This is a genomic window from Burkholderia sp. BCC0419 (genome assembly GCF_902830285.1).
Lineage (GTDB): Bacteria > Pseudomonadota > Gammaproteobacteria > Burkholderiales > Burkholderiaceae > Burkholderia.
In genome coordinates, this window is sequence record NZ_CADESR010000001.1 from 2,220,066 (window position 1) to 2,448,861 (window position 228,796).

The window sequence follows — 228,796 nt, forward strand, 5'->3', positions numbered from 1 at the left end:
TTGCCGGCCGGAAAGAAGGTGCGGCTATGGCTCACGCAGCCGATATAGAGGCTCTCCATCACGATCGGCGTGTAGTGCGAGCCGATGATGAATTCGGTCGAGCCGCCGCCGATATCGACGACGAGCCGCTTGCCGGCGCTCGCCGGCACCGAGTGCGCGGCGCCCGCATAGATGAGGCGCGCCTCTTCGCGGCCCGCGATCACTTCGATCGGGAAACCGAGCGCCGCCTCGGCCTCGCCGAGGAATTCGGCGGCGTTCTTCGCGACGCGCAGCGTGTTGGTCGCCACCGCGCGCACATGATCGGGATGGAAATCGCGCAGGCGCTCGCCGAACCGCTTGAGCGCCTCCCAGCCACGCTCCTGCGACGCGCGATCGAGCATCTTGTCGCTCGACAGGCCCGCAGCCAGCCGAACCGGCTCGCGCAGCGCGTCGACGGGATAGATCTGGCTGCCGGCCGGCGTTTCCTCGACGCGCCCGACGATCAGCCGGAAGCTGTTCGAGCCGAGATCCACGGCAGCCAGCAAGTGGGGAGTTGTAACCATCAGAAGGGGGCTCCGTGCGCGTTCTTCCGCAGCAGCCGTTCCGGCCACCGCGGGCGATCAATCAAAGGCGACATTTTAAGCGTGGAACGCTTGCCGTTGCCACGCTTCACGGGCATGCAGACTACTCGATTCCATATAGCCGAAACATTTATGCGACGAAAGGGTTCCGGCGTAGAATTTCCCGATATAAAACCATGATTGTCATCAGCACGTCATCGTACCGTGAGAGTTTCCGAGCGTCCTTTCGAATCATCGCCTGAATTACCCCCTACTCTGCCGATGTCCGTCCGTTATCCGCTTCTCAATCGTGAACTCGGCATCCTCGGTTTCAACGAGCGCGTGCTGGCCCAGGCGGCCGATCCGCAAGTCCCGTTGCTCGAGCGCCTGCGCTTCATCTGCATCACCAGCAGCAACCTCGACGAGTTCTTCGAAGTCCGGATGGCCGGCCTGCAGGAGCAGATCCGCGACAACCCCGGCGCGCTGACGCCCGACGGCATGTCGTTACAGCACGCTTACGATCTCGTCGTCGAACGCGCGCAACGGCTCGTCCATCGACAGTACACGATGCTGCACGAAACCGTGCTGCCGGCGCTCGAACAGGAAGGCATCTACTTCCACGCGAGCGACGCGTGGAACGACGAGCAGCTCGAATGGGCGCGCCGCTACTTCCTCGACGAGCTGCTGCCCGTGCTGACGCCGATCGGCCTCGATCCCGCCCACCCGTTCCCGCGCGTGCTGAACAAGAGCCTGAACTTCGTCGTCGAGCTCGAAGGCCGCGACGCGTTCGGCCGCCAGGCCGTGATGGGCATCGTGCAGGCGCCGCGCGCGCTGCCGCGCGTGGTGCGCATGCCGCATGCGCTGTCGGGTTTCGAGCACGGCTTCGTGCTGCTGAGCTCGTTCATGCAGCGCTTCGTCGGCGAACTCTTTCCGCAACTCGTCGTGAAGAGCTGCAACCAGTTCCGCATCACGCGCAACAGCGAGCTGTTCGTCGACGAAGACGAAATCACGAACCTGCGTGTCGCGCTGCAGGGCGAACTGCCCGCGCGCCACCTCGGCAACGCGGTGCGCCTCGAAGTGTCGGCGGACACGCCGCTGCACATCGTGCGACGCCTGCTCGAGGAAAGCGAACTCAGCGACAAGGACTGCTATCGCGTGGACGGGTCCGTGAACCTCGTGCGCCTGATGCAGATTCCCGATCTCGTCGACCGCCCCGACCTGAAGTTCACGCCGTTCACCGCATCGACCCCTGCCGCCATCGCCAACGCGCCGACGATGTTCGACGCAATCGACAACGGCGACATCCTGCTGCACCACCCGTACGAAAGCTTCCAGCCCGTGCTCGAACTGCTGCAGCAGGCCGCGAGAGACCCAAGCGTCGTCGCGATCAAGCAGACGATCTACCGCACCGGCACCGACTCGCCGCTGATGGACGCGCTGATGGAAGCCGCGCGCAACGGCAAGGAAGTGACCGTCGTCGTCGAGTTGCTCGCGCGCTTCGACGAGGAAACCAACATCAACTGGGCGTCGCAGCTCGAAGCCGTCGGCGCGCATGTCGTATACGGCGTGGTCGGCCACAAGTGCCACGCGAAGATGATGCTGATCGTGCGGCGCGTCGTGCAGGCCGGCAAGGCGTCGCTGCGCCGCTACGTGCACCTCGGCACCGGCAACTACCATCCGCGCACCGCGCGCCTCTACACCGACTTCGGGCTGATGACGGCCGACCAGAAGATCTGCGAGGACGTTCATCACGTATTCCAGCAACTGACCGGAATCGGCGGCGAACTGACGCTGCACGAGCTGTGGCAGTCGCCGTTCACGCTGCATCCGCGCATCATCGATTCGATCCGCGCGGAGATCGACAATGCGCAGGCCGGCAAGCGCGCGCGCATCGTCGCGAAAATGAACGCGCTGCTGGAACCGTCGGTGATCGCCGCGCTGTACGAAGCGTCGCAGGCCGGCGTCAAGGTCGACCTGATCGTGCGCGGCGTCTGCGCGCTGAAGCCCGGCGTGCCGGGGCTGTCGGACAACATCACGGTGCGCTCGATCGTCGGCCGCTTCCTCGAACACCACCGCATCTACTATTTCCACGCGGGCGGCGCCGAAGACGTCTATCTGTCGAGCGCCGACTGGATGGACCGCAACCTGTTCCGCCGCGTCGAAGTCGCGTTCCCGATCCGCGAGCGCAAGCTCAAGCGCCGCGTGATCGCCGAAGGGCTGTCGGTGTGCCTCGGCGACAACCAGTCGGCGTGGCTGATGCAAAGCGACGGCCACTATCGCCGGCGCCGCACCGGCAAGACGAGCCGCAACGCGCAGCTCGGGTTGCTCGCGAAGTTCTGCTCGTGAGCCGTCGGCGCGATGCGGGTCGCGCGCCGCTTCACCATGAAAAAAGCAGCCCGCGGGCTGCTTTTTTAACGCCGGGCCGCGACGCGATCAGGCTTCGTAAGCGGCCGGCCGGATCGCGATGATGCGCGAACCCGGGAATCGCGCAGTGAACGTACTGCCGCGCCCTTCCTCGCTCTGCACGTACAGATGCGCGTCGTGCCGCTGCAGCACGTGCTTGACGATCGCGAGCCCGAGGCCCGTGCCGCCCGTATCGCGCGAACGGCTGCGATCGACGCGATAGAAGCGCTCGGTGAGCCGCGGCAGGTCGGCGGCCGGAATCCCGAAGCCGCTGTCCGTGACGGAAAACACGCCCTGCGCACCTTCGCGCCGCCACGACACGACGATCTTGCCGCCGTCCGGCGTATAGCGGATCGCGTTCGTGACGAGATTCGCGAACGCGCTGAACAGCTCCGTCTGCGCCCCCGTGACACCGAGCGTCTCGTCGATCGAAAACGCGATGTCGTGATGCCCGCTCGACAGCGTCTGCGCATCTTCCTTCAGATGATCGAACACCGCACGCATGTCGATCGCGTGATCGACCGGCGGCTTACTCTCGCCTTCCAGCTTCGCGAGCACCAGCAGGTCGGTCACGATGTGCCGCATCCGCGACGCCTGCTGCTCCATCATGTCGAGATAGCGCGCGCGATCCTCCTCGTTCAGCGGCAGCTCGCGCATCGTCTCGAGGAAGCCCGACAGCACGGTGAGCGGCGTCTTCAACTCGTGCGACACGTTCGCGACGAAGTCGCGCCGCATCGCGTCGGTGCGCTCGAGCTCGGTGATGTCCTGGGTGAGCAGCAGCTTGCGGTTCTCGCCGTACGGAAACACCTGCACGGCCAGCACGTTCTGCCGCGAGTCGCCCATGCCGCGCATCAACAGCGTCTCGTCGTAATGCTGCGCATTCAGGTAGCGGACGAAATCGGGATGACGCACCAGGTTCGTGATGTGCTGGCGCAGGTCGCGCTTCGCATCGAGGCCGAAATGGACTTCGGCGATCGCGTTGCACCACTCGATCTGGTCGTGGTCGTCGAGCATCGCGACGCCGTTCGGCGATGCCTGGATCGCCTGGATGAAGCGCGAGTGCTGCTGTTCGACCTGTCGCACCTGCGCATGCCACTGCTTCGCGAGCTTGTGCAGCCGATAGTAGATCTCGCCCCAGATGCCCGGCGCACTCGGCACTTCGCCGTAGACCGGTGCATCGAGCAGGCGCCACAGACGCTGCGTATGGAAGGTGCTGAAAAAGCCCTGCGCGACCAGCATCACGACCACGAACACGAGGCCCGCGATCGGGCCGGCGAAGACGCCGACCAATACGCCGATCAGCACGAGCAGCACGAGCGACACTAGAAAGCGCGCCCAGATGATGTTCATGATTCAGCGTCCGAAAGAATGAACGGCATGCCGCGGCACGCGGCATGCCCGAATACGTTACGCGTGCTTGGCCAGGCGGTAGCCGCTGCCGCGCACGGTTTCGATCATCGCATCGCAGCCGGCCGGTTTCAAGGCCGCGCGCAATCGTTTGATGTGCACGTCGACGGTACGCTCCTCGACGAACACATGGTCGCCCCACACCTGGTCGAGCAGTTGCGTGCGGCTGTGCACGCGCTCGGGATGCGTCATGAAGAAATGCAGCAGACGGAATTCGGTCGGGCCGAGATCGAGCTTGATCTCGCTGCCGTCCCCGTGCGCGGCGACGCGATGCGTGGCCGGGTCGAGGCGCAGCCCGTTGATCGACACGACGTCCTCGGTCAGCTGCGGCGCGCGGCGGCGCAGCACGGCCTTGATGCGCGCCATCAGTTCCTTCGGCGAGAACGGCTTCGTCACGTAGTCGTCCGCGCCGATCTCGAGGCCGAGCACCTTGTCCTGCTCGTCGCCGCGGGCGGTGAGCATGATGATCGGGATGTGTTTGGTCCGTTCGTTGTTGCGCAGGTCGCGCGCGAACGCGATACCGGACTTGCCCGGCAGCATCCAGTCGAGCAGCACGAGATCGGGCAGCACGTCGCTGATCAGGTTCTGCGCCTGTTCGGCGTTGTACGCACGGATCGGGCAATGACCGGCGTGCTGGAGATTCACCGAGATCAGTTCGGAAATCGCGGGCTCATCTTCAACGACGAGAATGTTGCTGGGCATCGGCACCTCTATTCTTCCTATATGGAGTCGATTAACTGTTGGCTTCGCGATCGAGCGTGTCGCGCGGCTGGTGCCGCACGTCGGTGCCCTTCACGATGTAGATGATGAATTCGGCGATGTTCTTCGCGTGGTCGCCGATCCGTTCGATCGCTTTCGCGATGAACAGGTAATCGAGGCCGACCGAGATCGTGCGCGGATCTTCCTGCATGTACGACACGAGCTTGCGCACGAATGCGCGGAATTCCATGTCGATCTCCTTGTCGTCCTTGACGATCTGCGCGGCGGCCACCGTATCGAGACGCGCGAACGCGTCGAGCGCGCGGCGCAGGATCGTCACGGCCATCTCGCCCGACACCTTGATCTCGGCGATGTTGACCGCACGCGCGGCCGGCTCGTCGACCAGGCGGCGCACGCGCTTCGCGATCTTCTCGGCCTCGTCGCCGGCGCGTTCGAGGTTCGTAATCGTTTTCGAAATCGACATCAAAAGACGCAGGTCGCGCGCGGCAGGCTGCCTCCGCGCGATGATGTTGCCGCACTCCTGGTCGATGTCCACTTCCATCGCGTTCAGCGTTTCCTCGGCCGTGATCACCTTCTCGGCCGCATCGCGATCGAATTCGTTCAGCGCGTGCATCGCGCCGACGATCTGCGACTCCACGAGTCCGCCCATTTCCAGCACTTTCGACGACACGGCATTCAGGTCCGCGTCGAACTGGCTCGACAGATGTTTATCCGACATGACTGTTGTTCTCCGTCATCAGCCGAAGCGGCCGGTGATGTAGTCTTCCGTTTCCTTGCGCACCGGCTTGATGAAGATCTTTTCGGTCTCGCCGAACTCGATCAGCTCGCCCAGGTACATGTAGGCCGTGTAATCCGAGCAGCGTGCGGCCTGCTGCATGTTGTGCGTGACGATCACGACCGTGTAGTCGCTCTTCAGCTCCGCGATCAGCTCTTCGATGCGGCCCGTCGAGATCGGGTCGAGCGCCGAGCACGGTTCGTCGAGCAGCAGCACTTCCGGACGGATCGCGATGCCGCGCGCGATGCACAGACGCTGCTGCTGGCCGCCCGACAGCCCGTAGCCGCTCTGGCCCAGCTTGTCCTTCACTTCGTTCCACAGCGCGGCCTTCGTGAGCGCCCACTCGACGCGGTCGTCCATTTCCGAACGCGTGAGCTTTTCGAACATCTTCACGCCGAACGCGATGTTGTCGTAGATCGACATCGGGAACGGGGTCGGCTTCTGGAACACCATGCCGATCCGCGCGCGCAGCAGCGAGATGTCGCGCTTCGTCGTCAGCAGGTTCTCGCCGTCCATCAGGATTTCGCCTTCGGCGCGCTGCTCCGGATAGAGCGCGAACATCTTGTTGAACGTGCGCAAGAGCGTCGACTTGCCGCAGCCCGACGGGCCGATGAACGCCGTCACCTTCCCTTCGGGAATGCGCAGGTTGATGTTCTTCAGCGCGTGGAACTTGTTGTAGAAGAAGTTGAGGTTGTTGACCTCGATCTTCGCGTTCAGCGGCGCGAGCGGACGGCCGTGCGCCGCGTCTTGCGTGCCGGCGGGCGCAGCGGTGCGCTCGACGGGATTCAGGTGGCTTTCTGCCATATTCATCGGATCGCTCCGCCGTTACTTTTTCGAGAAGATCGAGCGCGCCAGGACGTTCAGTCCGAGCACCCCGAGCGTAATCAGGAACACGCCCGCCCATGCGAGCGACTGCCATTCCGCGAACGGGCTCATCGCGAACTTGTAGATCGTGACCGGCAGGTTCGCCATCGGCTGGCTCATGTCCCACGAGAAGAACTGGTTCGACAGCGCGGTGAACAGCAGCGGCGCCGTTTCGCCGGCAATCCGCGCAACCGCGAGCAGCACGCCCGTCGTGATCCCGCCGATCGACGCGCGCAGCGTGATCTTCAGCACCATGCGCCACTTCGGCGTGCCGAGCGCGAAGGCCGCTTCGCGCAGCGCATTCGGCACGAGCTTCAGCATGTTCTCGGTCGTGCGGATCACGATCGGGATCTGCAGCAGCGCGAGCGCGATCACGCCGGCCCAGCCCGAGAAGCGCCCCGACTTCGCGACGACGATCGCGTACACGAACAGGCCGATGACGATCGACGGCGCGGACAGCAGGATGTCGTTGATGAAGCGGATCGTGCTGGCCAGCAGGTTCTTCTGGCCGTATTCGGCGAGATAGACGCCCGCGAGGATGCCGATCGGCGTGCCGACCAGCGTGCCGAAGCCGCACAGCAGCAGGCTGCCGACGATCGCGTTCGCGAGACCGCCGCCTTCCGTGTTCGGTGCCGGCGTCGATTCCGTGAACAGCTGCAGCGACAGGCCGCCGACACCGAGGTGGATCGTCGTGTAGAGAATCCACACGAGCCACAGCAGGCCGAACGCCATCGCGCCGAGCGCCGCGGCGAGCGCGATCGCGTTGACGGCCTTGCGCTTGCGCTGCAGGCGGTTGCGCATCGCGTCGAGCACGGCGCCGTCCGGCCCCGGGAAATTCATGATGGGCTCGCTCATTTCTTGCCCTCTCCCTTCTCGAGACGAAGCAGCAGCAGTTTGGAGATGGACAGCACGATGAAGGTGATCACGAACAGGATCAGGCCGAGCTCCATCAGCGCGGACGTATGCAGGCCCGGCTGCGCTTCCGCGAATTCGTTCGCGAGCGCCGACGTGATGCTGTTGCCCGGCGCGAACAGCGACACGCTGTCGAGCAGGTTGGTGTTGCCGATCACGAAGGTCACGGCCATCGTCTCGCCGAGCGCGCGGCCGAGGCCGAGCATCACGCCGCCGATCACGCCGGTCTTCGTATAGGGCAGCACGACCTTCCACATCACTTCCCAGGTCGTGCAGCCGATTCCGTAGGCCGATTCCTTCAGCAGCACCGGCGTGACCTCGAACACGTCGCGCATCACCGATGCGATGTACGGGATGATCATGATCGCGAGGATCACGCCGGCCGCGAGGATGCCGATGCCGATCGGCGCGCCGGACGTCAACGGGCCGAGCACCCACACGTCCTTGAGCAGGCGGCCGAGCGGTTTCTGGAAGTACTCGGCGAAGATCGGCGCGAACACGAGCAGCCCCCACATGCCGTACACGATCGACGGAATCGCCGCGAGCAGTTCGATCGCGATGCCGAGCGGGCGGCGCAGCCACACGGGCGACAGCTCGGTGAGGAACAGTGCGATGCCGAAACTGACGGGCACCGCGATGACGAGCGCAATGATCGACGTCACGATGGTGCCGTAGATGGGCACGAGTGCGCCGTAGATGTCCGAGTTGGGATCCCACTCGGATTGCCACAGGAAGCCGAGGCCGAACTTCTGGATGGTCGGCATCGACGCAATGATCAGGGAAACGATGATCCCGCCCAGCAGCAGCAGGGTCACGATCGCGGCGAGCCGTGCAAGGCCGCCGAACAGGACATCCCCGAGACGGCTCGGCGCGCGCTGCGCACTGTCGGGCGATCGGGAGGACGTGTATGAAATATCAGACATGGGTGCCTGCTTTTGATTGCCGGGCGCCGTAACGCCCGGCTTTACCGCACACACTGCCCGACCGGCACGGCCGGGCAGCGAACCGCTGCATGCTTACTCGGCGGCGACCGGCTTGCCCGAAGCGTCCGTCACCTTCGTCTTCCACTGCTTGCGGATTTCCGTCTCGACCGTCGCCGGCAGCGAGATGTAGTCGAGGCTGTCGGCAGCCTTCTCGCCGTTCTTGAACGCCCAGCTGAAGAACTTCAGCGTTTCGGCGCCCTGCTCCGGCTTGTCCTGCTTCGCGTGCAGCAGCACGAACGTCGCGCCGACGACCGGCCACGCTTCCTTGCCCGGCTGGTTCGTCAGGATCTGGTAGAACGACTTCGACCAGTTCGCGCCTGCTGCTGCGGCCTTGAACGTTTCCGTCTTCGGCTCGACCACCGTGCCCGTCGAATTCTTCAGCGCGGTGTAGGTCATGTTGTTCTTCTTCGCATACGCCCACTCGACGTAGCCGATCGCGCCCGGCAGGCGCTGCACGAAGGCCGCGACGCCGTCGTTGCCCTTGCCGCCCGTGCCCGTCGGCCAGTTGACCGTCGTGCCTTCGCCGATCTTCGACTTCCACTCGTCGTTGACCTTCGACAGGTAGTTCGTCCAGATGAAGCTCGTGCCCGAACCGTCAGCGCGGCGGACCACGGCGATGTCCGTATCCGGCAGCTTGACCTTCGGGTTCAGCGCGGCGATCGCCGGGTCGTTCCACTTCTTGATCTTGCCGAGGTAGATGTCGCCGAGCACCGGGCCCGACAGCGTCAGTTCGCCGGCCTTCACGCCCGGCACGTTGACGACCGGCACCACGCCGCCCACCACCGTCGGGAACTGGAACAGGCCTTCCTTCGCGAGCTCTTCATCCTTCAGCGGTGCGTCCGAACCGGCAAAATCGACCGTCTTCGCGACGATCTGCTTCAGGCCGCCCGACGAGCCGATGCCCTGGTAGTTGACCTTCGAACCGCCGGACTGCTGGTAGTCGGCAGCCCATTTCGTATAGATCGGCATCGCGAACGTGCTACCTGCGCCCGTGATGTCAGCAGCGTGGGCGGCGACGGCGAAAAGCGCGCCAGCCAGGCCGGCAATCGCGGTTTGCATCAATTTCATGAGACCTCCAGTGTGTGAGCGGATGACTACGGCACCGCGAAGGTTAGGGGCTGCTCATGACGGTAATGTGACAATCGATGAAACTGGCGTGACAGTAACATGACTGGTTGAAAGGGAGTATCGGGGCGGCGCGTCGGGGCGCGGGAGCGGCGCTGGCGGCAAGAATTGCCTGGCTCCGAGGGCGGGATGGGCGCCCGTTTTCACGGGCATGCGGGCGCATCGTAGCGCACCATCAGCCGGACGGAAAGCCCGCCCGGCAGCAGGCATGATTCCGGGGTCGGATGCCTGATTTGATCGGAAAAATGCGTTCGCCGAAAGTGCTTCTATTAGGTAGGGCAAACCTTTGCGTCTGACAAAACGACGGCGCCCGAGGGCGCCGTACGCATATTCATCGAGAGCCGGCGCGCGGGCAGCCGAACCGCCGCGCGCGCCTGCCCGGGTCAGGTCGTCGCCGCGCGCACCGCATCGGCAATCGTCTCCGCATGGCGCAACGCGTCGGCCGCCTGCTCCGCTTCGACCATCACGCGCAGCACGGGCTCCGTGCCCGATGCGCGGATCAGCACGCGGCCGCTGCCGGCGAGCGCGGCTTCGGCTGCATCGATCGCGGCGCGAATCGACGCGCTGCCCTTCCAGTCGGCGCCCGGCTTCATCCGCACGTTGATCAGCTTCTGCGGGAACAGCGTGACGCCGTCGAGCATCTGCGCGAGGGTGCGGCCGCTGCGCTTCAGCGCGGCCAGCACGAGCAGCGCCGACACGATGCCGTCGCCGGTCGAGTGCCGGTCGAGCGACAGGATGTGGCCCGACCCTTCCGCGCCGAGTTGCCAACCATGCTCGCGCAACTGCTCGAGCACGTAGCGGTCGCCGACCGCCGCACGGACGAACTTCACGCCCTCGCGCTGCAGCGCGACTTCGACGGCGAGGTTGGTCATCAGCGTGCCGACCGCGCCGTCGACCTTGCCGTCGGTCGTGATCCGGTCCTTCACCAGCACGTAGAGCAGCTCGTCGCCGTTGTACAGGCGGCCGGTCGCGTCGACGACCTGCAGGCGATCGGCATCGCCGTCGAGCGCAATGCCGAGATCGGCGTGATTCGCCCGCACCGCGCGCACCAGCGCGTCCGGCGCGGTCGCGCCGACGCCGTCGTTGATATTGAAGCCGTTCGGCGCAACGCCGATCGGAATGACGTCCGCACCGAGTTCGTGGAACACGTGCGGCGCAATCTGATACGCGGCGCCGTGCGCGCAATCGATCACGAGCTTCAGCCCGCGCAGGTCGAACGCAGCCGGGAACGTGCTCTTGCAGAATTCGATGTAGCGGCCGCCTGCGTCGTCGAGGCGGCGCGCCTTGCCAAGACCGTCCGACGGCGCACATTCGAGCGGCTTGTCGAGCCATGCTTCGATCGCGGCTTCAGTGTCGTCGGGCAGCTTGTTGCCGTCAGCCGAGAAAAACTTGATCCCGTTGTCGTGATACGGGTTGTGCGACGCGCTGATCACGACACCGGCCGACAGACGCAGCGCACGCGTCAGGTACGCGACGCCGGGCGTCGGCATCGGGCCGGCCAGCATCACGTCGACGCCCGCTGCCGAGAATCCGGCCTCGAGCGCGGCTTCGAGCATGTAGCCCGACACGCGCGTGTCCTTGCCGATCAGCACGGTCGGACGCGAGCCTGCCGCGACGTCGGCCGAGCCGGCCAGTACCTTGCCGGCCGCATAGCCGAGGCGCAATACGAAGTCCGGCGTGATGGGCGCTTCGCCCACCGTGCCGCGAATGCCGTCCGTGCCGAAATATCGACGTCCCATGGGGTCTTTCCTCCTTCGTCTTTCGTCTTTCTGACTTGCTTATCGTTGCCGCGCGGCTGCGCGCACGGCATTCCATACTTTCAGCGCATCGACCGTCGCCGCGACGTCGTGCACGCGCACGATCGCGGCGCCCCGCTCGACCGCGCACAACGCGGCCGCCACGCTCGCCGCGACGCGCTCCATCGGCGGCTTGCCGCCGATCACCGCGCCGAGCATCGACTTGCGCGACATGCCCGCGAGAATCGGATAAGCGCGACCGTCGGGCCGCGCGGGCGCCGTATCCGGCAACGCGGCCAGTAGCGCATAGTTGTCGTCGACGACCGCCTTGCCGAACCCGAAGCCGGGATCGACGCAGATGCGCTCCGCCGCCACCCCCGCGTCGCGCAGCGCCTGGGCGCGCGCCGCGAGAAAATCGCGTACGTCGGTCACGACGTCGCCGTAGTCGGGCTCGCCGACCTGCATCGTCTGCGGCTCGCCGAGCATGTGCATCGCGCACAGGCCGCTATTGCCGTCGCGCACTGCGTCGATCGCGCCCGGCTGGCGGAACCCCCAGATGTCGTTGATCAGGTCCGCGCCGGCGGCCAGCGCCGCACGCATCACGGCCGGCTTGTAGGTATCGATCGACAGCGGCACGTTCAGCGGCCGCAGCGCCTCGACGAGCGGAATCACGCGCGCGAGCTCCTCGTCGAGCGGCACGGGCGGCGCGCCGGGGCGCGTCGATTCGCCGCCGATGTCGAGCAGGTCCGCACCGTCGGCAATCATCTGCTCGGCCTGGCGCAGCGCATCGTCGCGCGCGAGGAAGCGGCCGCCGTCGGAGAACGAATCGGGCGTGGCGTTGAGGATGCCCATCACGAGCGGGCGTTCGAACGTCAGTTCGAAGCGGCCGCACCGGAGCGGCGCGGGAATGAACGGGAACACTGCGGAATCGGACACGAGCAACGGGCGTGGATGAATGCAAAACGGGCCGGTGTGAAGCCACACCAGCCCGTGAACGGTACTAAAGCGGAGATTATGCCGCCGGCGTAGCCGGCGCCGGCGCGCTGCCGGGCTTGACCTCGGCGCTGCCGCCGCCCGACGAATCACCGCCGACAGCCGGCGAACTCTTCGGCGAGCGCGGCGGACGGCCTTCCATGATGTCGTTGATCTGATCGGCGTCGATCGTCTCCCACTCCATCAGCGCGGCCGTCATCGCCTCGACCTTGTCGCGGTTGTCTTCGAGCAGGCGACGCGCGAGGTTGTACTGATCGTCCAGCACGCGGCGGATTTCCGAGTCGACCTTCTGCTGCGTCGCTTCCGAGATCGTGCGCGTGAAGCCGCGGCCGAACGGCGACGCATCATTCTCGTCGTCGACGTAGACCATCGGCCCGAGCGCGTCGGTCATGCCGAACCGGGCGACCATCGCACGCGCCGTCTGGGTCGCCTTGTTGAAGTCGTCCGATGCGCCGGTGCTGACCAGATTCATGAACAGCTCTTCGGCTACCCGGCCACCGAACAGGATCGCGAGGCGGTCCAGCAGGTAATCCTTCGAATACGTCTCGTTGTCATGCTCCGGCAACTGCCACGTGACACCCAGTGCGCGACCGCGCGGGATGATCGTGACCTTGTGCACCGGGTCGGCCTTCGGCAGCAGCTTCGCGACCACCGCGTGGCCCGACTCGTGGTATGCCGTCGCGCGCTTCGCTTCCTCGCGGATCACGGCCGACTTGCGCTCCGGACCCATGAAGATCTTGTCCTTCGCGTCCTCGAAATCCTGCATCTCGACGATGCGCTTGCCGCGACGGGCGGCGAACAGCGCCGCTTCGTTCACGAGGTTCGCGAGATCGGCGCCCGAGAAGCCCGGCGTGCCGCGTGCGATGACCGCCGCGTCGACGTCGTTCGCGATCGGCACCTTGCGCAGGTGCACGCGCATGATCTGCTCGCGGCCGCGGATGTCCGGCAGGCCGACATAGACCTGGCGGTCGAAACGACCCGGACGCAGCAGCGCCTTGTCGAGCACGTCGGAACGGTTGGTCGCGGCGATCACGATCACGCCCGAGTTCGCCTCGAAGCCGTCCATCTCGACCAGCATCTGGTTCAGCGTCTGTTCGCGCTCGTCGTTGCCGCCGCCCATGCCGGCGCCGCGATGACGGCCGACCGCGTCGATTTCGTCGATGAACACGATGCACGGCGCATGCTTCTTCGCCTGCTCGAACATGTCGCGCACACGGGCCGCGCCGACGCCGACGAACATTTCGACGAAGTCCGAACCCGAGATGCTGAAGAACGGCACCTTCGCTTCACCGGCGATCGCGCGGGCGAGCAGCGTCTTGCCGGTACCCGGAGGACCGACCAGCAGCACGCCGCGCGGAATGCGACCGCCCAGTTTCTGGAATTTCTGCGGATCGCGCAGGAAGTCGACGAGCTCGGACACTTCTTCCTTCGCTTCGTCGCAGCCCGCGACGTCGGAGAAGTTCACCGCGTTGTTGTTCTCGTCGATCAGCCGCGCACGCGATTTCCCGAACGAGAATGCGCCGCCTTTGCCGCCCCCCTGCATCTGCCTCATCATGTAGAACCAGAACACGATGATCAGGATCGTCGGCCCGAGGTAGTACAGCGCGGACATCAGCGCGTTCGGCTCGTCGTCGGCCTTGCCGCTGACCTGCACGCCGTACTTCATCAGATCGCCGACCATCCAGATGTCGCCGGGCGACACGATCTGGTATTTCTGGCCATCAGCCGGAGTGACGGTGAGGTTGCGCCCCTGAACGATGACGTTCTTGACCTTGCCGTTCTTGGCGTCGTCCATGAACTGCGAATAGGACACGCCTTCCTGGACGCGGGGCTTGTCGAACTGCTTGAACACCGTAAACAGCACCAGTGCGATCACCAGCCACACCGCTGCCTTCGAAAACATATTGTTGTTCAAAGCACCACTCCTTCACTCGTAGACGAGCGCCTACATTTTCCTTGCGGCGCCCCTCGGTCATTCTAATCCAGTCCGACCACCCCCGCCATAAGCATTGACAACCGCCGCGATAGCGCTTCGCTTGTCTGGCAAGGGCCGGAGCCCGTTTGCGGCACCGCGCTCCGCATCAGCGCGGATGCTTCAGCTGCCGACCCAAAATGAACGTTTCGGACGATTTGTCGCGGGATGCCTTGGGCTTGCGCGGCGCGACAACCTTAAACTGCTGTTTGAACTTCTCGACGATCTGGCTGTAGCCGCTGCCGTGAAAGCACTTCACGAGCAGCGCACCGTCCGGCTTCAGATGGTTCTGCGCGAATTCGAGCGCCAGATCGCAGAGATGCTCGATGCGCGCCGCGTCCGCCGAGGCCACGCCAGAGAGGTTGGGGGCCATGTCGGAAATAACAAGGTCCACCTCGCGGCCTTCGAGCACTTCTTCGAGCTGCTGGAGGACGTCGTCCTCGCGGAAGTCGCCCTGCAGGAAGTGGACGTCGGCGATCGGCTCCATCGGCAGGAGGTCGAGCGCAACGATCGTGCCGTCGATGCCGCCTTCGCGCCCCGCGTCGCGCTTCTTGCCCTGCGCGAGCTTGTTGCGGGCATACTGGCTCCAGCTGCCCGGCGTGGCGCCGAGATCGACGATCACCTGGCCCGGACGGATCAGCTTGTCCTGCTCGTCGATTTCCTTCAGCTTGTACGCGGCGCGCGCGCGATAGCCCTCCCGCTGCGCCATTTTGACGTACGGGTCGTTGATGTGGTCGTGCAGCCAGTGCTGGTTGAAGCGGTTTTTTGCCATTCGAGAGAGAGATTGCTGCCAATTGCTTCGTGAAGCCGCGCTTTTAGCGGATAATACGCGTCTTCTTCGCGCGGCTGCGGCCCCTTTTCAGGCCCAAGCCGCGATTTTACGTGGTTTCGGCGCACGGCTGACGCGGTAACGTTCCGCGATCGCTATCCAGTCAGCGCGCCCTTATTTAGATTTCGACATTTCCATGCCCGCCCTTTCGCTTTCTCCCGCCGAGCGCTCCGCGCTGCGCTCCCAGGCCCATGCGCTCAAGCCCGTCGTGCTGATCGGCGCCGAAGGGCTGACCGACGCCGTGCTGAAGGAAATCAAGGTGCACCTCGACGCGCACCAGTTGATCAAGATCCGCGTGTTCGGCGACGAACGCGACACGCGCATCGCGATCTACGATGAAATCTGCGACCGCCTGAGCGCGGCGCCGATCCAGCACATCGGCAAGCTGCTGGTGATCTGGAAGCCCGAGGCCGCGGTTGCGGCCCCGACCCGCGGCCGTCGTGCCGGTGCATTGCCGAGCGCGGCCGAAGCCGTCGATGACCGCAAAGGCCGTGCGCCGCGCACCGTCAAGGTCGTCAAGGTGTCGCCGAACGCGAGCCCCGTGCGCCGTCCGAAGCCGGTGAAGGTCACGGTGCGCGGCAACGAACGCGTGACCGCAGGCGGCACCGTGAAGCGCGCGAAAAAGCGCCAGGCCAGCACCAAGCGGCCGTTCCAGGGCAAGTAAAACGCTTGCGCGGCACGGCTTCCCGTGCCGCCCTGCCCCGGCGCGACGCTCACGCGTCGCGTGCCGGCAGACGCCAGATCAGCATCAGCCCCAGCACGCTCTCGACGAGATAGAACACGCTCGAGACGCCGTGCAGCATCCCGAAGCGGCTCGCATACGGCGAATTCGCGATATCGGTGCCCGCCTCCATCGCGGCCACCCGCAGCGCGTTCATGAACGGCTGCAACGCAAAATACCCGACCAGCACGCACACGACCATCGCGGCGACGATCCAGCGCACGCGGCGATAGTCGTTGCTGCCGCGCCGCACCTGCTGGTTCGACAACGCGAGCAGCAGCACGCCACACACGACGCCGAGGATCGCCTCGATACGGAACAGCTGGGCGGCGACCGAACCGGCCGTCATCCGCTCCAGCGTCTTGAACAATACGGGCGCGACCGCATACCCGATCGTCAGCAGGCTGCCGACCCACACGGCCGACAGCAGACGGAACACGCGATGCGGCATCACGTCGCCCCGCTTCAGACGTAGCTGACCGAGATGATTTCGTACTCGCGCACGCCGCTCGGCGCCTGCACGGCCGCGACGTCGCCTTCGGTCTTGCCGATCAGCGCGCGCGCGATCGGCGAGCTGACCGAGATGAGGCCGTGATCGATATCGGCTTCGTCGTCGCCGACGATCTGGTACTTGACGGTGTCGCCCGACTCGAGATCCTCGAGTTCGACGGTCGCGGCGAACACCACGCGGCCATCGGCGTCGAGCACCGTGGGATCGATGACTTGCGCGGCGGACAGCTTCGATTCGAGTTCGGCGATGCGACCCTCGATGAAGCCCTGTTTTTCCTTCGCGGCATCGTATTCGGCGTTTTCGGACAGGTCGCCCTGTGCGCGGGCCTCCGCGATCGCGTTGATCACGGCCGGCCGCTCGACCGACTTGAGGCGCTGCAATTCATCGCGCAGTTGCTCTGCGCCACGCTTTGTCAACGGAATGGTGCTCATAAACGGCTCAATCGCTAAAAACGGCTTTAAAAAAAATCACCGCGATTAAGCGCGTTTCCGATGCACTGGAAACACCGCCTAATCGCGGCACGTGTTGCTTCGACAGGTAACTGACTGCTTAGTTTAGGCGAGCGTGAAGACCTTGTAAATCATAGACTTCCAGATCCTTCAGGTAGCGCAAGCCTTCGACGGCCGCGCGCGCGCCCGACATCGTCGTGTAGTACGTGACCTTGTGCGCCTGCGCGCTCATGCGGATCGAACGCGAATCGGCGATCGCCTGGCGCGTCTCGTCGACCGTCGTGAACACGAGTGCGATCTCCCCGTTCTTGATCATGTCGACGATGTGCGGGCGGCCGTCCTTCACCTTGTTCACGACCTTCACCGGCACGCCGGCCGCTTCGATCGCGGCAGCCGTGCCCTTGGTCGCGACGATCGGGTAGCCGAGGTCGTGCAGCATGCGCGCGACTTCGACGGCCTTCGGTTTATCCGCGTCCATCACGGTCAGCAGCACCGTGCCCGACTCCGGCAGGCGCGAACCGGCCGCGAGCTGCGACTTGAACAGCGCTTCGCCGAACGTCTGGCCGACGCCCATCACTTCGCCGGTCGAACGCATTTCAGGCCCGAGGACCGGATCGACGGTCGGGAACTTGACGAACGGGAACACCGCTTCCTTCACGCTGAAGTACGGCGGCTCGACTTCCTTCGTCACGCCCTGCTGCGCAAGCTTCTGGCCGACCATCGCACGCGCCGCGATCTTCGCGAGCGGCAGGCTGGTCGCCTTCGACACGTACGGCACCGTGCGCGACGCGCGCGGGTTCACTTCGAGCACGTAGATGATGTCCTGCTTCGAGCCGTCCGCCTGCGGTACCTGCTGGATCGCGAACTGCACGTTCATCAGGCCGACCACGTTCAGCGCCTTCGCCATCGCGCCCGTCTGGCGCTTCAGCTCGGCGACGGTTTCCTTCGACAGCGAGTACGGCGGCAGCGAGCATGCCGAATCGCCCGAGTGGACGCCCGCCTGCTCGATGTGCTCCATCACGCCGCCGATGAACACGGCTTCGCCGTCGCAGATGCAGTCGACGTCGCACTCGATCGCGTCGTTCAGGAAGCGGTCGAGCAGCACCGGCGAATCGTTCGACACCTTCACGGCCTCGCGCATGTAGCGCTCGAGGTCGCGCGGCTCGTGGACGATTTCCATCGCGCGGCCGCCGAGCACGTACGACGGACGCACGACCAGCGGATAGCCGATTTCGTCAGCCAGCGCGAGCGCTTCGTCTTCGGCGCGCGCGGTGCGGTTCGGCGGCTGGCGCAGGCCGAGGTCCTGCAGCAGCTTCTGGAAGCGTTCGCGGTCTTCGGCCGCGTCGATCATGTCCGGCGACGTGCCGACGATCGGCACACCATGCGCCTCGAGGTCGAGCGCGAGCTTCAGCGGCGTCTGGCCGCCGTACTGGACGATCACGCCGACCGGCTTTTCCTTGTCGACGATCTCGAGCACGTCTTCGAGCGTCAGCGGCTCGAAGTACAGGCGGTCGGACGTGTCGTAGTCGGTCGACACCGTTTCCGGGTTGCAGTTGACCATGATCGTTTCATAGCCGTCCTCGCGCATCGCGAGCGCGGCGTGCACGCAGCAGTAGTCGAACTCGATACCCTGGCCGATCCGGTTCGGGCCGCCGCCCAGCACCATGATCTTCTTGTTCGTGGTCGGCTGCGCCTCGCACTCTTCCTCGTAGGTCGAGTACATGTAGGCCGTTTTCGTCGCGAACTCGGCCGCGCAGGTGTCGACGCGCTTGTAGACCGGGCGCACGTTCAGCTCGACGCGGCGGCGGCGGACGTCTTCCGGCGTCGCGCCGAGCAGCTTCGCGAGGCGGCGGTCGGAGAAGCCGCTCTGCTTCAGGTAGCGCAGTTCGTCGAACGTCAGCGACGCGAGCGTGCGGCCCCCGAGCGCCTTTTCCTTCAGGATGATCTGCTCGATCTGCTCGAGGAACCACGGGTCGATCGCGGTTTCCGCGAAGATTTCCTCGGCCGTCATGCCGATGCGGAACGCATCGCCGACGTACCAGATGCGGTCCGGGCCCGGCTCGTGGATCTCGATCGCGATCTCGTCGCGGTTCGTCGACTTCTCGTCGAGACCGTCGACACCGACTTCGAGGCCGCGCAGCGCCTTCTGGAACGATTCCTGGAACGTGCGGCCGATCGCCATCACTTCGCCGACCGACTTCATCTGCGTGGTCAGGCGCGAATCGGCTTCGCGGAACTTCTCGAACGCGAAACGCGGGATCTTCGTGACGACGTAGTCGATCGTCGGCTCGAACGACGCCGGCGTCTGGCCGCCGGTGATTTCGTTCTTCAGCTCGTCGAGCGTATAGCCGACCGCCAGCTTCGCGGCGACCTTCGCGATCGGGAAGCCGGTGGCCTTCGACGCGAGCGCCGACGAACGCGACACGCGCGGGTTCATCTCGATGACGACCATGCGGCCGTCCTTCGGGTTGATCGAGAACTGCACGTTCGAGCCGCCCGTGTCGACGCCGATCTCGCGCAGCACCGCGAGCGATGCGTTACGCAGGATCTGGTATTCCTTGTCGGTGAGCGTCTGCGCCGGCGCGACCGTGATCGAGTCGCCGGTGTGCACGCCCATCGGGTCGAGGTTTTCGATCGAGCAGACGATGATGCAGTTGTCGGCGCGGTCGCGCACGACTTCCATCTCGTATTCCTTCCAGCCGAGCAGCGACTCTTCGATCAGCAGCTCGCGCGTGGGCGACAGGTCGAGACCGCGCTTGCAGATCTCCTCGAACTCTTCGCGGTTGTACGCGATGCCGCCACCCGAGCCGCCGAGCGTGAACGACGGACGGATCACGACCGGGTAGCCGCTGCCACCGGTGAGCGCCATGATCTCGGCGTGCACCTGGGTCGCCTCTTCCATCGAGTGCGCGACGCCCGACTTCGCGGAACCGAGACCGATCTTGGTCATCGCGTCCTTGAACTTCTGGCGGTCCTCCGCCTTGTCGATCGCTTCCGGCGACGCGCCGATCAGCTCGACGCCGAACTTCTCGAGCACGCCGTGGTGGTGCAGGTCGAGCGCGCAGTTCAGCGCGGTCTGGCCGCCCATCGTCGGCAGGATCGCGTCCGGGCGCTCCTTCTCGATGATGCGTGCGACGACTTCCCACGTGATCGGCTCGATGTAGGTCACGTCGGCCGTGTTCGGGTCGGTCATGATCGTCGCCGGGTTGCTGTTGACGAGAACGACCTTGTAGCCCTCCTCACGCAACGCCTTGCAAGCCTGCGCGCCCGAATAGTCGAACTCGCACGCCTGGCCGATGATGATCGGGCCGGCGCCGATGATGAGGATGCTCTTGATGTCTGTGCGTTTTGGCATGGCTTGTGAATTCAATAAGTAATCGTTGTCGTGGGTCGGCCGGCGGCGCTCAGCTCAGGGTCGCGAGCGCCAGCTTCACCGAGAAACCGATGAACAGGCCACCCACGCTGCTCGCCGCGCCTGCCGCAAGCTTGCGGCGGCGGCGGAAGTGCTCGGCGAGCCGCGCGCCCGCGAAGATCAGCGTGCTCAGGTACAGGAAGCTCGCGCATTGCGCGATCGCCCCGAGCACGACGAACGACAGCGCGGGATGCGGGAATGCCGGGTCGACGAACTGGATGAAGAACGAGATGAAGAACAGGATCGCCTTCGGATTCAGCAGGCTCACGATCAGCGCTTTCCGGAACGGCTTGTCGAAAGACCGCTCGCCGTCGACCGCCTGCGGCGCCTCGACCGGCGCATCGCCGCGCGCACGCAACTTGCTCCACGCGCTGCGCAGCATCCCGGTGCCGATGTACAGCAGGTACGCGGCGCCGCCGTACTTGACGACGGAGAACAGCAGCGGGTTCGCCTTCAGCAGCGACGCGACGCCCGCAGCCGACAGCACCATCAGCACGGTATCGCCGACGAACACGCCGCAGGCCGCGCGATAGCCGGCCTTCACGCCGCGCTGCGCGGCGAGCGACAGCACGTACATCGAGTTCGGCCCCGGCAGCAGGATGATGAAGATCACGCCGAACACGTAGGTCCAGATATCCGTGATGCCGAGTGCGTGGCCGAACATGATGTGAATCTCCCGTCCTTCGGTTGCGTCGATGACGTTAAGCGGTGCGCTGCTTCGCCGCGTCCATCAGCGCGGTGAAACGGTCGAACAGGTAGCCGATGTCGTGCGGGCCGGGCGACGCTTCCGGGTGGCCCTGGAAGCAGAACGCCGGCTTGTCGGTCAGCTCGAAGCCCTGCAGCGTGCCGTCGAACAGCGACACGTGCGTCACGCGCGCGTTGGCCGGCAGCGAATCGGCGTCGACCGCGAAGCCGTGGTTCTGCGACGTGATCACGACACGGCCGTCGCCGAGATCCTTCACCGGATGGTTCGCGCCGTGGTGGCCCGTCTTCATCTTCAGCGTCTTCGCGCCGACCGCGAGGCCCATGATCTGGTGGCCGAGGCAGATGCCGAAGGTCGGCACGCCGCGCTCGATGAATGCCTTCGTGGCCGCGATCGCGTAATCGCACGGCTCCGGATCGCCGGGGCCGTTCGACAGGAAGACGCCGTCCGGATTCAGCGCGAGCGCATCTTCCGCACTGGCTTGAGCCGGCAGCACCGTCACGTGGCAGCCGCGCTCCGCGAGCATGCGCAGGATGTTGTACTTGACGCCGAAGTCGTACGCGACGACGCGGTACTTCGGCGATTCCTGCATGCCGTAGCCGCCTTCGAGACGCCATTCCGTCTGCTTCCATTCGAACGGCTTGGTGGTCGACACGACCTTCGCGAGATCCATGCCGGCGAGGCCCTCGAACGAGCGCGCGAGCTCGATCGCCTTCGCCTCGTCGTCGGAGCCCGCCAGGATGCAGCCGCTCTGCGCGCCCTTGTCGCGCAGGATGCGGGTCAGCTTGCGGGTGTCGATGCCGGCGATCGCGACGACGCCTTCGTCGCGCAGGTAGTCGCCGAGCGTGCGGTCCATCCGGAAGTTCGACGCGAGCGTCGGCAGATCGCGGATGATCAGGCCGGCGGCATGGACTTTCGTGGCTTCGACGTCTTCGGCGTTGACGCCGACGTTGCCGATATGCGGATAGGTGAGCGTGACGATCTGGCGCGAGTAGCTCGGATCAGTCAGGATTTCCTGATAGCCGGTGATCGCGGTATTGAACACGACTTCGCCGATCGTATGGCCTTCGGCCCCGATCGAATAACCACGAAAGACCGTGCCGTCGGCGAGTGCAAGCAAGGCGGGAGAAAAAGACGGCAACACGGGAGGCTCCTTGGGGAACACCCTGCTGCCGACCTGTTTACCCTGCCGCGCGAGCGCCGCGCTGCGTGGGCGCGCGTGGTCGCTAGCTGGACGCGGCCTGCGTTGTCGAGACGCGAAGCCGGCGCGTGGCGCACGAGGCTTCGCGGCATCGCCCGGCAGGCGGCGTGCGGCGGATGAACGGGATGAATGAGGTAGGCGCTAGGGTGCGAGGTTGATCAGCACAAACTTTCAAATTATAGCCTGAAAATGGGCCTATCTTCAATTGATATGGCCGTCCGATCATGCGCGCGCCGCGCCCGGCGGCGCAGCGCGACGTGCTGCGGCCCCGTTTCCGCGACCGCCTTACCCATCAGCGTACCGCCGGATCAGTGCGCTTGGCCAGCGGCGCGCGCGGGCCACACGTACCAGACCGCGCTCGCGAGCTGCAGCGCGAGCAGCACGCCCCACGCGGTGAAGTGCGCGGCCGCCGGATAACGGCCGTCGACCGCCGGCCAGTGCGACAGCACGGCGCCGACGCCGATCTGGAACGCGAAGATCAGCAGGAAGATCACGAGCGTGAGCGTCGTGTTCGCGCGGCCGATCAGATGGACGGGAAAGTGGCCGACCATCACCGCGTAGGTCAGGATGCCCACGCCGCCGAACATCCCGTAGGCGGCCCACAGCACGGCCGGCGGCAACGGCACGCGCGCGACGATCGCGAGCTGCGTCGCGACGAACAGCGCCATGCCGATACCGCACGTTGCGTAGACCGACACGCCGCGCCGCTCGAGCACGCGCGCCGCCGCGCCGAAGCCGACGCAGCCGGCCATCATCGCGAAGCCGAGCACCGACACGAGGCGCGCGGCATGCGACGCGTCGAACCCGCCGACATCGCGCAGATACGGCCCCACCCATAACGACTGCATCGCATAGAACACGCCCTGCGTGACGACGGAGAACGACGCGATCTTCCAGAACGCGCGGCTGCCCAGGATGTGCCACGTACCCTTGAACTGGCTGACGAGCCCGCCCTGGTGGCGCGCCTGCTGCGCGTCGGGCGCGCCGAAGCCGATCGATGCCGCGACGACCACCGTCAGCACCGCGAGGCCGAAACAGATCGCGCGCCAGCTCGCCCAGCCGAGCAGCCAGGTCAGCGGCGAGCCGACCATCACGCCGCCGAGGCCGCCCACGGCCATCACGAGACCGTTGACGAGCGGCAGCCGGCCGACCGGGAAATGCTGCGCGAGCGCCTTGAACGCCGCGCCGAGACACACCGATACGCCGACGCCGATCAGCAGCCGGCCGACCATCATCGTGCCGATGCCGTGCGCCGCGCCGAACACGGCCGCGCCGGCCGCCGCGAACAACAGCATGCCGGCCGTCACGCGGCGCGGGCCGAAGTGGTCGAGCATCACGCCGGCCGGAATCTGCGCCCCCGCGAAGCCAAGGAAATAGAGGCTGGTGAGCAGGCCGAGATCGGCGGCCGACAGTCCGAGCTCATGTGTGACGAACGGCGCGAAGCCCAGATTGACGCCGCGAAACACGTACGACACGAAATACCCGACCGAAAACAGCGCGAGCACCCTCACCTGCGCCGACGACATCGCTTCCCCTTGTCATATGAAGACGCGCGACGCAGCGCCGCGCACAAACGAAAACGCCGTCACCTCGGTGACGGCGTTTCGTCGAATTCGTCGGATGATAGCGCAATCGTACGGGCCTCACCGGCCGCGACGCTGCGCGCGCCAGCCGCGCTTACTTCTTCTTGCCCTTGTGCGCGGCGGCCTTGGCCGGCGCGGCTTTCGCGGGAGCGGCCTTCGCCGACGACTTGGCGGCGCCGCGCTTGCTGCCGTGCGACTTGCTGCCCACCGCCAGGCTCGCGCGCTCGATGTGCGCACCGCCCGTCGACGTCGCGATCCGCTCCGGACCGGGTTCCGCCGGCACCGCGCGGCCGACCGGCACGTGCAGCACGAGCGCCTGGCCCGGCATCACGAGATCGCGATGCGTGCGGTTCCATGCCTTCAACTGGCCGACCGACACGCCGTAGCGGCCGGCGAGCGCCGCCATCGACTGCTTGCGGCGTACGCGGATCAGCATCTTGCGCGTATCGGGGACATCCGGCTCCATCGCGAGCGCACCGTTTTCGGCGACGTCGGCGCTGATGTCCTCGTCGTCGTCATCGCCGCGCGGCACGACGATCGTCGAACCCGGCTTCAGGCGCATGCCGGCCGGAATCTTGTTGACCGACATCAGCGTATCGGCGTCGACGCCGATCTTCTCGGCGATCGCGGCCGGGCGTGCGCGCTCGCTGACCGTGTAGGTGGTCCACGACGACAGCTGGCCGTTGTAGGCTTTCAGGCTCTTCTCGAACGCGGACGCGTTGTCGAACGGCAGCAGGATCTGCGGCTCGGTCGCGCCGAGGATCACGGGCTTCGAGAACGATGGGTTCAGCGAGCGGAACTCGTCGAGCGGCAGGTTCGCGAGCTTCGCGGCCACCGCCACGTCGATGTCGCGCGACGTCGTGACCGTCACGAAATACGGGTGGTTCGGGATATCCGGCAGCGCCAGGCCGTACTGCTGCGGGCTCGCGATGATGTTCTTCACCGCCTGCAGCTTCGGCACATAGTTGCGCGTCTCGTTCGGCATCCGCAGGTTCTGGTAGTCGGTCGGCAGGCCGGCCGCCTGGTTGCGCGCGATCGCGCGCTGCACGTTGCCTTCGCCCCAGTTGTACGCGGCCAGCGCCAGATACCAGTCGCCGAACATGTCGTGCAGGCGGGACAGGTAGTCGAGCGCGGCGCTCGTCGACGCGAGCACGTCACGGCGCTCGTCCTGCCACATGTTGCGCTTCAGGTTGTACGTGCGGCCGGTGCCGGGCATGAACTGCCACATGCCGGCCGCTTTCGCGACCGACAGCGCCTGCGGGTTGTACGCGGACTCGATGAACGGCAGCAGCGCGAGCTCGGTCGGCATGTGACGCGCCTCGAGCTCCTCGACGATGTGATACAGGTACTTCTGCGAGCGCTCGGTCATGCGCTGCACGTAATCGGGCCGCTGCGTATACCAGGTCGTCTGCATGTCGACGAGATCGCTCTGCAGGTCGGGCATCTGGAAGCCGCGGCGGATGCGCGCCCAGAGATCGGAGTCTGCACTGGTCAGGTCGCCGACGGATTGCTTGTCGACGTCGACAGTTTCTTTGGCGGTGGCTGATTTACGGAGGTAGTTGGACGTCGCCTGCGAATCGGCGGCGTTGTTGGCGACAGGGGGCTGGCTCGCACAAGCGGCGAGTAGCAGCACCACCATCGCACTCAATATAAGTCGCATGAAAATCTCGGCTTCCGACGGCTGGAAATTGCAGGCGATACTACGGAAGTGCGTGCTTCACGTCAATAAAAACACCGAAAACTCAGCGAAATCCTACATTTGGAGCAATTTTTACAGACACCGCTTGAGCTTTGGAGTCCTCCGGAAAACGTCATCGGAACCGGTTTTTCCATTCGCGCATCAGCGTGAATGCCGCCAGACGATCCGTCACCGTTTCGTGCAGCTCGGCCGCGAGCGTCGCGTGGATCGCCGCGCTGTCCGCCCGCATGAACGGGTTGACGGCACGCTCGTGCGCGATCGTAGTGGGCAGCGTCGGCACGCCGCGCGCACGCAGCGCCTGCGCGTCGTCGCGCCACGCGGCCAGCGCCGCATTGCCGGGCTCGCACGCGAGCGCGAAGCGGATGTTCGACAGCGTGTATTCGTGTGCACAATGCACGCGGGTGTCGCCCGGCAGCGCCGCGAGCGCGTCGAGCGACGCGAGCATCTGCGCGGGCGTGCCTTCGAACAGGCGCCCGCAGCCGCACGAGAACAGCGTGTCGCCGCAGAACACGTGCGGCACCGCGTTGCCCTGCCCGGCCGCGCCTTGGCCGGCCGTGCCTTGACTGGCCGCGCCTTGGCCGGCCGCCTGAAAATACGCAATGTGGCCACGCGTGTGACCCGGCACGTCGAGCACGTCGAATGCGACGGCCGGCGCGTCGAGCGTCACGCGATCGCCGCCCGAAAGCGGCCGCGTGACCACGCCGATCGCTTCGGCCACGGGGCCGTAAACAGGGAGCGGAGCATCGTCCGGTTGGCCATTCCGCAGCGCCTCGACACCGCCAACGTGGTCGGCATGGTGGTGCGTGAGTAAAATAGCGGTCAACCGCCAGCCTCGTTCGGCAAGAACCCGGCGTACGGGCGCGGCTTCACCCGGGTCGACGGCGATCGCATCGCGGCCGTCCGAGACGAGCCAGATATAGTTGTCTTCGAATGCCGGTACCGGCACGTATTCCAGCTCGTTCATGGGCGCGCAATCATCGTTATGTCCGATCCACAAATTATAGACTGGCCCGCCTGGACCGACTCGCCGCCCGGCCGCTACGTGCTGGGCTGGGAGCAGGCGCAGCTCGACCGGATCGTGTCCGACGTCTTCGGCTTTCACGCGCTGCAGCTCGGCCTGCCGCAGCTCGATGCGCTGCGCGAGAACCGCATGCCGTATCGCGGCCTCGTGCTCGACCCGGCGAGCGGCGCGAGCGCGCCGTATCAGTATCCGTGGGCGCGCGAAGCGCACGCGGCGGCCCATGCGCCCGCCGATCGCAGCACGACCTGGTGCGACCTGCTCGACCTGCCGTTCGAATCGCAGAGCGTCGACCTGATCGTGATGCCGCACACGCTCGAATTCACGTCCGACCCGCACCGCCTGCTGCGCGAGGCCGAGCGCGTGCTGATGCCGGAAGGCCAGCTCGTGATCACCGGCTTCAACTCGCTCAGCCTGTGGGGCATGCGGCAGTCGTTCGGGCGCATGGCGAACCGCCCGTTCGTGCCGGCCACGCGCGACCAGATCGCGTTCATCCGGCTCAAGGACTGGATCAAGCTGCTCGGTTTCGACCTCGAACGCGGCCGCTTCGGCTGCTACCGGCCGCCGCTCGCCACCGACCAGTGGCTGGCCCGCTACGGCTTCATGGAGGCCGCCGGCGACCGCTGGTGGCCGATCTTCGGCGCCGTCTACATGGTGACGGCCGTCAAGCGCGTGCGCGGCATGCGCCTCGTCGGCCCGATCAAGATGAAGAAGCCCGTGCTCGCGCCGGGCCTGACGCCGGCGGCCTCCCCGACCACCCACCAAGAACGTTCATGACAACCGACACCATCGACATCTATACCGACGGCGCCTGCAAGGGCAACCCCGGCCCCGGCGGCTGGGGCGCACTGCTGCGCTACGGCGATCAGGAAAAGGAACTGTTCGGCGGCGAGCCGAACACGACCAACAACCGCATGGAGCTGATGGGCGTGATCGCCGCGCTCGAAGCGCTGAAGCGGCCGTGCCGCGTGATCGTGCATACCGACTCGCAATACGTGCAGAAGGGCATCAGCGAGTGGATCCACGGGTGGAAGAAGAAAGGCTGGGTCACCGCGGCGAAGACACCGGTGAAGAACGCCGACCTGTGGAAGCGGCTCGACGCGCTCGTCGTGCAGCACGAGATCGAGTGGCGCTGGGTCAAGGGCCACGCGGGCCATCCCGAGAACGAGCGTGCGGACGCGCTCGCGAACCGCGGCGTCGAATCGCTGGCCGCCTGAACGCCGGCCGCCCTCTCCTGTTTTCCTTGCTTTTCCCGACATGCGCCAGATCATTCTCGATACCGAAACCACCGGCCTGAACGCCCGCACGGGCGACCGCCTCATCGAAATCGGCTGCGTCGAGCTGCTGAACCGGCGGCTCACCGGCAACAACCTGCACTTCTACGTGAACCCCGAACGCGACAGCGATCCGGGCGCACTGGCGGTGCACGGCCTCACGACCGAATTCCTCAGCGACAAGCCGAAATTCGCGGAAGTCGCCCACCAGATCCTCGACTTCGTGAAGGACGCCGAGCTGATCATCCACAACGCGCCGTTCGACCTTGGCTTTCTCGACGCCGAATTCGTGCGGCTCGGCCTGCCGCCGTTCACCGAGCATTGCGGCGGCGTGATCGACACGCTGGTGCAGGCCAAGCAGATGTTCCCCGGCAAGCGCAATTCGCTCGACGCGCTGTGCGACCGCTTCGGCATCAGCAACGCGCACCGCACGCTGCATGGCGCACTGCTCGACTCGGAGCTGCTCGCCGAGGTGTATCTCGCGATGACGCGCGGCCAGGACAGCCTCGTGATCGACATGCTCGACGACGCGGGCGCCGACGGCGGCGCCGGGAACGGCCAGCGCGTGTCGCTCGCCGCGCTCGACCTGACCGTGGTGGCGGCGAGCGACGACGAGCTTGCCGCGCACCAGGCGCAGCTCGACGAGCTCGACAAGTCGGTCAAGGGCACCTGCGTGTGGCGCCAGTCCGCCGATACGGATACCGCCGAAGCAGCCTGATGCACGCGGCCCGCGCCGCGGCCGCGCTCATGCGCGCGGCTGCAGCGCGATGACGGCCATCCCGCCGAGCGCGAGCACCGCGCCGGCCACGTCCCAGCGGGTCAGCGCGACGCCGTCGACCACCCGCAGCCAGATCAGCGCCACCGCGATGTACACGCCGCCGTACGCGGCATAAGTGCGCCCCGCCGCACTCGGGTGCAGCGTCAGCAGCCACGCGAACAGCGCGAGCGACAGCACGGCCGGCACCAGCAGCCAGGCCGGGCGCCCGGCCTTCAGCACGAGCCACGGCAGGTAGCAGCCGACGATTTCGGCCAGCGCGGTAGCGGCGAACAGCGCCGCGATCCTCATCAGTTCGGTCATCCGGTTCCTCGCGAATTCCGCCCCGTCGCGGCGGGCGGCACGGCCGCGCCGCGCGCCGCCGATCATACCCGAGCGGGCCGCGCCGGATGCCCCGCCAGGCGGGCGATCCCCGGCAATTTGCACGATCATCCGTCATCGTGCTATCATGTCGCCTGTTTCAACATTCAATATCTGTCTTTTCGATTTTGAGAGAAGTCCGTCCGCACGCTGCGGGCCGGTGCCTCGATCGAAATTGCACCCACAGGAAAGCCCGCCCGACAGGCCCGCTTTTCTCGTTTCGTTGCCCCTCCGGGGCGTTGCCGGAACGCCGGACCCATCGTCCGCACCGGCATCTGCCGCCAGCATCACGCGGCCCATTCTTCATGAGCGCACAGTCGCGACGGCCCATCGGGCCCGCGTCGAAGCAGCCCCTTGGCCCTTTGCTGCCCTTTGTGCAGTAAGTGCTTAATGGTCTGCCCCGACGCGCAGCACGCGACACCGCGCTCGCCGGCAAACCGTGTCGGACGGCCCGCCCGTTCCGGCGCTGTCAAAGGAGTGCATGACCTTGACCGCAACACACGTCAGCCCGACCGCTGTCTCTTCCTCCGCTTCGTCGTCCGGCGAAGCCCCGCTCGCCGTGGACGACATCACCGTCGTCGACCAGGGCCTGCTCAAGCGCGCCGTCAGCGCGATGGCCATCGGCAACGCGATGGAATGGTTCGACTTCGGCGTCTACAGCTATATCGCCGTCACCCTCGGCAAGGTGTTCTTCCCGTCCAGCAGCCCGTCCGCGCAGCTGCTCGCGACCTTCGGCACGTTCGCGGCCGCGTTCCTCGTGCGCCCGCTCGGCGGCATGGTGTTCGGCCCGCTCGGCGACCGCATCGGCCGCCAGCGCGTGCTCGCCGCGACGATGATCCTGATGGCCGTCGGCACCTTCGCGATCGGCCTGATCCCGAGTTATGCGTCGATCGGCATCATGGCCCCGATCCTGCTGCTCGTCGCCCGCCTCGTGCAGGGCTTCTCGACCGGCGGCGAATACGGCGGCGCGGCCACCTTCATCGCCGAGTTCTCGACCGACAAGCGTCGCGGCTTCATGGGTAGCTTCCTCGAGTTCGGCACGCTGATCGGCTATGTGCTGGGCGCGGGCGTCGTCGCGCTGCTCACCGCGTCGCTGTCGCAGGAAGCGCTGCTGTCATGGGGCTGGCGCGTGCCGTTCCTGATCGCCGGCCCGCTCGGCCTGATCGGTCTCTACATCCGGATGAAGCTCGAGGAAACGCCCGCGTTCAAGCGCCAGGCCGAAGAGCGCGAAGCGCAGGACAAGGCCGTGCCGAAGGCGCGCTTCCGCGAAACGCTGCTGCGCAACTGGCGTGCGCTGCTGCTGTGCGTCGGCCTCGTGCTGATCTTCAACGTGACCGACTACATGGTGCTGTCGTACCTGCCGAGCTTCATGTCGTCGACGCTGCATTTCGACGAATCGCACAGCCTCGTGCTGGTGCTGATCGTGATGGTGCTGATGATGCCGATGACGCTGTACGCCGGCCGCCTGTCGGACAAGGTCGGCCGCAAGCCGGTGATGCTCGCCGGCTGCGTCGGCCTGCTGGTGCTGTCGATCCCGTCGCTGATGCTGATCCATGCGGGCACCACGGCGTCGGTGTTCAGCGGCCTGCTGATCCTCGGCGTGCTGCTGTCGTGCTTCACCGGCGTGATGCCGTCGGCGCTGCCCGCGCTGTTCCCGACCGAGATCCGGTACGGCGCGCTCGCGATCGGCTTCAACGTGTCGGTGTCGCTGTTCGGCGGCACGACGCCGCTGGTGACCGCATGGCTCGTCGACGTCACGCACAACCTGATGATGCCCGCGTACTACATGATGGGCGCTGCGCTGATCGGCATCGTGTCGGTCGTCGCGCTCGCCGAAACCGCGCGCCAGCCGCTGAAGGGTTCGCCGCCGGCCGTCGCGACGCGCCGCGAAGCGCACCAGCTCGCGCGCCAGTTGCGCGAGGAGGACGACGAATCGGAAATCTACGGCGTCGCGACTCCCGCCCGCGCGTGAGCGTCGCTCAATGAAAAAGCCCCGGCCGAAGCCGGGGCCCGATCGAACCCGATCCGCCCGACCGGCTTGCGCCGGCCGGGCTTTTTTTCATCCGCGTGCCGCGAACGTGCTCATGCGTGCGCTTCGCCGTGACGGCAGAAGATCAGCGCGCGCGACCGCGACACGGCCGCCTGCGCGCCGCGCGCCGCGACGATCAGCCCGACCTGGCCGAGATTGAAATCGCGCTCGACCATCAGCTGCGCCAGCGCGGCAAGCGGCAACACGACGGACGGGTGGTACAGGCTCGATTCGATCAGGGCTTTCATCATCGGCTCCATCTGGCAATGCGTAATTTGATGGAGTGGATTCTAGGGATCGGTCGCGTCCGGATAAACAGCGCGAATGCGAAGTCACTTGTCAGCCGCCGAGAACAATCGGCAGCGGCTTGCCGGACAAGGCCGCGCGGCGGCCAACAGCGGGGTGCGACCGTCCGGCGCCGCCGTCGGTCACGAGCGTCGGCGCCTTGGCGACCGGGTTGACCGTCCTGAACTGCTCGACATGACGAAACACCGAGATCGACTCGTGTTCGAACGGCAGGTCGAGCGGCTTCGCCGAAATGGCGACGCGGCGCACGAACGGGGAATCCAGCAAGCCGATCAGCTTCATCGCAAACGCTCCGCCTCGCGGGAATGGGACCGACGACTGTAGCAACGGCGCGCGGCAGCGCCTAGCGCGCCGGTGCGCTTGACGCGCATCAGCCAGCCGCGCATCGGGCTCGCACTGCCCGTCCACTGTGACCATAATGCAGGTTCACGCTCCTTCCGCCCCAGGGTCCGCCATGTGGTATGCCGTCGTCGAGCAGCAGCGGGAATGGATGCGCGCATGGCGCGCGGCGACGCGATACGCGTTCGATGCATGGCCCGCGGCGTCGCTGCCGCATGCCGCGTCGTCGTGCTACGACGACCTGTTCGAACCGCTGCTCGGGCCGCAGGCCGCGCCGCCGGGCTTCGACCTCGCGTGGCCGGCCGTCGACGAGCAGGTCGTCGCGCACACGCCGTTTTGCGACTTGCGGCGCTTCGCGCACGCCGACGCGCGCCGCACGGTGCTGCTGTGCGCGCCGCTCGTCGGGCATGCGGCCGTGATGATGCGGGAAACCGCCGAAACGCTGCTCGCCGATGGCGACGTCTGCGTGACCGACTGGCGCAATGCGCGCGACGTGCCGCTCGCGGCAGGCCGTTTCGGGCTCGACGAGTACGTCGCGATGCTCGACGGCTTCGTCGACACCCTCCAGCGCGACGGTCGGCCGCTGCACGTCGTCGCCGTGTGCCAGGCCACCGTGCCGGCGCTCGGCGCACTCGCGCTGCGTGCCGCGCGCGGCCTCGCGCCGCCCGCGAGTATCACGCTGATCGGCGGCCCGCTCGACGCACGCCTGAACCCGAGCGCGCTCGGCGCTGCGGCCGCCGCCCATTCGCTCGACTGGTGCCGGCGCCACCTGATCGACATCGTGCCGCCCGGTTTCACGGGGCATGGCCGCCACGTGTTCCCGACCTATCTGCAACAGGGCGAGATCGCGCTCCTGTATCCGCAACGCTTCCTGACGCTGATCGAAACCTACGCGCTGGCAGCTTCCCGCTTCGACATGACCGGGCTCGCCGACGCCCGGCGGGCGCTGCGCGAATACACCGCGCTGCTCGACATGCCGGCCGACTATTTTCTCGACACGGTCGACGTCGTGTTCCAGCGCATGCTGCTCGCGACCGGCGCGTGGCGCGTGCACGGCCGGCCCGTCGAACCGGCCGCGCTGCGCGACGTCGCGCTGCTGACCGTCGAAGGCGCCCGCGACACGGTCACGGGCGCCGGCCAGACGCATGCGGCGCTCGACCTGTGCAGCGGCCTCTCGGCCGACGAGCACCATCGCGTCGATATCGACGATTGCGACCACTACGGATTGTTTACGGGGCCACGCTGGCACGGCAACGTCCATCCGGCGCTACAGCATGTGTTCGCGCTGGCGGAAGCCGGCCGACCGCGCCCGCGCCGGATTCAGTGAGCGTGACGACGCGTCAGGGGCGCGCCGCGTCGAGCAGCGCGCGCACTTCATCGTCGCTCGTCTGCTCGAAGCGCGTGTAGAACTGGCTGATTCCGAACAACCGCAGCGGCTGCGACACCGTGACGAACGCGTCCGCCAGGCCGTCGAACACGTGCGCCGCGCCCGCCGGCGCGACCGGCACCGCCGCGACGATGCGCGCCGGGTGGCGCTCGCGCAACGCCTGCAGCGCGACGCGCATCGACGCACCGGTCGCGATACCGTCGTCGACGACGATCACGATGCGTCCGTCCACCGCCAGCGGCGGCGCCGCGCCGCGGTACAGCGCTTCGCGGCGTTGCAGTTCGGCCGTCTCGCGCGCGATCACGTCGGCGAGTTGCGCATCCGATACGCCCATCGTGCGGATCACCGACCGCTGCAGATGCGTCGCGCCGCCGGTCGCGATCGCGCCCATCGCGAGCTCCGGGTCGAACGGCACGCCGAGCTTGCGCACGACCAGCACGTCGAGCGGCGCGCGCAGCGCGCACGCGACCGGATACGCGACGGGCACGCCGCCGCGCGGCAGCGCGAGCACGACCACATCGCTTCGCCCCGCGTATTCGCGCAACGCGTCGGCCAGCTGCCGGCCGGCATCGGCGCGATCGGCAAAACTGCTTTCGGTCACGATCGGCTCCCTGCCGTTGCGCCGACTGCGCGAAAGCCGCGCCGGCACCTGTCAACGAGGATGGTTCATCGCTCGCGCCGATGCAAGCAGGGTCACACCGGCGCGCGATGCGCCGAAGCAAAGGGTCAGAGGCCGCCAGCCTGCCGGTACAGCCGCCAGAACGACTGCGCGTAGGACTGCGCGAGTTCGGGCGCGCGCCGGAACACGTTCACCGTGTCGGCGTGCTCGGCCGCGCCGTCGGACAGCGTCGTCAGCGCGACGCTGTCGTCGACGATCACGAAGCGCGACGCGGGGCCGCCGTGCCGCGAATCGATCGCGACGTCAATGCCCGCGGATTTCAGATAGCCGGCGCCGCTGTACCTGCCCGCACGCGGCGGGCGCACCAGCACGACGCGCACCTCGATCCCGCGTGCGCGGGCCGCGCGCAGCGCGCTCGCGACAGCCGGCTGCACCTGCGTATAGCCGGCCAGCAGCACGCGGCGCTGCGCCTGTTCGATCAGATCGACGGTCGCGTCGGCCGCCGCGTTGTCATACGAAAAGTACGTGCCGACCGATGCGGCGTCGGACGGAATCTGGCTGGCGTGGACGCTCGTCGCGCAGCAGAACGCGGCGAGCAGGAAGGCGGCTGGTCTCATGGCGGGCGCCATTGTAGCGACGCCAATTCGCGTGGCAAGGGGCGGCTGCGACGCTGCTGCGCCGGCGCAACACACAGTGCGAAACCGGTGCGCGGCGGCTGTGTTTCAAGCCGGGTTTCAACCCGCCGATCAGCCGGCCGCGACGCGCGCGAGCCAGCTCGTCACGCCGTCGACGGAACGGAAATCCGCGAGGCTGCGCGCCGGCAGCGCGGGATACGCGCCGCCCGCCATCTCGGCCAGCGCGCGCCCGGGGCCGAGTTCGAGAAACGCGGTTGCGCCGGCCTCCACGCACGCGGCAAGACAGGCCGCCCACTCGACCGGCTCGGCGATCTGCCGCGCGAGCTTGTCGAGGCCCGTGTCGACATCGAGCACCGACGCGCCGTCGATCCCCGAGAACAGCCGCGTGCCGGGCAACGGCCGGCGCACGCGCGTCGCGGCCAGCGTCGCGCGGAATGCCGGCACGGCCGCCGCCAGCCGGCGCGTGTGCGACGCGATCCGCACGCAGACGGGCGCGACGCGCAGCGCGCCGGCGCGCGCCGCGTCGTCGGCCACGGCATCGACATCGGCGTGCCGCCCCGCGACCACGAACGCATCGCCAGGGTTCGCGATCGCGATGGCCGCGTCGCGACCGTCGCACAGCTGCGCGAGTTGCGCGCGCGTCAGGCCGCGCACGAACACCATCCGCTCGTCGCCGCCGCTCGCGGCATCCATCTCGCGTGCACGCGCGGCGGCCAGGTCGAGCGCAGCGTGCGGGTCGATCATCCCCGCGACGCTCCACGAGCCGACCTCCCCGACGCTGTAGCCCGCGACGCAGCGCCGGCGCGGCCACACCGTGTCGAGCAGCGCGGCCGCCGCGAGCGCCTGGACCGTGCAGAGGATCTGCGCGGCACGGTTTTCCCGCAGCGCGTCGGGCCCGGCCTGCCGGACCCACGCGCGCGGATCGTCGCCGAGCAGCCGGCCCGCATGCGCGAACAGTGCGTCGGCCCGCGGCGCCGACCCGGTCAGGTCGAACATGTCGGCGCGTTGCGCGCCTTGCCCCGAGCACAGGATGGCCAGCGTCATCGCGCGTGCCCTTCGGCTTCGAGCGCATCGACGAATACGCTCATCGCGAGCAGGTCGGCCGCGCCGCCCGGGCTCAGCCGGCGCGCGACGAACGCACGATGCGCGGCCGCCGCGCGCAGCCGCCAGTCGCGCGCCCGCACGCCGCCGCGCGCGACGAACGCGCGGGCGGTCGCACGGGCGAAATCGAGGCCGTCCTGCCCGCCCCGGTGCAGCAGATTCGTGTCGTCGAGCGCGGCGATCAGCGCGAAGCACGCGGCGACGCGTGCGGCTTCCGGATCGCCCGGCAGGTCGCGCTGGGCGCGGCGCAGCGCGGGCAGTCCGACCGCGTACACGGTCGGGAAGCCGTCGGCCGCCTCGCGACGCGCACCGCCGACACCGTAGCGGCGGCTGGCGCGCTCGCCATGACTGTCCGGCAAACGCGGGCCGCCGAGGATCTCGACGCCCCAGCGGCGGGACACGAACGCACCGAGCGTCGTCCCGGCCGGCATCGCGCCCGGCAGCGCGCGCCGGCCGGCGGCCGCGCACAGCAGCCCGAGCCCGAAGATCGCGCCGCGATGCGTATTGACGCCGCCGGTCGCGGCGAGCATTGCGTGTTCCGCGCGCAGGCCGATCTTGCGCAGCACGGCCATATCGGCGTCGCGCGCGCCCGCGTCGGCGAGTTCCGCGAAGTACGGCCGCAGCACGGCCGCGCTACGCGCGAACGTCGCCGCATCCATGTCCGCGTGACTGCCGGTATCGACGTGACTGACGAGGCCCGGCTTCGGATAGGTGTCGATCTCGAGCACGAGGCTGTGCTCGGCCAGCGCAGCGATGCGCTCGGCATCGGACGGCGCCGCTACGCGGCAGGCAACCCGTGCGTTCATCGCGTGCCTCCGGCGAATGCATCGGCGCGCATCAGTTCGACGGCGATCGCGGTCTTCACCGCGATTTCGGGCAACCGCGCATGCAGCTCGCGCCAGTTGACGCCCGCGCCGTCGTCGCGCAGCAGTTCGCCGTCGATGCGCATCGGCGCGCGCGCGTCGATCGCCGCGAGACCGTCGAGCAGCGGCGCAAGCGACGCGGCGTCCGGCAGCGGAAACACGATGTCGAGATCGGACGATGCGCTCAGATATGACTCGCCCGTCAGCGCCTGCCACGCGAGACTGCCGAACACGCGACCCTGCACGCCGCAGCGCGCGCCGAGCGCATCGAGCTCGCGCAACGGCGCCTGCCATGCCGCGGGCGCGGCGGCGAGCACGTCCGTCAAGGTCGGCAGCGGGCCGACCGTCGCGAGCGCGTCGGCGGCCACGTTCAGCGCGATGCGCCGCTTGCCCGCCGACGGCGGCAGCGGCAGGCCGAGCGGCACGCGGCCGGCATCGGCTTCATCCGGCGACGCGCGACGCACGATCAGCGGCCAGCCGCGTTCGGCCCATTCCCGCACGAGCGGATCGCCCGCGAGCGCGGGGTCGCGGGCGAATGCCGCGCCCCACCCGGCCGCCGTCAGCGTGACGAGCGTGTGGCGGCGCAGCGGCAGATCAGCGTGCGGCACGCGCGAGTGCCTCGACGCGGCCGGCGACGTCGGTCGCGACCGGCCGGCCGCGCGCCGCGCGCCGGTCGATGCGCTCGGCCGGCTTGCCGAGCCATTCGCCGACCTGCGCGTCGAGCGCGCGGGACGGATCGAGCACGGCGTCGACGGCGCCCATCTTCACGAGATTGTCGAGCCCCGGCGCGAACACCGGCGTCGAACGCGCCATCTCCTTCAGCACGTCGATCGGCAGCTTGGTCACGCGCGACATCGACGGCAGGTCCATCACCTCCGGCTCGGCGCCCGGCACCGCGAGCAGCGTGCGCGTCGCGAGCGCGGTCGCGATGAATGCGCCGGCGGCCGTGTGGCCGTACAGCACGCCGATCGTCCGGTGTCCGGCGAGATCCGCGTGCATCAGGCATTTCGCGAGATGCGACAGCCCTTCGTTCAGGCCGAGCAATTCGTCGCGCTTGCTCATCCGCTGGCTGTCGCTGTCGACCAGCACGAGGACCGGCGTGTCGCCGCCGCGCTCGACCGTGTCGAGCACGCGCGCCGCGAGCGTCAGCGCCTCGTCGATGCCGAACGGCAAGCGGTCGGCAACACCGATCACGTCGACGCGCGTGCCGGCCAGTTCCGCGTGGCCCGTCAGCAGGCCGCCATTACGCGCAATCGAATGGCCTCGGGGAAACAGCGAGTTCAGTACTTCATCGAGCGTCATGCTGGGACTCCTGCAGTTGATCGGCGAGCTTCGCGAACGCGTCGTCGGCCATGCCCGGAATCGCTTCCGGCGCGTCGGCCCCGAGCATGCGCCACACGTCGAGCGCGTCCTTGCAGGCGCCGAACCGTTCGACCCGCGCTTCGAGACGCGCCTGTTCCGCGCGCAGCATCGCTGCATCGAACGCCGGCGCGCGGCCGATCAGTTCGAGCGCGGCCGCGCGAAACGCGTCCGGCGTGTCGGCCACATAGCGGTCGGCGCCGCCGATCAGCCGCCGGTGCTTGCCGCCCATCGTGCGCCAGATCAGCGCGCGATCCTTCGAGTCGAATTCCTCGACGCCGCGATTGGTCTCGATCACTTCGGGGCCCGACACGCTGATGCGCCCCTGCTCCGACACCGCGAGCGCCGAGCAGCACGCGGCGAGCAGCCCGCCGCCGCCATAGCAGCCCGCGCGCCCGCCGATCAGCCCGATCACCGGCACGCCGGCCGCACGCGCGTCGACGAGCGCGCGCATGATCTCGGCGATCGCGAGCTCGCCCGCGTTCGCTTCCTGCAACCGCACGCCGCCCGTATCGAACAGGATCAGCACCGGCTTGCCGACTTCGCGCGCGGCGCGCAGCAGGCCGGTGAGCTTCGCGCCGTGCACTTCGCCGAACGCGCCGCCCATGAAGCGGCCCTCCTGCGCGGCGACCAGCACCGGCCGGCCGTCGAGCCGGCCGTGGCCGACCACCATCCCGTCGTCGAACTGCTGCGGCAGGTCGAACAGCGGCAGGTGCGGGCTCGTCACGCGCTCGGCCGGCCCGAGGAATTCGCTGAAACTGCCCGCGTCGAGCAGCCCGTCGATGCGCTGCCGCGCCGACGCTTCGTACCAGCTCGCCGCGTTCGCGACGAACGCCGGCGCGTCGTGAATCACGTCGCTCATCATGCGTCTCCCTCGATCGCGCGCACGGCCTGCGCGAGCCGCAGCGACACCATGTCGGGGCGCGCGCCGCCGTCGTTGATCGACAGTTTCAGGCCGCCCGGCATGCGCCGCTCGACGAAATCCGACACGACCGCCTGCCACACCGCGCCGAAACCGACGGCCGCGGTGCGGATGTCGATCTCGCATTCGTTGCCCGGCAGCACGCGCTCGACCAGCACTTCGAGATTGCCGGACGCGACCACGCCGACGAGCGCCGTGGCCTGCTCGCCCTTCGCGCGGTCGCGCGCGGTGAAGCGATAGTTCAACTGTTCCATGCCCTCTTCCTCACCAGTTGCGGAACCGGGCCGGCGGCGCATAGAGCCCGCCCGACCAGTGCACCAGATCCTTGATCGAGCGCGCGGCGAGCCAGCGGCGATCGGCGTCGAGCGGATCGATGCCGAGATCCTCCGGGCGGCGGATCACGCCGCGCTCGCGCAGCCGCTCGACCATCCTGCGATCGCGGCCGCGGCCGACGTCCGTATAGCCGGCCACGCCGCGGATCGCGTGCTCGCGTTCGTCCTTGTCGCGGCACATCAGCAGGTTCGCGATCCCTTCCTCGGTGACGATGTGCGTGACGTCGTCGCCATAGACCATGATCGGCGCGAGGTCGAGCTGCAGCTTGTCGGCGAGCTTCAGCGCGTCGAGCTGCTCGACGAACATCGGCACGTTCTTGTCGCCGAACGTCTCGCCGATCTGCACGACCAGCTTGCGGCCGCGCCGCAGCGCCGCCGGCGTGTCGGGGTCGGCTTGCGCGCCGGCCTTCAGCCATGGCTCGCTCGGATGGCGCCGGCCGCGCGCGTCGCTGCCCATGTTCGGTGCGCCGCCGAAGCCGGCGATGCGCTCGGCGGTGACCGTCGACGAATGGCCGGACAGATCGATCTGCAGCGTCGAGCCGATGAACATGTCGCACGCATAGAGGCCGGCCGTCTGGCAGAACGCGCGATTCGAGCGCAGCGACCCGTCGGGGCCCGTGAACCACACGTCGGAGCGCGCGCGGATGTAGTCGTCCATCCCGACTTCGGAGCCGAAGCAATGGATCTGCTCGACCCATCCCGATTCGATCGCGGGAATCAGCGTCGGGTGCGGATTGAGCGCCCAGTGCGTGCAGACCTTGCCCTTCAGCCCGAGCTTCGCGCCGTAGGTCGGCAGCAGCAGCTCGATCGCGGCCGTGTTGAAGCCGATCCCGTGGTTCAGGCGCTTGATGCCGTACGGCTCGTAGATGCCTTTGATCGCGAGCATCGCGGTGAGGATCTGCGTTTCGGTGATCGCGGCCGGATCGCGCGTGAACAGCGGCTCGACATAGAACGGCCGGCCGGCTTCGACGACGAAATGCACGCGGTCGCCGGGGATGTCGACGCGCGGCACCTTGTCGACGATGCGGTCGACCTGCGCGATCACGATGCCGTCCTTGAACGCGGTGGCCTCGACGACGGTCGGCGTGTCCTCGGTGTTCGGGCCGGTGTACAGGTTGCCGTCGCGATCGGCGCTCACGGCCGCGATCAGCGCGACCTGCGGCGTGAGGTCGATGAAGTAGCGGGCGAACAGTTCGAGATAGGTATGCACCGCGCCAAGCGCGATCTTGCCGCCGAACAGCAGCTTCGCGATGCGCTGCGACTGCGGGCCCGAATACGCGAAGTCGAGCCGCTTCGCGATGCCGCGCTCGAATACGTCGAGATGCTCGGGCAGCACGACGCCCGACTGCACCATGTGCAGGTCGTGGATCTTCGCGCTGTCGACGTCGGCGAGCGCCGTCGCGAGCAGGTCCGCCTGCTTCTGGTTGTCGCCTTCGAGGCACACGCGGTCGCCGGGCCGCAGCACCGCTTCGAGCAACGCGACGGTGTCGCGCGCATCGACCCGCTTGCCCTGCGCGTAAGCCGCGCCGGCCGCGAGGCGTGCATCGCGCGCCTGCCGCGCGTGATTCCATCCGGTCATGAACAGTTCTCCGCTTCGATGGTTCAGCGGCATTCTAAGCCTGGCGCCGCCGCCGATTGATGATGTTGCCGAATGCGACTCAGAGGACGCCGCGATGGATACGGCCCGCGCGCGGGCCGCGTCGCATCGCCCTACGCGCCGACCAGCGCGCGCGTCGTGAAGAACAGCAGCGACGGCCCGAGCAGGCAGCCGACGCCGGTATGGAACGTCGCGACCAGCGCGCCGTACGGCACGAGCCGGCGGTCGGTCGCGGCGAGCCCCGCGCTCACGCCGCTGACGGTGCCGGCCAGCCCGCCGAAGATCATCGCGGAGCGCGGCGTCTTCAGGCCCATGAAGTTGGCCGCGACCGGCGTGCCGACCATCACGATGATCGCCTTGACGAGCCCCGTCGCGATGCTGAGCGCGATCACGTCGGAGCTCGCGCCGATCGCCGCGCCCGTGACGGGGCCGACGATGTAGGTGACGGCGCCCGCGCCGATCGTCGTCATGCTGACCGCGTCGGTATAGCCGAACGCGCGCGCGACGCACGCGCCGACGATGAACGGCAGCACGGTGCCGAGCAGCAGCGACACGACGCCGACGAGCCCGGCCTTGCGCGCCTCGGTCGGCTGCACTTCGAACGCGGTCGCGACGATCGCGAAATCGCGGAGCATCGCGCCGCCCATCAGGCCGATACCGGCGAACAGCTTGACGTCGGCCAGCCCCTTCTCGCCACCGGTGAATGCGCCGCCGACGTAGGCGAGCACGAGGCCGATGACGATCGCGATCGCCGAGCCGTGCACGCGGCCGAACGTGAGCTTGCGCGACGCGATCGACGACAGCCACATGATCAGGCCGACCAGCGCGAACGACGCGACGAGCCCGTTGTGGGCGACGGTTTTTTCGAGCATCTGCAGCATGGCGGCCTCCGTTACTGTTCTTCGAATTGCGGCACGCCCGCGAAGGCCGTGTCGTCGCGCCCCGTGCGCGCAAGTACCGCGATGCAGCATGCGCAGATCGCGACCGCGCCGACCGCGGCGAGCAGCGCGACCGGGCCGCCCTTCAGCGCGGCGACGACGTTCTGGTTCGCGGCCATCGCGACGACGACGGGAATGTACATCGCGCCCCAGAAACCGACGCCGGCCTCGGTCTCCTTCGGCAGCCAGCCGCGCCGGTGCAGCCACAGGCGCAGGCAGATCAGCAGCAGCATCGCGATGCCGACGCCGCCGACGTTGGTCTTCACGCCGATCGCGCTGCCGAGCAGGTCGCCGAGAAACAGTCCGGCCAGGTGGCAGAACGCCAGCAGCGCGGTTCCGTAGATGATCATGAGTCGTCTCCAGTCTCTTCGTGACGGGCGCCTGACGCGTGCGGGAGCCAGGCCCGCACGCCGATCCCGGGCGGACTGTCCGTCTCCTGCGGCGGGGCGCCGCGGCCCGGCGGCTCGTCGTGCGAGCGCGTTCTCGGGGTCGATGGGATGATGCGGTTTCGGGCCGGACGCCGGATGGCTTAGACTGATCGATGCAATCGGCGGCACGACACGGGCTACGCGTCCGGTGCCCCCCGTTCGCGGAGGCCGCACTGGCGCGTGATCCGATACTAGCGCCGCAAAATCCGGTCATTTATGAAGTTGTCGAAACCGATTCAGTGGATTTAGCAATGCGTCCGTTACCGCCCGAGTTGCTGCGCAGCTTCGTCGCCGTCGCCCAGTCCGGCAGCTTCACCGCCGCATCCGAGCGCGTGAACCTGTCGCAGTCGACCGTCAGCCAGCATATCCGCCGCCTCGAGGAGCTGCTCGACCGGCCGCTGTTCGAGCGCGACACGCGCAACGTGCACCTGTCGCAGCACGGCGACGCGCTGTTCCGCTACGCGGTGCGCATCCTCGAACTGATGGACGAGGCCGTCACGTCGGTATGCGGGCCGCCGCTGTCGGGCAAGGTGCGGCTCGCGATGTCGGAGGATTTCGCGTCGGCGCACCTGACGGCCGCGCTCGCGAGCTTCGTGCAGCGCAATCCGGATGTCGAGCTCGCGATCTCGACCGGGCTGTCGGGCGACCTGTTCGACGCGCTCGACGAGGGCCGGCACGATCTCGTGTTCGCGAAGCGCATCGCCGGCAGCCGGCGCGGCCGCGTGATCCGCAGCGAACCGCTGTACTGGTGCACCGGCCCCGATTCGCGGATCACCGGCCACGAGGCCGTGCTGCCGCTCGCGATGCATCCGGAGCCGAGCGTGTCGCGCCGCCGCGTGCTCGAATCGCTCGAGGCCGTCGGGCGCCCTTACCGGATCGCCGTCGTGAGCAGCAGCATCGCGGTGTTGCGGGCGGCCGCGAGCGCGGGGCTCGGCGTCAGCGCGTTCGCCGGCTACGTGATCCCGGCCGGGCTCGCGCGGCTCGATGCGGGGCTGCCGGAACTCGGCGAACTCGAATACGTGATCGATCGCCCGGCGGCCGCGTCGCGCTCGACGCTCGCGCTGGAAGCCACGTTGATCACGGCGGCCGCCGAGCTGTAACGGCGCCGCGCACACCGCACGAGAGCGGTCGCGCCCGCACCTGACAGCTTTGCCCGGCACGCGTCATCGTCCGCGCAGCACCCGCTCGCGACAATGGGACCCATCGGAACGCACCGCACATCGCCGCGCGCATCCGGTACCCCGTCCCCTTGATCGGAGCCCGCCATGAAGAACGTCCTGCGATTCGCCGTCGCGACCGCCGCCGCCGCGCTGCTGTCCCCCGCCTTTGCCCAGACCGACGCGTCGGCCCCCGCACCGGGCCTGACGCGCGCGGAAGTCATCGACCAGCTCAAGCAGGCCTATCTCGACGGCGAACTGCCGACGAACGACGGCAACTACCCGCCGAACGCCGCGACCCGCGCGCGCAACCGCGAACTCGTGCAGGCCGTGAGCCCCGCGTGGCTGGCCCACGTGCCGCCGGCCCAGCAAGCGACCTCGCAGCAATGACCGGCGCCGCCGCCGCGCGCGATCGGATCAGGCTCAGGGCAGGAAGCTGCGGCGCCGCGCGTCGATCAGTTCGACGAGCAGCCGGTCGCGCTCGGCCGCCAGCTCCTGCATCGAGCGCTCGCCCTGGATCGCGCGCAGCTCGTCGTTCAGCTTGCGATCGACTTCCGGGTCGAACGAGGGCGTGCCGAGGTCGTCCCACCAGCTCGTGATCGGCCCCGACAGGTGCTCGAGGAAATGCGCGATCCCGCCCGCGCCGCCGCCGAGGTGATAGGTCAGGCACTGCCCCATCAGCCCCCAGCGCAGGCCTGGCCCCCACGCGACGGCCTTGTCCGCATCGGCGACGCTCACCACGCCTTCGCCGACGAGGTGATACACCTCGCGAAACAACGCGGCCGCGAGCCGGTTCGCGACGTGGCCGGTCATCTCCTTGTTCAGCACGATCGTTTGCTTGCCGAGCGCATCGTAGAACTGCTTCACGCGCGCGATCACGTCCTGGCCGGTCGCATCGCCGCCGACCAGCTCGACGAGCGGGATCAGATGCGGCGGATTGAACGGATGCGCGATCAGGCAGCGCTCCGGATGCTTCGCGCACGCGGTCTGGATCTCGGACATCTTCAGGCCCGACGAGCTCGACGCGATCGGCACGTGCGCGGGCAGCACGTCGTCCATCTGGCGATAGAGCGCGCGCTTCAGGTCGAGCCGCTCGGGGCCGTTCTCCTGCACGAAGTCGACGCCATCCAGCGCACGCACGAGATCGGCGTCGAACGACAGCCGCGCGGAAAGTTCGGCGGCGCGTTCGCCGAGAAACGCGGCGAGCGCGTCGCGCAGCCGCGCGTCGGCTTGCGGCGCCGGGTCGGTCGCGACGACGTCGAAGCCCTGCGTCAGATAGAAAGCGGCCCAGCTCGCGCCGATCACGCCGGCGCCGACGATCGCGATACGTCGAATGTCCATGGTTGTCCCGTGTGGTTGGTCTGCGGATATGTCGCGGCGATTGTCGCATCGAATCCCGCGCGCAGGCGTCGATGCAGATTGCGCATTCCCTCTTGAAATGCGCGGCGGCGGCCACTAACTAAGCGTCGTCGGGCAGTGCCGCATGCAACGCACCGCCCCCGTATCGACCCCGTGGAGTCACCCGTCGCGCCCGCCGCTGGCGTCGCGTCGTCACGTCTCCCGCGTTCCCTGTTCAGGAGGACCAACATGAGCGGTATCCATCACGGCTACGACTTGTTCGACGAATTCGCCCGCGTGCAGCGGCAGATGACGAGCCTGCTCGGCGAACGTCCGGCCGGCATCCGCGCGGTGCGCCCCGGCGCCTTTCCCGCACTCAACGTCGGCGCCACCGACGATGCGATCGAAATCGTCGCATTCGCGCCCGGCATGGCCGCGACCGACTTCGACGTATCGATCGACAAGGACCTGCTGACGATCAGCGGCGAGCGTAAACCGGCGCCACGCGCCGAAGGCGACGACGTGCGCACGTATGCGCAGGAGCGCTTTCACGGCGCGTTCCGCCGCGTGGTCGAACTGCCGCGCGATGCGGACCCCGACCAGGTCAGCGCCCGCTACGAAAACGGCTGCCTGCTGATTCGCGTCGGTCGGCGCGAAGCCTCGAAGCCGCGTGCGATCACCATTCAGTAACCTTCAGGATACCGACATGAACACGAATCCGACCCTGGCCGAACGCCACCCGAGCACCGTTCACGCTGCCGCCGCCGAAGCCGCACGCCGGCCCGCGATCACCCCGTCCGTCGACATCGTCGAGGACCTGCGCGGCGTCACGCTGCGGGCCGACCTGCCCGGCGTGCCGCGCGACAACCTCGACGTGAAGGTGCACGACACTACGCTGACGATCGAAGCCGCGACGCACCTCGACACGCCGGCCGACCTGCGCGTGCGGCACGCGGAAGTGCGCGCGACGCGCTATGCACGGTCGTTCGTGCTGAGCGCCGACCTCGACACGTCGCGGATCGATGCGAACCTGCGCGACGGCGTGCTGACGCTGACGATCCCGCGCCGCGAGGAAACGCGTCCGCGCCGCATCGACGTGACGGCCGGCAACGCGTAAATGTCGACGCGTGTCCTGACGCGACGCGCATGAAAATGCCCCGCCCCGGCGCGATGCCGGGCGGGGCTTTTTTTGCATCGGGCCGCGCGCGTTCAAGCGCGCGGACTGCGGCTTCAATCGAAATCGAACAGGTCGAACACCGACTTCTTGCGACGCCGGCCGTCGTGCCGATAACGTTCGTCGTGCGAGCGGCCGTCGCGACCCCAGCCATCGTCGCGGTCGCGCGGCGCATGCGCATCGTGTTGCGCCGGCGCGGCGTCGCGGCGAGCCGGCGCGTCACCGGTTTCGCGGGCGATCAGCTTGTCGAGTTCGCCGCGATCGAGCCACACGCCGCGGCAGGTCGGACAGTAATCGATCTCGATCGACTGGCGCTCGGCCATCAGCAGGTCGGGCGTCTTGCAGACAGGACATTTCATCGCGTTTCTCCTTTCCGTGAGAATTTCATCCGGATTCCGTATGAGGCGCGCGAGCCGGCCGCCGCAGCGGCCGGGGTCACGTGCGCCGGCTCAGTCGCGCGCCACGTGCGCTGCCCGCTTCGCCTTCGCGCGCCGCGCCAGCATGTTCATGCCCTCGACGAACGCCGAGAACGCCATCGCCGCGTAGATGTACCCCTTCGGCACGTGCGAACCGAACCCTTCGGCGATCAGCGTCATGCCGATCACGACCAGGAACGACAGCGCGAGCATCACGATCGTCGGGTTGCGGTCGATGAAGCGTGCGAGAGGCTGCGCGGCGAACAGCATGACGGTCACGGCGACGATCACGGCGACGAACATGATCGGAACGTGCTCGGTCATGCCGATCGCGGTCACGATGCTGTCGATCGAGAACACGATGTCGAGCATCACGATCTGGCCGATCGCGGCCCACACCGTCAGGCCGGCCGCGCCGGCGGCCCCGCCCGCGCCGTCGCCGTCGTGCGACACGTGGTGATGGATCTCGGTGGTCGCCTTCCACACGAGGAACAGGCCGCCCGCCAGCAGGATCATGTCGCGCCACGAGAACGCATGGTCGAACAGCGTGAACACGGGCTCGGTCAGGCTCGCGATCCACGCGACGCTGCCGAGCAGCGCGAGGCGCATCACCAGCGCGAGCGCGATGCCGAGGCGCTGCGTACGCGCGCGCTGCGCTTCGGGCAGCTTGTTGCTGAGGATCGAGATGAAGATCAGGTTGTCGATGCCGAGCACGACTTCCATCACGACGAGCGTCAGGAGCGCGGCCCAGACGGCGGGGTCGGCGGCAAGCGTCAGCAGGTAGTCCATGGGATGGGCCGATACGAAAGTGGAAAGCCTGATGATATGCTGCCCCACACTTCGGAAAAATCAGAGAGAATCTGACTTTAGGTTCGGTTTTTTCGATATATCGCGCTCCGATGCTGAATTTTCGACATCTGTACTATTTCTGGGTCGTCGTGAAGGAAGGCGGCTTCGCGCGGGCGGCCGGCCGGCTGGACATGGCCGTGCAGACGATCAGCGCGCAGGTGCGCGAGCTGGAGAAATCGCTCGGGCACCAGTTGCTGCGGCCGGCCGGGCGCGGCGTCGCGATGACCGACGCCGGGCAGGCCGCCTTTGCGCGCGCGGAAGTCATCTTCGAGATGGGTCGGCTGATTCCCGACGACGTGCGCGCGGCGGCCAGCCAGCCGACCGTGCGGCTCGCGGTCGGCCTCGCGGACGGCATCTCCAAACTCGCCGCGCACGCGATCCTGGCCCCGGTGCTCGACACGCCCACGCTGCGGCTGCTGTGCCACGAGGGCGAACACGACGCGCTGCTCGCGGAACTCGCGCTGCATCATCTGGATCTCGTGCTGGCCGGCCAGGGCGCGCCGTCCGGGTCGAACCTGCGCGTGACGAGCGAGCGGCTCGTCGCGTCGCCGGTCGACTGGTACGGGCCCGCGGCGCTCGTCACGCCGGCCGCGCGGCAGCGCTTTCCGCAGTGCCTGGCCGAGCTGCCGGTGCTGCTGCCGACCGCGCATTCGGCATTGCGTGCGCGTCTCGACCTGTGGCTGGAAAGCGAGCGGATCGTGCCGCGCGTGGCGGGCGAGTTCGAGGACAGCGCGCTGATGGCCGTGTTCGCGGCGCGCGGCCTCGGCGTGTTTCCGCTGAGCGAACTCGGCGCGAACGACGCGTCGCTGCTGCGCGGGCTCAGGCGGCTCGGGCGGGCGGGCGACGTGACCGAGGAGATCCACGCGATCCGCTCGCGGCGCGGCGAACATCATCCGCTGACGTCGCAATTGCTGGCCGCGGCGCGCGGTGCGCCGGCCGTCTGAAGCGAGCGCGACATCAAACGAAACTATAATGTCGCCCCGGCCATACGAGATGTGCACGCGCATCAATTCGGGCACTACCCTTGCGCCGCCTCTCGCCGAGCCTTCTGAAAGACGCCATGCACAACCGATTTCGCCTGTTTTCCGTTTCGTGCGCGCTCGCGGCCGCGACCGTGCTGGCGGCATGCTCGTCGCCGCCCAAGCCGATCTACCAGCAGGAACAGTTCGACGCGACCAGCAGCCCGTATGCGCATACGTTCCACTCGAAATCCGACGCGGCCTGCGAGGCCGCGCGGCGCGCACTGCTGAGCCAGGGCTACGTGGTGTCGTCGTCGCGCAACGACGCGGTCGACGGCAGCAAGAATTTCCAGCCGAGCAACGACATGCACGTCGTGATCGAGTTTCACGTCGTGTGCGCGGATGCCGATGCGGACGGCTCGTCGAGCATCGCGTACGTGAACGCGGTGCAGGACCGCTATACGCTGAAGAAATCGAATACGTCGGCCAGCGTCGGCTTGAGCGTGTTCGGCTCGCTGTCGCTGCCGATCGGGTCGAGCGACGATGCGCTCGTCAAGACCGCGAGCGAGACGATTCCCGCCGGCGTGTTCTATGAGCGCTTCTTCACGCTCGTCGACCATTTCCTGAAGATCGACCCGGCGCGCCGCGACCGCGCGACCGTGAAGGCCGCGGAGAAGGAACCCGTCGCGCCGCTGCCCGAGCCCGCGCCGACGCCGCAGGGCGAACCGATGAAGATGACGACGCCGGTCGTGCCGACGCCGCCCGCGGCGCCGGTGCCGCTTTCGGCGCCGGGTGTCGCGCCAGGGTCGGGCGCGAATGCCGTGCCGGCCGCGGCATCGGCCGTCGCGGCGCCGGCGGCGATGCGCGCTGCCGCGCCGGCGGCCGCGTCCGGGTCAGCGCCGGCTTCGGGGGCGGCGCCCGCGGCGGCGTCCGCGCCTACGCCGGCTTCGGCGGCCGGTCCGGCGCCTGCGTCGGCTCCTGCTCCCGCTTCGGCGCCTGCGCCAGCTTCCGGTCCAACAACCGCGCCGGCCCCCTCGTCGACCTCCGGTTCGACGGCCGCGCCGGTTTCCGCGCCCCCGTCTCATTCGGGTCCGGCAGCAGCGCCGGCCACCACCACTCCGTCATCGGCCGTGCCCGCGCCTTCGTCAGTGGCATCGGCGCCCGCATCGGCATCGGCGCAGTCAAGCGCATCGCCTGCGCCGGCCACCGCCAACCCGGTCGCATCGTCCGCGCCGTCCGGCGCGAGCGCACCCACCGCGAACTGATCGCGCTCCCGTATCGTCGCGCCGGCCGCGTGCGGCGCAACGCGACGGTACGCACACCTTCCGCATCATTCCGCGAGGTCGTTCCCGCCCCTCCGGCTGTAGCCGGCCGCGCGGGATTGACGGAAAGGCAACGTCGACGCGTCATGGTCAGCCATGCGCGGCCCATGCCCACAGTCACAACAAGCGAAAATCGCGGGCCACCCGCCAACTCGCGCCGCTCCGACTGCCGAGACCCCACCTACCGCAACGTCGCGCGCAGCGTCTGCAGATGCTCGACGGTCGTGGTCACGCCGCCGCAGACGATCACCGCGATGTCCGCTACCGACGCGAGCACCGGCACCGGCCGCTCCAGCGCGGCCAGCGCAGCGCCGCACGCGGGCTCGACGACGATCCTGTGTTCGTCGAGAAACCGCAGCGATGCAGCCACCGCGTCGGCATCGGACACGACGACCGGATGGATCGCGTGGCGCGTCGCCCATTCGACTGCCGCGTCGCACGGCCGCTTCGCGCCGAGCGTCGTCGCGATGCTCGTGATTGCCGCCAGTTCGACCGGACGCCCCTGCGCGAGCGAGCGCGCATAGCAGTCGGCGCCTTCCGTCTCGGCCGCGACGACCGGCACGTCGTGCCAGCCGTTGCGCGCCAGCCCTTCGAGCACGCCGCACAGCAGACCGCCGCCGCCGACCGCGAGCACGACCGCGTCGGGCTTCGGGCCGACCGCCGCCATCTCGTCGATCATCGTCGCGTGGCCCTGCCACAGCACGCGGTCGTCGAACGGATGCACGAACGCGTCGTGCTCGCCGAGCGCCGACTGCGCGAACGCATTCGCCTCCGCCCAACTCGCGCCGTGCACGACGAGTTCCGCGCCTTCGACGCGGATCAGCTCGCGCGCCCGGGCCGAGGTGCTTTCCGGCACGACGACGCGCACCGGCACGCCGAGCTCGCGGCCGCAATACGCGACCGCGATGCCCGCGTTGCCGCCCGACGACGACACGAACCGCCGGGCGCCGTCCGCATGGCGCGCTTCGCAGACGGCGCCGATGCCGCGCAGCTTGAACGAGCCCGACGGCTGCAGCACATCGAGCTTCAGCCGGATGGTCCTGCCGAGCCGGCGGGACGCGATGGGCGAGCGGATATAAGGGGTCGGGATATGGAGCGGCATGGGACGGAACGCAATGAGGACGGAGGGAACGCACGCGACTCGCGACGAAGCGAATGCGGCAATGCCGGTCATCGTACGGCAGGCCCGTCATGCTTTCCAATACCATCGAATGGCGTTTGTTATGCTTCTCAGGCATACCCACTCATTGGACCAGACACCGCATGCGCCAGATCGAACTGCGTCACCTGCGCTACTTCGTCGCCGTCGCCCAGGCCGGCAGCGTGATGGCCGGCGCCCGTGCGGCCGGCATCGTGCAGCCCGCGCTGTCGCGGCAGATCCGCGAGCTCGAGGACGCGATCGGCACGCCGCTGCTGATCCGTCGCGCGACGGGCGTCACGCTCACGGCGGCCGGCACGAGCTTCCTGCACGATGCGACCGGCCTGCTCGCCATGCTGCAGGACAGCCGCGAGCGCGCGTTGCGCAGCGCGGCCGGCCAGCTCGGCGAACTGCGGCTCGGCGCGCTGCCGAACTGCCTGCCGTTGCCGGTCGTCGCGAACGTCCTCAAGGCGTTTCGCGATGCGTGCCCGGACGTGAAACTGTCGATCGCGCCGATGCTGTCGGCCGAACAGGCGAGCGCGCTGATGCGCGGCCAGCTCGACGCCGGGATCATGGCGTGGCGTCGCGAGGAAGCGCCGCACCTGACGGGCGTGCGGCTGTTGAGCGACCGCTTCGTACTGGCGATGCCCGCGCCGCCGGGCGGCCGCTTCGTCGCGCCGCGCACGCTGGCCGACGTCGCGAACGCGCCGTTCGTCTGGTTCGATGCGCAGCGCTCCGCCGCGCACCACCGGTTCCTGATGACGCAGTGCCAGCAGGCCGGCTTCACGCCGCGCATCGCGCAGGTCGGCAGCGACATCCCGACGCTGATCGGCCTCGTCGCGGCCGGGATGGGCTGCGCGTTCGTGCCGGAAAGCGCATCGCCGACCTGCCCGCGCACGGTCCGGCTCGTCGCGCTCGACGAACTCGCGAGCCGCTTCGACATCGAGTTCGTGTTCGACGGCGCGGCGGCGGCCCCGTCGCCCGTCGTCGCGCGGTTTCTCGCGGCGGTCCGCGATGCGGCCGGCGAACCGGGCTGAATGAATGCGGACGCATCGGCGCGCGGTCAGGCGATGCGACTTGCAGCGCCGGCCGACGGACGGAATCGCCCTCCCGCGATCTCGTCGTTTTCGCTGTTGTTGCACACTAAACGACACCGCCGTGCCACCGAAAAATCTTTCAGAACGCCGACGGACGCCACCACGACATCGCAATTTTCAAATTGACATCAAAAACGGCCGTTTAACGCCGATTCGAATCGTCCTGGCCCGAAATATACTGCGCGCGCATCCAACCCCTCGTGCCAAAGAGAGGATGCGTTTCCGCCCCGGCCACGGTCCCCCTGTGGTCGGGGCTTTTTTTGCTGTTGCGCCTTGCAGGGCGGCTCATGGGTCACGCCACACACGTCGCCCGCGCGCTGCATTGTTGACATGAAATCAAGATAATTTCGTCCGGATACGGCTTTTTCCGCAAAAGTAATGCAGGCACACTTCGCGCTGTCCTCAATGGCTTCGTGCCGTTGTTCCCCGATTACAGGAGCCCACCGCGTGAACCCAACGACTTCCTCCCCGTCCCGCCCGGGCGGCGGCGCCGCGCTGCCGCTGCTCGCGCTCGCCGCCGGCGCGTTCGGCATCGGCACGACCGAGTTCTCGCCGATGGGCCTGCTGCCCGTGATCGCCGACGGCGTGCACGTGTCGATTCCGCAAGCCGGCATGCTGATCAGCGCGTACGCGATCGGCGTGATGGTCGGCGCGCCGCTGATGACGCTGCTGCTCGCGCGCTGGTCGCGCCGTTCCGCGCTGATCGCGCTGATGTCGATCTTCACGATCGGCAACCTGCTGTCGGCCGTCGCACCGGACTACACGACGCTGCTGCTCGCCCGCCTCGTGACGAGCCTCAACCACGGCGCGTTCTTCGGGCTCGGCTCGGTGGTCGCGGCGAGCCTCGTGCCGCGCGAAAAGCAGGCCAGCGCGGTCGCGACGATGTTCATGGGCCTGACGATCGCGAACGTCGGCGGCGTGCCGGCCGCGACCTGGCTCGGCCACATCATCGGCTGGCGCATGTCGTTCGCCGCGACCGCGGGCCTCGGCCTGATCGCGATCGCCGGCCTGTTCGCCGCGCTGCCGAAGGGGGAAGCCGGCAAGATGCCCGACCTGCGTGCCGAACTCTCCGTGCTGACGCGGCCCGTCGTGCTCGGCGCGCTCGGGACGACGGTGCTCGGCGCCGGCGCGATGTTCACGCTCTATACGTACGTCGCGCCGACGCTCGAACACCTGACGGGCGCGACGCCCGGCTTCGTGACTGCGATGCTCGTGCTGATCGGCGTCGGCTTCTCGATCGGCAACATCGCGGGCGGCCGGCTGGCCGACCGCTCGCTCGACGGCACGCTGATCGGCTTCCTGTTGCTGCTGATCGCGACGATGGCCGCGTTCCCGCTGCTCGCCACCACGCATGCGGGCGCCGGCGTCACGCTGCTGGTCTGGGGGATCGCGACGTTCGCAGTCGTGCCGCCGCTGCAGATGCGCGTGATGCGCGCGGCCCATGAAGCGCCGGGCCTCGCATCGGCCGTCAACATCGGCGCGTTCAACCTCGGCAACGCGGTGGGCGCCGCCGCCGGCGGTGCGGCGATCTCGGCCGGGTTCGGCTACGCGGCGGTGCCGCTCGTCGGCGCGCTGATCGCCGCCGCCGGACTCGCGCTCGTCACGCTGCAGGTCACGCAGCGCCGCCGCTCACCGGCCGCCGCGAATTCGTAAGCGCGACCACGTCCGGACCACCTGGAGCCTTCCGCACGCATTTTTACGGCCGCGCCATGCGGCCGTTTTCATTTTGAGCGTACGGTCCGGTTCCGACGGCTCGGTCAGCGCCCCGCGGCAAACCCGCCGAAGAACGCGCGCGCATTCGCATCGAGACTCGCGAGGTGATAGCCGCCCTCCTGCACGATCACCGTCGGCAGCCCGAGCGCACCGATCGCGCCGCCGAGCCGCCCGAACCCGTCGGTCGTGACCGCGACCTTCGATTGCGGATCGTCCTTGTAGATGTCGAAGCCGAGCGCGAGCACGAGCGCATCGGGCTGGAACCGCGCGAGCGCGCGCAGCGCGTCGTCGAGCCGCTCGAAGAACGTCGACTCCGGCGCGCCGTGCGGCATCGGCAGGTTGAGGTTGAAGCCGTCGCCGGCGCCCGCCCCCGTCTCTTCCTCGTAGCCCGCGACGACCGGGTAGAAGTTGGTCGGGTCGCCGTGGATCGACACGTACAGCACATCGTCGCGGCCGTAGAAAATCTCCTGCACGCCCTGCCCGTGATGCATGTCGGTATCGAGAATCGCGACGCGGCGATGGCGGCCGAGCAGCGCCTGCGCGGCGATCGCCGCATTGTTCAGGTAGCAGAAGCCGCCGGCCGCGTCGCGGCGCGCATGATGGCCGGGCGGCCGGCACAGCGCGTAGGCTTCGCGTGCGCCGTCGTTGACGTCGGCCGCCGCGGCCAGCGCGCCCTGCGCGGACCAGTACGCCGCACGCCACGTGTTCGCGCCCACCGGGCAACTGCCGTCGGCGAGATAGCGCGCGGCTTTCGCGAGCACGCCGCGCAGCGGGTTCGGATCGCGCACGAACACGTTCGACATCACTTCGTCGCCCCAGTCGTCGGGCATCTGCTTCCAGTCGCGATGCGCGTCCTCGAGAAAGCGCAGATAGTTCATGTCGTGCACGGCCGCGATCGGCGCGGTGCCGCGGTCGGCCGGCTCGCGCACGTCGAAGTCGAGCGACCGGACGGCCGCGACGAGCCGCGCCGCGCGCTCGGGCACTTCCTGCGGCTCGCGCATCTGGCCGCGCGACAGGTAGCTGCGCGGATGATGCAGCAGTTGTTCGGGATGGAAATAGGTTTTCATCGTAGTCCTCGTCGATTCGCCGTATCAGGCGCCGTGCGTCGCAGCCGGCGCGTCGACGCGCGCCGCGATGCCCGCGCGCGCCAGCACCGCATGGAGCAGCACGTTCGTGCCGCGCGTCACGTCGTCGGGCAATGCATCCTCGGCTTCGTTGTGCGACAGGCCGTCGACGCACGGAATGAACACCATCGCGGTCGGGAAACGGCGCGCGAGCAGGATCGCATCGTGGCCGGCGCCGCTCACGATCCGCTCGTGCGTGTAGCCGAACACGGCGGCCGCCTGCGCGACCAGCCCGACGCAATCGCGGTCGAACGGCGTCGCCGGGCTGCGCCAGCAGGTGTCGATCGCCACCTGCACGCCGCGCGCGGCGGCAATGCGGGCGCATGCATCGCGCAGGTCGCGCTCCATCGCATCGACTTCGGCATCGTCGTGATGACGCAGGTCGACCGTGAACGTCAGGTCGCCGGCAATCGTGTTGCGCGACGCGTTGCGGATGCCGACCTGCCCGATGGTCGCGAGCCCGCGCGGCGCGTAGCCGGCGACGATCCGTTCGAGTTCGAGCGCGATCTGCGCGCTCGCGAAATACGCGTCCTTGCGATACGGCATCGGCGTCGTGCCCGCGTGCGCGGCCACGCCCGTCACCGTCACGTCGAGCCAGCGGATCGCCTGCCCGCCCGTGACGATGCCGATCGTCGTGCCGTTCGCCTCGAGCACGGGCCCCTGTTCGATATGCGCCTCGAAATACGCGTCGACCGCGCCGCCCGTTGCGCGCGTGCCGCGGTAGCCGCACGCGTCGAGCGCCGCACCGAGCGTGACGCCGTCGGCGTCCTGCTTCGCGAGCGCGTCGTCGAGCGGCAACGCGCCCGTGAACACGGCCGAGCCGAGCATCGCCGGCGCGAAGCGCGCACCTTCCTCGTTGGTCCAGGACACGATCTCGAGCGGCTTGTCGGTCGCGATGCCCGCGTCGTTCAGCGTGCGCACGAGTTCGAGCGCGGCGAGCACGCCGTAGACGCCGTCGAAGCGGCCGCCTTCGGGCTGCGTGTCGAGATGGCTGCCGATCAGCACCGGCGCGGCCTGCGCATCGGCGCCGTCGCGCCGGGCGAACAGGTTGCCGACCGCATCGACGCTCACCGTCATCCCCGCATCGCGGCACCATTGCGCGAACAGGTCGCGCCCGCGCCGGTCGTCATCGGTGAGCGCGAGGCGCCGCACGCCGCCGCGCGGCGTCGCGCCGACGCACGCCATGTCGGTCAGGCTCTGCCACAGGCGGGCGCCGTCGATTTCCAGCAGGTCATTCATATGCATTCCGGATCGATTCGTTCGTTGAGATTCAATGCGAGCCGAGCGCTTCGGCGGCGGCCGGCTGCGCGGCGCGGCGCGCATCGAGCGCGACGATGCAGAGCAGCGAAATACCGGCGAGACACGTGTAGAACACCGCGAGCGGCCACCACTGGCCCACGAAGCGATGCGCGAGCCACGTGCCGACGAGCGGCGTCAGGCCGCCCGCGATCGCGCCGCAAATCTGGTAAGCGAGCGAGATCGCCGAATAGCGCACGTGGGCGGGAAACACGTCGCTGACGAAGCCCGCGATCACCGAATAGAAGCCGGCCATGCAGACGACGGCGAGCGCGATGCCCACGATCAGCGACGCGGAGGTGCCGCCCTGCACGAGCATGAACATCGGATACGGCGACAGCATCGCGAGCAGCGCCGCAAGTTTCAGGAAGCGCGCGCCGCCGATGCGCTCGGCGATCCACGCGGCAATCGGCTGCGCGAAGAACTGGATGATCGCGACCGCGAACAGGCTGTCGAGGATCAGCGAGCGCGATACGCCGACGTACTGCGTCGTGTACGCGATCATGAACGTGTTCGTGAAATAGACGCCCGCGATGCCGATCGTGTTCGCGCCGATGCAGAGCAGCACGAGCCCCGACGCGGAACGGAACACTTCGGCGACCGGCAGTTTCACCGTGCGATTGGCTTCCTTGACCCGCGCGAATTCCGGCGACTCGTTCACGCCGAGCCGGATCAGGATGCCGACCACGAGCAGCACCGAACTCGCGAGAAACGGCAGGCGCCAGCCCCAGGCGAGGAAGTCGGCCTTGTCCATCGACGTGACCGCGCGGAACGCGATCAGCGACAGGATCAGCCCGGCCGGGCTGCCGAGTTGCGCGAACGATGCGAAGAACGTGCGGCGCCCCTGCGGCGCATGCTCGCCCGCCATCAGCACCGCGCCGCCCCATTCGCCGCCGACCGCGATCCCCTGCACGACGCGCAGCGCGACGAGCAGCACCGGCGCGAGCATGCCGACCCTCGAATAATCGGGCAGCAGCCCGACGCACACGGTCGCGACGCCCATCATCATCAGCGTCGTCATCAGCGCCTTCTTGCGGCCGATGCGGTCGCCGAGATGGCCGAAGATCACGCCGCCAAGCGGGCGCGCGAAGAAGCCGACCGCGAACGTCGCGAACGACGCCATCGTGCTGACGAACGGGTCGTGCGACGGGAAATAGAGTTCGCCGAACACGAGCGCGGCAGCGGTCGCGTAGATGTAGAAGTCGTACCACTCGATCATCGTGCCGATGAACGCGGCCGTCGCGGCGCGCGCCGGCTGGCGAGCGGAAGGAAGGGACTGGGTCATGCGGGCTCCTGACGCGCGCCGCAGCGGCGCGACACGCAATATCGTGACGACGGCCGTCTGTCGCGGCCTCGCGCCGCACGCTGCGGCGCCCCTCCTTTATCGGTGGCCGCAAATCATTAGTCAAATTTCAAGTTATTATTCTCGACATAAATTCAACTAATGCCTGCCCGCCGCCGCCCCGGAGACCCGATGCGCCCCGACCTCGCCCCGTTCCTGAACGACCGCCTCGACTGGAACCTGCTGCGCACCTATCTGGTGATCATGCAGGAGCGCAGCGTGAGCCGCGCGGCCGCCCGCCTGCACGTCACGCAGCCGGCCGTGAGCCAGGCGCTGCGGCGGCTGGAGCAGACGCTCGAGCGCAGGCTGATCGAGCGGCGCGGCGCACACTTCGCGCCGACGCCGGCCGGCGAAGCCGTGTACCGGATCGCGAGCGACATCTATGGCGGCATCTCGCGCCTCGAAACCGAAATCGACGACAGCACGGCCGACCTGACCGGCTCGATCCGGCTGCTGACGGTGAGCCGCATCGAATCGCCCGTCTACGACGAGTTCCTCGCGGATTTCCATCGCGCGTATCCGCGTATCGACCTGCAGATCGAAGTGATGCGCTCGTCGGACATCCTGTCGTCGCTGCTGCAGAAGACGGCCACGGCCGGCCTCGGCCTGTGCCGCACGCCGCACGACAAGCTGGAGATGCGCTGCTTCCTGCGCCAGCGCTATGCGATCTACTGCGGCCGCCATCACCGGCTGTTCGGGCAGACGCAGTTGCGGATGGACGACCTGCTCGCGGAGAATTTCGTGTCGTTCACGAGCGACCAGATCGGCGACAGCCTGTCGCCGCTCACCGTGTTCCGCGACCAGAAGGGCTTCACGGGGCGCATCGTCGCGTCGTCGCCGAGCCTCGACGAAGTGCGGCGGCTGATCTTCGCGGGCTACGGGATCGGCTGCCTGCCCGAGCACATCGTGCGCGACGACATCGCACAGCAGCGGCTGTGGCGGCTGCCGCCCGACGACGGGCTCGTCGATGTCGACGTGTTCCTGCTGTGGCATCGCGACCGCAAGATGAACGCGGCCGAGCATGCGTTTCTCGACGCGATGGAGCGCTGCATGCAGCGCTATTCGCTGGCGGAGCGGCTGGGGAAGTAACGGCGCGAACGCGCCCGGAGAAAGCGCCGGGCGCATACGGCCCGGCGCGTCGCGCCGTGTGTGTGCGTCAGAAGCGATGCACGATGCCGAGTTGCACGCCGCGCGCATTCGCGCCCGGGTACGCGAGCGGCAGGCCGGGGTTCGCCGCACCGGCGAGCGTGTAGCCGGCCTGGTTGCGGTTGCGCAGGTATGACAACGCACCGTAGAAGCTCGTGCGCTTCGACAGGTCGTACTCGTACATCAGCCCGAGCTGGTCCGCATTGTTGCCCTGCGACGACTGGTCGTGCAGATACGCGTAACCGAGCGCGACATAGTTGGCAGGATTGAACTGGTATTTGACCGACAGCCCGTACACACGCGAATCGATCCCGAGGTCGGCCCACTTCACCGCGGAAAAACCGCCGTACACGGTCGCCTTGCCGATCGCGTAAGACGCACCGGCCATGATCGTGCGATCGGTCGTGGTCGCTGCGGCGTTCTTCAACCACTGGCCCGCGACGAATGCGCCGAACGGCCCGTGTTCGTAGGTCAGGTCGAACTGCTGGCTGGACCCGGCCGAGCGCACGCCGCCCGCATCGCCGAACCCGAAGTACAGCCCGCCCTGGAAACCGGCGATCTCCGGGCTCTGGTACGACAGCGTGTTGCTCGTGCGGAACGCGAACACGGTCAGGTTGTCCATGCCGGATGCCTGCGTGACGCCGCCGAACGCATCCTGTCCGCCCTGGTCGTTGAACAGCGGCGAATTCTGCCGGCCCGCGCGCACCTTGCCCCACTGTCCCGCGATGCCGACCCACGCCTGCCGGTTGAACAGGCTGCCGGCACTCGCGAGCGAGCCGTCGTTCGGATTGAAACCGTTTTCCAGCGCGAACTCGATCTTCTGGCCGCCACCGATATCCTCGCCGCCCTTCAACCCGAACCGGCTGCCCCACTGGCCGCCCGAGTTGATCGCGGCCGTATAGCCGTTGCCCGTATTCACGACCTGCGCGAATTCGTCGATCACGCCATACAGCGTGACGCCATCCTGCGCGAGCGCGGCGCCCGAACCGGCGAGGCAGGCAATCGCCACCGTGGCACGAAGACCGGCGTGCACCGGCCGCGCGCGGCGATCGATGCCGCGCACTTCACTATGCTTAGTCATACTATTTAGTGGATCGAGATTGAAACGATGCCGGGCGCGGCGTGAATGCCGCACCGGTATCGCGAGATACGGGATTGTGTCGACAGCGCCCGGCGCAGATTGCGACCGGCTCGGCGCTCAGGCCGGCGACGTGCCGGCCCGAGGCGCGAGACTTGGCGTCAGTGGTGAACTTCGCCGCGTTCGAGCGGCCGGATCAGGCGTTCGGGAATGCTGCGTCGCGACGCGCGGGCGGCGATGTAATACAGCACGGCCGGCACGACGAGGCCGAGGATCCACGAGATGTCGGTGCCGCCGAGCGCATCGACGAGCGGCCCCGTGTAGATGTGCGTCGACATGAACGGCAGTTGTACCAGGATGCCGACCACGTAGATCGTGATCGCCATCACGTTCCAGCGCCCATAGCGACCGTCCGGATCGGACAGCGCCGGCACGTCGTAGCGCGAACGCGTGAAGCAGTAGTAGTCGACCAGGTTGATCGCGCTCCACGGCGTGAAGAATGCGAGCAGGAACAGGATGAACGCGGTGAATTCCTTCAGGAACGAATGACGGCCCGCGAGCGCGATCAGCGTCGACACGCAGATCATCCCGAAGATGTACACGAGGCGGCTCTTCGACGATACGGCGCCCTTGCCGCGAAAACCGCTGACGATCGTGGCCATCGACATGAAGCTGCCATACGCGTTGAGCGCCGTCACCGTCACCTTGCCGAACGCGATGCTCAGATACAGCAGCGCGGCCACGGCGCCCGTCGAGCCGAGGCCGACGATGTACGACACTTCATGGTGCGCGAACTGGCTGCCGGCGAGCGCGGCCGCGAACACGCCGAACACCATCGCCGCCTGTGCGCCGATCACCGAGCCGAGGCCGACCGCGAGAAACGTCGCGACCGACGACGTCGAGCGCGGCAGGTAGCGCGAATAGTCGGCCACGTACGGGCCGAAAGCGATCTGCCACGACGCGGACAGCGACATCGCGAGCAGGAAGCTCGCGAGCGAGAAATGCCGGTTCGCGAGCAGCGCGCCGATGTCGTGGTTCGCGAACAGTTGCGCGAACATGTAGACGAACGCGACGATGCCGACCACGCTCGCGATCCGGCCGACGAAGTGGATCGCGCGATAGCCGAACACGGTCAGCACGACGATCACGGCCGCGAACAGCAGGATGCCGGCCGCATCGTCGACGTGCAGCAGTTGCGCGACGGCCTGCCCGGCCAGCACCGAGCCGCTGGCGGAAAAGCCGATGTACATCAGGCACACCAGCACGATCGGGATCATCGCGCCGTACACGCCGAACTGCACGCGGCTCGAGATCATCTGCGGCAGACCGAGCTGCGGCCCCTGCGCGCCGTGCAGCGCCATCACCGCGCCGCCGACGAGCTGGCCGAGCAGCAGCGCGACCAGCGACCAGAACACGTCGCCGCCGAGCACGACCGCGAGCGCGCCCGTGACGATGGCCGTGATCTGCATGTTCGCCGACAGCCACAGCGTGAACTGGCTCAGCAGGCCGCCGTGGCGCTCGGCGTCGGGAATGAAGTCGATCGAGCGAACCTCGATCAGTCCGCCGGCTTTTCCACTGGAATTCGTTGACACGGGTCAATCTCCAAAATACTCAGGACCACACATGGTTTGAACGAGACAGGAAGCTGCGAGCCGCCCTTTCGGCTCTGCGGATGCGGGGCGCCGTGGATCGCCGGCATGCGCCACGCACGCACGGTCAGCACGCTGGCGCGCAACCGGCACGACGGGTGCCGACATTGCCAGCGGATGATCTTGTATATACAACTTGCGAGATATCGGTGATTACCCGGAATCGCTCGACTTTCGAAATCGTCCGAATGATCGGGGGGATGCCGGGGCAATTTCGCCGCAAGGCAGACGTCGGAAAAATGAAAGTTTGAGCGGCCGGGGGCCCGAACGGGTGCGGCCGTCATGGCGTCGGCGGGAGGAAGTTCAGCAGGTGCCGCGCGGCGTCGATGTCGCGTGCGCAGTCAGTTGTCGTCAGTGCCGTGACTCTGCGTCACGACACCGCGCTTTCGTCGCACCGTCGCCGTATCAGACGAGCCGGTCGGATGCGACGACCTGCACGCCCGGCCGTGCGTCGATCGCCGCGTCGAGCAATGCGCGCGCGATCCGCGACGCGGGATTCACGCGCCACTTCGCCGGCAGCACCGGCGCGGCGGCGCTCAACGCGAACACGAACAGCCGCTCGCCGAACCTGAACTCGTCGCGGCTGCCGCCGATCAGGCCCGGTCGCACGTACGTGAGCGAATCGAACCCGACGCCGGCGAGCGCCTGTTCGACCTCGCCCTTCACGCGGTTGTAGAAGATGCGCGACGCAGCGTCCGCGCCGAGTGCGGAATTCAGCACGTAGGTCGGCGTGCCGTGCCGATGCGCGAGCCGCGCGACCGCGAGCGGATAGTCGTGATCGACGCGCCGGAACGCCGCCTGCGAACCGGCGGCCCGCATCGTGGTGCCGAGCGTGCAGATCACGGCATCCGCGTGCCACCAGTCGGCCGTGTCGGGCAGATGGTCGAAATCGACTTCCAGTGCGCGCATCTTCGGGTGCGGCGACAACGGCCGGCGCGCGAGGACGATCACCTGGTCGACCCGCGTATCGGCCAGCGCGACTTCGAGGACGTGGCGTCCGACGAGTCCGGTCGCGCCGACGAGCAGCAGTTGCATGTCCGGTTCTTCCGTTTGGAGCCTGCGTTGGCGGGCCCGAGGCGGCCCGGTTTCCGGCTATCGACATGATCGTCGGCCGACGCGGCGGCGGCAACCCTCCTCTCGTCTCGAAAAATTACGGCCCCGTCAGGCCCGCACGTCAAACATGCAGCGCGTGTCCGAGCGCGCGCAACGCCGCTTCCTGCAACGCTTCGCCGAGCGTCGGATGCGCGTGGATCGTGCCGCCGATGTCTTCCAGCCGCGCGCCCATCTCCAGCGACTGCGAGAACGCCGCGGCCAGCTCCGACACGCCACGCCCGACCGCCTGCCAGCCGACGATCAGGTGATTGTCGCGCCGCGCGACGACGCGCACGAATCCGTCGGTCGCCTGCAACGTCATCGCACGCCCGTTCGCCGCGAACGGGAACGATGCGCTCAGACAATCGACGCCGGCCGCGTGCGCATCGTCCGGCGACCAGCCCGCCGTCACGATCTCCGGATCGGTGAAGCAGACGGCCGGAATCGACGCGGGCATGAACTGGCGACGCCGGCCGGCGATCAGCTCGGCCACCATCTCGCCTTGCGCCATCGCGCGATGCGCGAGCATCGGCTCGCCCGCGACGTCGCCGATCGCCCAAACGTTGCGCATCGAGGTCCGGCATGTGTCGTCGATCCACAGCGCGCGGCCGTTGCGATCGAGCATCAGCGACTCGAGCCCGAAACCGTCGACCCGCGGCCGACGGCCCACCGCAACCAGCACGCGATCGGCCGGTAGCGCCTGCTCGGCGCCATCGGCCGCCTGCACGCGCACCGCGCCGTGCGCGTCCAGCCCGAGCACCTGGTGGCCGAGCCAAAGCCGCACGCCGAGGCGCGCGAGCGAATCGGCAACCGGCCGCCCGAGTTCGGCATCGTACGCAGGCAGCACGCGCTCGGCCGCTTCGACGACGCTGACGTCGACGCCAAGCTTGCGATAGACGATCCCGAGTTCGAGCCCGATATAGCCGGCGCCGACGACGACCAGCCGCTTCGGCAGCGTCGCGGGCGACAGCGCTTCGGTGGACGACACGACGTGCCCGCCGAACGGCATCGACGGCAGCTCGACCGGTTCGGAACCGGTCGCGAGCAACAGGTGTTCGCAACCGATGTGCACCGTATGGCCGCCGACGACGACCTCGACGGTCTTGCCGTCGAGCACGTGCGCTTCGCCGTGCAGCACGCGCACGCCGTTCTTCTTGAGCAGCGCGCTGACGCCGCGCGTCAGCCGGTCGACGATGCCGTCCTTCCATGCGACGCTTTTCGCGATGTCGATCTCGGGCGTACGCACGCGGATGCCGAGCGCGCCTTCGCCGGCATGGCCGCACGCCTGTTCGAACGCGTCGGCCACGTGGATCAGCGCCTTCGACGGAATGCAGCCGATGTTCAGGCATGTCCCGCCGAGCCGGTCGCGTTCGACCAGCACGGTCGGAATGCCGAGCTGGCCGGCGCGGATCGCGGCGACGTAGCCGCCCGGGCCGCCGCCGATGACGAGCAGTGTGGTGTGTTCGTTCTTCATCGGCTCACTCCACGAACAGCAGTGCCGGGCGTTCGAGCACCGCGCGCACGGCCTGGATGAATTCGGCCGCATCCGCGCCGTCGACGACGCGATGGTCGAACGACGACGACAGGTTCATCATCTTGCGCGCGACGACCGCACCGTCGCGGATCATCGGCCGCTCGACGATCCGGTTCACGCCGACGATGCCCACTTCCGGATGATTGATCACCGGCGTCGACACGATGCCGCCGAGCGCGCCAAGGCTCGAGATCGTGATCGTCGACCCGCTCAGTTCGTCGCGCTGCGCACGGTTCGCACGCACCGCGTCGGCGAGCCGCGCGATTTCGGCCGAGATCGACCATACATCACGCGCTTCCGCATGGCGCAGCACGGGCACCGTGAGGCCGCCGTCCGTCTGCGTCGCGACGCCCATGTGCACCGCGCCGTAGCGCGTGACGACGCCCGCTTCGTCGTCGAAACGCGCGTTGATCTGCGGGAAGTCGCGCAGCGCGATCACCATCGCGCGGATCAGCAGCGGCAGCGGCGTGAGCTTGCCACGCGTATCGCCGTGGCGGCGGTTCAGTTCCGTGCGCAACGATTCGAGCTCGGTGACGTCGATTTCCTCGACGTAGCTGAAATGCGGGATGCGGCGCTTCGCTTCCTGCATCTTGCGCGCGATCGCGCGCCGCAGGCCGATCACCGGCACTTCGGTTTCGTCGTGGCGTTCGTCGTAGCCGCGCGGTTGCGACCCGTGCGCCGAGCCGCCGCCGGTGCGCGCATACGCATCGAGATCCGTATGCAGGATCCGCCCGGCTTCGCCGGTGCCGCGCACGTAGCGCAGCTCGATGCCCATGTCCCACGCACGCTGGCGCACGGCCGGCGACGCGAGCGGCCGTTCGCCCGGCGCGAGCGCCGCGCGCGGCGGCGCGGCCGGTTCGTCGCGGCGCGGTTTCGCCGGGGCGCGGCTGGCCGCAGGCTGCGCAGGCGGTTCGGCCGGCGCGTCGGCCACCGCCGGTTTCGACGGCGCCGCCGCGACCGGTGCGGTTGCTACCTTGGTTTCTCGCACCGGTGCCGCGGCCTTCAGGTTGCCGTCACCGTCGACTTCGAGACGAATCAGCTCGCTGCCGACCGCCATCATCTGGCCGATCCGGCCGCCCAGTTCGACCACCTTGCCCGTCACCGGCGACGGAATCTCGACCGCCGCCTTGTCGGTCATCACGTCGGCGAGCGGCTGGTCTTCCTTGATCGTCTGCCCGACTTCCACATGCCAGGCCACCAGCTCGACCTCGGCGATCCCTTCGCCGATATCCGGCATCTTGATGACATGAATCCCCATCTCACGCCTCCATCACGCGTCGCAACGCTTCACCGACCCGGGTCGGGCCCGGAAAGTACGCCCATTCCTGCGCATGCGGATACGGCGTGTCCCAGCCCGTCGTGCGCTCGACCGGCGCTTCGAGGTGGTAGAAGCAGTGTTCCTGGACCAGCGACACGAGCTCCGCGCCATAGCCGCAGGTGCGCGTCGCCTCGTGCACCACGACGCAGCGCCCGGTCTTGCGCACCGACGCGACGACCGTGTCGAGATCGAGCGGCCACAGCGTGCGCAGGTCGATCACTTCCGCGTCGATGCCCGTCTCCTCCGCCGCGGCCAGCGACACGTGCACGGTCGTGCCGTACGTCAGCACCGTCACGTCGTTGCCGGGCCGCACGATGGCGGCCGTATCGAGCGGCACCGTGTAATAGCCTTCCGGCACCGCGCTCGCCGGATGCTTGAGCCACGACGTGACGGGCCGTTCGTGATGGCCGTCGAACGGCCCGTTGTACAGCCGCTTCGGCTCGAGGAAGATCACCGGATCGTCGTTCTCGATCGACGCGATCAAGAGCCCTTTCGCGTCGTACGGATTCGACGGCATCACCGTGCGCAGCCCGCACACCTGCGTGAACATCGCCTCCGGGCTCTGGCTGTGCGTCTGCCCGCCGTAGATGCCGCCGCCGCATGGCATCCGGATCGTCATCGGCGCGATGAACTGGCCGGCCGAGCGGTAGCGCAGCCGCGCGCCTTCCGACACGATCTGGTCGGAGGCCGGATAGAAATAGTCGGCGAACTGGATCTCGCAGACGGGGCGCAGCCCGTATGCGCCCATCCCCACCGCCACGCCGACGATCCCGCCTTCGGAGATCGGCGCATCGAACACGCGCGACTTGCCGTATTTGTTCTGCAGTCCTTCGGTACAACGGAACACGCCGCCGAAATAGCCGACGTCCTGCCCGAACACGACCACATCGCTGTCGCGCCCGAGCATCACGTCCATCGCGGAGCGCAGCGCCTGGATCATCGTCATCGGCTGCGTCGCCGTGTCTGTCTCGTGTTGCGCCATGATCATGCTCCCAGTTCCTGGCGCTGACGGCGCAGGTGCGCGGGCAGCTCCTTGTATACGTCGTCGAACATCGAGGCCGGCGACGGAATCCGGTCGTCGGCGAGCGTCCCGTATTTCTCCGCTTCCTTCTGCGCGGCGATCACCTCGGCCTCGAGCTCGGCCGTCAACGCATCGTGCGCACTGTCCGACCAGATGCCCTTCACGATCAGGTGACGCTTGAAACGCTCGATCGGATCGCCGAGCGGGAAATGGGACCAGTCGTCGCTCGGCCGGTACTTGGTCGGATCGTCCGACGTCGAATGCGCGCCCGCGCGGTAGGTCACCCACTCGATCAGCGTCGGGCCGAGATTGCGGCGCGCGCGTTCGGCCGCCCAGCTCGACGCCGCGTAGATCGCGAGGAAATCGTTGCCGTCGACGCGCAGCGACGCGATCCCGCAGCCGACGCCGCGCCCGGCGAAGGTCGTGCCCTCGCCGCCCGCGATCGCCTGGAACGTCGAGATCGCCCACTGGTTGTTGACCACGTTCAGCACGACCGGCGCGCGGTACACGTGCGCGAACGTGAGCGCGGTGTGGAAATCGGCTTCGGCCGTCGCGCCGTCGCCGATCCATGCGGATGCGATCTTCGTGTCGCCCTTGATCGCCGACGCCATCGCCCAGCCGACCGCCTGGATGAACTGCGTCGCGAGGTTGCCGGAAATGGAGAAGAAGCCGGCTTCGCGGTCCGAGTACATCACCGGCAGTTGGCGACCCTTCAGCGGATCGCCTTCGTTCGACATCAGCTGGCAGATCATCCGCTCGAGCGGCACGTCGCGCGCGATCAGGATGCTCTGTTGCCGGTAGGTCGGAAAGCACATGTCGCCGTCGCGCAGCGCCATCGCGTGCGCGGTGCCGATCGCCTCTTCGCCGAGGCTCAGCATGTAGAAGGAGATTTTTTTCTGGCGCTGCGCAATCATCATGCGCGCGTCGAAAATGCGGGTCTTGAGCATCGCGCGCAGCCCGGCGATCAGCCGCGCATCGTCGAGATCGGGAGCCCACGGGCCGACGGCCTTGCCGCTGTCGTCGAGCACGCGCACGAGGCTGCGGGCGAGATTGGCGGTGTCCGCCGCGGCAACGTCGATCGGCGGGCGGCGGACGGCGCCGGCCGGCGATAGATGCAGATAGGAAAAGTCCGTCTTGCAGCCCGGGCGCCCGGTGGGCTCCGGCACATGCAGACGCAATGGCTCTGACAGGCTCATCGTGTCGTCTCCACGCTCGATTGTGTCTCACGCTGTTTGGGAACGCGCGGGCCGGTTGCCGGCCTGCGCGCGAGCTGACGCGCGGATAAGCACGTCAACCTTGGAAATCTATGCCTTGCGGCGGCGGACGTCGATGCCCAAGCCGCTCGTTCGTGGTGAGCAGATTTGCCATGGCGGATCGCGGCCGCGCGTGAGTGCGGCGAGCGGAGTCGGCGCAGGACGGGATTGCTGCGGTGCAGGGTCGCTGGATCGGCGGTGATCGATCGGGCGCCGGGGACAGACGGATCGTCACGTCCCGATCATGTGAGGGTACGAAGCAAAAGACCCCGCGAAATCCTGGATCTCCGCGGGGTCTTTTCGGGTTCGGGCGCTCGTGCGCCCGATTACCGGCTTACTGCGGCGCGCGATCGATCACGCGTCGGGCCGGAAGATGTCGAAGCGGCTGTCGGGCTTTACGTGCACGTAGGCCGACGGGCCGCCCGCACGAAGAATGATGTCCGCGCCGAACGTGTCGAAGATGCCGTCTTTGAGCAGATCATTGCGGATATGGACCGCGACGACCTCGCCCAGCACCAGCGTGGCCGGCGTCTCGACGCCGCGATGATCGCGCAGCCGGATCACGTCGGTCACCTTGCATTCGAAGTTGACGCCGCTTTCCGCGACGCGCGGCACGTTGACGAGGCGCGACGGAATCGCGGTCAAACCGCCGAGGTCGAATTCATTCACGTCATACGGCACCGCGGCGCAGGTCTGGTTCATCTTTTCGGCGAGGTCGCGCGTCGCGAGGTTCCATACGAACTCGCCAGTCTCCTGCACGTTGCGCAGGCTGTCCTTCGCGGCCGTGCTCGAAAAACCGATGATCGGCGGACGATAGTTGAACGCGTTGAAGAAGCTGTACGGCGCGAGGTTCAGCGTGCCATCGCTGCCGCGGGATGAAATCCAGCCGATCGGGCGCGGGCCCACGATCGCGTTCAACGGATCGTGCGGCAGGCCGTGGCCTTGCGAGGGTTCGTAATAGTGATGGGTCGAGTCGGTCATGAAGGGTGGTCTTGCGGGAGGCAAACTGCGTTGAAGACGATCGACGGAACGCATGTGCCGCTGGCGGCAAAAGGTATCCGGTGCGACGTGCGTGCCAGTATCACATGGCGTCGTGTTCGTCGCAGTGAAGCGCGCCCGCGAGCCGTGTCGCCGCGCCGACGCATGCGGCGCGCCCAACAAAAAACCCGCGAGCGCTGCATTTCTCGCGGGTTTTTTTACACCTTCATCGAATCGCATCAACGCAATCGATGGTGCCGGGGACCGGACTTGAACCGGCAAGCCAATTAAGGCGGCGGATTTTCGTCACACTGCTTCTTTCGAAGCCGGCGTCGCGTGCGCGAGCCGTTCGTGCGCTGGACTATGCCTTCACCGTCGCGCGCGGGCGTGACCGCTGCCCGTGCGCCTTAGGCGCCCCCCGTCTAGTCTCTACACCTTCCTCGCTGCAGTCGTACCGCGAGGCTTGGCTCGGCGTTGCCTCGATGTACACGTTGCACATCAGGGGTTTCACCGAATTTGAAGGGTTCTGCACCGGCCGTTTCCGACCGGGCACTCAATCTTTTAAGTCCGCTATGTTTACCAATTTCATCACCCCGGCAAAAGGGCGGACGCGATTCTACCATTGCTTGGCGCATGCGTTCCCTGATTCCCGCGCAATGCATCGCGATGCAGCACATTTGGCGGCCCCGTCCGCGGCCGAATTCATATGGCGTAACCGACGACGTTGCCACTCCCATCGCCGATTTCCTCCCGCGCCGCAACATCCGCCGATACAATCGAAGCCCCCCGTGCCCGACGGGGCGCCAACCGTCTGATGTTTGTATCGTGCTTTTTACGAAACACACATCGTGCGCGTCATCGCGAAGTCACAAACGTTTTCGATAATTCCCCGGCCGAAAACGTTTACATCGCATGACTACATGACCTCGACCATCAAGGACGTCGCTGCCCTCGCGGGCTTCTCGATCGCCACCGTTTCGCGTGCGATCAACGCGCCGCATACCGTCAGCCCCGCCACGCTGCAGACGATCCGCACCGCCATCGACACGCTGCAGTTCCGCCCGAGCCCGCTCGGCCGGCAACTGCGCGGCGAGCGCACGCGGCTCGTCGGCGTCGTCGTGCCGACGCTGTCGAACCCGGTGTTCGCCGACTGTCTGCAAGGCATCGACGAACTCGCAACCGCGGCCGGTTTCAAGCTGATCCTGATGACGACCGAATACGACGCGGCGCGCGAGCGTCATGCGATCGAGACGCTGCGCGAGCAGCGCGTCGAAGGGCTGATCCTCACCGTCGCCGATGCGGACACGCACCCGCTGCTCGACATGCTCGACCGCGACGGCCCGCACTACGTGCTGATGCACAACGACACGCAGCGCCGTCCGTCGGTGTCGGTCGACAACCGCCGTGCCGCCTACGACGGCGTGCAGTTGCTGACCGCGCTCGGTCATCGCCGCGTGCTGATGCTGGCTGGTTCGCTCGCCGCATCGGATCGCGCGCGCCAGCGTCATCTCGGTTATGCGCAGGCACTCGCGGAAAGCGGCGTGGCACCGCTGCCGCCCGTCGAGGTCGACTTCAACGCGCCCGAGCTGCCCGATGCGGTGCTCGCGCACCTCACCGCGCACGCCACGCGCCCGACCGCCCTCTTCTGCAGCAACGACCTGCTCGCGATGGTCGTGATGCGCGGCCTGCGCCGCGCGGGTTTCTCGATTCCCGACGACCTGTCGGTGCTCGGCTTCGACGGCATTGCGATCGGCGAGCTGCTCGCGCCGCCGCTCGCGAGCGTCGCGACGCCGAACCGCGACATCGGCCGCCACGCCTGGCAGCGTCTCGTCGAATCCATCGGCGGCGCGGCGATCGACCGCACGTCGATGATCCTGCCGCATGCGGTGCGCGACGGTGCGACGGTTGCGCCGCCGGCCACCGAGCTGCACTTGCGCAAGGCGTGATCGCCAGCCGCACGTCCACGCATACCGAACCCCACACCACCCCAGCGCTACACCCACTCTCGCCCGGAGACCCACCGTGTCCTTTCGCCTGACCTCGCTGCTGCGCGCGCTTGCCGCGCCGCTCGCCTTTGCCGCGCTCGTCGCCGGCGCCCCCGCGGCCCACGCCGACGAAACGGCGATCTGCTACAACTGCCCGCCCGAATGGGCCGACTGGGCCGCGCAGATCGCGGCGATCAAGCAGAAGACCGGCATCCGCGTACCGTTCGACAACAAGAACTCGGGCCAGGCGATCGCGCAGCTGATCGCCGAGCAGAAGAGCCCGGTGGCCGACGTCGTCTACCTCGGCGTGTCGTCGGCATTCCAGGCGAAGGACAAGGGCGTGATCGCGCCGTACAAGCCCGCGCACTGGAACGACATTCCCGCGAACCTGAAGGACCCGCAAGGCTACTGGTTCGCGATCCACTCGGGCACGCTCGGCTTCTTCGTGAACAAGGACGCGCTCGACGGCAAGCCGGTGCCGCGCTCGTGGGCCGATCTGCTGAAGCCCGAATACAAGGGCATGGTCGGCTATCTCGATCCGTCGAGCGCATTCGTCGGCTACGCGGGCGCGGTCGCCGTCAACCAGGCGCTCGGCGGCAGCCTCGACAACTTCAAGCCGGGCCTCGACTGGTTCCGCAAGCTGAAGGCGAACGCGCCGATCGTGCCGAAGCAGACGGCCTATGCGCGCGTGCTGTCCGGCGAGATCCCGATCCTGCTCGACTACGACTTCGATGCGTACCGCGCGAAATACAAGGACAACGCGAACGTCGAGTTCGTGATCCCGAAGGAAGGCACGATCGCGGTGCCGTACGTGATGAGCCTCGTGAAGGGCGCGCCGCACGACGCGAACGGCAAGAAGGTGCTCGACTTCGTGCTGTCGGACGAAGGCCAGAAGCTGTGGGCCAACGCGTACTTGCGCCCGGTGCGCGCGCAGACGCTCGGCGCCGACATCGCCGCGAAGTTCCTGCCGGCGAGCGAATACGCGCGGGCGAAGCCGGTCGACTTTGGCAAGATGGCGGCCGGCCAGCAGGCGTTCGGCCAGCAGTACCTGCAGATCATGCAGTAAGCCGCGGGACGCAACCGATGCTCGACCTGACTTTTCCGCTGCGCTGGCGCGTCGCGCTCGTCGCGCCGGCGCTGGCGGTATTCGCCGCGTTCTGGCTGCTGCCGATGGCGTCGCTCGTGCAGGTGTCCGCCGACGGCGCCTTCTTCTCGCAGTACGCGGCGCTGCTCGGCAACGCGCGTTACATGAAGAGCCTCGGCGAAACGGTGGCGCTGTCCGCGGGCGTCACGCTCGCGACGCTCACGCTGTCGACGATCTCGGGCCTGCTGCTCGCGCGCCGCGAATTCGCCGGCAAGCGCGTGCTGCTCGCGCTGCTCACGTTTCCGCTCGCGTTCCCGGGCGTCGTGGTCGGCTTCATGGTGATCATGCTTGCGGGGCGCCAGGGGCTGATCGGCATGCTGTCGGCGAAGCTGACCGGTGATAAATGGGTGTTCGCCTATTCGGTCGCGGGTCTGTTCGTCGGCTACCTGTACTTCTCGATTCCGCGCGTGATCGTCACCGTGATCGCGGCCGCGTCGAAGCTCGACGCGTCGCTCGAGGAAGCCGCGCGTTCGCTCGGCGCGTCGCCGTGGCGCATCTTCGTCGACATCGTGCTGCCCGCGCTCGCGCCGGGACTGATCGCGGCCGGCGCGATCTGCTTCGCGACCGCGATGGGCGCGTTCGGCACCGCGTTCACGCTCGCCACCGACCTGAACGTGCTGCCGATGACGATCTACACCGAGTTCACGCTGAACGCGAACATCGCGACGGCGGCCGGCCTGTCGATCGTGCTCGGCGTCGTCACGTGGGCCGTGCTCGCACTCGCGCGCCGGTTCACCGGCCACACTGCCGCCGCCGCGGCCTGAGGATTTCTTCATGCAATCGCTTTCCGGTTCGCCCGCGCCGTCGCCGGCGCCTGCTCCGGCCCCCTTGCAAACGACGCGTGCCGCGCGCCGTGCGCCGCGCGTCGCCGGCGCACGTGCGATCGCCGCGCTGCAATGGGGCGTCACGCTGCTGCTGTGCGCGTTCCTGATCGTGCCCGTCGTGATGTCGGTGCTCGCGGGGCTGACCGTCAACTATTTCCGCGGCCTGTCGAGCGGCCTCACGCTGCACTGGCTCGAGCAGGTATGGCAGCAGTATCACGGCTCGGTCGCGCTGTCGCTCTACGTCGCATTCGCGACGCTCGCGATCGTGCTCGTCGTCGGCGTGCCGGCCGGCTATGCGCTCGCGCGCAGCAAGAGCCGCCTCGCGCGCGCGATCGAGGAAGCGCTCGTGCTGCCGGTCGCGCTGCCGGGGCTGGCTTCGGCGCTCGCGCTGCTGGTCGTGTACGGCGGCTTCACCGCGTTCCGGATGAGCCTGTGGTTCATCGTCGTCGGCCACGTCGTGTTCACGCTGCCGTTCATGGTGCGCGCGGTGGCGGCCGTCGCGGCCGGCGCCGACCTGCGCACGCTCGAGGAAGGCGCGGCGAGCCTCGGCGCATCGTTCGTCACGCGCTTCGTCACGATCGTGCTGCCGAACCTGCGGCCCGGCATCGTCGCCGGTGCGCTCGCGGTGCTCACGCTGTCGATCGGCGAATTCAACCTCACGTGGATGCTGCATACGCCCGACACCAAGACGCTGCCGGTCGGGCTCGCCGATACGTATGCGTCGCTGCGCCTCGAAGTCGGCAGCGCGTACACGATCCTGTTCCTGCTGATGACGCTGCCGCTACTCGTCACGATGCAGTGGCTCGGCGTCGATCCGTCCGGTACGCGCGCGCTGAAGAAGCGCCCGCGCTGACTTTTTTGCAGACATGAAACTCGATTCCACTCCCGTCACCTTGACCGGCTGCGCGAAGACGTTCCGCGGCACACGCGTGCTCGAACCGCTCGACCTGTCGATCGGCGCCGGGGAAACGCTCGTGCTGCTCGGGCCTTCCGGCTGCGGCAAGACGACCACGCTGCGCCTGATCGCGGGCCTCGACATGCCCGATGCCGGCGGCACGATCGCATTCGGCGACGACGACGTCACCGCACTGCCGATCGAGCGCCGGCAGGTCGGCATGGTGTTCCAGAACTACGCGCTGTTTCCGAACCTGACGGTGCGCGGCAACGTCGGCTACGGGCTGAAGATCCGCAAGACCGAGCCGCGCGCGTTGCGCGAGCGCGTCGACGAACTGCTCGCGATGATGCGGCTCGACGCGCATGCGGACAAACCAGTCGATCAACTGTCGGGCGGCCAGCGTCAGCGCGTCGCGCTGGCGCGCGCGCTCGCGGTGCAGCCGCGCGTGCTGCTGCTCGACGAACCGCTGACCGCGCTCGACGCGAAGCTGCGCGACGTGCTGCGCCGCGACATGAACACGCTGCTGCGCACGCTCGGCGTGACGACCGTCTACGTGACGCACGACCAGGCCGAAGCGATGGAGCTCGGCGACCGGATCGTCGTGATGGGCGCGGGCCGCATCGAGCAGATCGGCACGCCGCGCGAGATCTACTACCACCCCGCGAACCGCACGGTCGCGCAGTTCATCGGCACGCTGAACCGGCTGGCGGGCCAGTGGCGCGACGGCGCGCTCGAAACGACGGGCGGCGCAATCGCCACGCCGCATGCGGCCGACGAATGGTTCTTCCGCCCCGAGGACGCGCAGCTCGCCGATCCCGCGCATGCGCCATTGCGCGGCGCGGTCGGCGCGTGCGCGTTCCTCGGCGAGCGCACGCGGCTCACGATCGAGCATGCGGCACCCGACGCGCTCGTGATCGACGTGCCGGGCCGCATCGCGCTCGCGCGCGGCACGGCGGTCGGCCTCACGATCGCGCCGGAAGGCCTGATCGCGCTCGGCGCGTAAGCGGTCGTTCGGGCATCATCCATGCAGCACCCCACGGCGGCGCACGCCGCCGCGACAACAACCAGACGATTCCGAGGAACGACGATGCTGCTTGCTCAAATCAGCGATCTCCACATCAAGCGCCCGGGCCAGCTCGCGTACCGGCGCGTCGACACGGCGGCCGCGCTCGCCCGCTGCATCGCGAAGCTGAACGCACTCGTGCCGCGCCCCGACGCCGTGCTCGTCACCGGCGACCTGACCGACTTCGGCCACGACGAAGAGTACGGCAACCTGCGCGGGCTGCTCGCGGCGCTCGAGATTCCGTATTACCTGATGATCGGCAATCACGACGACCGCGCCGGGCTGCGCCGCGCGTTCGCCGATCGCGCCGAATTGCACGACGGTGAATTCGTGCAGTACGCGCTCGACGTCGGCGCGGTGCGCGTGCTCGCGCTCGATTCGCAGGTGCCGGGCGCGAGCCACGGCGACCTGTGCGACGCGCGGCTCGCGTGGCTCGCCGCGCAGCTCGACGCCGCGCGCGACCGCCCGGTAATCGTCGCGCTGCATCACCCGCCGTTCGTGTCGGGCATCGGCCACATGGACAAGCTGCGTCTCACGCCCGCCGCCGCCGAGAAACTCGACGCGCTGCTGCGCGGTTATCCGAACGTCGAGCGCGTGCTGTGCGGTCACGTGCATCGAACGATGTTCACGCGCTTCGGCGGCACGCTCGCGTGCGCGGTGCCGTCGCCCGCGCACCAGGTCGCCTTCGACCTGCGGAGCGATGCGCCGTCCGCCTTCCGGCTCGAACCACCGGCGTTCGCGGTCCATCGTCATGCACCCGATACGGGGATGACGTCGCATCACGTCTATGTGGACGAAGGCGCGGGGCCGTATCCGTTCTACGAGCCGACGGGCGAACTGGTCGACTGACGACGTGAAGCGCGTGCCGTGATGGGCGGCGGCCGGCCCGTTGTGCCGTCGTGTCGCCGTGCCTGCCGTCGTGCCTGCCGTCGTGTCGGCTTGCCGGCTTGCCGGCTTGCCGCCGGCAGGATTCACGTCGCTCCGGTATGATCGGCAGCCTCGACCGGCGCCCGGCCTACCTGCGCACCCGATGCGTGCGCCGCCTGCCGCGCCGCCCCACTCCGTGCCCGCCGCCATGTCCACCGCCTCCACCGACCGTCCGACCGACGCCGCCTCGCCCCACTACTCGCGCAGCCTGCTGTTGCTGCTCGCGACGATCGCGGGCGTGTCGGTCGCGAACATCTACTACAACCAGCCGCTGCTCGACAGCTTCCGCTCGTCCTTTCCGGACGGCGCGTCATGGATCGGCGCGGTACCGACCGCGACGCAGCTCGGCTATGCGGCCGGCATGTTCCTGCTCGCGCCGCTCGGCGACCGTTTCGATCGCCGCGGGCTGATCCTGCTGCAGATCGCCGGGCTGTCGATCGCGCTGATCGCGGCGGCCACCGCGCCGTCGCTCGTCGTACTCGCGGTCGCAAGCCTCGCGATCGGCATCCTCGCGACCATCGCGCAGCAGGCCGTGCCGTTCGCCGCCGAAATCGCGCCGCCGGCCGAACGCGGCCACGCGGTCGGCACCGTGATGAGCGGCCTGCTGCTCGGCATCCTGCTCGCGCGTACCGCCGCCGGCTTCGTCGCCGAGTATTTCGGCTGGCGCGCGGTGTTCGCCGCATCGGTCGCGGCGCTCCTCGCACTCGCCGTCGTGATCGTGCTGCGGCTGCCGCGCAGCTCGCCGACGTCGACGCTGTCGTACGGCAAGCTGCTCGGCTCGATGTGGCATCTGGCCGTCGAGTTGCGCGGGCTGCGCGAGGCATCGCTGACGGGCGCCGCGCTGTTCGCGGCGTTCAGCGCGTTCTGGCCGGTGCTCACGCTGCTGCTCGCCGGCGCGCCGTTCCATCTCGGCCCGCAGGCAGCCGGCCTGTTCGGGATCGTCGGGGCCGCGGGCGCGCTCGCCGCACCGTATGCGGGCCGCTTCGCGGACACGCGCGGCCCGCGCGCGATCATCTCGCTCGCGATCGCGCTGCTCGCGCTGTCGTTCGTGATCTTCGCGCTGTCGGGTTCGAGCCTCGTCGGGCTCGTGATCGGCGTGATCGTGCTCGACGTGGGCGTACAGGCCGCGCAGATCTCGAACCAGTCGCGCATCTATGCGCTGAAGCCCGACGCGCGCAGCCGCGTCAACACGGTGTACATGGTGTGCTATTTCATCGGCGGCGCGCTCGGCTCGTCGGCCGGCGTCGCTGCATGGCGCGCGTTCGGCTGGACCGGCATGTGCGCGGCCGGCCTGCTGTTTACCGCGCTCGCCGGCTGGTCCCACCATCGCGGCGGCCGGCGCGGCTGAGCGCGACCGGCCACCGCGGCGTCACGCGTCGGTGCGCGAGGCGGCCGGCTCGGCGGCGGCGGGCGGCGGCGCGAACGCCGGGGCCGGGTCGATCACCGCGGCGGGATCCATCACCGCCGCGGGCGTCGGCACCGCGAGCGGGACGGCGGAAGGCGCGAGGATCGGCGCCGCATCCGGCGCGGCGATCGGCTCGGCGACGGACGAAACGTCCGCCGTCACCGCCTGCTCGGCCGCCACGGCCGGCGAACTGGCAGCCGCGGCTGCCGCCGCTGGCCGGCGCGCCGGATCGAACACGAACGACAACCCGACGCTGCCGAGGATCGCGACGGTCGCGACCACGGTCGCCATCGTCACCGGTTCACCCAGCAGCAGCGCACCGAGCGCGACCGCGACGATCGGGTTCACGTACATGCAGCTGCTCGCGATGATCGGGCTCGTGTGGCGAATCAGGTAGCCGTACGCGACATACGCGGCCATCGTGCAGAACACCATCAGGTACACGAACGCGAACACCGGCCCGACGGCCAGCTGTTCGACGCGTTCGCCGAGCAGCCACGCGACGATCGTCGACATCAGCCCGCCAAGGCCGATCTGCAGCGACGTCGACAGAAACAGGTCGGACGGCAGCTTGAGCCGCGTCGCGAGATGCGCGCCGCCCGCCCAGAACAGCGCGCCGGCCAGCACGCAGATCGTGCCGAGCGCCGAGTTCGCGACGGCCGAGCCGCTCGAATTCAGCACGACGATGCCGACCATCCCGAGCGCGACGGCCGCCCATTCGCCCTTCGTCACCGGCCGCCCGGCCACCGCCGCGATCACGGTCGCGAACAGCGGCACCGTGGCCACCATCACCGCGGCCGAACCGCTGCTGACCGTGCGCATGCCGAGCGCGATCGTGCCGGACGACAACGCGACGAGCATCGTGCCGACGATCGCCGAGTTGCGGATTTCCAGCAGCGTCGGCCATTCGGGCTTGCGCCGCAGCGCGAAGATGAACAGGCCGATCCCGCCGAGCAGGTTGCGCAGCCCCGACAGCAGCAGCGGCGGGAACGACTGCAGCGCGAAATGCAGCCCGCTGTAGGTCGAGCCCCAGACGAAATAGATGAAGACGAGCGCCAGCGCCACCCGGCCGCCGCGGCTTTGCGGCAGGCGGATCCGGAACGAAAAGCGGGCGAGGAAATCGAGGAGGCGGTCGAGCGGCGTCATCGTGCAGCCCGCCCGCACGTCACGCCGCGTGCTCCGCTGAAAGACGCCGGCAATGCCGGCAAACGGTCCACGCGGGACCGGGAAGGCAGAGCGAACGTGCGGAACGACATGGCAGTGCGAACGGCGACGAAAGAGAACCGGCAAGCGGCGGCAAAAGGGCAAAAAACGGGGCAAAAAAAACGTGCGCAACCGCGTCGGCTGCACACGCTCGGCATTATGGCATCAAGGATTCGAAAGCATCGTCGGACATGTCTGAAAGCATATCGACTGATGTTTCGGCGCGACATTTTGCGGACGACGGACCGGTGAAATCCAGGGCCGGATACGCAATGCGGGGATTGCCGGCGGATGGGAGGCATGCCGGCGTCACCATGCGCAGCCGTTGATCCAGCATCGGCCTGACGACCAGTCATGCGCGCCGGTGCTCGCGTCGCGTCTATCGTGACGGACGGCATGCCCGCCTGCGGGCGCGCGCAGCCTTTCTCCGACACTCACACCACCCATACAAAATTTTGTATAATCCAGACATTCTTCCGCCGAAGCCGGTCGTTTTCGTCGGCACCGCGCTGGCCGATCTCCGCGGCTTTCCGCTGCCCGCGCGACGCGAAGCCGGCCACCAGATCGACCAGGTGCAGCGCGGCCTCGCGCCCGACGACTGGAAACCGATGCGCACCATCGGCGTCGGTGTGCGGGAAATTCGCCTGCGCGATGCGAGCGGCGCATTCCGGATCGTCTACGTCGCGACTTTCGCCGCAGCCGTCTACGTCCTGCACTGCTTCCGCAAGCAATCGTCGCGCACGAACAAGACCGATATCGACCTCGCCGCCCGCCGCTATCGGTCGCTGATGATGGAGTTGAAACGATGACCAATGAACGTTACGCGAACGTCTGGGACGCAATCGAAAGCGAGCCGGCGCAGGCCGCGAACATGAAGCTGCGCTCCGAACTGATGATCGCGCTCAAGCATCGCATCGCGCGGCTCGAACTGAGCCAGGCCGAGGCCGCGACGCAACTGGGCGTCACACAGCCGCGCGTCTCCGACCTGATGCGCGGCAAGATCAACCTGTTCGGGCTCGACGCGCTCGTGAACATGGCCGCGGCAGTCAGCCTGCGCGTCGATCTCCAGGTGCGCGAATCCGCGTGACGCATGCGCACGGCACACGCCCCGCTCACGATCCGCCGAACCAGTTGTAGCCCTGATCGACCCAGTAGCCACCGGGGAACGTATCGGTCACGAAGATTTCCATGATGTGCTTCGGGTTCTTGTAGCCGAGCTTGGTCGGCATCCGCAGCTTCATCGGGAAGCCGAATTCCGGCGGCAGCCGGCGGCCGTCGTAGTCGAACGCGAGCAGCGTCTGCGGATGCAGCGCGGTCGGCATGTCGATGCTTTCGTAGTAGTCGTCGGCACATTTGAAGCCGACGTATTTCGCACCGGTATCGGCACCCGCGCGTGCGAGAAACGCGCCGAACGGCGTGCCGCCCCAGCGGCCGATCGCACTCCACCCTTCCACGCAGATATGCCGCGTGATCTGTTCCGCGTGCGGCAGCGCCCGAAGCTCGTCGAGCGTCCACACGCGCTTGCCCGTCACGCGGCCGGACAGCATGAGCCGATAGGACGATTCGTCGACGTGCGGCACGTCGTCGATTCCGTAATACGCATTGAACGGGAACGGGCGCGTGATGTCGGCCTCGGTGTAGGTCGGCGCGAGCTGGCCGGGGTTGAACAGCCACGCCTGCACGCGATCGTTCATGCGCGACACTGTCTCGAGGAACGTATTGACCGACGCGTCGTCCTTCAGCGTGCAGCCAGTCAGCATCGTGAGGCCGCCGAGCGTCAGCACGCGCCGGTTGAAGAGCCGCCGCGACGGCATCTCGAGCTCGCGGCGCACGTCGAGTTCGAGCGATTTCCGGTCGAGCGTCCAGCGCGGCTCGCTACGGTTTTTTTCGGATTCCGACATGATGATTTCCTTCGCCCGCGGCTTGCGGGTCAGCGGCCGCGCAGCATCGCGAGCAGCGAGCGCGGTACCAGCAGCGCCATCGCGACATGAACGACAAAGAAAGCGACCAGCAGCGACATCGCCCAGAAGTGCACGATGCGCGCGTTGTCGTAACCGCCGAACAGCTCGCGCAGCAGCGGGAATTGCACCGATTTCCAGATCGTGAGCCCCGACAGCACCAGCACGACGAGATCGACGATCGCGGTCAGGTACGCGGCACGCTGCACCGCGTTGTAGACGCTCAGGTCGTCGTGCGCCAGCCGCCCGCCGAGCGCGGCGCGCACGTCGCGCCACACCGACGCAGGCGTCACGGGCAGCAACTTGCGCGCGAAGCGCCCCGTCGCGATCGACATCGCGAGATAGAACAGCCCGTTGCCGACCAGCAGCCACATCGCCGCGAAATGCCATTGCAGCGCGCCGCCGAGCCAGCCGCCGAGCGTGATGCCGTGCGCGAACGTGAACGACGGATAGATCGGCGACGCATCGTAGATGCGCCAGCCGGACAACGCCATCAGGATCGCCGCGAGCGCGTTGAGCCAGTGACTCACACGCACCCACGGCGGATGGATCGTGCGCGTGGGCGGCGTCGCCGGTGCGCGATCCGTGGCAGGGACGGTTTGCATGATGAAGACTCCGGGAGTGATGCGCCGGGACGCGATGCGGCCCGCAGCCGGCCGCGCCCCGCACGTATCGGTCAGTTCGACGGGCTCATGGTGTCCTTCTTCATCGCGTCGCCCTTCGACATTGCGTCGTGGCCCATCGCGTCCTTCTTCATCGCATCCTTCTTCATCGCGTGCTTCTTCATGCCGTCCTTCTTCATCGCGCCGTCCTTCGCCATCGCGTCGTGGCCCATCGCGTCCTTCGACATCGACGAATCGTCCTTCGACATCGCGTCGTTCTGCGCATACGCGCCCGTGGCAACCGTGGCGAGGGCAGCAACGCAGGCGGCAATCAGTACTTTTTTCATGACACTTCTCCGAAACATGGGTTTGAGGAGCCGAATAGACGGCGCACGTCGCGGGAAATGACAGTCGCGGCAAAATTTATTTTAGGTCGTGCGAAGACGCGCGTTGCTGCACCGCGCGAGCGCCGCCGGCCGGGGCGCCGGACCGCCGCGGCCCGTCATGCTGCAACCGCACGCGCGCGAACGATCCGTCCCGGTTGAAACCGCCGCAAACCCGGTGTATCGTGTGCCCTTGCTAACGCGGGGGTCCTGCAATGCGTTCGGTCAAACAACCGGCATTGCGGGTGAGAAATACCCTTTGAACCTGATCTGGATAATGCCAGCGCAGGGAAGCGTACGGATTTCGCCGCCATCCTTCTGACGAAACCCGCCGCCTCACCAAGCCTCGTCTCCTGCTTAGCTCGAGCCCCACATTCGTCAAGGGCTCCGGGCAAGCGCCGAAGCGCCTGTCCGGCGCTCACACAGGAGATTGCATGAACGCCAATCCGAAGTTTCTGTCTGCCGACGCCCACGTCGACGCCGCTGCCGTCGCGCCGCTGCCCAATTCGCGCAAGGTGTATGTCACCGGCTCGCAGCCCGACATCCGCGTGCCGATGCGCGAGATCACGCAGGCCGACACGCCGACCGGCTTCGGCGGCGAGAAGAATCCGCCGATCTACGTGTACGACACGTCGGGCCCCTACACCGATCCGGACGCGAAGATCGACATCCGCGCGGGCCTGCCCGCGCTGCGCCAGCGCTGGATCGAAGCGCGCGGCGACACCGAGGTGCTCCCCGGCCTGTCGAGCCAGTACGGCCTCGAGCGCGCGGCCGATCCGGCCACGGCCGAGCTGCGTTTCCCAGGCCTGCACCGCAACCCGCGCCGCGCGCAGCCCGGCAAGAACGTGACGCAGATGCACTACGCGCGTCAGGGCATCATCACGCCGGAAATGGAATACATCGCGATCCGCGAGAACCAGCGCCGCGCCGAGTACATCGAGAGCCTGAAGTCGAGCGGCCCGAACGGCGCGAAACTCGCCGCGATGATGGGCCGCCAGCACCCGGGCCAGGCGTTCGGCGCCGCGGCCTTCGGCGCGAACGCGCTCGCCGAGATCACGCCGGAATTCGTGCGCGACGAAATCGCGCGCGGCCGCGCGATCATCCCGGCGAACATCAACCACCCGGAATCCGAGCCGATGATCATCGGCCGCAACTTCCTCGTGAAGATCAACGCGAACATCGGCAACTCGGCCGTCACGTCGTCGATCGGCGAGGAAGTCGACAAGATGACGTGGGCGATCCGCTGGGGCGGCGACACGGTGATGGACCTGTCGACCGGCAAGCACATCCATGAAACGCGCGAGTGGATCATCCGCAACAGCCCGGTGCCGATCGGCACGGTGCCGATTTACCAGGCGCTGGAAAAGGTCAACGGCAAGGCCGAGGACCTGACCTGGGAAATCTTCCGCGACACGCTGATCGAGCAGGCCGAGCAAGGCGTCGACTATTTCACGATCCACGCGGGCGTGCGCCTGCAGTACGTGCCGCTCACCGCGAACCGGATGACGGGCATCGTGTCGCGCGGCGGCTCGATCATGGCGAAGTGGTGCCTCGCGCATCACAAGGAAAGCTTCCTGTACGAACACTTCGAAGAGATCTGCGAGATCATGAAGGCGTACGACGTGAGCTTCTCGCTCGGCGACGGCCTGCGCCCCGGCTCGATCTACGACGCGAACGACGAAGCGCAGCTCGGCGAACTGAAGACGCTCGGCGAGCTCACGCAGATCGCGTGGAAGCACGACGTTCAGGTGATGATCGAAGGCCCCGGCCACGTGCCGATGCAGTTGATCAAGGAGAACATGGATCTGCAGCTCGACTGGTGCAAGGAAGCGCCGTTCTACACGCTCGGGCCGCTGACCACCGACATCGCGCCGGGCTACGACCACATCACGTCGGGCATCGGCGCCGCGATGATCGGCTGGTTCGGCACCGCGATGCTGTGTTACGTGACGCCGAAGGAACACCTCGGCCTGCCGAACAAGGACGACGTGAAGGAAGGGATCATCACGTACAAGCTCGCCGCGCACGCGGCCGACCTCGCCAAGGGTCATCCGGGCGCGCAGGTGCGCGACAACGCGCTGTCGAAGGCGCGCTTCGAGTTCCGCTGGGAAGATCAGTTCAATATCGGTCTCGACCCGGACAAGGCGCGCGAATTCCACGACGAAACGCTGCCGAAGGATTCGGCGAAGGTCGCGCACTTCTGCTCGATGTGCGGCCCGCATTTCTGCTCGATGAAGATCACGCAGGACGTGCGCGAATTCGCGGCGCAGCAGGGCGTGTCGGAAACCGAAGCGCTGAAGAAAGGGATGGAGGTCAAGGCGGTCGAGTTCGTGAAGACCGGCGCCGAGATCTACCACCGTCAGTAAGCGCGCAGCGAGCCGCACCGGCTCGTATCGCGACGCACAAAGCCCGCTTTCGAGCGGGCTTTTTTGCGCATGCCGCGTGCCTGCCGGCCCAGGCGAAACAATTGATTACGAAACCGCGCGAGCCTTAACAAGTCCTTACAGTAGCGCCGCGGGACGGCGCGTAGATTGGGGACATGCGCGGCCGCCAGGCGGTTGTGCGCCTTCCGTTCACTACCACAAGGACAACGATCATGAACTCGATTCGGCGTTTTGGGGTATGCGCTCTCCTCGTCGCGACGGTAGCCAGCCTGTCGGCCTGCGATTCGATGTCGCGACGCCAGCGCGATACGGCAATCGGTGCGGGTGTCGGCGGCGTCGCCGGCGCGGCGATCGGCGGCAACGCGCTGTCGACGCTGGGCGGCGCGGCGGCCGGCGGCATCATCGGTAACCAGATCGGCAAGTAAGCAGCCCGACATCGGCCGGTTGGGCGTCGCCCAGCCATCGGCCAGTCGGTTCAACGGCGTTTCCGCACTGCGGAAGCGCCGTTTTCGCATGCGGCGATGCAACAGGCGCGGACGCCACCCCGAAATGATCGGTTACCGTTTTTCATACCGTGTCATTAGTACTCGGCCTAAGCTTGAAGCATCTGCCGATAGCCGGCTCCGCCGGAGACACATCATGAACAGGACCTTCGTCGCCGCAGCGCTTGCCTGCGCGACGCTTGCCGGCTGCTACTACCCGTACGGCTATTACACGGCGGCGCCGGTGCCGGTACAGCCCGCGCCCGTGTATGTCGATCCGGGCCCGGCCTACTACTATCCGGCGCCTGCGTATGCGCCCGCATGGGGCAGTTATTGGGGCCCGGCGCTGTCGCTCAATTTCGGCTTCGGCGGACGCGGCGGCTGGCGTCATCACTGATCGGCCGCGCCGCGCGGTCGGCGTTCCGCCGCCGGTGGCAAGCGGCGGATTCCCGTTTCTTGTCGTTTCATCCGATCGTGAAACGACGGCGCGGTAACGCGGTGTAAGATTCTCCGCATCCCGTCCCCGCCCTCGCCGATCGATGTCGCCCAAGAACGCTTTCCTGCTGACCGTGCTCGCCGCCCTGTGGGGCGCATCCTTCCTGTTCATCCGGATCGGCGTGGTCGATTTCGGCGTCGCGCCACTAATGGCGCTGCGCGTGGGCATCGGCGCGCTGTTTCTCGCGGGCTTCGCGCTGACGCGCTTCAAACCCGCCGATCTCGGCGCCCGTCTGCGCCGTCATGCGTGGCCGCTGTTCGTCGTCGGCGCGCTGAATTCGGGCATCCCGTTCTGCCTGTTCGCGTTCGCCGAGCTGACGCTGTCGGCCGGCGTGACGTCGGTGATCAACGCGACGACGCCGCTGTGGGGCGCGCTCGTCGCTTACCTGTGGCTGAAGGACAAGCTGTCGCTGCCGCGCGCGCTCGGCCTCGTCATCGGGTTTGCCGGCGTGCTCACGCTCGTGTGGAACCAGATCGCGAACGCGCACGGCGACACGGGCGCCAGCGCGACCGCGCTCGCCGCGGCGGCCGCGCTCGGCGCGACGCTGCTGTACGGCATCGCGGCCAACTATACGAAACGCAAGCTCGGCGGCGTCGATCCGCTCGTCAACGCAGCCGGCAGCATGATCGGCTCGACCGTCCTGCTGCTGCCGTTCGCGATCGCGACGTGGCCGGCCGCGCCGGTCGGCGCGCACGCATGGGGGTCGGTGCTCGCCCTCGGCGTCGCGTGCACGGGCATCGCGTATTTCATCTTCTTCTACCTGATCGCGCATGTCGGGCCTGCCCGCGCGATTACCGTGACGTTCGTGATCCCCGTGTTCGGGCTGCTGTGGGGCGCGCTGTTCCTCGGCGAACACGTGTCGGTCGTGATGATCGAAGGCTGCGCGATCGTGCTCGTCGGCACCGCGCTCGCAACCGGCGTGATCAAGCGGATTCCCGGCGTCCGACCGCGCGGCGGCGAGGCGGCCTGACGATCGGCGCGCCGGGCGCGCACGAACCGCCGCCGGTCGCCCGTCGCCCGTCGCGCGGCAATGCCGGTGGCGACGCGACGCGGGTGTGCCCACGCGCCGCCGATCGCACTGCGGCGCGCGGGCATTCGACTCATTCGACTCATTCGTCTGACGGGGGCCGCCGGCCGGCGGGATTTCCCGCATCAGCCTGCGCATCGCGCGGCAGCGACGCATGGTCACGCCGCCGCCCTGTCGCGGGATTGTCATCTGCCGCTGCGGCGCGCTTCGTTTCGCGATGGTCATGCACCGTACGCATGCATGCGGCGTCGGTCGCCGCGCCGCTGCGCGCGGGCCGGAATCGCGGTGTACCGTTTGCGTCTGGAGTTACCCTGATACGCGCGCCGCGGCAATCCCGTTACACTCGGAAAACTTATCCGCAGAAGGCGGTTTCGATGCCCCACGTTCTTTCGCGTCCGCCTGCGCATGCGGCTGCATCGGCGTGGCGGTGCGCGGCCGCCCCGCCGCCCGTTCCCGGGCACCGTTGACATGAAGTCCACCCGCGACCTGTCGCTCGACGCGCTGCTCGAACGCCTCACACCGACGCCCCACGGCTGGCTCGCCACCTATCGCACCACGACATTGCGCAGCGTGTTCCAGCCCGTGCTGTCGATCACGCACAAGCGCGTCGTCGGCTACGAGGCGCTGCTGCGCGTCGTCGACGGCAACGGCACGCTGGTGTCGCCCACCGCCCTCTTCGACAAGACCCGCGGCGACGCCGACGCGCTGCTGCTCGACCGGCTCGCGCGCTGCCTGCACACGGCCAACTTCGTCACGCAGGGAATCGGCGACGGCTGGCTGTTCCTGAACGTGACGCCGCGCGTGCTCGACACGGGCCTCGTGCAGCGCGAGTTCGTCGAGGCGCTGTGCCGGCATTTCGCGCTGCCGCCGAACCGCATCGTGCTGGAAGTGGTCGAGCAGCCGGCGCGCGACGAAGCCGCGCTCGCCCGCACGATCGACATGATCCAGCATCGCGATTTCCTGATCGCGATCGACGATTTCGGCACCGGTTTCTCGAACTTCGACCGCGTGTGGCGGGCGCGGCCCGACATCGTGAAGCTCGACCGCTCGCTCGTCGAGCGTTCGACCGCCTCGGCCGACGATCGCCGCATCATGCATCACCTCGTGTCGATGCTGCACCAGGCCGGCGCGATGGTGCTGGCCGAAGGCGTCGAAAGCGACGACGCGCTGCAGGCGCTGATGGAAGCCGACATCGATTTCGTGCAGGGTTTCCAGTTCGGTCAGCCCGATGCATCGATCGCACACGCGAGCGCGGCGGCGCCCGCGATGCTCGATGCCGCGTGGCGGCGCTTCATCGCCCGCCGGCACACGCCGGCGACCGCCGAGCAGCCGGGCTTCGACGCGATCGAACGGCTCGTGCTCACCGGCGCGGCCGCGTTTTCGGCGAGCGGCAACCTACAGGACGCCGCGCAACGCGTGTTCGCGGTGCCGGCCGCGCGTCGCGTGTTCGTCACGGACGAGACCGGCGAACAGTTCCTGCCGTCGATCGGCGCACCGCTCGACGACAGCCAGGCGAGCGTGACCCGCCTCTCGCCGCTGTTCCCGGAAACCCACAGCAACTGGTCGCGACGCCCGTATTTCCAGCGCGCGATCGCCGCCCCGGGGCGCGTCGCGCTGATGGGCCCGCACTTCTCGCTGACGGAAGGCCGCGACTGCTATACGGCCGCCGTCGCGATCCGCGCGCAGAGCCGGCTCGTCGTGTTCTGCGTCGACTTCGTGCTCGACAGCGCCGGAACCATCATGCGGTAACCGGCGCGCACGGCGGGCGGGCGCGGGCGACGGGTATCTCCCCTTCGTTCGTCAGTCGACCACCTTCCCGCGCCCTGATTTCACCACGGCGCGGCGCGACTTGTGCTCGAGCCGCCGCTCCTTCGACGCGCGCGTCGGCCGCGTCGCAACCCGGGCGCGCGGCGTGTACGCGACACCGCCGATCAGCGCATCGAGCCGTGCGAGCGCGGCCTCGCGGTTCTTCTCCTGCGTGCGGTATTCCTGCGACTTGATCACGACGATGCCGTCGCGCGTGATGCGCTGGTCGGACAGCGCGAGAAGCCGCTCCTTGAGGACCGGCGGCAGCGACGACGCGCGGATGTCGAAGCGCAGATGAATCGCGCTCGATACCTTGTTCACGTTCTGCCCGCCCGCGCCCTGCGCGCGCACGGCGGTCCATTCGACCTCGGCCGGATCGAGCGTGTAGCGGATCATCATCGCGAAGCCTCCGTGCGGCGCCGGGCGAGCGCCTCGTCGACGCGGGCCGCGAGCCCCGAATCGCGCTGCGTGCGCGTCGCGACCGCCTGCGCCAGCACGCGCCGCGGCCCGATCACCTGCACGCGCGTGCGCGCGCGCGTGACGGCCGTATAGACGAGCTCGCGCGTGAGCACCCGGCCGAACGACGCGGGCAGCACGAGCGCCGCTTCGTCGAATTCCGAGCCCTGTGATTTGTGCACCGTCAGCGCGAACGCCGTTTCGTGCGGCGGCAGCGCGGCCGGCGACACCGCGCGCGCGGTGCCGTCCGCGCGCCGGAACCACACGCGCAGCACGCCGTGCGCGTCGGGCAGCGCAATGCCGATGTCGCCGTTGAACAACCCCAGCGCATAGTCGTTGCGCGTGACCATGATCGGCCGCCCGGTGAACCAGTGCGCGCCGACCGCGAGCGGCACGCGCGCCGCCTGCCGCACATGCGCGGCCACCAGCGCATTGACGTGCTCCGCGCCGCGCGAGCCGTTGCGGGTCGCGCACAGGATCCGGAACCGGTTGAGCGCGTCGAACAGCGGCAGCGGATCGGGCGCCGGCGCGGCCAGCGCGTCGCGCAACGCATCGAGGTAGGCGCCGAAGCGCCGTGCGAGCCGCTCGACCGTCGACGACGCCAGCGTGTCGCCCGCATCGTCGTGAAACGATGCGGCTGCCGAGTCGTCGGCGGGCAGCGCATCGAGCGCCGCCTGCACGTCGCCGCGGCGGATCGCGAGCGACAGCCGCCCGATCGGCGAATCGAGACCGAAGCGGTAATTGCGTTCGAGCCACACGACGCAGTCCGCGAGCGGCGCCGGAGCGGGCGTGCCGGCGGACGCGGCAGCGGCGGCGGCGGCGGCGGCGGCGGCGGCAGCGGCTTCGCCGGTCAATGGTGATGCCGCCGCCGTCATCGATGCAAGCGCCGCGTCGCCTGCGTCGAACGGCGGCAGCTCGACAGTGTCGAGCCATGCGAGTTCGTCGGCCTCGATCCATGCAGGCGCATTGTCAGGTGGGCCGGCATCGGCCGGTGCCGACTCGGCTGACGGCGACGACGCGATGTCGGTCGACGACACTTCGTCATCCTGCGGTTCGTCGTCGAAGAGCGACGCCTGTCGCGCATCGACTTTCGGCCGAGACGCCGATTTGCGTGAAACAGGCGCAGCTGCCGATGGCAGCGCCCGTGCGGAAACGGAAACCGGCTTCACCGCCGGAACCGCCGGCGGCTCGGCTTCATCCGGCACCGGCAACGCCGCGACGAACGCCGCCTCGTCGACGCCCAGCGCCTGCGCGATGCGCGTGCGCGCCGCGGCGGTGAACGCCGGCCGCGCGCTCAGCTCCGCGAACACGGCGCCGGCCTCGACCGCGGCCAGTTGATCCTTGTCGCCCAGCAACACGAGCCGCGCGCCCGGCGCGAGCGCGTCGAGCAGATGCGCGGCGAGCGCAACGTCGATCATCGACGCCTCGTCGACGACGATCAGATCGTACGGCAACGGATTGTCGCGATGATGCCGGAAGCCGGCCGCCCCGCCGCCGCCCAGCAGCCGATGCAGCGTGTACGACGTGTCGGGCAGGCGCGCCGCGAGCTCGGGCGGCAGATCGCCGGCGCGCGCGTGCAGCGCCTCCTGCATCCGCTGCGCGGCCTTGCCGGTCGGTGCGGCCAGCGCGATGCGCAGCCCCGGGTGCGCGTCGAGCAGACAGGCCAGCACGCCGACGACGGTCGTCGTCTTGCCCGTGCCCGGCCCGCCGCTGACGATCGTCACGCGGCCGGTCAGCGCGACGATCGCCGCCACGCGCTGCCAGTCGACTTCGCCGGTGGCCGGCCCGAAGTAACGGGCGAGACTGTCGCGCAACCGGTCGGGCGACAGGCCTTCGTCCGGCGCGGCGACACCGGCCTGCGCGACGAGCGCATCGGCGAGCCGCCGTTCGTAATCGAAATAGCGCGACAGGTACAGGTGATCGAGCCGGTCGACGATCAGCGGCCGCTCGTCGCCGCGCGCGAGCGTGCCGAACGCGACCACGCCACTCGCGGCGAGCGCGGCGCGCACCTCGTCGAGCGATGCTTCGTAGCGCTGCGCGAGCGCGCCAAGCGCCACGCACACGTGGCCGCCGGCGGTCGCGCGGCTCGTCGCGAACGCGGCGCGCGCCGCCCAGCGTGCCGACGCGGACGGCGCACCGGCACGTCGCGCGAGGTCGCCGATGCGGCGCGCGAAGCCTTCCGCGAGCGCGATGCCGAAATCGGCCGGCTCGGGCAGCCGCGCGACGAGGCCGCCGGTGAATTCGAGCATGTCGTCGGATGCGGTCATGCGCGGCCCCCTTCCATCATCCGGTCGAGCGCGTCGACGAGCGCGCGCGCGGGCCGCTGCGCATGCACGCCGGCCGGCTCGCCGCCGCTGCGCCAGCCGGGCCGCACGCCGCGCACGAACAGGTACAGGTAACCCGCGATGTGCGTGTCGTAGTCGTAATCGGGCAGCCGGCCGCGCAGGTAGCGATGCAGCGCGACCGTATAGAGCAGCGCCTGCAGGTGATACGCGTGATCGGCCATCGCGACGTCGAGCGCGCGCGGGCCGTAGGCATCCGGCGTCGTGCCGAGGTGGTTCGACTTCCAGTCGACGATCCAGAAACGGCCGTCGTGTTCGACGATCATGTCGATGAAACCCTTGATGAAACCGGCGAGCGTGCCCGCCTCCAGTGCCACGTCCGGATAGCCGTGCGCGACCAGCAGCCGGCGCAGCGCCGTCAGGTCGAGCGACGGCGCCGGGAACAGGAAGCCCATTTCGTCGAGCCGCTTCGCCGGATCGAGATCGGCGAGCCGCATGCCCGGCACGAGCTCGGTGTGCACGACGTCGTCGACGAGCCGCGCCATCATCGCCGGCAGGCGCGCCGCAAGATCCGGCTCGGCCTCGACCGGCCGGTCGTGCAGCGCGCCGAGCGCGGCCTTGTGCCACGATTCGGGCTCCTTAAACCGGCTGAGCTCGAACAGGCGGTGCAGGCATTCGCCGGCCGCCGCGCCGCGCGGGAACACGAGAATGTCGTCGTCCGGCGGGTCGGCCACGACCGTATCGGCCAGTATCAGTTCGCCGTCCGGCGTCACCGCGGCAAGCGCATCGTGATCGGGCCGCAGTTCATCGTCGGGCACGGCCGCGACGCCCGCCTCCTCGCGCGCTATCGACGCGGTCAGCGAGCTGAAGCTCGCCATCCGCCACGCATCGCGCAGCACGCGTGTCGCATGGCGCGCCGCGAGCGTCTGCGACGCGTCGTGCCCGGCCGCGAGGCGCTCGCGGCGCGCCGGCACGGGCAGCGGCGCGACGCTCACGGGGCCGCCCGCGAGCGCACGCCATGCCGCATCGAGCGCGGCTTCGTCGGGCGGCTCGTCGAGCCACGCATCGAACGCATGGCCGGCACCCGCGACGAGCCAGTTGAGCACGCTGCGCCGCGCTTCGCGCGTCGAGCGCGACGACAGGTAGGGCCCGGCGACGACATAGCAGCGATACACCGCGCGCGTGAGCGCCACGTAGACGAGCCGCGCGCGTTCCGCGGCCTGCTCGCGCAGCGCCTGCCGCGCCGCCTGCGCGGCCGCCTCGTCGTCGCATCCGTAATGCAGCACCGCATCGCCCGCGTCGTCGTGATACTCGCGCGCATCGGGCAGCGCGGACGACGGCGGCTCGCGCAGCCCGCCGTCGTTCAGGAACGGACAGAACACGATCGCGTATTCGAGCCCCTTCGACTTGTGCACCGTGACGATCTGCACGAGATTGCGATCGGACTCGAGCCGCAGTTGCGCTTCCTCGCCGCCGCCGTCGAGCCGTTGCGCGGCGAGCCAGCGCAGCGTCGGCGCGATACCGGGCTGCGCGGATGCCCGCGCCTGCGTCAACTCGGCCAGATGGTTGATGTCGGTCACGCGGCGCTCGCCGTCCGCACCGGCCATCAGCCGTTCGGCGATCCTCAACTCGCGCGTGAACGTGCGCCACATCACCGCGAAACCGCGTTCGCGCCACACCAGCCGATACCGCGAGAAGCGCTCGACCCAGCTCATCGCATCGACACTGTCGGCCGCCGACGCGCCGGGTGGCGCTCCGCCGTCGCCCTGCTCCATGCGCCACAGCGCGCCGGCATCGAGCCCGAACCAGTCGGACGCGAGCGCCGCGCGCAGACGCCGCAGGTCGCCCGGCGCATCGATCGCCGCCAGCACGCGTTCGAGCTGTTCGGCGTCGCCGGTCGAGAACACCGACGCCTGCGCCAGCTCGACGCTGCCGATGCCCCACGTCGCGAGCACGCGCTTCACGAGGCTGCCCTGCCGGTGTGTCTGCACGAGCACCGCGATGTCGCCCGGCGACAACGGCGTGTCCCCCATCCGCACGCGCCCTTCACGCGCGCCGCGCATCAGCCGCGCGATCTCGGCCGCGCAGGCCTGGGCAGCCTGTGCTTGCGCATCCCGCTTGAGCAGCGTGCCTTCGCCGCCCGGCAGCGCCCACACCCGGAAATCGCCGGCCGGGCCCGGATCGGTTTCGTCGACGAACGGCGCACGCACGCGCGTGCCGGCGCGCACCGCGTAATAGTCGAGCCCGTCGAGCACGAACGCGCGCGGATTCGACATGAAGAAGCGGTTGCATGCATCGACGATCGCGGGCGTCGAGCGCTGATTGACCGCGAGCGTATAGCACGCGCTCGCCCGCGCGCGCGCGGCGAGGTAAGTATGCAGATCGGCCGCGCGGAAACTGTAGATTGCCTGTTTCGGATCGCCGACGAGAAACAGCGGGCCACCCGGCGCGAAGATCCGGTCGAAGATCGCGAACTGCAGCGGATCGGTATCCTGGAACTCGTCGATCAGCGCGGCCGGATAGCGTGCGCGCAGCGTCTCCGCAAGCCACGGATGCGCATGCAGCGCGTGATACAGGTTCGCGAGCAGATCGTCGAACGATACGACGCGCCGTGTGCGCTTGCGCTCGGCCAGCTCGCCCGGCGCCATGTCGAGCCAGTCGGCGATCAGCGCGAGCCAGCGCGCGCGCTGCGCGGCCTCGGCAGCGGCCACGGCCGCTTCGAGCGCGTCGGCCACGTCGAAGAACGCGTGGGCGGGCGTCGCACCGCCTTTTTTCGTCGCCTTGGTCAGCGCGGTTTGCGTGAGCTTCAGCGCGGCTTTCGGCAAGGCGGCCGTCGCGGCACCCTGCTCGAAATGCACGGCCCACGCGGCGAGCGCATCGGCGACCGCGTCGGGCTTGTGCGAGCGTTGATTGAGCGCGGGCTGCGCGGCGCGCAGCAGCGCATCGATCGCGTCGCGCTCGGCCGCCCACATGCGCGCGGCTTCCGCGAAGCATTCGGCGGCCGCCGCTTCGGCCGATTCGTCCGGCTCGGTCACACCGTCCCAGCGCAGCGCGGCGAGCGGCTTCTTCAGCCGGCGTGCGAGCTGCGCATCGAGCGCGGCCGGGCCGGCCCCCGATTCGACGAGCCAGGTCGCGAAGCCCGGCCAGCGCGCGGCCGCCGGTTCGACACGCGTGCGCCAGAAATCCGCCGCGAGTTCGAAGCGCAGCGACGCATCGTCGGCCTCCATGTCGAACGCGAACGGCATCGCGGCCGCGAACGGCGCTTCCTGCAGCGCGCGCTGGCAGAACGCGTGGATCGTATGGATCGCGGCCTGATCGAACGCGCGCAGCGCGCGCCGGATCCGCTTCGCGGCCGTCTCGGGATCGAGCGCGCCGCCTTCACCGAGCGTGGTTTCCAGCAAGCGTGCGATGAACGGATCGCCGCCGTCGTCGCCCGTGTCGAGCGCATGCGCAAGCTGCGCGAGCCGGCTGCGAATCCGCTCGTGCAGTTCGGCCGTCGCCGCTTTCGTGAAGGTCACGACGAGGATTTCGTCCGCGCCGAGATCCTTTTCGAGCAGCAGGCGCACGTACAGCGCGCAGATGTTCCAGGTCTTGCCGGTGCCGGCCGACGCCTCGATCTGGTTGACGCCGTCGAGCGGGCACGCGAACACGTCGAGTTCGAGCGCCGCCTGCTGCTGCGACACGGCGCTCATGCGACCTCCTTCAGATGCTCGACGAGCGGCTCGAACACGAGCCGCGCGAGCGTACCGAACGGCTCGTCGAGCGACGGATGCGCGCCGCGCCACGCGATCGCGATGGCCGGATCGTCGGCTTCGCTCACGACCCGCTCGTTGATCCACACGCTCGCGGCCTTGGCCTCGCCGTCGGACACCCGCGCCCACGCACTGCGCGGGAAAAACCGCAGCGGCATGCGCCGCCCCGCGCGAAACAGCGCGGCCAGCGGCGCGAGCCGTTCGAGCGGCGCCGCGACGGGCGTCAGCTCGAACGCACCGCCGCTGCCGAACCACAGCGTGCGGCGCGGGCCGTCGGGCTCGATCGCACAGTAGACGAGATGCGCGAGCCACGCGGACAGGTAATCGCGTGCGCTCGGCCGCGCATAGCGATAGATGACCTGCCCCGCCGGCGTCAACCGGTTCAGCGTGCCGTGCAATTCGAGCGGCGCGCTCACCGCGTCGGCCGCCAGCATTGCGTCGTCGGCGCCGAACAGCGCCTGCTCGATGTCGGGCCACTTCGGCACGACGGTGAGCGAAAACGGCCGCCGCTCGATGCCGTCGCCCAGCGCGCGGCGCACGTTCGACGCAAGCTGCGTCATCGAACCGAGCGCCTGGTCGCGCCACACCGCGCCCGTCGCGCCGCCGGGCAGTTCGGGGCTCGCATCCGCAATGCGCAGCGCGTGATCGTACACGCCGCCGTCGCCCGCTTCGATCAGGAGCGGCAGCACGCGCTCGGCAAGCGCGTCGCTGCCGGCAAAGTCCAGCGCGAACGGCTCGGTATCGAGCAGTTCGGCCTGCGCGTCGGCCAGCACGATGCCGAGCCGGCCACGCAGCAACGCACGCGCCGGATGGCGCCAGAAACGTTCGAATTCGCTGAACGCGACGGGCTCGACCGGCTCCGCCGGCAGCGGCTGCGCGAAGAACGGCTGCTCGCGCGGCCCGTCGCGCGACGCTTCGGCGGCCAGCAGCGACGCGAGCGTCGCCCGCTCGGCGTCATACGAAACGAGTTGGCTGCCCGGCTGGAAATACGCGGCCGCGAACGGTTGCAGCGGATGCTCGACGATGAACGCGCGCCGTGCGGCATCGACCGCGTCCGGTGCGGCGCCGGGCCCGGCCGCGACGATCGCCAGATGATCGAGCAGTTCGTCGACGAGCGCCGCGGGCGGCAACGGCGCATTGTCCCGAATGCTGCGGCCCGTATAGGCGATCAGCAAGCGGTCGCGTGCGGCGAGCAACAGGTCGAGAAACAGATTGCGCTCGTCGTCGCGGCGCTGCCGGTCGCCCAGCTTCGGCAGCACGGCCATCAGGTCGAATTCGTCCGCGCGCGCGAGGCTCGGCAGCACGCCGTCATCCATCCCGAGCAGGCAGACGACGCGATACGGCAGCCCGCGCAAGCTCGTCAGCGACGAGAACGTGACGCCGCCCCACGGCACGCCGCCGCGGGCCGGATCGTCGAGCGCCGCCGCGAGCCCCGCGCGGACGACGGCCGCCGGCAACGCCTCGTCCGGCGCGCCCTCCGTCATCGCGGCCAGCATCGCGTCGAGCGCGTCGCGCACGCCGGCCAGCGCGTCCGCATACGCGGCGCCCGAATCGAAGAAGCGCGCGAGCGTGTCGGCAAACAGTTCGCTCCAGCCGCGCGGCGTGTGCGACTCGGCGAGCCGCCGCGCGAAGCCGTCGAGATCGTCGGTAAACCGCGCGAGCCGGCCGAGCAGTTCGGCCTCGCTGCCCGTGGCCGCCTCGATCGGCAGCCATGCGCCGATCGGCGCCGCGCCTTCGGGCATCGCATAGCCGAGAAAGAGCCGCGCGAGCGCATCGGAGAACGTATGGCGCGGCGCGGGCACGGCCGCGTCGTCGCTCGCGAGCGGCGACAGCCCGCGCCGCGCGCCGGCGGCCGCGAGCCAGGTCTGCACCGTTTCGAGCGCGGCCGCGTCGATGTCGTAGCGCGCGGCCACCGCATCCACGCGCAGCCATTCGACCAGCTCCGGCGCGCCGACCTGCCGCTCCGGCAACGCGAGCCAGTCGAGCAGCACGCGTGCGACCGGGTTCGCCTGCGACGGCGGCAGGCCGGTGATCCGGTAAGGCACCCGCGCACCGCCGGCGCCGGCCGTGCCGAACACCGCGTCGATCAACGGCCCGGCCGCGGCGAGATCGGCCACCGCGACGAGCACGTCGGACGGCTGCAGGCTCGCATCGGCATCGAACCACGCGAGCAGCCGGTCGTGCAGCACCTCGAGCTGGCGCGCGAGGCTGTGGCACACATGCACCTCGATCCCGCGCTCGACCGGCGTGTCGCCGATTTCGGCCTCCGGCTGCAGTTCGAGGATCGCGTTCTGCACGCGCGCGAGCCAGGTGGGTGCGGGATTCTCGACGAAACGCGACGCATCGCCCGACGCGGCGCTTTCGGTCAGTTCATGCAGCATGTGCAATTGCGCCTGCGTCTGCCTGCCCCATTCGGCGAGCAGCGGATGGCCGACTTCCTGGTAGTCGCGCCGCCCGGCCGCATCGAGCGCCTCGGCATGCGCGGCGGTCACGATGTCGAACCAGAATTCGCGGCACGGGTTCAGCGCGTAGACGCGCACGTCGATCCAGCGCGACAGTTCGCGCAACAGCGCGACGTGCAGCGGCGGCATGGTCGGCAGCGCGAACACGCTGACCGATTCGGGCCAGTCGGCACGCGCGAGCGCATCGGCATCGAGATGGCGCGCTTCGACGAGGAAGCGGTGCGCGGGCGGCGTGCCGCTGTCGCTCAGCTCGGCGAGCAGCGCGCGCCACAGCGCGGCCTGCCAGCGCTCGTCGTCGCGTGCGGCGTCGCTGATCCCGCGCGGCGCGCCGTCGCCCGCGAGCACCGATTCGCCGGCCTGCCACGCGGCCAGCCATTCGGGGCGATAGGTCAGGTAGTGATCGAGCACGGCCGCGACGCGATGGGCCAGTTCGTAGCGCATCGCATCGTCGGAGGCCGACAGATACGCGGCCAGCCGCGGCGACGCGAGCCACGGCGCACCGTCGGCCGCCTGCGCGAACAGCCGGTAGCAGCGCCACACGAGCCGGTCGGGCGCGAACGGCGAGCGCGCGGGCACCGTCAGCACGCGGCCGATCTGCGCCCACAGCCACTGCGCGAGATAGGTGAACTCGACGTTCGCGCACACGCCGTTGCGCGCGGCGATGTCGAGCTCGAGGCGGCGGCGCAGCGCCGCGCTCGGCACGATGACCTGTTGCGGCGCCCACGGGCCGTTGCGGGCCGGGAACGCGGCCAGATCCTCGAGCAGCGCGTCGGCCAGCGTTTCGTGACGGTTCGAATAGAAAAGATGGAGCATGAGGCGGGCGTCGGAACCTCGCACCGACGGGGCCGGGCGAACAGGATCACCAAGGATAACAAATGGGCCGCCGCCGCGAACCTCGGCCGGAAAGCCAGCTTTTGCGAGCCGCGAAATACGATAGACTCGTCGCCAATCAATACGCCGCCCCCGGGCGTCTTCGTCTGCCATTCAGCCCATCGATGCGCTATTCGGTCGAAATCAGAAAGTTTTTCTACAGCCAGTACTTTTTCGGCGGCCTGCGGATCGCGGTCGGCGTGTCGCTACCGGCCGTGTTGTGCCTGATCGTGTTTCACAACCGGGAGCTCGGCTTCACGATCTCGACCGGCGCCCTCGGCGCGTGCGTCGTCGACATGCCGGGCCCGCTGAAGTACAAGCACAACGAAATGCTCGCGTGCAGCGTGATCGGCTTCCTGGCCGCGCTCGCCACCGGCCTCGCGACGCCGAACATCTTCGCGCTGTGGCTCACGATCGTGCCGCTCACGTTCGTGCTGTCGCTGATCGTCGTCTACGGCAACCGCTGGCCGCAGATCAGCTTCGCGACGCTGTTCATGATGGTGATGACGCTCGAGGAGCAGTTCACGCCGCTGCAGGCGTTCGTCAACGCCGGCTGGATTCTCGCGGGCGGCCTCTGGTACACGTACTGGGCCACGCTCGTGTCGCAATGGCAGGCGCGCCGGATCGAGCAGCAGGCGCTGGCCGAAAGCCTGTTCGCCTGTGCCGACTACCTGCTCGCGCGCGCGCAGTTCTACGATCTCGACGCCGATCTCGACGAGTGCTACCGCAATCTCGTCGCCAAACAGATCACCGCGGTCGAAACGCAGGAGACCGCGCGCGACATCGTGCTGCGCAACCTGCCGAAGCTGCGGCGCGGCAAGCTCGACCCCGGCCGCACGACGATGTACAACCTGTTCATCAACAGCGTCGACCTGCACGAGCTGTTCGTCGGCGCACACACCGATTACTCGCTCGTGCGCAATACGTTCGGCGGCTCGGATCTGATCATTTTCTACCGCGACCTGATCCGCAAGGCCGCGGCCGATCTCGAGGAGGTCGGCCTCGCGGTGCTCGAAAACCGCGCGCCGCATTCGCACATCAGCGTGAAGGCCGAGCTGCGCGCGATCGAGTACGAGATCGAGCTGATGCGCAAGAAGAACTTCGCGGCCACCAATGCGGAAGCCTATGCGGCGGTGCTCGCGACGTTCCGGCGCATCTGGAGCGCGACGCGCCTGATCGACCGGATGCGCCGCAACCTGTCGGGCCACGCCGATCCGCAGCAAACCGAACTGAAGATCGACAAGGCGCTCACGCGCTTCCTGCAGCGCCGTCGCATGTCGCCGCTGCTGATCTTCTCGAACCTGAACATGCGCTCGCCGAGCTTTCGCCATGCGCTGCGCGTGACGATCGCCGTCGCGGTCGGCTTCTGGATCGGCCGGCTGCTGCCGCTCACGAACGCCTACTGGATCGTGATGACCACCATCATCATCCTGAAGCCCGGCTACTCGCTCACCAAGCAGCGCAACGCGGCGCGTATCGTCGGTACGCTGATCGGCTGCGCGGCGAGCGTCGCGCTGATCTACACGGTCAAGGATACGCACCTGCTGATCGCGATCATGTTCGGGTCGATGGTGATGAGCTACAGCCTGCTGCTGTTCAACTATGCGGCGAGCGTCGTGTTCACGTCGTCGTACGTGCTGCTGATGTTCCACCTGCTCGCGCCGGGCAGCATGCGGATCATCGGCGAGCGCGCAATCGACACGGTGGTCGGCTGCATGATCGCGATCGCCGCGAGCCGGCTGTTCCCGTACTGGGAATACCGGCTGATGGGCAAGCTCGTCACCGATATGCTGACGTCCACCCGCAAGTATTTCGAGGCCGTGTGGCGCGCCGGGCGCGGCATGTCGCCGCCACCGCCGGTGCCGACCGCCGACGGCGCTGCGGTCGTCGCGGGCGTCGCCGCGGCGATCGAGTCCACGGCTGCCAGCCTCGACGACGACTACCGCTACCGCCTCGCCCGCAAGGACGTGCACATCGCGTTCGCGAACCTCGGGCAGGCGTTCCAGCGAATGATGATCGAGCCGAAGGCGCACCAGCGCTTCGTGCCCGAACTGAACGACCTGCTCGTGCAGACGCATGTGCTCGGCGCGCAGATCACGGCTGCCGCGCCGCTGATCCGCAGCGCATGCGCGGCCGATGGCGGCCTCGTCCACGACGACGCGCTGCAGCGCGGCCTCGCCGCCGTGCTCGACAATCTCGAGAAGGCCGAGGCCGGCGAGCCGCCGCCCGCCGACCAGCTCGAAGCGTCGAAGCAGATCACGCGCGATCTCGATGCGATGGTCGTGTCCGCGGAAAAATCCGATGCGGTCGGCGCCGAGCTCACGCACGACCTGAAGGTGCTCGCGCACCAGTGCAAGCAGATGCTCGCGTCGTCGCTGCTGATCCGCAAGGATGCGAGCGTGATCCGCCTGCCCGCCTGACCTCCGTATGTCCACGCCGGCAGGCCAGCCCGCGCACGCCGCGGATCGGCCTGCCGGCACGCCTCGATTCAACGATCCCCGAAGAAGCATGCCCCACCCGCTCCACGCGGCCCGCGCCCGCGGCGCGCGACCGCCCCACGCCCCGTTCCGCTCGCCGCGCCAGTCAGGGAATACCCGATTCCGGCCACCGGGTCCGGCTTGTTATCATTCGTTCACATTCAAGTTGTATAGACAACTTGACGCAGTCGAACCGGCCCCGCTCGCCAGGTTCGTCGCATAACGATCTCGGAGACTCCATGAAAAACTTGCAGCGCCACCTGAGCGCGCGGCACATCCGCTTTCTCGCGCTGGGCTCGGCGATCGGCACGGGCCTGTTCTACGGTTCGGCGTCCGCGATCCAGCTCGCGGGCCCGGCCGTGATCCTCGCGTACCTCCTGGGCGGCGCGGCCGTCTACATGGTGATGCGCGCGCTCGGCGAGATGGCCGTGCGCGAACCCGTCGCCGGCTCGTTCGGCCACTACGCGACCGAGAACCTCGGCCCGTTCGCGGGCTTCGTCACCGGCTGGACCTACACGCTCGAAATGGTGATCGTCGCGATCGCCGACATCACCGCATTCGGCATCTACATGGGCTTCTGGTTTCCGGACGTGCCGCAATGGATCTGGGTGCTCGGCGTCGTCGCGATCATCTGCGGACTGAACCTGTGCCACGTGAAGGTATTCGGCGAGCTCGAATTCTGGCTGTCGATCATCAAGGTCGGCGCGATCGTCGCGATGATCGGCGGCGGCGTCGCGATCCTGCTGACCGGCATGCACTTCGGTCACTCGGCCGACGTGCCGACGTTCGCGAATCTATGGAACCACGGCGGCTTCTTGCCGAACGGCGTCGGCGGGCTGATCGCGTCGCTGTCGGTCGTGATCTTCGCGTATGGCGGCATCGAGGTGATCGGGATGAGCGCCGGCGAAGCGAAGGATCCGGAGCGCGTGATTCCGCGCGCGATCAACGCGGTGCCCGCACGCATCCTGCTGTTCTACGTGCTGACGATGGTGGTGCTGATGTCGATCGGCCCGTGGACCGGCGTCGGCAGCGACGGCAGCCCGTTCGTGCAGATCTTCTCGGCGCTCGGCGTGAAGTCGGCCGCGACGATCCTGAACCTCGTCGTGATCAGCGCGGCGATCTCGGCGATCAACAGCGACATCTTCGGCGCGGGCCGGATGATGTTCGGGATGGCGCGGCAGGGCCAGGCGCCGCGCGTGCTGATGACGACGTCGCGCCACGGCGTGCCGTGGGTCACGGTGCTCGTGATGGCCGGCGCGCTGCTGGTCGGCGTGCTGCTCAACTACCTGATGCCGAAGGACGTGTTCCTGGTGGTCGCCGCGATCGCGACGTTCGCGACCGTGTGGGTCTGGCTGATGATCCTGCTGTCGCAGGTGGCGATGCGTCGCCGCCTGTCGAGCGCCGAAGTCGCCGCGCTGAAGTTCAAGGTGCCGCTGTGGCCCGTTGCGCCGGCGCTGACGATCGCCTTCATGGGCTTCGTGATCGTGATGCTCGGCTGGTTCGACGATACGCGCGTGGCGCTGTATGTCGGCGCGGCGTGGCTCGCGCTGCTCGCGGCCGTGTTCTACGCACGGATCCGCCCGAAATTCGCCGCTGCGTCACGTTGACGCACGGCTGACCTGCCGATGCGGCGCGTCGGTTCCGGCGCGCCTTCCGCTGTCCCGGTTCCGCGCGGCGCCCGTCGCGCCGGAAGCCGCGGATCGACTCCGTTCACCCACCCCGCGCGCGCGACCCGACCGGGCCGCGCACCGGCACGTCAGTGCGATGCCGCGCTCGCGGCCTCGGCCGGATGGGCCTCGTCGTACGCGTGCTTCTGCGAAATCGCGTTGTACAGGATCGTCCCGATCACGAGCAGCACGGCCACGACGATCAGGATGCTCACGTTGCGGACAGGGTTCTTCTTGCGCTGATCGCTCATGGTCGGTGCGTCTCCGTCAAATTCATCGAAGCGGGCATTCTACGCGCTTGCGCCCACGCTGCGCCGCCCCGTTCGCCGATCTCCGTTCCCGGCTTCTCCCCTGCTTTCCGCAAGCTTTCGTTTGTTAATCGTTCCCATTTCGATTTAGAATCCCAAGTCTTTCATTTTGTAATGTTCCGGTCGCTCGGGCGGCAGGCGCGTCCCGGAACGCTTCCTCGTCCACCTGCCCCACCGGAGTCTCCATGTCGAATCCGCGCACCCGCCTGCTGCCGCTCGCCGGCGCCCTTGCCCTGACCCTGGCTGCGGCCGCCTTCGCGCCGCTTGCCCAGGCGGCCGAGGAAGTGAGCCTGTACACCACTCGCGAGCCGAAGCTGATCCAGCCGCTCATCGACGCGTTCACGAAGCAGAGCGGCGTCAAGGTCAACACGGTGTTCGTGAAGGACGGCCTGCTCGAGCGCGTGAAGGCGGAAGGCGCGCAGTCGCCGGCCGACGTGCTGATGACGGTCGACGTCGGCAACCTGCTCGACCTCGTCGACGGCGGCGTCACGCAGCCGGTGCGCTCGCAGGCGCTCGACGACGCGATTCCCGCGAACCTGCGCGGCACGAATGGCGACTGGTACGCGCTGTCGCTGCGCGACCGCGTGCTGTACGTCGAAAAGGACCTGAAGGTCGATGCGTTCCGTTACGAGGATCTCGCCGATCCGAAATGGAAGGGCAAGATCTGCATCCGCTCGGGCCAGCATCCGTACAACACGGCGCTCGTCGCGGCGATGATCGCGCACGACGGCGAGGCCGCGACCGAGCAATGGCTGCGCGGCGTGAAGGCGAACCTCGCGCGCAAGGCGACCGGCGGCGACCGTGACGTCGCACGCGACATCCTCGGCGGCATCTGCGACGTCGGCCTCGCGAACGCTTACTACGTCGGCCACATGAAAAACGCTGAACCGGGCAGCGATGCGCGCAAATGGGGTGACGCGATCAAGGTCGTGCGTCCGACGTTCGCGAACGCGAAGAGCGGCGGCACGCACGTGAACATCAGCGGCGCGACGGTGGCGAAGCACGCGCCGCACAAGGCCAATGCGGTGAAGCTGCTCGAATACCTGGTATCGCCGGAAGCGCAGGCGCTGTATGCGCAGGCGAACTACGAATACCCGGTGCGCGCGAACGTGAAGCTCGACCCGGTGATCGCGAGCTTCGGCACGCTGAAGGTCGATCCGCTGCCGCTGGCGGACATCGCGAAGCATCGCAAGCAGGCAAGCCAGCTCGTCGACAAGGTCGGCTTTGACAACTGACGCCTCGCCTGCTGGCGCCTACCGCGAGCCGCGCGGTTCGCGTCCGCGGTCGCGGCCGCGCGCGGGCAGCCTGTGGCTGCTCGCGGCGCTGACGATCGCCGCGGCGGTCGCGGCGCCGCTCGCGGTGCTCGTGGCCGCCGCGTTCGACGCCGATCTCGCGCACTGGCGGCATCTCGCCGAATTCGTGCTGCCGCAGGCGCTCGTCAATACGCTGTTGCTGCTCGCCGGGGTCGGCACGATCGTGTCGATCGTCGGCACCGGCTGCGCATGGCTCGTCACCGCGTACGATTTCCCCGGCCGCCGGATCCTGACCTGGGCGCTGCTGCTGCCGCTCGCGGTGCCCACCTACATCGTCGCGTTCGCGTATCTCGACCTGCTGCATCCGATCGGCCCCGTGCAGGGCGCGATCCGCTGGCTGCTCGGCTTCGACAGCCCGCGCCAGTTCCGCCTGCCCGACCTGCGCTCGCTGCCCGGCGCGATCTTCGTGCTCGGCTTCGTGCTGTATCCGTATGTCTATCTGAGCACGCGCGCGATGTTCGTCACGCAGTCCGCGAGCCTGCTCGAAGCCGCGCGCACGCTCGGCGCCGGCCGCCTCGCGACGTTCTGGCGCGTCGTCGTGCCGCTTGCCCGGCCCGCGATCGCGGTCGGCGTGAGCCTCGCGCTGCTCGAAACGCTGAACGATATCGGCGCGTCGGAATTTCTCGGCGTGCAGACGCTGACCGTGTCCGTCTATACGACGTGGATCACACGCTCCGATCTCGCCGGCGCCGCGCAGATCGCGCTCGCGATGCTCGCGATCGTCGTCGGCATGATCGCGCTCGAACGCTACGGGCGCCGCCGCCAGCGCTACGCGCACGGCCGGCGCATGCGGCCGATCGCGCCGCGCCGCCTGGCCGGCGCGGCCGCGCTGGGCGCCGCGGTGCTCGGCTGGCTGCCGGTCCTGCTCGGCTTCGGCGCGCCGGCCGCCTATCTCGCGGTCGAGACGGCCAAGCGGCTGCACCTCGTCGGCGGCGTGTCCGCGCAACTGATGACGGGGCTCGCGAACACACTGACGATCGCGACCGCCGCTACCGCCGCGACGCTCGCGTGCGGGCTGGTCGTCGCGTGGGCCGCCCGCGCACAGCGCGACAGCGCGCGTGCGGGCCCCGCCCGCCTGTGCGCGCGGATCGCGAGCCTTGGCTACGCGGTGCCGGGCACCGTGCTCGCGATCGGCCTGCTGATGCCGTTCGCGGCGGCCGACCGGCTGTTCGGCGCGGCGCTCGGCCGCGACGGGCTGCTGCTGATGGGCTCGGCGACCGCGCTCGTGATCGCCTATACCGTGCGTTTCCTCGCGATCCCGGCCGGCGGCATCGAGGCCGGCCTCGCGCGCATTCCGCCGTCGCTCGAACAGGCCGCGCGCTCGCTCGGCGAGACGGCCGGCGGCACGCTGCGCCGCGTCCACCTGCCGCTGTTGCGGCCCGCGCTCACGACGAGCGCGCTGCTGGTGTTCGTCGACGCGATGAAGGAGTTGCCGGCCACGCTGCTGCTGCGCCCGTTGAATTTCGACACGCTCGCGACCTGGCTGTATGCGGAAGCCGCGCGCGGCACCTATGAAGAAGGCGCGGTCGCCGCGCTCGCGATCGTGCTGGCCGGGCTCGTGCCCGTGATCCTGCTCGCCCGCACCCGCCACAAGATCGGAGCCTGACACCGTGAACCTGCTCGAACTCGACGACCTCTGCGTCGCCTACGACACGCCGCACGGCCGCCGCACCGTGGTCGACGGCCTGAGCCTCGCGCTGCCGCGCGGCGACATCGGCTGCCTGCTCGGCGCGTCCGGCTGCGGCAAGACCACCGTGCTGCGCGCGATCGCCGGCTTCGAACCCGTGCGCATGGGGCGCATCGTGCTGGACGGCACGCCGGTCGCGGCGCCGTCGCTCGACGTACCGCCCGAGCGACGGCGCATCGGGATGATGTTCCAGGATTACGCGCTGTTCCCGCACCTGAGCGCGGCCGACAACGTCGCGTTCGGCCTGCGACGCATGCCGAAGGCCGAACGGCGCCTGCGCGTCGCGCAGATGCTCGAGCTCGTCGGCCTCGCCGATTCCGGCGACGCCTATCCGCACGAACTGTCGGGCGGCCAGCAGCAGCGCGTCGCCCTCGCGCGCGCACTCGCGCCGTCGCCGGAACTGCTGCTGCTCGACGAGCCGTTCTCGAATCTCGACGTCGATACGCGCGAGCGGCTCGCATTCGAGCTGCGCGACATCCTGAAGCACACGGGCCACACCGCGATCCTCGTCACGCACAATCAGGCGGAAGCGTTCGCGATCGCCGACCGGATCGGCGTGATGAAGGACGGCCGGCTCGCGCAATGGGATACGCCGTACGCGCTGCACCATCATCCGGCCAGCCCGTTCGTCGCGGATTTCGTGCGCCGCGACGCGCTGGCCGACGAACGCGCGCGCGCCCTGGCGCGCGGCCGCTGAAGTCGCGCCGCCGGCGCGACCGCGTGCCCGTCAGGCAGGCTCGGCCAGATCGCGCACGGGCAGCGCGGTCGAATACTTGATCTGCTCCATCGCGAACGACGAACTGACGTCGAACAGCGGCACCGTGCGAATCAGCTGCTTGTAGACGCGGTCGTAGTCGTCGATGCCGGCCACGACGACGCGCAGCAGGTAATCGGTCTCGCCGCTCATCCGGTAGACCTCGACCACTTCCGGCATGTCGCGCACCGCCTGCGTGAAGCGCTGCGCCCATTCCTCGGTGTGCTGGTTCGTGCGAATCGCGACGAACACGGTCGTGCCGACCCCGAGCTTGCGCGGATCGCACAGCGCGACCTGCGCGCGAATCGCGCCGGTTTCCTTCAGCCGCTGCACGCGCTTCCAGCACGGCGTCTGCGACAGGTTCACGCGCTGTGCCAGCTCCGCGATCGGCAGCGTGGCATCCGCCTGCAGCAGTTCCAGCAGCTTGCGATCGATGGCGTCCATTTCTCCATTCCCTCGTCGATAGAAATTTATTCTATTCATCCTGCCCAACGGGGAACAATATGAAAACTGCCTCGTTGCGTCGACCGGTGTAAATACCGATCCGGCGCGCGCTCGCCGCTCCAAACGAAGCAGGCGACGCCACCCGCAAGGGTGGAATCGCCTGAAATGGCTGCGCGTCGCGGCTTGCACGTCGCGCCCCGGCCGGCGCTTACCCGCCGCCGGCCGTCATGCCGCTCAATACGCGACCGTCGCGATCTCGCGCACGAAGCTGTCCTGCTCGAGCGCGTCGACGAACGCGACCGCGTAGTCTTCCGCCGAGATCTTGCTGTTGCCCTGCGCGTCCACGATCAGCTTGCCGACGCCCGTGCGGAACGTGCCCGTGCGCTCGCCCGGCGCGATCAGTGCGGCCGGCGCGAAGAAGGTCCAGTCGAGATCGGCGACCGTCTTCAGGTAGTCGAGCGCGTCGCGGTGCGCGAGCGCGACCGCCTTGTACGCGTCCGGGAAACCCTCGGTGTCGACGAGCTGCTTGCCCGGCGCGACTTCGAGCGAACCGGCGCCGCCCACCACCACGAGCCGCTTCAAACCGGCCTGGCGCGTGCCGGCGACCAGCGCTTTCGCGACCGCGACGACCTGCGCCGCATCTTCCTGCTTCGGGCCGTACGCGCTTGCGACGACGTCATGGCCCGGCAGCGCGGCCGCGATGCTGGCCGCGTCGAACAGGTCGGCCGCCTTCGCGGTGATGCCGTCGCCGGATGCGCCCGGATGGCGCGACAGCGCCGTGACGCGGTGGCCGCGCCGCACGGCTTCCGCCGCGATGCGCGAGCCGATCATGCCGGTGGCGCCGAACAGCGCGATATTCAATGAACGTTGCGTCATATCGATTCTCCAGAAATAAAAATATGTAACATAATCAATTACACATAAGGCCGAAAAAAACGGGGCGAAGCCCCCGTTGCGCCGATCGCCGCGCGTGCGCGCCGTCCGGCTTCCTGCCCTGCCTGCCATCGGGCACCCGCCGTCAGTCACCCGCCGGCGCGCGCCGCCCGTTGCGTGCGCTGTTCTTCCAGATCCAGCATGTCGGCCGTCACGTCGACGAGCGTGCGCGTGGCGAGCGACGCCTCCATCGCGCGCTGCGCGTCGCCGATATAGCCGGTCAGCACGCCCTGGATGTGCCGTCCGACGAGACACGCCGGATTCGGCGCCTCGCGGTGCAGCGCGAACAGTTGCGCATCGTCGACCGCACGATACACGTCGAGCAGCGTGATCTCGCCGGGCTCGCGCGCCAGCAGCGCACCGCCGCCCGCGCCGAGCTGCGACGTGGTCAGCCCTGCTGCCGCCAGCATCGACAGCAACCGGCGAATCAGCGCCGGATTCGTATTCACGCTGCCCGCGATGATGTCGGACGACAACGGCACGCCTTCCTGCATCGATAGCAAGGCAAGCACGTGGACGGCAAACGCGAACCGGCTGCTGGTATTCATTCCTGACTCACTCGGCGACGCCGGCCCGACCCGCAACCGGCGACATGTGTAACCATCATAATTACATTTTGCGGATCGTGCAAGCCCGCGTCATTCGCCGCTCGCGGGTTTCGCCCCCGAGGCGCTCTGCTGGCTCCACTGCTGGAGTTTCTTGCCGGCTTCGGCGATCTTCGCGCCCGCTTCGGAAGCCGCATGCGCGACGACGGCGGACGCCGCCGCATCGATCTGCGCCTGCGCGGCGGACGCGAGGCCGCTCGCGGACAACGGCGGGACGGCCGACGCCGCGGAGGCGAGGCCCGCCTTCGCCGCGTTGATCTGTTGATTGACGGTGCTCGCCACCTGGTCGAGCGCCTTGGCCGCATTGTTCGCGGCATCGGCGGCCGCGCTCGCGGCCGTATCGGGTTGCGCGGCCGGCGTGCCGGACTTCTCGCAGCCCGCGAGCAACAGCAGCGCACCGGCGGCCACGGCCGCCAGCACGGACCCGGGCACGCGACGCGCCCGCGATGTCTTCATGTTCATCAGCAATCTCCGGCCGCGCGTTGCACGACCTCATGGTTGGACCGGTGTCGATGATACCGCCTGTGGAACTGGCCCAATGACGACCCGCCATTAAAAATGCCTTTCAATTTCGGACTCGTCTGATTCAATCGCAGGCGCCACGCCTCTAAAGTGGGCACGCTTCAGTTCGCTTCGTCCGTGCCCCCTTTTCCTCGTTATGGCTTTCCTCGTCGATTGGCTCATCGCCCTGGCCGCGCTGCTCGCCGCCACCCTGTTCCTGTGCCTGCGTGCGCCGTCGGCGCGCCGCCTCGCCGAATCCGGGCGGCCGCGCCGCATCGCCTGCGCGCGCCTGCTCACGCAGGCCGTGATCGGTTTCTGGACGGCCGCGCTGATCGTCGCGCAAGGCATCCTCGGCGCCGACGGCGACGGCCAGTCGCTTGCGGGCTTCGCGGCGCTCGCGTTCGCCGCGCTCGGGCTGGCGACCGTCGCCGCCTACTGGTCGGCGTGCGCGCTGCGGCTGCGCCGGCCGCCCGCGCTGTTCGCGCGCCACTGACGCGCCAGATCGGTGCGCGGCACCGCATCGCCGCGCACCGGTTCATTCGTCGTACGCACCAGTTCGGCACGAACCGCACCACGTACGTGCACCCGGAGCGACGCCAGATCGCCGCCGATCACGCCCCGATCCCGTGCACGATTCACCGGAATGCCGCATCGCGCGGTATCCGGGCACCAATTCCACGCAGTCGTTCACCAGGTTGGCTCGATACTTGCGTTCCTTGCCCGTTTTTTGCGCAAGGAAGCTAGGGCATGGATGGTCTGAAATCCGGCGTCGACACACTGTTCCTGTTGATCGGCGCCGTCATGGTGCTCGCGATGCACGCGGGCTTCGCATTTCTCGAACTCGGCACGGTCCGCAAGAAGAACCAGGTCAACGCGCTCGTGAAGATCCTGGTCGACTTCTCGGTGTCGACGCTCGCGTATTTCTTCATCGGCTACACGATCGCGTACGGCGTCGAATTCTTCGACGACATCGGCACGCTGTCGCAGCACAACGGCTACGCGCTCGTGCGCTTCTTCTTCCTGCTGACGTTCGCGGCGGCGATCCCGGCGATCGTGTCCGGCGGCATCGCCGAGCGCGCGAAGTTCAACCCGCAGCTCGTCGCGACGCTGATCATCGTCGGCTTCATCTATCCGTTCTTCGAAGGGGTCGCGTGGAACGAGCGCTTCGGCGTGCAGGCCTGGCTCACGCACGCGTTCGGCGCGCCGTTCCACGACTTCGCGGGCTCGGTCGTCGTGCATGCGTTCGGCGGCTGGGTCGCGCTGCCGGCCGTGCTGCTGCTCGGCGCGCGCCACGGCCGCTATGCGAAGGACGGCCGGATCGCCGCGCACCCGCCGTCGAACATCCCGTTCCTCGCGCTCGGCGCGTGGGTGCTCGCGGTCGGCTGGTTCGGCTTCAACGTGATGAGCGCGCAGACGCTCGACAAGATCAGCGGCCTCGTCGCGGTGAATTCGCTGATGGCGATGGTCGGCGGCACGCTCGCCGCGTGGCTGGCCGGCCGCAACGACCCGGGCTTCACGTACAACGGGCCGCTCGCGGGCCTCGTCGCGGTCTGCGCGGGCTCGGACGTGATGCATCCGATCGGTGCGCTCGTCACGGGCGCCGCGGCCGGTGCGCTGTTCGTCGCGATGTTCACCTGCGTGCAGAACCGCTGGCGCATCGACGACGTGCTCGGCGTGTGGCCGCTGCACGGGATGTGCGGCGCGCTCGGCGGCCTTGCGGCCGGCGTGTTCGGCATGCCCGCGCTCGGCGGCCTCGGCGGCGTGTCGTTCCTGTCACAGCTCGTCGGCACGCTCGGCGGCATCGCGATCGCCACCGCCGGCGGCACGCTCGTGTACGGCGCGCTGAAGGCGACCGTCGGCCTGCGACTCGATCGCGAAGCCGAATTCGACGGGGCCGACCTGTCGATCCACCGCATCTCGGCGACACCCGAGCGCGATTGAGCGCAAGCAAGCATCCGATGGGCATCCCGCAGCATGCCTGACGGATGCCGACGCATCATTACGTTTTCAATTCAAAAAACTTTCATCTAGCGTCCCTACACTTCGGTCCAGATTTCAACTTGCCTTCGCGAAGCTTGCCGCTCGCCTGCTTCGCGAAGGCCATTCTTCCAACAAACGAAACTGGACTCCACATGCCCGCGTTGCCCAATGCTTCCCGTCGTCAGGCCCTGAAGATCCTCGCCGGCGCGCCGATGCTGCCCCTTTCCGGCCTCGCGCTGCCGGCCCTGCTGACAGGTTGCGGCGGCGACGACGATCCCGCGTCGACGCCGGCTGCCGCTGCCTATACGTCGGCGGCATTCTCGGCGATGGCCGCGCCGACGCTCGACAACGCGGCCGCGATGGCCACGACGACGGTCGGCTCGACGCTGTCGGTGTCGTTCTCGGACGGCTCGTCGCGCAACTTCAAGCTCGCGTACCGGCCGTTCTTCGTGACGGGCGACATGGTGCCGGACGGCAACGGCGGCACGACGCTCGCGGGCGGCTACTACGACATCAACAACCAGCCGATCATCGATCGCTCAGTGGCCGGCAAGGAGCGCCAGTTCTATTCCGACTGCCCGGACGGCAGCTCGCTGCTGACGCTGAAGAACGCGAACGTGCCCGGCGTGAAAGGCAATGCGGTGTTCGCGGTCGTCCAGTTCGAATACACGACGCGCGACCAGGCGAGCGCGTCGCAGTACGGCCAGCTGCCGTCGCCGATCGCCGTGCTCACGCTCGACCAGGATCCGGCCACCGGTGCGCTGAAGGTCGTGAAGTACCACAACGTCGACACGTCGAAGGCGCACGGCCTGTGGATCACCTGCGGCGCGAGCCTGTCGCCGTGGGGCACCCACCTGTCGAGCGAGGAATACGAGCCGGACGCGACGAAGGCTGCGACCGACACGCAGTTCAAGGCATTCAGCAAGAACACGTTCGGCGACGAGACGAAGGCGAACCCCTATCACTACGGCCACCTGCCCGAGATCACGGTGAACCCGGATGGCACCGGCACGGTGAAGAAGCACTACTGCCTCGGCCGCATCTCGCACGAGCTGATCCAGGTGATGCCGGACCAGCGCACCGTGATGATGGGTGACGACGCCACCAACGGCGGCCTGTTCATGTTCGTCGCCGACAAGGCGGCCGACCTGTCGGCCGGCACGCTGTACGTGGCGAAGTGGACGCAGACGTCGTCCGCCGGCGCGGGCACCGCGACGCTGACGTGGATCAAGATCGGCCACGCGACCAGCAGCGAAATCGAAGCGCTCGCGAACACGCTGAAGGCGTCGGACATCATGGACCTGGTGACCACCGACCCGAACGATGCGAGCTACACGAAGATCCACTTCGGCGGCAAGTTCAACTGGATGCGCGTGAAGCCGGGGATGGAAAAGGCGGCCGCGTTCCTCGAGACGCACCGCTACGCGGCGCTGCTCGGCGGCAGCATGGCGTTCACGAAGCTCGAAGGCACGACCGTGAACGCGAAGGACAAGATCGTCTACACGGCGATGTCGCGGATCGAAACGTCGATGGTCAAGGGCAACGCGGTGTCGCGCGACGTCGCGGTCGACAAGAAGATCGCCGCGGGCGCCGTCTACGCGCTGAACCTGAAGGCCGGCCAGCGCGACACGACGGGCGGCGCGATCGACAGCGAATGGGTGCCGGTCGACATGGGCGCGCCGGCCGCGCTGGTCGGCGAGGATCTCGCCGCGGCCGACGCGCTCGGCAACCTCGCGAACCCGGACAAGATCGCGAACCCGGACAACCTGAAGTTCTCCGAAAAGCTGCGCACGCTGTTCATCGGCGAAGACTCGGGCATGCACGTGAACAACTTCCTGTGGGCCTACAACGTCGACACGAAGTCGCTCTCGCGCGTGCTGTCGTGCCCGGCCGGCGCCGAATCGACGGGCCTGCACGCGGTCGACGAGATCAACGGCTGGACGTACATCATGAGCAACTTCCAGCACGTGGGCGACTGGGAATCGCCGCTGCACGACAAGGTCAAGCCGACGCTCGACCCGCTCGTGCGCGCGAACTACAAGGATCGCTTCGGCGCCAGCGTCGGCTACCTGACGGCCGAGCAGACCAGCATCAAGCTCGCGAAAGGCTGACCGCCGCGCTCGAGGGGGCATTGCTCCTTGCAGGGCGTCCCTGACCGGGCGTCCCTAACCGGGCGTCCCTAACCAGGCGTCCTTTCTTCATCACCGTTCATTCGTCGGCGCTCCACGCCGTTTCACGCGCGATGCCCACTGCGGGCGTCGCGCTTTTTTTGCGTGCGGAGATCGTGCAGGCGGTGCAAATCGCGTATGCAAACAGGCGCGAAACTGGCCCGGACAGGCGTTTGCGGCGATCGGGGGATAATACGGGCCTGACGCGTCCGGGCGGACGGTCGGAAAACAGGCAAAAAAAAAGCGCCACGGAGACCGTGGCGCTAAAAAAGTTCTAGCCATTCCGAGGGCCGTGCTAGAACCTGAGAGACTGCGCGAAACATCGTTGCCGGTTAAACTCTTGAAACGATGTTTCGAAAACGTGAGACATTCTTTCTGTTTCCGCCCGACAAGTCAAGCGGTATTTGCACCGGTTCATGCACTTTCCAGCAATGCTCATTTGAGCGTTTTCCTAATAAACCAAGGGTGAACCCGCAAAATCTCATCCAATGACCGGTTCGCCCGCGGAACATGCATCCTTTGACAATAGTCCTACAATACCAACAAAATTGAAATCGAGTTTCGGAATTAGAGAGAATCCCTCGTGTCGACCACTGTAACCTCTCCCGCGTCGCGGGACCGTGAATCGTCGCCCGACGAGATCACCGCCCTCGCCCGCGGTCTCGCCGTGCTGCGCCGCATCGCGGCTGCCGACGCCCCCGTCAGCAACCGCGAACTGACCGAATTGACCGGCATCCCGAAGCCGACCGTCTCGCGCATCACCGCGACGCTCGTCAGCGCCGGCTTCCTGTTCCAATTGCCCGACAGCGAGCGCTTCGTGCTCACCGCGTCGGTACTCGAACTGAGCCACGGCTTCCTGCGCAACTTCGACATCCGCGCGCGTTCGCGGCCGTTCATGATCGAGCTGGCCGAACGCACGTCGCTGTCCGTGCACCTCGCGGTGCGCGACCGGCTAGACATGGTCGCGATCGACGTGATCCGCCCGCGCTCGGCCGTGCTCGTCACGCGCCTCGAAATCGGCTCGCGAATGGACATCGCACGTACGGCCGTGGGCCGCGCGTATCTCGCCGCCCTCGAGGACGACGAGCGCCGCCTGCTGCTCGAGTCGCTGCGCACCACCGCCGGCGACGACTGGCCGCACGTGTCCGCCCGCCTCACGCCCGCGCTCGACGAAGCGATGCGCGACGGCCATGCGATCGCGATCGGCGAATGGCGCGAAGGCCTGAATGCGGTCGCGGCCGGTTTCGTCGGCCCGTCCGGTCAACGCTATTCGGTGAATTGCGGCGGCGCGGCGCATCAGTGTCCGCCCGAATGGCTGCAGGACCACGTGGTGCCCGCGCTGCAGGAATGCATCGCGAAAATCACCCGCGAAATCGGCGGCGCGCCGGCCCGGCGCGTCGGCCTGTAATCGTTTCGTCATCGCGCTGTCGCGTTCTGTAACGACCGTAACCCGTTGAAAGATAGACCGCTGGACTGTAACGGGGACGGCACGTAGGATCATGCCCATCGTCGCGCCGCACTCGCGGTGCGCACCGCTCTTTTCCCGCGCGGATCGGCGGGGCCCCGGACCGAGCCGGGCCGCCCCGTCCCGTCACCCGCACGCCCACGCGCAGCCGAGCAGCCCGATTTCCGGCCGCCGCGCCGTCTTCCTGACAGAACACGATGGATAACGAACAAAAGCCCACGCCCCCTTCGAAAGACCCTGCGCCCGCCGTCGCCCGGCGGCCGCGCCGCACGTTGCTGATCGGCACCGTCGCGGTCGTCGTCATCGGCGGCCTGTTGTGGTGGCACCCGTGGAACCGCACGCCGGCGGCAGGCAGCACCGCGCAAAGCGCGGGCGCCAGCGCCGCTGCGGGCGGCCATCGCGGCCGCGGCGGCCCCGCTGCGATGGCGAACGTGCCGCAGCCGGTGCAGGTCGCCACCGCGACGCAGGGCGAGATGCCGATCGTGCTGTCCGCACTCGGCACCGTCACGCCGCTCGCGAACGTGACGGTGAAGACTCAGTTGTCGGGCTACCTGCAGTCGGTGTCGTTCCAGGAAGGCCAGATCGTCAGGAAGGGCGACGTGCTCGCGCAGATCGACCCGCGCCCGTACCAGGTCGCGCTCGAGAACGCCGAAGGCACGCATGCGCGCGACGCGGCGCTGCTCGCGACCGCCCGCCTCGACCTGAAGCGCTACCAGACGCTGCTGTCGCAAGACTCGATCGCGTCGCAAACCGTCGATACGCAGGCGTCGCTCGTCAAGCAGTACGAAGGCGCGGTGAAGACCGACCAGGCCGCGATCGATTCCGCGAAACTCAATCTCACGTATGCGCGCATCACCGCGCCGGTCTCCGGCCGCGTCGGCCTGCGCCAGGTCGACCCCGGCAACTACGTGACGCCGGGCGACGCCAACGGCATCGTCGTGATCACGCAGTTGCAGCCGATGAGCGTGATCTTCACGACGTCGGAAGACAACCTGCCGCAGATCCTCAAGCAGGTGAACGCGGGCCAGAAGCTGTCGGTCACCGCCTACAACCGCAACAACACGGTGCCGCTCGAGACGGGCGCGCTCGCGACGCTCGACAACCAGATCGACACGAGCACCGGCACGGTCAAGCTGCGCGCGAACTTCGATAACAAGGAAGGCATGCTGTTCCCGAATCAGTTCGTGAACACGCGGCTGCTCGTCGACGTGATGCGCAACGCGACGATCGTGCCGACCTCCGCCGTGCTGACGGGCTCGATCGGCCAGTTCGTCTATGTCGTGAAACCCGACAACACCGTGACGGTGCGCAAGGTCACGATCGGCCCGGTCGACGGCGAACGCACGAGCATCGTCAGCGGCATCGCGCTCGGCGAGCGCGTGGTGACCGACGGCTCGGACCGCCTGCGCGAAGGCTCGAAGATCTCGATTCCGGCCGACAAGCCGAAAGGCGCGTCGGGCGCGCGCGGCGCAAGCGCGGCGTCGGGCGCATCGGGTGCCGGCGGTCATCGCGGCGGACACAAGCACGGCGCGTCGCAGGCAGCGGCCCCCGCGGCCCAGTAACGCGCGGGCCGCTCGATGAATCCATCCCGCCTCTTCATTCTCCGGCCGGTCGGCACCGCTCTCCTGATGGCGGCGATCATGCTGGCCGGTCTCGTCGCGCTGCGCTTCCTGCCGCTCGCCGCGCTGCCCGAGGTCGACTATCCGACGATCCAGGTCCAGACCTTCTATCCGGGCGCGAGCCCGGAGGTGATGACGTCGTCGGTCACCGCGCCGCTCGAACGCCAGTTCGGGCAGATGCCGTCGCTGAACCAGATGTCGTCGCAAAGCTCGGCCGGCGCGTCGGTGATCACGCTGCAGTTCTCGCTCGACCTGCCGCTCGACATCGCCGAACAGGAAGTGCAGGCCGCGATCAACGCGGCCGGCAACCTGCTGCCGTCCGACCTGCCGGCCCCGCCGATCTACGCGAAGGTGAACCCGGCCGATGCCCCGGTGCTGACGCTCGCCGTCAAGTCGAAGACGCTGCCGCTCACGCAGGTGCAGGACCTGGCCGACACGCGCCTCGCGATGAAGATCTCGCAGATCGCCGGCGTCGGCCTCGTCAGCCTGTCGGGCGGCAACCGCCCGGCCGTGCGGATCCAGGCGAACCCGACCGCGCTCGCGAAGTACGGGATGAACCTCGACGACCTGCGCACGACGATCTCGAACCTGAACGTCAACACGCCGAAGGGCAACTTCGACGGCCCGACGCGCGCGTACACGATCAACGCGAACGACCAGCTGACGAGCGCCGACCAGTACAACAGCGCGGTCGTCGCGTACAAGAACGGTCGCCCGGTGATGCTGACCGACGTCGCGACGGTCGTCGCCGGCTCGGAGAACACCAAGCTCGGCGCGTGGGTGAATTCGGACCCCGCGATCATCCTGAACGTGCAGCGCCAGCCGGGCGCGAACGTGATCGCGACCGTCGACGCGATCAAGGCGCAGCTGCCGAAGCTGCAGGAGACGCTGCCGGCCGCGCTCGACGTCGAGATCGTCACCGATCGCACGACGATGATCCGTGCGGCCGTACGCGACGTGCAGTTCGAGCTGCTGCTCGCGGTCGGGCTCGTCGTGCTGGTGATGTACCTGTTCCTCGCGAACGTCTACGCGACGATCATCCCGAGCCTGTCGGTGCCGCTGTCGCTGATCGGCACGCTCGCGGTGATGTACATGGCCGGCTTCTCGCTGAACAACCTGTCGCTGATGGCGCTCACCATCGCGACCGGCTTCGTCGTCGACGATGCGATCGTGATGATCGAGAACATCTCGCGCTACGTCGAGGAAGGCGAATCGGGGCTCGAGGCCGCGCTGAAGGGCTCGCGGCAGATCGGCTTCACGATCATCTCGCTGACGGTCTCGCTGATCGCGGTGCTGATCCCGCTGCTGTTCATGGGCGACGTGGTCGGCCGGCTGTTCCATGAATTCGCGATCACGCTCGCGGTGACGATCGTGATCTCGGCGATCGTGTCGCTCACGCTCGTGCCGATGATGTGCGCGAAGCTGCTGCGCCATTCGCCGCCGCCGGAGAGCCACCGCTTCGAGGCGCGCGTGCACCGCACGATCGACTGGGTGATCGCGCGCTACGCGGTCGCGCTCGAGTGGGTGCTGAACCGCCAGCGCTCGACGCTCGTCGTCGCGCTGCTGACGCTCGGGCTGACCGCCCTGCTCTATGTCTACGTGCCGAAGGGCTTCTTCCCCGCGCAGGACACCGGCGTAATCCAGGCGATCACGCAGGCGCCGCAGTCGATCTCGTACGGCGCGATGGCCGAACGCCAGCAGGCGCTCGCGGCCGAGATCCTGAAGGATCCGAACATCGACAGCCTGACGTCGTTCATCGGCGTCGACGGCAGCAACATCACGCTGAACAGCGGCCGGATGCTGATCAACCTGAAGGCACGCGACGAACGCACCGAAACCGCCGCGCAGATCATCCGCGACCTCCAGCGTCGCGTCGCGAACATCACCGGCATTTCGCTGTTCATGCAGCCGGTGCAGGATCTGACGATCGACTCGACGGTCAGCCCGACGCAGTACCAGTTCATGCTGACGAGCCCGAACGCCGGCGAATTCTCGACCTGGGTACCGAAACTCGTCGCGCGGCTACAGCAGGAGCCGTCGCTCGCCGACGTCGCGACCGACCTGCAAAGCAACGGCCAGTCGGTGTACATCGAGATCGACCGCCCGAGCGCCGCGCGTTTCGGCATCACGCCGGCAACCGTCGACAACGCGCTGTACGACGCGTTCGGCCAGCGCATCGTGTCGACGATCTTCACGCAGTCGAACCAGTACCGCGTGATTCTCGAGTCGGAGCCGAAGGAGCAGCACTACGCGCAATCGCTGAACGACATCTACCTGCCGTCGGCCGGCGGCGGCCAGGTGCCGCTGTCGTCGATCGCGTCGTTCCACGAGCGGCCGTCGCCGCTGCTGGTCGCGCACCTGTCGCAGTTCCCGTCGACGACGATCTCGTTCAACCTCGCGCCGGGCGCGTCGCTCGGCGAAGCGGTCAAGGCGATCGAGGCCGGCGAGAAGGACATCGGCCTGCCCGGCTCGTTCCAGACGCGCTTCCAGGGCGCGGCGCTCGCGTTCCAGGCGTCGCTGTCGAACCAGCTGTTCCTGATCCTCGCGGCGGTCGTCACGATGTACATCGTGCTCGGCGTGCTGTACGAGAGCTACATCCATCCGATCACGATCCTGTCGACGCTGCCGTCGGCCGGCGTCGGCGCACTGCTCGCGCTGATGATCACCGGGCACGACCTCGACATCATCGGGATCATCGGCATCGTGCTGCTGATCGGCATCGTGAAGAAGAACGCGATCATGATGATCGACTTCGCGCTCGAGGCCGAACGCGTCGAAGGCAAGCCGCCGCGCGAGGCGATCTACCAGGCGTGCCTGCTGCGCTTCCGGCCGATCCTGATGACGACGCTCGCCGCGCTGCTCGGCGCGGTGCCGCTGATCGTCGGCTCCGGCGCGGGCTCCGAGCTGCGCCAGCCGCTCGGGATCGCGATCGCCGGCGGGCTGATCGTGTCGCAGGTGCTGACGCTGTTCACGACGCCGGTGATCTACCTCGGCTTCGACTCGCTCGCGCGCCGCGTGCGCGGCTGGTTCGAACGCCGCGGCCCCCAAGCCGGCACGCGCACGGATGCGTAACCGATGAACCTGTCGCGCCCCTTCATCACCCGCCCCGTCGCGACGACGCTGCTCGCGCTCGGCGTCGCGCTCGCGGGCCTGTTCGCGTTCATCAAGCTGCCGGTGTCGCCGCTGCCGCAGGTCGACTTCCCGACGATCTCGGTGCAGGCGTCGCTGCCGGGCGCGAGCCCGGAAACGGTCGCGACCAGCGTGACGAGCCCGCTCGAACGGCACCTCGGCTCGATCGCGGACGTCTCCGAAATGACGTCGACGAGCACGGTCGGCAATGCGCGGATCATCCTGCAGTTCGGCCTGAACCGCGACATCGACGGCGCCGCGCGCGACGTGCAGGCCGCGATCAACGCGGCGCGCGCCGACCTGCCCGCCGCGCTGAAGAGCAACCCGACCTACCGCAAGGTCAACCCGGCCGATTCGCCGATCATGGTCGTGTCGCTGACGTCGGAAACCGCGTCGCCGGCGAAGGTGTACGACGCCGCGTCGACGGTGCTGCAGCAGTCGCTGTCGCAGATCGACGGGATCGGCCAGGTCACCGTGAGCGGCTCCGCGAACCCGGCCGTGCGCGTCGAGCTCGAACCGCAGTCGCTGTTCCACTACGGGATCGGCCTCGAGGACGTGCGCGCGGCGCTGGCTTCCGCGAACGCCAACGCGCCGAAGGGCGCGATCGAGTTCGGCCCGCAGCGCTTCCAGCTCTATACGAACGACCAGGCGTCCCAGGCGTCGCAATACCGCGACCTCGTCGTCGCCTACCGCAACGGCTCGGCCGTGCGGCTGTCCGACCTGTCCGACGTCGTCGATTCGGTCGAGGACCTGCGCAACCTCGGTTTATCGAACGGCAAGCGCGCGGTGCTCGTGATCCTCTACCGCTCGCCCGGCGCGAACATCATCGAGACGCTCGATCGCGTGCGCGCGGCGCTGCCGCAGCTCACCGCGTCGCTGCCGGCCGACATTACGGTCACGCCGGTGCTCGACCGCTCGACCACCATCCGCGCGTCGCTGAAGGACACCGAGCACACGCTGCTGATCGCGATCAGCCTCGTCGTGATGGTCGTGTTCCTGTTCCTGCGCAACTGGCGTGCGACGCTGATCCCGAGCGTCGCGGTGCCGATCTCGATCATCGGCACGTTCGGCGCGATGTACCTGCTCGGCTTCTCGATCGACAACCTGTCGCTGATGGCGCTGATCGTCGCGACCGGCTTCGTCGTCGACGACGCGATCGTCGTGCTCGAGAACATCTCGCGGCACATCGAGAACGGCAAGTCGCGGATGCAGGCCGCGTTCGACGGCGCGCGCGAAGTCGGCTTCACGGTGCTGTCGATGAGCATCTCGCTCGTCGCGGTGTTCCTGCCGATCCTGCTGATGGGCGGGATCGTCGGGCGCCTGTTCCGCGAGTTCGCGCTGACGCTGTCGCTCGCGATCGCCGTGTCGCTCGCGGTGTCGCTCACGGTCACGCCGATGATGTGCGCGCGGCTGCTGCCCGACAAGCACGACCCGCAAAACGAGGGCCGCTTCGGGCGCCTCCTCGAGCGCGGCTTCGCGCGCATGCAGCGCGGCTACGAGCGCTCGCTGTCGTGGGCGCTACGCCGGCCGCTGCTGATCCTGCTGACGCTGTTCGCGACGATCGGGCTGAACGTCTACCTGTATATCGTCGTGCCGAAGGGCTTCTTCCCGCAGCAGGACACCGGGCTGATGGTCGGCGGCATCCAGGCCGACCAGTCGACGTCGTTCCAGGCGATGAAGCTGAAGTTCTCCGAGATGATGCGGATCGTGCAGGGCAACCCGAACGTGAAGAGCGTCGCGGGCTTCACCGGCGGCACGCAGACCAACTCGGGCTTCATGTTCGTCACGCTGAAGGACCGCACCGAGCGCAAGCTGTCGGCCGACCAGGTGATCCAGCAGTTGCGCCCGCAGTTGGCCGATGTGGCGGGTGCGCGCACGTTCCTGCAGGCGGCGCAGGACATCCGCGTCGGCGGCCGGCAGAGCAACGCGCAGTACCAGTTCACGCTGCTCGGCGATTCGAGCGCCGACCTGTACAAGTGGGGGCCGATCCTGACCGAGGCGCTGCAGAAGCGCCCCGAGCTGACCGACGTGAACTCCGACCAGCAGCAAGGCGGCCTCGAGGCGATGGTGACGATCGACCGCGCGACGGCCGCGCGGTTCGGCATCAAGCCCGCGCAGATCGACAACACGCTGTACGACGCATTCGGCCAGCGCCAGGTCTCGACGATCTACAACCCGCTGAACCAGTACCACGTCGTGATGGAAGTCGCGCCGAAGTACTGGCAGAGCCCGGAGATGCTGAACCAGGTGTGGATCAGCACGTCGGGCGGCAGCGCGAACGGCTCGCAGACCACCAACGCGGCCGCCGGCACCTTCGTCGCGACCTCGGCCGGCACGTCGAGCGCCGGCACGGCCACGCAGAGCGCCGCGGCGATCGCGTCCGATTCCGCGCGCAACCAGGCGCTCAACGCGATTGCGGCGAGCGGCAAGTCGAGCGCGTCGTCGGGCGCGTCGGTGTCGACGTCGAAGTCGACGATGATCCCGCTGTCGGCGATCGCGACGTTCGGGCCGAGCACGACGCCGCTGTCGGTCAACCACCAGGGGCTGTTCGTCGCGACGACGATCTCGTTCAACCTGCCGCCGGGCGTGTCGCTGTCGCAGGCGACGCAGATCATCTATCAGACGATGGCGCAGGTCGGCGTGCCGCCGACGATCGTCGGCAGCTTCCAGGGCACCGCGCAGGCGTTCCAGCAGTCGACCAACGATCAGCCGATCCTGATCCTCGCGGCGCTGCTGGCCGTCTACATCGTGCTCGGGATCCTGTACGAGAGCTACATCCACCCGATCACGATCCTGTCGACGCTGCCGTCGGCCGGCGTCGGCGCGCTGCTCGCGCTGCTGCTGTTCAAGACCGAGTTCAGCATCATCGCGCTGATCGGCGTGATCCTGCTGATCGGCATCGTGAAGAAGAACGCGATCATGATGGTCGACTTCGCGATCGACCAGACGCGCAACAACGGGAAGTCGTCGTTCGACGCGATCCACGAGGCGTGCCTGCTGCGCTTCCGCCCGATCATGATGACGACGATGGCGGCGCTGCTCGGCGCGCTGCCGCTCGCGTTCGGCAGCGGCGACGGCGCCGAGCTGCGCGCGCCGCTCGGGATCGCGATCGCCGGCGGCCTGATCGTGTCGCAGGTGCTGACGCTCTATACGACGCCGGTCGTCTACCTGTACATGGACCGGCTGCGCATCTGGGCCGAGAAGCGCCGCAACCGCCGCGGCAATACCGGCGGACCGGCGGTGGCCGGCGAGTAAGCGCGTCGCGGCGCGCGGCCGCGCACGGAGCGACGGGGCCTGCCGCATCGCCCCGCTCCGGGTGCCGGCCGGCGCCGCGGCAAGCTCGCGGTGCCGCGCATCGAACGCCGTGTGGGGCCGGCGCCGACAAAACCGCTGGCGTCATCGCCGCCAGTCAGCAGCGATCGGCAGCAGTCAGCAGCGCGGATACCCGATGGCGGGACGCGCGGTCATCCATGTCGTGCCAGGTCATACAGATCGCGTGCGTTGCGCGCATAGCGGCGCGGCGCCATCCCCGACCAGCGATGGAATGCGCGCGCGAACGCCTTCTCCGACGTGTAGCCGACCCGCTCGGCGATCTCGATCAGTCGCAGCTTGCCGTTCGCGAGCTCGCCGCTCGCCAGGTACATCCGATAGGCGGTCAGATGGCCGATCGGCGTCTCGCCGACCAGCCCGGCGAACTGCGCGCAAAAGCGCGAACGCGACATGCCGGCCTCGGCCGCGAGGCTCGCGAGCTGCCAGTTGCGCCGCGGGTCGCGGTGCATCAGCGCCATCGCGCGGCCGATCTGCGGATCGGTCAACCCGCGCAGCCAGCCCGTGTGATTCGCCGACGATTGCAGATGCGCGCGCAACAGCTGCACGAACAGCACGTCGGCCAGGCGCGTCGCGGCGACCGCCCAGCCCGGCTGGCACGCCATCGATTCCTGGATGAAGCTCTGCAGCGTGCTCACGAGCCACGGCGCGACGGCCGCATCGTTCGCGCGCACGTGGATCAGCGTCGGCAACACGGAGAACAGCGGGCTGCGCACGATGTCGCGATAAATGACGATCCCGGTATAGAGCTCGCTGGTCGCGCCGCCGCCGCCCGCGACGAATTCGAGCGGCGTGTCGAAGCGCGGCCGGATGCCCTTGTCGGCCATCAGCGTATCGAACGGCACGGGCGGCACGTCGAGCGACGACGCCATCACGTGCTCGTCGCCGTGCGGCAGCAGCACGAAGTCGCCCGGCTCGACGTGCACGGGCGCGGCGCCCGCGACCGACAGGAAGAACGGGCTGCCCGCGCAGGTGCGAAACGGCGCGCCCGCGACGGCCGGCTTGCGGATCGCCCACGGCGCACTCAGCGTGAAGCGCCCGGTGACGACCGCATCGGCCCGCAGGTCGGTCAGCACGTCGCTGAGAAGATCGGTCGTCATCGTCGAAGTCTCCGTGGAACGCGCCGCCGCGTCAGAAGCGCTGCTGGATGCCCGCCATCGCGCCGACCTGGTTGCGGCCGGTGCCGACCGTGCCGCCCGCCGCCACCGCCGACGTGCCGAGCGCGCTGTTCGTCATGTAGCCGACCGACGTATAGACCAGCGTGCGCTTCGACAGGCTGTAATTCGCCCGCCCGACGAACAGGTTCGAGTCGTAGCGGCCGCGCAGCAGATAGCGCACGGCCTGTGCGTCGAATGATAGCGCCGGGCTCGCGTAGACCGTGCCGCCCGCGAAAAATAGGTCCGACTGGCTGTGGGCCGCGGCCGCCGTGTTGCGGCGGATCCAGCCCGCGCCGAGCTTCGCGATGCCGAACTTGACGTACGCGTCGACGATCGTGCGCGTGTCCGTATAGCCGGGGCTCGACAGCGGCGCCGACGCGCCCGTGCCGCCGTGCATCACGTCGTACGAAGCCGCCACGCCGAACTGCGGCGCGTCGTACGCAACCATCATCGTGTACTGACGGCAGGCGACCGGGTCGCCCGCCACGTTGCCCGCGCAGTTCGTGGCCGACGGGCCAGCCGGGCCCGCCGCATCGCGCCCGGTGCTGTAGGTGCCGCCGAGCGTCACGCCGCCGAAGTGGCCGAGATAGCCGACCGCATTATCGCTGCGCGCATTCGGCAGATAGCTGTCGAAGCTCGCCATCGAATGAATCGACGGGCCGATCACGTCGGCGTTGAGCAGCACGAGCATCGACATGTTCATCTGCCGCCCGAGCGTGAGCGTGCCGTACGGCGAATCGATGCCGACGTTCGCCTGCCGGCCGAAGAGGCGGCCGCCGTAGTTGAGCGCACCGGAATTCAGCGCGAAGCCGTTTTCGAGCACGAAGAACGTGCGGTAGCCGCCGCCGAGATCCTCGACGCCGCGCAGCCCGACGCGCGACGGCACTTCACCGGTCAGCGACGGCATGCCCGCGACCGCGCCGCCGCCCGCCGCGTGGTTGTAGTACTGCACGCCGGTGTCGACGATGCCGTACAGCGTCACGCTGCTCTGCGCATGCGCGCCCGGCGCGGCAACGGCGGCCGCCGCGAACGAAACGGCCGTCGTGGCCGTGCGGAAGGTTTTCATGGGAGTCTCCAGACCATTTATATAGTTATGCTTGCTATTGACCGGCGACGCGCACGGCGCCGCCGGTCAAGTGGGAAATACCGGGTCGGTCAGGTCGCGAGCGGCGTATCGAACGGCATCGAGCGCGGCCGCTCGCCGGTCGCGCGCCAGATCGCGTCGGCCACCGCCGGCGCGACCGGCGGCAACGCGACTTCGCCGCAGCCTTGCGGATCGCGATCGCTGTCGACGATCACGACCTCGATCTTCGGCATCGCAGCCAGGCCGAGCAGCGGATAGTCGGCGAAATTGCGCTGCACGACCGCGCCGTGCTCGAACGTGATCTCGCTCCTGAAGGTGTTGGTGAGCGCAAAGCCGACACCGCCTTCGACCATCTCGCGAATCAGCAGCGGATTGATCGCGCGGCCGCAGTCGATCCCGCACACGATCCGCTCGAGCTTCACGTTGCCGCGCGTCACGCGCACCTCGGCAATCGCCGCGACGTACGTGCTGAACGCGCCGCCGCGCCCGGTATACAGCGAATACGCGACCCCGCGCGACAGGCCGGCCGGCGCGCGGCCGAACCAGTTCGCGCGCGCGGCCGTCGCGTCGAGCACGCGCAGCGCGAGCGCGTCGTGCTTCAGCAACGCGCGCCGGTATTGCACCGGGTCGGCCCGCACCGTATGCGCGAGCTCGTTCACGAAGCTTTCGAGGAAGAACACGGTCGACGTGCTGCCGACGCTGCGCATGAAGCTGACCGGAATCGGCTGCATCACCGTGACCGAATCGACCAGCAGGTTCGGCACGTCGTAGCCAAGGTCGTACAGGCCGTCGAGCATCGTCTCGTCCCAGCCGCCCGCCTTGTCGTAGTGGTCGCGCTTGATCGCCGCATACAGCGAATGGCCGACGACGCGCGCATGCAGCGCGACCGGCAGCCCGTCGCGGCCGAGCGCCGCGCGAAACCGCGCGGACGCGCACGGCCGATAGAAACCGTGGCGGATATCGTCCTCGCGCGAGCGGATCACCTTCACGGGCCGCCCGACCGCCTTCGACGCGACGGCCGCATGCACGACGAAATCGGGCACGTACTTGCGGCCGAAGCTGCCGCCGAGAAACGTCGTGTTGACGATCACGCACTCGGCCGGCACGCCGAACAGCGCCGACAGCGTCCAGCGCACCTTGTCCTGCCCCTGGATCGGCCCCCAGACCTCGATCTCGCCGGCCCGCACGTGCACGGTCGCGTTGACGGGCTCCATCGTCGCGTGAACGATGTACGGCGTGTGGTAATCGGCTTCGACGACGCTGCCGGCCTCTGCGAGCCGGCGCGCGGGCTCGCCGATCGTCGTCGCGACCACCGCATGCTCCGCCTGCAGCGCGCCCTTGCGCTGCGCGAGGATCGTCGCACTGTCGAATGCCGGCGTCGGGCCCGCGTCCCACACGATGTCCGCCGCATCGCACGCCTTCTTCGCCTGCCAGTAGCTCTGCGCGACGACGATCACCGCGTCCTTCGCGAGCACGACGTCCGCCACGCCGGGCATCGCGCGCAACGCGTCGCAGTTCTTTACGGCCGTGGGCCGGCCGTTCAGCGTCGGCGCCATCGTCAGCGCGCCGACCAGCATGTCGGGCACCTGCACGTCGATGCCGAAGATCGCGCTGCCGTCGACCTTCGCGGGCACATCGAGCTTGTGCAGCGGACGGCCGATCAGCGTGTGCGCGGATGCCGGTTTCAGGCGCGGCTGCAGATCGGGCGGCAGCCTCGCTGCATCGTCGACGAGCGCGCCGTACGACAGCGAACGACCGCTCGGCGGATGGACGACGCGGCCGTCGCGCGTCACGCACTGCGTGTCGCGCACGCCCAACCGCGCGGCGCCGGCCCTCAGGAACGCGGAGCGCGCCTGCGCCCCCGCGATCCGCAACCGCGTGTAGAACATCGTCGCCGACATCGATGCGCCGACGAATTGCTGCGGCGCCTCGTTCGCGGCGTCGATCCGGTACGCGTCGCGCCCCGTGACGAACTCGACCGTCACGCTGCGCCAGTCGGCATCCATCTCGTCGGCCAGCACCTGCGGCAACCCGGTATGGACGCCCTGCCCGACTTCCGCCTGCGACAACCCGATGATCGTCCTGCCGTCCGCGTCGACGCGGACCCAGTCGTTGATCTCGCGAAAGCGCGCGCCGCCGGCCGCCTGCACGACGTCGCCGAACGCGAGCGGCAGCAGCAGGCTGCCCGCCAGCGCGACGCCGCCCTTCAGGAACACGCGCCGCGCCGCATTCGGCACGGGCCGCGTCTGCACCGCGTCAGCCGGCCGCGACATGGATCGCCTCGCGAATGCGTTGATAGGTCGCGCAGCGGCACAGGTTCGTGACGGCCTCGTCGATCTGCGCGTCGGTCGGCTTGCGGTGGCGCGCGAGCAGCGCGGCCGTCGCCATCACCATCCCCGACTGGCAATAGCCGCATTGCGGCACGTCCTTCTCGATCCACGCGCGCTGCACCGGATGCGAGCGGTCGTGCGACAGCCCTTCGATCGTCGTGACCGCGCGGCCCGCGACGCTGGCCGCCGGCAGCACGCACGTGCGCGCGGCTTCGCCGTCCAGGTGCACGGTGCAGGCGCCGCATGCGCCGATGCCGCAGCCGTACTTGGTGCCGGTCAGTCTGGCCGAGTCGCGAATGACCCACAGGAGCGGCGTATCGGGATCACCGTCGAAATCGAACGGCTGGCCGTTCAGCATGAAGCGCATCGTCTGTCTCCCTGTTGCGCATCGCCTGTTCGTCATCCGGCGGATGACGGCGATGGCTTACAGGAATTCTTGGCGTCGCAAAAAGCGGCGCCAATGACCTTTGCTCCCGAAAAGGTAGCCGTTCGTCCAGATCGTTTCAGCCGATGAATGGCGGGTGCCGCCCGGTGCGCGCCGGCCCCGGCTTGCGGACCGGCCGCGATCGGCTATCGTGTGTTCATGCCCACCGCCGCCCGCTTCACGGGAACCCGCCATGAACGTCCAGCTCAACCATACGATCGTCTGGTGCCGCGACAAGCATGCGTCGAGCCGCTTCCTCACCGAACTGCTGGAATTGCCGTCGCCGACGCCGTTCGGCGCGATGCTGGTCGTCGCGCTCGACAACGGCGTGTCGCTCGATTTTTACGAACAGGCGGGGGAGATCCGGTCGCAGCATTACGCGTTCCTGATCGACGAAGCCGGCTTCGATCGCGTGCTCGCGCGCATTCGCGAACGCGGGCTGCCGCACTGGGCCGATCCGGCGAAGCGGCAAGCCGACGACATCTACCGCCACAACGGCGGACGCGGCGTGTACTTCGACGATCCGGACGGTCACTTCCTCGAAGTGATGACGCAGCCGTACGTGCTGAACGGCTAGCGCGGCAGGCCGGCGTGGCGCCGGCCCGGATGGTGCGGCGCGGATGTCGCCCGGTTGCGGACGAGACCCGGCCGATTGCGCGACTGCCGCCGGCTGCCAGCTACCGTTACTCGGCGGCGGCCGTCGTCTTGCGCGGACGGCGCGCGCGCGGTGCCGCCTTGCGAGCCGGCTTCTTCGGCTTGGCGGCGGCCGGTGCTTCGGCAGCCCCCTCCGGAGTCGCTTCGACCGACGCCACGTCGTGCGACGGTTGTGCGGCCGCGTCCCGAGCGCCCGAAGCGCGAGGCGCCGGCTCGGCGGGCATCGCCGCGTGCCGCTCGTCATGCGCCGCGTCGCGATGCGGTTCGTCCGCATGCTGGCCGTGCGCGTGCGCATCGCCACCGTGCGTCGCGTCGCCCTGCGCGGCGGCGTCCGGCTTGCCGGCCGCGTGGCGACCGGCGCCCTTCGCGGCCGCTGCCTTCTTCGCGCCGGTCTTCTTTGCCGCGCTCTTGCGCGCACGCTTGCGGCCATCCTTCGCGTCGCCGTGCACGTCGGCCACGTCGGGCGTGTCGGGTGCATCGTGCGTTTCGGCCGGCGCCGCGTCGGCCACCTCGGCAACCTCCGCGTCTTCTGCGTCGACCTGCACGCTTTCGTGAACGACCGCTTCCGCCCGCTGCCCGCGACGGCGCGCCCCGCGGCCGGCCGGCGCAGGCTCCGCCGCGCGCGTGCCGTGATGGGCGCCGTGGTACGCTGCGCCGCCCTCGCCGCCCGTCGCGGCGTGCTCGGCTGCAGCCGACTGGCGGGAGCGCGACACGAACGCGCCCGACTTGTCGTCGCGCCCCACTTCGAGCAGGCCGCGCGCCTGCGCCTCGTCGAGCAGGTTGCCGAACGCGCGGAATCCGTAGTACGACTCGTTGAAATCCGGCTTGCGGCGCTTGATCGCGCTCTTGAGCACCGACGCCCAGATCTTGCCGACGTCGTCGCGCTCCGACGCGAGCGCGTCGAACGTCTCGACCGCCAGCGCAATCGCCTCGGCCTTGCGCGCATCCATGTCGTGCTTGCGCGACGGCTCGTCGGGCCGCTTCGCGCCGCCGTTGCTCGCGCGCTGCTGCTGTTCGCGCTTCGCGAGCGCACGCTGCTGCTCGCGCACCAGATCGTCGTAGAAGATGAATTCGTCGCAGTTCGCGACCAGCAGATCCGACGTCGATTTCTTCACGCCGACGCCGATCACCTTCTTCGCGTTCTCGCGCAGCTTCGACACGAGCGGCGAAAAATCCGAATCGCCGCTGATGATCACGAACGTATCGACGTGCGACTTCGTGTAGCAGAGGTCGAGCGCGTCCACGACGAGCCGGATGTCGGCCGAATTCTTGCCCGACTGGCGCACGTGCGGAATCTCGATCAGCTCGAAGCTGGCTTCGTGCATCGACGCCTTGAAGCCCTTGTAGCGATCCCAGTCGCAATAGGCCTTCTTCACGACGATGCTGCCTTTCAGCAGCAGCCGCTCCAGCACGGGCTTGATGTCGAATTTCTCGTACTTCGCATCGCGCACGCCGAGCGCGACGTTCTCGAAGTCGCAGAACACGGCCATGCTCACGTTGTCCAGGGGTAATGCCATGTGTACTCCAACCGGTGGGCCGACGCGTTATTGACGCGTAATGGCGAAAAAATACATCGGGCACATGATAGCCGGTCGGCGCGTCATTCCCGCATCCGTGTGAATGAATGAACGCCGCTACCGGGTGCCGGTTCGCCCGAAACCGGTTCGCCCGCCGGGATGCCCGATGCCGGTACGCCCCTTATTACGCACCCGCGGCCGGGCCAATTCGACATTACACTTGAGTTATCGGTCGTCCGTCCCTATCTGGATGGATGACGCATCGAGCAAGGAGCGGTTTCATGACGACGAAGGTACTGCTGATTGGCGCGACCGGCCGCACCGGCCAGGCCTGCGCGGATCTGCTGCTCAAGCAGCCGGAGTTCGAGGTCACGGCGCTCGTGCGCCGGCACGGCTATGCGCTGGCGGGCGCACGGGTCGTCGAGGCCGATCTGACGAACGATTTCTCGCACGCTTTCCAGGGCATCACGCACGTGATCTACGCGGCCGGCTCGGCCGAATCGGACGGCGCGACCGAAGAGGAGCAGGTCGACCGCGACGCGGTCGCTCGCGCGGCCGACTACGCGCTCGCCTACAACGCGCAGAAGCTCGTGGTGGTCAGCTCGCTGTCCGCGTACCGGCCCGAGCACGGGCCGGACGCGCTGCACCACTATTCGCAGATGAAGCGCGAAGGCGACGACCGCGTGATCGCGTCGGGCGTCGACTACGTGATCCTGCGGCCGGGCCCGCTCACGGACGACCCGGGCGTCGGCAAGATCGCGCTGACCGACACGTGGCTCGAGCCCGCGCCGCCCGTCTCGCGCCAGGATGTGGCATGGGCGGCGATCGAGGCGATCAAGCTGGGCATCTCGCGCAAGGTCGTCGGCTTCGTCGGCGGCGGCGTGCCGATCGAGCAGGCGCTGCGCGCGTAACGGCTGCTTGCGCGCCGCCGGGACGCGGCGCGCGCCGGTGCCCGCGGCCCGCACGACGGGCCGTTGCCACGCGCGGGGCAACCGCTTACTGCTTCGGATGCGCGTCGGCCCACGCCTTCACGGCGGCGAGCGTGTTCTCGACGTGCTTGTCGGGCGACAGGCTCGTGTATTCGTAGAGAATCTTCCGTTCCGGCGAAATCACGTAGGACACGCGGTTCGCGCGGTCGAGCGCCGGCAGCTTCGCGTCGTATTCGCGGATGATCTTCGCGTCCGGGTCGGCCGCCACCGGGAACTTGCTCCGGCACTCGCTCACCGAGAACTTCGTCAGCGTGTCGATGTTGTCGGCCGACACGCCGATCACCGTCGCGCCGTAAGCCTTGTAACGGTCGACCGCGTCCGCGAACGCATGCGCCTCGATCGTGCAGCCCTTCGTGAACGCCGCCGGATAGAAATACAGCACGACCGGCCCCTGCTTCAGGGCGTCCGCGAGCGAGTACGTGTAAGTCTTGCCGCCCAGCGACGCCTGCGTCCTGAAATCGGGCGCCGCGGCGCCCGGCTTCAGTTCCGCCTGCGCCAGCAGCGCATGGCCGGCCACCAGCGCCGCCATGGCGCCCAGCAACAGTTTTCGCTTCATCTGCGTCCTCATTTCTTATAAAGTCAGCCCGATGTAGGCCACGTGGGCGTTCGCCTGCCGAACACCCGCATCGATGATCCGGCCCGCGGCAGCGCTGCCCGCGGCCGGCCCGTTAAAGATTTCGCACAGTCTGCCGTTATTCCTTCCGGACAACCGGTTCCAGCCCTTCACGTCAGCGAGAAACATGGAAGCCAACAGGAAACAGACGTCACGCAAGGGCTCCTGGCGCAGCGCCTTGCATACGCTGCGCCGCTTCGCCCGGTCGGGCGGCGCGCTGATGCCCGCGCGCGCCGTCGCGCCGCGACGCGACGACTCCGTGCGCAACTGGCTGGAACAGACAGTCGGCACGGTGGATTTCCTCGCCCATGTCGACCGCGAACTGCGCTTTCTGTACGTGTCCGATGCGAGCCTGCGCTTCATCGGCTACCACCGCGACTACCTGCATACGCTGACGCTACGCGACCTGATCGCCGAACAGGATACCCCGGCGCTCGAAGGCCTGCTCGCCCGCGCCGCACGTTCCGGCCAGGTCGAGAAGGCGACGATGTGCATCGTCAAGTCGCTCACCTACCCGCTGGACGTCGAGGTCCGCGCGTTCAAGAGCCGCCACCACGGCGTCGACGGCTTCGCGATCGCGGCCTTCGACGTGTCGTCGTGGCGCGCGCTCGAGGCGCGCCTGACGTACGAAATGCACCACGACCCGATGACGGGGCTCGACAACCTGTCCGCACTCGTGCCGGCGCTGATGCGCGCGCAGCAGACCGCCGACGAGGACGGCACCTGCGCGGCGCTGCTGCTGCTCGACCTCGACGACTACCAGCGGATCAACCGCGCGCTCGGCTACGACGCGGGCGACATGCTGCTGCGCGAGACCGCGCAGCGGCTGAAGGCGCTTGTCACGCCGAACGAGCGGCTCGCGCGCGTCGCGAGCGACAAGTTCGCGGTCGTGCTGGGCGCACCGGACCGCACGCAGGCGAGCCATGCCGCCGATGCGCTCGCGCGACGGCTGCAGGCCGCGGTGCGGGAGCCCTACGTGTTCCAGGGGCAGACCGTGCACCTGTCCGCGAGCATCGGCATCGCACTCTACCCCGACGAACGTGCCGCGCCGCATCGGGCGCAGCATCACAGCCCGCTGCTGCGCCGCGCCGACCACGCGCTCGCGCAGGCGAAGACATCGGGCGGCAACGCGCTCGCGTTCCATGCGCCCGTCGACGATCCGGCCGACGCCGAACGGCTCAAGCTCGAAGCCGACCTGTACGACGGCGTGCGCAACGGCGAGTTTTCACTGCATTTCCAGCCGATCACGCGCAGCCAGTCGGGCGCGGTGGTCGGCGTCGAGGCGCTGATCCGCTGGCGCCATCCGGTGCACGGCCTCGTGCCGCCGGCCACCTTCATCCCGCTCGCCGAATCGATCGGCCTGATCAACTACCTCGGCAACTGGGTGCTCAAGGCCGCGTGCATGCAGCTCGTCGCGTGGGACGGCCAGGGGCTCGCGCTGCAATATGTGGCGGTCAACGTGTCGCCGCAGCAATTCCGCGACCCGCGCTTCACGCAGAGCGTGCGCGAGGCGATCGCGCTGACCGGCATCGACCCGCGCCGCATCGTGCTCGAAATCACCGAAAGCCTGCTGATGCACGATCCCGCGCACGCGAAAATGCTGCTCGAGGAGTTGACCGGCCTCGGCATCCGCTTCGCGATCGACGATTTCGGCACCGGCTATTCCAGCCTTGCCTATCTGCAGCGCTTCCCGCTCGCGAAGCTGAAGATCGACCGCAGTTTCGTCGAGAACCTGCTGACGTCGCGCAACGACCGCGCGATCGTGTCGGCGGTGGTCGGCCTCGCGCAAACACTGGATCTCGAGCTCGTCGCCGAAGGCGTCGAGACCGAGGCGCAGCGCGAGCTGCTGACGGAGATGGGCTGCAATCACATCCAGGGCTGGCTCGTCTGCCAGGCGCTGCCGTCCGAGGAGCTCGCGCGGCGCTTCGAGGCGCAGCAGCTGCACCTGTACGCCGCCGCCTGACGCGCGCGGCGAACCGAACAGATCCGTATGTCAACCACCGAATACCTGCCCCGCACCGCGCTGCTCGACAAGCTGTGGGCCCGGATGAGCGAACGGGGCGATTTCCCGCTGCTGTCGGAATCGCTGCGCGCGACGATGGCCGCGATGAAGAACGACGACCTCGACTTCACCGCGCTCGTGCGCGTCGTGCTGTCGGACTTCGCGCTCACGCAGAAAGTGCTGCGCCTCGCGAACTCCGCGATGTACATGGCGTTCGGCGGCAACATCACTACCGTGACCCGCGCACTGATGGTGCTCGGCATGGACGCCGTCGGCCACCTCGTCGTCGGGCTCAAGCTCGTCGACCATTTCCATCAGAGTACGCCGCGGCGCATCGACGCGAAGCTGGAGCTGAACCGCGCGCTGCTGTCCGGCTGCGTCGCGCGCAAGCTCACCGAGCACGCCGAACTGCGCGGGGGCGAGGAAGCCGTCGTCTGCACGCTGATGCGCCAGGTCGGCAAGCTGCTGGTGGTCTGCTATCTCGACAGCGAATGGGACCGCATCCGCCGCCGCGCGGCCGAGCTGAACGGCGACGAAGCGGCCGCCTGCGTCGACGTACTCGGCGTCGGCTTCGACGAGATCGGCCTCGAGGCGGCCGCGCGCTGGCGGCTGCCCGACGTGATCCGCGCGGGAATGGCCAACGACGATCACGCGGCACACGCCGACGCGTTCGACGACGAGGACGGTGACGCCCGCCACGCGGGCCCGGCCGGCGACGACGGCTCGGCCGACCGCATTCGCTGGCTGCGCGCGGTGAGCCGCTGTTCGACCGACGTCGCCGGCGCGCTCGTCATGCCTGTCAGCCCGCAGCGCGACGCGCGCATCGCGGCGCTCGCGCAGCACTACGGCGCCGAGCTCGACATGGAATCCGACGCGCTCGTCGAGATCGCCGAGCGTCTCGCGCGCGAGGAAGCGAGCGACACCGTGATGCGCGAGATCGTCGAGCTGCGCGCAAACGCCGATGCTATCGCGCGCGCGCAGCGCGCGCCCGAGGCATGCCTCGAAGCCGGCCTCGCGGACCTGCGCGCGCTGCCGTCCGAGCACGTGCTGACGCCGGTGCTCGCGCTCGCGTCGGAAAGCCTGCTGGCCGGCCTCGCCTTCACGCGCACCGTGATGTTCGTGCGTCACGACGACGGCACGTTCGCCGCGCGTCTGGGCTTCGGCCCCGGCGTCGATACGGCGCTCGACCGGCTGCGCTTCGACGAACGCTTCGAGCCGGACGTGTTTCATCTCGCGATCTCGAACTCGGTCGGCATCTTCATCGAGCAGGCGCAGGAGCCGAAGATGATGAAGCGCCTGCCCGCGTGGTATCTCGACGCGTTCGACGACGCGCGCGCGTTCGTGCTGCTGCCCGTGCGCGTCGGCGCGACGAGCGTCGCGCTGCTGTACGGCGACTGGGCCGGCGCGCAACCCGCGCGCAAGATCTCGCAGCAGGAGATGGCCGTGCTCAACGAACTCGCGCGCGAGCTGGGGCGGTTCTTTCCCGGGCAGCCCGGCTGACGGCCGGCGCGCCTCCGTCGTTTCCGCTCCACAAAAGCAAACCGGCCGCATCAGCGGCCGGTTTTTTACCATCGTGCGCTCGAACGCAACGCTTACTTGAGCGTGACGGGCACGCTGAAGTACTTCTTCGCGAGATTGTCGATCGTGCCGTCGGCCTTCAGTTCCTTCAGCGCCTGATCGAGCGCGGTCTTCAGCGCCGCGTCGTTCTTGCGCAGGCCGAAGCCGACGCCCGAGCCGAGGATCTCGGTGTCGCTGACCGTGCCGCCCGCGAATGCGAAGCCCTGGCCTTGCGGCTTCGTCAGGAAGCCCTTCGAGCCGGCTTCCGAATCCTGGAAGGTCGCGTCGAGACGGCCCGACTTCAGGTCGGCATACGCCAGATCCTGCGTCTGGTACGGCACGACTTCAACGCCGGCCGGCGCCCACTTCTTCTTCGCGTACGCTTCCTGGATCGTGCCCTGCAGCACGCCGACGCGCTTGCCCTTCAGCGATTGCGGGGTCGGCAGCAGGCCGCTGCCCTGCTTCGCGATCAACTGGTTCGGAATCGTGTAGATCGGATCGGTGAACGCGATCGCATGCTTGCGCTGGTCGGTGATCGTCATGTCCGAGTTGATCGCGTCGAACTTGCGCGCCTGCAGCGCCGGGATCAGGCCATCGAAGTCGTTCTCGACCCACACGCACTTCGTCTTCAGCTTCGCGCACACCGCGTTGCCGATGTCGATGTCGAAGCCGGTCAGCTTGCCGTCGGGCGTCTTGTATTCGAACGGTGCGTACGAGGCCTCGACGCCGAACCGGATCTCCTTCAGATCCGCGGCAAACGCACTACCTGCCGCCACGGCCGATGCCGCCACCACCGCATGCGCGGCCACTTTACGCCAATCCAACTTCATCAGGTGTTCTCCTCGATACTCGAATGTTCCGGAACGACGGGCGCATGCATCATTGCAGGGCCGGATGACACCGGCAATGCCGACGCCGCGCCGTGATGCGGCGCAACAGCCGCAAGGCCGCGATTGTACCAATCCGCGCGGCCCGATATGGCAAAGCGAGCGTCGATGCGTGATGCTGCGCTGCGTGCCCGGCGGCCGCCATGCGACCCGTCGAACTTGCAAGACGGTGTCGCAAATACGCAAGCGCGACGCGCGCGCCGTCTGCGCGGCGTGCGGGCGTCATCGCAAAAATGAATGGGCTGCGGGACGATGCGTGGGCCGCGAGTCACCGCGGCCCGCACGATTGCGCATCGATCAGACGAGTGCGGCCAGCGTGTCACGCGTCGTATCGACGACGAGCAGGCCCGCGCGCAAACCCGGCTTCACGGTCGGATTCGGGAACACGATGCGTTCCTCGTCGTGCCGCACCGTGTAGCGGTAGTCGCCGTCCTGCGCGAGCACGGTGCCGCGCGGGAACGCGGTGAAGTTCGCGACGTCGGCCGCGACGAACAGCTCGAGCGCGTCGCTCTGCTTCGTGATCTGGTCGATCACGGTGAAGACGCGCGGCAGCGGCGGATGGCCGCCCCGCGGATGGCCGCCCCTTGCTTCGACCTCCGTCGACGGATGGCCGCCCCGCCCACCCGACACGAGCTTGCGCACCGCCCGGTCGGCCGGCGCGAAGCGCGTCAGGTCGTTCTGGCCGAACGGCCGCACCTTGCCGAGCTCCAGCGTGCACGCGAGCGCGCCGCAATGCTCGGCCGTGAAATGCGAATACGTGTTGCCCTTCGCCGTATGCAGCAGCACGGCCGCGATGCGTGCGTCGCCGAGCCATTCGACCATTGCGCGCGTGGGCGGCGTGCCCGTGTGCGGCAGCAGCGCGAACTGCTCGAATACCGACGCGCGGATCGCCGTATGCATGTCGATGTGCCAGCGCGCGCTGCCCGCCGGCGCCGCCGCGAAGAAGGCGGAGGCCGCCGCTTCGAGCTGCGCGGCGCGCGGCGCTTCGCGGCTCGCGGGCACCTGCGCGTGACGACCGCCGAACAGCCGGTTCAGGTCATCGTCGAGATAGCGTTCGCCCGCGCGCATCGCCGGCACGTTGCCGAGCACGACGAGCAACCGGCACGCGAGCGGCAGCGCGCCCGACGCAAGATCGCGCACGAGCATCGACAGCAGCTCGATCGGCGCGGTCTCGTCGCCGTGCACGCCGGCCGACACGAGCACGCTCGCGCGCGCCGCGGCGTCGGCGGCTGCCGGTTCGAACGCGAGTAGCCCGTCGCCGAGCCATTGCCAGCGCACCGCGCCGTCCGCGCAGGCGCCGTCGGTCACGGCAGGCGCGTCGCCCGCGAGCGTGAACGCGAGAAAGTCATCGAGCAGCGCGGCAGCCGGCATCCGTGCCTCAGCGCTGGAAGTCATACAGCGAACCGACGCGCAGGATCTGCGTGAGCTCGTCGAGCGCCGTGCGCGATTCGTCGAGCAGCGTCGGATCGGCGAGGTCTTCCGGTGCGAGACGGTCGCGGTAGTGCTTTTCGATCCACGCGTCGAGCGACGCGAACAGCGTGTCGTTGATCCACACGTTCGACGTGACGGCCGCGCGCTCCGCTTCGGTCAGCACGACGCGCAGGCGCAGGCACGCGGGGCCGCCGCCGTTCTTCATGCTTTCGCGCAGGTCGAACACGAGCACGTCGTGAATCGGGCCGTTGCCGGCCGCGAGCTGGTCGAGATAGGCGGCGACCCGCGCGTTCTCGCGGCATTCCTGCGGCACGACGAGCACCTGCGAGCCGTCCGCCCGCGACAGCAGCTGGCTGTTGAACAGGTACGACGTCACCGCGTCGTTCACGCTCACGGCCGCGTCCGGCACCTCGATCACGTTCAGGCGCGCACCGCGTGCGTCGAGCGCAGCGGTCAGCGTGTCGTAGATCGCCTGCTTGTTGACGAACGCGCGCTCGTGCGTGAACAGTGTGTCGCGGTTGCCGACCGAGATCACGTCGTTGTGGAACACGCCCGCGTCGATCACGTCCGGATCCTGCTGCGCGTAGACCGTCGCTTCCTCCGCGAGCCCGTGGCGATGCGCGACCGCGCGGCTCGCCTCGAAGGTCTGGCGGGCCGGGAAGCGCTTCGGCTCGGGGCCGCGGCGATATTCGGCACGGCCGTACACGAAGAACTCGATACCCGGCTTGCCGTATTCGGCGCAGAAGCGCGTGTGGTTCGCCGCGCCTTCGTCGCCGAGCGCCGGCGTGCCCGTCAGCGCTTCATGCACCGCGAAGTGCGCGGGGTCCGCAAACAGCGTCGACAGCGTGCGGCGCGTCGCTTCGTGCTCGATCGCGCGATGCAGCTTGCTGCACAGGTTCGCCGGCGTGAAGTGCACGCGGCCGTCGCTCGTATCCGCCGACGGGCTGACGGTGGCCGCGTTCGCGGTCCACATCGCCGACGCCGAGCTCGCCGCGGCGAGCAGTTCGGGCGCCTGTTTCGCGGCCTTCGCGATCACGTCCGCGTCCTTGCCGGAGAAGCCGAGCTCGCGCAACAGGCGCAGCGACGGCCGCTCCTGCGGCGGCAGCACGCCTTGCGCGAAGCCGAGATCCGCGAGCTGCTTCATCTTGCGCAGCCCCTGCTTCGCGGCGGCCTTCGGGTTCGCGGCCGACTTCTCGTTGTTCAGCGACGCCACGTTGCCGAACGACAGCCCGGCGTAGTTGTGGGTCGGGCCGACGAGCCCGTCGAAATTGGCTTCTTGTGCGTTCATCGTCGTTCCCTCGCTCAGAAATGCAGGCCCGGCGACAGGCTCGCGGGCAAAGTCAGTTGCGTGCTTTCCACCGACGCCATCGGATACGCGCAATAGTCGGCCGCGTAATACGCGCTCGGGCGATGGTTGCCCGAACGGCCGGTGCCGCCGAACGGCGCGGCGGACGACGCACCGTTGGTCGGCCGGTTCCAGTTGACGATCCCCGCACGGATCGTGCGGCGGAAGTGCTCCCACACCTTCGCGTCGTCGGCCAGCAGGCCCGCGGACAGGCCGAACGCCGTGTCGTTCGCGCGCTCGATCGCGTCGTCGAACGTCGCGTAGCGGACGATCTGCGCGAGCGGGCCGAAGTGCTCTTCGTCGGGCAGGTTCGCGACGCCCGTCACGTCGACGATTGCCGCATTCACGAAGCCGAGGCGCGGATCGCGCTGCGTCATCGCGATGATCGGCTTCGCGCCCTGCTCGATCAGGCGCGACTGCGCGTCGACCAGCTTCGCGGCCGCGCGTGCCGAGATCACCGCGCCCATGAACGGCTGCGGATCGGCGTCGAACACGTCGGCGGTGATCTTCGACGTGACGTCGGCGAAGCGCGCGAGGAAGCGATCGCCGAACGCGCCCTGCGGCACGAAGATGCGGCGCGCGCACGTGCAGCGCTGGCCGGCCGACAGGAATGCCGACTGGATCGTGTGATGCACGGCCGCGTCGATATCCTCGACTTCGCCGATCACGAGCGGGTTGTTGCCGCCCATCTCGAGCGCGAGCACGATTTCCGGGCGGCCGCCGAACTGCTTGTGCAGCAGCGTGCCGGTATCCGAGCTGCCGGTGAAGAACAGCCCGTCGATCTGCCGATGGTTCGCGAGCGCGATGCCGGTATCCTTCTCGCCCTGCACGAGGTTCAGCACGCCGGCCGGCAGCCCGGCTTCGTGCCACACCTCGACCGTCGCCCGCGCGACGCCCGGTGCGAGCTCCGACGGCTTGAACACGACCGTGTTGCCGGCGATCAGCGCCGGCACGATATGGCCGTTCGGCAAGTGGCCGGGGAAGTTGTACGGGCCGAACACCGCGACGACGCCGTGCGGCCGGTGACGCAGCACCGCGACGCCGTCGGCCATGTCCTGGCGCTTCTCGCCGGTGCGTTCCTGGTAGGCCTGGATCGAGATGCCGACCTTCGCGGCCATCGCCGCGACTTCGGTGCGCGCTTCCCACAGCGGCTTGCCCGTCTCGCGGCCGATCGCGGTCGCGATCGCTTCCTTGCGCTCGGTGAGCAGCGCCGCGAAGCGCTTGACGATCGCGCAGCGCGCGTCGAAGTCGAGCGCCGACCAGCCGGCGAATGCGCGGCGCGCGCTCGCGACTGCGCGGTCGACGTCGGCCGCCGATGCGCTGCCGCCCTGCCATGCGATTGCGTCGGTGCCCGGATTGCGCGAAGCGAAGACGGGGCCCGAGCCTGCGACCCAGGCGCCGTCGATGAAGAGTTCCGTCATGATTCGTTTATCCCTGTTTGACTTTGAGCGGCAGCACGCGGACCGGATCGCCGGCCTTCACGTCGAGCGCGGCGGCATCGTCGGCCGACAGCACGAACGAGCCGTTCGCGACCACGCCCGGCGCGACACCGACGCGGAAGTCGTGCAGCGACGTGTTCGACACCAGCGACTTCGGCGCGCTTTCCTGTGCATCGGGCACGCCGATCGCCACCGGCACGACGACGCTCTCGCGCACCGTGCGCAGGTCGTTGATGTGGCATTCGAGCACCGGGCCCGCGTCGAAGATGTCGACGTGGTTCTGATAGCGCAGCCCTTCCGCCTCGAGCATCTTGCGGGCCGGTAGCGTATCGCGGTGCGTGAGGCCGACCGCGTCCTGCGCGTCCTGCGGCAGGAGGTCGACGTACACCGGATAGCGCGGCATCAGTTCCGCGAGGAACGACTTGCGGCCGTGCGAGCTCAGGTAGTCCGCCGCATTGAAATCGATCTGGTAGAAGTGCGAACCGACCGCGCGCCAGAACGGTGACGTGCCGTCCTCGTCGAAGTGGCCGCGCAGTTCCGCGCAGATGCGTTCCGGAAAGCGGTCGCGAAACTGCGCGATGAACATGAAGCGCGAGCGCGACAGCAGGCCGCCGACGCCGCCCGTGCGATAGCGCGGGCTCAGGAACAGCGAGCACACTTCCGCGTAGCCCGTCAGGTCGTGCGAGATGTTCAGCGCGGACATCCGCGTCCACACGCCGAGCTCCTGGCTCGCATGCACGACCGTACTCACGCGATAGTTGTAGAACGGCTGCTCGAGGCCGACCTGCGTCTCGATTCCGCACACGCCCGCGATGTCGCCCGTCGTCGATTCTTCCATCACGAAGAAGTAGCCGGCTTCGCCCGGCGCGGCCCGGCCTTCGAGCGTGCGGCTCGAGCGTTCGACGCGCGCGGCGAGCGCGTCACGATCGGGCTTGAACGTGGTCAGGCCCGGCCCGGTTTCCTTCGCGAGCGACACGAGCGCGTCGACGTCGCCCGTTTGTACGACCCGAACGACGATCATGCTGCGTCTCCCTTCAAATCTTCATCGCTGCGGCGATGCAGCGGCACGCAGCGCACGACATCGCCTTCCTTCACATCGAGCGCCGCGCGCACGTCGCCGGCCAGCGGCGCCTGGGCACCTCGTGCGTCGGCCGTGTCGCCCGGCAGGTCGGCCAGCACGCAGCGGAACGATTCGCCGCTGCCCGTCGACACCATGTACGCGACGTCGCCCTGCTGGTGCGCGGCCTCGCGCACGACGCGCTCAGTGCCGTGCTTCACGCACGCGGTGCGGTCGACCTGCGCGGTCAGCACCGGGCCTGCGTCGAAGATGTCGACGAAGCGGTCGGGCTCGAAGCCTTCCTCGAGATGGATGTCGTACGCGAGCAGCGCCGTTTCGTTCGGCTCGCCGAGCACGCGCTGCGCGGCTTCCGGCAGCAGCGGCACGTAGAGCGGATAGGCCGGCATCACTTCCGCGATGAACGTGCGGCTGCGGCCGCCCGATGCGACGTCGACGTCGGTGAAGTCGCGGCCGAAGAACTTGCGCCCCACTGCTTCCCAGAACGGCGATGCGCCCGTGTTGTCGCTCACGCCGAGCAGCAGCGTGAACACTTCCGGCGTGAAGCGGCGGCGGTTCGCGGCGATGTACATCATCCGGGCGCGCGAGATCAGGTGCGCGGCCGCGTCGCCGCGCAGCGACGGATCGACGTAGAAGCCCGCGAGCCGGCTCTTGCCGGTCAGCTCGTGCGACATCGTGAGCGCGTGGATCTTGCGGTTCACGTGCAGCTCGCGCGACGCGTGGATCAGTGCGTCGTTGCGGAATGCGTAGAACGGTTCCGAGTAGCCGGCCGCGGCCACGATGCTCGCCGTGCCGAGCAGCTTGCCCGTCGACGAATCTTCCAGCACGAAGAGATAGAACTCCTCGCCGGCGAAGTCGACGTCCGCGCGAAACGAATCCTCGGAGAGCGCCACGCGCGCTTCGAGCGCCGCGCGGTCTTGCGGCAGCGAGTGCAGGACCGGCTGCGCGGTGCGCGCCATGTGCGCGAGCGCATCGAGATCCGTGAGTTTGCCGGGGCGAACAAATAGCATCGTCGTTCCTGTCTGCGAGGGGCGCGCCGATCAGCGCGCGGTGGCTTCCTGGGCCGCGAGCACCTGTTCGACTGCCTTCTCGAAGCGCTTCACGCCTTCGTCGAGCAGGTCGAACGGGATCACGAGCGACGGAACGAAGCGCAGCACGTTCGGACCAGCGATCAACATGATCAGGCCGTTCTCGGCGGCGGCGGTGACGAAGTCCTTCGCGCGGCCGTCGAATGCGGCGGTGAGTTCCGCGCCGACCAGGAGGCCCTTGCCGCGGATGTCCTTGAAGATGCCGAAGCGGGCGTTGATGCGTTCGAGCGCGCCCTTCAGGCGCACGCTGCGTTCGCGCACGCCTTCGAGCAGCGCCGGGTCGCCGATCAGTTCGACGACCTTGTCGGCGATTGCCGACGCGAGCGGGTTGCCGCCGTACGTCGTGCCGTGCACGCCGACCTTGAAGTGCGCGGCCAGTTCGTTCGTCGTCAGCATCGCGCCGATCGGGAAGCCGTTGCCGAGCGCTTTCGCGGTCGTCAGGATGTCCGGCGTGACGCCCGTGTCCATGTACGCGTAGAACTGGCCGGTGCGGCCCACGCCCGTTTGCACTTCATCGAAAATCAGCAGTGCGTCGTTGGTGTCGCACGCTTCGCGCAGTGCCTTCAGGAATGCCGGATCGGCGGGGATCACACCGCCCTCGCCTTGCACCGGCTCGACGATCACGGCGCAGGTTTGCGGGCCAATTGCGGCCTTCGCGGCTTCGATGTCGTTGTACGGCAGGTGCTTGATGCCGGCCGGCACGGGGCCGAAGCCTTCCGAGTATTTCGGCTGGCCGCCGACGCTGACCGTGAAGAACGTGCGGCCGTGGAACGACTGCACGAACGAGATGATTTCGACTTTGTCGGCACCGTGGCGGTCGAATGCGACGCGGCGCGCGAGCTTCAGTGCGGCTTCGTTCGCTTCCGCGCCCGAGTTCGCGAAGAATGCGCGGTCGGCGAAGGTCAGCGATTCGAGGCGCTTCGCGAGGCGCAGCACCGGCTCGTTCGTGTAGCCGTTGCCGATGTGCCAGAGCTTGCGGCCTTGTTCGTCCAGCACCTTCAGCAGTTCCGGGTGGCCGTGGCCGAGCGACGTCACGGCGATGCCGCATGCGAAATCGATGTACTCGCGGCCGGCCGTGTCCCACACGCGGGAGCCCTCTGCGCGATCCGGCACGAACGGGGCGGGAGAGAATACCGGCACCATCACTTCGTCGAATGTCTGGCGGGTCACGGTCGAGGTCGAGGTCGTCATGGTCGTTCCTTTCGGTTTCGTAAGAGGGTTCAACAGGATCAAGTTTAGGTAAGGGTGACGCAAGCGTCTTGCGGAATTGCGACGGGTTCTATCGGAAGGTTTTGGTTTTTTGCCCTCTCGGGTGGGGGGCGGCTACGCGTGTCGGTATTTTGGGGCTTTTTCTGGCTGTCTGTGGTTTGCTTCCGGTGTCGTGAAGCACCTGCGATCGTGTCGGTCTATTTGCGTCGCCCCTCCGCGGGGCAGCGGTCACTTTTCTTTGTCTTGCCAAAGAAAAGTAACCAAAAGAAAGGCGCTCAGATAACGCATGACTTCCCGGTGCCAGGGCCACCAGAGTGGACACCATCTAAGTGTCCGCGCCAGTCACGAACCCGGAGTGGTTCGAGCAATGGTTCTGACACCACTCACTACCCCACGGAGCGGTATACCGCCCGCTAGCTCCGTCCTCGCTTCGCTCGGCCGACAGGTCCATCCCCACCCATGCCGCCGTCGCCCCCTCACAAAGGATCCGCTGTACTTTCGATAAGCAGGAAATTCGGCGCTCCCGCAAGAAAAATGGGGGCCGCAAACACGTCGCTATCGCGAGAACACCGATCGTCAAACGATCCGGCCACCCAAATGCCGAGAGCAGAAAAAGGTGGCAGTCGACAGTTCGTGGAGAAGCACGAACGCAACCGCACGTCCTGAAGTACCTTGCGGCCGAGCGAAGCGAGGATGGAGCTAGCGGATGGTATACCGCTCCGTGGGGTAGTGAGTGGTGTCAGAACCATTGCTCGAACCACTCCGGGCTCCTGACTGGCGCGGACACTTTTGTGCGGTCCACTCTGGTGGCTCTGGCACCGGGAAGTCATGCGTTATCTGAGCGCCTTTCTTTTGGTTACTTTTCTTTGGCAAGACAAAGAAAAGTGACCGCTGCCCCGCGGAGGGGCGACGCAAATAGACCGACACGATCACAGGCACTTCACGAAAACCGCGAGCACACCACCAAACAAATCAAACCCAACCTCAATCTTTCCCGCGCTCGACGAGCGCCCCCCCACGAGGTTCGCTGCCGCCGCCGGTCTGCTTTTCGAGCCACGCTCGCCGATCCTCCCGAGGCGTGACCCCGAACCTTTCGCGGTAAGCGTTAGAGAAGTGCGCGGCAGAAGAGAACCCACAGGCGAGAGACACTTGCACGACAGACTTACTGGTCCGCTGCAACTGCGTCCGCGCCTTGAGCAACCGAAGATTGAGGTAATACTTGGAGGGCATCGCCCCGAGATACTGTCGAAAGAGCCGCTCCAGTTGCCTCCGAGAAACCCCAACGAGCCCGGCGATCTCATCGGTAGTAAGAGGATCCTCGACATTGGCCTCCATCAAAAGCAACGCGTCATTCAACCGAGGATGCCGCTCGCCCGGCGCGGTGACAAAGGGAATCCTCTGCCGCTCCTCGCCGCTGCGCAGCATGCCGGCCCCGAGCGCATCGGCAATCCGCTCCGCGAGGTCCGCCCCATGTTCCCGGCCAATCATGGCCAACATGAAATCGACGGTCGCCTGCCCACCGGCACAGGTCGCCCGATCGCGATCGATCTCGAAGATCTGCTGCGTGACGATCGACCGCTCGAACTGCTCGGCGAACTGCTGATACGTCTCCCAGTTCACGCTCACGCGATACCCGGAAAGCTGCCCTGCCATCGCGAGCCACCACACGCCGTGGTGAATACCGGTCACGACCGGCGTGCGCTGCCCGACCCGAGCGAGACTCGCGAGAAACAACCGGTAATCGGCAAACTGCTGAAACCGCTCCGACACGACGATCAGCCAGTCGCACGCGATCGCATCGTTGAACGCCGCATCGGCATGCCACTGCGCACCGCCCGCAAGCGGCACCGGTCGCCCGTCCCACGAACACACCTGCCAGCGATACAGCAACCGCCCGTCGATCTCGTTCGCGAGATTCAACGCATCGACGATCGGACCCACACCCGACATCGACACGGGCGGCAATGCAACGATCGCCACCTGCGTCGTGCGGGTGGCGCCTGCGGGACGAGACACCGGTACCACGGTCGAAACCCGCCCTTCGCGTTACTTGAGGCTGCCCGACAGGAACTGCTTGAGCCGCTCGCTCTGCGGGCGCACCAGCACTTCCTTCGGATCGCCCTCTTCCTCGGTCCGCCCCTGATGCAGGAACATCACGTGGTTCGACACGTTGCGCGCGAAACCCATCTCGTGCGTGACGACGATCATCGTGCGGCCTTCCTCGGCCAGCTTCTGCATCACCTTCAGCACTTCGCCCACCAGTTCCGGGTCGAGCGCAGAGGTCGGCTCGTCGAACAGCATCACGTCCGGATGCATCGCAAGCGCACGCGCGATCGCCACGCGCTGCTGCTGGCCACCGGACAGATGCGACGGATACTGCTTCTCGACGCGCGGCGCGAGCCCGACCTTCTCGAGATATTCGCGCGCACGGTCCTCGGCTTCCTTCTTCGGGATGCCGAGCACGTGCAACGGTGCTTCCATCACGTTCTCGAGCACGTTCATGTGTGCCCACAGGTTGAAGTGCTGGAACACCATCGCGAGCTTCGTGCGGATGCGCTGCAACTGCTTGTGATCGGCCACTTCGAGCGCGCCGGCGCGGTCGGTCTTCGTGCGCACGGCCTCGCCGTCGACGACGATCTGCCCCGCATTCGGCCGCTCGAGGAAATTGATGCAGCGCAGGAACGTGCTCTTGCCCGAGCCGCTCGCGCCGATGATGCTGATGACGTCGCCGGCCTTCGCGTTCAGCGACACGCCCTTGAGCACCTCGTTGTCGCCATAGCGCTTGTGGATGTCGAGCGCCGCAAGCTTGGTGGCAGCGCTCGTTTGAGTGATCTCGGCCAACTGGCTCTCCTCGAGTGAATTCAATGACGGGCGGCCGCGAGATACGCAAGCCAGTGGCGCTCCGCGCGGCGAAACGCCGCGACGAGTGCGAACGATACCGCAAGATAGATCAGCGCGGCGATCCCGAACGACTGGAACGCCATGTAGGTCGCGGAATTGGCGTCGCGCGCGACCTTCAGGATGTCCGGCACGGTCGCCGTGAACGCGACGGTGGTCGCGTGCAGCATCAGGATCACCTCGTTGCTGTACAGCGGCAGCGCGCGGCGGAGCGCCGACGGCAGGATCACGCGGCGGTACATCGTGAACGGCGTCATCCCGTATGCGCGCGCCGCCTCGACCTCGCCGTGCGGGATCGCACGGATCGCCCCGGCGAAGATCTCGGTGGTGTATGCGCAGGTGTTCAGCGCGAACGCGAGGATCGCGCAATTGAAGCCGCTGCGGAAAAACGCGTCGAGCAGCGAGTGCGAGCGCACGAACTCGAGGCTGTACATGCCCGTGTACATCAGCAGCAACTGCACGTAGAGCGGCGTGCCGCGGAACACGTACGTGTAGAACCGCACGGGCATCGACACCCACTTGTTCCGCGACACGCGCGCGACCGCGAGCGGCACCGCGCACACGAAGCCGAGCGAAATCGATGCGACGAGCAGCCACAGCGTCACCGCGAGGCCGGACAGGCGCTGGCCGTCCCAGAAAAGGAACGCCTTGCCGAATTCCTGGAGGATCTCGATCATAGTTCTGCGTGCCGCACGCCCATGGAATAACGCTTCTCGAGCTGGATCAGCACGAGGTTGGAGACGGTCGTGATCGCGAGATAGATCAGCGCCGCGACGAGGATGAAGAAGAACATGTTGAACGTGCTCTTGCCGGCGTCCTGCGCGGCCTTCACGACGTCCGCGAGACCGATGATCGACACCAGCGCGGTCGCCTTCACGAGCACCTGCCAGTTGTTGCCGATGCCCGGCAGCGCAAAGCGCATCATCTGCGGAAACATGATCCGCGCGAACACGCGCGCGCCGCTCATCCCGTAAGCCGCGCCAGCTTCGAGCTGGCCGCGCGGCACCGACAGGAACGCGCCGCGAAACGTCTCGGTGAAGTACGCGCCGTAGATGAAGCCGAGCGTCAGCACGCCGGCCACGAACGGATCGATGTCGATCTGGCTCCAGCCGACGAGGTCGGTGAACTGGTTCAGCCAGATCTGGATGCTGTAGAACAGCAGCAGCATCAGCACAAGATCGGGCACCGAGCGGATCAGCGTCGTATAACCGGTCGCAATCGCTCGCAGCACCCGGTTGTGCGACAGCTTCGCCACCGCGCCGATCAGCCCCAGCGCCACCGCAGTGGCGAGCGACAACACCGACAGCTCGATGGTCTGCACGGTGCCGGCCCAGAGGACAGGACCAAAGCCGTAAAGGAACACGCGCGTCTCCAGAGTTGAATGAATGCCGACGCGTATGCCTGTCCCACGCCGGGCTGACGCGGATAGTCGCAAGCGAAATTAATTGCCTCAAATCACCGTGCGCGCGATTGCTGCGTCGCAGCAATTCGTCCCACCATTTGTGCGCACGACTTACGCCGCTGTTTCAAAAGGGAAAAACCCGCTCCCTGACAGTCTGATGACACGCCGGGAAGCGGGTTTTTTGCAATTTTCCGGTCGCTTTTTCGATATAGCGCCGGACTGGCCATCGGGCCGAATGGGCATCTCCGGACCCACGCCACACAATCGCTCGCTCATGCCCGCGACGCGATGCGCGCCGATTCGACGTCACCCGTGGCGCCGCCTTATTTTTGCATCTACAAGAACCTCTTGCCATCTCATGTTTTCGCATCCACAATTAATCGAAATTCCGTTCGTCTTCGATGATGCCAAGGATCTGTCGAACCGACTGAAACATGGCATATCGCTGCGAATGGCCGAATTCGCCGAGTGGGAAGCAGCGTGCGCGTGGCCGGACGTCCGTCGCGATTACGGCGAGACGCGCTGGATCTGTCTGGTGCCGATCGGCGCGCGTCTTCACACGGCGATCGTCGCTCCGCGCGGCCGCACGCTGCGTGTCGTCAGCCTGCGAAAAGCCAACAACCGAGAGATGAATCGATATGAAGAAGGCGGTTAAATTCATACGCAACACGCCCGAGGAAGAAGCGGCGATCGCGCGCGGCATCGCCGCCGATCCGGACGCCCATGAACTCAGCGACGAAGAAATCGATGCGATGGAGCCATTCGTCGAAGTCGTCGCGAAGAAGTTCGGGCGCCCGAAGCTCGAGCACCCGAAGGAACAGGTCAGCATCCGCTACGACGCCGACATCCTCGCCGCGTTTCGGGCAGACGGCCCCGGCTGGCAGACGCGCATGAACGATGCGCTGCGCGACTGGCTGAAGAAGCACCGCGCGTGAACGTCACCGCCCTTTCAGGATGTCGGAGCGCGAAGTCGTATAGACGAGCCCGTCCGGGCCGAAATGGACGTTGAAGAACGCGTCGGTGTTGACGCCGTCCTCGAGCCAGCGCCAGCTCCAGACCGTCTCGGGCTTCAGCGGATATTGCGCGATGTCGCCGGGCTTGCCGAGCAGGCGCCGCACCTCGTCCTCGTCCATCCCCGGGCGCACTTTCGCGAAATTCTCGGCGGTCAGCACCTGCGTCGCGCCCGTGTAGCGCCCGTTCGCATCGAGATCGACGAACCAGGTCTGGTTGCCCATCGGGCCGCGCGGATACTCGAGACGCTTCGAGCCATCGGTGAACGTGCGCTCGGTCTCGGGCTTGCCCATCGTGCCGCGCACGTCGGCCTCGGTCGATTCGCCGACCTTCAGCCCCTTCAGCAGCAGCGGCGCGGGCTTGATCGCGTTGAAGAAGTCCCTGATACGTTGCACGTCGAGATGGCCTTGGTCGTCGCAACCGGTTAGCGCCAGCGCGGCGGCCAGCATCGTCACGGAAAGCAGCCGGGAACGGAAAATCATCGGAAGAATGGCGCGTGGAGAAAACACGCGGCAAGGATACCCGCGCGGCGCCAAAAGCGCGAGACGGGCCGCGCGGCCCGTCTCGTGTTCAATGCGTCGTTTCGGTTTCGGTCCGGGTTTCGGCTGCCCGATTCGCCGGCGCCGGCGTGCGCGGCCCGGCCGGCAGCACGCCCGGACGGCGGCGCGTGCGCACCAGCTCGGCAAGCTGCCACGAGCCGAGCGCGAGGCAGCCGAACAGCACCTCGCGGCCGCGCTTGACCACCGCGAGCGACAGCGCCGTCTCGCGGTCGACGCCGAACATCTGCGCGAGCAGCACGACGGTCGCTTCCTGCACGCCGAGCCCGCCCGGCACCATGAACGCCGCATGCCGCACGGCCTGCGTCATCGCCTCGATAGCGATCGCGCCGCCGATCGACACCGGATGGCCGAGCAGTGCGAGCGCCCAGTAGATCTCGAGCGCGCCGAGCACGTAGCCGGCCAGCTGCCAGAAGAAGGCGCTGAACAGCAGGCCCGTGCGCGACATCAGCGAATCGATGTCGGCGTCGAGCCGGCGGCCGTCGACACCCTGCAGCAGCCGGTGCGAATCGCCGAGCAGGCGGCCCGCGAAACGCTCGATCGCATGGAAAATGCCGCCGCGCCGCATCAGCACCACGCCGAGCACCGGCAACGGAAGCGTCAGCAGCAGCGCGAGGCCGATCGTGCCGCCGCCCATGTTGTCGGTCGTCGCGAGCAGCAGCACGAGGCCGAGCGCCGCGAACGCATACTGCACGACGATCGTCACCAGCACCTCGACGATCACCGACGCGGTCACGCGGCTCGCGTCGGGCACCTGCCAGCGCGCCATCCGGATCCCGACCAGCTCGCCGCCGATCCCGACCACGGGCAGCAGCCGGTTCACCGCTTCGCGCACAGTGGCGATCCACCACAGGAACGACAGCGACGCACGCCGGTCGAGCAACTGGTGCCACGCATACGCGTCGAGCAGCAGCGGCAGCGCGTGAAACGGCACGAGCCACAGCAGCGCGAAGCCGGCACGCTCGAGCATCTTCGATACGTCGCCGATGCCTTCGTGCAGCCCCAGCGCGAGCAGGATCCCGATGCCGATCGGCCAGCCGAGCCATTTGATCCACCGGGTCATGACGGCCGCACTCCCGCTTCGCGCGACGTGCGCGTGCCGCGCCGTGCCGCAGGCCCGCCGAACACGTCGGCAAAGCCGCCGGTCGCGACGCCCGCCGCCTTCAGCGCGGCCGCGACGCGCGGCGACAGCAGCGCATCCAGTTCGTCGACCGGACGGTAGCCGGCCATCGTCGGCGTGATCGGGCCGTCGCCGGCTTCGGCCGGATGACAGTAGATCTCGCCGACGCCCGGCGGCAGCTTCGCGAGCGCGTCGAGCAGCACGGCCTCGTCCATCGCGCCCGTATGCTCGATGCCGACCACGTAGTCGTTGTGCGCGAGCCCCGCGCGGTCGAGCCGCGCGCGCACCAGCGCGATCCACGGCCTGAGCAGCGCGGGCGCGCTCGTTTCGTACGGCAGCCGCACCGCGCGCAACCCGTAGTCGCGGCCGATCTCGACGATCATCGACAGCACGGTCGGATGCAGGTGGAAATGCTTGTGCGCGTTCACGTGGTCGAGCGGCAGGCCGCTCGCCGCGAACGCGTCGAACTGCGCACGGATCTCGCGGCGCAGTTGCGCACGAACGTGCGGCAGGAAGAAGAAGCGACAGCCGTCCTTCGCCATCGCGTCGCCGAAGCGCCCGTCTGGGCCGACGAGCGCGGGAATCTCATGCGCGGGCAGCGTGGCCGGCCCGTCCGCGAGCACCAGATGCAGGCCGACCGCGAGCGACGGCAGCCGCCGCGCGCGTTCGATCGCATCCTGCGCGGCGGGCGCACCGACCATCAGGCTGGCGGCGTTCAGCACGCCGTCGCGATGCGCACGCTCGACCGCCGCGTTGACGCGCGGGTGCAGCCCGAAGTCGTCCGCGGTGAAGATCAGCGCCCGCGCCGCCCGCTGCGTCGCCACGGATCAGGCCTCGTGCGCGCGCAGGAAACGGAAGAACTCGACGCCTTCGCGCAGACGGCGCTTCATCATGTCCCAGCTCGTCAGCATCTCGCGCACGATCTCCCAGATCTTCGATGGCCGGAAGTAGAACTGGCGATAGAACTGTTCGAGATGGTGATAGATCTCGTCGCGCGACAGGTGCGCATAACCGATCGCCGCGAGCTGCACGCCCTCCTTGCTCACCAGGTTGATGGTCTTGTTCTCTTCCATCCAGCCGTTTTCGACCGCCTGCTTGTAGAGCGTCGTGCCCGGATACGGGGCGGCGAGCGAGACCTGGATCGTGTGCGGATTGATTTCCTTCGCGTACTCGATCGTCTTCTTGATGGTCTCCTGCGTCTCGCCCGGCAGGCCGAGGATGAACGTGCCGTGGATCTTGATGCCGAGCTTCTTGCAGTCCGCGCTGAAGCGGCGCGCGAAATCGGTGCGCACGCCCTTCTTGATGTTCACGAGGATCTGGTCGTCGCCCGATTCGAAGCCGACCAGCAGCAGGCGCAGGCCGTTTTCCTTCATCACCTTCAGCGACTTGTACGGCACGTTCGCCTTCGCATTGCACGACCACGTCATGCCGAGCTTGCCCAGACCGATGGCGATGGCTTCGGCACGCGGCAGGTCGTCGGTGAAGGTGTCGTCGTCGAACATCAGCTCCTTCACTTCCGGCATGTTGTCGCGGATCCACTTCGCTTCCGCGATCACGTTCTCGACCGAGCGCGTGCGGTAGCGATGGCCGCTGACCGTCTGCGGCCACAGGCAGAACGTGCAGCGCGACTTGCAGCCGCGGCCCGTGTAGATCGATACGTACGGATAGTTCAGGTAGCCGATGAAGTAGTTGTCGATCTTCAGGTCGCGCTTGTAGACGGGCGCGACGAACGGCAGTTCGTCCATGTTCTCGAGGATCGGACGCGCTTCGTTGTGCTCGATCGAGCCGTCCTTCGCGCGCCAGCTCAAGCCCTTGATCTCGGGGAACGGCTTGCCTTCGGCGATTTCCTTGCAGGTGTAGTCGAATTCCTCGCGACACACGAAGTCGATTGCGTCGCTTGCCGTGAGCGAGTTGTGCGGATCGACCATCACCTTCGCGCCCACCATGCCGACCAGCATCGTCGGCTTCATCTTCTTCAGATCCTGCGCGAACATCGCGTCGGTCGGGAACGACGGCGTGCTCGTGTGAATGATCACGAGATCGTAGTCGTTGGCGATCTTCAGCGTCTCCTCGACCGACAGGCCGTCGGCCGGCGCGTCGACGACGCGGCTGCCCGGCACGAGCGCGGCCGGCTGCGCGAGCCAGGTCGGATACCAGAAGGAACGGATTTCGCGCTTCGCCTGATAGCGCGAGCCGGCTCCGCCGTCGAAGCCGTCATACGAAGGGGCCTGCAAGAACAGCGTTTTCATGAATGCTCCGGTAGCCTGCATAGTTCGTTTCGTTACAACGATTCAGTCAATCAACCGCGGGCCGCCATGCCGGCGCCCGCCTCTCTGTCATGTCGCGCCGCGCGGCTTGCCCGTGCGACGCGTCTCGGCCCGCGGGCCGGGTTCGATCGACGGCCCTAGCGGCCGTCCGCTGCTTCCACGGCCGCCGTCGCGCGTTCGCCGCCGACGACCGCCATCCTCGCACCGCGCCACACGACGTGCGTGCCGAACGCGGCCGCGAGCCACTCGAGCGCGAGCAGCGTGTCGCGCACCGCGACGAGCGGCAGGTCGCGCCAGAACGCGCGCCAGCCGTCCTCGCCGCGCGCATGCAGCACGAGCCGCCCGAATGCGCCGACCGCGGCCGCTCCGCCCGCCAGCGTGCCGGCGAAGGTGCCGTCGAGACGCAATGCGAGCGCCGCACCGATCGCGAGCCACGGCACGGTAAACGTAATGAACAGGAACGCGAAGCCGGCCGGGTTCAGCGAACGGATCGTGCGCAGCCAGCGCGTCTCGCGGTGCCACAGCGGCCCGAACGACGGTTCGGTCACGTCGGTCGCGACCTCGACCTCCGACAGCACGGTGCGCCGCCCGAGGCGGCGCGGCAGCTCGGCCAGCCAGAAATCGTCGGCCAGCTCGTCCTTCAGCGCGACGAGACCGCCGATCCGGTCGAGCGTGTCGCGCGTGAGCGCGAGCGTCGCGCCGAAGCCGAAGCGGCTCGAGCGGCCGAGGTGCGTGATCCGCACCGACGGCGCGAACCAGGCGTCGACGAACTGCGCGCCGATCCGCGTCCAGAAGCCGCCGACGCTGCGCGCATGATACAGGCACGTGACGACCCCGACCGACGCGTCGGCGAGCGGCGCCGTCACGCGCTCCAGGTAGTCGGGCTGCACCGCGATGTCGCTGTCCGCGATCACGATGCGGTCGTATTTCGCGCGCTCGGCGAGATTGATCAGGTTGCTGACCTTCAGGTTCTTGCCATGCACGCGCGCGTCGATCACGAGCGTGATGTCGCACTCCGGATGATCGGCGCGCAACCGCTCGACGATGGCGATAGCCGGATCGGCAGACGATGCGACGCCGAACAGCACTTCATGGCGAGGATGGCGCTGCACGCAGAAGGTCGCGAGGTTTTCGTATAGATGCGGCTCCGCGCCGCACAGCGGCTTGAGCACGCTGACCGGTTCGAAGCCGTCGCGCGCGGCCGTGCGCGGCGTGCGCGGCCGCGGCGCGAAGGCCGCGACGAGCGCATAGCCGGCCGCGGCCAGCGTGAATACGATCAGAAGCCAGTCGAGCAGCGTTGCGGTAGGTGTCATGCGCGACGCCTCCCGGCGACCTGCGCGCCATGGCAAACACTTGAGCGTGATTGAGCGTGATGCGGGTTTCCGACAACGACGAACGCGGGCACGTCCCGACTCCTTGTTCCAGCAGCGTCTGTAATGGGGAGGCACGACCCGTTGTTCGGGTTCGGCCATGCCCGGCTTCGCGTGGCGCATCCTCGCGCAGCGCCCGGACGGCATGCGGGAAGACTCGAATGGCTCCATCGGCACAACAGGGGCAGGCGCCGGATTTTAGCAGTCCGCGCCCCCCGCGCGTGGCGCTACGAGAAACGGACTAGTGCAATTCCGGCAAAGCTGAGCGGTCGACGAACCTGATCGGCCAGGCCACGTTCACATTAGCGTAAGCACTTTGCAGGCGTATTGCAGTCTTGAAAATCAGACGTTTCGTGCAAATTTGTATGTCGATGCGGTTTCATTTCCAATCGCCGTAAAGTTTGGTAATTAATCAGCGATTAGATTGATTTTTGCAACGATCGTCGCAAGCAACCCTGCACCCCTGTAAGGCGCATGGGTATCCGCGCGCCGCCAGCACGTTCCGGAACCCTTTGGCAAAATCCTTGACGTTTGTTGCGTCAGCGCATCACCACGCCACCCCGTTTCGAAGGTCTTCCGATGACACCGTTTTCCGTACTCGATCTCGCCCCCATCCCGGCCGGCGCCGACGCCTCGCAGGCGTTCCGCAACACCGTCGATCTCGCGCAGCACGCGGAGCGCTGGGGCTACCGGCGCTACTGGCTGGCCGAGCATCACAACATGCCGGGGATCGCGAGTGCGGCCACCGCCGTCGTGATCGGCCACGTAGCGGGCGCCACGCAGACGATCCGGGTCGGCTCGGGCGGCATCATGCTGCCGAACCATGCGCCGCTCGTGATCGCCGAACAGTTCGGCACGCTCGCGTCGCTGTATCCGGGGCGAATCGATCTCGGCCTCGGCCGCGCGCCCGGCACCGACCAGACCACGTCGCGCGCGCTGCGCCGCGACCTGATCGGCAGCGCGGATTCGTTTCCGGACGACGTCGCGGAGCTGCAGCGCTACTTCGCGGAGCCGGTACCCGGCCAGCGCGTGCGGGCGGTGCCCGGCGCGGGGCTCGACGTTCCGGTGTGGCTGCTCGGTTCGAGCCTGTTCAGCGCGCAGCTCGCGGCGATGCTCGGGCTGCCGTTCGCGTTCGCGTCGCACTTCGCGCCGGATTATTTGATGCGGGCGCTCGAGATCTATCGCGCGCAGTACCGGCCGTCGGCCGCATGGCCGAAGCCGCATGCGATGGTCGGTGTCAACGTGTTCGCGGCCGAGACCGACGACGAGGCGCGGCGCCTGTTCACGTCGCTGCAGCAGCAGTTCATCAACCTGCGGCGCGGCACGCCGGGCAAGCTGCCGCCGCCCGTCGACGTGCTCGAGGCGAACGAACTCGAACTCGCGACCGTCGCGCATTCGCTGTCGTTCGCGGCGGTCGGCTCGCGCGACACGGTGCGCGACAAGCTGCGCGAGCGCATCGCGCAGACGGGCGCCGACGAGCTGATCGTCACCGCGCAGATCTACGATCATGCCGCGCGGCTGCGCTCGTTCGAGCTGACCGCGCAGATCCGCGACGAACTCGCGAACGAGGCAAGCTGACGGCACGACCGCGCGCCGCCGGCCGCCGGCCCCGCATCACTGCGGGCGCACGGCCGCCAGCCCGTCGAGCAGCGCCTTGTGGAACGCGTCCGGATCCTGGATCTGCGGCGCGTGTCCGAGCGCCGGGAATTCGACGAGCTGCGCGCCGGGAATCGCGGCCTGCGTGCGCTTCGCGAGCTCCGGATAGCGGCCGAGCTTCGCGTGCACGTCGGGCGGCGCGACGTCCTTGCCGATCGCGGTCGTATCCTTGTCGCCGATCATCAGCAGCGTCGGCACGCGGATCGCGCCGAATTCGTAGACCACCGGCTGCGTGAAGATCATGTCGTAGATCAGCGCGGAGTTCCACGCGACCGCGTCGCGGCCGGCACCGCGATACATCCCGGCGAGCATCTGCACCCAGCGCTCGTACGACGGCGACCACTTGCCCGCGTAGTAGGTCGCCTGCTCGTAGCGGCGGATGCCTTCGGCCGTGGTCTTCTGTTCGCGCGCATACCAGTAGTCGACCGACAGCGGCGGCACGCCGAGCGCCTTCCAGTCCTCGAGGCCGATCGGGTTCACGAGCACGAGCTGGTCGGTCGCCTTCGGATACATCAGCGCGTAGCGGATCGCGAGCATCCCGCCCGTCGAGTGGCCCATGATCGTCGCCGACTTCACGCCGACCGATTCGAGCAGCGCGTGCGTGTTGCGCGCGAGTTGCTGGAAGCTGTACTGGTAGCGCTCGGGCTTCGACGACTTGCAGAAGCCGATCTGGTCCGGCGCGATCACACGATAACCGGCGCGGCTCAGCACGCCGATCGTGTCCTCCCAGGTCGCCGCGCAGAAGTTCTTGCCGTGCAGCAGCACGACGGTGCGGCCGTTCGGGTGCGCGGGCTGCACGTCGAGGTACGCCATCTCGAGGGTTTCGCGCTGCGACACGAACGCGTATTCGTGCACGGGCGCCGGATACGCGAACCCTTCGAGGCGCGGGCCGTACGCGGGCCCGTCGTTGGCCGCGGGCGTCGCGGCGACGGCCGCAACGGGCATCGCGCACGCGGCGGCGGCGCTCGCGCCGAGCACGGCGGCACGCGCGACGGACAGGATCTTGCAAATCGAAAGCATGGCGATCACGGTGATTGGGGACGCGCGCGGGCAGCCGGGCTGCAGTGGAGCTGTCTCACGCCCCGCGATTCTACGCGGTCGCGTGACGACGGCGCGCAACACTCCGGGGCCGCGCGACTTCCGCGCGTATGACGAACTCGGGTATCGTGTGACGTGACCCTGAAACGCGTGCAGGCGGATTCCCATGAAAAACGTCCTCAGCATTCAGTCGCACGTCATCTACGGCCATGCCGGCAACAGTGCGGCCGTATTCCCGATGCAGCGTCTCGGCATCAACGTCTGGCCGCTCAACACCGTCCAGTTGTCGAATCACATGCAGTACGGCCACTGGGCCGGCAGCGCGATCGATGCCGCGAAGATGGAGCAACTCGTCGACGGCGTCGCCGCCATCGGCGCGCTCAAGCGTTGCGACGCGGTGCTGTCCGGCTTCCTCGGCTCGCCGCCGCAGGCGCGCGCGGCGGTCGAGATCGTGCGCACGGTGAAGGCGATGAATCCGAACGCGTGGTACTTCTGCGATCCCGCGATGGGCCAGACGGGCGGCATCCGGCCCGAGCCCGGCGTCGAGGAGTTCATCGTCCAGGAGATGCCCGCGCTCGCGGACGGCATGTCGCCGAACCACACCGAACTGCAGAAGCTCGCCGGGCGGCGCATCGAGACCGTCGCCGAAGCCGTCGACGCGTGCCGCGCGCTGATTCGCCGCGGCCCGAAGATCATCCTCGTCAAGCACCTGCACGACCGCAACAGCCCGGCCGACCGCTTCAACATGCTCGCCGTCACCGAAACCGAAGCGTGGATCGGCCAGCGGCCGCTGTATGCGTTTCCGCGCCATCCGGTCGGCGTCGGCGACCTGACCAGCGCGATCTTCGTCGCGTGCCGGCTGCGCGGCGACTCGGTGCGTGCCGCGTTCGAGCACACGCTCGCGGCCGTGCACGCGGTCGTGAAGGCCACCTACGACGCGCGCCGCTACGAGCTCGAGCTCGTCGCCGCGCAGGACGAGATCGCGCGGCCGAGCGAATGGTTCGGCGCGTGGGTGACCGACGCCTGACGCGTGCGCCTCGCCATTCTCGCCACTGCTGCCCCTCTGGCGCCCCTCTGCTGCCCTCTGCTGCCTCGCTCCTCCCGCTCCTCCCGCTCCTCCCGCTCCTCCCGCTGCTCCCGCTGCTCCCGCTGCTCCCGTTGCTCCCGTCGCTCCCGTTGCCTCCCGCCGTTCTCCGGTCCTCCGGCGTGCCACGCATCGCCGGCCGCCACCCGATCCACGCGTGCAAACGTTTCCGGACTTCACATGAATGACACCGATTCCTCGCTATGCTCGCGGCGGCACGAACCGGCGCAGCCGCATCCTGCGACCCGGCGCGCGCCGTTCCCGCAGGTCCCGCCAATCGGCTCCCCCTTTATCGCACGATAACGACCATGACCCGATCGAACCGTCGTGACTTCCTGCGCGTCGCCGCCGGCACTGCCGGCGCCGCCGCGCTGAACCTGTTCCCGCCCGTGATCCGCGATGCGCTCGCGATTCCCGCGAATCGCCGCACCGGCACGATCCGCGATATCGAACACATCGTGATCCTGATGCAGGAGAATCGCTCGTTCGACCACTACTTCGGCACGATGCGCGGTGTCCGCGGCTTCGGTGACCCGCGCCCGCTGCGCCTCGCGAACGGCAAGTCGGTGTTTCACCAGCCGGTCGGCCCGGCCGAACTGCTGCCGTTCCACCCGGGCGCGGACAAGCTTGGCCTGCAGTTCCTGCAGGATCTGCCGCACGGCTGGCAGGACATGCACGCCGCCTGGAACAAGGGCCGCTATGACCAGTGGGTGCCGAACAAGGGCACCACGACGATGGCGTACCTGAAGCGCGACGACATCCCGTTCCACTACCAGCTCGCCGACGCGTTCACGATCTGCGACGCGTACCACTGCGCGATCCCGAGCTCGACCGACCCGAACCGCTACTACATGTGGACGGGCTACGTCGGCAACGACGGCACGGGCGGCGGCCCGGTGCTCGGCAACGAGGAAAAGGGCTACGGCTGGACGACCTATCCGGAAGTGCTCGAACAGGCCGGCGTGTCGTGGAAGATCTACCAGGACGTCGGCACGGGGCTCGACGCGAACGGCTCGTGGGGCTGGACGCAAAACCCGTACATCGGCAACTACGGCGACAACTCGCTGCTCTACTTCAACCAGTACCGCACCGCGCTGCCCGGCACGCCGCTGTACGACAAGGCGCGCACCGGCACCAACATCAGCGCCGGCGGCACGCTGTTCGACGTGCTGCAGCAGGACGTGAAGAACGGCACGCTGCCGCAGGTGTCGTGGATCTGCGCGCCGGAAGCGTATTCCGAGCACCCGAACTGGCCCGCCAACTACGGCGCGTGGTACATCGAGCAGGTGCTGAAAGCGCTCGTGTCGAACCCGGACGTGTGGAGCAAGACCGCGCTCTTCATCACGTACGACGAAAACGACGGCTTCTTCGATCACGTGCCGCCGCCGTTCGCGCCGCAGTCGCGCGACAACGGGCTGTCGACGGTCGCGACGACCAACGAGGCATTCGCCGGCGACGCATCGCACATGGCCGGCCCGTACGGCCTGGGGCCGCGCGTGCCGATGCTCGTCGTGTCGCCGTGGACCAAGGGCGGCTGGGTCTGCTCGCAGACCTTCGATCACACGTCGCTGCTGCAATTCATCGAGGCGCGGTTCGGCGCGCAGTATCCGGTCACGGCCGCCAACGTATCGCCGTGGCGTCGCACGGTGTGCGGCGACCTGACGTCGGCGTTCGAATTCGCGACCGCGGACGCCGCATGGCCGACGCTGCCCGACACGAGCGGCTACGCGCCGCCCGACCGCATGCGCCATCCCGACTACATCCCGGTGCCGCCGGTGCTGCAGAAGCTGCCGAAACAGGAAGCCGGGCTGCGTCCGGCGCGCGCGCTGCCGTACGAGCTGTTCGTGCACGGCCGCGTCGAAGCCGCGAACGGCCAGTTCCGGCTGACCTTCGCGAACACCGGCCGGGCAGGCGCGGCGTTCCAGGTCCAGTCGCGCAACCGCGTCGACGGCCCGTGGGCGTATACGGTCGAAGCCGGCAAACGCGTCGCGGACACATGGAGCGCCGCCGCGTCGCTCGGCCTGTACGACCTCGACGTGTACGGCCCGAACGGCTTCTACTGCCATTTCCGCGGCCCGTTCGCGACCGGCGTCGGCAGCGCGAACGTGAACCCCGAGGTGATCTACGGCTACGACGTCGCGAACGGCAACATCACGCTGCGCCTGATGAACCGCGGCCACAAGGCCGTGCGGCTCAAGGTCACGAACGCGTACGGCCACGGTCACGCGCGCACGTTCGACCTCGCGCCGGGCGCGCACGTCGACGATTACTGGGACCTGCGCGGCAGTCACGGCTGGTACGACCTGACCGTCAGCGACGGCCGGCTGCTCGGCTTCCTGCGCCGCTTCGCGGGCCACGTCGAAACGGGCCGCCCGAGCACCAGCGACCCGCTGATCCGCACGACCGCGTCGCACGACGACGCCGAAGCCGCATCGGACGCCCTGTCCGACTGACGTCGACCCACGCGCGGCGCGGCCCCGGCGGGCCGCGCCGCTGCCTTGCCCCGCTCCGCCTCCTTCCTCCCCTGCCCGTTCCGTTCGCGACGGGAAATTCCCGATACCGGCCGCCCGCGCACGCGCGGAAGCTATGCGCAAATCCGCATCGAATGCGCGGCAAATTTCCAAGACCCGCGCATATCGGCGACCTATATATCGAAGCAATCGGGGCTCTTCGCGGAGCCTGACGGGAGATGTTTCCGAGGATCACGATGCCGACCTCCCCGCCCGATTCCGAGAAGCGGTCGAACCGCCCGACCGTCGCACGCGCCCGGCCCGCCCGAACGCGTGCGGTACCCACTCGCAGGTGTCGAACAAGAGGAACAACATGAAATTCCGTCATTCCCTGCTGTCCGTGTCGATTGCATCCGCGCTTGCCCTCCTCTCGCAACAGGCCGCCCAGGCCGCCGACGCAACCGACGTGAAGGTCGGCTTCGCCGCGCCGCTCACGGGCGTGAACGCCGGCTACGGCAAGGATCTGCAAAACGGCGTACAGCTCGCGCTCGACGATGCGGCCGCGCAGAAGGTGCAGATCGCCGGCAAGCCTGCCCACTTCAATCTCGTCGTGCAGGACGACCAGGCCGACCCGCGCATCGGCGTGCAGGCCGCGCAGGCGCTGGTCGACCAGAACGTGTCGGTGGTGGTCGGTCACTTCAACTCGGGGACGACGATCCCGGCGTCGGTGGTCTACGACAAGGCCGGCATTCCGGTGATCGACCCGGCCGCGACCAACCCCACGCTCACGTCGCGCGGGCTCGCGAACATGTTCATGGTGATCGCGACCGACGGCCAGAACGCCGGCAACGCGGGCAAGTACGCAGTCGACGTGACGAAGGCGAAGCGCATCGCGATCATCGACGACCGCACCGCGTTCGGCCAGGGCGAGGCCGACGAATTCGAGAAGGCCGTGAAAGCCGCCGGCGGCAACCTCATCGGCCGCGAGTTCACCAGCAACCAGGCGGTCGATTTCCGCGCGCAGATCACGAGCCTGAAGGGCAAGAACCCCGACCTGATCTTCTTCGGCGGCCTCGATTCGCTCGCCGCGAACTTCATCAAGCAGATGCGCCAGCTCGGGCTGAACGCGCAGTTCGTCGGCGGCGGCGGCGTGAAGGACAACGAGTTCATCAAGATCGCGGGCCCGGCCGCCGAAGGCGCGATGGCGTGGGAATACGGCCAGCCGCTCGACGAGCTGCCGAAGGGGAAGGATTTCGAGGCGCGCTTCAAGAAGCGCTTCGGCGTCGACGTGCTGTCGTATGCGCAGTTCGGCTATGACGCGGCGTGGGCCGCGATCAAGGCGATGCAGGCGGCCGGTTCGACCGACCCGAAGGTCTATCGCCCGGCGCTCAAGAAGATCGACTTCGAAGGCGTGACCGGCCGCATCTCGTTCGCGAACGACGGCTCGCTGAAGAGCGGGATGTCGACGCTGTACCAGGTGAAGAGCGGCGCGTGGAAGACGATCGTGACGAAGGGAGGCTGATCGGCGATGCGGACGGCCGGCGGCGGAAACGCCGTCTGGCCGCGGAGACCGAAGCGGTTACATCGATCTCGTATGACGACTGATGTTGAAGCGATTCGACCGGGCCCGCCGCCACGCGGGCTCCGCGACGCAACGGTCAGCCGGCCTCGGCCTCGGCTGCCTCGTGCGCGCGGCGCAGCCGCTCGCGGCTGTTCGTGAGGTGCGTGCGCATCGCGGCGCGGGCGGCTTCCGGGTCGTGGCGCGCGATCGCCTCGTAAATGTCCTCGTGCTCATGGTTCAGCCGGCCGACGTAGCGCTCGAGGTCGTCGCCGGCAAAGCGCGCCGAGTTCACGCGCGTGCGCGGGATGATCGACGTGCCGAGCTGCGTCATGATGTCGACGAAATAGCGGTTGCCGGTGGATTGCGCGATCTGCAGGTGGAACTGGAAGTCGAGCTGCGCGGTGTCGCGGCCGCCGCCCGCGCCCGTCGCGATCGCGTCGAGCGCGCGCCGCAGCGCGGCGAGGTCGGTATCGTTCGCGCGCTGCGCGGCGAGGCTCGCGCACTCGCTTTCGAGACTGATGCGCAGCTCCAGCACCGCGAGCACGTCGCGCAGCGTCGTGATCGTCGCGGGATCGATGCCGAGCGTCTGGCGGCGCGACGGCTCCAGCACGAAGCTGCCGATGCCGTGGCGCGTCTCGACGAGGCCGCTCGCCTGCATCCGCGAGATCGCCTCGCGCACGACCGTGCGGCTCACGCCCTGCGCCGCCATGACTTCGGTTTCGGTCGGCAGCTTGTCGCCGGGACGCAGCGTGCCGTTTTCGATCTGCGCGGTCAGCGCGTCGACGACATCTTGTGCGAGGCTGCGTGCGCGACGGCGCGGCGCTGCGGGAAGCGTAGGCACGGACATGTGGCCGGTTCCTTTTTGAATGATCGTAATGTGAGCCGAGGGTTTACGCGGGGTTTGAGCGAAAGCCGATGATTCATTATACTGCGTCACAAGTCATCCGACGACTGATGATCGGTGCACGGATCTCCTGTCGACTCGGGTCGGCTGTTCAGCACCGCCCGGTCCCGTGCGTGACGATCGACCCGCGTTCGCGTTCTGCGCTCCGCTGGCCCGGTTGTCGCTTCCACCCCGTTTCGGGTTGCGTCGACCTGCGGGGCTTGCGCGCCGCGCACGTCGGTTGTCGAATGATCGCACCTCCCGCCGCGCGCGGCAAAGCTTTTGCCGCACGGCATCGCCCACTCTTTCGCCATCGCCGCCCATGAACGCCGTCACAGCCCCGCCCTCCCACGACACGCCGCGCATCGTCGACCTGCAAGCGATTCCGGTCGCCGGCCACGACAGCATGCTGCTCAACCTGAGCGGCGCGCACGGCCCGTTCTTCACCCGCAACCTCGTGATCCTGAAGGACAGCGCGGGCCGCACGGGCGTCGGCGAAGTGCCCGGCGGCGAAAGCATCCGCCGCACGCTCGACGATGCGCGCGCGCTCGTCGTCGGCCAGCCGGTCGGCAACTATCATGCGGTGCTCAACGACGTGCGGCGCACCTTCGCCGACCGCGACGCGAGCGGCCGCGGGCTGCAGACCTTCGACCTGCGCACGACGATCCACGCGGTCACCGCGCTCGAAGCCGCGCTGCTCGACCTGCTCGGCCAGCATCTGGGCGTGCCGGTCGCCGCTCTGCTCGGCGAAGGCCAGCAGCGCGAGCGCGTCGAGATGCTCGGCTATCTGTTCTACATCGGCGACCGCACGAAGACCGCGCTCCCCTATCGCGACGGCCGCGGCGCGACCGACGACTGGACGCGCGTGCGCGACGAAGCCGCGCTGACGCCCGAAGCCGTCGTGCGGCTCGCCGAAGCCGCGCATGCGCGCTACGGCTTCAACGACTTCAAGCTGAAGGGCGGCGTATTCGTGGGGGCAAGCGAGATCGAAGCCGTGACGGCGCTCGCCGAGCGCTTCCCCGACGCGCGCGTGACGCTCGATCCGAACGGCGCATGGTCGCTCGACGAGGCCGTGCGGCTGTGCCGCGACCAGCATCACGTGCTCGCGTATGCGGAAGATCCGTGCGGCGCCGAGAACGGTTACTCGGGCCGCGAGGTGATGGCCGAATTCCGCCGCGCGACGGGGCTGCCGACGGCGACCAACATGATCGCGACCGACTGGCGGCAGATGGGCCATGCGGTGCAGTTGCACGCCGTCGACATCCCGCTCGCCGATCCGCACTTCTGGACGATGCAGGGGTCGGTGCGGGTCGCGCAGATGTGCCGCGACTGGGGCCTCACGTGGGGTTCGCATTCGAACAACCACTTCGACGTGTCGCTCGCGATGTTCACGCACGTCGCGGCCGCGGCGCCGGGCCAGGTCACCGCGATCGATACGCACTGGATCTGGCAGGACGGCGAACGGCTGACGCGCGAGCCGCTGAAGATCGAGAACGGGCTGGTGGAAGTGCCGAAGCGGCCGGGGCTCGGCATCGACATCGACATGGATGCGGTCGCGCTCGCGCACGAGCTGTACAAGCAGCACGGCCTCGGCGCCCGCGACGACGCGGCGGCAATGCAGTATCTGATCCCGGGCTGGACGTTCAACAACAAGCGCCCCTGCCTCGTGCGCTGAGCACCGGGCGAGCCGGGCGGCGAAACCGCCCGGTCGGACGGGAATCGGCAGGCATGATGCCGTGCGCGGCCGGTCCGGCTGGCGCCGGGCTCGAAAGCGCCTTGTGAGTGGAGCGGGATCCGGATGGTTGTCGCCATGCGGGCCTACGTGGCCGCCCCTAGCCGGGCGCCCCTAGCCGGGCGCCCCTAACCGGGCGTCCCTAGCCGGGCGCCCCTATCCCCCGCGCCATCCCCGACGCGACGAACACGATGACGATCACCAGCACCGCCTGCCAGTGGCCGATCCGCACATAAGTCCGCGCACGGCCGATATCGGGCATCTGCTGCCGCCGCGCGGCAGCGCGCCAGCGGATCAGCCCCAGCATCGGCACGATCTCGAGCAGCAGGATCAGCACGAGCGCGGTCATCTTCAGGTGAAAGAGCGGTTCGTGCAGGTAGTACGCGGTCCCTTTCTCGAACCCGCCGAATGCACGCGCGAGACCCGTCGCGATCAGCACGAGCGCCGACAGCCCCCAGACCGCATCGGCCTTGAACACGCCGGGCAAATCGGCCGCCTGCGCCGACGCGATGAGCCGGCGCAACGCGCGGTTACGCCCCGCGATCGCGGCAAACGCGACGCCGAACGCACTCAGGTGAATGGCAGCCAGCAACCAACGGGCGATCATCGCGCCTCCTTGTCGCCCGCAACCGGTGCGGGCCGTATCAGACGATCTGCTTGAGCGCCGCGTCGAGCGCGAGCACGGCGACGCGGTCGCCTTCGGTCGCGAGCGGCGTGCGCATCACGATCTGCCGGTTGTGGCCGACCGCCGCCGGAGAATCCCACAGCAGTTCCGCCTTCGGTCGATTGAACAGGCTGCCGCGGCGCGGCGGCACGACCGCCGGCTGCGCGCCCTGCTCGCCCGCGGCGAGCGCCGCGCGGCCGGGCCAGCGCACCGACAGTTCGCGCGCGTCGTACTGGCCGACCTTGCGGCTTTCCATCCAGACGATCGCGGTGCGCGTCAGCACGTCGAGCGAAATCGCATACCGGCCGACCGCGAAGCGGCGCGCGGCCACGTTGGTCCGCCACAGCGGCCGCGGCCGGCAGATCCACACGATCGCCGCGTACAGCGCCGGCGCGGCGACGAGCCAGCCGTTGGTCGCCGTCACCGCATGCAGCGCGCGGCGCCAGCCGGCCGCCCACGTGAACGCGCCGATCGACCACACGGCGAACAGGAAACCGATCAGCGCGAACACGCGCAGCGCCTGGCGCAGCCACTGCGGCAGCGGATGGAACGGCCGCTCGGCCCGTGCGGCGGCGCCCGGCAGCGCGAGCAGCAGGAAGATCAGGATCAGGTAGATGAATGCCCACGGCGACGACACCATCGCCGACAGCGACGAGCGATAGCCCATCTGGGACATCGAGAACAGCCAGCGCGCGAGCAGCACGAGACCGATCGCGCGCAACGCGAAGATCACGCCGGCGCCGGGGGCCGGCGCTGCGCGCGTGGTTTTCGTTCTCGCCAAGACTGCTCTCCTCTGGATATTCGTACCGGGCCGGATTTCACGGCACGGCCATTATAGGGACATTACCGTCTGGACAGATGGCCGGATGGCGTGCCGGGCCGCTTCGGAGGCCGTTCGCAGCGCCGGGCGCGGCGAGAATACAACAGATCCGCGCCGCAGATGTGACAACGCCCCGCCGGAAAACCCGGACGGGGCGTCGTGACGGTCGCGCGCCGCCACGCGGCGGCGGCCCGCAATCAGCTTGCGTTGACTTCGCGGAGCACCGTGCGGCGCTTCTGGCGCAGCAGTTCCTCGTAGCCCTTCACGTAGTTCTGCGCCATCACCTTCGACGAGAAACGGGCTTCGAACGCGGCGCGAACCTTCTCGCGCGGCAGCGTATCGAGACGCTTGAGCGCGGCGACGGCCGACAGTTCGTCTTCGACGACGAAACCCGACACGCCGTTGTCGATCACTTCCGGCACCGAGCCGCGCTTGAACGCGATCACCGGCGTGCCGCAGGCCATCGCCTCGATCATCACCAGGCCGAAAGGCTCCGGCCAGTCGATCGGGAACAGCAGCGCATGCGCGTTGCCGAGGAATTCGGTCTTTTCCGACTCGCTGATTTCGCCGATGTACTCGACGTGCGGCAGCGCGAACAGCGGCTTGATCTTCTCTTCGTAGTACGCGCGGTCGGCCTTGTCGAGCTTCGCGGCGATCTTGATCGGCAGGCCGGCCTGCTCGGCGATGCGGATCGCCGTGTCGACGCGCTTCTCCGGCGAGATGCGGCCGAGGAACGCGAGGTAGCTCGGCTTCACGTTCGGGATCGGCGTCAGCAGGTTTTCCGGCAGGCCGTGGTAGACGGTCGACAGCCAGTTCGCCTGCGGCAGCGGGATGCGCTGGTTGTCGGAGATCGACACGACCGGCACGTCGCTGAATGCATTGAAGATCGGCTGCAGTTCCGGCAGGTCGAGACGGCCGTGCATCGTCGTCAGATGCGGAACCGGCTGGCGCGAGAACAGCGAGAACGGGTAGTAGTCGATGTGGCAGTGCAGGACATCGAACTCTTCCGCGCGGCGGCGCACCTGCTCGAGGAGCAGCATGTGCGGGGCCATCACGTCGCGGATGGTCGGGTCGAGGCGCAGCGCCTGCGGCCAGCACGCTTCGAGCTTCGCGGAGGTTTGCGAATCGCCGCTCGCGAAGAGCGTGACGTCATGCCCCATCTCGACGAGTGCTTCGGTGAGATAGGACACCACTCGCTCGGTGCCGCCGTACAGTTTCGGGGGCACCGCTTCATGCAACGGAGCGATTTGGGCGATTCGCATGCGTAACTCCTAAAAAATCGGCAAAAAACCAGGTATGGGTCGGCAACCTGCCGGCGGTCCGGGCTGGATGCATGTCGTCCGAACATCGGACGAATCAGCCTGCCGGGAGCGTCGAAACCCGCGCTGCTCAAGGAGCGTCGGCGACGCGACAGGCATAGAACGTTTGAAACGAAGACCCGTTGACAGGGGTTCGTAAAAAACCTGGAATCGAACCCGGAGCCGATTATCTAGGGTTAATCCCGATACGGCGCACGACATTTCAAACACTTTACTTTGTTACAAAGGCGCAACACTTTGCAACCCGCGGACTCGGGCGTCCGTTCTAGAGTGGAAGGCCGTTTTGGCGATCCTTGTTAACCCGCAGCTGCCGGCAGCGTGATTCCGGCACACGAGGCAGGACGGGATGCCGGATTTTATCTCAAAATCGAACGCGAGCCCCTGGCCAAGGCAAGATTCGCGCAGCGCCACGCGCAGCCTTGTTTACAATGCCGGATTATTCAGTCCGAGCGAACGCCGGCCTGCGATCCAGCCGCGACGCTCAATCACCGAATCACCGCACGCATATTTTGGACTCTCTTACCCCCGCCCAGCGCAACGCCCACAACGCGAAGCTGTCGAGCTACGCGCATCGGCCGATCGCGTTCCTGTTCCGCTACATCCGCCTCCACCCCGCCGCGCACCTGATCGTGCTCTGCAGCGTGCTGGCCGCCGTCGGCTGCGCGCTCGGCTCGCAATATGCGATCAAGCACCTGATCGACGTGCTGGCAACCGGACGCCATCACCCCGGCCCGCTGTGGAGCGCGTTCGCGCTGCTCGTCGGGCTGATCGCGGCCGACAACCTGCTATGGCGCGTCGGCGGCTGGGTCGCCGCGCACACGTTCGTCGCGGTCACTGGCGACCTGCGGCGCGACCTGTTCCAGTACCTGATCGGCCATTCGCCGACGTATTACTCGGAGAAGCAGCCGGGCACGCTCGCCAGCCGCATCACGGCCACGTCGAATGCGGTCTACACGTCGGAGAACACGATGGCGTGGAACGTGCTGCCGCCGTGCATCGCAGTGATGGGCGCGATCCTGATGATCATCGTCGTCAATCCGCTGATGGCGGCCGGCCTGCTCGGCTGTTCGGCCGTGCTGTCCATCATCCTGTTCAAGCTCGCCGGCCGCGGCTCGGCGCGCCACCACGCATTCGCGGCGAAGGCCGCGGCAGTCGACGGCGAGCTCGTCGACGTGATCGGCAACATGGGCCTCGTGCGCGCGTTCGGGATGACGCTGCGCGAACAGAAGCGCTTCAGCGCAACGGTGAAGGCCGAGATGGACGCGCGCCAGCAAAGCCTGCTCTATCTCGAGAAGCTGCGCCTGCTGCACGCGGTGATCACCGCGATGCTGTCCGCCGGCCTGCTCGGCTGGGCGCTGTGGCTGTGGGACCAGGGCCGCGCGACGTCCGGCGACATCGTGCTCGTCAGCTCGCTCGGCTTCACGATCCTGCACGGCACGCGCGATCTCGCGGTCGCGCTCGTCGACGTCACGCAGCACGTCGCGCGCCTGTCCGAAGCGGTGAAGACGCTGCTCGAACCGCACGGGATGCTGGACCGCTCGGATGCGCAACCGCTGTCGGCCAAGGGCGGCCGCGTCGATTTCGAACGCGTGACGTTCGCGTACCCGCACCGCCGCGCGATCCTCGACCACTTCGACCTGCATATCGAGCCGGGCCAGCGCGTCGGCCTGATCGGCAAGTCGGGCGCCGGCAAGTCGACCGTGCTCGCGCTGCTGCAGCGCTTCTACGACACGCAGGACGGCGTCGTGAAGGTCGACGGCCAGGACGTGAAGGGCATCACGCAGGACAGCCTGCGCCACGCGATCGCGCTGGTGCCGCAGGACATCTCGCTGCTGCACCGGACGATCTACGACAACATCGCGTACGGCCGCCCCGACGCGACCCGCGACCAAGTGCTCGCCGCCGCACGCGACGCGCGCTGCGCGGAGTTCATCGAGGCGATGCCGGAAGGCTATGACACGATCGTCGGCGACCGCGGCGTCAAGCTGTCGGGCGGCCAGCGCCAGCGCATCGCGATCGCGCGCGCGATCCTGAAGGATGCGCCGATCCTGCTGCTCGACGAAGCGACGTCGGCGCTCGACAGCGCGTCCGAGGAAGCGATCCAGAGCGCGCTCGACCGCCTGATGGTCGGCCGCACGGTGATCGCGATCGCGCACCGCCTGTCGACGCTGCGCAACTTCGACCGCATCATCGTGATGAGCAACGGCAAGGTGATCGACGACGGCCCGCCGGACGTGCTGCGCAGCCGTCCCGGCCTGTACCGCGACCTGCTCGCGAAGCAGCACGGCCGCCATCATGCGGCCCCGGACGGCAACACGCCGACCGGCGAACGCGTGGCCTGACGCGCCGGCATCCCGCCGACAAAAAAGCCGCCGTGCTTCTCGCACGGCGGCTTTTTCAATTGCACCGCGAGCAATAATTCAGAGTTGCTGCAGATCGCGCAGGAAATTGTCCCGCCACACCGACACGTTGTTCTCGCGAAGCTGCGCGATCATGTCCGCGTAGCGCGCGCGCCGCTCGGCGAGTGGCATCGTCAGCGCCTGCGACAACGCATCGGCCATCCCGTCGATGTCGATCGGATTGACGATCAGCGCGCCCGTCAACTCGCGCGCGGCGCCCGCGAAGCGCGACAGCACCAGCACGCCCGGATCGTCCGGATTCTGCGCGGACACGTACTCCTTCGCGACGAGGTTCATCCCGTCGCGCAGCGGCGTCACGAAGCCCACGCGCGCGAGCCGGTACAGCGCGGCCAGCAGTTGCCGGTCGTACTGCCGGTGAATGTAGAGGATCGGCGCCCAGTCGAGCTCCGCGTAGCGCCCGTTGATGCGCCCCGACTCCGCTTCGAGCTGCAGGCGGATGTCCTGGTACGCACGCAGGTCCGCACGCGTCGACGGCGCGATCTGCAGGAACGATACGCGGTTGCGGATCGACGCCTGGTGCTCGAGCAGCTTCTCGAACGCACGGAATCGTTCGACGAGCCCCTTCGAATAATCGAGCCGGTCGACGCTCATGATCAGTTGCCGCCCGCGCAGCGACGTCGCGAGCGTGCGCACCGCCTTGCCGTGCTCGCCCGCCTGCGCGAGCGACGCGATCTCGTCCGGATACACGCCGATCGGATAGGCCGCCGCGCGCAGCGTCTGGCCGAATGCGCGTACGCGCACCGTGTGCCCGTCGTGCTCGACCTCGCCGTCCGCCTCGAACTCGACGTAGTCGCAGAACGCGCGCAGGTCGGGCTCGGTCTGGAAGCCGAGCAGATCGAACGCGCACAGCGACTCGACGAGCTCGCGGTGCGGTGGCACGTTGACGAGCACCTGTGCGGCCGGAAACGGGATGTGCAGGAAGAAGCCGATGCGGTTCTTCACGCCGGCGTCGCGCAGCGCGCGCGCAAACGGAATCAGGTGATAGTCGTGCACCCAGATCACGTCGTCGTCCTGCAGCAGCGGCACGAGCTGCTGCGCAAGCCAGACGTTGACGCGACGATAGCCGTCGAATTCGTGGCGATCGTACTGGATCAGGTCCGCGCGGTAATGGAACGCGGGCCACAGCGTCGCGTTGGAGAAACCGCGGTAATACTGGTCGTAATCGCGGCGCGACAGCCCGACGGTCGCGAACGTCACGGGCCCGCGCTCCTCGATGCGGATCTGCGGCTGCGGTGCGCCGGACGCGACCACTTCGCCGCTCCAGCCGAACCACATGCCGCCGGTTTCCTTCAGCGCGTCATAGACGCCGATCGCGAGGCCGCCCGCCGCCGGTTCGCCTTCCGAAATCGGCGCGACGCGGTTTGAAACGATGATGAGCCGGCTCATGCGTGCGGCTGCCCCGCACCGAGCCAGCATGCGATCTGCTCATGCAGTGCGTCGACCGAATCGAGCCGCATGCGCGCGGACGTCTCGCCCGCGCCGACCTTGATCGACAGGCCGCCGCGTGCGTTGACCACCGCGAAGCCCTTCTCGTCGGTCAGGTCGTCGCCCGCGAACAGCGGCACGCGGCCCGCAAAGGGCGGCTCGTCGAGGAACGCGGCCAGCGCGCGGCCCTTGTCGACGCCCTTCGGCTTGATCTCGAACACCATCTTGCCGGGTTGCAGCACGTACGCGTCCGCATAGTCGGCGACGAGGCGCTCGGCCGCTTCGCGCGCCACCGCCTCGCGCTCGGGCGCATTGCGGAAATGCAGCGCGACGGCCGCACCCTTGATCTCGAGCAGCATGCCCGGATGGCGGTCGACCACGCCCGCGAGCTCGCGCTCGATGCGCAGCAGGCGTTCGTCGTTGAAGCCGATGCGCTGCGTGTCGCCGTTCGCATCGCGGCGCTCCGCGCCGTGCAGGCCGGCGATCGGCAGGCCGGGCATCTTCAGGAACGTGTCGAGGTTGTCGATGCCGCGCCCGGATACGATCGCCACCGCGCCGTGCGAGCGGCGCGACAACTCGTCGAGCAGCGCCAGCAGCGACGGCGGCACGTGAATGCTGTCGGGCGTCGGCGCCAGTTCGACGAGCGTGCCGTCGAAGTCGAAGAAGAACGCGGTATCGGTCAGGGACAGGGAAGCCGGAACGGATTGCATCGATTCGATAGTCTGAGGGTCGGCCGGCAATGCCCGCCGCCGCTGCGCGAATGGAGTTGTGCGCATCTTACCGCGCCTGCGCCCCCAGATGGGCGAAACCGGGACAGCGCGGACCTCGCGCCACCCGCCGCGTCAACTGCGACATATTGCCCCGCTCGTCCGCCCCGTACCGGTTTCGAAAGGACGCAGGCGCGCGAATTGCGCTACAGTCGCAACCGCCTGCCGCGCGACGCATGGCATCGCGCCGGCCGGCTACCATTTAGTCCGATCGAGCCCCAGGATGCCGTCTCGCCTCTCCCGCCTCATCCGCACGGCCGCGGCCCTCGCCGCCGCCGTGGCGCTCGCCGCGTGTACGCACGACGAGCCGCGCTGGAACCTGACCAACGTCACCGGCCACCTGCCCGACCTGTCGTTCAAGCTGACGGGCGGCGACGGCCATCCCGTCGACGCCGATGCGTTCCGCGGCCGCGTCGCGCTCGTCTACTTCGGCTACACGCACTGCCCCGATGTCTGCCCCGAAACGCTGGCGCGGCTGATGGAAGTGCTGGCGAAGCTCGGCCCGCAGGCGGACAACGTGCGCATCCTGTTCGTATCGGTCGATCCCGCGCGCGACACGCCGCAGGCGATGCAGTCCTATGTCGCCGCGTTCGACGCCGCGCATGCGCGCGGCCTGACCGGCACCGACGGCCAGATCGAATCGCTCGCGAAGCGCTATCGCGTCGCGTATCAGATGGAAAAACGCGATCCGTCCGGCGGCTACGAAGTGACGCACAGCTCGGCCGTCTACATCTTCGACGCGAGCGGCCGCGCGCGCCTGCTCGCGACCGATCGCGATTCGCCCGACGCCATCGCCGCCGATGTGCGCCGGATCATCGACACTGCCTCCACGACCTGAATTCCGCCATGAACATGAACATGAACACGAAAACGAAAACGACCCTCAAGACGTTCGCCCTCGTCGCCGCGCTGTGCGCCGGCGCCCATGCCTATGCCGCCGGTGCGGTCAGCGCGCAGAACGCGTGGGTGCGCTGGCTGCCGAACAAGCTGCCCGCGGGCGGCTACGTGACGCTCGTGAACACCGGCGACAAGCCGATCGACCTCGTCGACGTCGACAGCCCCGACTACGGGATGGCCATGCTGCACCAGACGGTATCGAACGGCTCGACGCAGAAGATGGAGATGGTCGACAAGCTGACGATCCCCGCACGCGGCAAGGTCGACATCGCGCCGGGCGGCTATCACTTCATGCTCGAGGAGCCGAAGCACGCGATCAAGCCGGGCGACACCGTGCACCTGCGCCTGAAATTCTCCGACGGCGAAACGGTCGATGCGCCGTTCGCCGTGAAATCGCCGGCCCAGGCGAAGTGATGCGCGCGCGATGAACCTCCTGTACTGGCTCGATCCGTGGGAACCGTCGCCGACCGTGGTCATCGCGGTGCTGACGGCCGCCGTGCTGTTCGCGCGCGGCGTGAAGAAGGCGAAGGTGTCGCCGCTGCGGCAGTTCTCGTTCTGGTTCGGGCTGACGGCGCTCTACATCGCGCTGCATACGCGGCTCGACTACTTCTTCGAGCACGAATTCTTCATGCACCGCGCGCAGCATCTCGTGCTGCATCACCTCGGGCCGTTCTTCGTCGCGCTGTCCTATCCGGGCGCGGCGATCCGCGCAGGCATTCCGTTCGGCTGGCGGCAGCGCTTCGTGCGCCCCGCGCTCGCATGGGCGCCGGTGCGCGCGACGCTCGACGTGGTGTTCCATCCGGTCGTCGCCGTCGTGCTGTTCGTCGGGCTGATCTATTTCTGGCTGCTGTCGCCGATCCACTTCATCGCGATGCTCGACTGGCGTCTGTATCGCGTGATGAACTGGAGCATGGTGATCGACGGGCTGCTGTTCTGGTGGCTCGTCGTCGATCCGCGTCCCGCGCCGCCCGCGCGGCTGTCGCCGGGCCGCCGGATCCTGATCGTCGTCGCGGCGATCCCGCCGCAGATCGCGCTCGGCGCGCTGATCTTCTTCACGCCGCACGAGCTGTATCCGATCTACTCGATCTGCGGCCGTGCGTTCACGTGGCTGAGCCCGCTGCGCGATCAGCAGATCGGCGGCCTGCTGCTGTGGATTCCCGGCTCGATGATGAGCGTGATCGGCGCGCTGATCGCGCTGCGGCACTGGCTGCGGCTGTCCGCGCGCGGGCGCCTGATCGGCGAACGGGTCGCGCAGCGCGCGGGCAAACCGCCGGTCGCACGCGCCGCGCACTGACTGCCGCGCAGCGCCGCGCGCGTCACGCGCGCGCGCTGCTCATCCACACGTGCGGGATGCCATCCTCGTCGTGCACGTCCGAACTCGGCGTGAAGCCGAATGCCCCGTAGAAACGCTGCAAGTGAGCCTGCGCATGCAGGCTCACCGGCGTATCCGGCCATTGCGCGCGGATATGCTCGAGCGCACGCGACAGCAGCCCGTTGCCGAGGCCCGCGCCGCGAAACGCGGCGGTCGTTAGCACGCGGCCGATGCGCACGTCAATGTGCTGCGCGTCCGGCAGCAGCACGCGCAGATAGCCGGCCAGGCGGCCGGCCGGGTCGAAGGCCGCCAGGTGCCACGCGGCCTGGTCCGCATCGTCGATGTCGCGATACACGCAGTTCTGTTCGACGACGAATACCGCGCTACGCGCTTCGAGGATCGAATAGATTTCGCGCGCCGTCAGCGCGTCGAAGGGTTTCCAGCGCCAGTCGAGATCGGCGGTGCTCGGGGATGCGGCGGGTGCGGATGCGTTCATGTCCGGTCCTGATTCGGGCGCGCCGACCGGCGCGCGGCAACCGTCGATTATGCCTCGAAGCGCGCATCGCGCGCGACCGCCTGCCCGCGCGCGAAAAAAAGGCCCCGCATCGCGCGGGGCCTGCTCATCATGCCGTCATGCCTGCATCTGGCCGAAGCGGCCGCTGTTGAAGTCCTCGATCGCGGTACGAATCTCCGCTTGCGAGTTCATCACGAACGGGCCGTAACCGACGACCGGCTCGTCGATCGGCTCGCCGCTCAGGATCAGCAGCTTCGCGTCGCCGTTCGCTTCGATCTCGACGTCGCTGCCGTCGCGGCCGAGTTGCACGAACTGCGCTTCGCGGGCCACCGTCTCGCCGTTCACCTGCACGGTGCCGCTCAGCACGACCACCGCGAGCGTCCGCCCTTCGGCGACCGGAAACCGCGCATGGCCGCCCGCCACGAGCCGCACGTCCCACACGTCGATCGGCGTGTGCGTGCGGGCCGGGCCGCGCCGCCCGTCGAGTTCACCGGCGATGATCCGCGCCCGTCCCGCGCCGTCCGGCAGCTCGACCACCGGGATATCGGCGTTCAGCAGCGTCTGGTAGCCGGGCGCGCCCATCTTGTCCGCGGCGGGCAGGTTCACCCACAGCTGCACCATCTCGAGCGGGCCGCCCCGCTTCGTGAACGCCTCCGAGTGGAATTCCTCGTGCAGGATCCCGCTCGCGGCCGTCATCCACTGCACGTCGCCCGGGCCGATCGTGCCGCCCGCGCCGGTCGAGTCGCGGTGCGCGACTTCGCCGTCATAGACGATCGTCACCGTTTCGAACCCGCGGTGCGGATGCTGGCCGACACCGCGCGGCGCGGTCGTCGGTTCGAACGTCGCCGGGCCCGCGTAATCGAGCAGCAGGAACGGGCTCAGGTGCGTGCCGTGAGACTGGTAGCTGAACATCGAACGCACCGGGAAACCGTCGCCGACCCAATGGCCGCGAGGCGCACTGTACACACCCTGGATCTTCTTCATTGCCCTTCTCCATATTGCGGCGAAACCCGTGTTTCGCATCCATGAATGACAATATAGAGATGGAACGATCGATCCGGTAGACTGCCGAAATCGCACTCAGCGTTCCATTTCATGAACGATAAAGCGCGGGATCTGAACGATCTCTACTACTTCGTGCAGGTCGTCGAACACGGCGGCTTCGCGCCGGCCGGGCGCGCGCTGGACATGCCGAAATCGAAGCTGAGCCGCCGCATCGCGCTGCTCGAGGCACGGCTCGGGATGCGGCTGATCCAGCGTTCGACGCGCCGCTTCACGGTCACCGACGTCGGCCAGACCTATTACGCGCATTGCCGCGCGATGCTCGTCGAGGCCGACGCCGCCGACGAGGCGATCGCGCTGCTGCACGAGGAGCCGCGCGGCATCGTGCGCGTCAGTTGCCCGATCGTGCTGCTCGATTCGCTGGTCGGCACGATGATCGCCGCATTCATGGCCGCGTGCCCGCGCGTCGAGATCCATCTGGAAGCGACCAACCGGCGCGTCGACGTGGTCGGCGAAGGGATCGACGTCGCGATCCGCGTGCGCCCGCCGCCGCTCGAGGACAGCGATCTCGCGCTGCGCGTGCTCGCCGAGCGCGGCCAGTGCCTCGTCGCGAGCCCCGCGCTGCTGCGCGAGCACGGTGTACCGGCCGTTCCCGCCGATCTCGCGCGCTTGCCGAGCCTCGACCACGGCGTGCCGCAGTCCACGCACGTGTGGCGGCTGCGCGGGCCGGACGGCGCACACGCGGAAATCCATCACCAGCCGCGCTTCGTGACGGGCGGCATGCTCGCGCTGCGCGCGGCGGCCGTCGCAGGCGTCGGCGTCGTGCAGTTGCCGACGATGATGGTGCGCGACGAGGTTTCGCGCGGTGAACTGGTCACGGTGCTGCCCGACTGGGCGCCGCGCCGCGAAATCGTGCACGCGGTGTTCGCGTCGCGCCGCGGGCTGCTGCCGGCGGTGCGGGCGCTGCTCGACTTTCTGGCCGAGCGGTTCGCCGAACTCGAACCCGACTGAGCGGCAGCGCAGGCGCCTTCGCAGCGCGTGCCGCCGCACGGCGCCCCGCGAACCAGACGCTGCAGACCTCCCGCGCGTGCCGTAGACTGCGGGACGCGCATCGCGCTTTTCGCAACCCGCTTTTCCCAACCCTTATCGCATTTCAGGCAATTCAGCCATGTTCACGCTGTCCAACGACCCTCACGCCTCCAAGGCCGAACTCTATGCGACGCTCGTCGAGCAGGCACGCGCGCTCGTCGAATCCGAACGCGACCTGACCGCGAATGCCGCGAATTTCTCCGCGCTCGTCTATCACTCGCTCGATCGCCTGAACTGGGCGGGTTTCTACTTCTTCGACGGCGCCGAGCTCGTGGTCGGGCCGTTCCAGGGCAAGCCCGCGTGCGTACGGATCGCGCTCGGCAGGGGCGTGTGCGGCACGGCCGCGCAGACGCGCGAGACGCAGGTCGTGCGCGACGTGCACGACTTCCCCGGCCATATCGCGTGCGATGCGGCGTCGGAATCGGAAATCGTCGTGCCGCTGGTGGCCGGCGACGGCACGCTGATCGGCGTGTGGGACGTCGACAGCCCGGTCGCCGCGCGCTTCGACGACGAAGACCGCCAGGGAATGGAAGCGCTGTGCCGCGTGTTCGTCGAACACGCGTGGGAAAAAGCGCGCGGTTGAGCGTCGCAGCGCTGGCCGCCGCAAGCGACACGGGCCCCGCAAAGGGGCCCGTTTCATTACAACGCCGCGCCGTCGTATGCAGCGCACCCCCGCCGTCAGGCCGCGTGCGTGCCGGAAAGCGCCGCGAACGCCTGCGGCTTCGCGTCCTCGGTCAGCACCTCGAAGCCCGTTTCCGTCACCACGACCATGTGCTCCCATTGCGCGGACAGCGAATGGTCCTTCGTGACGACCGTCCAGCCGTCGGCCAGCACGTGCGTATCGCGCTTGCCCGCGTTCAGCATCGGCTCGATCGTGAAGATCATCCCCGGCCGCAGCGGCAGGCCAGTGCCCGGGCGACCGTAGTGCAGCACCTGCGGCTCGTCGTGATAGACGTCGCCGATGCCGTGCCCGCAATACTCGCGCACCACACTGAACCCTTCGCGATGGGCGACCTGCTGAATCGCATAGCCGACGTCGCCGAGCGTCGCGCCGGGCCGCACCGCGCGGATGCCGGCGTGCATCGCCTCGTAGGTCGCCGCGACGAGCCGCCGCGCGAGTTCGTTCGGTTCGCCGACGAAATACATGCGGCTCGTATCGCCGAACCAGCCGTCCTTGATCACCGCGATGTCGAGGTTCACGATGTCGCCGTCGCGCATCGGCCGCGACGTCGGAATGCCGTGACAGACCACGTGGTTGACCGACGTGCACAGCGTCTTCGGATAGCCGTGGTAGCCGATGTTCGCGGGAATCGCGCCCAACGCGTCGACGATGTACTCGCGGCAGCGCGCATCCAGCTCGTCGGTGGTGACGCCCGGCTTCACGTACTCGGTGATCATCGTCAGCACCTGCGACGCGAGCTTCGCGGCTTCGCGCGACTTGGCGATTTCCGCGGCACCGCGGATCGGGATTTCGCGTTTCGCCATTACGCCACCTGCTCGATGTGCTGCGCGACCGGTTCCGCCGGCCCCACGTCGCCGCCACGCGCCTCGGCCTCGATCAACATCTTGCAGATGTCGCCGTAGGACAGCGCCGGATTGAGTTCCGCCAGCATTCCGACGCGCAGCCAGTGTTCGGCCTGCGCGTTGATCGAACGGCTCAGCGCCGTGCTCGTCGAGCGCAGCCGTTCGTGCATGTGCTCGGAAATCTTGATGATGCCCATATATCCCCAATTAAACGAAACGTAGCTGTTTCGTATATTACGCCGCGCACGATGAGCGGGCAAGTCGTTCGCCCCCGGCCCTTGGTCGACGACCCGCAGGAAATGCCGTTGACATCGAATTCCAGTTTGCTGGAAAATAAATCCATCATGAAAGAATCAGCGATCACCGCGGCCGACGACACCGGCATCAACGAGCGCATTGCCCGGCGCGTGCGCGATTTGCGCACCGTTCGAGGCTACACGCTCGACGCGCTGGCCGCGCGGTCCGGCGTCAGTCGTTCGATGATCTCGCTCATCGAACGCGCGTCGGCCAGCCCGACGGCCGTCGTGCTCGACAAGCTCGCGGCCGGCCTCGGCGTGTCGCTGGCCGGGCTGTTCGGCGGCGACCGGGACGACGCGCCCGCCCAGCCGCTCGCACGGCGCGCGCAGCAGGCCGAATGGCGCGACCCGGCGTCCGGCTATGTGCGGCGCAACCTGTCGCCGGCCGGCTGGCCGTCGCCGATCCAGCTCGTCGAGGTCGATTTCCCGCCCGGCGCGCGCGTCGCGTACGACAGCGGCGGGCGCGAAAGCGCGCTGCATCAGCAGGTGTGGATCATCAGCGGGCGCGTCGACGTCACGTTGGGCGATGCGCTTCACGAACTTCGCGAAGGCGACTGCCTGGCCATGCGGCTCGACCAGCCGCTGGTCTTCAGCAATCCGTCGTCGCATGCCGCGCGCTATGTCGTCGCGATCTGCGATGCATCCGCCGCCGGCGTGCGGAGCGCGTGATGCGCGCGTCGCGTACACAACCGGTTTAGAGCCAACAGGAAGGAACCCGTTTGACGTCCTCCTACGCCTAAAGGCGGAGGATTCCCACACCTGGCGATGCACGTCCGCATCGGAGAATGTTCAGCGCAGCGTTGATATCACGATCATGCATGACACCACATCCACTGCAGGCCCATTCTCTTACTCGCAGTCCCGCGATACCTTTCGGCCGCGTCGTGCTGTCTTGCGACCCGCACGACGAACAGGACTGGGTGGAACCGCTTTCGTCGACTTCCTCGAACGTGACCCCGTGCGCCATCGCTTTGTAGCGGAGCTTGTTTCGGAAGGACGACCAGGATGCGTCGTAAACGCTCTTCGCCATCCTGGTTCTGGCGAGTTTGACAGCCGACACGTTGCCGACCGCGATGTAATCGAAGCACCGCACCAGATCGAGCGCGAGCTTATGCTGGAAATCGGCACGGGCATTCGCGACCTTGGCGTGCAGCTTCGCGATATGTCGCTTGTGCTTTCGCGCCCGTTGCGCTTTCGCCAGCTTTTCGGCCGCGCGTCGGCCGAATCGGTCATTGGGCAACTTCTCGCCGGTCGAAAGTGTGGCGAAGTCTTTCAGGCCGAGATCGATGCCCACACCAGAACAGACCGCGCGAGCCTGAACATCCGGCATCTCGATCACGATGTTGAGAAACCAGTTGCCGCGTGCATCCTGCGCAAAGTTGGTCCCGTCCTTGATCTTGCCTTCGGGAAGCGGCCGGCTGTTGAACACGCGAAAGGTGTTGCCGGCAAAGCGAAACGCTTCGCCTTCGCGCTTCAGGTCACGGCCCTTCAGCGGCACCCAGCCCAGCGATTTCCTGCCGCGATAGCGCAAGTAGGGCCGACGGTGCTGACTGCGCGACTTCGCATATTGCTCGCACGTCGCGTTGATCGTGCCGGAATGGATCCCGAGTTCCTTGCTGCTGCCGGTCGTCAGCACGTTCAGGTCGAATCCTGTAGGCCACTTCTTGCCCCACTTGAGCGCGTGCTTCTGCGTGTCATTGCAGAAGTTCCAGACGTAGTTCACCGCACGGCTCTGCTTGTTGAGCAGTCCGTTGAGCGACTTCACCCGGTAGCGGTAGACAAGGATCATGCAGGTGATCCTAACCCGTGGAAGAAGCTGCCTGTCAACAGCACTCCTTTCCTTCCCGCCATCAATGGCGGGGTTTCTCGGAGCAAATTCTGATGAATTCCCCGACACAGCGCGACGACCTGCGCCTGATCGATTGCAGCGAGGCCGAACACGCAGCGGCTATTCTCGAGATCCTGAACGATGCGATCGCGAACTCGACCGCGCTGTACGACTACCGGCCGCGCCCGCCGGAAGCGATGGTCGCGTGGTTCGCGACGAAGCGCGCGGGCGGCTTTCCGGTCATTGGCGCCGTCGACGCAGCGGGCACGCTGCTCGGCTTCGCGAGCTGGGGTACGTTCCGCGCGTTTCCGGCGTTCAAGTACACGGTCGAACACAGCATCTACGTGCGCAACGACCAGCGCGGTCGCGGGCTCGGCGAACTGCTGCTGCGCGAAGTGGTCCGGCGTGCGCGCGAAGCGCAGGTGCACGTGGTGGTCGGTTGCATCGATGCGACCAATGCCGGGAGCATCGCGCTGCATACGAAACTGGGATTCGTGCACGCGGGAACGATCGCGGAGGCGGGATTCAAGTTCGGCCGCTGGCTCGATGCGGCGTTCTATCAGTTGAAGCTCGAGACGCCGGTGCAGCCGGTGGATGGGTGATCGCTTGCGGCCGTCGCATGCGCCGTGCGCGTCGGCCACCAAGCGATGCGGAGACGTGTAGCGTGCCAGCGTGCCGCCAACCCCTCTTCCTGGCCGAAAGGCGCGCTTCTCGCCTGCTCGTCAGGGCCGCGCTGGGCAATTCGGGTTCCAAAGCACTTCCCGGTCACATGAGCACGCAACCCACCGCGGCACCTGCAATCATCACCCCGATGGTGCAACAGTGCCTGCGCCCTGTCTGACAAGGTTCGGCGCATAAAGCGACGCCAAGACCTACGCCCGCCTTTTCGGGGACGAGCCGTTACCCGCCCACTGCGGTCTCTCGCAACGCTCTGGCGCGGACCTTCGAAGCAATCGTCGAGCGCATCGCAGATACACTTCGGCGGCGCCCCGGCGGCGCCCCTTCAATAGCCCTGGATAGATTTCCTGCAACGAACTCAACGCCGCGCTCCTCCAACCGTCTTTGCGCGGCAACCAAGAACTTGGTTCCCCCAGCATCAGATGCGTGCTCATGAATCAATTCAATCCGCACCTCTTTGCCGCGGGGCACGCTCTCCCCTTACCAGTCTCCCGACGCGCTATGTAACAACACCCCGCGCAAGCGGAACGGGCAATTTGCAGCAGAGCGGCAACGGTAGCCGTAATTTCATTTACCGAATATTCACCGCGATCGGCACTCAGATCCGAAACCGAAACTACAACGCTCAGTGCTGATAAAAACATCCTCTATTACAAAAATAGAAAAATTCAATTTAATTAAATATAAAATCAGAAAATTGACGCCTAGGGTAAACGATAAAGCATTTACCGCACTTTATTTAAGGAAATTTCCTAAGATGATCTGACGGGGACGTACGGATTGGATTATTTTCTGCCATCTGAAAATCATTCCGGCACTTCTTTTTTAAAAATTTTTTTAGAAATTTCACCAAAATCTCCGGCAGCCGCCAACGGGGGCGGAAAGACCTATTGCCGGCAAACAACAGTCCGGGCACGAGCGCTGGATGCTTGCTAAAAACATACAACCCTAATCCCGGGCGCCGTGGATTTTGCCGGCCAAGAGTATTGGATCTTCAATCTCAGATTACGGAGGCGTTTATGTAAAAGATCAAGCCATCCATGAACCGAGTGCGGTGAGACACAAAATCCATCTTCCATCGCGGAGACCGAAAATGACTTCTTATTACGTTGATTTCAACAACGATACCAAGCAGACCTGGACTATGGCTGTATATCAGACCCTGCCGAGTTCCATTGGATTGGAGAGCGTGTCGTGGAAGCAAACGACCGTCCCTCAAAGTGGCGCCAGCGGTGTAACGTGGGATATTTTCTACAACGTCGCCATTGCCAATTACCAGCAGATCGGTGGTATCGGAGTCTACAAAGCCAGTCAGACGTTGAAGACGGAATTGGGAACGTCATGGGACTGCATTTTCAAAGATAACGTGCAGCAATTGGTGCCGGGGTCCGGCTCCGTACCGGCAGATTCCGTCCTGATCAATAACAAGTCGACCAATCTCGCGAACCTTGGCATCGGCATGAGCGGTCAGGGATCGGTGTTCAAGAAGGGCGTGGTCAGCGGCGCATCGGCTCAGTTCCAGGTGACACCGACTTATTGGGTCGGCTTGTTCAATTCACTCGTCCTCGGCGAAGTGATTTCGAGCAATGTCGTCGTGGGTCCGCTACAGCTGTCCTATCCCAGCGGGCAGAATCTCGCGACTGTCAACGCATACATGGACGGCAACACGATCAAGCTCAACGTCACATACGGCCAGCAAGTGGCTGTCGAAAATAATGTGGCGGAAAGAATCATTGCTGCGCAACCGGCGCGATCCGGGATTTTGCTCGAATACGATAACTAAATGGCTGCGCGCCATTGTTATGTGAGAGATAGGTGCCTCAACGGCGCCTATCTTGTTACCCATTATTTTTCACCCGGGATAATCGATATGCGCACCATTGCCAAGACTCTCTTTCCGACCTTGATGGCCTGCCTTGTTTTCAACGGTGAAGCCGGCGCCGCCGAAAAATCCTTCTGCTATTTTCATCACAATTGCCCTGCCGACGGAAAGCTGCCGAAAGGTCAGTTGCCCGAGCAATACACCAAGCGACAATGTACGAACGGAGGAGGAAAGAGCTGGGGCGACGGCCCGAAGAGCTGCGAGAATGTGAACGATTGATGGGGCCCGGTATCGAGGATCGACTTCAGCACTGACTGCGCGAATTTCGACGGTGTCGCATTTCTGCTGGGCGGAACCTGCCGGTATGTGAAATCTTCTTGTGAACCGCTTCGTTTCCCGGAGATTTTCTATCGATACCGCCCACGGTGATTGACACCTAACGGTCCATCGTGACGATGTCGAGGATTAATCGCCCCTCAAAATCAGACCACCTCGCCACGCGAGGCAATAGCAGGAAGAATCGCATAATTATCTAGCATCCCAATAACTGCTTTTATATTTGTGGCGCACCTTCACCTCGTGCCTGAACGGTGCGTTCACAGCCCCTGCCACTCCCCTCGTTGTGGCAGGGCGTTTTTTTAGTGTCCTCCGATATTATGGTCGCACGGTCTGGTCATGCCATAGACAGACCTTCCAAACAAGCTGCTCGAATTCCGCCAACGCTTGGGATAGGGCGAGTTGCTCGACGCCTGGAGCACAACCACCTTCAGGAAATGACGCTCGAACAGCGCTTCGTGCCGGAACTCGTGCATGTGCGCCGAACGCTGGAGGGCAGCACGACCGCGACCATTGATGGAAAGCCCATTACCGGCGTCGGCCACCAGTACTTTTCCCCGCAGAACCGCCATCGAGGGCATGAAAACCGCGTGCGGATCGACGCCGATCGCATCGCGGTCGTCCGCAACGTTCAACGACGTCGGCTCTGGTAAAGCGACCTCCGGATGCGTTGGGAGTCACTCGATGTTTTTCGCGGAGCGCTGCCGTCAAGCATGGCACGAACCGAGGTATCCTCAGTGGCCTGAGTTGACCCGTGGCAGAGGTGCGGCAAGACTAACAGCCGCGGTTGATGCAAAATCCGAAGCCCCTCGACGGCTACATCGAGCAACCGGTACGAGTATCAGCAACGAGCCTGATCCATTTCTAACGCAATCGCTACAGCGTACCAACCGAGTATGCGAACCATGTCGTCGGCTTGCGTACCTACCCGGCCTCCTGAACATCGCGGTGGATGACGCAGATATCTCCCGACACACTCTCGGCTTTGATCGCTACCCAACGTTCTACGACCGGCGTCGCTACGTCAATCCAGTAACGCTGAAACCCGGTGCGTGGAGGAACGGTGCGCCGCTCCTGACCATGCCCCTACCAATGCTGCGCCTGCAGGCGTAGTTACGCGTGCCGCTTGAGTGATTCGAGGCGACCTTGTACCACTCCGGGCGATTTTTGTACGAGAATGAAAGCGGAGCAGAAAAAAGAAAAGCCCTGATTTCTCAGGGCTTTTTCTCTTCTTACTTGGAGGCGCGAGCCGGAGTCGAACCGGCCTAAACGGCTTTGCAGGCCGCTGCATAACCGCTTTGCTATCGCGCCAAAAGCGGACTGTCCGGATGCCGTGAGGCAAGCGACAGATTTTTATTCGAGGACCGGAAGTCCATCAAATAAAAAGGGAAGCGTGGCTTCCCCATTTCCTGGAGCGGGAGACGAGTCTCGAACTCGCGACCTCAACCTTGGCAAGGTTGCGCTCTACCAACTGAGCTACTCCCGCATTGTCCTGCATCTGCAGCGCTTCGCCGTACCACACGCTGCCAGAAAAATCTGGAGCGGGAGACGAGTCTCGAACTCGCGACCTCAACCTTGGCAAGGTTGCGCTCTACCAACTGAGCTACTCCCGCATGGGTCCTGCATCTGCAGCGCTTTGCCGTACCACACGCTGCCAGAAAAAATCTGGAGCGGGAGACGAGTCTCGAACTCGCGACCTCAACCTTGGCAAGGTTGCGCTCTACCAACTGAGCTACTCCCGCGTATCGCTACGCTACTGCTTCCCCGTCACACATTCACTTCGTCGTGCAGCGGAGAAGCGAGATTATGTCGAAGGCACATTCGTGTGTCAAGGGCTTTTCCAGCCCTTTTTACAAAAACGGCCGCCGAATATGCGACTCAGGTCACGCGCCGCCGCGCTCGCGAATCTGCGGCCACGCGAGCTTCATGTAGTACAGCATCGACCAGATGGTCAGCACCGCGGCGAGATACATCAGCCACTCGCCCCACACGCGTGTATCGATCGTCACGATGCCGAGCGGCAGCGGCCCGTAGAACAGCAGCATCGGGATCGCGACCATCTGGCACGCGGTCTTGAACTTGCCGAGCTGGTTCACCGCGACGCTCTTCGACGCGCCGATCTGCGCCATCCATTCGCGCAGCGCCGAAATCGCGATCTCGCGACCGACGATCACGAGCGCGATCGCCGCATCGACCCGCGAAATCTGCACGAGGATCAGCAGCGCGGCCGTCACCATCAGCTTGTCCGCCACCGGGTCGAGAAATGCGCCGAACGACGACGTCTGGTTCCATTTGCGGGCAAGGAAACCGTCGAACCAGTCGGTCAGCGCGGCGAGGATGAAGATCGTCGCCGCCGCGAGATTGCGGTGCGCGCCGCCCATCACCGTGTCCGGCAGATAGAACACGCCGACGACGAGCGGAATCAGCACGATCCGTACCCACGTCAGGAAAATCGGGAAATTGAACGGCATGGCATGCGGGACAGTAAAGGATTCGCAATTGTGCCGTGTCGACCGGCCTGCCACAAGAACGCTGGCAATGCAGCCGGTCGCACGGCCGCGTCAGTGAAGCTGCTTGTAGATCTGCTCGGCGAGCGCATGCGAAATGCCTTCGACGCTCGCCAGTTCCTCGACACTCGCGGCCACCACGCCGCGCAACCCGCCGAAGCGCGCGAGCAGCCGCTGCCGGCGCTTCGCGCCGACGCCTTCGAGCTCCTCGAGCCGCGACGTCTGGCGTGCCTTCGCCCGCTTCGCCCGCATGCCGGTGATCGCGAAGCGGTGCGCCTCGTCGCGGATCTGCGCGACGAGCATCAGCGCGGCGCTCTCCTTGCCGAGTTCGAGCGGCGTGCGGCCGTCCGCGAACACCAGCGTCTCGAGGCCGACCTTGCGCCCCTCGCCTTTCGCGACGCCGACCAGCATCGACGTGTCGAGGCCGAGCTCGGTGAACACCTGCCGTGCGATCTCGACCTGACCCTTGCCGCCGTCGATCAGCACGATGTTCGGCAGCAGGCTCGACGTCTCGGCCTGGCGCGTCGACTCGCCGTCGATGCCGGCGGCTTCGTCGACAGCCGCCGCCTGCGCGGCCTGCTCCACCATCTTCTCGTAGCGACGCGTGAGCACCTGCCGCATCGCCGCGTAATCGTCGCCCGGCGTGATGCCCGTGATGTTGTAGCGGCGGTATTCGCTCGATTGCATCTTGTGATGGTGATAGACGACGCACGACGCCTGCGTCGCCTCCCCCATCGTATGGCTGATGTCGAAGCATTCGATCCGCAGCGTCGCGAGATCGTCGCTGTCGTAGCTGAGCGTGTCCGCCAGCGCGCGTGTGCGCGCCTGCTGCGAGCCCTGCTCGGACAGCAGCCGCGCAAGCGCGAGCCGCGCGTTCTGCTCGGCCATCGACAGCCACGCGCGCCGCTGGCCCTGCGGCTGCCGCACCAGCGACACCTTGTGGCCGGCCTGCTCGGACAGCAGCTCCAGCAGGTCGCGGCTCGCGGGCGCATGGCTGACGACGAGCACGGGCGGCACGCGGTTGCCGAGATAGTGCTGCGCGATGAACGCATCGAGCACCTCGGCCTCGACCGACGCCGGCGCCGCCGTGCCGCGCGCGCTGCCGGCCTCTTCCGCAGGCTGATCGGGCACCGTGTCGAGCGTCGCATCGACCGCCTCCGCCGGTTCGGCCTCTTCACCGAGACCGCCTTCGGCGAGCGTCAGCGCGCTTTCGACGTGCGTCGGGAAATACGCTTTGTCCCCGAGGTGCCGGCCGCCGCGCACCATCGCGAGGTTCACGCACACGCGTCCGCCCTGCGCGACGACGGCCAGGATATCGACGTCGCTGTCGCCGCCGACTTCGATCGCCTGCTGGTGCAGCACCGTCGCGAGCGAACTCATCTGGTTGCGCACGGCCGCCGCCTGCTCGAATTTCAGCTCGGCCGCGAACGCGTGCATCTTCTGCTCGAGCTCCTTCATCACTTCGGACTGCCGGCCAAGCAGGAATCGCGCGGCGTTCGACACGTCGACCGCGTAATCCTCGTCGGAGATCGCGCCGACGCACGGCGCCGTGCAGCGCCCGATCTGGTGCAGCAAGCACGGCCGCGTGCGGTTGTTGAAGACCGAATCCTCGCAGGTGCGCAACTGGAACACGCGCTGCAGGATCTGGATGCTCTCGCGCACGGCCCACGCGCTCGGGAACGGCCCGAAGTACTGGTTCTGCTTGTCGACCGAGCCGCGGTAGTAGGCCATCCGCGGAAAACGGTGCGCGGTGAGCTTCAGGTACGGATACGACTTGTCGTCGCGAAACAGGATGTTGTAACGCGGCGCGAGCGCCTTGATCAGGTTGTTCTCGAGCAGCAGCGCTTCGGCTTCCGAGCGCGTGACGGTCGTTTCGATGCGTGCGATGCGCGTGACCATCATCGCGATGCGCGGCGACAGTTGCGTCTTCGTGAAATAGCTCGACACGCGCTTTTTCAGGTCGCGCGCCTTGCCGACGTAGAGGACGGCGCCCGCCGTGTCGTAATAGCGATAGACACCCGGCATGTGCGGCAACTGCGCAAGGATCTTCTTCGGTTCGAACGGAATATCGGAGGCTTCTGGGGATGTCATGCGTGAGCCGGGCGCCTTGTAACGCGGAACGGGTCTATTAGAATCGCCAGTTTAGAGCATTCACCGGCCCGCTTCGATGCCACGCCCCACCGCTGCCCCCCTCTCCGCCGTGCCGCTCGCGCCGGGCGAACCGATCGCCTGCGACCTCTTCTGCACGGTGATCGACAATTTCGGCGACATCGGCGTGTGCTGGCGCGTCGCACGCCAGCTCGCGCACGAACACGGCTGGCAGGTTCGCCTGTTCGTCGACGACCTGCACACGTTCGCGCGCCTGCTGCCGCAGGTCGATCCCGACGCGGGGCGGCAGACGGTCGACGCGATCGTGATCGAGCACTGGCATGCGCAAGTCGGCGACGCGCTGGACATCGCCGACGTGGTGATCGAGGCGTTCGCGTGCGAGCTGCCCGGCGCGTATCTCGCGGCGATGGCACGGCGCGCGCGGCGCCCCGTGTGGATCAACCTCGAATACCTGAGCGCAGAAGACTGGGTCGCCGATTTCCATCTGCGGCCGTCACCGCATCCGCGCTACCCGCTGCTGAAGACGTTCTTCTTCCCGGGCCTGTCGGCCGGCACCGGCGGCGTGCCGAAGGAGCGCGACCTCGACGCGCGCCGCACGGCCTTCGACGCCGATCCGGCAGCCCGCGCCGCGTGGTGGCAACGCGCGACCGGCGGTGCGCCGCCGGCGCCCGGCACGACGGTCGTCAGCCTGTTCGCCTACGAGAACCCGGCCGTCGACGCGCTGCTCGCGCAGTGGCGCGACGGCCCGTCGCCGGTCGTCGCGCTCGTGCCGGCCGGGCGCCTGTCGCCCGCCGTCGCGCGCTTTTTCGGGGTCGAATCGTTCGCGGCGGGCGCACAGGCGCGCAGCGGCAACCTGACCGCCCATGGCCTCGCGTTCGTTCCGCAGGCCGACTACGATCCGCTGCTGTGGGTCGCCGATCTCAATTTCGTGCGCGGCGAGGATTCGTTCGTCCGCGCGCAGTGGGCGCGCAAGCCATTCGTGTGGCACATCTATCCGCAGGCCGACGACGTGCACCTGCCGAAGCTCGACGCCGCGCTCGCGCACCTGTCGGCCGGCCTCGCCGATGCACCGCGCGCGGCGCTCGAGCGGTTCTGGCATGCGTGGAACGGCGCCGGCACGCCCGACTGGGCCGATTTCTGGCAACACCGCGCCGCGCTGGACGCCAATGCACTCCGCTGGGCCGACGCGCTCGCGACCGTCGGCGATCTCGCCGGAAAGCTGGCGGAATACGCAAAATCTCAGTTAAAATAAGCGGTTATCCGACGGCTGACCACGCAAGCGCTCGCGTTTGGGCGCTTGGCGCCCACCGGAACGCCCCGCCGCTTGCGCCGTCAGCCGTTGCGCAACGCTCAGGCACCTATTTATTTGATTGGATCAGGACAGTTTTTATGAAGACCGCACAGGAACTCCGCGTAGGCAACGTCGTGCAGATCGGCAGCGAAGCATGGGTCATCGCAAAGGCGGAATACAACAAGTCGGGCCGTAACTCCGCCGTCGTCAAGATGAAGATGAAGAACCTGCTGTCCAACGCAGGCCAGGAATCGGTCTACAAGGCGGACGACAAGTTCGAGGTCGTCGTGCTCGACCGCAAGGAAGTGACGTACTCGTACTTCGCCGACCCGATGTACGTGTTCATGGACGCCGACTACAACCAGTACGAAGTCGAAGCCGAAATGATGGGCGAAGCGCTGAACTACCTCGAAGACGGCATGGCTTGCGAAGTCGTGTTCTACAACGAGAAGGCCATCTCGGTCGAACTGCCGACGGTCCTCGTTCGCGAAATCACCTACACGGAACCGGCCGTCAAGGGCGACACGTCGTCGGGCAAGGTGCTGAAGAACGCGAAGCTGGCGACCGGCTTCGAACTGCAAGTGCCGCTGTTCTGCAACACCGGCGACAAGATCGAAATCGATACGCGCACGAACGAATACCGCAGCCGCGCGTAATCGTCAGCGATACCCGCATCGAACAAAGCGCCCTTCGGGGCGCTTTTTGTTTGCCTGGCGCCAACAGCTGCCACAAGCCGGAGCCATAAGCAGCACAAAAGCCACCGGTAAAGATATTCAATTTGTATCATCGGTAACTGTTTTATAGCGCCGGAGAAATAATGCGCGTGACGCGTTCGGCGGGGCATAAAATCAATCTTTAATCCGACATGCGGCTGCGGCCCGCTGGCCGACAGCCCGCCTCTCTTGACTCGACTCGCGTCCACCATGCCACACGCCCTGATTGTCGAAGACGATCCCAACAGCCTGTCAGGCCTCACCGCACTGCTCGCCGCAGACGGCTTCTCGGTCGACACGGCCACGTCGCTCGCCGAAGCGCGCACGGCGCTCGGTCGCTCGATTCCCGACGTCGTGCTCGTCGACCTGAACCTGCCGGACGGCAGCGGGTTCGACCTGCTCCAGCACCTGCCGCAGCAGCAGCCGAACGGCTCGCTGCCGGTGATCGTGCTGACGGGCAACGCGACGGTCGAGAGCGCGATCGAGGGCCTGCGCCACGGCATCTGGGACTACCTGCTGAAGCCGATCAACATTCCGCGCCTGCGCAGCCTGCTCGCGCGGATCCCCCGCCCGTACGAACTGATCGACGAAGTGCAATCGCTGCGTGCGTCGCTGCGCCATCTCGGCCGCTTCGGCGCGCTGGTCGGCCGCAGCGACGCGATGCAGCACGTGTACGACATGATCGAGCACAACGCCCGCACCGAAACGGCCGTGCTGTTCTCGGGCGAAGCCGGCACCGGCAAGAAGCTGGCGGCGCGCACGCTGCACGAGTTGAGCCGGCGCCGCAAGGGGCCGTTCGTCTCGTTCGACTGCCGCATGCTCGCGCAGGCCGGCCGGCACGGCGCGTCGCTCGACAGCGTGCTGTTCGGCCATGAACGCGGCGCGTTCGACGGCGCCGAGCGCCGCGAATCGGGCCTGTTCGAGCAAGCCGGCGGCGGCACGCTGTTTCTCGACGAAATCACCGCGCTGCCGCTCGTGCTCCAGGAAGCGCTGCTGCACGCGCTCGATTCGCAGAACTTCATGCGGATCGGCGGCACGAGTTCGATCACCAGCGATTTCCGGCTGATCGCGGCCACGCGCCGCCCGGCGCGCGAAGCGGTGGCAAACGGCACGCTGCGCGAGGATCTGTGGCTGCGCCTCGACGCGGCGGCGATCACGATGCCGCCGCTGCGCGAGCGCGACGGCGACGCGCTCGCGATCGCGGACGCGCAGATCGACGAACTGAACCGCGAAGCGCGCGCGACCGGCCGCAGCACGACCGACAAGCGCGCGGCGCCGGGCTTCGTGCGCGAGTGCCTGTCCTACGAATGGCCGGGCAACGTGCGCGAACTGCAGGAACGCGTGCGTTTCGCGTACGACGCGTCGGGCGACTTCATCGAGACGCTGCGGGCGGGCGAAGCCAGCTTCTCCGCCGGCGCCGCGCTGAACGGCAGCAGCGTGCAGATCAAGGTCGGCACCCCGCTGTCCGACGTCGAGGATCTGCTGATCCGCGCAACGCTCGACGCGGTCGGCGGTACGCGCCACCGCGCGGCGACGCTGCTCGGCATCAGCCCGAAGACGCTGTACAACAAGCTGCAACGGATGAAGGTGAACTGAGCGGGCGGCCCTTGAATACGGGCGCTGGTCGGATCTGACCGTTAGTTGCGCTTAAGCCCGTTCCGGCGACTGCCCGAATCGGGCTGTCGCGACCCGTAAAAAAAGCCGTGCGACTGCGCGGCTTTTCGTTTGGGGCGACCGGAACGGCGCGGCTCGCGCCATCCCTGCCCGCTTACGCCAGCGCGCTGCTCAACAGCGCCTGCGCCTGCAGATACTCGGGCTGCGCGATCAGCTTGTCCCACTTGAGCGCCTTGCCGCGCGCGCGCATCCGCTTGATGCGCCGCACCGACTCGGCCGAGGCCCGCGCCTTCAATCCGTTCAGCACGACTTCGGCCGCGTCCGGCTGGTTGCAGACGAGCACCATGTCGCAACCGGCGGCGAGCGCGGCATCGGCTGCCTGCGTGAGCGTGCCGCCTTCGCGGGCCGCCTCCATCGACAGGTCGTCGCTGAAGATCGCCCCCGTGAAGCCAAGCTTGCCGCGCAGGATGTCCTGCAACCATACGCGCGAGAACCCGGCCGGCCGCTTGTCGACCTGCGTGTAGATCACGTGCGCCGGAATCACCGCGGACAGCGACAGCCCGAGCCAGTCGTACGGCGCGACATCCTGCGTAAGGATCGCATCGAGCGTGCGGTCGTCGGTCGGCAGCGCGACGTGCGAATCGGCCTCCGCGAAGCCGTGTCCGGGGAAATGCTTGCCGCAGTTCGCCATGCCGGCGAGCGACAGCCCGTGGTTCAGGCTCTTCGCGAGCAGCGTGACGACGCGCGGGTCGCGATGGAACGCACGATCGCCGATCACCTTCGAGTGCCCGTAGTCGAGATCGAGCACGGGCGTGAAGCTCATGTCGATCCCGCACGCACGCAATTCGGCAGCCAGGAGGTAGCCGACGGCAGTCGCGACCTTCGTCGCGAGCAGCACGTCGCGATCCCACAGTTCGCCGAGGCGGCGCATCGCGGGCAGCATCGTGAAGCCGTCGGTGCGGAACCGCTGCACGCGCCCGCCTTCGTGATCGACGGCGATCAGGATGTCTTCGCGCACCGCGCGGATCGAGTCGGTCAGCGCGGTCAGTTGCGCACGATTCTGGAAGTGCCGCGCGAACAGGATCACGCCGCCGGTATTCGGATGCGCGAGGCGCCGCGCATCGTCGCGCGACAGGGTCGTGCCGACGACGTCGAGCATGACCGGGCCGGGAGTCGTTTTCATCAGAATCGGGAATTCCGTCAGGAGGAGGTTCGGGAAACAGGGGCAGGGGCCGGCGCGGCGTCCGTTTCGGCGACCACGAACGACACCGCGTAGTCGCGTTCGTCGCTGACCGTCACGCGCGCCGTGATGCCGCGCGCGGCCAGCCAGTCGGCCAGCTCGCCCGATGCGACCACGTACGGCTCGCCGCTTGGATGGTTAAGCGTCTGCAGCGCGCGCCACGTCATCGGCCAGTGCATGCCGAGCCCGATCGCCTTCGAGAACGCTTCCTTCGCGGAGAAGCGCGTCGCGAGAAACGCGATGCCACGCGCCTCGGAGCGGGCGCGCCGGGCGTGGAACACGCGCAGTTCGTCGGGGCCGAGCACCTTCTCGGCAAACCGGCCGCCCGTGCGTTCGAGCACGGCCGCGACGCGGCTCACCTGCGCGATGTCGGTACCGATGCCGTAGATCGCCATGTCAGTCTCCGCCGCGGTGGCCCGGCGAGGCCGGGTCAAGCGCGTCGCAAACGGCGTGCGGGGCGCGGCGGCCTCGCATCGTCAACGCGCGCCGCCGTGCAGCGCGGCGACGCGTGCGGCGACCATGATCGCCTTCATCTCGCGCACCGCGTTGTCCCAGCCCGCGAAGATCGCATGCGCGACGATCGCGTGGCCGATGTTCAGCTCGACGATGCCGTCGATCGCGGCGATCTGCTGCACGTTCGTGTAGTGCAGCCCGTGGCCCGCATTGACCTTCAGGCCAAGCCGCGCGCCGGCCTGCACGCCCGCGACGATACGCTCGTATTCGCGCTGCTGCGCCGCTTCGTCGTGCGCTTCGGCGTAGCGGCCCGTATGCAGCTCGATCACCGGTGCGCCCGCTTCGTGCGCGGCGCGAATCTGCGTATCGTCCGGGTCGATGAACAGCGACACGCGCACGCCCACGTCGGCGAGCTGCTTGCACGCCGCGCGCACCGCCTCGAAGTGGCCGGCGACATCGAGACCGCCTTCGGTCGTCAGTTCCTCACGCTTCTCCGGCACGAGGCACGCATCGTGCGGACGCACTTCGCAGGCGATGTCGAGCATCTCGGCCGTCACCGCGCATTCGAGGTTCATGCGCGTCTTCAGCAGCGGGCGCAGCTCGCGCACGTCGGCGTCGACGATGTGACGACGATCCTCGCGCAAATGCAGCGTGATCGCATCCGCGCCCGCCTCTTCGGCGGCGAGCGCCGCGCGGATCGGATCGGGATAGCGCGTGCCGCGCGCATTGCGCAGCGTCGCGACGTGGTCGATGTTCACGCCGAGATCGATGGCGGTGGGCGTTGTCAGGAAGAAGCTCATAGATTTTGCAGGTCGATCAGGATCTGACGCGTGGCGAGCGGCGTACCGCCGAGATAGGTGTTCAGCAGGAAGCGCATCAGCGTCTTGCTCTGCGCAACCGTCTGGGCTCGATGGTAATCGTCCTGCTCCATGTCGAGCAACGTCTGTCCGGTGATGACCGGCCAGTGCGACGGCACGTCGTCGTCCGCATTGCGCACACCGCGCTCGGGATCGAACACGTAGCGGCGCTCAGGCTCGACCGCGCGGCGCGCGACCGTGCGGTTCAGCGCCATCGCATAGCCGGTCTCGCGCAGCAGCACGCGCTCGAACGAGCGCAGCACCTGCACCGCGGGCTCGCCGTGCGCGAGGCGCGTGAGGGTCAGCACGTAATGATTGAACAGCGGCGGCTGCGGATCCTCGCGCGCGCAGAATTTCACGAGCAGCTCGTTCGCGTAGAAACCGCACAACAGTCCGTCGCCGCCGAGCGGCAGCATCCCGCCGACCCACTCGGCGCCCGTCAGCGTGCGCACCTCGGATTTGCCGGACCAGGACAGCAGCAGCGGCTGGAAAGTCTGCAATACGCCGCGCAACGCGGAGTGCGGGCGCTTCGCGCCCTTCGCGACGAGCGCGAGCCGGCCGTGGTCGCGCGTCAGCACGTCGACGATCAGGCTCGTTTCCCGATACGGATAGCTGTGCAGCACGAACGCCGGCTGCTCGGCGACGCGGAAATCCGACGTGCGAGACGTCGCGCGCCGCGCCTTGCGCGGCGGTTCGGGCGGTGCCGGCAACGGCGCGTCGTTCGCGCCGGCGGTCACCGCGTCTTCGGTCGACGTCAGCGCGTCATTCGTACCCATAGGCACGCAGCCCCGCCTCGTTGTCGGCCCAGCCGCTCTTCACCTTCACGAAGGTCTCGAGGTACACGGGGCCGTCGAACAGCTTCTCCATGTCCATCCGCGCCTCGGTGCTGATCTGCTTGAGCTTCTCGCCCTTCTTGCCGATCACCATCGCCTTGTGCGTATCGCGCTCGACGAGGATCGTCGCAAAGATGCGCTTCAGGCGGCCCTCCTCCTCGAACTTGTCGATCAGCACGGTGCTCGTATACGGCAGTTCGTCGCCGGTCCAGCGGAATACCTTCTCGCGCAGGATCTCGGCCGCGAGAAAGCGCGAGCTGCGGTCGGTCAGTTCGTCCTCGCCGTAGATCGGCTCGCCTTCCGGCAGGTACGGCTTGATCGTGTCCAGCAGGCGCTTGATGTCTTCCGGCCGCTGCGCCGACAGCGGCACCAGCTCGGTGAATTCGCGCAGCCCGCTCATCTTCTGCATGAACGGGAACAGCGACGCCTTGTCGGTCACGCGGTCGATCTTGTTCGCGATCAGCAGCGTCGGCATGCCGGGCGGGATCAGGTCGAGCACCTTCTGGTCGTCGGGCCCGAAGCGGCCGGCCTCGATCACGAACAGGATCACGTCGACCGACGTCAGCGTCGACGTGACCGCGCGGTTCAGCGAACGGTTCAGCGCGGTGCTGTGACGGGTCTGGAAGCCCGGCGTGTCGACGAACACGAATTGCGCGTCGTCGAACGTGTTGATGCCGGTGATGCGGTGGCGGGTCGTCTGCGCCTTGCGCGACGTGATGCTGATCTTCTGGCCGACGAGTGCGTTCATCAACGTCGACTTGCCGACGTTCGGGCGGCCCACGATCGCGATCATGCCGCAACGGAAACCGGTAGGAGCGGGAGTGTTCATATCGTTTGGGAGACAGGTTCGGAAACGGCCGCGCGGCGCGCGGCACGATCGATGGGCAATTCAGTGGTCGGCATCGGCCACGCGCGCCTGCGCGGCAGCAAGGCTCGCGCCGCCAGGCGGCGTCTCGGCGTCGGGTGCCTCGGCATCGCGTGCGCGCGCCGGCGTGCGTGCGGCGGCGTCGGCACTCGCGGAAGGCTTGTCGGCCGACGACGATGCCGGATCGGCTGCGTGGCCGGCCGGCTTGTCGGCTGCGCGCGGCGCGGCCTCGGCAGGCTTTTCCACAGGCTTTTCCGCGGCCTTGTCGGGCCGTTCGGCCGGTTTGTCGGCAACCTTGTCGGTCGCCGGCTTCGCCGCCCGCTCGCCCTTGTCCGTGGCCGGCTCGACATGCGCCGCGCGAATCGCGGCCATCGGCGCGACAGCCGGCTCAGCGCCCGTCGCCGCAGTCGCGGCGGTTGCAGCCGGCACCGCGCCGGCCACCCTGGCCTCGCGCGCCGCCGCACGTTCCTTCCGCTCGGGCGAGCGCAGGTCGAGCGCTTCCTGCACGCCCTTCACGCCCGGCACGATCTCGGGTTCGACATGCTTGGACCCGCGCGCGTTTTTCGAGCGCTTCGGCTTCGCGGCCAGCATCGGCGCGGCCGCCATCACTTCGTCGAGCGCCTTCTTCGCGGCGGCCTGCTCGGCCGCGCGCCGGCTCGCGCCGGAGCCCGATACCTTGACGTCCAGCTTCGGCACCGTGCATTCGACCTCGAACTGCTGATTGTGCGCCGCACCATGCGTCGCGACGACCGTATAGGTCGGCAGCGCGATCTTGTGCCCCTGCAGGTATTCCTGCAGCAGCGTCTTCGCGTCCTTGCCGAGCGTGCGCGGATCGATGTGGTCGAGAATCGGGATATAGAGGCGCTTGATGACCCCTTGGGCGGCTTCGAAGCCGCCATCGAGGAACACGGCCCCGATGATGGCTTCGAACGCGTCCGCGAGGATCGACGGCCGGCGGAACCCGCCGCTGCGCAGTTCGCCCTCGCCCAGCCGCAGGCCGTCCGAGATATTCAGGGCCTGAGCAATTTCATACAGCGACTGCTGTTTGACGAGGTTGGCGCGGACGCGCGACAGGTCACCTTCGTCCAGCTTGCTGAAACGCTGGAACAAAAGGGCGGCCACCGCGCAATTCAGAACGGAATCGCCGAGAAACTCGAGCCGTTCGTTGTGCGTGGCACTGTGACTGCGATGGGTCAAAGCCTGGCGCAACAATTCCGCATTGCGAAATTCGTAGCGCAGCCGGCTTTCCAACTGGGATGAGGGCATGTGCAGGAGTATAACGCGGGCGCCCGGTCGGGCCGAAACGGCACGGCCGGACACGAAAAGGCGTGACGAGGCGGTGTTACCGCCGGTTCTTAAAGTAGTTCGGCAATACGCGACGCGGCCCGTGCGTCGCGTATTGCGTGTGAATCGAATGCGGTCAGTTGAAGGAACCGATGCGCTTCAGGTCGCTGAAGTTCATCCAGATGAAGAACGCGCGGCCGACGATGTTCTGGTCCGGCACGAAACCCCAGTAGCGGCTGTCCGCGCTGTTGTCGCGGTTGTCGCCCATCATGAAGTAGTGACCGGGCGGCACCTTGCAGATCACGCCGCGGCTGTTGTACGTGCAGTTGTCGCGATACGGATAGTCGTAGGCGCCCATCACGAACGGCGGCACGGCCGGGTTGTTGAGGATCGCGTTCTTCTTGTTGCCGATCGTTTCCTCGAACTGCTTCGCGTAATTCTGGCGCTCGTCGTCGAAGAAATCGGGCAGCGGCGTTTCGGGCACCGGCTGGCCGTTGATCGTGAGTTGCTTGTCCTGGTATGCGACCGTGTCGCCCGGCAGGCCGATCACGCGCTTGATGTAGTCGACCGACTCGTCCTTCGGATAGCGGAACACGACGACGTCGCCGCGCGACAGCGGGCTGCCCTGCGTGATCTTCGTGTTCGTGACCGGCAGGCGCAGCCCGTACTCGAACTTGTTGACGAGGATGAAATCGCCGACGAGCAGCGTCGGCACCATCGAGCCCGACGGAATCTTGAACGGCTCGACGACGAACGAACGCACGACGAACACGGCCAGGATCACCGGGAAGAAGCTCGCCGTGTACTCGAGCCACCACGGCTGGCGCAGCTTTTCGTCACGCAGCTTCGAACGCGTCTGCGTCGCGTTTTCGTCCGCGAAACGCTTGTCGATGCGCGACTGCTGGCGATCGAACTCCTCGATCGCCACGTCGGCCGCCTTGCGTCGCCGCGGCAGGAACACCAGTTTGTCCAGCACCCACGCTACGCCCGTCACGACGACGAGCACAAAAAGAATCAGCGCAAAATTCATAAAAGGATCAGTCCTGTTATTTGTCTTCGACGCGCAAGATCGCGAGGAACGCCTCCTGCGGGATCTCGACCGACCCCACCTGCTTCATGCGTTTCTTGCCTGCTTTCTGCTTTTCGAGCAGTTTCTTCTTGCGCGTGATGTCGCCGCCATAACACTTCGCCAGCACGTTCTTGCGCAGCGCCTTGATGTTCTCGCGGGCGATGATGTGCGCGCCGATCGTAGCCTGGATCGCCACGTCGTACATCTGGCGCGGAATGATCTCGCGCATCTTCGATGCCACTTCGCGGCCGCGGTACTGCGATTGCGACCGGTGGACGATCACCGACAGCGCGTCGACCTTGTCGCCATTGATCAGCATGTCGACCTTCACGACGTCCGCCGACCGGTATTCCTTGAACTCGTAATCCATCGACGCGTAACCGCGCGACACCGACTTCAGGCGGTCGAAGAAATCGAGCACGATCTCGGCCATCGGGATCTCGTAGGTCAGCTGCACCTGGCGGCCGTGATACTGCATGTTGATCTGCGAGCCGCGCTTCTGCGTACACAGCGTGATCACCGAGCCGACGTAGTCCTGCGGCATGTAGAGATTCACCGTGACGATCGGCTCGCGGATCTCCTCGATCTTCGGCGGTTCCGGCATCTTCGCGGGATTCTCGACCATCAAGAGCGAGCCGTCGCTCATCAGGACCTCGTAGACCACGGTCGGTGCCGTGGTAATGAGGTCCATGTCGAATTCGCGTTCGAGACGCTCCTGCACGATCTCCATATGCAGGAGACCCAGGAAGCCGCATCGGAACCCGAAGCCGAGCGCCTGCGACACTTCCGGCTCGTACTGCAGCGACGCGTCGTTGAGCTTCAGCTTCTCGAGCGATTCGCGCAGCGCGTCGTACTGGTTCGCTTCCACCGGATAGAGCCCGGCGAACACCTGCGGCTTCACTTCCTTGAAGCCCGGCAACGCTTCCGCCGCCGGCTTGGCCGTAAGCGTGACGGTATCGCCGACCTTCGCGGCCGTCAGTTCCTTGATGCCCGCGATGATGAAGCCCACCTGCCCGGCCGACAGCGAGTCGAGATTGCGCGACTTCGGCGTGAACACACCGACGTGCTCGACCGGATACTGCGCGCCGGTCGCCATCATCTTGATCTTGTCCTTCGGACGCAGCGTGCCGTTGACGATGCGCACGAGCATCACGACGCCGACGTAGTTGTCGAACCACGAATCGATGATCAGCGCCTGCAGCGGCGCGTCGGGATCGCCCTTCGGCGCCGGCACCTTCGCGATCAGCGCCTCGAGCACGTCTTCGACGCCGAGGCCCGTCTTCGCGCTGCAGCGCGTCGCGTCGGTCGCGTCGATGCCGATCACGTCCTCGATCTCCTCGATCGCGTTCTCGGGGTTCGCGGCCGGCAGGTCGATCTTGTTCAGCACCGGCACGACTTCGACGCCGAGCTCGATCGCCGTGTAGCAGTTCGCGACCGTCTGCGCCTCGACGCCCTGGCTCGCGTCGACGACCAGCAGCGCGCCTTCACATGCGGACAGCGAACGGCTGACCTCGTACGAGAAGTCGACGTGCCCCGGCGTGTCGATCAGGTTCAGGTTGTAGACCTTGCCGTCGCGCGCGCGATAGGACAGCGCGGCCGTCTGCGCCTTGATCGTGATGCCGCGCTCGCGCTCGATATCCATCGAGTCGAGCACCTGCGCTTCCATTTCACGGTCGGCGAGGCCGCCGCATACCTGGATGATGCGATCCGCGAGCGTCGACTTGCCATGGTCGATGTGGGCGATGATCGAGAAATTGCGAATATGATCCATTCAGTGCCGATCAAGCGAAAAAGGCGCGCTCGACGACTGCTGAGCACGCCTTGTGTAAGTCGGTGAAAAAACAGCCTATTTTAGCCGAAAAGGCCTTCCCCGGGCGGTATTTCGGACGCCGGGCCGCGCGGTGCCCGGCCGGGACGCCTGCCGGGCCGAACCCCGTGCAGAGAAAGCGGCACCGGCCGGCAGCAGGCCGGGCTCAGCGCCGGGCCGCGAGCGCGTCGCGCACCCGCGCATCGTCGAACCGGTGGCGGCACACTTCCGCGCCGTCCAGCAGCAGCACGGGCACGTCCTCGTCGTAACGCGCGACGAGCGCCGCATCGGTGTCGATGTCGACGTAGTCGACCGCGACGCCGAATTCGGCCGCCACCGGCGCCAGTGCGTCGCGCATGTCGTCGCACAGGTGGCACCAGCCGCGGCCATAGAGCGTGAACATCGGCGCGTTACTTCTGGCGCGGCCGCACGGGCACGAACTGCGTGTTGTCGCCGCGCCGCACGAGCACCGCGACCGCCTTCTGCGGATCGAGCTGCGCGGTCACGTCGGCGAACTGCTTCGCGTTCGTGATGTCGGTGTCGCCCACACGCAGCACGATGTCGCCGCGCTGCAGGCCCGCACGGGCGGCCGGGCCGTCGACGCCGTCGATCTGCACGCCGTTCTTCAGCTTCAGCGTCTTCATCTGCTCCGCCGTCAGGTCGCTGACCGTCAGGCCGAGCGAATTGGTCTGGCGCGGCTTCTGCGGCGCGTTCTTGCGCTGCTCGGCCTTCGCCGTCGACTCGACCGGCGTCTCGGCGATCGTGATCGGCAGATCGCGTGCCTGACCCTTGCGCCACACGCTGACCGTCGCCTTCGTGCCGGGCTTCGTGTCGCCGACCATGCGCGGCAGGTCCGACGCCGCATCGACCGGACGGCCGTTGAACTTTAGGATAATGTCGCCCGGCTGGATGCCGGCCTTGTCGGCCGGGCCGCCCGGCTCGACGCTGCTGACGAGTGCGCCTTCGGCCTTCGGCAGCCCGATCGAGTCGGCCACGTCCTTCGTCACCTCGCCGATCGCCACCGCGATCCGGCCGCGCGTGACCTTGCCCGTCGCCTTCAGCTGGTCAGCCACGCGCATCGCCTCGTCGATCGGAATCGCGAACGAAATGCCCATGAAGCCGCCGGTCCGGCTGTAGATCTGCGAGTTGATGCCGATCACCTCGCCCTGCATGTTGATCAGCGGGCCGCCCGAGTTGCCGGGGTTCACGGCGACGTCGGTCTGGATGAACGGCAGGTAGTCGCCCGTGTTGCGGCTCTTCGAGCTGACGATGCCGGCCGTGACCGTGTTGTCGAGGCCGAACGGCGAACCGATCGCGACGACCCACTCGCCGACGCGCACCTTGTTCGAATCACCGATCGCGACGACCGGCAGGTTCGACGCCTGGATCTTGACGACCGCGACGTCCGTGCGGTCGTCGACGCCGATCAGCTTCGCCTTGAATTCGCGCTTGTCGGTCAGCGTCACGTAGATGGTGTCCGCATCGTCGACGACGTGCGCATTGGTCATCACGTAACCGTCGGCCGACACGATGAAGCCCGAGCCGACGCCGCGGTTCTGCTCGGTGTCGGGCGAATTGTCCGGCGCAGGCGCGTTCTTCGGGTTGCTGCCGTTGCCGCCACCGTTGCCGGGCGCCTGCGGCAGCGGAATGCCGAAGAAGCGCCGGAAGAATTCCGACATGTCGCCGTTGTCGAAGCCGGGCGGGAGCATCCCGCGCGGGCCGCTCGTCGGCACGTTGGCGGTAGTCCGGATGTTCACGACGGCCGGGCCGACCTTTTCGACCAGATCGGCAAAGTCGGGCAGGCTGGCAGCGGGAGCCGTCACTGCGAACGCGGTATGCGGCACGACCGGCAGGCAGGCAGACAGCGCCGCCGCCGCGAGCCATTTGCGCAGCGTGAGTTTCATCATGTCGGAAGCCGTAGCGTTACTTGGAAGCCTTGTATTCTATGGCAGACGCGAACTGCTGCAACGTCGCCGGCGGCACTTCGCCGAGCACGGTGATCCAGTAGTCGCCGCGGCGCTTCACGAGAACGTGCGTCGCACCGGTGCTGCCCGCGCCTTCCTTGCGCGTGTTCTTTTCGGCCGGCTCGATGAAAACCGAGATCGTCGCGAGGCCGTCGGTGAAGACGGCCTGATCGACCGGGATCGGCGGATCGCCCGCATCGCGCGCGGCCATCGGCCGGCGCACTTCACGAATCTTCTGGAAGCCGGCGACGCTCGGCGCGAGCTGCCAGCCCTGCGCTTCCATGTCGACCGTCGCGACCGGCGGGCGCACGACCGTCCAGCCGTTCAGGTTGCGCATGCCGGCTGCAATCGCGGCCTTGTCGCCGCTTGCGCCGCCCGTCTGCAATTGCGAGAACGCGATCTGCTCGAGCACGTGATCGTTCGCATCGAGCGTCTGCGAACGCAGCAGCAGCCCGGTGCGCGCGTCGGCCCACAGCTTGTACGTGAAACGGTACGCATCCTTCGGCACGAGTTCGACGACCTGCGCGTCGATCCCGGCCACGCGGTCCTTGCCGAGCAACTTCGCATCGTAGACGGACATCACGTGCTCGCCGCTCGCGCCGAGCAGCGCGGGGAACGAGTCGCGCGTCTGACGGCGCTCGACCACGCACAGCTTGCGCTCGGGCACGAACGTGTAAAGCTCGTCGTTGTGCCGCAGCAGCTTGCGCGGCTTGCCGTCGAGCGTCTCGATCCGCTCGAACTCGCCGTCGCGGGACGAGACGTGCGCGATGCGCGACGACTGCACATACCCGCCGCGCTGGTAGACGAACGTACCTTCGTAGCTTTGCTGCTGCGCGGCCTGCTGGACGCGGTCGAGCCAGTCCGCGGCGCCCTTGCGGGTCGCGACGGGATCGTCCGGTTGCTGGGCGCTGGCAGGAAGGGATTGAACGGACAACAGGGCGGCTGCGCAAAGCAGGAGGGCCGGCAGCCGCTTCCATCCGGAGATGGCGTGATTCAACTGCAATGTCCGCATCGGGTTTATTGGCCTGGCGTGGTGGTCACGGCAGCGCGGATCAGCGGCATCGAACCCGTGACGACGGGCTGCTGGGCGAATTGCTGGTGCGCTTCAAGGTATTGGTCGAGGCTGGCGTCGCGAATGATGTTGACGTCCTGCAGGCCCGGCTGGGCCGCTGCCTGCGCAACCGTCACGCGCTGCAGGTTGCCGTTCTGCGGCGCGCCTACCGATGCGACCTGGACGGCGCCCGGCGCACCGGCCGTCTGCATCTGCGGGACGACGATCCACGTCAGCGTGGCGGCCGCCGCGGCCACCGCGAACGCGGGCACGACACGGCGGCGCAGCGACAGCAGCCTGCGCGCGACCGGCGCGGCCGCCGGTGCCAGCAGGTGCGGCTCGCTTTCGAGCGCAGCCGACATGCGCGCGGTGAACGCGACGCTCAGCGCGGGCGGGAGCGCGAGCTCGTCCGAGCGCAGCGCATCGCCGATCAGGTGGTAATGGGCCCACACGGCGCGATCCGCGCGGTCGAGCTCAGCCAGAAACTGCCCGTGATCCGGGCCATCGAACATTTCGCCGTCGACCAGCGCGGAAAGGCGCTCGCCGCGCGAGCACGCTTGCGATTGCGTATTGACCGACCCCATGATGCTCCCCATCTTGCACACCCCGTCGTGACTTCACGACTCTATCCGTAACTAGACCCCGACCCGCGTCGTTCCGCCCATCGCGCTTACCAGCGCTTGCCTTCGGGCGTATCGAGCAGCGGACGCAATTTGGCAGCGATTGCCTCGCGTGCACGGAAGATCCGCGACCGGACCGTCCCGATCGGACAGCCCATCATTTCCGCGATCTCTTCGTAGCTCAGGCCCTCGATCTCGCGCAGCGTGATTGCCTGGCGCAGTTCTTCGGGCAGCAGAGCCATTGCAGCGTTGACCGTCTCGGCAATCTGCTTGCTCATCAACATCGATTCAGGCGTGTTGATATCCCTTAGTTGGTCTGCGTCGGAGAAAGTTTCCGCTTCCTCCGCATCGGCCTCGGTCGAGGTCGGCGCCCGGCGGCCTTGCGTCGCAAGGTAGTTCTTCGCCGTGTTGACGGCAATTCGGTACAACCATGTATAGAACGCCGATTCGCCGCGGAATTGCGGCAGCGCACGATATGCCTTGATGAACGCGTCCTGGGCCACATCCTCGACCTCGGCGGGATCCCGCACGAGGCGCGAGATCAGCCGAATGATCTTGCGGTGGTATTTGGAGACCAGGAGTTCGAACGCCGCCTTGTCGCCCTTCTGTACGCGCTCGACCAGAGCCTGATCGATTTCTTTTTCACTCACCTGACAAATCCGTTAACTAGGGATGCAACGCGGAGCGTTATTGTAGCGTTCCGGCGCCGGCCGCTGGTTACGGCCCGTAACCGAGCCGCCCTCATGCCCGCCCCGCCGTCCCGGCCGTTCTCGCCAGCACCGACAGCGCGCTGAACGACGCGGCGTCGAGCGCGTCGGCCGGAATCAGCAGCGGCCGGGCCCGCCGGGCGCCCTGCCCGACCGACAGCACCAGCAGCAGGCTGCTCCAGTGCGCATGGCCCGTCACGCGGCCGCGGGCCAGCAACCGCCCGGTGCGGCCAAACGCCGCAATCTCCCCGAAGGCATCGATCCGTAGCTCGGCCGGCAGCCGGCGGGCGCAGGCCCGCGCCGCCCATACGGCCAGCAGCGCCGCCGTCGCGGCCGACACGCCTGCGCCGGCGGCAGCGCCCGCGCGCGGCGCCCAGAACAGGTACGCCGACGCGGCAGCCGACGCGACGAACGCGGCCAGCACGAGATACGACACGGCCGAGGCCCGCAACGCAAAGCGCTGCGGACGCCCGGCCGGAGCATCGAATGGACTCGTCAAGCGATTCGACGTCAGACGCGCTTGAACACCAGCGTGCCGTTGGTACCGCCGAAGCCGAAGTTGTTCTTCACGGCCACGTCGATCTTCATGTCACGCGCGGTGTTCGCACAGTAATCGAGATCGCACTCGGGGTCCTGGTTGAAAATGTTGATGGTCGGCGGCGACACGTTGTTGTGCAGCGCCAGCACCGTGAACACCGATTCGAGGCCGCCCGCGCCACCCAGCAGGTGGCCCGTCATCGACTTCGTCGAGTTGACCACCATCTTGTACGCGTGCTCGCCGAAGGCCGCCTTCACCGCGTCGGACTCGTTCTTGTCGCCCAGCGGCGTCGACGTGCCATGCGCGTTCAGGTACTGCACCTCGTCGGCATTCACGCCGGCGTCGCGCAGTGCCGCGACCATGCAGCGGCGCGGGCCGTCCATGTTCGGCGCGGTCATGTGGTACGCGTCGCCCGTCATGCCGAAGCCCGAGACTTCCGCGTAGATCTTCGCGCCGCGCGCCTTCGCCGCCTCGTACTCTTCGAGCACCATCACACCCGAGCCCTCGCCCAGCACGAAGCCGTCGCGATCCTTGTCCCACGGACGCGACGCGGTAGCCGGATCGTCGTTGCGGGTCGACAGCGCGCGCGCTGCGGCGAAACCGCCGATGCCGAGCGGCGACACCGTCGATTCGGCGCCGCCCGCGACCATCACGTCGGCGTCGCCGGCCTGGATCAGGCGCGCGGCGAGGCCGATGCTGTGCAGGCCGGTCGTGCAGGCCGTCACGGCCGCAAGGTTCGGGCCCTTCAGGCCGAACATGATGCTCAGGTGACCCGAGATCATGTTGATGATCGAACCCGGCACGAAGAACGGCGAAATCCGGCGCGCGCCGCGATCGACGTAGGTCTGGTGCGTATCTTCGATCATCGGCAGGCCGCCGATGCCGGAGCCGACCAGCACGCCGATGCGTTCCGCATTGGCTTCGTTCACTTCCAGCCCGCTGTCCCGCATGGCCTGGACGCCGGCGGCGATGCCGTAATGGATGAACGTATCCATGTTCCGGGCTTCCTTCGCCGGGATGTACTCCTCGGCGCTGAAACCCTTCACTTCGCCCGCGAAATGGCAAGCGAGGTTCGACGCATCGAACTTCGTGACGGTGGCGATACCGGACTTGCCGGCGACGAGATTGGCCCAGCCGTCGGCAACATTATTGCCAACAGGCGAAATCAGCCCCAGGCCTGTAACGACAACACGACGGCGGCTCACGGTAACCTCTTTTCCATTATTGGATGACAAAAACAAAAGCCACAGTGGCCACAGGAACCAGCCCTGCGAGCCCTGTGGCTGTTAGTCCGTCCGGCGCGAAGCCGGCAGGATGGCGCGTCAATCGCGAAGATCGCGGCGACGTGGCGGACAAGCGCGAAAGGCGCTTACGCCTTGACGTTTGCGCGAGCGTAGTCGATCGCTTGCTGAACGGTCGTGATCTTCTCCGCTTCTTCGTCCGGGATTTCCATGCCGAACTCGTCTTCGAGCGCCATCACCAGTTCGACCGTGTCGAGCGAGTCCGCGCCCAGGTCGTTCACGAACGAAGCTTCGTTCTTGATCTCGGCTTCCGCGACGCCCAGTTGTTCAGCGACGATCTTCTTGACACGTTGTTCGATGTTGTCCATTACCCCTCCGAGGGAAAGTTCAGATTTACAAGTGCGCGCATTTTATCAGGTTTGCTGACGCCAAAACGCGCGTTGGCTTGATGGTCGATCAAGCGCCGATCCGCCTGAAAAACGGGATACGGCGCGGATGGTAAACGAAAACCGTTACGACATGTACATGCCGCCGTTCACGTGCAGCGTCGTGCCGGTGATGTAACCGGCCTGCGGCGATGCAAGGAACGCGACGGCGTGGGCGATGTCCTCCGGGCTGCCGAGGCGGCCGAGCGGAATCTGGGTCTTCAGCGCGGCCTGCTGTTCTTCCGGCAGCGTCTTCGTCATGTCGGTGTCGATGAAGCCCGGCGCGACGCAGTTCACGGTGATGCCGCGGCTGCCGATTTCACGCGCGAGCGCACGCGTCATGCCCGCGACGCCGGCCTTCGCGGCCGCGTAGTTGACCTGACCCGGATTGCCGGCCGAGCCGACCACCGACGTGATGTTGATGATACGGCCGCCGCGCGCCTTCATCATCGGGCGCAGCACCGCCCGCGACAGGCGGAACACCGACTTCAGGTTGGTGTCGATCACCGCGTCCCAGTCCTCGTCCTTCATCCGCATCGCGAGCTGGTCCTGCGTGATGCCCGCGTTGTTGACGAGCACGTTCAGCGCGCCGAATTCCTTCACGGTCGCATCGATCAGCGCCTCGGCGGCTGCCGCGTCGTTGACGTTCAGCACCGCGCCGCGGCCCGTGACGCCCGCCTCCGCGAACGCCGCGGTGATCGCGGCGGCGCCCGATTCGCTCGTCGCCGTGCCGATCACCGTCGCGCCCAGGCGCGCGAGTTCGAGCGCGATCGAACGGCCGATGCCGCGCGACGCGCCGGTCACGATCGCAACCTGTTTATCGAGAGTCTTGTCCATGAATCGAATATCCGTTGCTTGGGAAAAGGCGCCGCGTCAGGCAGTCGCGAGCTTGAGCGCTTCGTCGAGCGAAGCCGGATCGAACACCGACGCACCCGTCAGGTTGCCGTCGATGCGCTTCGTCAGGCCGGCGAGCACCTTGCCCGGGCCGCATTCGATCACGTGCGTGACGCCCGTGCCCGCGATGTGCTGCACGCATTCGACCCAGCGCACCGGGCCCGCGGCCTGGCGCACCAGCGCATCCTTGATCGCGGCCGGATCGCTGACCACGGCGACGTCGATGTTGTTGACGACCGGAATCTGCGGCGCCTTCACGTCGACGTTCGCGAGATAGTCGCGCAACTGATCCGACGCCGGCTTGAGCAGCGACGAATGGAACGGTGCCGACACCGGCAGCGGCAGCGCGCGCTTCGCGCCCTTCGCCTTCGCGATTTCGCATGCCTTTTCGACCGCGGCCTTGCTGCCTGCGATCACGACCTGCGCAGGCGCATTGAAGTTCACCGCTTCGACGACGCCCGCTTCCGCGGCTTCGGCGCACACCGCGCGCACCGTGTCGTCGTCGAGACCCAGGATCGCGGCCATGCCGCCCTGGCCGACCGGCACGGCCGTCTGCATCGCCTGCGCGCGAAAGCGCACGAGCGGCACCGCGTCCTTGAACGCGAGCGCGCCGGCCGCGACGAGCGCCGTGTATTCACCGAGGCTGTGGCCGGCGACGATCGACGGCGCCGGGCCGCCCGCCTGCTGCCACGCGCGGTAGCACGCGTACGCCGCGGCCAACATCACGGGCTGCGTATTGGTGGTCAGGTTCAGCTCTTCGGCCGGACCTTCGGCGATCAGCTTGCCGAGATCCTGATTGAGTGCATCGGACGCTTCCTGAAGCGTCTCGCGCACGACGGCCAGATCGGCGAATGCGTTGAGCATGCCGATCGCCTGCGAGCCCTGCCCCGGAAAAACGAATGCAAATTTCATATCGTCCCCAATTGAATCGATTCGGACGGCGCGCACGAACGGCGCGCCGACGGGATCCGCGCGCGGCTTGTCGCGCGCCGCGGATCAGAAGCGGAAGACCGACGCGCCCCAGGTGAAGCCGCCGCCGACGCCTTCGATCAGCACGTGCTGGCCACGCTGGATGCGACCGTCGCGCACCGCGGCGTCGAGCGCCAGCGGAATCGACGCGGCCGACGTGTTGCCGTGCTGGTCGACCGTCACGACCATGCGCTCCTGCGGCAGGCCGAGCTTGCGGCAGGTGCTGGTCATGATGCGGATGTTGGCCTGGTGCGGAATCAGCCAGTCGATTTGCTCGGGCGCGAGATTCGCCTTCGCGAGCGCTTCGATCGCGACCTTTTCGAGCACGTTGACCGCGAGCTTGAACACGGCCTGCCCGTCCATATGCAGGAACGCGCTGCCGTCGATCACACCGCGATTGACGTTGCCCGGCGTGCACAGGATGTTCGAGTAGCTGCCGTCCGCGTGCAGCGCGCTGCCGAGCACGCCCGGCTCTTCCGATGCGGACAGGATCACCGCGCCCGCGCCGTCACCGAACAGCACGCAGGTCGTGCGGTCCTTGAAGTCGAGAATGCGCGAGAAGGTCTCCGCGCCGACGATCAGCGCCGTGCGGTGCTGGCCGCTGCGGATGAAGCTGTCGGCCGTCGCCATCGCGTACGCGAAGCCCGAGCACACCGCCTGCACGTCGAATGCCGCGCCGCCGTTCTTGATGCCGAGCTTGTTCTGCAGCAGGCACGCGGTGCTCGGGAACACGAAATCGGGGGTCGAAGTCGCGACGATGATCAGGTCGATCGACTGCGGATCGATACCGGCCATTTCAATCGCACGACGCGACGCCTCGAGCGCGAGATCGCTCGTCGTGACGTCGGGTGCGGCGAAATGGCGCGCATGGATACCCGTGCGCGCCACGATCCATTCGTCGCTCGTCTCGATGCCTTCCTTCGCAAGACGATCGGTCAACTGCTGGTTCGTGACGCGGTCGGGCGGCAGGTAGCTGCCCGTGCCGAGCACGCGGGAATAGAGAGTCGATTGGGCCATTTAAGCTTTAGAGGATTGCGCAGCGGAAGGTTCGGCGTGATGGCCTGCGGCCGGGCTTGCATGGCCCGCGCCGCCCGCGTCGTGCTCGCCATCGCCGAGCGATACTGAATTATCCGCCATCGCGCGCGCGAGGCGCTCCAGCACCCCGTTTTTGACGGCATCATACCCGCGTTTGATCGCCCACTCAAACGCGTAGGCGTCGGCCGAACCGTGGCTCTTGATCACGAGGCTCTTCAGCCCAAGCAGCGCCGCGCCGTTGTACTGGCGGTGGTCGACGCGCTTCTTGAAACGCATCAGCACGGGCAGCGCGAGCAGCGCCATCAGCTTCGACATCAGCGAACGGCCGAACTCCTCGCGGATGATGTCCGACAGCATCTGCGCGAGCCCTTCGGACGTCTTCAGCGCGACGTTGCCGACGAAGCCGTCGCAGACGATCACGTCGACGGTGCCCTTGTAGATGTCGTTGCCTTCCACGTTGCCGCGGAAATTGAGCGTGCTGGCGCGCAGCAGCTCGCCTGCGCGCTTGATCGTCTCGTTGCCCTTGATGACCTCTTCGCCGATGTTCAAGAGGCCGATCGTCGGGCGCTCCTTGCCTTCGAGCGCGGCCACGAGCGCGTGCCCCATCTCCGCGAACTGCAGCAGGTGCTGCGGTTCGCAGTCGACGTTCGCGCCGAGGTCCAGCATCATCGTGTAGCCGGTCGGGTTCGGCAGCGCGAACGCGATCGCGGGCCGCTCGATGCCGGGCAGCGTCTTGAGCACGTAACGGGAAACGGCCATCAGCGCGCCGGTATTGCCGGCGGAAATGCAGGCCTGCGCCGCGCCTTCCTTGACGTGGTTGAGCGCGACGCGCATCGAAGAATCCTTCTTCTTGCGCAGTGCCACTTCGACAGGGTCGTCCATCGCCACGACTTCGGTGGCGGGCACGATGGTCAACGCGGGATCGTCGAGGGCTTTCAGCTTCTTCAGCTGAGCGCGAATCGCGCTTTCGATGCCGACGAGCATCAGGTGCGCATCGGGATGCGCGCGGACGAACTTGACTGCCGCGGGAACGGTCACGGACGGGCCGTGGTCGCCTCCCATGCAATCGATTGTGAGCTTTACGGTCATGGAATGCGACGAATTTCAGGCACAAAAAAGCGGCAGTTGAATGCCGCCTTTTTGTTGCGCCAGGAAAGTGTCAAGCGAACCAGTTGTCACGCGAACGGCGAGCGTAGCGCGCAACGCGTGACTTGACGCTTAGTCGTTCTTCGTCTTGACGACTTTCTTGCCGCGATAGTAGCCGTTCGGGCTGACGTGGTGACGCAGATGCACTTCACCCGTGCTCGGCTCGACTGCCAGCGGCGTGGTCGTCAGAAAATCGTGCGAACGATGCATGCCGCGCTTCGACGGCGACTTCTTGTTTTGCTGGACTGCCATGACTAACTCCTAAATAATTTTCCGGATTCTAACACAGCCCGATCCGGCGCTTAACTACCCTGGCCCAAAGCCCTTACGCCTTCCCGCGCCACAACTGCTTAGTGTTTCTTGGTGCCGTCACCGTCCTTCTTCAACGCTTGCAGCGCTGCGAACGGATTCGGCCGTTTGCCTTCGTCCCCGGCTTCGCCGGACTCCTCGTCCGCCTCTTCCACGGGACCGCTCGCGCCCGACACGAGGCTTTCGTGAACTGCCGGGCAAACCTCGTGCTTGGGCACGAGCGGCAACGAAAGCAGCAATTCCTCTTCGATCAAGTCGACGAGATCGAACTGGCGTGAGCCCACGATCACATCGGCTTCATCGTCGTCGAGCGGAAATTCCTCGGCTTCTTCTTCGGTCGCGACGACCCGGTACGTCATGTCGACGTCGAACGTCTGGTCGTACGGCGTCATGCAGCGCTGGCACGTGAGCCACGCATGGCCGTGCACCGCGAGGCGCAGATACGGCTGCTGCCCGTCGGCGCCGTCGTCCTGCAACTCCTTCTGCGTGAACCCCTCCGCCTGCCACGTGAAGACCGTGTCGCGATCCGGCACGTCCGTCGGCACTTCGTTTAACATGCGCGGCAGTTGCGAGAGGTGCACCGCCCCGGCTGCCTGCCGCCCGCTGCGGGCGAACTCGAACAGGTCGACCGCGTGCGGATCGAGGGCCGCCGCAGGTTTGCCAGAAGAAGTGTTCATGTGCGCTCCTGCCTACAGGCTGACTTGCGGGATCCGGCTTGGCACCGCTCGCGTACGGCTCATCGAAGGATGACGTACTTTACTTCCGAAGACCCGGCAGGCGCCACCACAACGAAAGCCTGCCGACGAAAAGCGGGAAAGCATACCTGTTTTACCTTTTGCGGTCAATCACTTAAGCTTGCGTCCGCGCAACGCCGCGCCACACCTGACGACTCACCGATCCAACCGACCATGCCGGATACCGTTTGCCGCCCGCCGCGGCTGATTCTTGCCTCCAGTTCCCGCTACCGCCGCGCGCTCCTCGAGCGCCTCGGCGTACCGTTCGACGTCATGTCGCCCGACCTCGACGAAACCCCGCTCGCCGGCGAAACGCCGGCCGCGACCGCGCTGCGTCTCGCTGGCGCGAAGGCGCGCGCCGTGGCCGCGACGATCGACGCGCCGGACGGCGTGCTCGTGATCGGGTCGGACCAGGTCGCGACCTTCGACGGGCACCAGATCGGCAAGCCCGGCACGCATGAGCGCGCGCTCGCGCAACTCGTGTCGATGCAGGGCCGCGAAGTCGAATTCCACAGCGCGCTCTGCCTGTACGACAGCCGCACCGACGAAGCACAGGTCGAGGACATCGTCACGCACGTGCGCTTCCGTTCGCTGCCCGAGGCCGAACTCGACGCCTACCTGCGCGCGGAAACGCCGTACGACGTGGCCGGCAGCGCGAAATCCGAAGGGCTCGGCATCGCACTGCTCGACGCGATCGACTCGGACGACCCGACCGCGCTCGTCGGCCTGCCGCTGATCGCCCTCACGCGGATGCTGCGCGCCGCCGACTACCCGCTGCTTGCCATCACCCGAGGAGACCGCGCATGACCGCCGGCACGCTTTATCTTGTCCCGAACACGCTCGGCGAAGGCGACGAATCGATGCTCGCCGCCGTGCTGCCCGCCGCCGTGCAGGCGCGCGCCGGCACGCTCGGCTATTACATCGGCGAGAACGCGAAAACGACCCGCGCGTTTCTGAAGAAGATCGGCACGACCCGCCCGATCCAGGAAATCGAGATCAGCGAGCTGAACGTCAATACGCCGGCCGGCGCCATCGACCGGCTGCTCGCGCCCGTGCTGGCCGGCGCGGACGCCGGCCTCGTGTCGGAGGCCGGCTGCCCGGCCGTCGCCGACCCCGGCGCGCTGCTGGTGCGCCGCGCGCACGAGCGCGGCGTGAAGGTCGTGCCGCTCGTCGGGCCGAGTTCGATCCTGCTCGCGCTGATGGCGTCGGGCCTGAACGGCCAGAGTTTCGCGTTCAACGGCTACCTGCCGGTCGATGCCGCCGCGCGCGCGAAACGCCTGCGCGAACTCGAGCAACTGTCGCGCAAGGCGCGCCAGACGCAGATCTTCATCGAAACGCCGTACCGGAATCACGCGATGCTCGACACGCTGGTCGCGACCTGCGCGCCGTCGACGCAGATCTGCGTCGCGGCCGACCTGACCCTCGCGACCGAGACGATCGCGAGCCGCACGGTGGCGGACTGGAAAAAAGCGCCTGCGCCGAATCTGCAGAAGCGCCCCGCGATCTTCCTGCTGCTCGCGAACTGATGCCGCGAATGGCGATCGGCTCTAACTGATGAAAGTGAAAGGCGGGCCATCGCGGCCCGCCGGTTGGCGCCGTCAGCCGTCAGCCGTCAGCCGTCAGCGCAGGCTGACCGACGCGCCGCCGGCCGTCAGCGCCTTCATCGCGGCGCCCCCGACGGCCGCGCCGAACTTGCGCGCGACACGATTCGTCAGGCTTTCCTTCACCGTGTAGTCGACCAGATCCGGCGCCTTCAGCACGTCGCGCGCGACCGTGTCGGTCGTGCCGTAGCCGTCGGCGAGCCCGAGCTCGACGCTCTTCTCGCCGGTCCAGAACAGGCCGGAGAACATGTCGGGCGTCTCGTGCAGCCGCTTGCCGCGGCCATCCTTCACCGCCTTGATGAACTGCGCATGCACCTGGTCGAGCAGCGCCTGCGCGTGCGCGTCCATCTTCGGCGTTTCCGGCGAGAACGGATCGTAGAAGCCCTTGTTTTCGCCCGACGTATGCAGGCGCCGCTCGACGCCGAGCTTGCCCATCAGCCCGGTGAAGCCGAAGCCGTCCATCAGCACGCCGATCGACCCGACGATGCTCGCCTTGTCGACGAAGATCTTGTCGGCCGCGGACGCGATGTAATAGCCGCCCGACGCGCACATGTCGGTCACGACGACGTACAGCGGCTTGTCCGGATACTTGCCGCGCAACCGCCGGATCTCGTCGTAGACCATGCCGGCCTGCACCGGGCTGCCGCCCGGGCTGTTGATCCGCAGCACGACGCCGACCGTGCCGTCGTCGTCGAACGCGGCGTCGAGCGCCGTGTTGATGTCCTCGGCGTTCGCGTTGACGCCGGCCGCGATCTCGCCGTCGATCGTCACGAGCGCCGTATGCCGCCCGCTCGACGAGAACTTCGAATCGCTCGAGAAATCGATCAGCGCGAACGCGAACAGCACGAACACGCCGAGAAACGCGAAGCGGAAGAAGATCTTCCAGCGCCGTGCCGCGCGCTGCTCCTTGACGGCCGCAAGCGCGATCCGCTCGAGCGCCGCGCGCTCCCAGCTCGGTTCACGGTTGTCGGGACGGGAGGAGGAATCCGGGGAATTCGGTTGGTCGGCCATGCAGCGGTGTCGTCAGTCGGTCGTGGCGGGAGTGGCAGGATGCAGATCCGCATCGGGCACCCAGAATACCGCACGGCCGTCGGGCGTGTCGCGCTCGTCGACCTCGACCGGCCGCAGGCGGCCGCCGCGGCACGGGCCGCCGACGCACTTGCCGGTATCCGGCGCGTAGATCGCGCCGTGCGTCGCGCACATCAGATAGAGGCCCGACGACTCGAAGAACTGCCCTTCGGCCCAGTCGAGCTCCATCGGCACATGCGCGCAGCGGTTCAGGTAGCCGTAGGCGCGGCCGTCATAGCGCACGAAGAACACGACGGCCTGTTCGCCGCGCAGCGTCGCGTCGACGCGCACGCCGGCGCCGCCGTCGGTCAGCGCGCTCGATGCGCACACGCGCACGGCGTCCGGCGCCGCACTCATGCGTGCTCCCGCAGCCATGCGGCCAGCGCGCCGACGTCCGGCGCGACGAAGCGCGGCGTGAGCGCCGCCAGCGCATCGGCCGTGTGCGCGCCGTACGAGACGCCGACGCCGGCCGCCCCCGCGCTGGCGGCCATCTGCAGGTCGTGGGTGGTGTCGCCGATCATCACGGTGCGCGCAAGATCCTGCCCCAATTCGCGAGACAGTTCATGCAGCATCGCCGGGTGCGGCTTCGAGAACGTCTCGTCCGCGCAGCGCGTCGCGTCGAACAGGCTCGTGAGCTTCGACTGGTCGAGCACGCGGTTCAGCCCGACCCGCCCCTTGCCGGTCGCGACCGCGAGCAGATAGCCCGTATCGCGCAATTCCGCGAGCAGCTCGCGCACGCCGGCGAACAGTTCGATGCGCTGGTCGTCCAGCAGGTAGTGATAGCGATAACGCTCCGCCAGCCGCGGATAGTCGGATGGATCGAGGGTCGGAGCTGTAATCTTCAGCGCATCGCGCAGGCCGAGGCCGATCACGTAGCGGGACGCCTCGTCGGACGGCGTGGGCAGGCCGAGATCGCGGCATGCGGCCTGGATGCTGTGCGCGATGTGCGCAGTCGAATCCATCAGCGTGCCGTCCCAGTCGAAGACGATCAGGTCAAATTGCTGTCGAGCCATGCGGTTCAGGCGTTATCGCGCAATGCGCTGAGTTGATCGAGAAAGCGCCGGCATTCGGCCGGCAGCGGCGCATCGAACTGCAGCGCCTCGCCGGTCAGCGGGTGAGCGAGCTTCAGCCGGTGCGCATGCAGGAACATCCGCTTCAGCGACGGCTGCGCGTTCGCGCGCGCCAGCGCCTTGTTCAGTGCGAAATCGCCGTACTTGGCGTCGCCGGCGATCGGCAGGCCAAGATGCGCGAGGTGCACCCGGATCTGATGGGTCCGACCCGTTTTGAGTTCCGCTTCGACGAGCACATAGTCGGACCAGCGGTCGACGAGGTTGAACACCGTATGCGATGCCAGCCCGTCGTCCTGCACGCGCACGCGGCGCTCCCCTTCCGGGGTCGAATACTTGAACAGCGGCGCCTTCACCGCGCGGCGCCGGCCCCAGTCGGGCTGCCATTCGCCGTGCGCGCACGCGAAGTAGCGCTTGTCCATCCTGTTCTCGCGAATCTGCTCGTGCAGGCCCACGAGCGCCGTGCGCTTCTTCGCGAGCATCAGGATCCCGGACGTCTCGCGGTCGAGCCGGTGCACCAGTTCGAGGAATTTCGCGCGCGGGCGCGACTGGCGCATCTGCTCGATCACGCCGAACGCGACGCCGCTGCCGCCGTGGACCGCGACCCCGGCCGGCTTGTCGATGACGAGCATCGCGTCGTCCTCGTACAGCACGTCGAAATTCGCGGGCGGCACGACGGGCGTGTCGGCGCGCGCGAGGTCGGCCGCCGCCACCCGCACCGGCGGCACGCGGACGAGGTCGCCCAGTGCGAGGCGGTACTGGGCGTCGATCCGGCCCTTGTTGACGCGCACTTCGCCGCTGCGGAGGATCCGGTAAATATGGCTTTTCGGCACGCCTTTACAGACGCGCAACAGGAAATTGTCGATCCGCTGACCGGCCGAGTTTTCGTCGATCTCGATCATCGATACCTGGCCGCTTGCGACCGAATTCTGGGATATTTTGCCTAACTCATTCATACTGAATATAATTTTGCCCAGCCTGACGTTGTGGGTGGCCTGTTCGGCCAGCCCCGGCTGAATCGGGCAAGGCGCAAGCGCAAACTGCTATTTTACTTGCGCCGGGGGTCCGCTGCTCGCCCCTAATCAAAGAGAAGCAGCAAGTTGCACGCACGGCGCCGCCCGTCGGCAAGGATCGCGCCCACAGGCGGATTCGGTCGGCAAGGCGCCGCGGTAACGGAAAGTTGGTTGAAAAGAATTTGATCGGCAGCCCGACGGCGCGAAGTGCGTCCGCAGGCTGCCGGTTGCGAAAATTACGGCGTTGCGCCCGATTTGGCCCCGCGAAGCGTGCGGGGCTTGGCGACGTCAAACCAGGGAAGTACACCCCAAGCGGGAAAGTCGGGCTGGATTCGATACTCCCCGCTGCGGCCCAAGCCGCAGCATCTGCCGCCCGTCGGCGCGCGCGACGCATTGCGCGCGCCCGTGGCAATGCCCGGATCAGGCTTAGCGCGCTTTTGCAGCGTGCGGTGTGTGAACGCCGTGCTTTGAAGCCGTATTCGCAGGTGCCCTATGGCCGCCGGCCCCGTCTTTCGGGCCCAAGCGCCTCTTCAGGCAATTCTCCCCGCCAGCGTTCCCGCTCCAGCGTGCTCGTGACAACACAACAAGGTGCGGCCTGCCGTCGTTCCCGCCCTCGCGACTGACAACCGCGAGGCGCCGGCAGCGGAGCCGCCTGGAGTCGTTCATGAAACGCATGCTGTTCAATGCGACGCAGCAGGAGGAGCTGCGCGTCGCCATCGTCGATGGGCAAAAGCTCATCGACATCGACATCGAAACCGCCGGGCGCGAACAGCGCAAAGGCAATATCTACAAAGGTGTCATCACCCGTATCGAGCCGTCGCTCGAAGCGTGCTTCGTCAACTACGGCGAAGACCGCCACGGCTTCCTGCCGTTCAAGGAAGTCGCCCGCCAGTACTTCAAGGACGGCATCGACATGCGCTCCGCGCGCATTCAGGATGCCCTGCGCGAAGGCCAGGAGCTGATCGTCCAGGTCGAAAAGGAAGAACGTGGCAACAAGGGCGCCGCCCTCACCACCTTCATCTCGCTCGCCGGCCGCTACCTCGTGCTGATGCCGAACAATCCGCGCGGCGGCGGTGTGTCGCGCCGGATCGAAGGCGACGAGCGCCAGGAACTGCGCGAAACCATGGCGCAGCTGGAGATTCCCGACGGCATGAGCATGATCGCCCGTACCGCGGGCATCGGCCGCAGCGCCGAGGAACTGCAGTGGGACCTGAACTACCTGCTGCAACTGTGGCGCGCGATCGAGGCCGCTTCGCAAAGCGGCAACGCCGGCCAGCCGATGCTGATCTATCTGGAATCGAGCCTCGTGATTCGCGCGATCCGGGACTATTTCCAGCCGGATATCGGCGAAATCCTGATCGATACGAACGAAATCCATGATCAGGCCCGTGCGTTCATGGACATCGTGATGCCGGACAACGTCGCGAAAGTGAAGCGCTATCACGACGACGTGCCGCTGTTCTCCCGCTTCCAGATCGAGCACCAGATCGAGACCGCGTACTCGCGCACGGTCCCGCTGCCGTCCGGCGGCGCGATCGTGATCGACCACACCGAAGCGCTCGTCGCGATCGACGTGAACTCGGCGCGCGCGACCAAGGGTGCGGACATCGAGGAGACGGCCACCCGCACGAACCTCGAAGCGGCCGACGAAGTCGCCCGCCAGCTGCGCCTGCGCGACCTTGGCGGCCTGATCGTGATCGATTTCATCGACATGGAATCGGCGAAGAGCCAGCGTGAAGTCGAGCAACGCCTGAAGGACGCGCTCAAGCACGACCGTGCGCGCGTGCAGATGGGCAAGATCTCCCGCTTCGGCCTGATGGAGCTGTCGCGCCAGCGCCTGCGTCCGGCGCTGTCGGAAGGCAGCCACGTGACGTGCCCGCGCTGCAACGGCACCGGCCACATCCGCGATACCGAATCGTCCGCGCTGCAGGTCCTGCGGATCATTCAGGAAGAAGCGATGAAGGAAAACACCGCGGCGATCCACTGCCAGGTGCCGGTCGAGGTGACCGCCTTCCTGCTGAACGAAAAGCGTCAGGAAATCAACAAGATCGAGTCGCGCTTCAAGGTCGGCATCGTGCTGATCCCGAACAAGCACCTCGATACGCCGCACTACAAGCTCGAGCGCCTGCGTCACGACGACGCACGCCTCGACGATCCGCGCGCGTCCTGGAAGATGGCCGAGGAAGCGGCCCGCGAGCTCGAGTCGGAAACCGGCTACAGCAAGCGGGCGGCCGAAGTGAAGCCGAAGCAGGAAGCCGCGGTCAAGGGCATCACGCCCGAGCGTCCGGCACCGAGCCCGGCTCCGCAGCGTCCGGTCGAGCCCGTCGTTGCAGCCCCGGCGCCCGTCGCCGCGGCAAGCGGTGGCTTCATCGGCTGGCTGAAGGGCCTGTTCGGCGTATCGCCGGCACCGGCGCCCGCACCGGTCGCGCCGGCTCCGGCGAAGGAGCAGGCAGCCCGTCCGGCTCGCGAGCGCACCGAAAAGACCGAGCAGCGCGGCGGCGATCGCAATCGCAACCGTCGCGGCGGCGCCCAGCAGGCGCAAGGCGGCCGCGACCAGGCAGCCGCAGGCCGTGGCCAGCCGCAACGCCAGGAACGCGAAGGCAAGGAAGTGCGCGAACCGCGTGAAGGCCGTGAGCCGCGCGAGGGCCGTGAGCTGCGCGAAGGCCGCGAAAACCGTGAGGGTCGCGAAGGTCGCGAGGGCCGTGGCCCGCGCGAAGGTCGCGAGCCGCGCGAAGGTCGCGAGCCGCGTGAAGGCCGTGAGCCGCGCGAACCGCGCGAAAACCGCGAACCGCGCGAGCGTGTCGAACAGCCGGAAGGCGTCGAAGCAGCCGGCCGTGGCGAGCGCCAGGAACGCGGCGAGCGTCGCGAGCGCGGCGAACGCCGCAAGCCGACCCAGCATGCGGCCACGCTCGAAACCGTCACCCGCGGCGAAAACCATCCGGAACCGGAAACCGACCAGGCTGTTGCAGAAGCCCTGCCCGGCGCGGAACTGGCAGCCGATGCGGAAGCCGGCGCACGTGACGGCGAAGAACGCCGCCGTCGCCGTCGCGGCCGCCGCGGCGGTCGTCGCGAGCGCGAGGAAGACGGCGCAGTCGACCAGGCCGAGCAAGGCGCCGAAGGCGAAGTCGCGGCGCAAGCCGTGACGCCGGACGCACCGGTCGCAGCCGAACCGGCCCGCACGGCCGCACCGGCAGTCGTCGCGGCCGTGGCAAGCGCGGTCGCCGTGGAAGCCGTCGTCGAGCAGCATGCCGCACCGGCCGCTGTCGAAGCGCAGCCGGCACCGGCACACGCCGAAGTGGCTCCGGCCGCCCCGGTCGAGCCCGTCGTCGCCGTCCAGGCAGCGGAACCGGCACCGGTCGCACCGGCAGTCGCGGAAGCGGGCCCGGCGCCGGTCGCCGTGTCGCCGACCGATGCGTTCGAAGTGCCGGCAGCCGCTCCGGCCGCTGTCGAGGCGCCGCAAGCCGCGCCGGTCGAGCAAGTCGCACCGGCCGCCGCGATCGAAGCCGCTCCGGTGGCAGTCGAACCGGCACCGGTCGAAGCAGCGCCTGTCGAGGCAGCACCGGCCGAGGCCGTCGCTGCACCGGCCCCGGCACCGACGCCGGCTCCTGCCCCCGCACAACCGGCAGCCGCGCCCGCTTCGGCGAGCCTGGATGTCGTGCTGGAGCAGGCCGGTCTCGTCTGGGTGAACACGGACGCCGACAAGTTCGCGGCCGCGCAGGAAGCCGCGTCGCGACTCCCGCGCCCGGCCCGCGTGCCGCGCGAACGCAAGGTGCTGCCGCCGGCCGATACGGCCCCGATGCAGCAGGTCGAAACGACGCACCACTGAACGGCGCATCGCACGACCAGGAAAAGCCCGCCTCCGGCGGGCTTTTTCATGTCCGCGCTGCGGGTTTCCGCCCCCCGGCCCCGCCGGCCGGTTGCGGCTAAAATAGCAGTCTGGTTCGCACTTCTTCCAACATGTCCCGACGCATCATTCCCCTCGCCGACGTCAGCGGGATGCCGGACGTCTCCGGCGTCGCGCATGCCCCCGACGGCACGCTGGCCGACACGTTCGCCAGGCCGCTGCGCGACCTGCGCATTTCGGTGACGGACCGCTGCAACTTCCGTTGCGTGTACTGCATGCCGCGTGCGGTCTTCGACAAGGACTACCCGTTCCTGCCGCACAGCGCGCTGCTCACGCACGAGGAAATCGAGCGCGTGGCGCGGCTCTTCGTCGCACACGGCGTCGAGAAGATCCGCATCACGGGCGGCGAGCCGTTGCTGCGCAAGAACCTCGAATTCCTGATCGAGCGGCTCGCGCGCCTGACGACGCACGCCGGCCGCCCGCTCGACCTGACGCTGACGACCAACGGCTCGCTGCTCGCGCGCAAGGCGCGCGCGCTGAAGGACGCCGGGCTCACGCGCGTCACGGTCAGCCTCGATGCGCTCGACGATACGCTGTTCAAGCGCATGAACGATGCCGAGTTCGCGAGCGCCGACGTGCTCGACGGCATCTTCGCCGCGCAGGCCGCGGGCCTCGCGCCGGTCAAGGTCAACATGGTCGTGAAGCGCGGCACCAACGACAGCGAGATCCTGCCGATGGCCGAGCGGTTCCGCGGCACCGGCGTGATCCTGCGCTTCATCGAATACATGGACGTCGGCACGTCGAACGGCTGGAACATGACCGAGGTGCTGCCGTCGGCGGACGTCGTCGCGCGCATCGCCGAACACTTCCCGCTCGTGCCGCTCGAGCCGCACACGGCAGCCGAAACCGCGCAGCGCTGGGGCTATGCGGACGGCAGCGGCGAGATCGGCGTGATCTCGAGCGTCACGCAGGCCTTCTGCGGCGACTGCACGCGCGCGCGGCTGTCGACCGAAGGCAAGCTGTACCTGTGCCTGTTCGCGTCGACCGGCCATGACCTGCGCGCGCTCGTGCGCGGCGGCGCGAGCGATGCCGAGATCGCGACCGCGATCGCCCGCATCTGGCAGGCGCGCACCGACCGCTATTCGCAGCTGCGCGGCAGCGCGCCGGCCGACGGCGCGCCCGACGGCGCCGGCAAGCGCGTCGAAATGTCGTATATCGGCGGCTGACGCACGCCGCCCTTTCCGTCCGCGCACGATGCCCGCTCCCGCCTCTCCGTCGATCGCCGGCCTGCTGCTCGCAGGCGGGCGCGCGACCCGCATGGACGGCGTCGACAAGGGCCTGCAACTGCTCGACGGTACGCCGCTCGCGCTGCACGTGCTGCGCCGGCTGTCGCCGCAGGTCGACGAGACGCTGATCAGCGCGAATCGGCATGCCGATCGCTATGCCGAACTCGGTGCGCCGTTCGACGCGCGCATCGTCGCGGATGAAACGCCCGACTTCCCCGGGCCGCTCGCGGGCCTGCTTGCCGGCATGCGCGCGGCGCGCGCGCCGCTGGTCGCGTGCTCGCCATGCGATACGCCCTATCTGCCCGCCGACCTCGTCGCGCGGCTGCATGCGGCGCTCGACGCGCAGCAGGCCGACATCGCGATGGCGATTACCGTCGACGCGCAGCAGATGCGTTCGCCGCAGCCGACGTTCGCGCTGCTGCGCACGTCGCTGGCCGACGACCTGGCCGCCCGGCTCGCGGCCGGCGACCGCAAGGTGCGTGCGTGGTACGCACGCCACAAGACGGTCGAAGTCGAGTTTCGCGACGAGCGTGCGTTTTACAATGCCAACTCCTGGCAGGAACTCGCCGCGCTGGCCCGCCGCTGACGGCGCCGTGCCGTTCCCGCCCGGCGCCCGCCGCACGCGAAACCCGCGCCCAGGCACCCTCCTCGCGCCACCGGCCACGAACCCGATACGCCTTGCGGCGCAGTCCGACTGATGATCACGCAATCCTCGCCCGCTTCCCGAACCGCACCCGACCCCGATGCCCCGCTGTCGCTCGCCGACGCGCAGGCGCTCGCGTGCCGCTTCGCGGCGCCGGTCGACGCGTGCGACACGGTGGCGCTGCGCGATGCGCTCGACCGCGTGCTCGCGGCCGACGTGAGCGCGCCGTTCGACATTCCCGCGTACGACAACTCGGCGATGGACGGCTATGCGTTCGACGGCAGCAGTGCGGCACTCGCGTCGGCGCAGGGCGAGGTCGCGATGCCGGTCGCCGGCACCGCGTTCGCCGGCCATCCGTTCGACGGCGCCGTGGCGTCCGGTGCATGCGTGCGCATCATGACGGGCGCGCCGATGCCGGCTGGATGCGACACGGTGATTCCGCAGGAACGCGTGCGCGTCGACGGCGACACGATCCGCTTCGCCGCGCACGACGTCGCGCGCGGCGCGAACTGCCGCCAGGCCGGCGAGGATCTCGCGCGCGGCGCCTGTGCGCTCGCCGCGGGCCGCATCCTGCGGCCGTCCGATCTCGGCCTGCTCGCCTCGTTCGGCATCACCGACGTCACGGTGCGCCGGCGCGTGCGCGTCGCCGTGTTCTCGACCGGCGACGAGTTGCGCGCGCCCGGCGAACCGCTCGGCCGCGGCGCGCTGTACGACAGCAATCGCGGCATGCTGATCGCGATGCTCGAACGGCTGCACGTGGATGCGATCGATCTCGGGATCGTCCGGGACGACCCGGTCGCGCTCGAAGCCGCATTGCGCGACGCCATCGCCGCGCAAGCCGATGCGGTCATCACGTCGGGCGGCGTGTCGGTCGGCGAAGCCGACTTCACGCGCGACGTGATGGCGCGGCTCGGCGACGTGACGTTCGCGAGCCTCGCGCTGCGGCCCGGCCGGCCGCTCGCGTGCGGCACGCTCACACGCGCGGGCGACGGCGCCGGCCACGCGCTGTTCTTCGGGCTGCCCGGCAATCCGGTCGCCTCCGCCGTGACGTTTTACGCGATCGTGCGCCCCGCGCTCCTGACGCTGGCCGGCGCGCAGACGCTGCCGCCGGCCATGTACACGGCGCTCAGTACGCAGCCGTTGAAGACGCGTCCCGGCCGCACCGAATACCTGCGCGGCATCGCGACGCGCGCCGCCGACGGCCAATGGCACGTCGCGCCGGCCGGATCGCAAAGCTCCGCGTCGCTGAGCGGTCTCGCCGCCGCCAACTGTTTCATCGTCCTGGGCCACGATACCGCGGCAGTCGACGCGGGCGCCCCGGTCGACATCCTGCCGCTCGACGGCCTGATCTGAATTCCAATCGGTACATCACTACGGGGGCAATCCGCACATGAAGAAACAAATCTCGTCGATCGCCGCGGGGCAGACCGCAAAGGCGCTGATCCTCGTCTACCTGACGTTCAGCGTGCCGATCGTGCTGCTCGGCATTCTCGTCGCGTATATCCGTTACGGGATGGTCGAGTTGAGCACGATCCTGAGCGCGCTGCTGCTGAACGCGATCCTCGGTTTCGTGCTGCTGTGGATCGCGTGCCATGCGTACAACTGGGTCGCGTCGCGCTTCGGCGGCATCGAGATCGTGCTGTCCGATCCGCCGGAGGAAGCGTGAGCGGCACGCCGCTGATCCGCGCGGCCGACCCGCGCGACGTCGGCGCGATCCTCGCGCTGATGCGCGAGCTGGCCGAGTTCGAGAAGCTCACGGCGCTGTTCGTCGCGACCGAAGCCGATCTCGCCGACGCGCTGTTCGGCGAACACCCGGCTGCCGAAGCGCTGGTGGCCGAGCGCGACGGCGCGATCGTCGCGTATGCGCTGTTCTTCCACAACTATTCGACGTTCCTCGGCCGCCGCGGGCTCTATCTCGAGGATCTGTACGTGCAGCCGTCGCAGCGCGGCACGGGCCTGGGCACCGCGATGCTGCGTCATCTCGCGGCACTCGCCGTCGAGCGCCGTTGCGCGCGCTTCGAATGGTCGGTCCTCGACTGGAACCAGCCGGCGATCGATTTCTACGAGAAGATGGGCGCAACCGTGCTGCCGGAGTGGCGCATCGTCCGCGTGACGGGCGACGCGCTGGACACGCTCGCCGCGCAGTGAGCGCGAGCCGGCCGCGCCGGCGATCGCTGCAACAGAAAACGGGCGCCGCGGCGCCCGTTTTTTCCGTCCGGCGGCTGCCGGCAACGCGCGTCACGCGTCGTCCGCATCGGCGCCGTCGGCCTCTTCCGCGCCGAGCAGCCCGGCCGCGGCGTCGCCCGGCAGCGCCTCGACCTGCTTCAGCTTGCGGCTCATCACGCGCGTGCGCTGCTCGGCCGACTCGATCGAGCGCGTCACCGTTTCGAGCTGCGCCTTCGTGCGCGCGAGCACGTCGCCGAACTTGCCGAACTCCGTCTTGACCGCGCCGAGCACCTGCCACACCTCGCTCGAGCGCTGCTCGATCGCGAGCGTGCGGAACCCCATCTGCAGGCTGTTCAGCAGCGCGGTGAGCGTGGTCGGCCCGGCGACCGTCACGCGATAGTCGCGCTGCAACAGGTCGGTCAGCCCCGGACGGCGCAGGATCTCCGCATAGAGCCCCTCGGTCGGCAGGAACAGCAGCGCGAAATCGGTCGTGTGCGGCGGCGCGACGTACTTCTCGGCGATCGTGCGCGCTTCCATCCGCACCCGCGCTTCGAGCGCACGCGCCGCTTCCTCGACGGCCACCGCATCGGCGCGCTCCTGCGCGTCGATCAACCGCTCGTAGTCTTCGCGCGGGAATTTCGCGTCGATCGGCAGCCACACCGGCGCTGCGTCGCGCGTGCCGGCATCGCGGCCCGGCAGCCGGATCGCGAATTCGACGCGCTCGGTACTCTTCGGCACCGTCGCGACGTTCTTCGCGTACTGGTCGGGCGTCAGCATCTGTTCGAGCAGCGCCTCGAGCTGCACCTCGCCCCAGGTGCCGCGCGTCTTCACGTTGGTCAGCACCTTCTTCAGGTCGCCGACGCCGGCCGCGAGCGTCTGCATCTCACCGAGCCCGCGATGCACCTGCTCGAGCCGGTCCGACACGAGCTTGAACGATTCGCCGAGCCGCTGCTCGAGCGTCGCGTGCAGCTTCTCGTCGACGGTGCGGCGCATCTCCTCGAGCTTCGCCGCGTTGTTCGTCTCGATTTCCTTCAGCCGCTGTTCGAGCGTCGCACGCACTTCGCCGATCCGGCGATCGTTCGCCTCGGTCAGTTGCGTGAGCTGCCGGTTCAACGTGTCGCCGAACAGCCGGAGCGCGCCCGTCTGTTCCTCGCGCGCCTGCTGAGCCTGGCGCTGCACGCTCTCGCGCATCGCGTCGAACTGCTGCGCGTTGCCGGCGACGAGCTTGCCGAGCTGCTGCGCGAAACCTTCGATCTGGTTGTTCTGCACGGTCGCCACGCTCGTCAGTTGCGCGGCGAGCGTCTGCTGCAACTGGGCAAAGCTGCCGGCCAGCTCGGTACGCGAGCCGCGTGCGTTTTCGACGATCTCGCCGCGTAATTCGCGCTCGAGCCGCTCGACCGCGCGCGCCTGCGCATGCGCGGCATCCTCGATCTGGTCGCCGAGCACGGCCGCATCGTCGTGGCCGCCGCCGCCGCGCACGAGCGCGACGATCGCCACCGCGAGCGCGACGGCCAGCACGACGACCGCCGCAAGCAACAACGTCATCGTCATGCGCGCGGCTTCCCGATCACGTCAGGGTTGATCGGATTCGGCGGCTGCCCCGCACGCGGCCCCTCGCCCAGCGCGGCGATCAGGTTGTCGGCGGCGAGATTCGCCATCGCGCGGCGGGTCTTTTCGGTCGCGCTCGCGATATGCGGCGTCAGCACGACGTTCGGCACCTCGAGCAGCGCCGGATGCACGGCCGGCTCGCCCTCGTACACGTCGAGGCCGGCCGCGGCGATCGTCCCGTCGCGCAGCGCGGCGGCCAGCGCCCCATCATCGACGATCCCGCCGCGCGCGATGTTGGTCAGCGTCGCCGTGGGTTTCATCTTCGCGAGCTCGGCCGCGCCGATCGTGTGATGGTTCTCTTTCGTGTACGGCAGCACGAGCACGACATGATCGGCGCGCGCGAGCAGCGCATCCTTCGACACGTATTCGGCATTCAGCTCGGCCTCGATCTCGGGCGCGACCCGCGACCGGTTGTGATAGATCACCTGCATCCCGAAGCCGCGCGCGCGGCGCGCGAGCGCCTGGCCGATGCGGCCCATCCCGATGACGCCGAGCGTCGAGCCGTAGATGTCGGTGCCGAGGAAGCCGTCGTACGCCCACTTCTGCCAGTGACCGGCGCGCAACCAGTGTTCGGATTCGGCGATCCGGCGCGCGGCGGCCATCATCAGCGCCCAGCCGAAATCGGCGGTCGACTCGTTCAGCACGTCGGGTGTGTTGGTGCCGAGCACGTTCGCCGCGTTGAACGCGGTCATGTCGAAGTTGTTGTAGCCGACCGCCATGTTCGCCACGACACGCAGGCGCGGCGCCGCCGCGAGCGTTGCCGCGCCGACCGGATCGCCGGCCGTCAGCGCGCCGTCCTTGTCGGCCAGACGCGCGGCGAGCGCGTCGGGCGCGAGCGCGTCGCGGTCGTTCCAGTCGACTTCGAAATACTGCTTGAGCCGTTCGATCACGTCCGGAAAAATCGGACGCGCGACCAGGATCTTCTGCATCGCCATCTCCGCATGCCGCGGACGGGTCGTAGCGCCGTGCGCCGCCGGGACCGCCCGCTCGGGGTTGAAAATCGTCAGCTTACGCCGGGAAGAAAAGCCACGACGTCAGCAGGAATACCGGCATCAGCACGACGAGCGCCCAACCGAGGTACGCAAAGAAGCTCGGCATCTTCACGCCGCGCGATTCGGCGATCGCCTTCACCATGAAGTTCGGCGCATTGCCGATATAGCTGTTCGCGCCCATGAACACCGCGCCGGCGGAAATCGCGGCGAGCGTCGACGCGCCGGTCGTCATCAGCGTCTGCGCATCGCCGCCGGCGAGGTTGAAGAACACGAGATAGGTTGGCGCGTTGTCGAGGAACGACGACAGGATGCCCGTCGCCCAGAAGTACATCGCGTCGATCGGCTTGCCGTCGGGCCCCGTGACGAGATGGACGATCTGTGCGAACGCGCCGTCCGCGCCCGCACGCAGGATCACGATCACTGGCGCGATCGTCACGAAGATGCCCGCGAACAGCTTCGCGACTTCCTCGATCGGCGCCCAGTTGAACGCGTTGCCCTCGCGCGCGGAACGCGGCGTCAGTGCGAGCGACGCGAGCGTCACCACCGCGAGCGCGACGTCGCGCACGAGATTCTGCAGCGCAACGTGCGTGCCCCACACGTCGAACGCGATGCCCGGCTTCCACACGCCGCTCATCAGCACGAGCGCGATCACGGCCGCCAGCAGCACGAAGTTGATCTTGCCGTCGATCGACAGCGCCGCGCCGTCGGGCGTCGGATCGAGCGCGGCCGGCCGCTCCTCGCCGCCCTTCCGGTAGAAGTACGTATCGAGCGCGAAGAACAGCGTCAGCAGCACCACGCAGATGAACAGCATCGGCAGCGCGAGGTGCGTGGTCGTCCAGAAGAAGCTCACGCCGTTCAGGAAACCGAGGAACAGCGGCGGATCGCCGAGCGGCGACAGCGAGCCGCCCGCGTTCGCGACGAGGAAGATGAAGAAGATCACGACGTGCACGACATGCTTGCGGTTGTCGTTGGCGCGCAGGAGCGGCCGGATCAGCAGCATCGCGGCGCCCGTCGTGCCCATCACGCTCGCGAGCAGCGTGCCGAGCGCGAGAATCGCGGTATTCAGCTTCGGCGAACCATGCAGGTTGCCGTTCACGCAGATGCCGCCCGCGACCGTATAGAGCGCGGTGAGCAGCACGATGAACGGAATGTATTCCTCGAGCAGCGCATGCACGAGCGTGCCGAACGCGGTGCCGGCGCCGAACGCGACCGCGAACGGCGCCAGGAACACGATCGCCCAGCCGGCGGCGATCTTGCCGAAGTGGTGATGCCAGAACACGGGGGCGACGAGCGGGAACAACGCGATGGACAGCAGGATCCCGGCGAACGGGATACCCCAGAGCGCGGACAGCGTGGCACCGTCGAGCGTGGCGGCCGATGCAAGCGCGGGAGCGGCGCCAAGCGCGATTCCCGACGCCATGCCCGCCCAGGCGGCATGTCGTTTCATGCAGAACTTCCTTGTTCGAGTAGGGGTGAATGCGGCGGGCGCGTCATGCGCCCCGTACGACGATCGCGTGCACGCGGTACGGGCCGTGCGCGCCCAGAATGATCGTTTGCTCGATGTCGCCCGTGCGCGACGGGCCCGACACGAAATTGACCGCGCGCGGCAGTTCGCCGCGTTCCGCGCGAATCAGCGCGAACGCGTCTTCATGACCGGCGACGATGCGCGACGCCGGCACGATCGCGATGTGGGTTTCCGGCAGCAGGCCGGCCGATGCGTAAGTGTCGGGGCCGGACAGCAACACCAGCGACCCCGTTTCGGCGGTCGCGCAAAAGCAGCCGGTCAGGCCGACGAGATCGCCGTCGCGCGGCTTGCGGCACTCGACCGACAGGCCGGCGCCGGCCCAGTCGAGATCGGCCAGCGTACGCCACGCGATGGCCTGCGCCGGCAAACCATGAGCGACAAGATAGCGGGCGGCGGCGGCAGGCACATCGGCCAGCATCGCGACTTCGTCGACCGTGGTCGACAGGCGCCCCGCTTCGTCGACGAAAGCGGCGACGAGGTCGGCCGGCGCCGGCGGGCGCGGGCCCTGCGGATGACGGGCGAGATAGTCGGCGACGCCGTCGCGCTCCGCTGCGTCGGGTTCGGCCGCGCACCCCTGCGCCGCGCGGATGCGCGCGAGGATCTGGCGACGGGCAGCGGAAGTGTCCATGAACGGTCCTCGTGACGTTGGCGTGCAATACGTCGGATTATACCGGCCACCCCTGCTGCGACACACCTTCGGCCGAACGGCCAGCGCCTACTTCGACGCGTCTTCCTCGACCGGCTGCGCGATGCCGAACACCTGGCGCAGGTACGCGAGATACGCCTTGTCGTCGCACATGCTCTTGCCCGGCGAATCCGACAGCTTCGCGACCGGCTGGCCGTTGCAGCGAACCATCTTGATCACGATCTGCAGCGGCACGTAGCCGAGATCGTTGGTGAGGTTGGTGCCGACGCCGAACGCGAGCTTGCAGCGGTTGCGGAACCGTTCGTACAGCTGCATGACCTTCGGGATGTCGAGCGCGTCCGAGAACACGAGCACCTTGGTGCGCGGGTCGCACCGGTTCGCCTCGTAATGGCGCAGCATCCGCTCGCCCCAGTCGAACGGATCGCCCGAATCGTGGCGAGCGCCGTCGAACAGCTTGCAGAAGTACATGTCGAAGTCGTTCAGGAACGCATCCATGCCGTAGACGTCCGACAGCGCGATCCCGAGGTCGCCGCGATATTCCTTCGCCCACATCTCGAAGCCGTAGATCTGCGAATCGCGCAGCCGCGGGCCGAGCGCCTGGCACGCCTGCAGGTATTCGTGCGCCATCGTGCCGAGCGGCGTGATGTCGTGCTTCATCGCGTACAGCACGTTGCTCGTGCCCGCGAACTGCGGGCCGAGCCCGTCGCGCAGCGTGAGCGCGACTTCCTCGTGCCAGACCTTCGAGAAGCGCCGGCGCGTGCCGTAGTCGGCGATCTTGCAGTCGGCGAATTCGGGCTTCGCGCCGAGCAGCTTGATCTTCTCGCGCAGCCGTTCGCGGCCTTCGCGATAGTCGGGTTCGCGCTGCGTGTTGCGGAAATAGACTTCGTTGACGATCGCGAGCACCGGGATCTCGAACAGGATCGTATGCAGCCACGGCCCCTCGATCACGATGTCGATCTCGCCGTTGCCCTTCGGCGCCGGCGCGATCGAGATGTATTTCTCGTTCAGGTGGAACAGCGCGAGGAAGTCGACGAAGTCGCTCTTGATGAAGCGCATCCGCCGCAGGTAGTCGAGTTCGACGTCGGAAAAGCGCAGCGAGCACAGGCCGCGCACCTCGTCGCGGATCTCGTCGATGTACGGCACGAGATCGACGCCGGGCGTGCGGCACCGGAAACGGTACTCGACGTTTGCAGCGGGAAAGTGATGCAGGACGACCTGCATCATCGTGAACTTGTAGAGATCCGTGTCGAGCAGCGAAGTGATGATCATGATGACGGCAGCGCCAATATCGTGACCAGGCCCCAGCGCACCGCGCGCCGCCCGGTCTGTCGGTCATGTTACCCGAATGCGGGCCGGACCATCATGAAACCGCCCCGCCGCCCTGTCGCGTCGTGCTCGGGCCCGGCGCGCGGGCATCCGCTTTGCGCATCCCATAAACTAATCACGAAACGATATAAGCCGGATAGCCGACCACGTCATGCGGGTTTTGCGCTTCAGTTACAATGCCGCTTTTGGCGCAAACGCCACCCCATATATACCGCCAAGCAGGAGCGTTTTAATGACTCACGTTGTGACCGAAGGCTGCATCAAGTGCAAATACACGGATTGCGTGGATGTGTGCCCGGTGGATTGCTTCCGTGAAGGTCCCAACTTTCTCGCCATCGATCCGGACGAGTGCATCGACTGCGCCGTGTGCGTCGCCGAATGCCCGACCAATGCGATCTATGCCGAAGAAGACGTTCCGGGCGACCAGCAGCAGTTCACCGAGCTGAACGCCGAGCTGGCGAAGGGCTGGCCGTCGATCACGAAGACCAAGCCGGCACCGGCCGACGCGGACGAGTGGAAGGACGTGCAGGACAAGCTGCACCTGCTCGAGCGCTGATCGCACGGCGGCGACTGCAAAAAATTTTATGCGCCGCGGCT

Annotated in this window: 206 protein-coding genes, 4 tRNA genes, 1 pseudogene and 1 riboswitch (1 of these 212 running past the window's edge); of the genes and pseudogenes, 77 read left to right on the forward strand and 134 right to left on the reverse strand. The window is 67.6% G+C overall.

The features are described from left to right. On the reverse strand, positions 1-542 hold the start of the coding sequence (ppx, locus tag HWW87_RS09865) for an exopolyphosphatase (protein WP_175820135.1). Its footprint begins 973 nt before the window's first position; only the first 542 of its 1,515 coding nucleotides appear in the window; it begins with the start codon at positions 540-542; the stop codon falls past the left edge of the window. A gap of 279 nt (positions 543-821) precedes the next feature. On the opposite strand from ppx, the gene ppk1 reads away from it, so the two are divergent. Further along, on the forward strand, positions 822-2,885 hold the full coding sequence (gene ppk1 / locus HWW87_RS09870) for a polyphosphate kinase 1 (RefSeq protein WP_175820136.1): 2,064 nt from the start codon (positions 822-824) through the stop codon (positions 2,883-2,885). Between the two features lie 87 nt (positions 2,886-2,972). Here the strand turns inward: ppk1 and phoR are convergent, their stop codons facing one another. From phoR to HWW87_RS09925, 11 genes are all read right to left on the reverse strand, one after another. Further along, a complete protein-coding gene (phoR, locus tag HWW87_RS09875; RefSeq protein ID WP_175820137.1) occupies positions 2,973-4,292 on the reverse strand; it encodes a phosphate regulon sensor histidine kinase PhoR in 1,320 nt (439 codons plus the stop codon). 57 nt (positions 4,293-4,349) lie between these two features. Next, positions 4,350-5,051 carry a phosphate regulon transcriptional regulator PhoB gene (gene phoB, locus HWW87_RS09880; RefSeq protein ID WP_006750313.1) on the reverse strand — a complete coding sequence of 234 codons (702 nt, stop codon included), beginning with the start codon at positions 5,049-5,051 and terminating at the stop codon, positions 4,350-4,352. A gap of 31 nt (positions 5,052-5,082) precedes the next feature. After that, the gene (gene phoU, locus HWW87_RS09885) at positions 5,083-5,787 is read right to left on the reverse strand and encodes a phosphate signaling complex protein PhoU (RefSeq protein ID WP_006758671.1); all 705 of its coding nucleotides are present in this window, start codon (positions 5,785-5,787) and stop codon (positions 5,083-5,085) included. 18 nt (positions 5,788-5,805) lie between these two features. Continuing rightward, positions 5,806-6,654 (reverse strand): phosphate ABC transporter ATP-binding protein PstB, encoded by an 849-nt coding sequence (pstB, locus tag HWW87_RS09890; protein WP_006490515.1) that lies wholly within the window; start codon positions 6,652-6,654, stop codon positions 5,806-5,808. A 15-nt stretch (positions 6,655-6,669) separates the two neighbouring features. Beyond that, entirely contained in the window at positions 6,670-7,563 is an 894-nt protein-coding gene (gene pstA, locus HWW87_RS09895) for a phosphate ABC transporter permease PstA (protein WP_175820138.1), read from the reverse strand. Beyond that, entirely contained in the window at positions 7,560-8,543 is a 984-nt protein-coding gene (pstC, locus tag HWW87_RS09900) for a phosphate ABC transporter permease PstC (RefSeq protein WP_175820139.1), read from the reverse strand. The genes pstA and pstC overlap by 4 nt, the downstream gene beginning before the upstream one ends. Positions 8,544-8,636: 93 nt before the next feature. Continuing rightward, on the reverse strand, positions 8,637-9,671 hold the full coding sequence (gene pstS, locus HWW87_RS09905; RefSeq protein ID WP_006490565.1) for a phosphate ABC transporter substrate-binding protein PstS: 1,035 nt from the start codon (positions 9,669-9,671) through the stop codon (positions 8,637-8,639). A gap of 440 nt (positions 9,672-10,111) precedes the next feature. After that, positions 10,112-11,467 (reverse strand): phosphoglucosamine mutase, encoded by a 1,356-nt coding sequence (glmM, locus tag HWW87_RS09910; protein WP_174386432.1) that lies wholly within the window; start codon positions 11,465-11,467, stop codon positions 10,112-10,114. A gap of 39 nt (positions 11,468-11,506) precedes the next feature. Next, positions 11,507-12,448 (reverse strand): dihydropteroate synthase, encoded by a 942-nt coding sequence (gene folP / locus HWW87_RS09915; protein WP_175820140.1) that lies wholly within the window; start codon positions 12,446-12,448, stop codon positions 11,507-11,509. A 28-nt stretch (positions 12,449-12,476) separates the two neighbouring features. Beyond that, the gene (ftsH, locus tag HWW87_RS09920; RefSeq protein WP_175820141.1) at positions 12,477-14,372 is read right to left on the reverse strand and encodes an ATP-dependent zinc metalloprotease FtsH; all 1,896 of its coding nucleotides are present in this window, start codon (positions 14,370-14,372) and stop codon (positions 12,477-12,479) included. A 166-nt stretch (positions 14,373-14,538) separates the two neighbouring features. Further along, positions 14,539-15,201 carry an RlmE family RNA methyltransferase gene (locus tag HWW87_RS09925; protein WP_175820142.1) on the reverse strand — a complete coding sequence of 221 codons (663 nt, stop codon included), beginning with the start codon at positions 15,199-15,201 and terminating at the stop codon, positions 14,539-14,541. A gap of 193 nt (positions 15,202-15,394) precedes the next feature. Here HWW87_RS09925 and HWW87_RS09930 point away from each other — a divergent pair, with 193 nt between their 5' ends. Next, positions 15,395-15,922: a YhbY family RNA-binding protein gene (locus tag HWW87_RS09930; RefSeq protein WP_174386428.1), complete on the forward strand. Its 528-nt coding sequence runs from the start codon at positions 15,395-15,397 to the stop codon at positions 15,920-15,922. 49 nt (positions 15,923-15,971) lie between these two features. Here HWW87_RS09930 and HWW87_RS09935 read toward each other — a convergent pair whose 3' ends face one another. The 8 genes from HWW87_RS09935 to gloB all read right to left on the reverse strand — a co-directional run bounded on the left by HWW87_RS09935 (position 15,972) and on the right by gloB (position 26,501). Beyond that, a complete protein-coding gene (locus HWW87_RS09935) occupies positions 15,972-16,430 on the reverse strand; it encodes a DUF4149 domain-containing protein (RefSeq protein WP_175820706.1) in 459 nt (152 codons plus the stop codon). Positions 16,431-16,444: 14 nt separating this feature from the next. After that, positions 16,445-16,921, reverse strand: coding sequence for a transcription elongation factor GreA (greA, locus tag HWW87_RS09940; RefSeq protein WP_174386427.1), 477 nt, complete (start codon positions 16,919-16,921; stop codon positions 16,445-16,447). Between the two features lie 118 nt (positions 16,922-17,039). Next, on the reverse strand, positions 17,040-20,294 hold the full coding sequence (gene carB, locus HWW87_RS09945; protein WP_175820143.1) for a carbamoyl-phosphate synthase large subunit: 3,255 nt from the start codon (positions 20,292-20,294) through the stop codon (positions 17,040-17,042). Between the two features lie 49 nt (positions 20,295-20,343). Then, positions 20,344-21,015: a leucine efflux protein LeuE gene (leuE, locus tag HWW87_RS09950; RefSeq protein WP_175820144.1), complete on the reverse strand. Its 672-nt coding sequence runs from the start codon at positions 21,013-21,015 to the stop codon at positions 20,344-20,346. Between the two features lie 37 nt (positions 21,016-21,052). Next, positions 21,053-22,198: a glutamine-hydrolyzing carbamoyl-phosphate synthase small subunit gene (carA, locus tag HWW87_RS09955; protein ID WP_175820145.1), complete on the reverse strand. Its 1,146-nt coding sequence runs from the start codon at positions 22,196-22,198 to the stop codon at positions 21,053-21,055. Between the two features lie 365 nt (positions 22,199-22,563). Next, entirely contained in the window at positions 22,564-23,781 is a 1,218-nt protein-coding gene (locus tag HWW87_RS09960) for an MFS transporter (RefSeq protein WP_175820146.1), read from the reverse strand. Positions 23,782-23,932: 151 nt separating this feature from the next. Further along, entirely contained in the window at positions 23,933-25,498 is a 1,566-nt protein-coding gene (locus tag HWW87_RS09965; RefSeq protein WP_175820147.1) for a transglycosylase SLT domain-containing protein, read from the reverse strand. Positions 25,499-25,649: 151 nt separating this feature from the next. Then, entirely contained in the window at positions 25,650-26,501 is an 852-nt protein-coding gene (gloB, locus tag HWW87_RS09970; RefSeq protein ID WP_175820148.1) for a hydroxyacylglutathione hydrolase, read from the reverse strand. 18 nt (positions 26,502-26,519) lie between these two features. Here gloB and HWW87_RS09975 point away from each other — a divergent pair, with 18 nt between their 5' ends. Genes HWW87_RS09975 through dnaQ form a run of 3 tightly spaced genes read left to right on the forward strand, consistent with a single transcriptional unit; the run spans position 26,520 to position 28,547 of the window. Next, positions 26,520-27,332, forward strand: coding sequence for a class I SAM-dependent methyltransferase (locus HWW87_RS09975; protein ID WP_175820149.1), 813 nt, complete (start codon positions 26,520-26,522; stop codon positions 27,330-27,332). Continuing rightward, positions 27,329-27,772, forward strand: a complete 444-nt coding sequence (rnhA, locus tag HWW87_RS09980) for a ribonuclease HI (RefSeq protein ID WP_027784072.1) — start codon at positions 27,329-27,331, stop codon at positions 27,770-27,772. The genes HWW87_RS09975 and rnhA overlap by 4 nt, the downstream gene beginning before the upstream one ends. A 40-nt stretch (positions 27,773-27,812) precedes the next feature. Continuing rightward, positions 27,813-28,547, forward strand: a complete 735-nt coding sequence (gene dnaQ, locus HWW87_RS09985) for a DNA polymerase III subunit epsilon (RefSeq protein ID WP_175820150.1) — start codon at positions 27,813-27,815, stop codon at positions 28,545-28,547. Positions 28,548-28,574: 27 nt separating this feature from the next. Here the strand turns inward: dnaQ and HWW87_RS09990 are convergent, their stop codons facing one another. Then, positions 28,575-28,907 carry a YnfA family protein gene (locus tag HWW87_RS09990; protein ID WP_175820151.1) on the reverse strand — a complete coding sequence of 111 codons (333 nt, stop codon included), beginning with the start codon at positions 28,905-28,907 and terminating at the stop codon, positions 28,575-28,577. Positions 28,908-29,445: 538 nt separating this feature from the next. Here HWW87_RS09990 and proP point away from each other — a divergent pair. Next, positions 29,446-30,936 carry a glycine betaine/L-proline transporter ProP gene (gene proP / locus HWW87_RS09995; protein WP_175820152.1) on the forward strand — a complete coding sequence of 497 codons (1,491 nt, stop codon included), beginning with the start codon at positions 29,446-29,448 and terminating at the stop codon, positions 30,934-30,936. 110 nt (positions 30,937-31,046) lie between these two features. Here proP and HWW87_RS10000 read toward each other — a convergent pair whose 3' ends face one another. Continuing rightward, positions 31,047-31,244, reverse strand: a complete 198-nt coding sequence (locus HWW87_RS10000; protein WP_244107175.1) for a hypothetical protein — start codon at positions 31,242-31,244, stop codon at positions 31,047-31,049. 166 nt (positions 31,245-31,410) lie between these two features. Next, positions 31,411-31,581 (reverse strand): annotated as a pseudogene (locus HWW87_RS10005) (glutathione S-transferase N-terminal domain-containing protein); the annotation flags it as partial. A 172-nt stretch (positions 31,582-31,753) separates the two neighbouring features. On the opposite strand from HWW87_RS10005, the gene HWW87_RS10010 reads away from it, so the two are divergent. Next, a complete protein-coding gene (locus HWW87_RS10010; RefSeq protein WP_175820155.1) occupies positions 31,754-32,965 on the forward strand; it encodes a polyhydroxyalkanoate depolymerase in 1,212 nt (403 codons plus the stop codon). A gap of 13 nt (positions 32,966-32,978) precedes the next feature. Here HWW87_RS10010 and HWW87_RS10015 read toward each other — a convergent pair whose 3' ends face one another. The 11 genes from HWW87_RS10015 to madL form a co-directional block, all read right to left on the reverse strand. Continuing rightward, positions 32,979-33,626: a phosphoribosyltransferase family protein gene (locus HWW87_RS10015; RefSeq protein ID WP_175820156.1), complete on the reverse strand. Its 648-nt coding sequence runs from the start codon at positions 33,624-33,626 to the stop codon at positions 32,979-32,981. Between the two features lie 125 nt (positions 33,627-33,751). Further along, a complete protein-coding gene (locus tag HWW87_RS10020) occupies positions 33,752-34,273 on the reverse strand; it encodes a phospholipase D-like domain-containing protein (protein ID WP_175820157.1) in 522 nt (173 codons plus the stop codon). Positions 34,274-34,390: 117 nt separating this feature from the next. Next, a complete protein-coding gene (locus HWW87_RS10025; RefSeq protein WP_175820158.1) occupies positions 34,391-35,323 on the reverse strand; it encodes an acyltransferase domain-containing protein in 933 nt (310 codons plus the stop codon). After that, positions 35,320-36,186: a triphosphoribosyl-dephospho-CoA synthase MdcB gene (gene mdcB / locus HWW87_RS10030; protein ID WP_175820159.1), complete on the reverse strand. Its 867-nt coding sequence runs from the start codon at positions 36,184-36,186 to the stop codon at positions 35,320-35,322. Before mdcB ends, HWW87_RS10025 begins: the two co-directional genes overlap by 4 nt. Continuing rightward, positions 36,183-36,851 (reverse strand): malonate decarboxylase holo-[acyl-carrier-protein] synthase, encoded by a 669-nt coding sequence (gene mdcG / locus HWW87_RS10035; protein WP_175820160.1) that lies wholly within the window; start codon positions 36,849-36,851, stop codon positions 36,183-36,185. The genes mdcB and mdcG overlap by 4 nt, the downstream gene beginning before the upstream one ends. Then, positions 36,838-37,545 (reverse strand): biotin-independent malonate decarboxylase subunit gamma, encoded by a 708-nt coding sequence (gene mdcE / locus HWW87_RS10040; RefSeq protein ID WP_175820161.1) that lies wholly within the window; start codon positions 37,543-37,545, stop codon positions 36,838-36,840. Before mdcE ends, mdcG begins: the two co-directional genes overlap by 14 nt. After that, a complete protein-coding gene (locus HWW87_RS10045) occupies positions 37,532-38,467 on the reverse strand; it encodes a biotin-independent malonate decarboxylase subunit beta (protein ID WP_175820162.1) in 936 nt (311 codons plus the stop codon). Before HWW87_RS10045 ends, mdcE begins: the two co-directional genes overlap by 14 nt. After that, positions 38,464-38,778 (reverse strand): malonate decarboxylase acyl carrier protein, encoded by a 315-nt coding sequence (mdcC, locus tag HWW87_RS10050; protein ID WP_175820163.1) that lies wholly within the window; start codon positions 38,776-38,778, stop codon positions 38,464-38,466. The genes HWW87_RS10045 and mdcC overlap by 4 nt, the downstream gene beginning before the upstream one ends. A 10-nt stretch (positions 38,779-38,788) precedes the next feature. Beyond that, on the reverse strand, positions 38,789-40,435 hold the full coding sequence (gene mdcA / locus HWW87_RS10055; RefSeq protein WP_175820164.1) for a malonate decarboxylase subunit alpha: 1,647 nt from the start codon (positions 40,433-40,435) through the stop codon (positions 38,789-38,791). A 131-nt stretch (positions 40,436-40,566) separates the two neighbouring features. Further along, positions 40,567-41,334, reverse strand: coding sequence for a malonate transporter subunit MadM (gene madM, locus HWW87_RS10060; RefSeq protein WP_027808885.1), 768 nt, complete (start codon positions 41,332-41,334; stop codon positions 40,567-40,569). 11 nt (positions 41,335-41,345) lie between these two features. Further along, entirely contained in the window at positions 41,346-41,741 is a 396-nt protein-coding gene (madL, locus tag HWW87_RS10065) for a malonate transporter subunit MadL (protein WP_006485307.1), read from the reverse strand. A gap of 329 nt (positions 41,742-42,070) precedes the next feature. Here madL and HWW87_RS10070 point away from each other — a divergent pair, with 329 nt between their 5' ends. Both HWW87_RS10070 and HWW87_RS10075 read left to right on the forward strand, forming a co-directional pair. Further along, entirely contained in the window at positions 42,071-42,919 is an 849-nt protein-coding gene (locus tag HWW87_RS10070) for a LysR substrate-binding domain-containing protein (protein ID WP_012328224.1), read from the forward strand. Positions 42,920-43,084: 165 nt separating this feature from the next. Further along, positions 43,085-43,366 (forward strand): DUF4148 domain-containing protein, encoded by a 282-nt coding sequence (locus HWW87_RS10075; protein WP_175820165.1) that lies wholly within the window; start codon positions 43,085-43,087, stop codon positions 43,364-43,366. A gap of 33 nt (positions 43,367-43,399) precedes the next feature. On the opposite strand, the gene HWW87_RS10080 is transcribed toward HWW87_RS10075, so the two are convergent. Beyond that, on the reverse strand, positions 43,400-44,317 hold the full coding sequence (locus HWW87_RS10080) for a 3-hydroxyacyl-CoA dehydrogenase NAD-binding domain-containing protein (RefSeq protein ID WP_174390802.1): 918 nt from the start codon (positions 44,315-44,317) through the stop codon (positions 43,400-43,402). 246 nt (positions 44,318-44,563) lie between these two features. Between HWW87_RS10080 and HWW87_RS10085 the strand changes: the two genes are divergently transcribed. Both HWW87_RS10085 and HWW87_RS10090 read left to right on the forward strand, forming a co-directional pair. Then, positions 44,564-45,004, forward strand: coding sequence for an Hsp20/alpha crystallin family protein (locus tag HWW87_RS10085; protein WP_175820166.1), 441 nt, complete (start codon positions 44,564-44,566; stop codon positions 45,002-45,004). A gap of 16 nt (positions 45,005-45,020) precedes the next feature. Then, positions 45,021-45,431 (forward strand): Hsp20/alpha crystallin family protein, encoded by a 411-nt coding sequence (locus tag HWW87_RS10090; RefSeq protein ID WP_175820167.1) that lies wholly within the window; start codon positions 45,021-45,023, stop codon positions 45,429-45,431. A 113-nt stretch (positions 45,432-45,544) separates the two neighbouring features. On the opposite strand, the gene HWW87_RS10095 is transcribed toward HWW87_RS10090, so the two are convergent. Together HWW87_RS10095 and HWW87_RS10100 are read right to left on the reverse strand one after the other, a co-directional pair. Further along, positions 45,545-45,847, reverse strand: a complete 303-nt coding sequence (locus HWW87_RS10095) for a zf-TFIIB domain-containing protein (protein ID WP_175820168.1) — start codon at positions 45,845-45,847, stop codon at positions 45,545-45,547. A 90-nt stretch (positions 45,848-45,937) separates the two neighbouring features. Beyond that, the gene (locus tag HWW87_RS10100) at positions 45,938-46,693 is read right to left on the reverse strand and encodes a TerC family protein (RefSeq protein ID WP_175820169.1); all 756 of its coding nucleotides are present in this window, start codon (positions 46,691-46,693) and stop codon (positions 45,938-45,940) included. Between the two features lie 110 nt (positions 46,694-46,803). Between HWW87_RS10100 and HWW87_RS10105 the strand changes: the two genes are divergently transcribed. Next, positions 46,804-47,697, forward strand: a complete 894-nt coding sequence (locus tag HWW87_RS10105; protein WP_175820170.1) for a LysR family transcriptional regulator — start codon at positions 46,804-46,806, stop codon at positions 47,695-47,697. A 116-nt stretch (positions 47,698-47,813) separates the two neighbouring features. Then, on the forward strand, positions 47,814-48,977 hold the full coding sequence (locus HWW87_RS10110) for a DUF2242 domain-containing protein (RefSeq protein WP_175820171.1): 1,164 nt from the start codon (positions 47,814-47,816) through the stop codon (positions 48,975-48,977). Between the two features lie 238 nt (positions 48,978-49,215). On the opposite strand, the gene HWW87_RS10115 is transcribed toward HWW87_RS10110, so the two are convergent. Continuing rightward, complete coding sequence (locus HWW87_RS10115; protein ID WP_175820172.1) at positions 49,216-50,136, reverse strand: pyridoxal-phosphate dependent enzyme; 921 nt, start codon at positions 50,134-50,136, stop codon at positions 49,216-49,218. A gap of 161 nt (positions 50,137-50,297) precedes the next feature. Between HWW87_RS10115 and HWW87_RS10120 the strand changes: the two genes are divergently transcribed. Beyond that, on the forward strand, positions 50,298-51,209 hold the full coding sequence (locus HWW87_RS10120) for a LysR family transcriptional regulator (RefSeq protein ID WP_174389593.1): 912 nt from the start codon (positions 50,298-50,300) through the stop codon (positions 51,207-51,209). A 507-nt stretch (positions 51,210-51,716) separates the two neighbouring features. Next, a complete protein-coding gene (locus HWW87_RS10125) occupies positions 51,717-52,922 on the forward strand; it encodes an MFS transporter (RefSeq protein WP_174389594.1) in 1,206 nt (401 codons plus the stop codon). Between the two features lie 104 nt (positions 52,923-53,026). On the opposite strand, the gene HWW87_RS10130 is transcribed toward HWW87_RS10125, so the two are convergent. The 3 genes from HWW87_RS10130 to HWW87_RS10140 are packed head-to-tail and all read right to left on the reverse strand — an operon-like array spanning position 53,027 to position 56,687. Then, positions 53,027-54,049, reverse strand: a complete 1,023-nt coding sequence (locus tag HWW87_RS10130; protein WP_175820173.1) for a histone deacetylase family protein — start codon at positions 54,047-54,049, stop codon at positions 53,027-53,029. A 24-nt stretch (positions 54,050-54,073) separates the two neighbouring features. Then, the gene (locus HWW87_RS10135) at positions 54,074-55,345 is read right to left on the reverse strand and encodes a Zn-dependent hydrolase (protein WP_175820174.1); all 1,272 of its coding nucleotides are present in this window, start codon (positions 55,343-55,345) and stop codon (positions 54,074-54,076) included. Between the two features lie 31 nt (positions 55,346-55,376). Next, positions 55,377-56,687, reverse strand: a complete 1,311-nt coding sequence (locus HWW87_RS10140; protein WP_175820175.1) for an MFS transporter — start codon at positions 56,685-56,687, stop codon at positions 55,377-55,379. Positions 56,688-56,876: 189 nt separating this feature from the next. Here HWW87_RS10140 and HWW87_RS10145 point away from each other — a divergent pair, with 189 nt between their 5' ends. Then, a complete protein-coding gene (locus HWW87_RS10145) occupies positions 56,877-57,833 on the forward strand; it encodes a LysR family transcriptional regulator (protein ID WP_175820176.1) in 957 nt (318 codons plus the stop codon). Between the two features lie 67 nt (positions 57,834-57,900). On the opposite strand, the gene HWW87_RS10150 is transcribed toward HWW87_RS10145, so the two are convergent. From HWW87_RS10150 to HWW87_RS10185, 8 genes are all read right to left on the reverse strand, one after another. Continuing rightward, entirely contained in the window at positions 57,901-58,971 is a 1,071-nt protein-coding gene (locus tag HWW87_RS10150) for a porin (protein WP_175820177.1), read from the reverse strand. 158 nt (positions 58,972-59,129) lie between these two features. Continuing rightward, on the reverse strand, positions 59,130-60,560 hold the full coding sequence (locus tag HWW87_RS10155) for a cytosine permease (protein WP_175820178.1): 1,431 nt from the start codon (positions 60,558-60,560) through the stop codon (positions 59,130-59,132). 462 nt (positions 60,561-61,022) lie between these two features. Then, positions 61,023-61,652, reverse strand: a complete 630-nt coding sequence (locus tag HWW87_RS10160) for an NAD(P)H-binding protein (protein WP_175820179.1) — start codon at positions 61,650-61,652, stop codon at positions 61,023-61,025. Between the two features lie 139 nt (positions 61,653-61,791). Then, complete coding sequence (lpdA, locus tag HWW87_RS10165) at positions 61,792-63,183, reverse strand: dihydrolipoyl dehydrogenase (protein ID WP_175820180.1); 1,392 nt, start codon at positions 63,181-63,183, stop codon at positions 61,792-61,794. 4 nt (positions 63,184-63,187) lie between these two features. Continuing rightward, positions 63,188-64,501 (reverse strand): dihydrolipoamide acetyltransferase family protein, encoded by a 1,314-nt coding sequence (locus HWW87_RS10170; protein WP_175820181.1) that lies wholly within the window; start codon positions 64,499-64,501, stop codon positions 63,188-63,190. 1 nt (position 64,502) lies between these two features. Beyond that, positions 64,503-65,543 carry an alpha-ketoacid dehydrogenase subunit beta gene (locus HWW87_RS10175; RefSeq protein ID WP_175820707.1) on the reverse strand — a complete coding sequence of 347 codons (1,041 nt, stop codon included), beginning with the start codon at positions 65,541-65,543 and terminating at the stop codon, positions 64,503-64,505. A gap of 2 nt (positions 65,544-65,545) precedes the next feature. Next, complete coding sequence (locus tag HWW87_RS10180) at positions 65,546-66,778, reverse strand: 3-methyl-2-oxobutanoate dehydrogenase (2-methylpropanoyl-transferring) subunit alpha (protein ID WP_059573914.1); 1,233 nt, start codon at positions 66,776-66,778, stop codon at positions 65,546-65,548. A gap of 411 nt (positions 66,779-67,189) precedes the next feature. After that, positions 67,190-67,816, reverse strand: a complete 627-nt coding sequence (locus tag HWW87_RS10185; protein WP_175820182.1) for a flavin reductase family protein — start codon at positions 67,814-67,816, stop codon at positions 67,190-67,192. 30 nt (positions 67,817-67,846) lie between these two features. Here HWW87_RS10185 and HWW87_RS10190 point away from each other — a divergent pair, with 30 nt between their 5' ends. From HWW87_RS10190 to HWW87_RS10225, 8 genes are all read left to right on the forward strand, one after another. Then, positions 67,847-68,104 carry a hypothetical protein gene (locus HWW87_RS10190; RefSeq protein ID WP_175820183.1) on the forward strand — a complete coding sequence of 86 codons (258 nt, stop codon included), beginning with the start codon at positions 67,847-67,849 and terminating at the stop codon, positions 68,102-68,104. Between the two features lie 629 nt (positions 68,105-68,733). Next, positions 68,734-69,759 (forward strand): substrate-binding domain-containing protein, encoded by a 1,026-nt coding sequence (locus HWW87_RS10195; protein WP_175820184.1) that lies wholly within the window; start codon positions 68,734-68,736, stop codon positions 69,757-69,759. A 76-nt stretch (positions 69,760-69,835) separates the two neighbouring features. Beyond that, complete coding sequence (locus tag HWW87_RS10200; protein ID WP_175820185.1) at positions 69,836-70,864, forward strand: ABC transporter substrate-binding protein; 1,029 nt, start codon at positions 69,836-69,838, stop codon at positions 70,862-70,864. A gap of 17 nt (positions 70,865-70,881) precedes the next feature. Continuing rightward, positions 70,882-71,706, forward strand: coding sequence for an ABC transporter permease (locus HWW87_RS10205; RefSeq protein WP_175820186.1), 825 nt, complete (start codon positions 70,882-70,884; stop codon positions 71,704-71,706). 10 nt (positions 71,707-71,716) lie between these two features. Further along, positions 71,717-72,619 carry an ABC transporter permease subunit gene (locus HWW87_RS10210; RefSeq protein ID WP_175820187.1) on the forward strand — a complete coding sequence of 301 codons (903 nt, stop codon included), beginning with the start codon at positions 71,717-71,719 and terminating at the stop codon, positions 72,617-72,619. A gap of 13 nt (positions 72,620-72,632) precedes the next feature. Then, a complete protein-coding gene (locus HWW87_RS10215) occupies positions 72,633-73,664 on the forward strand; it encodes an ABC transporter ATP-binding protein (protein ID WP_175820188.1) in 1,032 nt (343 codons plus the stop codon). Between the two features lie 84 nt (positions 73,665-73,748). Continuing rightward, positions 73,749-74,573, forward strand: coding sequence for a phosphodiesterase (locus HWW87_RS10220; RefSeq protein ID WP_175820189.1), 825 nt, complete (start codon positions 73,749-73,751; stop codon positions 74,571-74,573). A 226-nt stretch (positions 74,574-74,799) separates the two neighbouring features. Next, the gene (locus HWW87_RS10225) at positions 74,800-75,999 is read left to right on the forward strand and encodes an MFS transporter (protein ID WP_175820190.1); all 1,200 of its coding nucleotides are present in this window, start codon (positions 74,800-74,802) and stop codon (positions 75,997-75,999) included. Between the two features lie 21 nt (positions 76,000-76,020). Here HWW87_RS10225 and HWW87_RS10230 read toward each other — a convergent pair whose 3' ends face one another. After that, complete coding sequence (locus HWW87_RS10230) at positions 76,021-77,202, reverse strand: EamA family transporter (protein ID WP_175820191.1); 1,182 nt, start codon at positions 77,200-77,202, stop codon at positions 76,021-76,023. A gap of 512 nt (positions 77,203-77,714) precedes the next feature. Between HWW87_RS10230 and HWW87_RS10235 the strand changes: the two genes are divergently transcribed. Both HWW87_RS10235 and HWW87_RS10240 read left to right on the forward strand, forming a co-directional pair. After that, positions 77,715-78,068, forward strand: a complete 354-nt coding sequence (locus HWW87_RS10235; RefSeq protein WP_174430646.1) for a type II toxin-antitoxin system RelE/ParE family toxin — start codon at positions 77,715-77,717, stop codon at positions 78,066-78,068. Beyond that, the gene (locus HWW87_RS10240) at positions 78,065-78,346 is read left to right on the forward strand and encodes an XRE family transcriptional regulator (protein ID WP_175820192.1); all 282 of its coding nucleotides are present in this window, start codon (positions 78,065-78,067) and stop codon (positions 78,344-78,346) included. Before HWW87_RS10235 ends, HWW87_RS10240 begins: the two co-directional genes overlap by 4 nt. Before the next feature lie 25 nt (positions 78,347-78,371). Here HWW87_RS10240 and HWW87_RS10245 read toward each other — a convergent pair whose 3' ends face one another. The 3 genes from HWW87_RS10245 to HWW87_RS10255 form a co-directional block, all read right to left on the reverse strand. Next, entirely contained in the window at positions 78,372-79,160 is a 789-nt protein-coding gene (locus HWW87_RS10245; protein WP_175820193.1) for a molybdopterin-dependent oxidoreductase, read from the reverse strand. 29 nt (positions 79,161-79,189) lie between these two features. Then, complete coding sequence (locus tag HWW87_RS10250; RefSeq protein ID WP_174430649.1) at positions 79,190-79,822, reverse strand: cytochrome b/b6 domain-containing protein; 633 nt, start codon at positions 79,820-79,822, stop codon at positions 79,190-79,192. A 71-nt stretch (positions 79,823-79,893) separates the two neighbouring features. Continuing rightward, positions 79,894-80,166, reverse strand: coding sequence for a pentapeptide MXKDX repeat protein (locus tag HWW87_RS10255; protein ID WP_175820194.1), 273 nt, complete (start codon positions 80,164-80,166; stop codon positions 79,894-79,896). A gap of 229 nt (positions 80,167-80,395) precedes the next feature. After that, positions 80,396-80,512, forward strand: a riboswitch (TPP riboswitch). A 124-nt stretch (positions 80,513-80,636) separates the two neighbouring features. Here HWW87_RS10255 and thiC point away from each other — a divergent pair. The 5 genes from thiC to HWW87_RS10280 all read left to right on the forward strand — a co-directional run bounded on the left by thiC (position 80,637) and on the right by HWW87_RS10280 (position 86,340). Further along, positions 80,637-82,568, forward strand: a complete 1,932-nt coding sequence (gene thiC / locus HWW87_RS10260; RefSeq protein ID WP_011545021.1) for a phosphomethylpyrimidine synthase ThiC — start codon at positions 80,637-80,639, stop codon at positions 82,566-82,568. Positions 82,569-82,798: 230 nt separating this feature from the next. Beyond that, the gene (locus HWW87_RS10265; protein WP_059573926.1) at positions 82,799-83,011 is read left to right on the forward strand and encodes a glycine zipper 2TM domain-containing protein; all 213 of its coding nucleotides are present in this window, start codon (positions 82,799-82,801) and stop codon (positions 83,009-83,011) included. Positions 83,012-83,225: 214 nt separating this feature from the next. Further along, complete coding sequence (locus tag HWW87_RS10270; protein WP_175820195.1) at positions 83,226-83,465, forward strand: hypothetical protein; 240 nt, start codon at positions 83,226-83,228, stop codon at positions 83,463-83,465. Between the two features lie 142 nt (positions 83,466-83,607). Continuing rightward, on the forward strand, positions 83,608-84,534 hold the full coding sequence (locus HWW87_RS10275) for a DMT family transporter (protein ID WP_175820196.1): 927 nt from the start codon (positions 83,608-83,610) through the stop codon (positions 84,532-84,534). Between the two features lie 525 nt (positions 84,535-85,059). Further along, the gene (locus tag HWW87_RS10280) at positions 85,060-86,340 is read left to right on the forward strand and encodes an EAL domain-containing protein (protein ID WP_175820197.1); all 1,281 of its coding nucleotides are present in this window, start codon (positions 85,060-85,062) and stop codon (positions 86,338-86,340) included. Between the two features lie 51 nt (positions 86,341-86,391). Here the strand turns inward: HWW87_RS10280 and arfB are convergent, their stop codons facing one another. The 4 genes from arfB to recC are packed head-to-tail and all read right to left on the reverse strand — an operon-like array spanning position 86,392 to position 96,162. Then, positions 86,392-86,796, reverse strand: a complete 405-nt coding sequence (arfB, locus tag HWW87_RS10285) for an alternative ribosome rescue aminoacyl-tRNA hydrolase ArfB (protein ID WP_175820198.1) — start codon at positions 86,794-86,796, stop codon at positions 86,392-86,394. Beyond that, positions 86,793-89,120: an AAA family ATPase gene (locus tag HWW87_RS10290; protein WP_175820199.1), complete on the reverse strand. Its 2,328-nt coding sequence runs from the start codon at positions 89,118-89,120 to the stop codon at positions 86,793-86,795. The genes arfB and HWW87_RS10290 overlap by 4 nt, the downstream gene beginning before the upstream one ends. Then, positions 89,117-92,827: an exodeoxyribonuclease V subunit beta gene (gene recB, locus HWW87_RS10295; protein ID WP_175820200.1), complete on the reverse strand. Its 3,711-nt coding sequence runs from the start codon at positions 92,825-92,827 to the stop codon at positions 89,117-89,119. The genes HWW87_RS10290 and recB overlap by 4 nt, the downstream gene beginning before the upstream one ends. After that, entirely contained in the window at positions 92,824-96,162 is a 3,339-nt protein-coding gene (gene recC / locus HWW87_RS10300) for an exodeoxyribonuclease V subunit gamma (RefSeq protein ID WP_175820201.1), read from the reverse strand. Before recC ends, recB begins: the two co-directional genes overlap by 4 nt. A gap of 182 nt (positions 96,163-96,344) precedes the next feature. Here recC and HWW87_RS10305 point away from each other — a divergent pair, with 182 nt between their 5' ends. Beyond that, on the forward strand, positions 96,345-98,639 hold the full coding sequence (locus HWW87_RS10305; protein WP_175820202.1) for an FUSC family membrane protein: 2,295 nt from the start codon (positions 96,345-96,347) through the stop codon (positions 98,637-98,639). A 296-nt stretch (positions 98,640-98,935) separates the two neighbouring features. Continuing rightward, positions 98,936-100,303 carry an amino acid permease gene (locus tag HWW87_RS10310; protein WP_175820203.1) on the forward strand — a complete coding sequence of 456 codons (1,368 nt, stop codon included), beginning with the start codon at positions 98,936-98,938 and terminating at the stop codon, positions 100,301-100,303. Positions 100,304-100,452: 149 nt separating this feature from the next. Here HWW87_RS10310 and HWW87_RS10315 read toward each other — a convergent pair whose 3' ends face one another. Next, positions 100,453-100,614 carry a hypothetical protein gene (locus tag HWW87_RS10315; RefSeq protein ID WP_175820204.1) on the reverse strand — a complete coding sequence of 54 codons (162 nt, stop codon included), beginning with the start codon at positions 100,612-100,614 and terminating at the stop codon, positions 100,453-100,455. 242 nt (positions 100,615-100,856) lie between these two features. Here HWW87_RS10315 and HWW87_RS10320 point away from each other — a divergent pair, with 242 nt between their 5' ends. From HWW87_RS10320 to HWW87_RS10330, 3 genes are all read left to right on the forward strand, one after another. Beyond that, entirely contained in the window at positions 100,857-101,906 is a 1,050-nt protein-coding gene (locus HWW87_RS10320; protein WP_175820205.1) for a Fe(3+) ABC transporter substrate-binding protein, read from the forward strand. A gap of 70 nt (positions 101,907-101,976) precedes the next feature. Further along, positions 101,977-103,590 carry an iron ABC transporter permease gene (locus HWW87_RS10325; protein ID WP_244107198.1) on the forward strand — a complete coding sequence of 538 codons (1,614 nt, stop codon included), beginning with the start codon at positions 101,977-101,979 and terminating at the stop codon, positions 103,588-103,590. 4 nt (positions 103,591-103,594) lie between these two features. Further along, complete coding sequence (locus tag HWW87_RS10330) at positions 103,595-104,368, forward strand: ABC transporter ATP-binding protein (RefSeq protein WP_174430661.1); 774 nt, start codon at positions 103,595-103,597, stop codon at positions 104,366-104,368. A gap of 30 nt (positions 104,369-104,398) precedes the next feature. Here the strand turns inward: HWW87_RS10330 and HWW87_RS10335 are convergent, their stop codons facing one another. The 4 genes from HWW87_RS10335 to HWW87_RS10350 form a co-directional block, all read right to left on the reverse strand. Then, positions 104,399-104,869: an Lrp/AsnC family transcriptional regulator gene (locus HWW87_RS10335; RefSeq protein WP_006484401.1), complete on the reverse strand. Its 471-nt coding sequence runs from the start codon at positions 104,867-104,869 to the stop codon at positions 104,399-104,401. A gap of 234 nt (positions 104,870-105,103) precedes the next feature. Further along, the gene (locus tag HWW87_RS10340; RefSeq protein ID WP_174385128.1) at positions 105,104-105,745 is read right to left on the reverse strand and encodes an NAD(P)H-binding protein; all 642 of its coding nucleotides are present in this window, start codon (positions 105,743-105,745) and stop codon (positions 105,104-105,106) included. 146 nt (positions 105,746-105,891) lie between these two features. After that, positions 105,892-106,350, reverse strand: a complete 459-nt coding sequence (locus HWW87_RS10345) for an Rrf2 family transcriptional regulator (protein ID WP_175820207.1) — start codon at positions 106,348-106,350, stop codon at positions 105,892-105,894. A 90-nt stretch (positions 106,351-106,440) separates the two neighbouring features. Beyond that, positions 106,441-106,869 carry a hypothetical protein gene (locus tag HWW87_RS10350; protein WP_174385130.1) on the reverse strand — a complete coding sequence of 143 codons (429 nt, stop codon included), beginning with the start codon at positions 106,867-106,869 and terminating at the stop codon, positions 106,441-106,443. Positions 106,870-107,065: 196 nt separating this feature from the next. Here HWW87_RS10350 and HWW87_RS10355 point away from each other — a divergent pair, with 196 nt between their 5' ends. The 7 genes from HWW87_RS10355 to HWW87_RS10385 all read left to right on the forward strand — a co-directional run bounded on the left by HWW87_RS10355 (position 107,066) and on the right by HWW87_RS10385 (position 120,524). Further along, positions 107,066-107,401 carry a hypothetical protein gene (locus HWW87_RS10355; RefSeq protein ID WP_175820208.1) on the forward strand — a complete coding sequence of 112 codons (336 nt, stop codon included), beginning with the start codon at positions 107,066-107,068 and terminating at the stop codon, positions 107,399-107,401. A gap of 254 nt (positions 107,402-107,655) precedes the next feature. Next, positions 107,656-108,849 (forward strand): ammonium transporter, encoded by a 1,194-nt coding sequence (locus tag HWW87_RS10360; protein ID WP_175820209.1) that lies wholly within the window; start codon positions 107,656-107,658, stop codon positions 108,847-108,849. A 191-nt stretch (positions 108,850-109,040) separates the two neighbouring features. Then, positions 109,041-110,999, forward strand: a complete 1,959-nt coding sequence (locus HWW87_RS10365; protein WP_175820210.1) for an alkaline phosphatase PhoX — start codon at positions 109,041-109,043, stop codon at positions 110,997-110,999. 640 nt (positions 111,000-111,639) lie between these two features. Beyond that, positions 111,640-112,464: an IclR family transcriptional regulator gene (locus HWW87_RS10370; RefSeq protein ID WP_174385156.1), complete on the forward strand. Its 825-nt coding sequence runs from the start codon at positions 111,640-111,642 to the stop codon at positions 112,462-112,464. A 254-nt stretch (positions 112,465-112,718) separates the two neighbouring features. After that, a complete protein-coding gene (locus HWW87_RS10375) occupies positions 112,719-114,083 on the forward strand; it encodes an MdtA/MuxA family multidrug efflux RND transporter periplasmic adaptor subunit (protein ID WP_175820211.1) in 1,365 nt (454 codons plus the stop codon). Between the two features lie 15 nt (positions 114,084-114,098). Further along, positions 114,099-117,212, forward strand: a complete 3,114-nt coding sequence (locus tag HWW87_RS10380; RefSeq protein ID WP_175820212.1) for an MdtB/MuxB family multidrug efflux RND transporter permease subunit — start codon at positions 114,099-114,101, stop codon at positions 117,210-117,212. A gap of 3 nt (positions 117,213-117,215) precedes the next feature. After that, positions 117,216-120,524, forward strand: coding sequence for an efflux RND transporter permease subunit (locus tag HWW87_RS10385; protein ID WP_175820213.1), 3,309 nt, complete (start codon positions 117,216-117,218; stop codon positions 120,522-120,524). A 209-nt stretch (positions 120,525-120,733) separates the two neighbouring features. Here HWW87_RS10385 and HWW87_RS10390 read toward each other — a convergent pair whose 3' ends face one another. From HWW87_RS10390 to HWW87_RS10405, 4 genes are all read right to left on the reverse strand, one after another. Continuing rightward, positions 120,734-121,696 carry an AraC family transcriptional regulator gene (locus HWW87_RS10390; protein ID WP_175820214.1) on the reverse strand — a complete coding sequence of 321 codons (963 nt, stop codon included), beginning with the start codon at positions 121,694-121,696 and terminating at the stop codon, positions 120,734-120,736. 31 nt (positions 121,697-121,727) lie between these two features. Next, the gene (locus HWW87_RS10395) at positions 121,728-122,819 is read right to left on the reverse strand and encodes a porin (protein ID WP_175820215.1); all 1,092 of its coding nucleotides are present in this window, start codon (positions 122,817-122,819) and stop codon (positions 121,728-121,730) included. A gap of 89 nt (positions 122,820-122,908) precedes the next feature. Continuing rightward, entirely contained in the window at positions 122,909-125,110 is a 2,202-nt protein-coding gene (locus HWW87_RS10400) for a molybdopterin cofactor-binding domain-containing protein (protein WP_175820216.1), read from the reverse strand. Beyond that, positions 125,094-125,534 carry a (2Fe-2S)-binding protein gene (locus HWW87_RS10405; RefSeq protein ID WP_175820217.1) on the reverse strand — a complete coding sequence of 147 codons (441 nt, stop codon included), beginning with the start codon at positions 125,532-125,534 and terminating at the stop codon, positions 125,094-125,096. Before HWW87_RS10405 ends, HWW87_RS10400 begins: the two co-directional genes overlap by 17 nt. A 250-nt stretch (positions 125,535-125,784) precedes the next feature. On the opposite strand from HWW87_RS10405, the gene HWW87_RS10410 reads away from it, so the two are divergent. Beyond that, positions 125,785-126,168 carry a VOC family protein gene (locus HWW87_RS10410; protein WP_175820218.1) on the forward strand — a complete coding sequence of 128 codons (384 nt, stop codon included), beginning with the start codon at positions 125,785-125,787 and terminating at the stop codon, positions 126,166-126,168. 106 nt (positions 126,169-126,274) lie between these two features. Here the strand turns inward: HWW87_RS10410 and HWW87_RS10415 are convergent, their stop codons facing one another. Then, complete coding sequence (locus tag HWW87_RS10415; protein WP_175820219.1) at positions 126,275-127,762, reverse strand: NYN domain-containing protein; 1,488 nt, start codon at positions 127,760-127,762, stop codon at positions 126,275-126,277. 281 nt (positions 127,763-128,043) lie between these two features. Here HWW87_RS10415 and HWW87_RS10420 point away from each other — a divergent pair, with 281 nt between their 5' ends. Next, positions 128,044-128,673: an SDR family oxidoreductase gene (locus HWW87_RS10420; protein ID WP_174385166.1), complete on the forward strand. Its 630-nt coding sequence runs from the start codon at positions 128,044-128,046 to the stop codon at positions 128,671-128,673. Between the two features lie 85 nt (positions 128,674-128,758). On the opposite strand, the gene HWW87_RS10425 is transcribed toward HWW87_RS10420, so the two are convergent. Together HWW87_RS10425 and HWW87_RS36945 are read right to left on the reverse strand one after the other, a co-directional pair. Then, positions 128,759-129,307: a peroxiredoxin gene (locus HWW87_RS10425; protein WP_175820220.1), complete on the reverse strand. Its 549-nt coding sequence runs from the start codon at positions 129,305-129,307 to the stop codon at positions 128,759-128,761. A gap of 15 nt (positions 129,308-129,322) precedes the next feature. After that, on the reverse strand, positions 129,323-129,655 hold the full coding sequence (locus HWW87_RS36945) for a hypothetical protein (protein ID WP_208449937.1): 333 nt from the start codon (positions 129,653-129,655) through the stop codon (positions 129,323-129,325). Here HWW87_RS36945 and cdpA point away from each other — a divergent pair. Next, positions 129,585-131,327, forward strand: a complete 1,743-nt coding sequence (cdpA, locus tag HWW87_RS10430) for a cyclic di-GMP phosphodiesterase CdpA (RefSeq protein ID WP_208449936.1) — start codon at positions 129,585-129,587, stop codon at positions 131,325-131,327. The two genes, HWW87_RS36945 and cdpA, sit on opposite strands and share 71 nt — an antisense overlap. Positions 131,328-131,354: 27 nt before the next feature. Next, a complete protein-coding gene (locus tag HWW87_RS10435; RefSeq protein ID WP_175820222.1) occupies positions 131,355-132,866 on the forward strand; it encodes an HDOD domain-containing protein in 1,512 nt (503 codons plus the stop codon). A gap of 92 nt (positions 132,867-132,958) precedes the next feature. Here the strand turns inward: HWW87_RS10435 and HWW87_RS10440 are convergent, their stop codons facing one another. From HWW87_RS10440 to hisQ, 11 genes are all read right to left on the reverse strand, one after another. Then, entirely contained in the window at positions 132,959-133,753 is a 795-nt protein-coding gene (locus HWW87_RS10440; protein WP_006490898.1) for an ABC transporter substrate-binding protein, read from the reverse strand. Between the two features lie 354 nt (positions 133,754-134,107). Then, positions 134,108-135,181 carry a succinylglutamate desuccinylase gene (gene astE, locus HWW87_RS10445; RefSeq protein WP_175820708.1) on the reverse strand — a complete coding sequence of 358 codons (1,074 nt, stop codon included), beginning with the start codon at positions 135,179-135,181 and terminating at the stop codon, positions 134,108-134,110. Between the two features lie 7 nt (positions 135,182-135,188). Beyond that, positions 135,189-136,529 carry an N-succinylarginine dihydrolase gene (astB, locus tag HWW87_RS10450; protein ID WP_175820223.1) on the reverse strand — a complete coding sequence of 447 codons (1,341 nt, stop codon included), beginning with the start codon at positions 136,527-136,529 and terminating at the stop codon, positions 135,189-135,191. Between the two features lie 14 nt (positions 136,530-136,543). Further along, positions 136,544-138,007, reverse strand: a complete 1,464-nt coding sequence (gene astD / locus HWW87_RS10455; RefSeq protein ID WP_175820224.1) for a succinylglutamate-semialdehyde dehydrogenase — start codon at positions 138,005-138,007, stop codon at positions 136,544-136,546. Positions 138,008-138,014: 7 nt separating this feature from the next. Then, positions 138,015-139,046 (reverse strand): arginine N-succinyltransferase, encoded by a 1,032-nt coding sequence (gene astA / locus HWW87_RS10460; RefSeq protein WP_175820225.1) that lies wholly within the window; start codon positions 139,044-139,046, stop codon positions 138,015-138,017. Then, entirely contained in the window at positions 139,043-140,110 is a 1,068-nt protein-coding gene (aruF, locus tag HWW87_RS10465) for an arginine/ornithine succinyltransferase subunit alpha (protein ID WP_175820226.1), read from the reverse strand. Before aruF ends, astA begins: the two co-directional genes overlap by 4 nt. Before the next feature lie 30 nt (positions 140,111-140,140). After that, positions 140,141-141,379 (reverse strand): aspartate aminotransferase family protein, encoded by a 1,239-nt coding sequence (locus HWW87_RS10470; protein WP_175820227.1) that lies wholly within the window; start codon positions 141,377-141,379, stop codon positions 140,141-140,143. Between the two features lie 1,002 nt (positions 141,380-142,381). Beyond that, positions 142,382-143,422, reverse strand: a complete 1,041-nt coding sequence (locus HWW87_RS10475) for a GlxA family transcriptional regulator (protein WP_174385174.1) — start codon at positions 143,420-143,422, stop codon at positions 142,382-142,384. 21 nt (positions 143,423-143,443) lie between these two features. After that, positions 143,444-144,238 (reverse strand): ABC transporter ATP-binding protein, encoded by a 795-nt coding sequence (locus tag HWW87_RS10480; RefSeq protein ID WP_175820228.1) that lies wholly within the window; start codon positions 144,236-144,238, stop codon positions 143,444-143,446. Between the two features lie 20 nt (positions 144,239-144,258). After that, positions 144,259-144,972 (reverse strand): ABC transporter permease, encoded by a 714-nt coding sequence (locus HWW87_RS10485; RefSeq protein WP_034206823.1) that lies wholly within the window; start codon positions 144,970-144,972, stop codon positions 144,259-144,261. After that, complete coding sequence (gene hisQ / locus HWW87_RS10490; protein ID WP_034183141.1) at positions 144,969-145,658, reverse strand: histidine ABC transporter permease HisQ; 690 nt, start codon at positions 145,656-145,658, stop codon at positions 144,969-144,971. Before hisQ ends, HWW87_RS10485 begins: the two co-directional genes overlap by 4 nt. Before the next feature lie 82 nt (positions 145,659-145,740). Between hisQ and HWW87_RS37100 the strand changes: the two genes are divergently transcribed. Next, positions 145,741-146,352: a BrnT family toxin gene (locus HWW87_RS37100; RefSeq protein ID WP_244107176.1), complete on the forward strand. Its 612-nt coding sequence runs from the start codon at positions 145,741-145,743 to the stop codon at positions 146,350-146,352. Next, positions 146,336-146,632 carry a BrnA antitoxin family protein gene (locus HWW87_RS10500; RefSeq protein WP_174434370.1) on the forward strand — a complete coding sequence of 99 codons (297 nt, stop codon included), beginning with the start codon at positions 146,336-146,338 and terminating at the stop codon, positions 146,630-146,632. Before HWW87_RS37100 ends, HWW87_RS10500 begins: the two co-directional genes overlap by 17 nt. 3 nt (positions 146,633-146,635) lie before the next feature. On the opposite strand, the gene HWW87_RS10505 is transcribed toward HWW87_RS10500, so the two are convergent. From HWW87_RS10505 to hpnI, 5 genes are all read right to left on the reverse strand, one after another. Beyond that, complete coding sequence (locus tag HWW87_RS10505) at positions 146,636-147,190, reverse strand: hypothetical protein (protein ID WP_175820229.1); 555 nt, start codon at positions 147,188-147,190, stop codon at positions 146,636-146,638. An 88-nt stretch (positions 147,191-147,278) separates the two neighbouring features. Next, positions 147,279-148,328, reverse strand: coding sequence for a lysylphosphatidylglycerol synthase domain-containing protein (locus HWW87_RS10510; protein ID WP_175820230.1), 1,050 nt, complete (start codon positions 148,326-148,328; stop codon positions 147,279-147,281). Beyond that, complete coding sequence (hpnK, locus tag HWW87_RS10515; protein ID WP_175820231.1) at positions 148,325-149,209, reverse strand: hopanoid biosynthesis-associated protein HpnK; 885 nt, start codon at positions 149,207-149,209, stop codon at positions 148,325-148,327. The genes HWW87_RS10510 and hpnK overlap by 4 nt, the downstream gene beginning before the upstream one ends. Positions 149,210-149,212: 3 nt before the next feature. After that, positions 149,213-150,655, reverse strand: coding sequence for a hopanoid biosynthesis associated radical SAM protein HpnJ (hpnJ, locus tag HWW87_RS10520; protein ID WP_347879284.1), 1,443 nt, complete (start codon positions 150,653-150,655; stop codon positions 149,213-149,215). A 134-nt stretch (positions 150,656-150,789) separates the two neighbouring features. Continuing rightward, entirely contained in the window at positions 150,790-151,965 is a 1,176-nt protein-coding gene (gene hpnI, locus HWW87_RS10525) for a bacteriohopanetetrol glucosamine biosynthesis glycosyltransferase HpnI (RefSeq protein ID WP_175820232.1), read from the reverse strand. Positions 151,966-152,601: 636 nt separating this feature from the next. Here hpnI and HWW87_RS10530 point away from each other — a divergent pair. Beyond that, complete coding sequence (locus HWW87_RS10530) at positions 152,602-153,600, forward strand: LLM class flavin-dependent oxidoreductase (RefSeq protein WP_174434375.1); 999 nt, start codon at positions 152,602-152,604, stop codon at positions 153,598-153,600. A gap of 36 nt (positions 153,601-153,636) precedes the next feature. Here the strand turns inward: HWW87_RS10530 and HWW87_RS10535 are convergent, their stop codons facing one another. Further along, positions 153,637-154,698, reverse strand: coding sequence for an alpha/beta hydrolase (locus tag HWW87_RS10535; protein ID WP_175820233.1), 1,062 nt, complete (start codon positions 154,696-154,698; stop codon positions 153,637-153,639). A 184-nt stretch (positions 154,699-154,882) separates the two neighbouring features. Here HWW87_RS10535 and pdxY point away from each other — a divergent pair, with 184 nt between their 5' ends. The 3 genes from pdxY to HWW87_RS10550 all read left to right on the forward strand — a co-directional run bounded on the left by pdxY (position 154,883) and on the right by HWW87_RS10550 (position 159,772). After that, positions 154,883-155,743, forward strand: a complete 861-nt coding sequence (gene pdxY / locus HWW87_RS10540) for a pyridoxal kinase PdxY (protein ID WP_175820234.1) — start codon at positions 154,883-154,885, stop codon at positions 155,741-155,743. Between the two features lie 365 nt (positions 155,744-156,108). Continuing rightward, positions 156,109-158,253 carry a phospholipase C, phosphocholine-specific gene (locus tag HWW87_RS10545; RefSeq protein ID WP_175820235.1) on the forward strand — a complete coding sequence of 715 codons (2,145 nt, stop codon included), beginning with the start codon at positions 156,109-156,111 and terminating at the stop codon, positions 158,251-158,253. Positions 158,254-158,623: 370 nt separating this feature from the next. Further along, positions 158,624-159,772, forward strand: coding sequence for a branched-chain amino acid ABC transporter substrate-binding protein (locus HWW87_RS10550; RefSeq protein ID WP_175820236.1), 1,149 nt, complete (start codon positions 158,624-158,626; stop codon positions 159,770-159,772). A gap of 136 nt (positions 159,773-159,908) precedes the next feature. On the opposite strand, the gene HWW87_RS10555 is transcribed toward HWW87_RS10550, so the two are convergent. After that, the gene (locus HWW87_RS10555) at positions 159,909-160,658 is read right to left on the reverse strand and encodes a FadR/GntR family transcriptional regulator (RefSeq protein WP_089467013.1); all 750 of its coding nucleotides are present in this window, start codon (positions 160,656-160,658) and stop codon (positions 159,909-159,911) included. Positions 160,659-161,016: 358 nt separating this feature from the next. Between HWW87_RS10555 and gudD the strand changes: the two genes are divergently transcribed. Then, on the forward strand, positions 161,017-162,369 hold the full coding sequence (gudD, locus tag HWW87_RS10560; protein WP_175820237.1) for a glucarate dehydratase: 1,353 nt from the start codon (positions 161,017-161,019) through the stop codon (positions 162,367-162,369). A 199-nt stretch (positions 162,370-162,568) separates the two neighbouring features. Here gudD and HWW87_RS10565 read toward each other — a convergent pair whose 3' ends face one another. The 3 genes from HWW87_RS10565 to HWW87_RS10575 form a co-directional block, all read right to left on the reverse strand. Next, positions 162,569-163,033 carry a DUF2214 family protein gene (locus HWW87_RS10565; protein ID WP_175820238.1) on the reverse strand — a complete coding sequence of 155 codons (465 nt, stop codon included), beginning with the start codon at positions 163,031-163,033 and terminating at the stop codon, positions 162,569-162,571. Positions 163,034-163,070: 37 nt separating this feature from the next. Continuing rightward, a complete protein-coding gene (locus HWW87_RS10570) occupies positions 163,071-163,871 on the reverse strand; it encodes a hypothetical protein (RefSeq protein WP_175820239.1) in 801 nt (266 codons plus the stop codon). 236 nt (positions 163,872-164,107) lie between these two features. Continuing rightward, positions 164,108-165,172: a glycosyltransferase family 4 protein gene (locus HWW87_RS10575; RefSeq protein WP_006476459.1), complete on the reverse strand. Its 1,065-nt coding sequence runs from the start codon at positions 165,170-165,172 to the stop codon at positions 164,108-164,110. A 566-nt stretch (positions 165,173-165,738) separates the two neighbouring features. On the opposite strand from HWW87_RS10575, the gene HWW87_RS10580 reads away from it, so the two are divergent. Continuing rightward, entirely contained in the window at positions 165,739-167,571 is a 1,833-nt protein-coding gene (locus HWW87_RS10580) for an ABC transporter ATP-binding protein (protein ID WP_175820240.1), read from the forward strand. Between the two features lie 78 nt (positions 167,572-167,649). Here the strand turns inward: HWW87_RS10580 and otsA are convergent, their stop codons facing one another. Continuing rightward, on the reverse strand, positions 167,650-169,035 hold the full coding sequence (otsA, locus tag HWW87_RS10585) for an alpha,alpha-trehalose-phosphate synthase (UDP-forming) (protein ID WP_175820241.1): 1,386 nt from the start codon (positions 169,033-169,035) through the stop codon (positions 167,650-167,652). Further along, complete coding sequence (gene otsB, locus HWW87_RS10590) at positions 169,032-169,784, reverse strand: trehalose-phosphatase (RefSeq protein ID WP_174390631.1); 753 nt, start codon at positions 169,782-169,784, stop codon at positions 169,032-169,034. Before otsB ends, otsA begins: the two co-directional genes overlap by 4 nt. A 280-nt stretch (positions 169,785-170,064) precedes the next feature. Here otsB and HWW87_RS10595 point away from each other — a divergent pair, with 280 nt between their 5' ends. The 3 genes from HWW87_RS10595 to HWW87_RS10605 are packed head-to-tail and all read left to right on the forward strand — an operon-like array spanning position 170,065 to position 172,032. Continuing rightward, positions 170,065-170,679 carry an SCO family protein gene (locus HWW87_RS10595; protein WP_175820242.1) on the forward strand — a complete coding sequence of 205 codons (615 nt, stop codon included), beginning with the start codon at positions 170,065-170,067 and terminating at the stop codon, positions 170,677-170,679. Positions 170,680-170,699: 20 nt separating this feature from the next. Further along, positions 170,700-171,152, forward strand: a complete 453-nt coding sequence (locus HWW87_RS10600; protein ID WP_175820243.1) for a copper chaperone PCu(A)C — start codon at positions 170,700-170,702, stop codon at positions 171,150-171,152. 10 nt (positions 171,153-171,162) lie between these two features. Next, positions 171,163-172,032, forward strand: coding sequence for a cytochrome c oxidase assembly protein (locus tag HWW87_RS10605; RefSeq protein ID WP_175820244.1), 870 nt, complete (start codon positions 171,163-171,165; stop codon positions 172,030-172,032). 22 nt (positions 172,033-172,054) lie between these two features. Here the strand turns inward: HWW87_RS10605 and HWW87_RS10610 are convergent, their stop codons facing one another. Beyond that, a complete protein-coding gene (locus HWW87_RS10610; protein ID WP_175820245.1) occupies positions 172,055-172,546 on the reverse strand; it encodes a GNAT family N-acetyltransferase in 492 nt (163 codons plus the stop codon). A 135-nt stretch (positions 172,547-172,681) separates the two neighbouring features. Beyond that, a complete protein-coding gene (locus HWW87_RS10615; protein WP_175820246.1) occupies positions 172,682-173,548 on the reverse strand; it encodes a pirin family protein in 867 nt (288 codons plus the stop codon). A 111-nt stretch (positions 173,549-173,659) separates the two neighbouring features. On the opposite strand from HWW87_RS10615, the gene HWW87_RS10620 reads away from it, so the two are divergent. Both HWW87_RS10620 and HWW87_RS10625 read left to right on the forward strand, forming a co-directional pair. Further along, on the forward strand, positions 173,660-174,577 hold the full coding sequence (locus HWW87_RS10620; RefSeq protein ID WP_175820247.1) for a LysR family transcriptional regulator: 918 nt from the start codon (positions 173,660-173,662) through the stop codon (positions 174,575-174,577). Between the two features lie 157 nt (positions 174,578-174,734). Further along, positions 174,735-175,238, forward strand: a complete 504-nt coding sequence (locus HWW87_RS10625) for a GAF domain-containing protein (RefSeq protein WP_175820248.1) — start codon at positions 174,735-174,737, stop codon at positions 175,236-175,238. Between the two features lie 95 nt (positions 175,239-175,333). Here the strand turns inward: HWW87_RS10625 and map are convergent, their stop codons facing one another. Beyond that, positions 175,334-176,140: a type I methionyl aminopeptidase gene (map, locus tag HWW87_RS10630; RefSeq protein WP_174390623.1), complete on the reverse strand. Its 807-nt coding sequence runs from the start codon at positions 176,138-176,140 to the stop codon at positions 175,334-175,336. Next, on the reverse strand, positions 176,140-176,376 hold the full coding sequence (locus HWW87_RS10635; protein WP_027783949.1) for a ParD-like family protein: 237 nt from the start codon (positions 176,374-176,376) through the stop codon (positions 176,140-176,142). The genes map and HWW87_RS10635 overlap by 1 nt, the downstream gene beginning before the upstream one ends. 147 nt (positions 176,377-176,523) lie before the next feature. Between HWW87_RS10635 and HWW87_RS10640 the strand changes: the two genes are divergently transcribed. Beyond that, entirely contained in the window at positions 176,524-177,144 is a 621-nt protein-coding gene (locus tag HWW87_RS10640) for a helix-turn-helix domain-containing protein (protein ID WP_175820249.1), read from the forward strand. A gap of 67 nt (positions 177,145-177,211) precedes the next feature. On the opposite strand, the gene HWW87_RS10645 is transcribed toward HWW87_RS10640, so the two are convergent. Next, on the reverse strand, positions 177,212-178,264 hold the full coding sequence (locus HWW87_RS10645; protein WP_175820250.1) for an RNA-guided endonuclease TnpB family protein: 1,053 nt from the start codon (positions 178,262-178,264) through the stop codon (positions 177,212-177,214). Positions 178,265-178,356: 92 nt separating this feature from the next. On the opposite strand from HWW87_RS10645, the gene HWW87_RS10650 reads away from it, so the two are divergent. The 4 genes from HWW87_RS10650 (at position 178,357) to HWW87_RS10665 (ending at position 181,792) form a co-directional block, all read left to right on the forward strand. Beyond that, a complete protein-coding gene (locus tag HWW87_RS10650) occupies positions 178,357-178,905 on the forward strand; it encodes a GNAT family N-acetyltransferase (RefSeq protein WP_175820710.1) in 549 nt (182 codons plus the stop codon). A 1,169-nt stretch (positions 178,906-180,074) separates the two neighbouring features. After that, positions 180,075-180,764: a hypothetical protein gene (locus HWW87_RS10655; protein WP_174387218.1), complete on the forward strand. Its 690-nt coding sequence runs from the start codon at positions 180,075-180,077 to the stop codon at positions 180,762-180,764. Continuing rightward, positions 180,765-181,082, forward strand: coding sequence for a hypothetical protein (locus HWW87_RS10660; RefSeq protein WP_244107177.1), 318 nt, complete (start codon positions 180,765-180,767; stop codon positions 181,080-181,082). A 494-nt stretch (positions 181,083-181,576) separates the two neighbouring features. Continuing rightward, a complete protein-coding gene (locus HWW87_RS10665; protein WP_244107178.1) occupies positions 181,577-181,792 on the forward strand; it encodes a hypothetical protein in 216 nt (71 codons plus the stop codon). Between the two features lie 584 nt (positions 181,793-182,376). On the opposite strand, the gene HWW87_RS10670 is transcribed toward HWW87_RS10665, so the two are convergent. The 6 genes from HWW87_RS10670 to uvrC form a co-directional block, all read right to left on the reverse strand. Then, a tRNA-Cys gene (locus HWW87_RS10670) sits at positions 182,377-182,450 on the reverse strand. 99 nt (positions 182,451-182,549) lie between these two features. Then, a tRNA-Gly gene (locus HWW87_RS10675) sits at positions 182,550-182,625 on the reverse strand. A 51-nt stretch (positions 182,626-182,676) separates the two neighbouring features. After that, positions 182,677-182,752, reverse strand: a tRNA-Gly gene (locus tag HWW87_RS10680). Between the two features lie 53 nt (positions 182,753-182,805). Continuing rightward, a tRNA-Gly gene (locus HWW87_RS10685) sits at positions 182,806-182,881 on the reverse strand. A 141-nt stretch (positions 182,882-183,022) separates the two neighbouring features. Then, the gene (gene pgsA / locus HWW87_RS10690; protein ID WP_174391275.1) at positions 183,023-183,610 is read right to left on the reverse strand and encodes a CDP-diacylglycerol--glycerol-3-phosphate 3-phosphatidyltransferase; all 588 of its coding nucleotides are present in this window, start codon (positions 183,608-183,610) and stop codon (positions 183,023-183,025) included. A gap of 90 nt (positions 183,611-183,700) precedes the next feature. Continuing rightward, positions 183,701-185,737, reverse strand: coding sequence for an excinuclease ABC subunit UvrC (gene uvrC / locus HWW87_RS10695; RefSeq protein ID WP_175820251.1), 2,037 nt, complete (start codon positions 185,735-185,737; stop codon positions 183,701-183,703). A 76-nt stretch (positions 185,738-185,813) separates the two neighbouring features. Here uvrC and earP point away from each other — a divergent pair, with 76 nt between their 5' ends. From earP to HWW87_RS10710, 3 genes are all read left to right on the forward strand, one after another. Beyond that, the gene (earP, locus tag HWW87_RS10700; protein WP_175820252.1) at positions 185,814-187,007 is read left to right on the forward strand and encodes an elongation factor P maturation arginine rhamnosyltransferase EarP; all 1,194 of its coding nucleotides are present in this window, start codon (positions 185,814-185,816) and stop codon (positions 187,005-187,007) included. Positions 187,008-187,144: 137 nt separating this feature from the next. Continuing rightward, complete coding sequence (efp, locus tag HWW87_RS10705) at positions 187,145-187,702, forward strand: elongation factor P (RefSeq protein WP_006476487.1); 558 nt, start codon at positions 187,145-187,147, stop codon at positions 187,700-187,702. Between the two features lie 267 nt (positions 187,703-187,969). Next, positions 187,970-189,355, forward strand: coding sequence for a sigma-54 dependent transcriptional regulator (locus tag HWW87_RS10710; RefSeq protein ID WP_174432393.1), 1,386 nt, complete (start codon positions 187,970-187,972; stop codon positions 189,353-189,355). 172 nt (positions 189,356-189,527) lie between these two features. Here HWW87_RS10710 and nagZ read toward each other — a convergent pair whose 3' ends face one another. The 22 genes from nagZ to HWW87_RS10820 all read right to left on the reverse strand — a co-directional run bounded on the left by nagZ (position 189,528) and on the right by HWW87_RS10820 (position 209,357). Then, complete coding sequence (gene nagZ / locus HWW87_RS10715; RefSeq protein ID WP_175820253.1) at positions 189,528-190,556, reverse strand: beta-N-acetylhexosaminidase; 1,029 nt, start codon at positions 190,554-190,556, stop codon at positions 189,528-189,530. A 17-nt stretch (positions 190,557-190,573) separates the two neighbouring features. Continuing rightward, complete coding sequence (acpS, locus tag HWW87_RS10720) at positions 190,574-191,008, reverse strand: holo-ACP synthase (RefSeq protein WP_174390353.1); 435 nt, start codon at positions 191,006-191,008, stop codon at positions 190,574-190,576. A gap of 81 nt (positions 191,009-191,089) precedes the next feature. Beyond that, the gene (pdxJ, locus tag HWW87_RS10725) at positions 191,090-191,866 is read right to left on the reverse strand and encodes a pyridoxine 5'-phosphate synthase (RefSeq protein WP_174432390.1); all 777 of its coding nucleotides are present in this window, start codon (positions 191,864-191,866) and stop codon (positions 191,090-191,092) included. Continuing rightward, positions 191,863-192,699: a DNA repair protein RecO gene (recO, locus tag HWW87_RS10730; protein ID WP_006476492.1), complete on the reverse strand. Its 837-nt coding sequence runs from the start codon at positions 192,697-192,699 to the stop codon at positions 191,863-191,865. The genes pdxJ and recO overlap by 4 nt, the downstream gene beginning before the upstream one ends. Beyond that, the gene (gene era / locus HWW87_RS10735) at positions 192,686-193,585 is read right to left on the reverse strand and encodes a GTPase Era (protein WP_174390355.1); all 900 of its coding nucleotides are present in this window, start codon (positions 193,583-193,585) and stop codon (positions 192,686-192,688) included. The genes recO and era overlap by 14 nt, the downstream gene beginning before the upstream one ends. Positions 193,586-193,645: 60 nt before the next feature. Then, positions 193,646-194,887, reverse strand: coding sequence for a ribonuclease III (gene rnc, locus HWW87_RS10740; RefSeq protein WP_175820712.1), 1,242 nt, complete (start codon positions 194,885-194,887; stop codon positions 193,646-193,648). Positions 194,888-195,041: 154 nt separating this feature from the next. After that, positions 195,042-195,935 (reverse strand): signal peptidase I, encoded by an 894-nt coding sequence (gene lepB / locus HWW87_RS10745; RefSeq protein WP_174432388.1) that lies wholly within the window; start codon positions 195,933-195,935, stop codon positions 195,042-195,044. Between the two features lie 16 nt (positions 195,936-195,951). Continuing rightward, positions 195,952-197,745, reverse strand: a complete 1,794-nt coding sequence (gene lepA / locus HWW87_RS10750) for a translation elongation factor 4 (RefSeq protein WP_174432387.1) — start codon at positions 197,743-197,745, stop codon at positions 195,952-195,954. 202 nt (positions 197,746-197,947) lie between these two features. Continuing rightward, positions 197,948-198,184, reverse strand: coding sequence for a glutaredoxin family protein (locus tag HWW87_RS10755; protein ID WP_152855350.1), 237 nt, complete (start codon positions 198,182-198,184; stop codon positions 197,948-197,950). Between the two features lie 7 nt (positions 198,185-198,191). Then, the gene (locus tag HWW87_RS10760; protein WP_175820254.1) at positions 198,192-199,688 is read right to left on the reverse strand and encodes a DegQ family serine endoprotease; all 1,497 of its coding nucleotides are present in this window, start codon (positions 199,686-199,688) and stop codon (positions 198,192-198,194) included. 16 nt (positions 199,689-199,704) lie between these two features. Next, positions 199,705-200,757: a MucB/RseB C-terminal domain-containing protein gene (locus HWW87_RS10765; RefSeq protein ID WP_175820255.1), complete on the reverse strand. Its 1,053-nt coding sequence runs from the start codon at positions 200,755-200,757 to the stop codon at positions 199,705-199,707. Between the two features lie 5 nt (positions 200,758-200,762). Further along, the gene (locus HWW87_RS10770) at positions 200,763-201,380 is read right to left on the reverse strand and encodes a sigma-E factor negative regulatory protein (RefSeq protein ID WP_175820256.1); all 618 of its coding nucleotides are present in this window, start codon (positions 201,378-201,380) and stop codon (positions 200,763-200,765) included. An 86-nt stretch (positions 201,381-201,466) separates the two neighbouring features. Beyond that, complete coding sequence (gene rpoE / locus HWW87_RS10775; RefSeq protein ID WP_006490873.1) at positions 201,467-202,066, reverse strand: RNA polymerase sigma factor RpoE; 600 nt, start codon at positions 202,064-202,066, stop codon at positions 201,467-201,469. A gap of 91 nt (positions 202,067-202,157) precedes the next feature. Then, entirely contained in the window at positions 202,158-202,622 is a 465-nt protein-coding gene (locus tag HWW87_RS10780) for a hypothetical protein (RefSeq protein WP_175820257.1), read from the reverse strand. 11 nt (positions 202,623-202,633) lie between these two features. After that, positions 202,634-203,866: a beta-ketoacyl-ACP synthase II gene (gene fabF, locus HWW87_RS10785; protein ID WP_175820258.1), complete on the reverse strand. Its 1,233-nt coding sequence runs from the start codon at positions 203,864-203,866 to the stop codon at positions 202,634-202,636. Between the two features lie 164 nt (positions 203,867-204,030). Continuing rightward, positions 204,031-204,270 (reverse strand): acyl carrier protein, encoded by a 240-nt coding sequence (gene acpP / locus HWW87_RS10790; RefSeq protein WP_004197638.1) that lies wholly within the window; start codon positions 204,268-204,270, stop codon positions 204,031-204,033. A 144-nt stretch (positions 204,271-204,414) separates the two neighbouring features. Next, positions 204,415-205,164: a 3-oxoacyl-ACP reductase FabG gene (gene fabG / locus HWW87_RS10795; protein WP_006476504.1), complete on the reverse strand. Its 750-nt coding sequence runs from the start codon at positions 205,162-205,164 to the stop codon at positions 204,415-204,417. A 36-nt stretch (positions 205,165-205,200) separates the two neighbouring features. Next, complete coding sequence (fabD, locus tag HWW87_RS10800) at positions 205,201-206,133, reverse strand: ACP S-malonyltransferase (protein WP_175820259.1); 933 nt, start codon at positions 206,131-206,133, stop codon at positions 205,201-205,203. 84 nt (positions 206,134-206,217) lie between these two features. Further along, complete coding sequence (locus tag HWW87_RS10805; RefSeq protein ID WP_175820260.1) at positions 206,218-207,207, reverse strand: beta-ketoacyl-ACP synthase III; 990 nt, start codon at positions 207,205-207,207, stop codon at positions 206,218-206,220. After that, positions 207,208-208,314 (reverse strand): phosphate acyltransferase PlsX, encoded by a 1,107-nt coding sequence (gene plsX / locus HWW87_RS10810; RefSeq protein ID WP_122166856.1) that lies wholly within the window; start codon positions 208,312-208,314, stop codon positions 207,208-207,210. Between the two features lie 129 nt (positions 208,315-208,443). Next, positions 208,444-208,623 (reverse strand): 50S ribosomal protein L32, encoded by a 180-nt coding sequence (gene rpmF / locus HWW87_RS10815; protein WP_114176500.1) that lies wholly within the window; start codon positions 208,621-208,623, stop codon positions 208,444-208,446. Positions 208,624-208,721: 98 nt separating this feature from the next. After that, positions 208,722-209,357, reverse strand: coding sequence for a DUF177 domain-containing protein (locus HWW87_RS10820; protein WP_175820261.1), 636 nt, complete (start codon positions 209,355-209,357; stop codon positions 208,722-208,724). A gap of 231 nt (positions 209,358-209,588) precedes the next feature. Here HWW87_RS10820 and HWW87_RS10825 point away from each other — a divergent pair, with 231 nt between their 5' ends. Both HWW87_RS10825 and HWW87_RS10830 read left to right on the forward strand, forming a co-directional pair. Next, a complete protein-coding gene (locus HWW87_RS10825; RefSeq protein ID WP_175820262.1) occupies positions 209,589-210,221 on the forward strand; it encodes a Maf-like protein in 633 nt (210 codons plus the stop codon). Beyond that, positions 210,218-210,940 (forward strand): SAM-dependent methyltransferase, encoded by a 723-nt coding sequence (locus HWW87_RS10830; RefSeq protein ID WP_174390368.1) that lies wholly within the window; start codon positions 210,218-210,220, stop codon positions 210,938-210,940. Before HWW87_RS10825 ends, HWW87_RS10830 begins: the two co-directional genes overlap by 4 nt. A gap of 93 nt (positions 210,941-211,033) precedes the next feature. Here HWW87_RS10830 and HWW87_RS10835 read toward each other — a convergent pair whose 3' ends face one another. The 4 genes from HWW87_RS10835 to HWW87_RS10850 are packed head-to-tail and all read right to left on the reverse strand — an operon-like array spanning position 211,034 to position 214,106. Further along, positions 211,034-212,026 carry a S49 family peptidase gene (locus HWW87_RS10835; RefSeq protein ID WP_175820263.1) on the reverse strand — a complete coding sequence of 331 codons (993 nt, stop codon included), beginning with the start codon at positions 212,024-212,026 and terminating at the stop codon, positions 211,034-211,036. Positions 212,027-212,038: 12 nt separating this feature from the next. Then, positions 212,039-212,440, reverse strand: coding sequence for a Rieske 2Fe-2S domain-containing protein (locus HWW87_RS10840; protein ID WP_027805410.1), 402 nt, complete (start codon positions 212,438-212,440; stop codon positions 212,039-212,041). Then, positions 212,437-213,096: an HAD-IA family hydrolase gene (locus HWW87_RS10845; RefSeq protein WP_175820264.1), complete on the reverse strand. Its 660-nt coding sequence runs from the start codon at positions 213,094-213,096 to the stop codon at positions 212,437-212,439. Before HWW87_RS10845 ends, HWW87_RS10840 begins: the two co-directional genes overlap by 4 nt. A 5-nt stretch (positions 213,097-213,101) precedes the next feature. Then, positions 213,102-214,106 carry an RluA family pseudouridine synthase gene (locus tag HWW87_RS10850; protein WP_174432375.1) on the reverse strand — a complete coding sequence of 335 codons (1,005 nt, stop codon included), beginning with the start codon at positions 214,104-214,106 and terminating at the stop codon, positions 213,102-213,104. A gap of 721 nt (positions 214,107-214,827) precedes the next feature. Here HWW87_RS10850 and HWW87_RS10855 point away from each other — a divergent pair. From HWW87_RS10855 to HWW87_RS10880, 6 genes are all read left to right on the forward strand, one after another. Next, positions 214,828-217,989 carry an Rne/Rng family ribonuclease gene (locus HWW87_RS10855; protein WP_175820265.1) on the forward strand — a complete coding sequence of 1,054 codons (3,162 nt, stop codon included), beginning with the start codon at positions 214,828-214,830 and terminating at the stop codon, positions 217,987-217,989. A 131-nt stretch (positions 217,990-218,120) separates the two neighbouring features. Beyond that, positions 218,121-219,233, forward strand: coding sequence for a GTP 3',8-cyclase MoaA (moaA, locus tag HWW87_RS10860; RefSeq protein WP_175820266.1), 1,113 nt, complete (start codon positions 218,121-218,123; stop codon positions 219,231-219,233). 28 nt (positions 219,234-219,261) lie between these two features. Beyond that, positions 219,262-219,879: a molybdenum cofactor guanylyltransferase MobA gene (gene mobA, locus HWW87_RS10865; RefSeq protein ID WP_175820267.1), complete on the forward strand. Its 618-nt coding sequence runs from the start codon at positions 219,262-219,264 to the stop codon at positions 219,877-219,879. Between the two features lie 111 nt (positions 219,880-219,990). Continuing rightward, complete coding sequence (gene glp / locus HWW87_RS10870) at positions 219,991-221,289, forward strand: gephyrin-like molybdotransferase Glp (protein WP_175820268.1); 1,299 nt, start codon at positions 219,991-219,993, stop codon at positions 221,287-221,289. Positions 221,290-221,326: 37 nt separating this feature from the next. Then, positions 221,327-221,602, forward strand: coding sequence for a hypothetical protein (locus tag HWW87_RS10875; RefSeq protein WP_006476519.1), 276 nt, complete (start codon positions 221,327-221,329; stop codon positions 221,600-221,602). After that, entirely contained in the window at positions 221,599-222,084 is a 486-nt protein-coding gene (locus HWW87_RS10880) for a GNAT family N-acetyltransferase (protein ID WP_175820269.1), read from the forward strand. Before HWW87_RS10875 ends, HWW87_RS10880 begins: the two co-directional genes overlap by 4 nt. A 90-nt stretch (positions 222,085-222,174) precedes the next feature. Here the strand turns inward: HWW87_RS10880 and rmuC are convergent, their stop codons facing one another. The 5 genes from rmuC to pncB all read right to left on the reverse strand — a co-directional run bounded on the left by rmuC (position 222,175) and on the right by pncB (position 228,142). Beyond that, a complete protein-coding gene (rmuC, locus tag HWW87_RS10885) occupies positions 222,175-223,653 on the reverse strand; it encodes a DNA recombination protein RmuC (protein WP_175820270.1) in 1,479 nt (492 codons plus the stop codon). Further along, positions 223,650-224,639 (reverse strand): D-glycerate dehydrogenase, encoded by a 990-nt coding sequence (locus HWW87_RS10890; protein WP_175820271.1) that lies wholly within the window; start codon positions 224,637-224,639, stop codon positions 223,650-223,652. Before HWW87_RS10890 ends, rmuC begins: the two co-directional genes overlap by 4 nt. 79 nt (positions 224,640-224,718) lie before the next feature. After that, positions 224,719-226,149, reverse strand: coding sequence for a sodium:proton antiporter (locus HWW87_RS10895; protein WP_174432367.1), 1,431 nt, complete (start codon positions 226,147-226,149; stop codon positions 224,719-224,721). A gap of 43 nt (positions 226,150-226,192) precedes the next feature. Continuing rightward, positions 226,193-226,855, reverse strand: a complete 663-nt coding sequence (locus tag HWW87_RS10900; protein WP_175820272.1) for a lactate utilization protein C — start codon at positions 226,853-226,855, stop codon at positions 226,193-226,195. Between the two features lie 87 nt (positions 226,856-226,942). After that, positions 226,943-228,142 carry a nicotinate phosphoribosyltransferase gene (gene pncB / locus HWW87_RS10905; protein WP_174432365.1) on the reverse strand — a complete coding sequence of 400 codons (1,200 nt, stop codon included), beginning with the start codon at positions 228,140-228,142 and terminating at the stop codon, positions 226,943-226,945. 289 nt (positions 228,143-228,431) lie between these two features. Between pncB and fdxA the strand changes: the two genes are divergently transcribed. Then, the gene (gene fdxA, locus HWW87_RS10910) at positions 228,432-228,755 is read left to right on the forward strand and encodes a ferredoxin FdxA (RefSeq protein WP_034183076.1); all 324 of its coding nucleotides are present in this window, start codon (positions 228,432-228,434) and stop codon (positions 228,753-228,755) included. Positions 228,756-228,796: the final 41 nt, after the last annotated feature.

Coding starts and splice junctions, on each gene's coding strand:
- HWW87_RS10105 (WP_175820170.1), top strand. CDS start 46,804: ATGCTGAATTTTCGACATCTGTACTATTTCTGGGTCGTCGTGAAGGAA.
- HWW87_RS10160 (WP_175820179.1), bottom strand. CDS start 61,652: ATGCAACTGCTGCTCGTCGGCGCGACCGGACTCGTCGGACGCCACGTC.
- otsB (WP_174390631.1), bottom strand. CDS start 169,784: ATGCAATCCGTTCCGGCTTCCCTGTCCCTGACCGATACCGCGTTCTTC.
- era (WP_174390355.1), bottom strand. CDS start 193,585: ATGAACACTCCCGCTCCTACCGGTTTCCGTTGCGGCATGATCGCGATC.
- HWW87_RS10185 (WP_175820182.1), bottom strand. CDS start 67,816: ATGACCGACTCGACCCATCACTATTACGAACCCTCGCAAGGCCACGGC.
- mdcC (WP_175820163.1), bottom strand. CDS start 38,778: ATGGAACAGTTGAACTATCGCTTCACCGCGCGCGACCGCGCGAAGGGC.
- HWW87_RS10020 (WP_175820157.1), bottom strand. CDS start 34,273: ATGGCGCCCGCCATGAGACCAGCCGCCTTCCTGCTCGCCGCGTTCTGC.
- HWW87_RS10320 (WP_175820205.1), top strand. CDS start 100,857: ATGTCGAATCCGCGCACCCGCCTGCTGCCGCTCGCCGGCGCCCTTGCC.
- hpnI (WP_175820232.1), bottom strand. CDS start 151,965: ATGACACCTACCGCAACGCTGCTCGACTGGCTTCTGATCGTATTCACG.
- mdcE (WP_175820161.1), bottom strand. CDS start 37,545: ATGACGCTCGATGAAGTACTGAACTCGCTGTTTCCCCGAGGCCATTCG.
- HWW87_RS10130 (WP_175820173.1), bottom strand. CDS start 54,049: ATGAAAACCTATTTCCATCCCGAACAACTGCTGCATCATCCGCGCAGC.
- HWW87_RS10825 (WP_175820262.1), top strand. CDS start 209,589: ATGCCGGATACCGTTTGCCGCCCGCCGCGGCTGATTCTTGCCTCCAGT.
- HWW87_RS10530 (WP_174434375.1), top strand. CDS start 152,602: ATGACACCGTTTTCCGTACTCGATCTCGCCCCCATCCCGGCCGGCGCC.
- HWW87_RS10550 (WP_175820236.1), top strand. CDS start 158,624: ATGAAATTCCGTCATTCCCTGCTGTCCGTGTCGATTGCATCCGCGCTT.
- HWW87_RS10400 (WP_175820216.1), bottom strand. CDS start 125,110: ATGTCGCGGCCGGCTGACGCGGTGCAGACGCGGCCCGTGCCGAATGCG.
- greA (WP_174386427.1), bottom strand. CDS start 16,921: ATGAGCACCATTCCGTTGACAAAGCGTGGCGCAGAGCAACTGCGCGAT.
- otsA (WP_175820241.1), bottom strand. CDS start 169,035: ATGAGCCGGCTCATCATCGTTTCAAACCGCGTCGCGCCGATTTCGGAA.
- HWW87_RS10230 (WP_175820191.1), bottom strand. CDS start 77,202: ATGACGCCGCTCGACCGCCTCCTCGATTTCCTCGCCCGCTTTTCGTTC.
- HWW87_RS10600 (WP_175820243.1), top strand. CDS start 170,700: ATGAACACGAAAACGAAAACGACCCTCAAGACGTTCGCCCTCGTCGCC.
- HWW87_RS10415 (WP_175820219.1), bottom strand. CDS start 127,762: ATGGCATTACCCCTGGACAACGTGAGCATGGCCGTGTTCTGCGACTTC.
- HWW87_RS10385 (WP_175820213.1), top strand. CDS start 117,216: ATGAACCTGTCGCGCCCCTTCATCACCCGCCCCGTCGCGACGACGCTG.
- HWW87_RS10245 (WP_175820193.1), bottom strand. CDS start 79,160: ATGTCGGAATCCGAAAAAAACCGTAGCGAGCCGCGCTGGACGCTCGAC.
- arfB (WP_175820198.1), bottom strand. CDS start 86,796: ATGATGATCCGCTACACGCTCGATCCGGCCGAGGTCGAATGGACCGCC.
- madM (WP_027808885.1), bottom strand. CDS start 41,334: ATGCTGCAGATGCTCGAAAAAACCGTCGCCCACAACGGGCTCGTCGCG.
- gudD (WP_175820237.1), top strand. CDS start 161,017: ATGAACGCCGTCACAGCCCCGCCCTCCCACGACACGCCGCGCATCGTC.
- HWW87_RS10620 (WP_175820247.1), top strand. CDS start 173,660: ATGAACGATAAAGCGCGGGATCTGAACGATCTCTACTACTTCGTGCAG.
- astB (WP_175820223.1), bottom strand. CDS start 136,529: ATGAACGCACAAGAAGCCAATTTCGACGGGCTCGTCGGCCCGACCCAC.
- HWW87_RS10835 (WP_175820263.1), bottom strand. CDS start 212,026: ATGGCCGACCAACCGAATTCCCCGGATTCCTCCTCCCGTCCCGACAAC.
- phoU (WP_006758671.1), bottom strand. CDS start 5,787: ATGTCGGATAAACATCTGTCGAGCCAGTTCGACGCGGACCTGAATGCC.
- HWW87_RS10085 (WP_175820166.1), top strand. CDS start 44,564: ATGAGCGGTATCCATCACGGCTACGACTTGTTCGACGAATTCGCCCGC.
- pgsA (WP_174391275.1), bottom strand. CDS start 183,610: ATGCCGTTCAATTTCCCGATTTTCCTGACGTGGGTACGGATCGTGCTG.
- HWW87_RS10170 (WP_175820181.1), bottom strand. CDS start 64,501: ATGGGGATTCATGTCATCAAGATGCCGGATATCGGCGAAGGGATCGCC.
- HWW87_RS10280 (WP_175820197.1), top strand. CDS start 85,060: ATGAAGTCCACCCGCGACCTGTCGCTCGACGCGCTGCTCGAACGCCTC.
- pdxY (WP_175820234.1), top strand. CDS start 154,883: ATGAAAAACGTCCTCAGCATTCAGTCGCACGTCATCTACGGCCATGCC.
- mdcA (WP_175820164.1), bottom strand. CDS start 40,435: ATGACCGGATGGAATCACGCGCGGCAGGCGCGCGATGCACGCCTCGCG.
- HWW87_RS10650 (WP_175820710.1), top strand. CDS start 178,357: ATGAATTCCCCGACACAGCGCGACGACCTGCGCCTGATCGATTGCAGC.
- HWW87_RS10215 (WP_175820188.1), top strand. CDS start 72,633: ATGAAACTCGATTCCACTCCCGTCACCTTGACCGGCTGCGCGAAGACG.
- uvrC (WP_175820251.1), bottom strand. CDS start 185,737: ATGACATCCCCAGAAGCCTCCGATATTCCGTTCGAACCGAAGAAGATC.
- earP (WP_175820252.1), top strand. CDS start 185,814: ATGCCACGCCCCACCGCTGCCCCCCTCTCCGCCGTGCCGCTCGCGCCG.
- HWW87_RS10250 (WP_174430649.1), bottom strand. CDS start 79,822: ATGCAAACCGTCCCTGCCACGGATCGCGCACCGGCGACGCCGCCCACG.
- HWW87_RS09965 (WP_175820147.1), bottom strand. CDS start 25,498: ATGCGACTTATATTGAGTGCGATGGTGGTGCTGCTACTCGCCGCTTGT.
- HWW87_RS10435 (WP_175820222.1), top strand. CDS start 131,355: ATGTCAACCACCGAATACCTGCCCCGCACCGCGCTGCTCGACAAGCTG.
- HWW87_RS10175 (WP_175820707.1), bottom strand. CDS start 65,543: ATGGCGCAACACGAGACAGACACGGCGACGCAGCCGATGACGATGATC.
- HWW87_RS10610 (WP_175820245.1), bottom strand. CDS start 172,546: ATGAACGCATCCGCACCCGCCGCATCCCCGAGCACCGCCGATCTCGAC.
- phoB (WP_006750313.1), bottom strand. CDS start 5,051: ATGCCCAGCAACATTCTCGTCGTTGAAGATGAGCCCGCGATTTCCGAA.
- aruF (WP_175820226.1), bottom strand. CDS start 140,110: ATGCTATTTGTTCGCCCCGGCAAACTCACGGATCTCGATGCGCTCGCG.
- HWW87_RS10770 (WP_175820256.1), bottom strand. CDS start 201,380: ATGGGGTCGGTCAATACGCAATCGCAAGCGTGCTCGCGCGGCGAGCGC.
- HWW87_RS10395 (WP_175820215.1), bottom strand. CDS start 122,819: ATGAAAACCTTCCGCACGGCCACGACGGCCGTTTCGTTCGCGGCGGCC.
- HWW87_RS10070 (WP_012328224.1), top strand. CDS start 42,071: ATGCGTCCGTTACCGCCCGAGTTGCTGCGCAGCTTCGTCGCCGTCGCC.
- recB (WP_175820200.1), bottom strand. CDS start 92,827: ATGAGCGCCGTGTCGCAGCAGCAGGCGGCGCTCGAACTCGACGTGTTC.
- HWW87_RS10820 (WP_175820261.1), bottom strand. CDS start 209,357: ATGAACACTTCTTCTGGCAAACCTGCGGCGGCCCTCGATCCGCACGCG.
- leuE (WP_175820144.1), bottom strand. CDS start 21,015: ATGTTCGGCCACGCACTCGGCATCACGGATATCTGGACCTACGTGTTC.
- rnc (WP_175820712.1), bottom strand. CDS start 194,887: ATGCCCTCATCCCAGTTGGAAAGCCGGCTGCGCTACGAATTTCGCAAT.
- HWW87_RS10110 (WP_175820171.1), top strand. CDS start 47,814: ATGCACAACCGATTTCGCCTGTTTTCCGTTTCGTGCGCGCTCGCGGCC.
- lepB (WP_174432388.1), bottom strand. CDS start 195,935: ATGAATTTTGCGCTGATTCTTTTTGTGCTCGTCGTCGTGACGGGCGTA.
- HWW87_RS10875 (WP_006476519.1), top strand. CDS start 221,327: ATGAAGAAACAAATCTCGTCGATCGCCGCGGGGCAGACCGCAAAGGCG.
- acpP (WP_004197638.1), bottom strand. CDS start 204,270: ATGGACAACATCGAACAACGTGTCAAGAAGATCGTCGCTGAACAACTG.
- HWW87_RS10505 (WP_175820229.1), bottom strand. CDS start 147,190: ATGATTTTCCGTTCCCGGCTGCTTTCCGTGACGATGCTGGCCGCCGCG.
- HWW87_RS10420 (WP_174385166.1), top strand. CDS start 128,044: ATGACGACGAAGGTACTGCTGATTGGCGCGACCGGCCGCACCGGCCAG.
- HWW87_RS10140 (WP_175820175.1), bottom strand. CDS start 56,687: ATGACCCAGTCCCTTCCTTCCGCTCGCCAGCCGGCGCGCGCCGCGACG.
- HWW87_RS10135 (WP_175820174.1), bottom strand. CDS start 55,345: ATGAATGACCTGCTGGAAATCGACGGCGCCCGCCTGTGGCAGAGCCTG.
- HWW87_RS10115 (WP_175820172.1), bottom strand. CDS start 50,136: ATGCCGCTCCATATCCCGACCCCTTATATCCGCTCGCCCATCGCGTCC.
- recO (WP_006476492.1), bottom strand. CDS start 192,699: ATGGGTACGAATGACGCGCTGACGTCGACCGAAGACGCGGTGACCGCC.
- gloB (WP_175820148.1), bottom strand. CDS start 26,501: ATGAACGAGCTGGAATACGTGCCGGTACCGGCATTCGAAGACAACTAT.
- HWW87_RS10270 (WP_175820195.1), top strand. CDS start 83,226: ATGAACAGGACCTTCGTCGCCGCAGCGCTTGCCTGCGCGACGCTTGCC.
- HWW87_RS10255 (WP_175820194.1), bottom strand. CDS start 80,166: ATGAAAAAAGTACTGATTGCCGCCTGCGTTGCTGCCCTCGCCACGGTT.
- phoR (WP_175820137.1), bottom strand. CDS start 4,292: ATGAACATCATCTGGGCGCGCTTTCTAGTGTCGCTCGTGCTGCTCGTG.
- HWW87_RS10605 (WP_175820244.1), top strand. CDS start 171,163: ATGAACCTCCTGTACTGGCTCGATCCGTGGGAACCGTCGCCGACCGTG.
- mobA (WP_175820267.1), top strand. CDS start 219,262: ATGCCCGCTCCCGCCTCTCCGTCGATCGCCGGCCTGCTGCTCGCAGGC.
- HWW87_RS10095 (WP_175820168.1), bottom strand. CDS start 45,847: ATGAAATGTCCTGTCTGCAAGACGCCCGACCTGCTGATGGCCGAGCGC.
- HWW87_RS10850 (WP_174432375.1), bottom strand. CDS start 214,106: ATGAATGAGTTAGGCAAAATATCCCAGAATTCGGTCGCAAGCGGCCAG.
- HWW87_RS10565 (WP_175820238.1), bottom strand. CDS start 163,033: ATGATCGCCCGTTGGTTGCTGGCTGCCATTCACCTGAGTGCGTTCGGC.
- pdxJ (WP_174432390.1), bottom strand. CDS start 191,866: ATGAGCTTCTTCCTGACAACGCCCACCGCCATCGATCTCGGCGTGAAC.
- HWW87_RS10625 (WP_175820248.1), top strand. CDS start 174,735: ATGTTCACGCTGTCCAACGACCCTCACGCCTCCAAGGCCGAACTCTAT.
- HWW87_RS10890 (WP_175820271.1), bottom strand. CDS start 224,639: ATGCAGAAGATCCTGGTCGCGCGTCCGATTTTTCCGGACGTGATCGAA.
- glmM (WP_174386432.1), bottom strand. CDS start 11,467: ATGGGACGTCGATATTTCGGCACGGACGGCATTCGCGGCACGGTGGGC.
- HWW87_RS10410 (WP_175820218.1), top strand. CDS start 125,785: ATGAACGTCCAGCTCAACCATACGATCGTCTGGTGCCGCGACAAGCAT.
- HWW87_RS10000 (WP_244107175.1), bottom strand. CDS start 31,244: ATGATGAAAGCCCTGATCGAATCGAGCCTGTACCACCCGTCCGTCGTG.
- HWW87_RS10075 (WP_175820165.1), top strand. CDS start 43,085: ATGAAGAACGTCCTGCGATTCGCCGTCGCGACCGCCGCCGCCGCGCTG.
- HWW87_RS10205 (WP_175820186.1), top strand. CDS start 70,882: ATGCTCGACCTGACTTTTCCGCTGCGCTGGCGCGTCGCGCTCGTCGCG.
- HWW87_RS10380 (WP_175820212.1), top strand. CDS start 114,099: ATGAATCCATCCCGCCTCTTCATTCTCCGGCCGGTCGGCACCGCTCTC.
- rmuC (WP_175820270.1), bottom strand. CDS start 223,653: ATGACGATGACGTTGTTGCTTGCGGCGGTCGTCGTGCTGGCCGTCGCG.
- moaA (WP_175820266.1), top strand. CDS start 218,121: ATGTCCCGACGCATCATTCCCCTCGCCGACGTCAGCGGGATGCCGGAC.
- rpmF (WP_114176500.1), bottom strand. CDS start 208,623: ATGGCAGTCCAGCAAAACAAGAAGTCGCCGTCGAAGCGCGGCATGCAT.
- HWW87_RS10045 (WP_175820162.1), bottom strand. CDS start 38,467: ATGATGAGCGACGTGATTCACGACGCGCCGGCGTTCGTCGCGAACGCG.
- HWW87_RS10760 (WP_175820254.1), bottom strand. CDS start 199,688: ATGATGAAACTCACGCTGCGCAAATGGCTCGCGGCGGCGGCGCTGTCT.
- madL (WP_006485307.1), bottom strand. CDS start 41,741: ATGATCATCTACGGAACCGCGCTGCTGGCGTTCTGCCACCTGGCCGGA.
- HWW87_RS10710 (WP_174432393.1), top strand. CDS start 187,970: ATGCCACACGCCCTGATTGTCGAAGACGATCCCAACAGCCTGTCAGGC.
- HWW87_RS10895 (WP_174432367.1), bottom strand. CDS start 226,149: ATGAAACGACATGCCGCCTGGGCGGGCATGGCGTCGGGAATCGCGCTT.
- HWW87_RS10425 (WP_175820220.1), bottom strand. CDS start 129,307: ATGAAGCGAAAACTGTTGCTGGGCGCCATGGCGGCGCTGGTGGCCGGC.
- HWW87_RS10355 (WP_175820208.1), top strand. CDS start 107,066: ATGGCTTTCCTCGTCGATTGGCTCATCGCCCTGGCCGCGCTGCTCGCC.
- astD (WP_175820224.1), bottom strand. CDS start 138,007: ATGACGGAACTCTTCATCGACGGCGCCTGGGTCGCAGGCTCGGGCCCC.
- HWW87_RS10290 (WP_175820199.1), bottom strand. CDS start 89,120: ATGACCGCATCCGACGACATGCTCGAATTCACCGGCGGCCTCGTCGCG.
- HWW87_RS10655 (WP_174387218.1), top strand. CDS start 180,075: ATGACTTCTTATTACGTTGATTTCAACAACGATACCAAGCAGACCTGG.
- HWW87_RS10120 (WP_174389593.1), top strand. CDS start 50,298: ATGCGCCAGATCGAACTGCGTCACCTGCGCTACTTCGTCGCCGTCGCC.
- fabG (WP_006476504.1), bottom strand. CDS start 205,164: ATGGACAAGACTCTCGATAAACAGGTTGCGATCGTGACCGGCGCGTCG.
- fdxA (WP_034183076.1), top strand. CDS start 228,432: ATGACTCACGTTGTGACCGAAGGCTGCATCAAGTGCAAATACACGGAT.
- HWW87_RS10025 (WP_175820158.1), bottom strand. CDS start 35,323: ATGACGCTGGCCATCCTGTGCTCGGGGCAAGGCGCGCAACGCGCCGAC.
- pstS (WP_006490565.1), bottom strand. CDS start 9,671: ATGAAATTGATGCAAACCGCGATTGCCGGCCTGGCTGGCGCGCTTTTC.
- HWW87_RS10765 (WP_175820255.1), bottom strand. CDS start 200,757: ATGCGGACATTGCAGTTGAATCACGCCATCTCCGGATGGAAGCGGCTG.
- HWW87_RS10150 (WP_175820177.1), bottom strand. CDS start 58,971: ATGACTAAGCATAGTGAAGTGCGCGGCATCGATCGCCGCGCGCGGCCG.
- lpdA (WP_175820180.1), bottom strand. CDS start 63,183: ATGAAGAACGAACACACCACACTGCTCGTCATCGGCGGCGGCCCGGGC.
- HWW87_RS10390 (WP_175820214.1), bottom strand. CDS start 121,696: ATGACGACCGATCTTCTCAGCGACGTGCTGACCGACCTGCGGGCCGAT.
- map (WP_174390623.1), bottom strand. CDS start 176,140: ATGGCGAAACGCGAAATCCCGATCCGCGGTGCCGCGGAAATCGCCAAG.
- carB (WP_175820143.1), bottom strand. CDS start 20,294: ATGCCAAAACGCACAGACATCAAGAGCATCCTCATCATCGGCGCCGGC.
- dnaQ (WP_175820150.1), top strand. CDS start 27,813: ATGCGCCAGATCATTCTCGATACCGAAACCACCGGCCTGAACGCCCGC.
- mdcB (WP_175820159.1), bottom strand. CDS start 36,186: ATGAACGCACGGGTTGCCTGCCGCGTAGCGGCGCCGTCCGATGCCGAG.
- pstA (WP_175820138.1), bottom strand. CDS start 7,563: ATGAGCGAGCCCATCATGAATTTCCCGGGGCCGGACGGCGCCGTGCTC.
- ppk1 (WP_175820136.1), top strand. CDS start 822: ATGTCCGTCCGTTATCCGCTTCTCAATCGTGAACTCGGCATCCTCGGT.
- recC (WP_175820201.1), bottom strand. CDS start 96,162: ATGCTCCATCTTTTCTATTCGAACCGTCACGAAACGCTGGCCGACGCG.
- HWW87_RS10500 (WP_174434370.1), top strand. CDS start 146,336: ATGAAGAAGGCGGTTAAATTCATACGCAACACGCCCGAGGAAGAAGCG.
- pncB (WP_174432365.1), bottom strand. CDS start 228,142: ATGATCATCACTTCGCTGCTCGACACGGATCTCTACAAGTTCACGATG.
- HWW87_RS10665 (WP_244107178.1), top strand. CDS start 181,577: ATGACGCTCGAACAGCGCTTCGTGCCGGAACTCGTGCATGTGCGCCGA.
- HWW87_RS10635 (WP_027783949.1), bottom strand. CDS start 176,376: ATGGGCATCATCAAGATTTCCGAGCACATGCACGAACGGCTGCGCTCG.
- cdpA (WP_208449936.1), top strand. CDS start 129,585: ATGCCCGCGCGCGCCGTCGCGCCGCGACGCGACGACTCCGTGCGCAAC.
- nagZ (WP_175820253.1), bottom strand. CDS start 190,556: ATGAAAACGACTCCCGGCCCGGTCATGCTCGACGTCGTCGGCACGACC.
- pstB (WP_006490515.1), bottom strand. CDS start 6,654: ATGAATATGGCAGAAAGCCACCTGAATCCCGTCGAGCGCACCGCTGCG.
- HWW87_RS10555 (WP_089467013.1), bottom strand. CDS start 160,658: ATGTCCGTGCCTACGCTTCCCGCAGCGCCGCGCCGTCGCGCACGCAGC.
- astE (WP_175820708.1), bottom strand. CDS start 135,181: ATGCCGGCTGCCGCGCTGCTCGATGACTTTCTCGCGTTCACGCTCGCG.
- thiC (WP_011545021.1), top strand. CDS start 80,637: ATGAACGCCAATCCGAAGTTTCTGTCTGCCGACGCCCACGTCGACGCC.
- hpnJ (WP_347879284.1), bottom strand. CDS start 150,655: ATGCAGGCTACCGGAGCATTCATGAAAACGCTGTTCTTGCAGGCCCCT.
- HWW87_RS10195 (WP_175820184.1), top strand. CDS start 68,734: ATGACCTCGACCATCAAGGACGTCGCTGCCCTCGCGGGCTTCTCGATC.
- plsX (WP_122166856.1), bottom strand. CDS start 208,314: ATGACCGTAAAGCTCACAATCGATTGCATGGGAGGCGACCACGGCCCG.
- HWW87_RS10510 (WP_175820230.1), bottom strand. CDS start 148,328: ATGACCCGGTGGATCAAATGGCTCGGCTGGCCGATCGGCATCGGGATC.
- HWW87_RS10180 (WP_059573914.1), bottom strand. CDS start 66,778: ATGAGCCTGTCAGAGCCATTGCGTCTGCATGTGCCGGAGCCCACCGGG.
- HWW87_RS10660 (WP_244107177.1), top strand. CDS start 180,765: ATGGCTGCGCGCCATTGTTATGTGAGAGATAGGTGCCTCAACGGCGCC.
- HWW87_RS10830 (WP_174390368.1), top strand. CDS start 210,218: ATGACCGCCGGCACGCTTTATCTTGTCCCGAACACGCTCGGCGAAGGC.
- HWW87_RS10310 (WP_175820203.1), top strand. CDS start 98,936: ATGAAAAACTTGCAGCGCCACCTGAGCGCGCGGCACATCCGCTTTCTC.
- astA (WP_175820225.1), bottom strand. CDS start 139,046: ATGATCGTCGTTCGGGTCGTACAAACGGGCGACGTCGACGCGCTCGTG.
- HWW87_RS10220 (WP_175820189.1), top strand. CDS start 73,749: ATGCTGCTTGCTCAAATCAGCGATCTCCACATCAAGCGCCCGGGCCAG.
- HWW87_RS10090 (WP_175820167.1), top strand. CDS start 45,021: ATGAACACGAATCCGACCCTGGCCGAACGCCACCCGAGCACCGTTCAC.
- pstC (WP_175820139.1), bottom strand. CDS start 8,543: ATGTCTGATATTTCATACACGTCCTCCCGATCGCCCGACAGTGCGCAG.
- HWW87_RS10305 (WP_175820202.1), top strand. CDS start 96,345: ATGCGCTATTCGGTCGAAATCAGAAAGTTTTTCTACAGCCAGTACTTT.
- HWW87_RS10900 (WP_175820272.1), bottom strand. CDS start 226,855: ATGGACACTTCCGCTGCCCGTCGCCAGATCCTCGCGCGCATCCGCGCG.
- HWW87_RS09990 (WP_175820151.1), bottom strand. CDS start 28,907: ATGACCGAACTGATGAGGATCGCGGCGCTGTTCGCCGCTACCGCGCTG.
- HWW87_RS10350 (WP_174385130.1), bottom strand. CDS start 106,869: ATGAACATGAAGACATCGCGGGCGCGTCGCGTGCCCGGGTCCGTGCTG.
- HWW87_RS10440 (WP_006490898.1), bottom strand. CDS start 133,753: ATGAAGTTGGATTGGCGTAAAGTGGCCGCGCATGCGGTGGTGGCGGCA.
- HWW87_RS09960 (WP_175820146.1), bottom strand. CDS start 23,781: ATGTCGTCGGCGCAGGTGAGGGTGCTCGCGCTGTTTTCGGTCGGGTAT.
- HWW87_RS10645 (WP_175820250.1), bottom strand. CDS start 178,264: ATGATCCTTGTCTACCGCTACCGGGTGAAGTCGCTCAACGGACTGCTC.
- HWW87_RS10845 (WP_175820264.1), bottom strand. CDS start 213,096: ATGGCTCGACAGCAATTTGACCTGATCGTCTTCGACTGGGACGGCACG.
- HWW87_RS10240 (WP_175820192.1), top strand. CDS start 78,065: ATGACCAATGAACGTTACGCGAACGTCTGGGACGCAATCGAAAGCGAG.
- acpS (WP_174390353.1), bottom strand. CDS start 191,008: ATGGCGATCTACGGCATCGGTACCGACATCGCGCAGGTGAGCCGCGTC.
- HWW87_RS10405 (WP_175820217.1), bottom strand. CDS start 125,534: ATGCGCTTCATGCTGAACGGCCAGCCGTTCGATTTCGACGGTGATCCC.
- HWW87_RS10485 (WP_034206823.1), bottom strand. CDS start 144,972: ATGATCGAGATCCTCCAGGAATTCGGCAAGGCGTTCCTTTTCTGGGAC.
- HWW87_RS10470 (WP_175820227.1), bottom strand. CDS start 141,379: ATGACGACCTCGACCTCGACCGTGACCCGCCAGACATTCGACGAAGTG.
- HWW87_RS10275 (WP_175820196.1), top strand. CDS start 83,608: ATGTCGCCCAAGAACGCTTTCCTGCTGACCGTGCTCGCCGCCCTGTGG.
- HWW87_RS10345 (WP_175820207.1), bottom strand. CDS start 106,350: ATGAATACCAGCAGCCGGTTCGCGTTTGCCGTCCACGTGCTTGCCTTG.
- HWW87_RS10595 (WP_175820242.1), top strand. CDS start 170,065: ATGCCGTCTCGCCTCTCCCGCCTCATCCGCACGGCCGCGGCCCTCGCC.
- HWW87_RS10640 (WP_175820249.1), top strand. CDS start 176,524: ATGAAAGAATCAGCGATCACCGCGGCCGACGACACCGGCATCAACGAG.
- HWW87_RS10840 (WP_027805410.1), bottom strand. CDS start 212,440: ATGAGTGCGGCGCCGGACGCCGTGCGCGTGTGCGCATCGAGCGCGCTG.
- HWW87_RS09930 (WP_174386428.1), top strand. CDS start 15,395: ATGCCCGCCCTTTCGCTTTCTCCCGCCGAGCGCTCCGCGCTGCGCTCC.
- HWW87_RS10010 (WP_175820155.1), top strand. CDS start 31,754: ATGTGGTATGCCGTCGTCGAGCAGCAGCGGGAATGGATGCGCGCATGG.
- HWW87_RS10575 (WP_006476459.1), bottom strand. CDS start 165,172: ATGCGAATCGCCCAAATCGCTCCGTTGCATGAAGCGGTGCCCCCGAAA.
- HWW87_RS10855 (WP_175820265.1), top strand. CDS start 214,828: ATGAAACGCATGCTGTTCAATGCGACGCAGCAGGAGGAGCTGCGCGTC.
- HWW87_RS10100 (WP_175820169.1), bottom strand. CDS start 46,693: ATGGACTACCTGCTGACGCTTGCCGCCGACCCCGCCGTCTGGGCCGCG.
- HWW87_RS10805 (WP_175820260.1), bottom strand. CDS start 207,207: ATGGCCCAATCGACTCTCTATTCCCGCGTGCTCGGCACGGGCAGCTAC.
- HWW87_RS10080 (WP_174390802.1), bottom strand. CDS start 44,317: ATGGACATTCGACGTATCGCGATCGTCGGCGCCGGCGTGATCGGCGCG.
- efp (WP_006476487.1), top strand. CDS start 187,145: ATGAAGACCGCACAGGAACTCCGCGTAGGCAACGTCGTGCAGATCGGC.
- HWW87_RS10360 (WP_175820209.1), top strand. CDS start 107,656: ATGGATGGTCTGAAATCCGGCGTCGACACACTGTTCCTGTTGATCGGC.
- glp (WP_175820268.1), top strand. CDS start 219,991: ATGATCACGCAATCCTCGCCCGCTTCCCGAACCGCACCCGACCCCGAT.
- HWW87_RS10265 (WP_059573926.1), top strand. CDS start 82,799: ATGAACTCGATTCGGCGTTTTGGGGTATGCGCTCTCCTCGTCGCGACG.
- HWW87_RS10755 (WP_152855350.1), bottom strand. CDS start 198,184: ATGTTCACGCTCTATGGCCGCGGCTGGTGCCACCTGTGCGACGACATG.
- HWW87_RS10615 (WP_175820246.1), bottom strand. CDS start 173,548: ATGAAGAAGATCCAGGGTGTGTACAGTGCGCCTCGCGGCCATTGGGTC.
- HWW87_RS10145 (WP_175820176.1), top strand. CDS start 56,877: ATGCGCCCCGACCTCGCCCCGTTCCTGAACGACCGCCTCGACTGGAAC.
- fabD (WP_175820259.1), bottom strand. CDS start 206,133: ATGAAATTTGCATTCGTTTTTCCGGGGCAGGGCTCGCAGGCGATCGGC.
- rnhA (WP_027784072.1), top strand. CDS start 27,329: ATGACAACCGACACCATCGACATCTATACCGACGGCGCCTGCAAGGGC.
- HWW87_RS10545 (WP_175820235.1), top strand. CDS start 156,109: ATGACCCGATCGAACCGTCGTGACTTCCTGCGCGTCGCCGCCGGCACT.
- HWW87_RS09935 (WP_175820706.1), bottom strand. CDS start 16,430: ATGCCGCATCGCGTGTTCCGTCTGCTGTCGGCCGTGTGGGTCGGCAGC.
- HWW87_RS10375 (WP_175820211.1), top strand. CDS start 112,719: ATGGATAACGAACAAAAGCCCACGCCCCCTTCGAAAGACCCTGCGCCC.
- HWW87_RS10340 (WP_174385128.1), bottom strand. CDS start 105,745: ATGACGCAACGTTCATTGAATATCGCGCTGTTCGGCGCCACCGGCATG.
- HWW87_RS10365 (WP_175820210.1), top strand. CDS start 109,041: ATGCCCGCGTTGCCCAATGCTTCCCGTCGTCAGGCCCTGAAGATCCTC.
- HWW87_RS10315 (WP_175820204.1), bottom strand. CDS start 100,614: ATGAGCGATCAGCGCAAGAAGAACCCTGTCCGCAACGTGAGCATCCTG.
- proP (WP_175820152.1), top strand. CDS start 29,446: ATGACCTTGACCGCAACACACGTCAGCCCGACCGCTGTCTCTTCCTCC.
- HWW87_RS10535 (WP_175820233.1), bottom strand. CDS start 154,698: ATGCTTTCGATTTGCAAGATCCTGTCCGTCGCGCGTGCCGCCGTGCTC.
- HWW87_RS09925 (WP_175820142.1), bottom strand. CDS start 15,201: ATGGCAAAAAACCGCTTCAACCAGCACTGGCTGCACGACCACATCAAC.
- HWW87_RS09975 (WP_175820149.1), top strand. CDS start 26,520: ATGTCCGATCCACAAATTATAGACTGGCCCGCCTGGACCGACTCGCCG.
- HWW87_RS10335 (WP_006484401.1), bottom strand. CDS start 104,869: ATGGACGCCATCGATCGCAAGCTGCTGGAACTGCTGCAGGCGGATGCC.
- HWW87_RS10225 (WP_175820190.1), top strand. CDS start 74,800: ATGTCCACCGCCTCCACCGACCGTCCGACCGACGCCGCCTCGCCCCAC.
- lepA (WP_174432387.1), bottom strand. CDS start 197,745: ATGGATCATATTCGCAATTTCTCGATCATCGCCCACATCGACCATGGC.
- HWW87_RS10210 (WP_175820187.1), top strand. CDS start 71,717: ATGCAATCGCTTTCCGGTTCGCCCGCGCCGTCGCCGGCGCCTGCTCCG.